175 protein-coding genes and 1 tRNA gene (1 of these 176 only partly in view) are annotated in these 230686 nt (G+C 39.8%); 78 read left to right on the forward strand and 98 right to left on the reverse strand.

Annotated features, from left to right (window positions below; genetic code table 11):
- The 10 genes from OK025_RS02070 to OK025_RS02115 form a co-directional block, all read right to left on the reverse strand.
- Positions 1-1223, reverse strand: the 5' portion of a protein-coding gene (locus OK025_RS02070) for an IPT/TIG domain-containing protein (protein ID WP_317668146.1). Its footprint begins 934 nt before the window's first position; 1223 of the gene's 2157 nt are visible here — the first part of the coding sequence; it begins with the start codon at positions 1221-1223; the stop codon falls past the left edge of the window.
- 61 nt (positions 1224-1284) lie between these two features.
- The gene (locus OK025_RS02075) at positions 1285-4536 is read right to left on the reverse strand and encodes a carboxypeptidase regulatory-like domain-containing protein (RefSeq protein WP_317668147.1); all 3252 of its coding nucleotides are present in this window, start codon (positions 4534-4536) and stop codon (positions 1285-1287) included.
- A 100-nt stretch (positions 4537-4636) separates the two neighbouring features.
- Entirely contained in the window at positions 4637-5635 is a 999-nt protein-coding gene (locus OK025_RS02080) for a fasciclin domain-containing protein (protein ID WP_317668148.1), read from the reverse strand.
- A gap of 3 nt (positions 5636-5638) precedes the next feature.
- The gene (locus tag OK025_RS02085; protein WP_317668149.1) at positions 5639-6982 is read right to left on the reverse strand and encodes a fasciclin domain-containing protein; all 1344 of its coding nucleotides are present in this window, start codon (positions 6980-6982) and stop codon (positions 5639-5641) included.
- On the reverse strand, positions 6972-8093 hold the full coding sequence (locus OK025_RS02090; RefSeq protein WP_317668150.1) for a fasciclin domain-containing protein: 1122 nt from the start codon (positions 8091-8093) through the stop codon (positions 6972-6974). Before OK025_RS02090 ends, OK025_RS02085 begins: the two co-directional genes overlap by 11 nt.
- An 11-nt stretch (positions 8094-8104) precedes the next feature.
- On the reverse strand, positions 8105-9310 hold the full coding sequence (locus OK025_RS02095; RefSeq protein WP_317668151.1) for a hypothetical protein: 1206 nt from the start codon (positions 9308-9310) through the stop codon (positions 8105-8107).
- Entirely contained in the window at positions 9310-11043 is a 1734-nt protein-coding gene (locus OK025_RS02100; protein WP_317668152.1) for a DUF4397 domain-containing protein, read from the reverse strand. Before OK025_RS02100 ends, OK025_RS02095 begins: the two co-directional genes overlap by 1 nt.
- 4 nt (positions 11044-11047) lie before the next feature.
- The gene (locus OK025_RS02105; protein WP_317668153.1) at positions 11048-14512 is read right to left on the reverse strand and encodes a TonB-dependent receptor; all 3465 of its coding nucleotides are present in this window, start codon (positions 14510-14512) and stop codon (positions 11048-11050) included.
- 131 nt (positions 14513-14643) lie between these two features.
- Entirely contained in the window at positions 14644-15837 is a 1194-nt protein-coding gene (locus tag OK025_RS02110) for a FecR domain-containing protein (protein WP_317668154.1), read from the reverse strand.
- A 60-nt stretch (positions 15838-15897) separates the two neighbouring features.
- A complete protein-coding gene (locus tag OK025_RS02115; protein ID WP_317668155.1) occupies positions 15898-16518 on the reverse strand; it encodes a sigma-70 family RNA polymerase sigma factor in 621 nt (206 codons plus the stop codon).
- Positions 16519-16756: 238 nt separating this feature from the next.
- Between OK025_RS02115 and OK025_RS02120 the strand changes: the two genes are divergently transcribed.
- On the forward strand, positions 16757-17185 hold the full coding sequence (locus OK025_RS02120) for a DinB family protein (RefSeq protein ID WP_317668156.1): 429 nt from the start codon (positions 16757-16759) through the stop codon (positions 17183-17185).
- A 4-nt stretch (positions 17186-17189) separates the two neighbouring features.
- Here the strand turns inward: OK025_RS02120 and OK025_RS02125 are convergent, their stop codons facing one another.
- Positions 17190-17576 (reverse strand): helix-turn-helix domain-containing protein, encoded by a 387-nt coding sequence (locus OK025_RS02125; protein WP_317668157.1) that lies wholly within the window; start codon positions 17574-17576, stop codon positions 17190-17192.
- Positions 17577-17734: 158 nt separating this feature from the next.
- Here OK025_RS02125 and OK025_RS02130 point away from each other — a divergent pair, with 158 nt between their 5' ends.
- From OK025_RS02130 to OK025_RS02155, 6 genes are all read left to right on the forward strand, one after another.
- Positions 17735-18727 (forward strand): NADP-dependent oxidoreductase, encoded by a 993-nt coding sequence (locus OK025_RS02130; RefSeq protein WP_317668158.1) that lies wholly within the window; start codon positions 17735-17737, stop codon positions 18725-18727.
- Positions 18724-19191 carry a cupin domain-containing protein gene (locus OK025_RS02135; protein ID WP_201665862.1) on the forward strand — a complete coding sequence of 156 codons (468 nt, stop codon included), beginning with the start codon at positions 18724-18726 and terminating at the stop codon, positions 19189-19191. Before OK025_RS02130 ends, OK025_RS02135 begins: the two co-directional genes overlap by 4 nt.
- A gap of 115 nt (positions 19192-19306) precedes the next feature.
- The gene (locus tag OK025_RS02140) at positions 19307-19873 is read left to right on the forward strand and encodes a Crp/Fnr family transcriptional regulator (RefSeq protein WP_201665863.1); all 567 of its coding nucleotides are present in this window, start codon (positions 19307-19309) and stop codon (positions 19871-19873) included.
- Between the two features lie 58 nt (positions 19874-19931).
- A complete protein-coding gene (locus OK025_RS02145; protein WP_182982788.1) occupies positions 19932-20513 on the forward strand; it encodes an NAD(P)H-dependent oxidoreductase in 582 nt (193 codons plus the stop codon).
- A gap of 122 nt (positions 20514-20635) precedes the next feature.
- Positions 20636-21910, forward strand: a complete 1275-nt coding sequence (locus OK025_RS02150) for an adenylosuccinate synthase (protein ID WP_317668159.1) — start codon at positions 20636-20638, stop codon at positions 21908-21910.
- 12 nt (positions 21911-21922) lie between these two features.
- Positions 21923-22489 carry a Crp/Fnr family transcriptional regulator gene (locus OK025_RS02155; RefSeq protein ID WP_317668160.1) on the forward strand — a complete coding sequence of 189 codons (567 nt, stop codon included), beginning with the start codon at positions 21923-21925 and terminating at the stop codon, positions 22487-22489.
- 116 nt (positions 22490-22605) lie between these two features.
- On the opposite strand, the gene OK025_RS02160 is transcribed toward OK025_RS02155, so the two are convergent.
- Entirely contained in the window at positions 22606-23841 is a 1236-nt protein-coding gene (locus OK025_RS02160; protein WP_317668161.1) for a porin, read from the reverse strand.
- A 419-nt stretch (positions 23842-24260) separates the two neighbouring features.
- On the opposite strand from OK025_RS02160, the gene OK025_RS02165 reads away from it, so the two are divergent.
- A complete protein-coding gene (locus tag OK025_RS02165) occupies positions 24261-24959 on the forward strand; it encodes a hypothetical protein (protein ID WP_317668162.1) in 699 nt (232 codons plus the stop codon).
- Between the two features lie 229 nt (positions 24960-25188).
- Here OK025_RS02165 and OK025_RS02170 read toward each other — a convergent pair whose 3' ends face one another.
- From OK025_RS02170 to OK025_RS02185, 4 genes are all read right to left on the reverse strand, one after another.
- The gene (locus tag OK025_RS02170) at positions 25189-26691 is read right to left on the reverse strand and encodes a SusD/RagB family nutrient-binding outer membrane lipoprotein (RefSeq protein ID WP_317668163.1); all 1503 of its coding nucleotides are present in this window, start codon (positions 26689-26691) and stop codon (positions 25189-25191) included.
- Between the two features lie 18 nt (positions 26692-26709).
- Positions 26710-29847, reverse strand: a complete 3138-nt coding sequence (locus tag OK025_RS02175; protein ID WP_317668164.1) for a SusC/RagA family TonB-linked outer membrane protein — start codon at positions 29845-29847, stop codon at positions 26710-26712.
- 1401 nt (positions 29848-31248) lie between these two features.
- Positions 31249-32823, reverse strand: a complete 1575-nt coding sequence (locus OK025_RS02180; RefSeq protein WP_317668165.1) for a SusD/RagB family nutrient-binding outer membrane lipoprotein — start codon at positions 32821-32823, stop codon at positions 31249-31251.
- Positions 32824-32832: 9 nt separating this feature from the next.
- On the reverse strand, positions 32833-36012 hold the full coding sequence (locus OK025_RS02185) for a SusC/RagA family TonB-linked outer membrane protein (protein ID WP_317668166.1): 3180 nt from the start codon (positions 36010-36012) through the stop codon (positions 32833-32835).
- Positions 36013-36820: 808 nt separating this feature from the next.
- Between OK025_RS02185 and OK025_RS02190 the strand changes: the two genes are divergently transcribed.
- Positions 36821-38404 carry a hypothetical protein gene (locus OK025_RS02190; protein WP_317668167.1) on the forward strand — a complete coding sequence of 528 codons (1584 nt, stop codon included), beginning with the start codon at positions 36821-36823 and terminating at the stop codon, positions 38402-38404.
- A gap of 88 nt (positions 38405-38492) precedes the next feature.
- Here the strand turns inward: OK025_RS02190 and serS are convergent, their stop codons facing one another.
- Both serS and OK025_RS02200 read right to left on the reverse strand, forming a co-directional pair.
- Positions 38493-39764 (reverse strand): serine--tRNA ligase, encoded by a 1272-nt coding sequence (gene serS, locus OK025_RS02195; protein WP_317668168.1) that lies wholly within the window; start codon positions 39762-39764, stop codon positions 38493-38495.
- 312 nt (positions 39765-40076) lie between these two features.
- Entirely contained in the window at positions 40077-41150 is a 1074-nt protein-coding gene (locus OK025_RS02200; protein WP_317668169.1) for a class I fructose-bisphosphate aldolase, read from the reverse strand.
- 90 nt (positions 41151-41240) lie between these two features.
- Between OK025_RS02200 and rsmI the strand changes: the two genes are divergently transcribed.
- From rsmI to OK025_RS02220, 4 genes are all read left to right on the forward strand, one after another.
- Positions 41241-41906 carry a 16S rRNA (cytidine(1402)-2'-O)-methyltransferase gene (rsmI, locus tag OK025_RS02205; RefSeq protein ID WP_083663502.1) on the forward strand — a complete coding sequence of 222 codons (666 nt, stop codon included), beginning with the start codon at positions 41241-41243 and terminating at the stop codon, positions 41904-41906.
- A 36-nt stretch (positions 41907-41942) separates the two neighbouring features.
- Complete coding sequence (locus OK025_RS02210; RefSeq protein ID WP_317668170.1) at positions 41943-42698, forward strand: PH domain-containing protein; 756 nt, start codon at positions 41943-41945, stop codon at positions 42696-42698.
- A gap of 23 nt (positions 42699-42721) precedes the next feature.
- Entirely contained in the window at positions 42722-44344 is a 1623-nt protein-coding gene (lnt, locus tag OK025_RS02215) for an apolipoprotein N-acyltransferase (RefSeq protein WP_317668171.1), read from the forward strand.
- Positions 44345-44558: 214 nt separating this feature from the next.
- Positions 44559-45695: a cysteine desulfurase family protein gene (locus tag OK025_RS02220; RefSeq protein WP_317668172.1), complete on the forward strand. Its 1137-nt coding sequence runs from the start codon at positions 44559-44561 to the stop codon at positions 45693-45695.
- A 575-nt stretch (positions 45696-46270) separates the two neighbouring features.
- On the opposite strand, the gene OK025_RS02225 is transcribed toward OK025_RS02220, so the two are convergent.
- Together OK025_RS02225 and OK025_RS02230 are read right to left on the reverse strand one after the other, a co-directional pair.
- Positions 46271-46690 carry a copper resistance protein NlpE gene (locus OK025_RS02225; protein ID WP_075991319.1) on the reverse strand — a complete coding sequence of 140 codons (420 nt, stop codon included), beginning with the start codon at positions 46688-46690 and terminating at the stop codon, positions 46271-46273.
- 84 nt (positions 46691-46774) lie between these two features.
- Entirely contained in the window at positions 46775-47107 is a 333-nt protein-coding gene (locus tag OK025_RS02230) for a tetratricopeptide repeat protein (protein ID WP_317668173.1), read from the reverse strand.
- Between the two features lie 400 nt (positions 47108-47507).
- On the opposite strand from OK025_RS02230, the gene OK025_RS02235 reads away from it, so the two are divergent.
- The 5 genes from OK025_RS02235 (at position 47508) to OK025_RS02255 (ending at position 52763) form a co-directional block, all read left to right on the forward strand.
- Positions 47508-48245: an electron transfer flavoprotein subunit beta/FixA family protein gene (locus OK025_RS02235; protein ID WP_153846577.1), complete on the forward strand. Its 738-nt coding sequence runs from the start codon at positions 47508-47510 to the stop codon at positions 48243-48245.
- Positions 48246-48265: 20 nt separating this feature from the next.
- The gene (locus OK025_RS02240) at positions 48266-49240 is read left to right on the forward strand and encodes an electron transfer flavoprotein subunit alpha/FixB family protein (RefSeq protein ID WP_317668174.1); all 975 of its coding nucleotides are present in this window, start codon (positions 48266-48268) and stop codon (positions 49238-49240) included.
- A gap of 115 nt (positions 49241-49355) precedes the next feature.
- A complete protein-coding gene (locus OK025_RS02245) occupies positions 49356-49982 on the forward strand; it encodes a bifunctional nuclease domain-containing protein (protein ID WP_046674002.1) in 627 nt (208 codons plus the stop codon).
- 45 nt (positions 49983-50027) lie between these two features.
- On the forward strand, positions 50028-51398 hold the full coding sequence (locus tag OK025_RS02250) for a nucleoside permease (protein ID WP_317668175.1): 1371 nt from the start codon (positions 50028-50030) through the stop codon (positions 51396-51398).
- A gap of 39 nt (positions 51399-51437) precedes the next feature.
- On the forward strand, positions 51438-52763 hold the full coding sequence (locus tag OK025_RS02255; protein ID WP_317668176.1) for a mechanosensitive ion channel family protein: 1326 nt from the start codon (positions 51438-51440) through the stop codon (positions 52761-52763).
- A gap of 382 nt (positions 52764-53145) precedes the next feature.
- On the opposite strand, the gene OK025_RS02260 is transcribed toward OK025_RS02255, so the two are convergent.
- From OK025_RS02260 to OK025_RS02270, 3 genes are all read right to left on the reverse strand, one after another.
- Positions 53146-54705 (reverse strand): calcineurin-like phosphoesterase C-terminal domain-containing protein, encoded by a 1560-nt coding sequence (locus tag OK025_RS02260; protein WP_317668177.1) that lies wholly within the window; start codon positions 54703-54705, stop codon positions 53146-53148.
- Between the two features lie 342 nt (positions 54706-55047).
- A complete protein-coding gene (locus tag OK025_RS02265) occupies positions 55048-55467 on the reverse strand; it encodes a hypothetical protein (RefSeq protein ID WP_317668178.1) in 420 nt (139 codons plus the stop codon).
- A 175-nt stretch (positions 55468-55642) separates the two neighbouring features.
- Positions 55643-56215: a C40 family peptidase gene (locus OK025_RS02270; protein WP_317668179.1), complete on the reverse strand. Its 573-nt coding sequence runs from the start codon at positions 56213-56215 to the stop codon at positions 55643-55645.
- A gap of 306 nt (positions 56216-56521) precedes the next feature.
- On the opposite strand from OK025_RS02270, the gene OK025_RS02275 reads away from it, so the two are divergent.
- A complete protein-coding gene (locus tag OK025_RS02275; RefSeq protein ID WP_317668180.1) occupies positions 56522-57418 on the forward strand; it encodes an EamA family transporter in 897 nt (298 codons plus the stop codon).
- A 112-nt stretch (positions 57419-57530) separates the two neighbouring features.
- Here OK025_RS02275 and mtaB read toward each other — a convergent pair whose 3' ends face one another.
- A complete protein-coding gene (mtaB, locus tag OK025_RS02280) occupies positions 57531-58853 on the reverse strand; it encodes a tRNA (N(6)-L-threonylcarbamoyladenosine(37)-C(2))-methylthiotransferase MtaB (RefSeq protein WP_075991309.1) in 1323 nt (440 codons plus the stop codon).
- A gap of 267 nt (positions 58854-59120) precedes the next feature.
- On the opposite strand from mtaB, the gene OK025_RS02285 reads away from it, so the two are divergent.
- The 4 genes from OK025_RS02285 (at position 59121) to OK025_RS02300 (ending at position 62430) form a co-directional block, all read left to right on the forward strand.
- Positions 59121-59942: a thymidylate synthase gene (locus tag OK025_RS02285; protein WP_317668181.1), complete on the forward strand. Its 822-nt coding sequence runs from the start codon at positions 59121-59123 to the stop codon at positions 59940-59942.
- A 65-nt stretch (positions 59943-60007) separates the two neighbouring features.
- Positions 60008-60502, forward strand: coding sequence for a dihydrofolate reductase (locus OK025_RS02290; RefSeq protein ID WP_317668182.1), 495 nt, complete (start codon positions 60008-60010; stop codon positions 60500-60502).
- Between the two features lie 4 nt (positions 60503-60506).
- Entirely contained in the window at positions 60507-61157 is a 651-nt protein-coding gene (locus OK025_RS02295; protein WP_317668183.1) for a hypothetical protein, read from the forward strand.
- 64 nt (positions 61158-61221) lie between these two features.
- Complete coding sequence (locus OK025_RS02300; RefSeq protein WP_317668184.1) at positions 61222-62430, forward strand: serine hydrolase; 1209 nt, start codon at positions 61222-61224, stop codon at positions 62428-62430.
- A gap of 114 nt (positions 62431-62544) precedes the next feature.
- Here the strand turns inward: OK025_RS02300 and OK025_RS02305 are convergent, their stop codons facing one another.
- Complete coding sequence (locus OK025_RS02305) at positions 62545-63552, reverse strand: D-alanine--D-alanine ligase family protein (RefSeq protein WP_075991306.1); 1008 nt, start codon at positions 63550-63552, stop codon at positions 62545-62547.
- 146 nt (positions 63553-63698) lie between these two features.
- Between OK025_RS02305 and OK025_RS02310 the strand changes: the two genes are divergently transcribed.
- The 6 genes from OK025_RS02310 to OK025_RS02335 all read left to right on the forward strand — a co-directional run bounded on the left by OK025_RS02310 (position 63699) and on the right by OK025_RS02335 (position 70391).
- Complete coding sequence (locus tag OK025_RS02310) at positions 63699-64685, forward strand: PASTA domain-containing protein (protein WP_317668185.1); 987 nt, start codon at positions 63699-63701, stop codon at positions 64683-64685.
- A 191-nt stretch (positions 64686-64876) separates the two neighbouring features.
- The gene (gene mltG / locus OK025_RS02315) at positions 64877-65917 is read left to right on the forward strand and encodes an endolytic transglycosylase MltG (RefSeq protein WP_317668186.1); all 1041 of its coding nucleotides are present in this window, start codon (positions 64877-64879) and stop codon (positions 65915-65917) included.
- Positions 65917-66324, forward strand: a complete 408-nt coding sequence (locus OK025_RS02320; RefSeq protein ID WP_317668187.1) for a thioesterase family protein — start codon at positions 65917-65919, stop codon at positions 66322-66324. Before mltG ends, OK025_RS02320 begins: the two co-directional genes overlap by 1 nt.
- Before the next feature lies 1 nt (position 66325).
- Complete coding sequence (locus tag OK025_RS02325) at positions 66326-67291, forward strand: YihY/virulence factor BrkB family protein (RefSeq protein WP_317668188.1); 966 nt, start codon at positions 66326-66328, stop codon at positions 67289-67291.
- Between the two features lie 228 nt (positions 67292-67519).
- Positions 67520-69451 carry a 30S ribosomal protein S1 gene (rpsA, locus tag OK025_RS02330; RefSeq protein ID WP_075991301.1) on the forward strand — a complete coding sequence of 644 codons (1932 nt, stop codon included), beginning with the start codon at positions 67520-67522 and terminating at the stop codon, positions 69449-69451.
- Positions 69452-69551: 100 nt separating this feature from the next.
- Positions 69552-70391, forward strand: a complete 840-nt coding sequence (locus tag OK025_RS02335) for a sulfurtransferase (RefSeq protein ID WP_317668189.1) — start codon at positions 69552-69554, stop codon at positions 70389-70391.
- A 1-nt stretch (position 70392) separates the two neighbouring features.
- Here OK025_RS02335 and OK025_RS02340 read toward each other — a convergent pair whose 3' ends face one another.
- From OK025_RS02340 to gyrB, 4 genes are all read right to left on the reverse strand, one after another.
- Positions 70393-72294, reverse strand: coding sequence for an ATP-dependent DNA helicase RecQ (locus OK025_RS02340; protein ID WP_317668190.1), 1902 nt, complete (start codon positions 72292-72294; stop codon positions 70393-70395).
- Positions 72291-74375: a ComEC/Rec2 family competence protein gene (locus OK025_RS02345; protein ID WP_317669751.1), complete on the reverse strand. Its 2085-nt coding sequence runs from the start codon at positions 74373-74375 to the stop codon at positions 72291-72293. The genes OK025_RS02340 and OK025_RS02345 overlap by 4 nt, the downstream gene beginning before the upstream one ends.
- A complete protein-coding gene (locus tag OK025_RS02350) occupies positions 74372-76408 on the reverse strand; it encodes a hypothetical protein (RefSeq protein WP_317668191.1) in 2037 nt (678 codons plus the stop codon). The genes OK025_RS02345 and OK025_RS02350 overlap by 4 nt, the downstream gene beginning before the upstream one ends.
- A 158-nt stretch (positions 76409-76566) precedes the next feature.
- Positions 76567-78525, reverse strand: a complete 1959-nt coding sequence (gene gyrB / locus OK025_RS02355; RefSeq protein ID WP_317668192.1) for a DNA topoisomerase (ATP-hydrolyzing) subunit B — start codon at positions 78523-78525, stop codon at positions 76567-76569.
- A gap of 191 nt (positions 78526-78716) precedes the next feature.
- On the opposite strand from gyrB, the gene OK025_RS02360 reads away from it, so the two are divergent.
- Together OK025_RS02360 and OK025_RS02365 are read left to right on the forward strand one after the other, a co-directional pair.
- On the forward strand, positions 78717-79334 hold the full coding sequence (locus tag OK025_RS02360; RefSeq protein ID WP_046673981.1) for an OmpH family outer membrane protein: 618 nt from the start codon (positions 78717-78719) through the stop codon (positions 79332-79334).
- Positions 79335-79422: 88 nt separating this feature from the next.
- Positions 79423-80328 (forward strand): CorA family divalent cation transporter, encoded by a 906-nt coding sequence (locus OK025_RS02365; RefSeq protein ID WP_312482150.1) that lies wholly within the window; start codon positions 79423-79425, stop codon positions 80326-80328.
- Here the strand turns inward: OK025_RS02365 and tsaB are convergent.
- The 5 genes from tsaB to mscL all read right to left on the reverse strand — a co-directional run bounded on the left by tsaB (position 80323) and on the right by mscL (position 82542).
- Positions 80323-81030, reverse strand: a complete 708-nt coding sequence (gene tsaB, locus OK025_RS02370; RefSeq protein ID WP_317668193.1) for a tRNA (adenosine(37)-N6)-threonylcarbamoyltransferase complex dimerization subunit type 1 TsaB — start codon at positions 81028-81030, stop codon at positions 80323-80325. The two genes, OK025_RS02365 and tsaB, sit on opposite strands and share 6 nt — an antisense overlap.
- Before the next feature lie 14 nt (positions 81031-81044).
- Entirely contained in the window at positions 81045-81299 is a 255-nt protein-coding gene (yidD, locus tag OK025_RS02375; protein ID WP_411567687.1) for a membrane protein insertion efficiency factor YidD, read from the reverse strand.
- Complete coding sequence (locus OK025_RS02380; RefSeq protein ID WP_317668195.1) at positions 81262-81678, reverse strand: ribonuclease P protein component; 417 nt, start codon at positions 81676-81678, stop codon at positions 81262-81264. Before OK025_RS02380 ends, yidD begins: the two co-directional genes overlap by 38 nt.
- A 60-nt stretch (positions 81679-81738) precedes the next feature.
- The gene (rpmH, locus tag OK025_RS02385) at positions 81739-81897 is read right to left on the reverse strand and encodes a 50S ribosomal protein L34 (RefSeq protein ID WP_075991291.1); all 159 of its coding nucleotides are present in this window, start codon (positions 81895-81897) and stop codon (positions 81739-81741) included.
- 237 nt (positions 81898-82134) lie between these two features.
- Entirely contained in the window at positions 82135-82542 is a 408-nt protein-coding gene (gene mscL / locus OK025_RS02390; protein ID WP_046673978.1) for a large-conductance mechanosensitive channel protein MscL, read from the reverse strand.
- A gap of 277 nt (positions 82543-82819) precedes the next feature.
- Between mscL and OK025_RS02395 the strand changes: the two genes are divergently transcribed.
- A complete protein-coding gene (locus OK025_RS02395) occupies positions 82820-83461 on the forward strand; it encodes a response regulator transcription factor (RefSeq protein WP_309366537.1) in 642 nt (213 codons plus the stop codon).
- Between the two features lie 27 nt (positions 83462-83488).
- On the opposite strand, the gene OK025_RS02400 is transcribed toward OK025_RS02395, so the two are convergent.
- From OK025_RS02400 to mraZ, 14 genes are all read right to left on the reverse strand, one after another.
- Positions 83489-84631, reverse strand: a complete 1143-nt coding sequence (locus OK025_RS02400) for a sugar phosphate isomerase/epimerase (RefSeq protein ID WP_317668197.1) — start codon at positions 84629-84631, stop codon at positions 83489-83491.
- A gap of 88 nt (positions 84632-84719) precedes the next feature.
- On the reverse strand, positions 84720-86420 hold the full coding sequence (gene ftsZ, locus OK025_RS02405; protein ID WP_317668198.1) for a cell division protein FtsZ: 1701 nt from the start codon (positions 86418-86420) through the stop codon (positions 84720-84722).
- Positions 86421-86560: 140 nt separating this feature from the next.
- On the reverse strand, positions 86561-87937 hold the full coding sequence (gene ftsA / locus OK025_RS02410) for a cell division protein FtsA (protein ID WP_046673975.1): 1377 nt from the start codon (positions 87935-87937) through the stop codon (positions 86561-86563).
- A 25-nt stretch (positions 87938-87962) separates the two neighbouring features.
- On the reverse strand, positions 87963-88799 hold the full coding sequence (locus OK025_RS02415; RefSeq protein ID WP_120335351.1) for a cell division protein FtsQ/DivIB: 837 nt from the start codon (positions 88797-88799) through the stop codon (positions 87963-87965).
- On the reverse strand, positions 88792-90147 hold the full coding sequence (gene murC / locus OK025_RS02420) for a UDP-N-acetylmuramate--L-alanine ligase (RefSeq protein ID WP_317668199.1): 1356 nt from the start codon (positions 90145-90147) through the stop codon (positions 88792-88794). Before murC ends, OK025_RS02415 begins: the two co-directional genes overlap by 8 nt.
- Before the next feature lie 7 nt (positions 90148-90154).
- Positions 90155-91258 (reverse strand): undecaprenyldiphospho-muramoylpentapeptide beta-N-acetylglucosaminyltransferase, encoded by a 1104-nt coding sequence (gene murG / locus OK025_RS02425; RefSeq protein ID WP_317668200.1) that lies wholly within the window; start codon positions 91256-91258, stop codon positions 90155-90157.
- Between the two features lie 13 nt (positions 91259-91271).
- Positions 91272-92471, reverse strand: coding sequence for an FtsW/RodA/SpoVE family cell cycle protein (locus OK025_RS02430; RefSeq protein WP_075991285.1), 1200 nt, complete (start codon positions 92469-92471; stop codon positions 91272-91274).
- A gap of 30 nt (positions 92472-92501) precedes the next feature.
- Positions 92502-93875: a UDP-N-acetylmuramoyl-L-alanine--D-glutamate ligase gene (gene murD / locus OK025_RS02435; RefSeq protein WP_317669752.1), complete on the reverse strand. Its 1374-nt coding sequence runs from the start codon at positions 93873-93875 to the stop codon at positions 92502-92504.
- Between the two features lie 2 nt (positions 93876-93877).
- Positions 93878-95122: a phospho-N-acetylmuramoyl-pentapeptide-transferase gene (gene mraY / locus OK025_RS02440; protein WP_317668201.1), complete on the reverse strand. Its 1245-nt coding sequence runs from the start codon at positions 95120-95122 to the stop codon at positions 93878-93880.
- A gap of 4 nt (positions 95123-95126) precedes the next feature.
- Positions 95127-96587 carry a UDP-N-acetylmuramoyl-L-alanyl-D-glutamate--2,6-diaminopimelate ligase gene (locus tag OK025_RS02445; protein WP_317668202.1) on the reverse strand — a complete coding sequence of 487 codons (1461 nt, stop codon included), beginning with the start codon at positions 96585-96587 and terminating at the stop codon, positions 95127-95129.
- A complete protein-coding gene (locus OK025_RS02450) occupies positions 96587-98704 on the reverse strand; it encodes a penicillin-binding protein (RefSeq protein WP_317668203.1) in 2118 nt (705 codons plus the stop codon). The genes OK025_RS02445 and OK025_RS02450 overlap by 1 nt, the downstream gene beginning before the upstream one ends.
- Before the next feature lie 8 nt (positions 98705-98712).
- Positions 98713-99126 (reverse strand): FtsL-like putative cell division protein, encoded by a 414-nt coding sequence (locus tag OK025_RS02455; RefSeq protein WP_075991280.1) that lies wholly within the window; start codon positions 99124-99126, stop codon positions 98713-98715.
- Positions 99127-99141: 15 nt separating this feature from the next.
- Entirely contained in the window at positions 99142-100056 is a 915-nt protein-coding gene (gene rsmH / locus OK025_RS02460; RefSeq protein ID WP_317668204.1) for a 16S rRNA (cytosine(1402)-N(4))-methyltransferase RsmH, read from the reverse strand.
- A gap of 4 nt (positions 100057-100060) precedes the next feature.
- Positions 100061-100522 (reverse strand): division/cell wall cluster transcriptional repressor MraZ, encoded by a 462-nt coding sequence (gene mraZ, locus OK025_RS02465; RefSeq protein WP_070564930.1) that lies wholly within the window; start codon positions 100520-100522, stop codon positions 100061-100063.
- Between the two features lie 435 nt (positions 100523-100957).
- Between mraZ and aspS the strand changes: the two genes are divergently transcribed.
- The 3 genes from aspS to OK025_RS02480 all read left to right on the forward strand — a co-directional run bounded on the left by aspS (position 100958) and on the right by OK025_RS02480 (position 104584).
- Complete coding sequence (gene aspS, locus OK025_RS02470; RefSeq protein WP_317668205.1) at positions 100958-102709, forward strand: aspartate--tRNA ligase; 1752 nt, start codon at positions 100958-100960, stop codon at positions 102707-102709.
- Positions 102710-102805: 96 nt separating this feature from the next.
- Complete coding sequence (locus OK025_RS02475; protein WP_317668206.1) at positions 102806-104194, forward strand: LutB/LldF family L-lactate oxidation iron-sulfur protein; 1389 nt, start codon at positions 102806-102808, stop codon at positions 104192-104194.
- Between the two features lie 48 nt (positions 104195-104242).
- The gene (locus tag OK025_RS02480; RefSeq protein WP_317668207.1) at positions 104243-104584 is read left to right on the forward strand and encodes an acyltransferase family protein; all 342 of its coding nucleotides are present in this window, start codon (positions 104243-104245) and stop codon (positions 104582-104584) included.
- Between the two features lie 188 nt (positions 104585-104772).
- Here the strand turns inward: OK025_RS02480 and OK025_RS02485 are convergent, their stop codons facing one another.
- Positions 104773-105279, reverse strand: coding sequence for a hypothetical protein (locus OK025_RS02485; RefSeq protein WP_317668208.1), 507 nt, complete (start codon positions 105277-105279; stop codon positions 104773-104775).
- Between the two features lie 130 nt (positions 105280-105409).
- Positions 105410-106318 carry an energy transducer TonB gene (locus OK025_RS02490; protein WP_317668209.1) on the reverse strand — a complete coding sequence of 303 codons (909 nt, stop codon included), beginning with the start codon at positions 106316-106318 and terminating at the stop codon, positions 105410-105412.
- A 72-nt stretch (positions 106319-106390) separates the two neighbouring features.
- On the opposite strand from OK025_RS02490, the gene OK025_RS02495 reads away from it, so the two are divergent.
- Positions 106391-107212, forward strand: a complete 822-nt coding sequence (locus OK025_RS02495; RefSeq protein ID WP_317668210.1) for a hypothetical protein — start codon at positions 106391-106393, stop codon at positions 107210-107212.
- 69 nt (positions 107213-107281) lie between these two features.
- Here OK025_RS02495 and tsaD read toward each other — a convergent pair whose 3' ends face one another.
- Entirely contained in the window at positions 107282-108283 is a 1002-nt protein-coding gene (tsaD, locus tag OK025_RS02500) for a tRNA (adenosine(37)-N6)-threonylcarbamoyltransferase complex transferase subunit TsaD (protein ID WP_317668211.1), read from the reverse strand.
- A 52-nt stretch (positions 108284-108335) separates the two neighbouring features.
- Between tsaD and OK025_RS02505 the strand changes: the two genes are divergently transcribed.
- Positions 108336-112715, forward strand: a complete 4380-nt coding sequence (locus OK025_RS02505; RefSeq protein ID WP_317668212.1) for a translocation/assembly module TamB domain-containing protein — start codon at positions 108336-108338, stop codon at positions 112713-112715.
- Positions 112716-113142: 427 nt separating this feature from the next.
- Here the strand turns inward: OK025_RS02505 and OK025_RS02510 are convergent, their stop codons facing one another.
- A complete protein-coding gene (locus OK025_RS02510) occupies positions 113143-114468 on the reverse strand; it encodes a trigger factor (RefSeq protein WP_317668213.1) in 1326 nt (441 codons plus the stop codon).
- Between the two features lie 68 nt (positions 114469-114536).
- Positions 114537-114618: transfer RNA gene (locus tag OK025_RS02515), tRNA-Leu, on the reverse strand.
- A gap of 149 nt (positions 114619-114767) precedes the next feature.
- Here OK025_RS02515 and OK025_RS02520 point away from each other — a divergent pair.
- The 5 genes from OK025_RS02520 (at position 114768) to OK025_RS02540 (ending at position 119954) form a co-directional block, all read left to right on the forward strand.
- A complete protein-coding gene (locus OK025_RS02520; RefSeq protein ID WP_317668214.1) occupies positions 114768-115379 on the forward strand; it encodes a hypothetical protein in 612 nt (203 codons plus the stop codon).
- A complete protein-coding gene (locus OK025_RS02525; protein WP_075991269.1) occupies positions 115376-115678 on the forward strand; it encodes a winged helix-turn-helix domain-containing protein in 303 nt (100 codons plus the stop codon). Before OK025_RS02520 ends, OK025_RS02525 begins: the two co-directional genes overlap by 4 nt.
- A 51-nt stretch (positions 115679-115729) precedes the next feature.
- Positions 115730-116221: a hypothetical protein gene (locus OK025_RS02530; protein ID WP_075991268.1), complete on the forward strand. Its 492-nt coding sequence runs from the start codon at positions 115730-115732 to the stop codon at positions 116219-116221.
- Between the two features lie 4 nt (positions 116222-116225).
- Positions 116226-117692, forward strand: coding sequence for a cell envelope integrity protein CreD (gene creD, locus OK025_RS02535; RefSeq protein WP_317668215.1), 1467 nt, complete (start codon positions 116226-116228; stop codon positions 117690-117692).
- Positions 117693-117872: 180 nt separating this feature from the next.
- Positions 117873-119954: a S9 family peptidase gene (locus tag OK025_RS02540; RefSeq protein ID WP_317668216.1), complete on the forward strand. Its 2082-nt coding sequence runs from the start codon at positions 117873-117875 to the stop codon at positions 119952-119954.
- On the opposite strand, the gene OK025_RS02545 is transcribed toward OK025_RS02540, so the two are convergent.
- The 3 genes from OK025_RS02545 to OK025_RS02555 all read right to left on the reverse strand — a co-directional run bounded on the left by OK025_RS02545 (position 119949) and on the right by OK025_RS02555 (position 122308).
- Positions 119949-120158 (reverse strand): hypothetical protein, encoded by a 210-nt coding sequence (locus OK025_RS02545; RefSeq protein WP_317668217.1) that lies wholly within the window; start codon positions 120156-120158, stop codon positions 119949-119951. The two genes, OK025_RS02540 and OK025_RS02545, sit on opposite strands and share 6 nt — an antisense overlap.
- Before the next feature lie 340 nt (positions 120159-120498).
- Positions 120499-121446: an MlaD family protein gene (locus OK025_RS02550; protein ID WP_088160402.1), complete on the reverse strand. Its 948-nt coding sequence runs from the start codon at positions 121444-121446 to the stop codon at positions 120499-120501.
- 61 nt (positions 121447-121507) lie between these two features.
- Complete coding sequence (locus OK025_RS02555; RefSeq protein WP_317668218.1) at positions 121508-122308, reverse strand: N-acetylmuramoyl-L-alanine amidase; 801 nt, start codon at positions 122306-122308, stop codon at positions 121508-121510.
- Between the two features lie 201 nt (positions 122309-122509).
- On the opposite strand from OK025_RS02555, the gene OK025_RS02560 reads away from it, so the two are divergent.
- The 3 genes from OK025_RS02560 to OK025_RS02570 all read left to right on the forward strand — a co-directional run bounded on the left by OK025_RS02560 (position 122510) and on the right by OK025_RS02570 (position 128124).
- Complete coding sequence (locus OK025_RS02560; RefSeq protein WP_317668219.1) at positions 122510-125140, forward strand: putative LPS assembly protein LptD; 2631 nt, start codon at positions 122510-122512, stop codon at positions 125138-125140.
- 268 nt (positions 125141-125408) lie between these two features.
- Positions 125409-126662, forward strand: coding sequence for a competence/damage-inducible protein A (locus OK025_RS02565; protein ID WP_317668220.1), 1254 nt, complete (start codon positions 125409-125411; stop codon positions 126660-126662).
- Positions 126663-126774: 112 nt separating this feature from the next.
- Positions 126775-128124: a dihydrolipoamide acetyltransferase family protein gene (locus tag OK025_RS02570; RefSeq protein ID WP_317668221.1), complete on the forward strand. Its 1350-nt coding sequence runs from the start codon at positions 126775-126777 to the stop codon at positions 128122-128124.
- Between the two features lie 71 nt (positions 128125-128195).
- Here OK025_RS02570 and OK025_RS02575 read toward each other — a convergent pair whose 3' ends face one another.
- Entirely contained in the window at positions 128196-129572 is a 1377-nt protein-coding gene (locus OK025_RS02575; RefSeq protein WP_317668222.1) for an MATE family efflux transporter, read from the reverse strand.
- A 242-nt stretch (positions 129573-129814) separates the two neighbouring features.
- Here OK025_RS02575 and OK025_RS02580 point away from each other — a divergent pair, with 242 nt between their 5' ends.
- The 7 genes from OK025_RS02580 (at position 129815) to OK025_RS02610 (ending at position 136598) form a co-directional block, all read left to right on the forward strand.
- A complete protein-coding gene (locus OK025_RS02580) occupies positions 129815-130336 on the forward strand; it encodes a twin-arginine translocase TatA/TatE family subunit (protein WP_317668223.1) in 522 nt (173 codons plus the stop codon).
- A gap of 85 nt (positions 130337-130421) precedes the next feature.
- On the forward strand, positions 130422-132659 hold the full coding sequence (locus OK025_RS02585; RefSeq protein WP_317668224.1) for a Tex family protein: 2238 nt from the start codon (positions 130422-130424) through the stop codon (positions 132657-132659).
- A gap of 180 nt (positions 132660-132839) precedes the next feature.
- A complete protein-coding gene (locus OK025_RS02590; RefSeq protein WP_317668225.1) occupies positions 132840-133553 on the forward strand; it encodes a hypothetical protein in 714 nt (237 codons plus the stop codon).
- Positions 133554-133556: 3 nt separating this feature from the next.
- Positions 133557-133838, forward strand: a complete 282-nt coding sequence (locus OK025_RS02595) for a hypothetical protein (RefSeq protein ID WP_317668226.1) — start codon at positions 133557-133559, stop codon at positions 133836-133838.
- 492 nt (positions 133839-134330) lie between these two features.
- Positions 134331-134675, forward strand: a complete 345-nt coding sequence (locus OK025_RS02600; protein WP_317668227.1) for a PadR family transcriptional regulator — start codon at positions 134331-134333, stop codon at positions 134673-134675.
- A complete protein-coding gene (locus tag OK025_RS02605) occupies positions 134665-135282 on the forward strand; it encodes a hypothetical protein (RefSeq protein ID WP_317668228.1) in 618 nt (205 codons plus the stop codon). The genes OK025_RS02600 and OK025_RS02605 overlap by 11 nt, the downstream gene beginning before the upstream one ends.
- The gene (locus OK025_RS02610; RefSeq protein WP_317668229.1) at positions 135279-136598 is read left to right on the forward strand and encodes a serine hydrolase domain-containing protein; all 1320 of its coding nucleotides are present in this window, start codon (positions 135279-135281) and stop codon (positions 136596-136598) included. The genes OK025_RS02605 and OK025_RS02610 overlap by 4 nt, the downstream gene beginning before the upstream one ends.
- 175 nt (positions 136599-136773) lie before the next feature.
- On the opposite strand, the gene OK025_RS02615 is transcribed toward OK025_RS02610, so the two are convergent.
- The 10 genes from OK025_RS02615 to OK025_RS02660 all read right to left on the reverse strand — a co-directional run bounded on the left by OK025_RS02615 (position 136774) and on the right by OK025_RS02660 (position 153184).
- A complete protein-coding gene (locus tag OK025_RS02615; RefSeq protein WP_317668230.1) occupies positions 136774-138042 on the reverse strand; it encodes a family 16 glycosylhydrolase in 1269 nt (422 codons plus the stop codon).
- Positions 138043-138209: 167 nt separating this feature from the next.
- Positions 138210-139367 carry a sialidase family protein gene (locus tag OK025_RS02620; RefSeq protein WP_317668231.1) on the reverse strand — a complete coding sequence of 386 codons (1158 nt, stop codon included), beginning with the start codon at positions 139365-139367 and terminating at the stop codon, positions 138210-138212.
- A gap of 72 nt (positions 139368-139439) precedes the next feature.
- Positions 139440-141422 (reverse strand): family 20 glycosylhydrolase, encoded by a 1983-nt coding sequence (locus OK025_RS02625; RefSeq protein ID WP_317668232.1) that lies wholly within the window; start codon positions 141420-141422, stop codon positions 139440-139442.
- Between the two features lies 1 nt (position 141423).
- The gene (locus OK025_RS02630; protein WP_317668233.1) at positions 141424-142644 is read right to left on the reverse strand and encodes an AGE family epimerase/isomerase; all 1221 of its coding nucleotides are present in this window, start codon (positions 142642-142644) and stop codon (positions 141424-141426) included.
- A gap of 32 nt (positions 142645-142676) precedes the next feature.
- On the reverse strand, positions 142677-144782 hold the full coding sequence (locus tag OK025_RS02635) for a GDSL-type esterase/lipase family protein (RefSeq protein ID WP_317668234.1): 2106 nt from the start codon (positions 144780-144782) through the stop codon (positions 142677-142679).
- A gap of 70 nt (positions 144783-144852) precedes the next feature.
- Positions 144853-146088, reverse strand: a complete 1236-nt coding sequence (locus OK025_RS02640; protein ID WP_317668235.1) for an MFS transporter — start codon at positions 146086-146088, stop codon at positions 144853-144855.
- Between the two features lie 46 nt (positions 146089-146134).
- Entirely contained in the window at positions 146135-147280 is a 1146-nt protein-coding gene (locus tag OK025_RS02645; protein ID WP_317668236.1) for a hypothetical protein, read from the reverse strand.
- An 89-nt stretch (positions 147281-147369) separates the two neighbouring features.
- A complete protein-coding gene (locus OK025_RS02650) occupies positions 147370-148290 on the reverse strand; it encodes a dihydrodipicolinate synthase family protein (protein ID WP_317668237.1) in 921 nt (306 codons plus the stop codon).
- A 40-nt stretch (positions 148291-148330) separates the two neighbouring features.
- Positions 148331-149866, reverse strand: coding sequence for a SusD family outer membrane lipoprotein NanU (gene nanU / locus OK025_RS02655; protein WP_317668238.1), 1536 nt, complete (start codon positions 149864-149866; stop codon positions 148331-148333).
- Between the two features lie 18 nt (positions 149867-149884).
- Positions 149885-153184, reverse strand: a complete 3300-nt coding sequence (locus tag OK025_RS02660; protein WP_317668239.1) for a TonB-dependent receptor — start codon at positions 153182-153184, stop codon at positions 149885-149887.
- Between the two features lie 147 nt (positions 153185-153331).
- Here OK025_RS02660 and OK025_RS02665 point away from each other — a divergent pair, with 147 nt between their 5' ends.
- The gene (locus tag OK025_RS02665; protein WP_317668240.1) at positions 153332-154060 is read left to right on the forward strand and encodes a FadR/GntR family transcriptional regulator; all 729 of its coding nucleotides are present in this window, start codon (positions 153332-153334) and stop codon (positions 154058-154060) included.
- Positions 154061-154179: 119 nt separating this feature from the next.
- Here the strand turns inward: OK025_RS02665 and OK025_RS02670 are convergent, their stop codons facing one another.
- The gene (locus OK025_RS02670; RefSeq protein ID WP_317668241.1) at positions 154180-155064 is read right to left on the reverse strand and encodes a glycoside hydrolase family 27 protein; all 885 of its coding nucleotides are present in this window, start codon (positions 155062-155064) and stop codon (positions 154180-154182) included.
- Positions 155025-155351, reverse strand: coding sequence for a hypothetical protein (locus tag OK025_RS02675; RefSeq protein ID WP_317668242.1), 327 nt, complete (start codon positions 155349-155351; stop codon positions 155025-155027). Before OK025_RS02675 ends, OK025_RS02670 begins: the two co-directional genes overlap by 40 nt.
- A gap of 360 nt (positions 155352-155711) precedes the next feature.
- Here OK025_RS02675 and OK025_RS02680 point away from each other — a divergent pair, with 360 nt between their 5' ends.
- From OK025_RS02680 to OK025_RS02710, 7 genes are all read left to right on the forward strand, one after another.
- Positions 155712-156278 carry an RNA polymerase sigma factor gene (locus OK025_RS02680; protein WP_317668243.1) on the forward strand — a complete coding sequence of 189 codons (567 nt, stop codon included), beginning with the start codon at positions 155712-155714 and terminating at the stop codon, positions 156276-156278.
- Positions 156279-156339: 61 nt separating this feature from the next.
- Complete coding sequence (locus OK025_RS02685) at positions 156340-157440, forward strand: FecR family protein (RefSeq protein ID WP_317668244.1); 1101 nt, start codon at positions 156340-156342, stop codon at positions 157438-157440.
- 15 nt (positions 157441-157455) lie between these two features.
- Positions 157456-160932, forward strand: a complete 3477-nt coding sequence (locus tag OK025_RS02690; protein WP_317668245.1) for a SusC/RagA family TonB-linked outer membrane protein — start codon at positions 157456-157458, stop codon at positions 160930-160932.
- Positions 160933-160944: 12 nt separating this feature from the next.
- A complete protein-coding gene (locus OK025_RS02695; protein ID WP_317668246.1) occupies positions 160945-162363 on the forward strand; it encodes a RagB/SusD family nutrient uptake outer membrane protein in 1419 nt (472 codons plus the stop codon).
- Between the two features lie 92 nt (positions 162364-162455).
- Entirely contained in the window at positions 162456-163643 is a 1188-nt protein-coding gene (locus tag OK025_RS02700; RefSeq protein ID WP_317668247.1) for a thioredoxin-like domain-containing protein, read from the forward strand.
- Positions 163644-163854: 211 nt separating this feature from the next.
- Positions 163855-165384, forward strand: coding sequence for a sulfatase (locus OK025_RS02705; RefSeq protein ID WP_317668248.1), 1530 nt, complete (start codon positions 163855-163857; stop codon positions 165382-165384).
- A gap of 293 nt (positions 165385-165677) precedes the next feature.
- Positions 165678-168365, forward strand: a complete 2688-nt coding sequence (locus OK025_RS02710; protein ID WP_317668249.1) for a carboxypeptidase-like regulatory domain-containing protein — start codon at positions 165678-165680, stop codon at positions 168363-168365.
- A 48-nt stretch (positions 168366-168413) separates the two neighbouring features.
- Here OK025_RS02710 and OK025_RS02715 read toward each other — a convergent pair whose 3' ends face one another.
- Positions 168414-169025: a zinc-ribbon domain-containing protein gene (locus OK025_RS02715; RefSeq protein WP_317668250.1), complete on the reverse strand. Its 612-nt coding sequence runs from the start codon at positions 169023-169025 to the stop codon at positions 168414-168416.
- A 431-nt stretch (positions 169026-169456) separates the two neighbouring features.
- On the opposite strand from OK025_RS02715, the gene OK025_RS02720 reads away from it, so the two are divergent.
- From OK025_RS02720 to OK025_RS02730, 3 genes are all read left to right on the forward strand, one after another.
- Positions 169457-172639, forward strand: a complete 3183-nt coding sequence (locus OK025_RS02720) for a SusC/RagA family TonB-linked outer membrane protein (RefSeq protein ID WP_317668251.1) — start codon at positions 169457-169459, stop codon at positions 172637-172639.
- 135 nt (positions 172640-172774) lie between these two features.
- Positions 172775-174322: a SusD/RagB family nutrient-binding outer membrane lipoprotein gene (locus OK025_RS02725; RefSeq protein ID WP_317668252.1), complete on the forward strand. Its 1548-nt coding sequence runs from the start codon at positions 172775-172777 to the stop codon at positions 174320-174322.
- A gap of 101 nt (positions 174323-174423) precedes the next feature.
- The gene (locus OK025_RS02730; protein WP_317668253.1) at positions 174424-174849 is read left to right on the forward strand and encodes a tetratricopeptide repeat protein; all 426 of its coding nucleotides are present in this window, start codon (positions 174424-174426) and stop codon (positions 174847-174849) included.
- A gap of 10 nt (positions 174850-174859) precedes the next feature.
- Here OK025_RS02730 and OK025_RS02735 read toward each other — a convergent pair whose 3' ends face one another.
- A complete protein-coding gene (locus OK025_RS02735) occupies positions 174860-175735 on the reverse strand; it encodes a glycerophosphodiester phosphodiesterase family protein (RefSeq protein WP_317668254.1) in 876 nt (291 codons plus the stop codon).
- 317 nt (positions 175736-176052) lie between these two features.
- Here OK025_RS02735 and OK025_RS02740 point away from each other — a divergent pair, with 317 nt between their 5' ends.
- Complete coding sequence (locus OK025_RS02740) at positions 176053-178383, forward strand: TonB-dependent receptor (protein WP_317668255.1); 2331 nt, start codon at positions 176053-176055, stop codon at positions 178381-178383.
- Between the two features lies 1 nt (position 178384).
- Positions 178385-179566, forward strand: coding sequence for a PepSY-associated TM helix domain-containing protein (locus OK025_RS02745; protein ID WP_317668256.1), 1182 nt, complete (start codon positions 178385-178387; stop codon positions 179564-179566).
- A 337-nt stretch (positions 179567-179903) separates the two neighbouring features.
- On the opposite strand, the gene OK025_RS02750 is transcribed toward OK025_RS02745, so the two are convergent.
- From OK025_RS02750 to OK025_RS02780, 7 genes are all read right to left on the reverse strand, one after another.
- Positions 179904-181388: a RagB/SusD family nutrient uptake outer membrane protein gene (locus tag OK025_RS02750; protein ID WP_317668257.1), complete on the reverse strand. Its 1485-nt coding sequence runs from the start codon at positions 181386-181388 to the stop codon at positions 179904-179906.
- A gap of 36 nt (positions 181389-181424) precedes the next feature.
- On the reverse strand, positions 181425-184535 hold the full coding sequence (locus OK025_RS02755) for a TonB-dependent receptor (protein WP_317668258.1): 3111 nt from the start codon (positions 184533-184535) through the stop codon (positions 181425-181427).
- 230 nt (positions 184536-184765) lie between these two features.
- Positions 184766-185491 (reverse strand): LytTR family DNA-binding domain-containing protein, encoded by a 726-nt coding sequence (locus OK025_RS02760; protein WP_317668259.1) that lies wholly within the window; start codon positions 185489-185491, stop codon positions 184766-184768.
- A 74-nt stretch (positions 185492-185565) separates the two neighbouring features.
- Positions 185566-186885: a RagB/SusD family nutrient uptake outer membrane protein gene (locus OK025_RS02765; protein WP_317668260.1), complete on the reverse strand. Its 1320-nt coding sequence runs from the start codon at positions 186883-186885 to the stop codon at positions 185566-185568.
- Between the two features lie 20 nt (positions 186886-186905).
- Positions 186906-190244 (reverse strand): SusC/RagA family TonB-linked outer membrane protein, encoded by a 3339-nt coding sequence (locus tag OK025_RS02770; RefSeq protein ID WP_317668261.1) that lies wholly within the window; start codon positions 190242-190244, stop codon positions 186906-186908.
- Positions 190245-190263: 19 nt separating this feature from the next.
- Positions 190264-192867, reverse strand: coding sequence for a zinc-dependent metalloprotease (locus tag OK025_RS02775; protein WP_317668262.1), 2604 nt, complete (start codon positions 192865-192867; stop codon positions 190264-190266).
- Between the two features lie 382 nt (positions 192868-193249).
- The gene (locus tag OK025_RS02780) at positions 193250-194611 is read right to left on the reverse strand and encodes a sensor histidine kinase (RefSeq protein WP_317669753.1); all 1362 of its coding nucleotides are present in this window, start codon (positions 194609-194611) and stop codon (positions 193250-193252) included.
- A gap of 161 nt (positions 194612-194772) precedes the next feature.
- Between OK025_RS02780 and OK025_RS02785 the strand changes: the two genes are divergently transcribed.
- Both OK025_RS02785 and OK025_RS02790 read left to right on the forward strand, forming a co-directional pair.
- Positions 194773-197946, forward strand: a complete 3174-nt coding sequence (locus OK025_RS02785; protein ID WP_317668263.1) for an AsmA-like C-terminal region-containing protein — start codon at positions 194773-194775, stop codon at positions 197944-197946.
- Between the two features lie 114 nt (positions 197947-198060).
- Positions 198061-198588 (forward strand): hypothetical protein, encoded by a 528-nt coding sequence (locus OK025_RS02790; protein ID WP_201666079.1) that lies wholly within the window; start codon positions 198061-198063, stop codon positions 198586-198588.
- Positions 198589-198603: 15 nt separating this feature from the next.
- Here the strand turns inward: OK025_RS02790 and OK025_RS02795 are convergent, their stop codons facing one another.
- Complete coding sequence (locus OK025_RS02795) at positions 198604-199017, reverse strand: NUDIX domain-containing protein (RefSeq protein WP_317668264.1); 414 nt, start codon at positions 199015-199017, stop codon at positions 198604-198606.
- A gap of 135 nt (positions 199018-199152) precedes the next feature.
- Positions 199153-200310 carry an aspartate aminotransferase family protein gene (locus OK025_RS02800; protein WP_317668265.1) on the reverse strand — a complete coding sequence of 386 codons (1158 nt, stop codon included), beginning with the start codon at positions 200308-200310 and terminating at the stop codon, positions 199153-199155.
- A 219-nt stretch (positions 200311-200529) separates the two neighbouring features.
- Between OK025_RS02800 and OK025_RS02805 the strand changes: the two genes are divergently transcribed.
- Positions 200530-201963 carry a PLP-dependent aminotransferase family protein gene (locus OK025_RS02805; RefSeq protein ID WP_317668266.1) on the forward strand — a complete coding sequence of 478 codons (1434 nt, stop codon included), beginning with the start codon at positions 200530-200532 and terminating at the stop codon, positions 201961-201963.
- Between the two features lie 303 nt (positions 201964-202266).
- Positions 202267-203265 (forward strand): beta-ketoacyl-ACP synthase III, encoded by a 999-nt coding sequence (locus OK025_RS02810; RefSeq protein ID WP_317668267.1) that lies wholly within the window; start codon positions 202267-202269, stop codon positions 203263-203265.
- 378 nt (positions 203266-203643) lie between these two features.
- Here the strand turns inward: OK025_RS02810 and OK025_RS02815 are convergent, their stop codons facing one another.
- From OK025_RS02815 to OK025_RS02845, 7 genes are all read right to left on the reverse strand, one after another.
- Complete coding sequence (locus tag OK025_RS02815; protein ID WP_317668268.1) at positions 203644-205920, reverse strand: multicopper oxidase family protein; 2277 nt, start codon at positions 205918-205920, stop codon at positions 203644-203646.
- 10 nt (positions 205921-205930) lie between these two features.
- Positions 205931-206395 (reverse strand): DUF2231 domain-containing protein, encoded by a 465-nt coding sequence (locus tag OK025_RS02820; protein ID WP_317668269.1) that lies wholly within the window; start codon positions 206393-206395, stop codon positions 205931-205933.
- Positions 206396-206399: 4 nt separating this feature from the next.
- A complete protein-coding gene (locus tag OK025_RS02825; RefSeq protein WP_317668270.1) occupies positions 206400-207065 on the reverse strand; it encodes a DUF3347 domain-containing protein in 666 nt (221 codons plus the stop codon).
- 13 nt (positions 207066-207078) lie between these two features.
- Positions 207079-207510 (reverse strand): hypothetical protein, encoded by a 432-nt coding sequence (locus tag OK025_RS02830; RefSeq protein WP_120335294.1) that lies wholly within the window; start codon positions 207508-207510, stop codon positions 207079-207081.
- 11 nt (positions 207511-207521) lie between these two features.
- Entirely contained in the window at positions 207522-208403 is an 882-nt protein-coding gene (locus OK025_RS02835) for a DUF3347 domain-containing protein (protein ID WP_317668271.1), read from the reverse strand.
- Between the two features lie 173 nt (positions 208404-208576).
- Positions 208577-208981, reverse strand: coding sequence for a hypothetical protein (locus OK025_RS02840; protein WP_317668272.1), 405 nt, complete (start codon positions 208979-208981; stop codon positions 208577-208579).
- Between the two features lie 146 nt (positions 208982-209127).
- Positions 209128-209934: an alpha/beta hydrolase gene (locus tag OK025_RS02845; RefSeq protein ID WP_317668273.1), complete on the reverse strand. Its 807-nt coding sequence runs from the start codon at positions 209932-209934 to the stop codon at positions 209128-209130.
- 178 nt (positions 209935-210112) lie between these two features.
- On the opposite strand from OK025_RS02845, the gene OK025_RS02850 reads away from it, so the two are divergent.
- The 3 genes from OK025_RS02850 (at position 210113) to OK025_RS02860 (ending at position 211677) form a co-directional block, all read left to right on the forward strand.
- Positions 210113-210544 (forward strand): SRPBCC domain-containing protein, encoded by a 432-nt coding sequence (locus tag OK025_RS02850; protein WP_075991220.1) that lies wholly within the window; start codon positions 210113-210115, stop codon positions 210542-210544.
- Positions 210545-210713: 169 nt separating this feature from the next.
- Positions 210714-211172 carry a MaoC family dehydratase gene (locus tag OK025_RS02855; RefSeq protein ID WP_046673910.1) on the forward strand — a complete coding sequence of 153 codons (459 nt, stop codon included), beginning with the start codon at positions 210714-210716 and terminating at the stop codon, positions 211170-211172.
- 40 nt (positions 211173-211212) lie between these two features.
- Positions 211213-211677, forward strand: coding sequence for a GNAT family N-acetyltransferase (locus OK025_RS02860; RefSeq protein WP_317668274.1), 465 nt, complete (start codon positions 211213-211215; stop codon positions 211675-211677).
- Here OK025_RS02860 and OK025_RS02865 read toward each other — a convergent pair.
- Positions 211674-212648, reverse strand: coding sequence for a YeiH family protein (locus OK025_RS02865; RefSeq protein WP_317668275.1), 975 nt, complete (start codon positions 212646-212648; stop codon positions 211674-211676). The genes OK025_RS02860 and OK025_RS02865 overlap by 4 nt on opposite strands.
- A 245-nt stretch (positions 212649-212893) precedes the next feature.
- On the opposite strand from OK025_RS02865, the gene OK025_RS02870 reads away from it, so the two are divergent.
- Entirely contained in the window at positions 212894-213253 is a 360-nt protein-coding gene (locus OK025_RS02870) for a VOC family protein (RefSeq protein ID WP_317668276.1), read from the forward strand.
- Between the two features lie 76 nt (positions 213254-213329).
- Here OK025_RS02870 and cysM read toward each other — a convergent pair whose 3' ends face one another.
- The 4 genes from cysM to OK025_RS02890 form a co-directional block, all read right to left on the reverse strand.
- Positions 213330-214202 carry a cysteine synthase CysM gene (gene cysM / locus OK025_RS02875; protein ID WP_317668277.1) on the reverse strand — a complete coding sequence of 291 codons (873 nt, stop codon included), beginning with the start codon at positions 214200-214202 and terminating at the stop codon, positions 213330-213332.
- Positions 214203-214207: 5 nt separating this feature from the next.
- Positions 214208-215017, reverse strand: a complete 810-nt coding sequence (locus OK025_RS02880; RefSeq protein WP_075991214.1) for a serine O-acetyltransferase — start codon at positions 215015-215017, stop codon at positions 214208-214210.
- 121 nt (positions 215018-215138) lie between these two features.
- Complete coding sequence (locus OK025_RS02885) at positions 215139-215522, reverse strand: DUF3037 domain-containing protein (RefSeq protein WP_317668278.1); 384 nt, start codon at positions 215520-215522, stop codon at positions 215139-215141.
- The gene (locus OK025_RS02890; protein ID WP_182982878.1) at positions 215500-216297 is read right to left on the reverse strand and encodes a HipA family kinase; all 798 of its coding nucleotides are present in this window, start codon (positions 216295-216297) and stop codon (positions 215500-215502) included. Before OK025_RS02890 ends, OK025_RS02885 begins: the two co-directional genes overlap by 23 nt.
- A gap of 306 nt (positions 216298-216603) precedes the next feature.
- On the opposite strand from OK025_RS02890, the gene OK025_RS02895 reads away from it, so the two are divergent.
- Genes OK025_RS02895 through OK025_RS02910 form a run of 4 tightly spaced genes read left to right on the forward strand, consistent with a single transcriptional unit; the run spans position 216604 to position 219804 of the window.
- A complete protein-coding gene (locus OK025_RS02895; RefSeq protein WP_088163452.1) occupies positions 216604-217146 on the forward strand; it encodes a DUF1599 domain-containing protein in 543 nt (180 codons plus the stop codon).
- Positions 217147-217153: 7 nt separating this feature from the next.
- Positions 217154-218341 (forward strand): BT_3928 family protein, encoded by a 1188-nt coding sequence (locus OK025_RS02900; RefSeq protein WP_201666103.1) that lies wholly within the window; start codon positions 217154-217156, stop codon positions 218339-218341.
- 5 nt (positions 218342-218346) lie between these two features.
- Positions 218347-218862 (forward strand): shikimate kinase, encoded by a 516-nt coding sequence (locus tag OK025_RS02905; protein ID WP_088160356.1) that lies wholly within the window; start codon positions 218347-218349, stop codon positions 218860-218862.
- Positions 218863-218865: 3 nt separating this feature from the next.
- Positions 218866-219804, forward strand: coding sequence for a glycerophosphodiester phosphodiesterase family protein (locus OK025_RS02910; protein ID WP_317668279.1), 939 nt, complete (start codon positions 218866-218868; stop codon positions 219802-219804).
- Between the two features lie 62 nt (positions 219805-219866).
- On the opposite strand, the gene OK025_RS02915 is transcribed toward OK025_RS02910, so the two are convergent.
- A complete protein-coding gene (locus OK025_RS02915; RefSeq protein ID WP_317668280.1) occupies positions 219867-222380 on the reverse strand; it encodes a cation-translocating P-type ATPase in 2514 nt (837 codons plus the stop codon).
- A gap of 480 nt (positions 222381-222860) precedes the next feature.
- Between OK025_RS02915 and OK025_RS02920 the strand changes: the two genes are divergently transcribed.
- The gene (locus tag OK025_RS02920) at positions 222861-223226 is read left to right on the forward strand and encodes a response regulator (protein ID WP_317668281.1); all 366 of its coding nucleotides are present in this window, start codon (positions 222861-222863) and stop codon (positions 223224-223226) included.
- Positions 223227-223292: 66 nt separating this feature from the next.
- On the opposite strand, the gene OK025_RS02925 is transcribed toward OK025_RS02920, so the two are convergent.
- The 5 genes from OK025_RS02925 to OK025_RS02945 form a co-directional block, all read right to left on the reverse strand.
- Entirely contained in the window at positions 223293-224705 is a 1413-nt protein-coding gene (locus OK025_RS02925) for an aldehyde dehydrogenase family protein (protein WP_317668282.1), read from the reverse strand.
- A 21-nt stretch (positions 224706-224726) separates the two neighbouring features.
- Complete coding sequence (locus OK025_RS02930) at positions 224727-225806, reverse strand: SO2930 family diheme c-type cytochrome (protein ID WP_317668283.1); 1080 nt, start codon at positions 225804-225806, stop codon at positions 224727-224729.
- Between the two features lie 2 nt (positions 225807-225808).
- Complete coding sequence (locus tag OK025_RS02935) at positions 225809-227083, reverse strand: parallel beta-helix domain-containing protein (protein ID WP_317668284.1); 1275 nt, start codon at positions 227081-227083, stop codon at positions 225809-225811.
- A gap of 23 nt (positions 227084-227106) precedes the next feature.
- A complete protein-coding gene (locus OK025_RS02940) occupies positions 227107-229860 on the reverse strand; it encodes a TonB-dependent receptor (protein WP_317668285.1) in 2754 nt (917 codons plus the stop codon).
- 80 nt (positions 229861-229940) lie between these two features.
- Positions 229941-230543 carry a TetR/AcrR family transcriptional regulator gene (locus OK025_RS02945; RefSeq protein WP_120335275.1) on the reverse strand — a complete coding sequence of 201 codons (603 nt, stop codon included), beginning with the start codon at positions 230541-230543 and terminating at the stop codon, positions 229941-229943.
- Positions 230544-230686: the final 143 nt, after the last annotated feature.

Consider the following 230686-nt stretch of genomic DNA (forward strand, 5'->3'; position numbering starts at 1 on the left):
TCCATAACCAACTTATTCTCACTAGCACTTGTCACAGGGGTCAAAACACCATTAAAATAAACCCTATTTTCGGCAGCATTTGTACTAAATCCAGTTCCCAATAAAGTTACACTTGTTCCCGCCAAACCATTGTCTGGACTTATAGAACGAATACCAAGCGTCTGATCCTTAAACTGTGGTCCTTCCACGGATTGATCGTTGACTACAACCCTTACCTTTCCAGATCCAGTTCCACCAGGAATGATCAACTTAAGCTGATTTTCACTACTTGAAGAAATAGCAACTTGCTTTCCATTTATAAAAACCTGATTTTCATCAAGTTCTTTACTAAATAATAGCCCATTTATTATCATTTCAGCCCCTTTTGGGCCACTCAAAGGAGAGACTGCGCCGATTTCAGGCTTGCCTACAACCGTAAATTTCGGACCCGAAATCTTCTGTTCATTGATATTCACGGATAGAGGTCCGGTACTGACACCAGCTGGAGCCACTACGACAATTTTTTCAGGACTAGACTCCAATACGACCGCGATCTTTCCATTGAAATCAACGATATTCCCCGAATTGACTTTTTCGAAGCCTTCACCCATTAGGGTAACTTTGGTTCCCGCCCCACCTGTTAATGGTTTAATACTGCGGACGACCTGATAAGTAAAATTCTGTCCTTGCGACTTTTTACCATCCACACGAACTTCTACAGCACCATACCCCGCATCTTCGGGAATTTCTGCAACGATTAATTTATCTGTAACACTCACAACCAAAGCTTTTTTGCCATTAACATAGACTTCTGCAGGTTTATCTGTACTACCAAAGCCCTCCCCATCAATCCGTAGTTGGGTGCCGCCTGTACCATTTGTCGGAAAAATTTTTGAGACTGAAAGATCTTGATAGGTATACGTACCAACATCAAAACTATTACTTCCATACTTCAAGACAATTCCGCCACTTTTGTCACCTTTTGGCACACGTAAAACAACCGATGTTGGAGTAGCGCTTATCACCTCTGCCGAACTCCCTGCAACTGTTGCAGAAAATTCTGTAATTGCCCCGCTGAAGCCTTGTCCTTCAATCGTAACTAGTGTGCCAGCTTTACCAGAATTAGGGTAATAACTATCCACTTTAGCCGGAATTTTATCGACCAATTCTTCCTTTTTACTGCAACCGATCGTCGCAATAGCCATCCATATAGATATGATGACTAGATTAATTGTATTTTTCATTGGAATAAATTCTTATAACTATATATCCGCTATCCTTTTAGGTTTTTCCCAAATGACCAAACTAGAATGTATATCGAACCCCACCTTGTATTTGTGCTCTTGAGTTAAAATAATCGATGCTATAAGGCTGCCCAGGATCACTAAAGGTAAATACGGGCCAGCTATCAGCATTTTGCCTCGGCGGAAATAATGATGGGGTAAGGCCCACACTACTCGTCGAATTAAATGTATTGGGCGAAAAATATTGAATACCCCATTTCTTGGAGATTAGATTAGTCAAGTTCATAACATCCACCGAAAATGTTATAAATTGTTTCTTTGACTTCTGAAGAAAGAGATCATGTGCAATTCGAAGATCTGCCTGTACATTCCATGGTGTACGTCCCATATTACGCGCTGTAAAATCACCCCTACGGGAGCTCAGATAATCATTACCATCAATGAACCGATTAAAAGCATCTGCTTGCTGCTGAGCAGAAAGACCATTTGCAAGATCTTTAAAGTAATGAATTGTTTCCGTCTGTCTTGGAATATAAACCAAACTTACTTGTTGTGGCAAGCCTTGTATGCTGTTATTGACGATACCATAGGTAAATGGACTTCCAGATTGCGCACTGACATACAAGGTAAAATTCGTACGTCCTGCATTACGCCAAGTTTGTTCGTAATTTACACTCGAAACGATACGGTGACGGATATCGAAATTGCTGTAAGCTAACTTTGGATTATTAGGGACAAGTGACTGATTCAGTTGCCAGTTACTTTCCATAGAATTACGTACGCCATTACTTAAATCCTTTGATTCTCCATAGGTATAGCTCAGTGTGGCATTCAATTTTTCTTTGATCGTTTTCCCAATGGTCCCTGTTATACTGTAGCGGTAGCCTTGATTGGTATTACTCAGAAGATATACATTCGAGAAACGATTATCCACAGTACCGCTATAAACAGGTTGTTGTTTATTGAGGTCATACCCATACCATAATGGGTTATCCTTGTTGTTCAGCTGCTGAAATAGAACATCTTTAATATTCTTTGTATAAATACCTTCAACCGTAAATTTCCAGCTTTCCACCTTGTAATCTATACCCAAGCTGGACCGCAACACCTGTGGCAGCACAAAATTGTTATCGACCAGATCAACCTGCGTTTTTCCGGTACTTGGATCATTTATGACAGCGCCATTCTGCGCTATAAACTCACCTATTCCATTCGGACTTGGCTTTATAGGGTCAGACCCAGGTGCAAATGGTTTCTGGTCTGCTTTTTGATCGAAAGCACCATAACTGTTACCCGTATTATAGTATGCATAAGCCAACCAGGCAAACGGTATACGTCCTGTAAACAAACCGGCGCCACCCCGGACAGTCAATTGCTTATTGTCCATTGCCTCCCATCGAAAGCCAATTCTCGGAGACAACTGTATTCTATTTAGAAACTCATTTCTTAACCGATTTGGTGGCGTATAGGTGTAGGTTGTGCCAAAAGTGGGGTCAGACCACATGTCATTGACTTTATCACTTCGTGTCGGCATTGTTGGCAATGCTGCCAAATCCGCACGGAGTCCAGGTATGATTTGGAAACGATCATTTATACGGATTTCATCCTGAATGTAGAGACTATACATACCAACAGAGAAGTTAGCCGCGGGATGATCCAAAATGTAAGAACGTGAATTATCCTTATAGTTGTAACTTCCTCTTACGCGATACGGAACATTCGCGACGAAATCCGCAATACTATTGTAATCAACCCGACCATTCCAACTGTTAACAAACCCATACCGAATGCGATAAAGCTCATTATGTGTTCCAAATAACAATTTATGCCTACCTTTTGTCCAATTTAGATTGGCCGTAATCTCCCAGGTACCTTGGCGCATATTAAATATACTAGCTTCACGATCAGTTCCAAGATAAATTGTTGTGCCCGGTGTACGCCCCTGTATCTGTACCTGAGGTAAGGAAGGATCACTCAAAGGGTCACGCCGATCATTTACCTGTGTATATCCCAACACAATATTGGAAGAAAGATTATTACTGAATCTACTTTTCAATTCTGCAACGGTACTTGTTTGGTTGTTCTCTTGTTCAAAGGCCATACTACTGAACCGAAAATCCTGTTGATCCCGATCCATATGAGTTGCTTTACTAAAGATTGTATTGTTACGGATTGCCAACTGATGTTTGGCATTTATATTCCAGTCTAAACGATTGAAAAACTTGGTTGACCGGGACCAATTTGTATAATTACCTGCGGTTCCAATATTAAAAATATCACCATAGCGAGAACGAGCGGCTTCGGCTATTGCTTCTACATCTCGTTGCTCCAGAATATGAGCTGTTTCGATAGTTCCAACACGCAACTGCGTAGGATCTTGGCGCCTGGTAAACTCCTCATTACTGAAAAAGAATAATTTATCTTTTATTAAAGGAAATCCTATTCGGAAACCTGTTTGATAATCATAAAAATCTCTATTCATTTTCCCCAAAGTTCCCACACGGTCCTTACCCGTTAACGCGGCATTCCGTCCATAGGCGTAAACCGAACCTTCAACTTGGTTTGTACCACTTCGAGTGACAGCATTGACCGAGCCGCCTGTAAAATTTCCGATCTTGACATCGTAGGGAGCCAAATATACTTGCATATCCTGAATGGCATCTATTGATATGGTGTTTGTTCTTGTACTGCTCCCCGCCATTCCTGAGGTCCCCGTTTGTCCGCCAAGAGAGGGGCTAAAACCTATTGCATCATTATTGATGGCACCGTCTATCGTGACATTATTATACCTAAAGTTTGTACCACCGAAACTATTATCGCGACTTCCTTGAGGTGTAAGCCGGGTTACATCGGTAATCGAACGGTTGACTGTAGGCATATTCCTGACTTGCTCACCACTGAAATGATTTCCGGTCCCTACTGTCCCTGCCCTTGTATCAGCTCTTCGGCCAGTCACAACAACCTCACTAAGTGTTTCATTACGCTGTTGCATAATAAAATCAGTCTGCAAGGTTTCTCCCAAACGCACAAATATATTTTCTTTACGTTCTGTTTGTAATCCAATGCTACTTACATCAACTGTATATGGACCGCCAATACGAATATTATTTAAAGTAAAACGTCCATCTTTATCGGTCGATTGCACATAACGGGTTCCCGTTGGTGTGTGTATCACAGTAACGGTCGCCTTCTCCACAAGAGTTCCACTGCTACTTTGCACCTTTCCGTTAATTGTACCCGAAGTTTCCTGCGCAAAAGAATTGATTGCTTGCAAAAGAAATAAAAAGAGTAAAATTAGCTTTAGTATTGACATTATAGGATAGAAAGTCATGGTTGATCTTCCTATGCATATACTGTCATATTGATATCTATTCATTGCTATGTTTCATTAATTCGTTAGATAAATCTTCTTATTACTGTGTTAGCCGTAGACCCTGATCAACAATATGTAGTACCCCATCTCCGGTAAGGATATCCTGTTTCTGTAATAAGACATCAGTTGTATTTCCCAAACCCCGAAGTGTTATACCGCTAAAAGAGCCCGGAGAACTGGTATTTGGAACCAACTTAATGTCTACACTGTTACCATCTAGCATGGTTTGCTTAGACATATTTGTATTACCCGTACTCAAGATATAGTCATACACAAAACGACGGTCATGGAGAATATGATAGCGGACTAATTTTTTCAGATCGTCTAAATTGGCTAGCTCCACATCCTGCACGGATTGAAATCCCAGCAGAGTCATTGCAGCATTATTTGGTGCAAAAACTGTATAGGCTCCCTGATTTGTCTTATCGGATAAAATGCCGGTCCTTTTTATAGCACGAGCAAATATGCTGATACTCGCATCTGCGTTGATAGCATCGACAATCTTATCATGTACATAAGGAGTCATAACGCGGTCGAGCACTTGAATCAGTCCATTAGATGCAGGCAAATTTTGTGTCAATATACGTGCTCCATTCAATGTCAGTACTGTATCAGCTCCTTTTACCCAATGTGTGGCATAGACCTTACCGCGACGTGTTTTCAATTCCTGATTGAACAGAAAAGGAAGCTTATCTAGCTCATATTTCCCATCCAGTATATGATAATTAGCGATATTAGAAACTATTGCTGCGCGTTCAGACAGCATGCTCACTACAGTTGGATAACCCGCCTTTCCAAAGGCATTGTCGGATGGAGCAAGCAAAGTATAGGGACCTTCGCCCTTTTGCAGCTCTTTATCCATGTTACTGACACGTAATGCAGCATTAAATACCGATAAATTAAAATTATCGGCAACGACCAAGTTGACCTTATTATTGTCAAAATTCGTCGTGTTTTCTTCCTTTTTACAAGCAAATAATAGATTGATCGTCAGCAAAAATAGGCTACACTTGCTATAACTAAAATTATGTCGTCTCATCTTTTATTTAAGTTTAAATCCTTTTGGAAGCAGTAGGTTATCAACAACGTGGATCGGCCCATTGACCGTATTGATATCTGTCTCAATAATATTGATCGGTGCTTGCTCAGCTTCTTTGATTTTCATTTGGATCTGGTTTCCATTTTTAGAAAAAGCTAACGGCATTTTATAAGCGTATTGAACCTGACTATTTCCCCCTATATTCACATAGTAATCGTTTAACAAGGCAGGATCCAGATCATTACTATAAAAGACGGTATTATTAGATAGCGCTATGCCATAAGCAGGATCCTCAGTTGCAAACACTCTGCCCCAATTGCGATGAAAACTGAATAAAGTATCTGTCGGATATGCTCCACGTGGTTCAAAATACATGTCGTCGTATCTTACATCTCCCCTTTTAGCATTAAAAGCCAAAATATCGGCCACGCTTTTAAAGCCTGCTTTTCGAAAGGCATCATCTGTTGGTGCAAAGGTGGCTGTCAGGTTAATATTAGGTATCTCATTGTAAAATGGATCCCTATCTATATCCCAGCCTCGTTGATAGGGAACTCTGGCCTCTGGATAATAGCTCAAAAATTCCTCTTTACTCATACGATATCCCCATAGAGGTTCAATATCATCCAACATTTTTTCATAAAACATTTCCTCGGACAAACGTTGGGATTCCACAAAAAAAGTAAACCTTCCGTCGGCTATTAGCGCCTCCAATATGGTCATAGTAGGCTTTTCGATCACTTTTTCCAACATATAGATACCGCCATTTGTCGCGGGCTCATAAGCTAATTTTCCTTTAGACTTACCATTGACTAGCAAATCGCCATCTTTCACAGCCAGATAATGACGATAAGCATAGATGTCGTAACGTCTGCCAACTGGCTCGGTATTATCATAAAAAGGTACTCGATAATTTTGATTTTTTAACATCGAGCGAACCATGAGACTATATTTACCAAGTTTAATTTGGTTAAGATCTCCTAAAAAACTGTAAAATTGGACGAAATCGGCAGCTTCCTCAGTAGTCATTTTTTGAACAGTCTCTAGTGTTATTCCAACTTGCTTCAACGCATTATCGGCTGGCACCAGTACGGTCACTTTTGTATTGACTCCAGCAGCCTTGATCAGTGCTACAATGTTACTTTTCTGCCATGCTGCTAAAAAAACTTTTGCTTCGTTATGCGTTGTCAATAGTTGCGTAACATCCTGTGAAGCTTCGTTTTTATAGGGAACTTCCTCCCCCACAAGCTCCGGCATGAACTCAGTTTTTTGGCAAGATAGCAGTACAGACACAGCAGTAGTACATAACAACAGCATATACCAAACGGCATTTATTGATTTATTTTTCATCTTTTCCTTTTTTTATCGCTTGATCTGGGTTCACCAGCCCTTGATCTAAATCATGTACCAGACCATTACTACACAAATAGTCCATTTTAGCGCCGACAGCATAAGTTACATCAGCGAGTATAATCGAATAGAAAGTATCATTGTCCCGAAGTCTCATATTATAACTCAATTTCCAGGTCGGATAGACTTCATTGGCAAAATATTCCATATAATGTACTTTATCTTTCAAGTGGTATTTGTAATTACCGTTCGAATTAATGATCGTAAAAACCTGTGAATCCGATATAAAAAAATGTTTATCGTACATAATATAGGCACCAAACAATACCTCGGGGACGTAATTCTGTGGAACAGCACTATCCAAAAATTCCATCGTAATCCCTCTCTTTTCTAGGGCCTCATTTGTTGGTGCAAATACCGTAAAAGGGCCTTTTCCAGCAAACTGATCCCACAGACCAAATTTCTTCAGTCCTGCCACAAAAACGGTATAGTCTTTCTTGTCACTGAGCCAATCCTGAATATTTTTTTCAAATTGTGGTTTCATGACCTTATCCAGCACATGCAAAACCCCATTGGATAAAACCACGTCTTTGCGGATCGCTTTCGCTCCGCTAAAAAACAGCATATTCACGGGATTAGTAGCCCCAGGTGATATAGAACCGATTGAGGCGTACAATTCGGAACCTTCGAGTGTTGCATATCTAAAATCCACCGAGTTGCTCGGAATATCGCTCACATATAGGCGCCTCGGGAGAATATGATAAGAAATCAGTCTCCGCAAGCTATCCTTATTCATTCGATCAAAATCGGTTGGACGAAACACACCGATCTCATTAAAAGCGAGATCGTTTGGCACGAGAACTGTAAATGGACCTTTGCCATTTAGTTCGACATTCAGACCCGTTTTCTCCAGCGCCGCATCAAAGAGGCGCATTTCATAATTATTATGAATAAAATCGGCCGCTGGCCGTATATTTTCATTAGGTTGGGGCACCGTGAGATTATCATGTTTGCAGCCTTGTAGCAGCAACATAAATAAGCACGCAGAAAACCAGCCCATGGCATGAAGCAGTGAAACTTTCTGTTCTATTTTGCTATTATATTGAATCATTTCTGCTAATTTTAGTAAATAGGTGGAGCATATTTTCGTTGTATGGTAGTTAGGTAGACGCGACCATTGACAATTTCGATCGTATTGACCGTTGCGAAAGTGCGTGGGTTATCCTTTCCCGAATGTACATTGACCAACAAATTTGGAAGCAGTGTTCCGTTTTCATTACTGGTCAACCCTACTTTTCCGTTCAGGATACAATTAAGTACAGCCCAGTTGCTACCTGTATTTCTCTCACTATCATAAAATGGATTCGTGACGGGATCCATTCCAGGTGTAAAAAAGTCAAATCGTTGCCAAATAGCTGTGCGGATACCGTTGGATTTACTACTCGCCCATAACGGAAAACTTGCATAGGCGTTCACTTCGTTTGAACTTGTATTACGTTTAACGGTCGTCAAAAAACGTCCTTGGTAACCATTTACTTTCGCAGCATAATGGCTGAGCTCTTCCTGACTTTCATAAAGTGACAAAAACACATTCATTTCATCTTTGACGCCATTTTTGAAGCTTTTCAATCGATAATCATCATCTTTTAAGCTTGCATCAGCTTCCCAGAAGCCTTTTGCACTCATATTGTAAAAGTTTACGTACACCAATGAATCTGATAATGGAAGCTTATAGAAATTTTCATGTCTCAATAAGATTCCATGATCCTTCTTTATAAAATCCCTTTGCAAAAGATGGAGTGTATAAACTTCTTTGCTTTGAAGATTGATCACCGTGTCAATCAGAATGTCATTTTTCAAACGATCTTCCAATTCAAAGAAGGGTACCGTATTTTTTGGACGATACGCAAATACGACCCTTATCTCGCCTGAGGGTACCTGAGCCCAGCTACTTAAGTCAAATCCGTTTAAAATAGGACCGACTAGAACATTTTCCTTTCCTGGATATTCGGGATTGCTTGGGTCTGTACTGTTCCCGATGTGCGAAGGATATGGGGGAGCATAAGGATCTCTTTTATCCAAGAAATCACCTACAATTTCCGCTCCTGTAAATTTTCCATCAGATCCTATTTTTGGATTGATAAGCATGCAGAAATAGGGTACTTTATCATCCTTGCTCCCCATAGTCTGTACGTAATTGACATTATTAAAAACACGTAGATAAGCCGGCTCGGCAATCTGTGTATATTCAATTTTCGTACAGGAACCAAGCAATAGTATAAAAATGGCCAATAGCCAAATACGATTTGATATATTTTGCTTTTTCATTATTTATTATGTTTGATAATGATCATTCGCGCTTTTTCTTTATCGGACAATCCCGAACCACTTTTTCCAATCAACGCTACAGTATAAATTCCTGGCTCAAATGCTGGCAGAGGCCTTCCAATGGTTGTATACAGCGATTTATTTGCTATAAACTCCGTCGATTGCAATACCTCAATATCGTCGGCCCAGACACCTGGTATTACGTCCGGTTTAGAACGATAAGCCATTATTGCATAGGGATTCGTCATAATATTTACATTGGTATAAGGCATATTAACCGAAGGAATCCCAGGTTGCAGATTTACATTGCCACTGTTCCCCAAGGGCTGTCCGTTAGGCAATGTAAAAGTGATATAAGGATTGCTTGCCGACAGATTTAAAAAGCGATTAAAGAAGAAGAATTTAAAAGCTAGCCGGCTGTATGTCCCATCGTCTTCAGCAGGTAAAGGCATAGTACCACTCAAATCATTGGAAATGAGAAGCAACTGAGCCTTTCCATTTCGGTCAGGATAGAGCCATAACGTATAATTTTGATTGCTCCGCAATTCCTGCTTTATTGTAGCGAGTACGTTTCCAGCTGCATCTATAGCCTCTATATCATATTGCTTCTGGGTAAACACACTGTAATTGCTTCCCTTTCCAAATCCGATACCGCTGGCAATAACCTTTCCATCGACCCGAAACCCTATCGATTGATCCTTATATGCATTTACACCTTGTATCCTCAAATAACTTTGATTCGTTGGCGCAGCAATATCTGTCATGATCTGAAACGAATTTTGATAGACTGAAACTGTCTCATTCAGCTCATTGGAAAAATAATTAAATCGCTGTGGGCTGACTACGATCGTATAAACACCACCAGGTTGAAAATCCTGAATCGGAGCATAAGTAAAATTAGTAGAATTCGCATAATCTTTTGGAATGGTGGAAGTCGGTAAATCAATGAGCCCGTATTCAAACCGACCTGAGCCCAAAGAAGGGAGGGGTCTGCCATCTGCTAGCAATATCTTGAATTGATAGGTTCCATAAGGCAACTCGATGTATTCAGAACTAATCTGAGAAGCTGCTATTGCACTGGTTTTTTGATCCACCAATGTACCATCGGCATAGGCTAAAGAAATTGGACCAACGAGATTTTCTTGCGGACCATTCATTCCAATAGCTGGATTTTTAATTGTCCCACTGAGATTAACAATGCGGATTTTAAAATGGTCTGGCTTAGTGGGACTAGTCATAGCACGCGTTAGTGCAACAACTTCCGGTTGACCATTCATGAATAAGGAAGGAAGCAAAAAATAATCACTAGGTTGTTCATAACTATTTTTCACCTTGACTTTTAAATCATGGTTCAAACCAAACCCCTGATAAAAGCGAGCTGCAAACGTAAGATCGGCCTCTTCTTTCTGGTCAAAAAGATCTTGTGGCACTGTCCATATCTTTGTCAAACGCCCGTCTGTCGGGAAATATGAGGTTCCAGGATATTTATGATTCCCCGGATTTAACGGATGCAACACAACAAAACTTGTCAAGCTGTCGCCATTAGCAATAACCTGATTAAAGTCAGATAGATTTACAATTCTAGTATTTGAATTTGGCCGGTTTTCAGTTACAGGACGATTGTCATTAATCACATCCAGTTTTTCCTTTTTACAAGAAACAAAGGATAAAAAACATAAAGCTGTAACACCAAAAAACCGACAACTCACACGTTTAAACATACTGATTTTCATTAGATTAAAATAAGTTATAGGTAAAACCGATCATAATTTCCGCACCGCGCTTATAACTTCTGTTGATATACTCATTTCCATACCACTTTCCTCCGGTTTGCGGATTAGCATAAACAGTTTTAATAGCAGGATTCATTATATTTTTGGCATAGCCTTTAAACAAGATCCGTTTATTGAGCTTTTGGGAAAAAACAAAATCAAGGTAAGGCACGGGCTGTGTATACAGATCCGGTTCCCCTGTCAGATTAATTTGGACTAAGCGTTCCCCAACCATATTAAAGGTCACAGTGAGATCGGTTCCTGATTTGTCGTTATCATAGTTTAACCAAGCATTAATCGAATAAGGAGCCTGTTCAAACAACGGACTATTTTTTGGGGTATATCTATCCAGTGAACGATTTGCTTCATAACGCTCCTCAGATTTTTTAATTTCACTTTGTGCCAATAAAAGATTGGTACCCAAAAACAAGTTTTTTAAAGGATCATATAAGGTTCCCAAATTCTTGACAACTTCAAATTCCAATCCCCATACCTTACCAATATTACCGTCATTCTGAAATTGGATGGTTGGAAATTCCGGATAAGTAGCAGCTAACCCCTGAGTTTTTAGATTAAAGACCTTAACCAATTGATTTTCTATACGCTTTCCAAAAGCTGACACGGCAATGACCTCTCCTTTAGCAGGAAACCATTCCCAACGAAAATCCGCATTTTGGGTATATTGGTTTTTCAAATTGGGATTACCAACAACTAAGCCCATTTGAAAGGCATCAAATTCAAATACATTGGTAATCTCACGCAATTCGGGTCTCGCCAGAGTCGTGTTGAAGGCCCCACGAAAATTCATATTGTCATTCAACGTATAGGTTGCATTGACAGAATAGAATGGTTTATATTTTGTTTTATAGACAGAATTGGGATTAATCGGATCCAGTGGAATACGTGTACCATCTGGAGATGTTGCGGTCAGTGCAGGGTCTAAAAATACATTCGCAGTATCCACTGCCGAACCAATATTTGTCATCTCAAACCGAACTCCTCCGGCCATGCGGAATCGTTCAGCGATCTTGAGATCCAGCATACCATATAATGCATTGGTTTCAAAATAACCCTTGTAGTTATTTGGTGATTTTTGGCTATTGTATAGAAATCCACCTACTGGCATCATACCTTCACCCTGCCCCGCTTTTGGTAATACAACACCCACAATTTCATTGCTTACCAAACGGTCTAAATTGCCTTGGACGTCATATAAAGGAATGGCCTTATTACCCGTAAAATTTGAACCTGGCAGAAACAGCTGGTTTTCTGTAAATTTACGATCCCTAAATAAATAATTGAACCCCGTTTTAAACAACTGTTTTTCGCCCAATAGCCTGAAAGGAAAACTCAGATCAGCTTTTGCATTAAAATTATCTTCGTTCAAATTTCGCCATCTCCGACCATTAGGTTCAGCTTGAATAATGCCATAATTTCCAAATCCATTTACATAGCCCGATGTAAGTGCATAGAGATGTTCAGAATATACATAGTCATCAAAATGAGCCTGCTCACCTATAATGGGACGTCGATACCATCCCCCACCCCGAGGTTTGTAGTCTACAAGACTTGCAAATCTAAAATCCGGATCATTCTGCGTGGACTTTGACGTTGCAACATTATAACTCAAACGAGGCGAGAGCTCATTTTTCAAAAACTTATGTTCGCCCTGTAGGTTAAAGGTATTCAGATTACGGAAAGTCTGTTTAAGCGAATGAATAGTACTTCTGACTTCGCCAGGCAAACCCGAATACTCATAGCGTCCATTTAAATTTGTTGCGATAGACTCTCCTCCCCAGCTTCCCAAATATTGCATACTGACCTCATGCTGTGGATTAAAGCGGTAGGTGACCCCTACAAGTGTACCATAGTTTAGTGTTTCGGTTCCTGTATTTTCACGATAAGTTTGATACTTCCCCATAAAAAGACTATTCGGTGTAATATAATTGGGAATATTCCTAAAACTATAAATATCAGGGTTACCGGTTACCACTCCTTGATAGATGCTATACTGGGTCAGTTCGCCCTGATAAATATCAGCGGTTCTTCTATAATAATTTCCTCCGACGACAAGTCCCAGTTTGTGTTTTCCAAAAACATCATAACTGTTACCGAATGTTGCCGAGTAAAGTTGATTCATGGGCGCGCGACGGTATCGAGTCGTCATAACGGGATCAAACCCTTTCATAATCGTATTAACCCGGTTTACTTCTTGGTATCCTGAAGGACTATAGTTGCTATTGGCGATCATATCCTGGATGGAACTTAATCCATTGGGATATTGTGTTGCAAGATTTAGAAAATCCGAGGAAAGGTCTTTTTTATTGATTCGTGTCCCCAATAACCCCATCTCACTGTTCCAAAAGCTGTTATAATTCCCCCCCAAACCAATGTTCGAATTGAGCCCGGTTTGAGCGATAAGCTCAAATGTCATTTTCTCAGGCACAGATTTCGTTTTGAGCTCAACGATGCCCGAAGCAGCATCGGCAGGTTTGTCTGGTGTTACTGTTTTATAAACGGTAATATTATCCAATAAGGAAGCCGGAACGAGATCCAACGGGATGGCACTACGGTCAGGATCAGAAGAAGCCAATCGTACGCCGTTCAACTGACCGATCACAGATCGATCACCTAGCCCTCTTATCGCAACATATTTATCATCAGTCACCGTAACACCAGTAACGCGTTGTAATGCCTGTGTAGTCGTGATACTGGCCGTACGCTCAATCAATTCGGCCGAAATAGCATCCTGTACAATAGAAGCGCGTTTACGTTCTTCCAGCACAGCCGTTTCAGTGTTCATTTTACGCCTTGCCTGAACGGTGACCTCTTCCAATGCTGTAGCAAGAGGGCTCAAACCAATGACAAGGTTGTCCTTCACATCATTAATTTCAATTTCCTTGGTCTGATAGCCCAGATAGGAAAGAACGAGAACAGTGGGGATTTTAGAAATCGATAACGAAAAATTTCCATTTGCATCAGAATTCGTTCCTCCAGATGTCCCTTTAACACGGATTGAAACACCGGCCAATGTCCTTTTTGTCTGTTGATCAATAACTCGACCAACCAAGCGCTGCTGCAATACATCGGCGGGCTTTTCCAGCACAGTCCGAAGCGCCGTAACAACAACCAGTTTATTTTTCACAACATAACCGAACGGTTGTCCTGCAAAACATATATTCAATGCTTCTTCAACAGTTGCATTGTTTAGATTGACATTAACGGGTTTTGCTCGATTAAAGAGCCCATTATCGTAAAAAAAATCATAACCGCTCTGCTGCCTTATCTCTTTTAATATAGCTGGGATATGACTATTTTGTTTGTTAAGTGTAATACGTTGACCGTAAGTAAACGCACTGACTTTCACCAACAAACAAGTTAAAAATACCATGGTGATTTTCATAACACGCATGCATTGATAAAAACTCATATATTTGTTGTTGTTAATATTATTTGATGATCATTGAATCGCAACATGATCGATAAGCTTAACACATTGACCAAAGGTGTTACCAGCACCTTTGGTTGTTTTTATCCGGCTTATCGTAAAAATTAGATAGGTCAATCTATCACAATAAGCCTCCTTCCATTTAGCGTTAATTTTACTTTTCCTGTTGTTTGCAACATATCAATAATGGTAGATAGCGGTTGAGAACGCGACACCATACCATCAAATTTCAGCTTCTCAAGCCGTTCCGGACATACTACATCCACGTTGTACCATCTTGAAACTTTACGCAGCAGACTTACCAATTCCTCTCCTTTAAAAACAAAGTCACCATTTATCCAAGCTACTTCCTGAGAAATATCGACATTTTCTACACGCAGGGCTTCACTTAACAAAGCCCGCTGTCCTGGTTTTAAGAGCACCGATTCATTTCTTTTTTTCGAACTAACGCGCACACTTCCCTCCAATAACGTTGTTGTTGTATAAGGTTCGTCATCATATGCGTTGACATTGAAATGCGTACCAAGTACCTCTATTTTTTGATTTGCTGTCTCCACGTAAAAAGGAATTCGTTTTCCCATTCCAGTCTCAATTTTTGCAATTTCAAAGTAAACCTCTCCGGTCATATGGACATGCCGTTCGTTTTCATTAAATTTCAAAGGATATGTCAGGGTTGAATTTGCATTGAGAAAAGCTTTCGATCCATCTGGCAATATAATTTGATATTGATTTCCCTTATTCGTCGCAATTTTATTCATTGCTGTACTGGCGATCCGCTCCTTTTCAACAGCCTTATACACCAATTCACCAGCGTTGTTCTTTTGAATTTTTACCCCGCCCTGAAGTGCAACAACACTTCCATTCTTTATATCAGCTAAGGAAACAACGGAGCCATCTTTTAGTGTTAATAAGGCATCATCCTTTCCCGGAGCACCAATATGCTGTACATTTTTTGGCTGTTCTTCAGCAAGCTGTTGTTTAAATAGAAACAGTGAGATAGCGCCAACAACGACTAGGAGCGCCGCAATTTTTAACCAGACAGCCATACCAATTTCTGTAAAGCTGCGCTGGTTAGCGCGCTTTTTTATTTGAGACTGCAAACGCTCATAGTTTGTTTGAACGGATAGTTCACCCGCATAATGTCCCATTGCCACAATGGTTTCCTGCAACTCCGCTATGGATGCTTTATGTTCAGGATATTTTTGTAACCATTTTTCCCATTTTTCGATATCCTCTTTATTTGTTCCCTTACAATAGTTCACAAAAGATTCGTCCAATAATAACGCTTGCAAATTAAGTTCGTTCATACTACTCTAATCGTAATTTATACAATAGAGTGAGCTGGGTCATTTTTTCACTACTCGTTTTTAAGAAAAAATCAACAAAAATGAAGAAAGTAGCCCTACGGCAACTTTAAGAAAGATTTCTTGTTCACTAGAAAGGTTATTTTTTATTTTTTCTAGGGATTTATAAATGGTATTATAGATCGTATGGATCGAAACCTGATTGGCATCAGCGATTTCCTGATAAGAAAGATCCAAAAAAAATCGTTGGTAAATCACCAGTCGTTGTTTTGTCCCTAATTGCTCCATATGCTCCTCAACCAACTGTGTTACGGTATTTGTTGTTACCGCACGGATATGTTGGTCTTCAACAGAGTGATGGATTGACGGATCATGGATTTCTTCCACAAAATCCAAATCTGTCAGCTGCAATGATTCCTTGCGGAAAAGTTTTTGAAAGAAAACCGTAATAATGTAATTATGATGATTACGTATCTGACAATTACTGGACTTTTTCTCCCATAGATGTAGAAACACATCATTCACGCTATCCTGAACACGCTGTACCGACATTTTCTTTTTTAGCCCCAAATAAGAAAGATAGTGGTAATAATGTTTATATAACGTATAAAATGATTCTTCACACTCCTCCTCCACAAATTTGTCCCAAATATTTCTTAGATCTTTTCCGGTTAGTGCAAACATGATATCTTGGTAACAATGACTTTATACAAAAAAAGGAAAGTCTTATTAACAAGAGATTAACCAAAGATGAAGAATAGGAAAATTGTATGTAAATTGGAATTAGAAAATCAATACCAATTCTTCCTATAGCTGTAACGTGTAAATAAAGGCAAAGGGTAGGAAAAAACTAATCATTGGAAAATTTTAATACAAAATTGACAGACGTATATTTCTTGCAGATAGACTTCGCGAAGTTTTTTTGAATGGACGTTGGATTGCCAATACCAACTATCAGGAACAACTATTGGATACGACCTGGGAACAGGCCATATTCAAAATAAATGATCTGAATTCTATCGCTGCCCTAACCTATCATATCAATTATTACCTCGAGGGATTACTTATGGCATTTGAGCATGGAAAATTGGAAATCAGCGATAAATACAGCTTTGATATCCCGCCTATCCGATCCAAAGCCGATTGGAATGCGCTAGTAGATCGATTCCTAAAAAACGCAGCAACATTTGCCGACAACATTGCCCAATTTGAAGAAAACCTCTTCGATCAGCCATTTATTGATAAAAAGTATGGATCTTACCTTAGAAATATCGAAGGTGTAATCGAACATAGCTATTATCACCTTGGTCAGATTTCACTGATCAAAAAGTTAATTCTTCAATCGGAGTAAATTGTTATTTCGCTAATGCAGTGAGTTCCTGTTTCACTTTCTCTCGGTATTCCAAACCCCAACTGACCAGGGATTCGGTGACGGGGAACACACTTTTACCATAGGCCGTAATTTTATAAAACACTTTAACGGGGTCTTCACTTGGCTGGCGGGCGACTAACAAGTTTAGTTCAAGGTCTCGAAGTTCTTTCGTCAACACTTTTGCAGAAATTCCCTGAACCTCCCGTTCCATTTTTTTGAAATGGATTTCCTGCGACTCCCGATTAGCCAAATAACGCAATATCATCAATTTCCATTTTCCGCCCAAAATATCCAGTGCGTCACGCATAGCACGCAATTCTTCTGTACAACTCGCCTCCCGCATTTGATTTCCGTCCAAAACTTGTCCCATATTGATTTCTAACGACTAGTTACCACTTGTTAACTACCAACAAATATATAGCAAACGAAAGGTAGATTTGTCATAACAACTATATAAGATGTAAAATCTATGGATGCCGTGTAAATTATTTCCAATTTGATTTTTCATCCCTTAAAATAGATAGAGTTATGAACGCCGTTATATTAGATAAAGACAATCAATTGATAAATGCCAACGTTGACCTTCCTCCATTGAAGTCCAACGAGGTGAAAATTAAAATAATAGCTTCCGCAATCAATCCCATAGACTACCAAATGCGTGAAAATGAATTTGAACGACGTTATTTATATTCCCCTATACTTGGTAGAGAAGGGGCAGGAATTATTACAGATAAAGGTTCAGAAGTAAGTGAATATGCAATTGGAGATGAAGTGTTTTTTGCCTGTGGTAGCATGGGCAGCAACGGGACCTATGCAGCATCCATTCAGTTACCAGCCGGACTCATTGGCCCTAAGCCAAAAAATATTTCGTTTGAGCAAGCCGCAGCACTTCCTACCGCTGGCAACACCGCATTACAGGTTTTCGACAGAGCAACAATTAATCCGCAAGACCATATCTTCCTAACCGGCGCGTCAGGGGGCGTGGGTCTTTTTGTATTAAAGTTACTCCTGGCTAACGGCATTAAAAATATCATGGCAACTGCAGGAAGTATGAATAGTATTGAAAAACTTCACCAACTGGGACTACAAAAAGACAGTATCATCAATTATCGAAAAGAGAATTTAACGGAAATAATCATGCGTAGAAGTAATCAGCAGCGTATAGATGTCGCTATCGATGCGGTGGGTCAGCGGCTCTCGGAAGTTGCCGCCGCAGTATTAAAGCCCTATGGAACTTATATCGACATCACACATTTTACGACCGCGGCAGCAAGAGACCAACTATTTAGTTCAGCCGCACAGATCATCAATATATCCAACTTTATCCACGCGCAAAAACTAAATTATCCCTATTTCAAAAATGGGCTGGATCGGATCAGACACAATATTGAGCAAGAAATTATTCAACCCGCCCCTATTTATCTTATTGGTAAACTGAGCCCAGAAACAATAGAAAAAGGGCATCTAATGTTGAAAAACAACCAGACTCAAGGCAATAAATTAATTATACAAAATCAATGAGAACTATACCTAGACGAATCGTGACAGGCATACGTGCCGGCAAATCCTTTATCGAAGCGGATGCATTGGTCGATAATGTATCGGAGCACTATCCCAATCTCGTTATTTCCGATATCTGGCAAACCAGTCAAATGCCGGCCAAGTTTGAGAAAGAGCATCCCATAGAAAACAATGCTATACCCCAAGTCATCAAAAATGGCACCTACTTCCGCTATGTACAGATCCCACCCGATCGGGAACTTGGTATAGAAACAGCGATTGGCACCCCTCATCCCCTCATGCATCAAACGGCAAGCTTGGATTACATCGTTATTCTTTCAGGAGAGATTTACTTGATTACAGACACAGAAGAAACGCTTTTACAGGCCGGCGATATTGTGATCCAACGTGGCACCAATCATGCTTGGAGCAATCGCTCCGATCAAATGTGTCTACAGTTGGCAATTCTAATCGATGCGAATTAAAAATCTACCTATTACTCAATCGGCAAACTAAACTCGGAAAAATACACATAGCGTCGATTGAAGCACATCGAATTTATGTTGCAGGAACACCACAATTTTTCTAAGTTTGGACTTCATGATAGCAGCATATTTTCGGTCTTTGCGTCTGTTTGAGGAAGAAGAGATCAATCAGATTGTTCAGCTTTTTGAATACAGAAAGCTGAACAAAAACGACTTTTTTGTTAAAGAGAATCAACCTTGTCATGAGGTTGCTTTTATACAATCAGGGATATTCCGTTCTTATTATAGCAGCGCAAACAAGGAAGATATTACCTATTGTTTTCGCTTTCCCAATACCTGGATAGCGGCCTACTCCTCCTTTATTACAGGCGGGCCGAGTACGGAGACCATGCAGGCCATCACCCCTGCCGAACTATGGACGATCAAAAAAAACACCATTGATACACTCGCCACGAATAGCTTAAAATGGACAAAGTACCTTAAAATGATTGCCGAGGAACAATATCTTGAGCTTGAAAAGCGCGTCTTTCAACTGCAAAAAGAAACCGCATCACAACGTTATGCCAATTTACTCAAAGATCATCCTGAGTTTATCCAACAACTTCCTTTACAATATCTTGCTTCTTATTTAGGCATCACACAACGTCATTTAAGTCGTATTCGCAGCGAAATTTCTTTTTAGACATTTGTCCTATAAAGACGGTGGCTCTATCGGTATTTTTGTAATGTAATACGACATCATGCAGAAAAAAATACTTATTATCAATGGTCACCCGAATCGGGAATCCTTCAATTTTGGCATTGCAAATGCTTATCAAGAAGCTGCGGTAGCGTCCGGAGCTACAGTACGAACAATCCATATTATTGACCTGGACTTCAATCCAAACCTTGAATTTGGTTATCGTAAACGGACAGAACTGGAACAGGACCTACTTCTTGCCTGGGAAGACATATTATGGGCGGATCATTTGGTCTGGATACATCCCGTTTGGTGGGGCGGTCTTCCTGCCTTGATGAAAGGCTTTATCGATAGATTATTTTTACCTGGACGGGCCTTTCAATACCGCGAAAATTCTCTTTTTTGGGACAAATTGCTAAAAGGAAAATCTGCCCGGATCATTACAACACTCGATCAACCAAGTTGGTATTATGCATTAGTTTACGGCAGACCAAGTGTTAATCAACTCAAAAGATCCACCCTTCAATTTTGTGGAATATCGCCGGTTAAAGTCACCTATATCGGAATTATCAAAACTTCCGATCCTATTAAACGAAATAAATGGCTACAAAAAGTACAACGGTTGGGACACAAACAAGCTTAAGCGCAATCCAAACGCATTAAGACTGCTGGCCAAATGATAATGAGGAGCACTTTTTGCCAAATGGCAATTGTCCTCCGCTTTGCAAGCCCTAGCTTTGACCATAAATTCAAGACAAACGCAATATGGACATTCTAATTGGGCTCCAGTGGGGAGACGAGGGTAAAGGAAAATTCATTGATCTGATCGGAAGCGACTATGATATTATCGCCCGATTTAATGGCGGCGCGAATGCCGGACATAGTATCTATTATCAAGGTAACAAGGTTACACTAAAACTACTTCCATCAGGCATCTTTTCGTCGCATGTCAAAAACATTATTGGCACCGGTGTGGTGGTTGACCCATTAGCATTCAAAGCGGAAATCGAAGAACTAGCGCACATTATGCCAGATCAAGATCTCGTTGATAGAATTTTGATATCCCAAAAAGCGCATCTCGTTTTACCGACCCATCGCTATTGGGATATCTATATGGAACAGTCCCCATTGTATCGGACGATAGGAACGACCAAAAATGGAATTGCACCAAGCTATTCCAATAAAATACTAAGACAGAACCTTCGTGTTGGTGATATTCACTCGGATAGTTTTAATACGGACGTATATCAAATTTTAAACCGTCAATACAATGAACTACAGCTTTTGGGACAAGAAATGCCTGCATTCGAAGAGCTTTACCACGATTTTATTCAGGGATGCGCTTCCTTAAAACAAGTGCCAATTATAGATACTGAAATCTTTCTGAACAAGGCAATCCGAGATGGCAAGAAGGTATTGGCGGAAGGTGCGCAGGCAACCCTGCTTGACATCGACCATGGAAGTTATCCTTATGTGACCTCATCAAATACGATTGCCTCCGCAGCCTGTGTAAGCTTGGGTGTGTCGCCTAAACTGGTGGACAAAATTTATGGTGTTACAAAAGCCTATTGCACCCGTGTGGGTAATGGCATTTTTCCAACGGAGATCACAGGACAAGCTGCCAATGATTTACGGGAAAAAGGCGCTGAATTCGGTTCCAATACCAAGCGTCCCCGTCGTGTCGGCTGGCTGGATCTTCCAGCATTAAAATATGCCGTCATGTTAAATGGAGTCACTCAGCTTGTTCTTACGAAAGCTGACATCTTGAACGAAATGGCTGCCATCCCCGTCTGTACACATTATAAAATAGATGAACAAAAAATTTCCTTAGCATTTCCCCAATCCGCTGAACAAGAAATTAAACCAATCTGGAAATATTTAAAAGGTTGGAATACCGATTTCTCTAACATCAAGCAGGCAAACTTACTTCCAGAAACCTTGGGTGCATTTATCTCCTTTTTAGAAGACGAGTTACAAGTTCCCATAACGTATCTTTCAACAGGACCTCAACGTGAAGAATTGATTAACTTAGCGAAGTAATATAAAGGTAACATGGAGCAATTACTGGAATACATCCGAAAATTTGGACAGCTCGATTTGCGAGAAGAGAACTTAATTCGACAGGCATTCGAAAAAAAAAGTATTCCAAAGTCAAGCTATTTTGTCGCTTGCGGTAAAATAAACAATAGCATTGCTTTTGTGGAATCGGGAGTATTCCGTTCGCTCTATTACAACAGTAAAGGCGATGATTTTACCCGTTATTTCATCTATGAAGGTCGTTTTATTGGGGATCTTCAGAGCTTCTTGGATCGAACACCATCCAATGACTATATAGAATCCCTTACAGATACCGAAATCTGGAGCCTTGATTTTGACAACTTTACACTCCTTGAAAAGGAAATTAAAGTTTGGCCATTGTTAATGGCCAAACTTTATGGTTTTGTGGTGGAAAGTAAGCTAAAAACGGCAAATACCATGATGAATCTCGATGCCAAAGAACGCTATCTACTATTCTTGAAGCTTTACCCTGGTTTGGCCAATCGTGTTCCATTAGCCATGTTAGCATCCTATTTAGGGATTACCGCATCATCCCTGAGCCGGATTCGGAAAAATATCTAACATTTTCTTTGCCGCTGAATCAAAGCCAGAAAAGGCCTTTTGGCAAATTTCACAAGTTTAATTCAGATCCTTTCGGCTCCCTTGTCTATCTCATAAGAACAGTGATCGTTGCCGACTTACCAGCGATAAAGCAGCCTTGTAGTGAAGACATTATCTTTCAGATCAGCCGAAAAGTTTGGTAAACTTGTCGTTTCGTTCGTCACATGCTCATTATATACGGTCAATTTTATCCTATTGTTAATCTGATATGCAAGACCATAGCCCAGCGTACTAAACTTAACATCACCATCGGCCGTAAAATTATCAGGCATGCCGATTGTCATGCCACTTGCTTTAGTATTTGGATCATAGACGTCATATGCTAACAGCGCAGTTATACCGGTCTTAGCAATCTCTTGCGTAAACCAAAGATAATATCCGTTAAATTTTCGTTGATAAAGGTCTGTTGTCGGTTGGGTCGTGAAACTCCTACTGGCATAAGGACCTTTGATATCGGTACCACCTGCCACCCCTGGCTGATCACCGGCAACATATTCTGTTTTAAAACTGGACTTTCCCAAGCTGCTATCAAACTCGACCTGTAAGTTAGCTCCATAGTAATTTCTGCCGATGGCTTTACCTTCATTATCATCGCTGGTATGCGCTGTATACCCATTGCTATTGGGTGTATAGTAGGTTTTGGTATCGTTACGAACCGAACCCTTATAGAACGAGCCACCAAACCCCAAATGGAGTTTTTTATCTGCTAGGCTATCAAATTTAAAAGCAAGATTACCGATCAGATCTTTTTTGGAATCATAATCTTTAGCCGAATGGCCGCTACCATTCACCAAGGCTAAATCTAAGTTTAAGAATTTAGCTTTACCGCCAGGGTGATAGCTTACCATCCCTCCAAGATCACGTTCGCGTGGCATCAACGTCTGGAATACACGTGCCCGTTCCGGAAAATCACGATAGCCTGATGAGTACACAATGGAATATCCAAAAGGTCTATTGAAAAGACCCGCCGTTAAACTTAGACCTTTTTGGCTTGGGTGGCGCAATTGAATAAAAGCATCCATCAGTTGTACACCGTCCTGGGTTGCATCCAACTGAAAGACAATACTGGAGTACGTATCCACGCGGTCAATTTTAAGACGTCCCCTGCGGATCATAAACCTGTTATCCGAATTCTTTGAAAAATCACCACCCGAAAATGAAGTAATTCCGGGAGATTGCGCTTTCTGAAACTGTGTCTGAAGGTACCCCGTAATCTTGATATCATGTGGATCATAGCTGGAGGGCGCATTATTATTTTGCGCAAGCGCTACGACAGGACCTATCAGGGCTAAGAGTAAAAGTGCTTTTTTCATGAGAATTTTAAATAAATTATCTTTTTCGCTTGTGATGATATGATACGAGTAGAATCATTTTTCCATCTTCTATTCCATCATCTTTCAACGGCGTAAAAATAGATTCTCAATATTAAGTTAATATTAATAAATTGTTAGTCTATTAATTTATATACATAAAATTAACGATTTAGTAATAAACGAAAGATCGCTTCGATAGAATTAGTACACAAGAAAAGTTAAAAACCATTGATTTCATTCATATTTTCTAATACATTAGAATATTTTCGACAGAATGGTAAGGAGTACACTGTAATAACTTCGGAATTGTTACTTTATAACAAATATAAAAATAGTAGTAAAAACTCAATCTAAATGTAGCATTTATATGCCCATTATCGTATAGCTAGTAACTAATTAAAATATTAAACGTTAGAATTATGAAGATAAGTAAACTATTTGCATTCGTTCTTCTTTGTGCATCCTGCAAAAAAGATCATGAATCCTATCAAGACCTATATAGTAAAGCGGACAAAAAACTCGCAGAAATAGAAAACTTAATTAAAAAGTCTTCCTGCAACGACCTTAGCAATTGGCAAGTAGATACTATCATGGATGGAATTGGCAGCGGACACAGGTATTTTCCGGTAAACAACACGATTAAAAGTGACTATGAGAAATTAAAAGCCACTTATCTTGAATTATTAAATTCTGCAAGAAAAACAGATCCTCGTCCCATATTGAATGATATTTTTACACCTGAAACTCATTTTGAAATCGGCTGTATTGAAGGACATCCCAAAGTACTTTTAGCTTCAGATTTTTCGGCCGAGCAAGTTCGAGATCGCTTGAGTACCAATATAGAAGAGCTAGAAAGGTTCTATTCTAATAAGACGTGTAATGGATCCAATAATTGGTATGTAAGACCAATAGTAAAAGACTGCCAAATAAAATACGTACTACACTATATTGGGACCGAGTCAGGAGATAATTTTGCTTTTTCTGTTAAATACAATCAATATAAGGCATTGTCTTCCAGATTAGCCCAATTGGACTCTAATTATGCAACATGTGAAAATTCGTTAGCTCCTCAGAAACATGTTATATGCGAAAACCATATCCCTGTGATTATAGATTAGTCCATTTCTGTGCATCGACTATGAAGGACTATCCTCGTAATGTAATTGGCACCAAAACAGCAACTATACTGAGACAAGTAAAAAGAGGATGTCTAAAAAGTAAAAATAGACTCTCTGAGATTTGAATGTTAGAAAAGCTCCTGTATAGGTATACGTTAAAATATCAATAAAAAAAGGGGCTATCCAACCTTTTTGGACAGCCCCCTTTATTAAGTAATAGGAGATGGAACTAGTTTACATCCCAAAAGATCGTACTCTTTTGCGGATCAATATCTCCTTGAGCCTTTACATTTGCGTTATTAAAACTATACTCATTTTGCGGGTACATTAAACGCAAAGGTATTTTCCGAGTGCCAACACTTGTATTTTTAGAAAGAGGCACATCCTTAGGAAATCCTAACCTCCTGTAATCTACATAAGCTTCAAAGTTATTTATACCTGGAAGAGAAAGATATTTTTGATTTATAATCAATTCTAACTTATTCGTAGCTGTCGCCCAGTTCGCAGACGGTGATAACAAAAATGCAGTTGATACTGTACTAGCATCAGTAACCTTCAACCATTTGAATGATTCTTTGACAGCATTTTCATAAGCTGTCTTTGCATCGCCTGTTATCCAGCCCCGCTGAATAGCTTCAGCTTGTAAGAACAAACTTTCTACCGAGGTCATTAGCCATAGAGGCTGTGTTCCATCTTTCAAAATACCTGTACCAATTACAATTGATTCCTGAGATGAAGATGCCCCTTTTACGTTTGTTGCTCCAAGGTCTTTACCTACCCATCGATTGTTAGGATCAACTGGATTTCTGGCTGGCAAGAACAGATATTGATAACGAATATCATTAGTATTCTTATATCTATTCAATAGATAGTTACTTACGCGATTAAATCCATCTGCTAAGGTACCGTTTTGATTGGCAACGTAGGTTGAATAGACCGGATTTACCTGATTTGCTGCCATCGCAAAGGCAATAGTAAGATTTGCCGATTTATCAGATTCAATAAAACCACTTCCATCTCCCGTAATTTTTGCGATCTCAGCGCCTGGATTTTTATTAAATTCGGATTGGTGAATTAATAATTTCAATGCTTGCGTATTGGCCAGCTTACGCCATTTCGTCAGATCACCACCAAATAATACGTCAGCACTTCTAATCTCATCGCTAATTGCTAGTCCCTTTTTAAAAATAAGACGAGCAGAATCAAGCTGAACTAACAAATCCTTATATATATCTTCCCCTTTATCATATTTGGGAGCAACAGCTGCATCTCCTCTTAAAGCGTCCGAATAAGGTACGTTATTATACATATCGACCAAATACATAAAGCCAATTGATTTCATAACTTTCGCAACTCCAACATAGAATTCCTCGTTTGTCGCTTTGCCTTTTTTCTCCATAAAATCAGCATCAGTCAATACATCATACCAAGATGTGGTGCTATTTGCCCATTGTGCTTGTTGATATGATGGGGTAATATCGTAGTTTTCTAATGGTAAACTCGGTCCAAAATCACTTCCTCTGCCCCAATATCCGGACCACGAAGCAGCCCAACTATATTGAGTTCCCATACGTGTAGCAGTTTGCTTTAATACCATAGGTAACAAGTAACTAGCTTTGACCGTAGGCTCGGTAGGATTATTAGGATTTTCATTAATATCGAAGAAACTATCTTTGCATCCCGTCATTGCTATGGCTGCTGAAAATAGTGCTATTATAACTTTATTTTTCATTTTTCAATTCTTTTGTCGTTAAAACTTAGCATTAATTGTAAATCCATAATTTCTAACTGGTGGATTTGCATTTGCGTTGACGTTTCCATAAGCATTCGGATAATCTGAGGTCATACTATTAAAATCAGGATCCATAAATTTATTTTCTTTTGGTAACCACAAAGCTAAATTACGCCCTACAAGAGCTACAGATAGCCCCTTAATTACTTTTTGACGTGCTGACAGCCATTCCGAAGGAACATCATATGTTAAAGAAAGTTCACGTAACCTCCATTGACTTGCACTTACAATAAAATTGGAAGCTGTATTTCTAAATTCTCCAGTATAATAATTATAAATCGGTTCTTTTTCGCCGATCTTAACCGATGTATTTTCTATATATTGACCTGGATTATTTGGATCAGCAATAACAGAATTCGGCAAAATGAATGGTTCCCTATTATTATAAGCAGTAGCTTCAGAAACACCAGTCCAAGCCATATCAGATCCTAGACCAAAAAACGATACAACATGTCCACCTTTATGCTCAAACATCGCTGAAAGATTAAAACTCTTCCAATGTACCGAAGGCGTCAAATTGACAATCCACTTTGGTAAAGTACGACCAAAATTCACATTATCAGACGAGGTAGAAGGTCTACCCGTTGTTGAACTTACAATTATACGCCCTTGATCATCCCGCCTATAATCAGTTCCACGCATTTGATAGGCAGGCAATCCTTTGATTGCGTAATTTCCTGCGGCCACATATCCACCGATTGAAAGTTCATTCAACCCAAGGCTTTCATCAATACTGGTTACTTTAGAATCATTCCACAGGAAGCTTCCCTTGAAATTTACTCCACCATTATTGAATTTGATAATTGGTGTAATATTAAAACCAAAATCCACACCGTAGCTATTAAAAGAAGCTGCGTTACGATAACTCCTCGAATAACCAGAAGCTTCGGAAATATTTACACTAATAATTTGATCTGTATTTTTATTATAAAAATACGTTGCTTCTAAAGTCAGACGATTATTCCATAAACCAGCTTCAAACCCTGCTTCAGTAGAATTAATACGCTCAGGTTTAAGATTAGGATCGTAAGTAGTGTTATTAGCAGTTAAGCCGGGAACTGAACCGAATGGAAAACCACTTGTAGCAGGTTGAGAAAAAGTTGCTGCTAAAAAATAGGGATCAATATCTGAGTTTGCTGTTTTAGTCCATCCCCCTCTTATTTTCAAATAATTAAATGCATCAGATTTCCATTCAGGAATGGCATCTGTTAAGATCACTGCTGCATTAACTCCTGGATAGAAATAAGAATTATTTCCCATTGCTAAAGTTGAAGACTTATCCCACCTTCCTGTCACCTCAATGTTCGCCCAATTCTTATAATTTAATCCAGCACTACCATAATAGGAGAAAAGACGAGTACGATAACCATTTGAAGATCCCGATAAGATACCGATTCGGTTGCTTAAATTGTATAATTCGGATACCACTAAATTATCTGCACCCACACGTGTTATTCTCCAATCATTTTGACGGACATAGGTACCCAAGATCCCTTTGAACGTAAAATCATCATCGATTTTAGTGTTCACATCAGCAAAAAAGTCTGATGTCAAGATTGTTTGATTATAATTATACTCTTCTATTGCTCCAGCAATTGGATCTTTACCTCTATTAATCGCCCACTCTGACGGATTGACCCCAACGGTTTTATTCCTTTCAGCAATATTACGAGAAGTCAAAGACGCTCTATATGTGAAATTTAACCAATCTGTCGCTTTTAAGCTTAAATCCAAATTGGTTATCAAATCTTGCTTTTTACCTTCTTTTCGCCAGTTACCAATTGAAAAATACGGATTTAAACCATAATTCGTAAACCAATTTTCATAGGTTGAAAATTTATCATTTTTGTAATCCTTATACTTCGATAGAATAATGTCAGCTGGTGTATTGATTAACTGACTAAACAAGCCTGAATTACCTCCAGTGTTTTGAGCTGCAAAATAATCAGCTTGTGCTGTCTGATTATATAAATCGTAATTCTGTTGGGTATAATTAAAATTAACACCTGCTTTAAAAATACCAAACTCTTTCTGCGAATTTAGTCTAATTCCGGTTCTTCTATTTTTATCATCAGGTACGATACCCTTTACCAAAGCATCTTCTAAACTTAAGAAGAAATCTTTTGAAGTTAATGATACTCCAGTCTGATTTGTAACCCCTGTATTATAGAACTTTTGGCGTTCATCCGTTCCACTATAAGTTGTAGTTTGTTGACTACCGTCGGGAAGCTTAGGTCCAATATCTATCGTAGAACCATCAAAGGCTGGCCCCCAGTTCCAGTTCTCAACAGGATCTATTATACCATCATATCCTTGGCCAAATTGTTTTTGTAATTTGGGAAAGAATGAAACATTTTGCCATTGTGTTGAGTGACTTAGATTTATTATTGGGTTATCTGAGCCTTTCTTTGTAGTAACCATGATTACACCATTTCTAGCATCAGGACCGTAAATAGCCGCCGCCGCTCCGCCTTTTAGTACAGAAACATTTTCTACATCATTAGGGTTAAGAGATGATAGATACTTGATATCCATCTGAATTCCATCTAACACTAATAATGGATCATTTTTACCTGTCAAAGAACGAATACCACGTAAATTAATTTTTACATCTTCATTAACACTAGAGCTTGTTGTTGTGACGTTCAACCCAGATACTTTCCCCTGAAGTCCATTAGCTAAATTCACCGCACTAGCTTGATTAATAGTTTTTGAAGGAACCTGTTCAGCAGAATATCCTAATTCTCTTTTTTCTCTCTTTACGCCCAATGCAGTTACAACAACCTCATCTAGCGAATTATCCGAGTTATTAAGTGTAACATTAAAAGCTGATTGTCCCTCTTTAACGATTAAAGTTTTGTCAGAATATCCGATAGACCGGAATACAATAACTTTTCCTGTTGGTACAGATAACGAATAATTACCATTCGCATCTGTTTGTGTGGCGACGTTAGATCCCTGTACAGCAATCGTTACTCCTGCCAATGGTTTGCCATCAGCTCCAGTTACACGACCACTAACTTTTTTCTCTTGCGCAAATGCAACAGAAGTCAGAATCATACTACCCACGAAAAAACTGAGTAATTTGTGTTTCATATGTTTATGTTTATTAAAAAAATGTTTATTCTCGATAAAATACTGCTGGTTAGCGATATACTCTCCAATAATTTATATATGTGTTATAGTTAGTAACATCTTTTAGCTAGGATTGTTTCTACTTGTTAAAAAATGTTAAAAGCAAAATTATAACTTTTTTTAATATTTGCAATGCAAGCATAACTTTGTGATAACAATTAATTTATAAACAGAAATAAACAATTGATTTTCAGTTATTTATTTTTTCAATCAAATTCATTTTAAAGTAACATTGTTACACTTAGATATAGGAACCATTCTTATGAAAAGCCCAATTATACTCCTTAAAATAGATTGACCCAAGAACAGCGAATAGCATTCTCATCTCATAACCATACGATTTTCCCAATTATCTTCAGGGCAAAAATTATCATCCCTTTTTTCCAATACATCAATACACCGTCGCTCGCGTAAACTGAGCATAAGAAGCTAATTCAAACATTCCGTAATCACTCGAAATTTTCCCATTATTAGTTTGTATTACCATCACGCCTCCAAAACAGTTGGCTAGGGACATGCGATACACACGCATGTGAATTGCAAAGAATGAAAAGCGTTTTAAAGCCCGTTGAGCGATTAAGCTTATCGAACTGAAGAAAGGTGTCATCACAAAGCATTCAAACCTCACAAACTAACTTAAAATACTTTAAAATCAATCCTTTCGATTCCACTCCATGAGCCAACTTAATGTTATGCGCCTTCTGAAAGGCATCATTTTTCTGAGTGTGCCTTGTGCAATCCTTTAGTTGTCTCGTGTATAGCAAGGTCTTAACAAGGGGGAACCTAGAGTCATCCTACAGTCGATCATCTTTTGACGAATACCTAACCAACTTCTACCTTTCTCCCACCATTGCTCGGTATTTCTTCGGGTGGGCTTCGGGTCACCCTCGGAAAAAATCAAAGGAACAGCCGATGAAAACTCAAGGCCGACTGTATAAAAGGTAGAAGTTGGGGAGAAGTTGGTCAGGCAAAAGTCCGAAGAAAGTGGCCTTAACATTTGCCTGATTTACATAGTTCCTAATGCTTAGTATTGTTTAACACGCTATAAAGTCTTAGAAGGACCAAAAATTTCAGGGTATTCATAATTTGTTTGTTAATGACTATTCCAAAAGCAGTCCATGCTGTCAAATCACAGCTAACAACACATCCTGAGTCGTCACTGCATTTGTATTGGGTGTTTTCAACAATACCAATCCTTTATCCACAAAATTGAACACGGAGTCGTAAAAACTTATTGCGAATCGTATTTTGGACATTCAGTCTTTTTAATGTACTCATTGAAAAGTTCAGAAACCACAAAAAATAACATAAAAAAAGCGATCTCTTTCGAGATCGCTTTTCATTTTAAATTTTCAGCTGAGACTAGCGTGTACCGCCTGCCCACCAAACATTTTCTGTATACACATATTGTCCATCACCATATGCTGCTTGAACATTCGGATTCGTTGTGGTATCATCATTACCATATGGTAAACGCAATGGAAATTTACCTGGATTTTTCAATTCGATCAGATTTTCACCATTTGCTTTCCAACGACGGATATCATTATACATCTCTGTAGATTCACCTGATGCACCAAAGAAAGCTAAATATTTCTGATTCGCGATTTCTTTTAACGGATTCGCCACAAATAATGGTTTTACATTTTTATCAAAATAACTAGCCGCATCGGTAGCTGTTAACGCCGCGGTAGTTTCTGTAATTGTACCATTAGCAATAACGGTAGGCGCATTGAATGCCGCTTTAACCGAAACTTCAGAATTTGCTATCGCAGCTGTCACTGCGGATTTCAAAACAGATTCAATTGTTGATGCTCCCTGCCCCAAACGCTGCATTGCCTCAGCTTTCAAAAACAATAATTCGTGATAGCTCATCAATTGCGTTGGTGCTGTTTGTGAAAAAACAAATGTAGATGTCAAATAACGATATTGTACTTGATCATTTTCCCCATTTACGGCCAATAATTTGTAAGATGCATTTCCTGTAGCGATATCATTGACCTGCACCCATTTTGGAGTCATAAACTCTCTGTTCAAACGAGGATCTTTTCGTTCGATCATTTTATCAGCAATACTTTTACTAGCCGCCAATCCATCTCTCGACCATTGAAAGTCAAATAATGGGTTTAAGTTATTTGTATTATATTGTGCAAACTTTGCCTCATCACTTGCTGCTGTGAATGATTTTTCAATGTCTGAAAGAATCGCATTCAACGCTTTAGTTTTATCAGTAGTCACCTTTAAAAGTCGCATACCATAGCGAGCTTTCAAACCATAAGCAAATTTCAGCCATTTAGCCCCATTCCCCTGATAAAGCAAATCATTGGTACCAGCTCCACCTGACCCGTGTGTATCCCCTTTAGGTAAATTCTCGATTGCAGCATCCAAATAAGCAATTACTTGCTTGTAGATTTCCTCTTGCTTATCCAATTTTGGATTGCGAATTTCTAAAGGTTTAAAACCTTCAGAATACGGCGCATCGCCAAACATATCAGTCAACAAAGCAAGATTATAAGCAGCCATTACCTGCCCCATACCTAAAGTTGCGTAATTACCAGCTTGATTTCCTCCCTCAGAACATTTTTCGATAACCATGCGCGCATCCTTCAAAGCGGTATATACATTTCCCCAAGTATTATTGAACGTGGAAGCCCTTTGAGGTTCATTAATACGATGTTCGGCATTCCAAAGCTGATTATAAGTACCTACCTCATGTTCAACATAAGTCGATAAATAGGTATTGAAGTCTCCACCAACATTAGAAAATGCTGTTCTTGTAATCACATCAGTTAGGATAAATTTAGCTTGTACATCCCCTGGTTTGTTCACATTTTCATTTATCTTGTCCATCGCATCCTCAGAACAAGCTGTAAAGAATGCTGACGAAGACAAAAGCCCCATAGCCAACAATCCTACGATATTTAATTTTAATTTCATGATCTAATTCTAAAATTTAACATTAACACCTAAACCATAGCTCGATGTTCCCGGAAGTGAGAATCGCTCAAATGCACCAGACATATTTGTATTTCCCTGAGAAACTTCAGGATCAAAACCTTTTAATTCAGACCAAAGAATAATGTTACGTGCGAAAGCATTCACATCTACTTTAATCTTTGAGTTCTGATAAACAGGATATCCAACTGCGATCTCACGTAATTTTACGAAGGAAGTCCCACGAATCGAAGATTCGGAAATACCATTCATAGCGGTGAAATAATCTAAAGCATTGGAAGGGTCGATCAAAATATCATTCTTTTCGTAAACACCCGGAGAAACTTCTTTTACCGCCGGAAGCTCAAACAAGAAAGGTTGTCCACTGCGGAAATCAGCAGATTTTTGAGTAACACCATAGTAATCCATTACACCCGAAGTACCGTGAAACATCTGGCCTCCTTGCTTCCAATCCAAGACAGCTGATAAACGAATTTTTTTGTATTCAAAGTTTGTATTGAAACCTAAATTGAAATCAGGAGAAACTTTACCGATTACTTTCTCTTCACCCGCTTGCGGTAGGCCATCTGCATCAACAACAATCTGTCCTGCATCATTTCTCAAATAGGATACGCCGTAAATTACAGGGAATTTGTAACCGATACCTGCACGAACCTGCGGTTCAACGAAACCACCCATGAAGATACTGTTTACACCCTCTTTCAACTCATCAACATAGTTGTCAATTTTAGTAAAGTTAAATGCGAAATCCCATTTGAAATCACCTGAACGATACGGCGCAACAGCTAACGTTAGCTCATGCGAATTGGTATGTATTTTACCACCATTAGTTACTAAGCTCGAATATCCTGTAGAAGCAGCCAAAGGCACTTCAAAAATTTGATCTTTCACATTCTGACGAGAGAAGGTATAGTTAAGATTGATTAAACCATTCCAGAATGTCAGGTCAGTTCCCAATTCAAACGCCTGTGTATTTTGTGGCTTCAAATTTGGATCATAAACAATTGGATAGGAAGTGTAAGAAGTGACACCATCACTGTTAATTGGGTAAAGGATAGGTGTACCACTCGAGAAACCGCCACCGTAAGTAGGTTTGTCAAAGTAATTTTCATAATAATCACCAGCTTGTCCAACTTCTGCATACGAGGCTCTTAATTTACCCATCGTGAGTACAGAGTTTTTAACTCCCTCTAGTTCGGTGAAGACAAAACCTGCTGAAACAGATGGATAGAAGAATGAACGATTGTTTCTAGGCATTGACGAAACAATATCGTTACGGCCAGTTGCATTTAAAAACAACATGTTTTTATAGGCAAGTGCCAAACTACCAAAGGTACCAAAGGTGCGTGTATGACGTAATGTTTGTTCTGCAGTTACTGTAGAAGCATTATTGATATTGTCCCAGCCTGGAAAATTAAAATTCATTCCATAGCCATAATCTCTTCTACGAACACGATTCACAATTTCATTACCGATCATCGCATCAAATACCAAATCGTCATTGATCTTCCAATTGTATGCTGCCGTACCCAAGGAGTTCCATTCTGTAACAGAGAAATGATAGTTTTCTACTTCCCCTTTACCGTTCGCATGGCCGTACCCCCAAAGGTCAGTATAATTAGAAGTATAAGAGTCAACCCCAGCCTGATATTTCAATGTTAATTTTTGATTTTCGCCCAAATTAGTAGCGTACTGACCAAATCCATTACCAAAGAAGCGTTGCGTATCTTCCGTAAATTTATTATGTTCTGTAGCCCAATAAACTCCATCAAAACCAGTTGTACCACGATAAGTATTCTGTTTCGTTGGATTATCTAGATAATACGAAGGTATACCCTTTAAATCATATGATGCTGGCGCCCCATATAAGGTCGCAATGATACCATTATTTGCCCCAGTTTGTTTTGAAATATGTGAATTCACATAATTACCCGTAAAACCCGTTGTCCATTTATCAGATAGTTTTGCTTCACCGGATAATTTTGCTGTATAACGATCCATACCTGTTGAAGGAACAATACCATTGGCATTGGTAGCGCCCAAAGACATCGCGTAACTTCCCTTGTCAAAACCTTGCATGATGTTAAAGGAATTATTGAAAGTGTTACCTATATTGAAGAAATCTTTTGCATTATTATAAACTTGTGGCGTAACCCAAGGATCCATTCCTGCATTTGCTCTTTGAGGAACATAATACATTCCTTCGTGCTTACCATATTTATTGGTGTAATCATTTACTGTATTACCTCCATATTTGGCATCATTTTTCAATTCTGGAATTGCAGGTCCCCATGATGTTGACGCCAAAGGCGAATATTCACCATTAATCCCTTGAGCGTATGTCGTTTGAAAATCTGGTAATACAGCTACTTTATCAAATGATACGTTTGAGTTGTAGGAGATCTGTGGTTTACCTTGTTTTCCTTTTCCGCTCTTCGTTGTAATGATGATCACTCCATTTGAAGCCCGCATACCATACAACGCAGATGCTGCTTGACCTTTCAAGATGTTGATACTTTCAATGTCATTTGGATCAATATCCAAACCTCTAGAAGAATAATCCGCACCTGAAACTGAATTACCTGTAGACACATCGGAAGTAGATGAAATTGGCAATCCATCAACAACGTATAAAGGAGAGTTATTACCAGTAAATGAGCGCGCACCCCGAATTGTAATATTGGCGGACGCCCCAGGCATACCCGACGAAGGCGTCACTTGTACCCCCGACACCTTACCCTGTAACGCAGTTGCCAAATTACTGTTGGCAGCTTCAGTCAGTTTATCTCCTTTTACTTCTTGCGTTGCGTAACTTAATGCTCGTTTTTGACGAGATTGCCCCATACCTGTTACAACAACTTCTTCCAATGCATTATTATGGTTATCCAAAGAAACATTGAATACCGCACTGTTGTTATTAACGATAATGGTTTTATCATCAAAACCAACGGAACGGAATACAACAACTTTACCCGCCGGGACATTTAAAGAATAATTACCATTAGCATCCGTTTGTGTTGCTTGATTAGTCCCTTGCACAACTACCGTTACCCCGGGTATTGCTTTACCGTCAGCAGATGTAACACGACCACTAATCTTTTTTTCTTGAGCGAATGCAACCGAAGTCAGAATCATACCGCCAACAAGAAAACTTAGTAATGTTTGTTTCATGTTTTAGTTAGTTAATTTTATTATTTTTCTAATCCTTTATTTTGATATAAATTATATCCGTTATTATAATCGTCTAAACATAAATTGTCTAGACAATAAACAACAAAAAGCATAACATGCTCTTGAAGTTCATTCAGTAACAGTTGAAAATATTATTGGAAAAGCAAGCCCAGGTAGATGCAGGGTCAATCCTTAGATAAATATCCAGCTGTAAAATTTGCTCTTTTCAGCATTTACAGTAAATAATAGTTAGTGCGATTTTTATTAGCGGTGTCAAATATATAAAGCCTAAGTTGCTTTTACAAGTTTTTTAACATAATCTCCAGAAAACAGAAAATACCGCAATAATAAGTTTACAATTTTACAAATTAATAGAAGAGAATCATTTTAGAATAAAAACTCTTTAAACAGATTACATGCAGAATTTTATACTGAATGAACTATAATTAACAAAATATTAATAATATTACAAAAAAAATTAACATGCTATATTATTATTCTTTTATATAAAAAAGATGATTAATTTATAATAATTCTAAACAGCAACATTAATAAAAGACTAATATTTATACACTATTTCTTATAATTATGTGCAAGGTTAATAATCCATTAAAAAAAATTTTCATAATAAACCAAAGTTACAACGAATCAAGCTTTAATTAGGAATAATACAAACCAAATGTAAATCAAAATATTATAAAAGATATTTATTTCCCTAAATGTAACATTTAAATAGAATTTACATTAAAAACCCTATTATAAACTACAAAAAAGTATATTGCACAATAGAATTAATTTTTATAAAAAAATGAAAAAAATTATCTATTTTGCCGTAAGCACACTCACTTTGAGTATTAGTTCATGCAGTAAAAATCTTGAACAAACATTACCTACAGATGGTATTGTAGTAAAAGCCAACACTCCTTCCCCTTCTCTGGATTGGAGTAATCTTTCTTCCTTTAAAAATGGTCCAAACCAAATTATTCCAGCCCCTTGGTCAGGCGGAGCCTCTAGAGCATTTCCGACAGATTACTTGAGTGATTACAAACCAGAAGATGGTTGGGTAATGTATTTTAACACAATTAATGAAAGTAAAGAAGTAGACGCACCTTACTTTGTCCTCTATAACAGATATAGAGGAATTATGAGAATTTATTATTATTTCATGCCTAAATCAGGAGTCGAAACAAGCCAAGTGACTTTTCAACTTGATTTAAAAGGTACAGAGAACAACTCGAATATTCTAAGTTTTGACAACCAGGAAACTATTGATTTCGGTACTAGACCTACAACAATATCAAAGGTACAACATGAGAAAATTTACCAAAGTGGGGCTTGGTACGCTGAAGAGTTTCAACTAGCATATGATCCTAGCTTAGAAAATAAGAGCTATACTACTAATCAATTGAGATGGAACATGTTTTCAACAAGCATCGATCAAGTTAATTTAGACGGAATACAAAAAGGGGAAATAAATGGTACTGTACAAACTCCCAAACCAACTACTAGTTTTCTTGGTCAACTGGTTTCAGGAGCCATTAATTTAGGAACTGGAGGAATAGGAACCTATGCTGCCGGAGCTAAAATTCTTGGAAATTTCTTTTCAAAAAGTTTTGGTCCAGTCAAGCTCGAAAACGTAAAAAAAGGTATAGAAGATGCTGCTAGTAAGAATTTAAAAACTGGTGGTTCAAGTATATTTAACGCTATGACTTCACTTGTTACTGGCGGTAATGGAGGAGGATTTTCGGAACAAAAAGTGAACCTAATAATGGACACTGAGATGCAATTAACTGGATCAATAAAACACGATCCCAATGGACTTTTCTCCACATCTCTTTTTATATCAGGGACTCAAGGACTCTCACAAGCCCCTGGCGATATACCTAACTATTCTGGCAAACTAGGGATTTTCAACATTTCTGCCAAACCGAAAATTATTGCCAAAGATTTTACACCTTCCTTGGAGCCACCTCGAGATGATGTAATGCAGAAGAAATATGCAGTTTCTTACACTGTGGACAAAGAATCGTTTCAGTTTATAACAAATCCTGATATAATTAACAACACGCTTTCAGGAGCAACAATACAAAATTATCAGGTCGAAGTTGTAACAGATGATTTGTCTGATATTGCTCCTTATGATTTTGAACAATCTCCTAGTACAATAGAATACATTGGGAGCACAAAAAAAGTAGTAACTGGATCATCGTTAATTTTTGCATTCTGGACGAGAACAAATCCCGGACCAGTTAAATTTCAAATCGGTGAGATTAACACATATATTAGAATTTCTTTCGATGTAGTGCCTAACAATGGAAAGCCTAAAACAACAATTGTTAAGACGTTTGAAGCAGATTTAGTTAACAATTTTTCCGGTATTTACTATCAATAATAACAAAAAAAAGACGCTCTACCTTCTCAGGCTGAGCGTCTTTCATATGCATATTAAATAAGTCTAAAGACGACTTATTTATTGTTATTTAATCGATGTATTCAAATTTGGTATAAGGCACCAAAACTGCAGGTATTTTAATTCCTTTTTCTGTTTGATTATTCTCCAATATCGCTGCCACAATACGTGGCAAAGCCAATGCCGAACCGTTCAATGTATGAGCCAACTGCATCTTTCCATCAGCATTTTTAAAACGGACTTTCAATCGATTCGCCTGATAAGTTTCAAAATTGGAAACGGAAGATACCTCTAACCAGCGCTTCTGAGCAGAACTATACACTTCCATGTCATAGGTCAATGCAGAAGTAAAACTCATATCTCCACCACAAAGGCGCAATACACGGTAAGGAAGCTCTAATTTCTGCAAAAGACGCTGTACGTATAAACTCATTTCTTCCAGCACTTCATAAGACTTTTCAGGATGTACAATCTGTACCGTCTCCACTTTGTCAAATTGGTGTAACCGGTTTAATCCACGTACATGTGCGCCATAAGAACCTGCTTCACGACGGAAACATGGTGTATAAGCACAATGTTTGATTGGAAACTGCCCTTCTTTTACAATCTCGTCTCTATAAATGTTGGTGACGGGAACTTCGGCTGTAGGGATCAAATACAGATTGTCGTTACCCACATAGTACATCTGTCCTTCTTTATCCGGTAATTGTCCCGTAGCAAATGCAGAATCTTCATTGACCAAAATGGGCACCTGTACTTCTTCGTATCCTTCTTCTGCTGCCTGATCCAAAAAGAAATTGATCAGTGCGCGTTGCAATTTAGCGCCTTTACCTTTATAAATAGGAAAACCCGCACCGGCAACTTTTACACCAAGCTCTAAATCAACAATATCATATTTGTTCAACAATTCCCAATGCGGCAATGCATCCTCCGACAAAGCCGGGATTTCGCCATGGTTCAAAACTACTTCGTTGTCCTCAGCACTTACACCTGCTGGAACGGATTGATGCGGTAAATTAGGTAATTGTACGATCTTCTCATTCAATTCGGCTTCAATGGTACCCAATTGTTCCAAAAGTTGCTTCACTTGCTCCTTATATCCCGAGGATTTGGATTTAACGGTTTCAGCTTCTTCTTTTTTTCCTTGGCGCATCAGATCTCCAATCTGTTTTGCCGCCGCATTAGCCTCTGCCGAAAGTGCGTCAGATTCCGATTGGATCTTACGGCGATCTTCATCTAAACTGATGATTTCGTCGACCAATCCAATTTCCTTGAAATGCTTGACAGCCAATCTTTCGATTACCGTATCCCTGTTCTCACGGATATAATTTAATTGCAACATAATATAAATGTGTTATTTAAAATAGTGAACAAACTTAGATAAATTTGCCTTTATTTACAAGCAATTTTATTCCTAAAGCACCATCCAAAAGGCTTTTTGACTGCTTTACGGCGCTCTATTTCCATCACACCGCACCGGCTAACATCCAGCAGGCTATGGAAGACTAGTCCTCCATGGTATCGATTTTTACAACCCATGATCCATAAAAAGAGCGTATCCATTAGGCACCTAATCGATACGCTCTACAATTCGATCTATACGACAAGCTTGTGATAAGATTCAACCTGACGAACTCATTGTGATGTACATTTGCTAAGCAATGCTTACTTCATCGCATAAATAAACATCCTGAATAGCATGTAATAATGCGACGGCTTCATTCATTGGCTTTTGGAAAGCCTTACGGCCAGATATCAACCCTGTACCGCCTGCACGCTTGTTGATAACCGCAGTTTTTACAGCTTCCTGGATATCATTCTGTCCCGAGGCCCCACCAGAATTGATTAAGCCAGCCCGACCGGCAAAGCAATTAAGTACCTGGTAGCGGCACAAATCAATAGGATGATCGGAAGAAAGCTGCGTATACATGCGTTCATCCAGCTTTCCATAACTACTTTTACCCATATTCAATGCTTTAAAGCCACCGTTCAATTCGGGTAGTTTTTGCTTAATAATATCCGCTTTGATCGTTACGCCCAAATGATTGGCCTGTCCAGTCAGGTCTGCAGCTAAATGATAATCTTTATCACCTACTTTAAACGCCGAGTTGCGCAGATAACACCACAACACAGTGGCCATCCCCAAAGAATGTGCTTCCTCAAATGCTTTTGCAACTTCGATAATCTGACGGTCTGATTCCTCAGATCCAAAATATATGGTCGCCCCTACCGCAACTGCCCCCATATTCCAGGCTTCGCGAATTGTTCCGTACAGGATCTGGTCGGCTCGATTGGGATAAGTCAATAGTTCATTATGATTGATTTTAACCAGAAACGGAATCTTGTGCGCATACTTTCGGGCAACGGCTCCTAAAACACCAAAGGTAGATGCCACGGCATTGCAATTTCCTTCCAAAGCTAGCTTGACAATATTTTCCGGATCAAAATACTGCGGGTTTGGTGCAAAGGAAGCTCCCGCACTGTGTTCGATTCCCTGATCCACAGGCAATATCGAAAGATAGCCAGTATTGGCTAACCGTCCCGTTCCAAAAAGTTGCCCCAAACTCCGCAAGACCTGCGGGCTACGATCACTCGAAGTATAGACCTGATCGATAAAACTTGCCGCCGGTAGGTGAAGCATTGATTTGGAAACTGCGGGTCGATCGAATTCTAACAAATAACTCGCTTCAGCACCTAAGTGTGCTTGAATTTTTTCAATGTATTGCATAATGTATTCTTAGCATTTATTATAAATAGAACTTCAAAAAGCACAGAATGTTTTAACATTGAATATAGCAAAAAAAACTTAACTTTGACCATGTTATATTTAGTTCCAACACCTATTGGCAATCTGGAGGACATGACGTTCCGTGCGATCAATGTCCTGAAAGAAGTGGACCTCATCTTAGCAGAGGATACAAGGACCAGCGCTCCGCTTTTGAAGCATTTTGGAATCGACAAAAAAGTATTTGCGCATCATCAGCACAATGAACATAAAGCGGTATCTGAAATCATTAAATTCCTGAAAGAAGGGCAAAACATTGCTTTGATTTCGGATGCAGGGACACCGGCAATCTCAGATCCGGGATTTTTGCTGGTACGTGAGGCCATCAAAGAAGGGCTCGAAGTGCAGTGCTTACCAGGAGCAACAGCTTTTGTACCTGCCCTTGTCAATTCGGGGCTTCCCAATGACCGTTTTTGCTTTGAAGGTTTTCTACCCGTAAAAAAAGGAAGGCAAACGCGCTTAAAAGCTTTGGCAGAGGAAAAAAGAACGATGATCTTCTACGAGTCGCCACATCGTATTCTCAAAACCATCGAAGAATTTATCACAGTTTTTGGCGCAGAAAGACAAGCTTCGATATCGCGCGAACTAAGCAAACTCTATGAAGAAAATGTTCGCGGAACATTAACTGATTTAAAATTACACTTTGAAAACAATCCGATTAAAGGAGAATTTGTATTTTGTGTAGCAGGATTGGAATAAATTTTGACAATCTTTAGGTATTAAAAAGTATTTGACATGAACATGGAACAATTTGCACAGGACGGGCAGGACATAAAAATCATTGAAAAATTGGTTACTAAAGTCCAAGATATGCTTACTCCAGGGGAAAAAATAGATTATATTGCAGTTCAAAAGAAACCTGCAGTTACTATTTTACCAGATAGTATCACCATCAGTAATAAGCGCATATTTATGTGCGAATTTACTAAACTGGGTCTGGCTACTGATTTTGAAATATTCGGTTGGCAAGATATCAAGGATATTGCCTTTAAGGAAGAAATATTCGGTTCAAAAGTTACGGTTATTCCATTTACGGGCGAAAATTTAAGCATAGACTATATCCCTAAAGTTCAGGCTAGGAAATTGTATCAATATATTAAAGCCGCCCTTGAAAACTATAAAAAAGCGGAATTGGCGGCCGAAAAAGAAAAAATAGTTATTGCTCCAACGGTTGCGAAGGAAGTGATTGTCGAACGACCAGAAAATAATACGCCTGTTCAGCCAGCATTTACAGCTCCGGCTGCTCCACAATCTTATGGGTCGGCTCAGCCAACTCCGCCGGCGTCAATTCAACCTCAACAACCGATCGGATCTACCCCTGCTGTTCCTCCAGTTTCGGCAGCTCCTATCGCCCCACCAGCTGCCGCAAAAGAAGAGGAAGATGATGAAATTACCTTAAAGCTCAAAAAATTAAAAACACTCTTCGACAAACAATTAATTACCCAAGAGGAATACGAGAGCAAAAAGAGAGAAGTTTTATCCAGTTTATAATCATAAATGGAAGAAAATATATAGTGAAAAACAACTATCTACTGGCACTTTTAAGTGCCTTTTTATTGTGGTTCGGCTGGCCTCCAATCCCTTATTCCAGTCCATTGCTATTTGTTGGGTTTGTTCCACTACTAATTGCTGTGGAAAACATTATCCGCAATGAAACATTCAAAAGAAAAGGTCGTAAAGTATTTCTTACAGCGGGACTCACGGCTGTTATTTGGAACACGGCTTCCATTTACTGGGTATACAACTCTATTTCAGCAGTGATGCCACCTTTTGCAGCTGTTGTCATCAGTCTGATCCCTTTTTGTCTTGGCGCCGCTTTAATGGCGCTGGCTTTCAGGCTATATGGGCAATTACGACGCAAAACGAACATCCTGTTATCCCTTTTCGGATTAATGGGATTCTGGATAAGCTATGAATTTCTACACGAATCCTGGGATTTAGCCTTCCCGTGGATGACTTTAGGCAATGGTTTCGCAAGTTTCCACCAATTGATCCAATGGTACGACATCACAGGGGTCTATGGCGGAACAATATGGATCTGGCTCGTCAATATCTTGGTATTTACACTTTACCTCAATGGAAAAGGACTTTATCCCATCAAACGTAAGATTGTCCCGATTGCCTCTTTGGCGACTATATTGTTGGTTCCCAGCGCCTACTCACTGATACGTTACTTCAACTACGAAGAACATCAGAATCCCGCGCAGATTGTTGTTGTTCAACCGAATATTGACCCTTATATTAAATTCCATTTAAGTCCCGAGGAACAATTAAACACCTTATTCTCCTTATCAAATTCAGTCGCCAAACCCAATACGGAGTTTTTTATCTGGCCTGAAACTGCACTTTCACAGAACGGCGATTTTGACGAGGAAAACTTTAGAGAAACCTATTCTTACCAGCGCATTTTAAAATTTTTAGATCAATATAAAAATGGCAATGTACTTTCAGGTATTGAAAGTTATCAGTTGTACAACTATTCCAAAACACCTACTGCACGTGAAATAGCACCCAATGTTTACCAGGATAATTTCAATGCTGCAACATTGATCGATTATTCCTCCAAACTTCAGTTTTACCATAAGTCCAAACTCGTGCCTGGCGTAGAACAAATGCCTTTTGGCGCAGCGATGAACTTCCTGAAACCTTTATTTAAAGCGTTCGGCGGTACGACAGGTGGCTATGGAAAACAGGCTGAGCCTTCGGTATTTTATGCCCAAAGCGGTATTGGTGCCGCACCCGTAATCTGTTATGAATCCATCTGGGGCAATTATGTTTCCCAATATGTCAAAAAAGGCGCTCAGTTTATTGCGATCATCACCAACGATGGCTGGTGGGGCAATACTTCGGGTAAAGACCAGCATTTACAGTATGCAAAACTGCGTGCGATTGAAAACAGGCGCTGGGTTGCCCGATCGGCAAATACAGGGATTTCAGGCTTTATCAATCAACGTGGCGATATTGTACAACAGACTAAATGGTGGCAGCCTGCAGCCCTAAATCAGGAAATTAATTTAAATGAAGAAATTACTGTCTACACGCAAGCAGGTGATATTGCTGCCTATTTGGGCCTGGCGCTCGCAATGGGCGGACTTGTGATACTCATCGTGGTCCGACGAAAAAAAGAACTTATCTAAATTGAAAAGTAGCGCCAAACTGAAATAGTGACTTGGCGCTATTTTTCTGTATTAGAGCGGAAAAGCATTAGTCCTATACCTTCTCCGGCAAAAAGCCTAATTCTAATGAGACCCCGGCACGCCAACGCCTATCAGCTATAATTAGGAAAATAAAATGATAAAAATAAGTCATTTAATACCTTTAATTTACTTTGGAGATTTGTAATTTTGCAGCATGCAAGTATATTTTGATAATGCAGCGACTACAGCCTTAGATCCTGAAGTAATAAAAGTAATGGTGGATGTGATGAACAATAACTTTGGAAATCCATCTTCTATCCATAGTCACGGACGACAAGTAAAAACAATTGTAGAAAAAGCACGTAAAACGATTGCCAATCTACTTCATGTATCTCCAGCAGAGATCTTCTTTACATCGGGTGGAACCGAGGCCGACAATATGGCCATTGTTAGGTCAATCGCCGACTTTGGGATAACCCATGCCATCACCTCACCTATTGAGCACCATGCCGTATTACATACCTTAGAAGAACTTGAAAAAGCCGGTAAGGTGCACCTCGACTTATTGGAAGTTGACGAGAAAGGTAATTTAAATCTCAACCAACTGGAAGAACTTTTAAGTACCAATCCGCGTACGTTTGTTTCCATTATGCATGCCAATAATGAGATCGGAAATCTCAACGATATTCAACATATCTCCGAGTTATGTCAAAAGTATAATGCGATATTCCATTCGGACACGGTACAGACCATGGGGCATTATCCACATGATCTTGGTAGCCTCAAAATAGATTTTATAACAGGGGCTGCACATAAATTCCATGGCCCAAAAGGGGTTGGTTTTCTTTACATCAATGCGAATAACAAGATTAAACCGTTAATCTATGGTGGAGCGCAAGAACGCAACATGCGTGGTGGAACAGAAAATGTCTATGGAATAGCGGGTCTTGCCAAAGCTTTAGAACTTGCCTATGAGCACATGGAAGAACACCACGCTTATATTCAAGGACTCAAATCTTACATGATCGACGAGTTGCAGAAAGCAATCCCCGAGATTGATTTTAATGGTGTTATTGAACCGGAAAAATCACTGTATACCGTACTGAATGTTTCTTTCCCTTGCAGTGACCTTGCCGACATGCTTTTATTCAACCTGGATATTGCGGGTATATCCTGCTCTGGTGGCAGCGCTTGCAGTTCAGGAACAGATATAGGCTCGCATGTATTGGGCGCTATAAAATCCAGCTCGGAACGACCTTCAGTTCGTTTTTCATTCTGCAAGCATAACACCAAAGAAGAAGTTGACTTCGTCATAGCAACGTTAAAAGAACTTTGCTCTAAAAACAACTAATATTTTAATAGTTGACAACAGACAACGAATAAAATCGCTCAATGTAGCGCTAATTAAAAATTCAAGCAAGAATTCTTAATTAGCTCTACATTGAGTTAGATAAGTTTAATCTTGATCCAACGCGTTATCAGAGCCGCAAGCTGGAGTGAGAGGACTTCCTCATCCAACAGTAAGTTACACGGCATATTTGTATTCGCTGAACCGTTCTGGATACATCCCCCCCCATTTTCGACAACTACCATAATTACCTGAACTTATACTTCCTCAACTTATACGGCATCCTAACAACTTAAACCTAAGAACAATTTTCAATCAGTTTTTAGACAGTAATTAGTCACTCCTTATTCAGTTTATACTGAGCAAGCACTGAACAAGCACTGAACAAACACTGTTAAAAGAGCCTATTTGATCCTAACTTGCTACGATTAAAAATTAAAAAGAAGAAGGGAAGAAAACTTTCAGTATAATCTCAATTTAAAGATTGTAATACTGGGAAAAGTGAATAATTTCAAAAAAATAAAAAAGCCGAAAATAGATTCGGCTTTTTCATTCTTCATACATCTTTTATGCTAGATTCAATTTTTTGTCAAAACATAATATTTGGAAATATCTCCCGTAATGTCATTTCCGGAAAGATCCAACTGACTGAGTATCCGATTTCCTAATTTGAACTTATAGTCAACGCCGTCCAGTGTAATGATGTTGCCATCCAATTTCCATTTTCCTTCACGCATAAACACATCATCACTTTTATTAAGGTATTTAGATGAATATTGGTAGGTGTTGTCAGCATGCAATGAAATAAGTGTTTCTATACCATCACAATCCGCACAAGGCATGACACCTTTGTATTCACCAATCACTACTTCCGCCTTATCCCTACCTTTTAGGTCCTGTAAATTATCTTTATAGACCGCAACACTTTGTTTGGGATTATCACATCCCACCATTCCAATTGTCAACAACAAACCCACAATCCAAATAAACCTTTTCATCTCATTCCAAATTCAAAAAAATCAGCATCTAACAGTTACACCAATAAATTCATAACAAATTAAATACCAAAAATTTAGAAAAGATTAAAAATCATCTTCATCCTCATCTGTCAAGAAGGACAATGCACCTTGTAACTCGCCCAAAGCATGGAAATTACGCGTCTTGCGAGCGATCTCAATTCCGGATCTATAGGTAGCAATCGCGGACTCCTGTTTATTTAATTTTTCGTACAATTTACCCAAATGATAATACGTTCCTACATAATCCGGATTCGTATGTACTAAATTCTCGAATCTCAACATAGCCTCTTGTTCATCTTCCTGCTTGAGATATTCAGCTGCAATTGCATATTTTAAAAAAGGATCTTCGGGGCTCTCCTTCAAAAATTCATTCAGTTGATCCAATCGTGTCGACATATCTTTTTTCTTTCAAACTTAGACAAATTGCATTTTATATGCAATTTAATTGTATATCCCCTTAAATAATCCCCCTTCTCTCCATGCCGTACAAAAGCCTTTTATAAACAGGTCCCCCGAGTGCGCTGCGATGCTTTCTAAAATTACTATGCTAGCATATAAAATGACAATTTACTGACGCAATAAATCCAATGTCAAAAACCGGCTATTTAAAATAAAAAATTACAAAAAAGACAACAAAACACCTAAATATCATATCACATCAAAAAAATACATATAAATAACTAATAAAATTAAAAATTCATCAAAATCAAAAGTCCACTCTTTAACAGAATTTAAAACGCCTTAGCGCTTTTTAATTGAAAGAAAATATGGTAAGTTTGAGTAAAACCAATCGTATATGAAAATATTAGTTTGTATAAGTAATGTCCCTGACACTACATCCAAAATCACTTTTACAAATGACAACACTGCATTTAATACAGCTGGTGTACAATTCATTATAAACCCTTATGATGAAATTGCTTTATCCAAAGCAGTTGAGTTGGCTGAAGGTGGAAAAGGAACCGTAACTGTCATCAATGTGGGCGATGCATCGACAGATGCAACCATTCGAAAAGCATTGGCAATTGGCGCAGACAACGCTGTACGGATTAACGCCGCTCCACGCGATGCTTGGTTTGTTGCTAATCAGATAGCAAAGTATGCCAAAGACAATGCATTTGACTTAATTTTAACTGGCCGCGAATCCATTGACTATAACGGTGCTCAAGTGGGGGCAATCGTAGGAGAACTGCTGCATATTCCTTCTGTTTCCATTGCCAAAAAAGTTGACATTGCGGGCGACGCAGTCACAGTTGAGCGCGAGATTGAAGGTGGAAAAGAAGTATTGACAGCAAAGCTACCAATCGTCATTGGTACAGCAGAAGGTGTTGCCGAGCCAAAAATACCTAATATGCGTGGTATTATGAGTGCGCGGACCAAACCATTGGATGTGCTGGAACCTTCCGCTATAGACGTTCTTGAACACATTGTCAGCTATGAGACACCAGCTCCGCGCGGTACGGTCAAACTTGTTGACGCTGCCGAGGTAGAAAAATTAGTTTCTCTTCTTCACGACGAAGCCAAAGTTATTTAATCTTTAAACGCTAAAACACCATGTCTATACTCGTATATGTAGAAAATACCGATGGAAAATTCAAAAAATCTGCTTTTGAAGTTGTTTCTTATGCAAAATCCATCGCCGATAACATACAGACTGATCTTGTTGCGATTTCAATTGGAAATGTCGCCGGAGACGAACTTGCCAGCTTGGGCAAGTACGGGGCTTCCAAAGTATTAAATGTCGACAATGAGCGACTCGCTTCTTTTGTAAACCAAGCGTATGCAAGCATCATTGCTGAGGCCGTAAAAAGTACCGGTTCAAAAATACTTGTGCTGTCCAACTCATTCTCGGGCAAAGGACTCGCTCCACGTATTGCAGCCAAATTAGAGGCTGGTCTGGCCGATGGCGCACTCGAATTGCCGAAAATCAATGGCGACAAACTGACTGTCAAAAAAACAGCGTTCTCCAATAAAGCGTTCGCTACACTCGAACTATCCTCGGATATAAAGGTCATCGCACTAAGTCCAAATGCATATGAAACAAAAGAGACCGGTGGTAGCGCAACTGTCGAAACTTTTGCTCCGAATATTGACCAAACAGATTTCACAACGATGGTCAAAGAGATTGTTCGAGCAACAGACAAAGTTTCCCTGCCGGAAGCTGAAATCGTCGTCTCTGCAGGCCGTGGTTTAAAAGGACCTGAAAACTGGGGTATGGTGGAAGAACTTGCAGACGTCCTCGGTGCCGCTACAGCATGTTCAAAACCCGTATCCGATGCAGGCTGGCGCCCGCACTCGGAGCACGTGGGCCAGACAGGTATTGTTGTTAGCCCCAATCTATACATTGCTATCGGTATATCCGGAGCAATACAGCATTTGGCGGGAGTAAGCTCTTCTAAAACAATCGTTGTCATCAATAAAGATCCAGAAGCACCCTTTTTCAAAGTGGCCGATTATGGAATTGTAGGCGATGCTTTCGACGTTGTTCCGAAATTAACGCAGGCATTGAAGGCTTACAAAGGTATTTAAAGCTTTCATCCGATATATTCTCCCCATTTATCCAAAATGAATGGGGAGTTTTTATTTGTTATAATTGCATATAAAAGCAAATTTATCTAAGTTTGTAGACCGCTTTGGAATTAAAATGAAGAAAATCAGATTAGATATCGTTGGTTTATCCTATAGTCAAACGCAATCTGGGGCTTATGCTCTTGTATTGGGAGAAGTGGAGGGCAACAGAAGATTGCCCATCATTATCGGCAGCCACGAGGCTCAAGCTATTGCTATTCGGATAGAGAAAATGATTCCTAGTCGTCCGCTGACACACGACCTATTTCAATCTTTTGCAGATTCTTTTGGTATTAAACTCATTGAAGTACTGATCTATAATCTGATTGAAGGGATATTTTATGCTAAAATTATCTGTTCCGACGGCAACAAGATTGTCGAGATTGATGCCCGCACATCCGATGCCGTTGCACTGGCTGTACGGTTTGAAGCTCCGATCTATGCCTACGAATTTATTATGTCCTCTGCTGGAATTATCATTGAGGGGCATGAGTTTGCATTTTTGGAAAACCTAGACAAATCCAATAAAGTTCAGGATCCAAGTGTTGTTGAGGTCGAAGAAAAAACACCTTCAAAATCCCCACAAAATCCTTTCTCCTCGTTGACAGATGAGCAACTGGAGCAAGCACTTAATCAGGCATTGACCGAAGAAAACTACGAGCAGGCTGCATTGATTAGGGATGAGATTTCCAAAAGAAAATAACTCCTTTCATTAAAGCGAAACAAAAATTTTAAATAACATCGATTTATGTCTATTAAATTAAGATTGACCATTATGAGCTTCTTTCAGTTTTTTGTCTGGGGAGCATGGTTGATTACAATAGCAAACTATTGGTTTGGCACAAAACAATGGGATGGTACACAATTTGGAGCTATTTTTGCAACCATGGGGATCGCTTCTTTATTTATGCCTACCCTGATGGGAATTATCGCCGATCGTTGGATAAATGCCGAAAGATTATATTTTATTCTTCACTTATGTTATGCGGGTGTTTTATTCTATTTACCTCAGGTAAATGATCCAAACACCTTTTTTTATGCGATGCTTGCGGCAATGTGTTTTTATATGCCGACTTTGGCCCTATCCAACTCCATTGCGTATACGGCATTGAATGAAAATAACTACGATTTGGTCAAGGCATTCCCGCCTATCCGGGTTTTCGGAACGATAGGTTTTATCGTTGCCATGTGGATCACCAATTTAACTGGCAACAAGGCCACAGCTTATCAATTTTATATCGCCGGAACCGCAGCTTTGGCCTTAAGTCTCTATGCTTTTACATTACCTAAATGTCCACCGAAGAAGTTACAACAGGAAGATGCTTCCTGGACACAGCTATTAGGCTTGGAAGCATTTAAACTTTTTGGAAATTATAAAATGGCATTATTTTTTATTTTTTCCATGTTCCTAGGTGCCGCACTCCAATTGACCAATGCCTACGGTGATGTGTTTTTGGATGAATTTAAATTCTACCCTAAATTTTCAGAATCTTTCGTTGTGAAATATTCGACCATCATTATGTCGATTTCGCAGATATCCGAAACACTTTTTATTCTTGCTATTCCATTTTTCCTCAAAAGATTCGGTATAAAAAAGGTCATGCTGATTTCGATGTTTGCCTGGGTATTACGTTTTGGATTATTCTCATTTGGTGACCCAGCAGGCGGCCTTTGGATGATTGTATTATCCTGCATCGTCTATGGTATGGCATTTGACTTCTTTAATATCTCAGGTTCTTTATTTGTTGAAACCTCAACAACATCAAGCATACGCAGCTCGGCACAAGGCTTATTTATGATGATGACAAATGGTTTCGGTGCCGTTGTAGGCAGTTTTGCATCGGGTTGGATCATTGACCATTACTTTACCAAAAGTTTTCAAAACAGCAAGGATCTCGCACACTATCTGGATACAACAATCGATAATACCCATTTTCTACATTTCCTGCAGGAAAAGAGTATTTCCATATTACCTGACGGCATGTTAAGTGGTAATCTCATGCTAAAAGACTGGCATGATATCTGGCTTGCATTTGCCATCTATACCTTGGTTATAGCAATCTTCTTTGCTGTATTCTTTAGACATAAACACGAACGTGAACCGCTAAACTCAAAATAACCGAAAGCCGCTAATTGCGGCTTTTTGTATATTTGTAACATGCAAAGCACAGCAACGGAATTATTCAAAGATTCCCAATCCTACATCTATAACTGGACATTTCAATGGATTAAACAACTTGGTCTTGATAATCAGGGAAGCCACTTTGTTAACTCGATCCTTTTACTCTTACTGGTTATCCTGTTTTTGATCGTCATTGACTATTTCACCAAAAGAACGTTACTCCTGTTAACAATCAAAGCCATCAGGCGAAGCACAAATCGCTTTGATGATCTATTGATCCGCAATAAAACGCTGAAACTTATTGCTCATTTTGTTCCGATATTAGTGGCACAATATATCATGCCCATTATCTTCATGGGTTTTCCAACCTGGAAAGAAAATAGCAATAAAGTACTTGACATAGCAACGACCGTAGTCAGTTTACTGATTATTCATTCGCTTCTGAAAAGTTTACGGGACATGCTGCGCATGAAAAAATCTTTTGCCGACAAGCCCCTGGAAAGTTATTTACAGGTCTGCCAGATTATCCTATTATTTATCGGTGGGACGATCTGCTTTTCGATATTGACAGGAAAATCCCCTTGGTCCTTCTTACTATCCTTGGGTGCCGCGTCAGCAATCTTGATGTTGGTATTCAAAGACACGATACTGGGATTTGTTGCCAGTATACAAGTTTCGGCCAATGACTCCATCCGTGTAGGCGATTGGATAGAAATGCCTAAATATGGCGCCGATGGAACTGTCAAAGAGATTAACCTCAATAATGTGAAAGTACAGAACTTTGATAAGACCATTACGACGATACCAACGCATACGCTCTTATCGGATTCTTTCAAAAATTACAGGGGCATGCAGCAATCGGGCGGGCGGCGCTTAAAGCGGGCCATAAATATCAAAATTTCCACGATCCGTTTTTTGGAAAATGAAGAAATTGAAAGGCTCAAAAATATACAGATTCTGCGGCCTTATATCGAGGAGCGTGCCAAGACAATTGACCAATTCAACACGGAACAGCAGATAGATCAATCAAGTCCCATAAACGGTCGCAAAATGACCAATTTAGGGATGTTCAGAGCTTATACACTCACCTATCTACGACAGAATCCCAATATTCACAAGACCATGCCCTTGATGGTGCGTCAACTTGCTTCAACCGAACACGGTGTTCCGGTCGAACTTTATTTCTTTGTAAATGATATCCGCTGGGAATATTACGAAGGAATTGTTTCGGATATATTCGACCACTTATTTGCTGCAACAAAATACTTCGACCTGGAGATCTTTGAAAATCCGGCATCAGATGATTTCCGGCAGGTTATCCGACAACAAAACCTTCATGACTTCGCAGACCAACAGCAATAAAAGCGAACTGAAAGTTCTGTCTGACCAATATCATCAGACACTCTAAAAAAAACGCTACGCAACTAACATTCATATATCAGGTTAACTACCCAACAAAGCTTGTGGCTGTAAACCGTATAAAGGGTACAAACAGATCATAGTAGTAGGATTTAAATTTTGGCAACATCATTTAAAGTGAAAGGTCTAAAAACAGTGAAAGGTAATCTGGGGAGATTACCTTCACTTTAAAAACAAACTAAATTTTCAGACGTGTTTCACAACAGATCTACACATTAACCCTAACTCTTTATGAATCAAAAATTACTCTACACAAATATAGGATGGTTATGTTAAGTGCATCTTAAGCTATCTTTAAACTTAAAACAACTCTACAACCGGTTATTTATCTCACCTCAATAGTCTTCGTTGCTAGGTGTACTCGGTTGAAAAGATCAACAGCCTGAACCTCAATCTGATATTTACCAGCTTTTAATTTGGGCAAATTAGCCGTCCACAAATGACTGGATTTTTCAGGGTTTGAAGGTCTACGCGTATTCTTTAATTCAGTTGCTGTATCGTACTTAGCCAAAGAATTTAGAAACGCTGGATCGTTTTCATTGACAAAATCCATTTCCTTCCATTCGCCCTGATTGATTCTATACCTTACCTTGTCACCTTCCCTTCCAATAAAAAAATTAGCGTATATCGGATATCTCTTTGTGTATTTTTCTGGAACGACCGAAGCTCCATATAAATCGATCTGATACGTTGCCGGCTTACCGACAACCTTATAATCAAAACTGTATTGGTTGCCCTCGATTTTTAAAATGGCATAGCCTTTTGGTGTACCGTCCCGCATCGTAGAAACAGGAATTCCTTTTTCATTCAACTCGCCCGAATACCAGTCGCCCGATGTTGTACCTACATTATATTCGTGATGTGGCTTTTCTTGCTTCCACCCGTCCTTTTGTCCATAAAAATATTGGCGCTGAAAGTGTGTATGCGCTGACAAAGACAAGGTATGCTTAAATGGAGCCAAAATATCGAACAGACGTTGTCTATCTTCATTACGAAAGACATCCGAGTTTTGATGATATAAAGGAATATGAAATGCCAATACAATCAATTTATCTTTAGCTACGTTTTTTAAGTCATTTTCCACAAAATCAAGCTGATCTTTACGGAATCCACCCAAATAACCTTTTCCTGTCCGTGGATTCGGATAAATGATATTATCAAGAATGATAAAATGTGTATTCCCATAGTTGAACGCAAAGTTATTGGGACCAAAAGTCTGCTCGAACGATTCATCGGAGAGGCTATCCTCTTTGGCATCATAGTTCATATCGTGGTTTCCCATCACATTATACCACGGCAGCCCCATCGTTGAAATTACCGATTTATACTTTGGCTGTAGTAAAAGATCGTCTCCCACTAAGTCACCTAAGCTGATACCGAATTTCGCAATTGTCTTATCCGAAATCTCATTGATCACACCATTTTTGAAATAGGCTAGTTCTTCCTCCGTATAGGCTTGTGGATCACCAAAGACAAAAGCTGAAAAGTTAGGATCTTCATCTTGTTGGTACAATGCAAAATTTACAGCAGCCGGTATTTTTCCTGTAGCAGCAACAGCCGGGTATTTTGAAGCTGGACTACCGTTTAACTTATGGATATAATAAAATTTTGGATGGTTATATTCATCCAAAGGCAAAGCGTAGCCTGAAGGTTTAACCACGAAAATGATGTTGTCATTTCCAACAGGCAACTGATAATTACCATCTTTATCGGTTGTCGTCACCTCACGCCCGTTACTAACAGCAACGGAGGCAACGCCTCTTTCGTTTTTATCCAATTTTCCGTTTTTGTTTACGTCAAGATAAACTTTTCCTTTCGCAAAATCTTGGGCCTGCACCGCGTTTACGAATGCCCAGGAAATTGCTAATGCCAAAAATGCTTTCATATGAAATTTTGTTTTGGCGCTAAAGTATTCGATTCACGTTAAGGGAATATAAAGAGAACATCAAGAATTTATCAAAAAACAGAAAGAACGATTTACCATCAATGTAGTAATTAACCCATATTTAAAGTATACCGACAGGGATATCGCACATCCTTCCTATGGTTTCATCCAAATGAGCCCCCTTCAGGTCCCTATTAACTCCCTATTCCCTCCTATTAGTATGTATATGTTGTTCGCTGATAAATCCATCTTCTTACCCTTGCTCCCAGACGAATATTGGGCACAAAAAAAGAGAAACCAATTGCTTGATTTCTCTCTTTACCCTTAGGGTTTATTTCTTAACTATCGGGCTTGCGCGGTAGCCAACATACGGTTGACTTCATCGATCATTGATTTTGCTGCGTCGTGCATACGCGGGTTGCCTGCAAAATCTGCATCTAAAGTAATATGCTTGGACTTATCTTTATAGTTGAACTCTAAATAAAAACGGGGAACTTTAGAATGTGTTGAATCCTGCTGCCATTCAGGACCAGTCATATCGGTATCCAAGTTCCAAAAGCCGAGCTCCATTGCTTTGCGGTGCAGGTACAACAAATCGTCTTTTGTAAATTTTACAGTATCGGTAATTAAAGAATCTTTTTTGTCTAAATACTTATAGATGCGTGTTTTTGAATTGTATTCGTTGACCATGTGATTCGGTTCGCCGTATTTGAATTCAATGGATTCAAAATCAGCAAAACGAAAAGGGGCATTTTTGATCATGTTACTATAGTAATAAACACAATACATCAAAAACGGCACAATAATACAAAGGCCCAAAAAAATCTTCTTACTCTTTATTGTCATTTCTATAAAATTTTGACAAAAATAAGGATTTATATAGGGTATAAAAGTTTATATCAAGATATGACATAAAACCTACATGAAATTCACGCATTTAGATATTCGGAGAGCCCGCGTCAACAAAGGTCTTAGCATACCAGCTGTCGGAAAGATCAGAGATGATAACACCTTTCCGTGTCGAAACATGAACAAACTTATTATTATGCAGGTATACACCTACATGATCTATCCCATTTCGTCCGAAAGAAAAAAACACCAGATCTCCTTCTTCAAGTTTATCTACCTTTTTTCTTTTTACTATTCCTTCCATGTCACGCGAAGTCCGGGGCAAATTCCCTTTATATACTTCAATATAGAGCAGATTAACAAATCCCGAGCAATCTACCCCCGATTTGGTCTGTCCACCCATACGATGCGGTATGCCCATCCAATCGTCAATAAATGAATAAAGGTGTGGATTTAGTTTTTTTGTACTCACATTGAGTAAGTCTGCATAATTGTCAAGTCGGGATCCGGAAAAGGTTTTTCCGCGCGCTGAGCTCGCATCTGTCAAAACAACGCCATTGGAAGAATGTGTGTTGGAGCTAAGTACCTTTTTCTTCGTTGAACAACTGCTCAAAAATAGAACTGCACCTAAAAAGAAGATAAAATAAGATCTGACACTCATGCTGTTCGATTTACGTTCTTGCTTAACAAACTCACTTGCCTAACAAACTTAATTAAATTGCTGTTTATATCCAATAAATCTGCCCACTTCTAAAAAACAATTTACTCCTATGACCTCGGCTATAAAGCCATCCCCGCAACATGTTACGACGAACAGCAATGTTTCCAGTCAATGAATTTCACCTGTTGGATGCATTTACTCCTTACTGTAAAGCTTGTCCCCGAAGATTGCTTTTCTTGATAAGAACGTCAGATAAGAAAAAGAATTGTTCAGAAATCGTAACTTTGACGCCTAATTTATTTGAGAATGGAAAAATTAAAAGGTGCATTAGCTGTCTTTTTAGGTGCGAGTAGTTTTGGGATACTATCAACGTTTGTTAAAAAAGCCTATGGTAAAGGGTTGACTTTAGGAGAGGTAACGGGAATTCAGGTATTGTTTGGCATGCTTATCCTGTGGCTTATCTATATTGTCATCAAACTCTTTTCTGCAAAGTCATTTCACTCTTCAAGCAAGAAATCTTCATGGATCAAGATATTAATCAGTGGTACCTCTACCGGTTTGGTGAGTATCCTCTATTACAAATGTGTGCAGCTTGTTCCGGCTTCGTTGGCCATTGTGCTGTTGATGCAGTATATCTGGATCGGTGTCCTGATTGAATTTATCTTTTTCAAGGCAAAACCTTCAAAAAACAACTTGATTGGCATCGGCATTGTACTCATTGCAACATTATTAGCGACTGGACTTATTGAAAAAGGCGTACAACACCTCAACTTAACAGGTGTCTTATTTGGTCTTTTAGCGGCGACAGCCTATTCGGTCTTCATGATCGTGAATGGCCGTGTCGGCAATGACTATCACCCCATTCAAAAAAGTGCTATTATGGTAACGGGGGCCTGTATCATGGTCTTTACCTTATTTCCGCCTGCTTATTTATTGAATGGTCAATTTGATGGTAACTTTCTCTATTTCGGTTTGATCCTTTCTCTATTTGGCACAGTCATCCCGCCTTTACTATTTGCCTACGGCTTACCTAAAACGGGCTTTTCCTTAGGGGGAATATTGAGTTCGGCGGAGTTACCAGTAGCCACCTGTATGTCATTTTTTATACTTCATGAAAGTGTATCCACGATACAATGGCTCGGGGTACTTATGATCTTGGGTACCGTCATCTGGTTGAACGCAGCAAAGAGCAGTGCTCATTAGGGGGCAATCAATAGGAAAATTAGGAAATCCCTTTAACGAAAAAAGGCAATCTTACTAGAGAAGATTGCCTTTTTTGTATGTTATAAATCTTAATATGATATCCTTAAAAAAATTAATGTGTCAGTGTCTCCGGAATTTCTTCTACCTCCACTTCACAGGAATCCGTTACGTCCATAAATTTAACCGGCACAACCTCATTCACCAATAATGGATCGTATAAGGTCCGTACTTTAACATAGTTTTTAGAAAAACCATGCATATATCCATCTTTTTCATCGGCCTCAAACAAGACATCACCAGTCTCGCCAAGCTGTGACTCATAAAAAGCACGGCGCTTCTTCTCCGAAAGGATATGCAACATTTTGCTACGGTCACTACGTTGAGCTCCCGGCACAGCACCGTCCATTTGAGCTGCAATCGTATTCTCTCTTTCTGAATAGGTAAAGACATGCAGATAAGAAATATCCAAATCATTCAAGAAATTGTACGTGTCGATAAAGTCTTCACGTGTTTCTCCCGGAAATCCGACAATAACGTCAACACCAATACAGCAATTAGGCATCAATGACTTGATAAATGCGACGCGCTCTGTGTAAAGTTCTCTTTTGTACCTTCTGCGCATTAAACTCAGAATTTTATTGCTTCCAGACTGCAGTGGCATATGGAAATGTGGAACAAAACGTTTTGATTGTGCCACAAACTCAATAATATCGTTGGAAAGAAGATTAGGTTCTATCGAAGAAATCCGAATCCTGTCGATACCTTCGACTTCATCCAAAGCCTTTACCAAATCCAAGAATCGATCTTCACGCTTACCATCCCGAATACCAAAATCACCAATATTAACTCCCGTTAACACAATTTCTTTTACGCCTGAAGCTGCAATTTCTTCCGCTTGACGCACAATATCTTCGATCTTACCCGAGCGGCTTCCGCCACGTGCCAGAGGAATCGTACAAAATGTACATGAATAATCGCACCCGTCCTGTACTTTTAGGAAGGTACGCGTACGATCGCCAATCGAATAAGCCGAGACAAATTGATTGGTCTCATCGATTGGACCATTATAAACGATCGTTTTTTCCTGTTTCGTCAAATCATTGATATGCTCAATAATATTAAACTTTTCAGCTGCACCTAAGACCATATCCACTCCGGGAATCTCTGCTATCTCTTTTGGTTTTAGCTGCGCATAACAGCCAACAATCGTAATATAGGCGTTGGGAGAGTGCTTTAATGCTTCCTTCACTACTTTTCTACACTTCTTGTCAGCATTATCCGTTACCGAACATGTATTGATTACATAAACGTCTGCACGGCTATTGAACGCTGTGGTATCATAGCCCGCATCTTTAAATAAACGACCAATGGATGATGTCTCCGAATAATTCAGTTTACATCCAAGTGTATAAAAAGCTACTTTTTTATTCTCCATAATATTTTGCAAAATTACATTTTTTTTCAGTAACCGCTCTTATCATTTTAAGTTTTGACTTTCTCGTTATAAGGATTTTCCTTAGTTTTGACTATCTTGAAAGGCTGAATGCACCGGCGGCTTATTACAGGCAAACGAAATTAGTCCGGACATGATGTATTCAAATATTCCCCGATTGAGAATCAGACACATAAAATAGCGCTATTCGTCCCTATCCAGTTCGATTATAGCATTGATATTTAGTATTTAATAATTACTTTTTTACAGATGAAACAATATTTAGATTTACTCAGACATGTATATACGAATGGTGTTGTAAAGACAGATCGTACTGGCACAGGTACCAAAAGTGTCTTTGGATATCAGATGCGTTTCAACCTTCAGGAAGGTTTCCCTTTGGTAACGACAAAGAAATTACACCTGCGATCCATTATTCATGAGCTGATCTGGTTCCTTAAAGGTGAAACCAATATTCAGTATCTCAAAGAAAATGGCGTAAGCATTTGGGACGAGTGGGCTGACGAACAAGGAAATTTAGGGCCTGTATACGGATCACAATGGCGCTCCTGGCCAACACCTGATGGCCGCCATATCGACCAGATCACACAGGTGATCAACCAGCTGAAAAATTCACCGGATTCACGCCGCATTATAGTATCGGCATGGAATGTTGCCGAAATAGAGCATATGGCACTCCCTCCTTGCCATGCTTTTTTCCAATTTTATGTGGCGCCAGCACAGCCCGAAAAAGGCATCATGAAACCACAATTGTCCTGTCAACTGTATCAACGTAGTGCGGATATATTCCTTGGCGTACCTTTCAACATTGCCTCTTATGCTTTGTTAACGATGATGGTCGCACAGGTTTGCGACATGGAAGCCGCAGAGTTTATCCATACCCTGGGCGATGCACATATCTACAGTAACCACTTCGAGCAAACGGAGCTCCAATTGAGCCGCGAGCCAAAAGCGCTACCGCAGATGAAAATAAACCCTGAAGTAAACGATATCTTTGAGTTCAAGTTTGAAGATTTTGAATTGTTAAACTACGAATCACATCCACATATCAAAGCTCCGGTTGCCGTTTAACAATGAAGGCACCTAATTTTGTAACAACATTATTTTAGCGGACGAATAATCACATTATATCAAAAATGAGCAACCCAACGATCACATTAATCGTAGCTGCGTCGGAAAACAATGCCATCGGAATCGACAACCAGATGCCTTGGCATTTACCCAACGACTTTAAATATTTTAAGAAAAATACCATTGCGCATTCTGTCCTAATGGGCAGAAAGACTTTTGAGGCCATAGGCAAAGCTTTACCGGACAGAAGGAATATTGTCATCACGCGTAATGCGAATTTCCAGGGAGAAGATATTGATGTAGCCAATAGTATTCAGGAGGCACTTTTATATTGCCGGGATGAACGCGAAGTGTTTATCATTGGTGGCGCAAACATTTATCAGCAAGCGCTACCCTTGGCAAACAAAGTGCTTTTGACACGGGTACATACAACCCTAAAAGGAGATGCTTTCTTCCCTGAATTACCTTCCGAAGAATGGGAATTAATTTCCTCAGATTCGCATCAGACAGATGAGAAACATGCATTTGCTTATACCTTTGAAGTTTATACGAAAAAATAAATCCATGGGTATTAAAACCAACAGGCAAACATACACTGGAACGCCCAAGTATGTGCTGCCTATTTTATGCTTCGGACTTGCTATGCTGGGTAATTTGTCGCAAGTTTTTGCGCAATTCCGTGCACCTTATACGATTCGTACGCCAGGTGGGAATATTACAATACCAGGATCGTATGCGCCGATCCTCTATTCTTTCGACCGCGAACCGATCAGCAGTAGGTATAAATTTTATATTGTTTTAAAAAATGACAGTACTATCGTTTCAAAAACCAAAATAAAATTGAGAACCGCAACAGCACCAAGTGAAATATCCTGGCGGGAAAAAGGCAAGAAATATACAGTAACACCCGATCAGACGAAAGAAATCTATCGGATAGATTATTGGAACAAGAAAATAAAAGGCATTCCACAGGACAGCTGCTGGTTATTTTTGGTCGACACTGTCAGTTATGAAAAGCGAATCCGCCGCTATAGCATGACCGCTGATATCAATCAGCCTGCCATATCGCATTTCAAGATGGAAAAGGCGAAGGAAATTTTACCACTGAAAAAAGAAACCTTGGAGCCTTATGTAGAGGGAAATGAAAATGCAAAAAAACTCCTGTCAAAAAACAAATTGTTAAAAGCTATAGAAGAGCTTAATCTACAGAACTAAACAAGCGCAACACTTTGATCTAAAGCACATGCATAAATACCTCATCTTAATTTTCACTCTATTCATGTCAGACGCATACGCTCAGCAGACAGATACTGTTTACCTGGAAAAATTACTTCAAAGTCATCCTGATCTATTTCAAAACATATTAAGTCATCCGACGAAAAATGAAGTGCAGATTCTGTATACGCAAATTGATCGTGACAAATCGAATAGGCCACATTTCAGGTCCTATAGCTATCGACTGAATCCGAACTGGTATTTTTATCCCGCAAGTACCGTGAAGTTGCCGACAGCAATTCTGGCCTTAGAAAAAATCAACGATCTCCATCTAGCCGGTTTAACCAAAGATACTCCCCTCCGTATTGATTCTGCATTTGAAAAGCAGACTAAGGTTCTTGTGGACGAGTCGGCAGCCAATGGTCTTCCCTCTGTTGCACAATACGTAAAAAAAATACTGTTGACCAGCGACAATGATGCACAAAATAGACTGTTTGAATTTATTGGCCGTGCTGAACTGAATGCAAAACTAAAAAAATACGGCACCAAATACAGCCGTATCGTCAACCGTCTTGCCATTGGCGACAAAGGAATATGGGCCAAACATACCAATCCCATTACCTTTTACAATGGAAAAGATGTCATCTACCAACAAGCGGCCCAATTCGACCCAAAAGACTATCCCCTAGAGCTGGCCAATACGCTTCAGGGGAAAGGTTACATGAACGATAAAGATGAACTTATTCATGAGCCATGGAGTTTTGAGGGGCTTAATGTCTACGCACTCGAAGATCAACAGTTCATATTGAAGAAATTACTATTTCCGGAAGCATTTCAGCCTAAAGAACGATTTAATCTAAAAAAGGAGGATTATGCCCTACTCTATGACTACATGTCGCGCTATCCCTTTGAATCAGATTTCCCGAAATATGATCCGACTGAATTCTGGCCAACGTATAGCAAGCTCCTTTTTTATGGACGTGAAAAAAATGCGACCTTAAATCCCAACATCCGGATCTTCAACAAGTATGGAGATTCTTATGGCTATAATATTGATAATGCTTATATCGTCGACTTTGAGCATGGGGTAGAATTTATGCTCGCCGTTGTTGTGCAGTCCAATGAAAATGGCATCTACAACGATGGACGCTATGAATACGACACAATAACCTACCCCTTTTTAAAGAATATCGGGCAGGTAATTTATCAGGAGGAATTGAAAAGGGTTAAAAAGTTTAAACCCGATCTATCCAAATTTGATTTCAGAAAATAAAACACACAAAAACGGCTTTCAATGTATGAAAGCCGTTTTTTTATCGCTATTGCGGCATATTTTTATCCGCTTTGGCCAGAAGGCTGCTTGCTTCACGGCATTTCTGAAATAGAACTATTTCGATTGTAAGGCTGTTTCGATCAACTCACCGTAAAAATCCCCCTCCTTCATTCCAAAAGCCCGTACCTGCTGCGGAATAAAGCTTTGTGGAGTTTGCCCGGGAATGGTATTGATTTCGATAAAATAAAATTTATCGGTATCGTTTTCCAAAAAGAAGTCTACCCGAACCATACCTTTACAGTTCAATCTCACATAGATTTCTCTTAAAATACGCGCAGCACGCTCCTGCTGTTCGATCGTCAGGTCCGCCGGCGTAATCTCCTCGGTCAATCCAGGGACATACTTGGCTTCATAATCAAAAAATTCGCGTGTAGTCCGAACTTCTGTGGCAGGCAAAACAACAAGCTCGCCTTTTGAATTCCGAAAAATTCCCTCAGAAAATTCGCGTCCAGTCACAAATTCTTCAACAATAACCTGTTTTCCTGTATTTTCCGCATCAAAAGCTTTGTCAATCGCTTCCTGCAGTTGTGCCGATTCCTTTACTTTGGTCATTCCGATACTACTTCCTCCGGCATTAGGTTTCACAAAATAAGGGAGTGAAAGATTACTTTCGACGATTTTGAGTGCCTCCGGGCGTTGCGATTCAAACAGTAGGACCGATTTTGCCAAATGCAACTCGGGAATATCCGATAAGATCGCTTTTGTATACCCTTTATTCATGGTTAATGCAGATGTCAAAGCATCACATGACGTATAAGGAATATCCAATAAATCAAAATAGCTCTGAAGTCTTCCATCTTCTCCAGGCACACCATGCACCATAATAAAAGCTAAGTCAAAAGTCAAGATATCCCCATGCAATGGAAGGGTAAAATCAGCTTTTGAAATCGGATGACGCTTACCGTCTAAATCTTCATAGTACCATGCTTCTTTGGTCACTGTAATCAAATATATATCGTATTTGTCGTGATCAAGTTGAGAATTGACGAAGGCAGAACTTTTAAAAGAAACTTCAGCTTCTCCTGTATAACCTCCAGTTATTAATGCTATTTTTGCTTTCATAAATTTTAGCGATTCGAATAGCAAATATAATTTGCTATACACGGAAAAACGAATAATTTTGTGAGGAATAATTTTATTTAATCATTCTGCAAACTTGGCTTTAATATTGCGGTTCTATGCAGAATTAATTTTTATCAAACAGAGAAATGTCCAAAGTCGTACAATATCTTCAGACCCCCACTTTTAGGAAAAATCTTGTTGCCGCTGTTATCGCGATAGTATGTCTATTCCTTTTCGTTTATATTGGACTGAAAATATATACCAAACATGATGAATCTATCGCCGTTCCTAAAGTGAAAGGCCTTCATATCAGTGCTGCCATCCAAGCGTTGGAGGAAGCCGGGCTGGAGTATCAAATTGACTCCGTCTATCAGATGGATGCCAAACCGGGCATGGTCATAGAGCAGGACCCCGAACAAGGATTTCATGTAAAGTCGGGTCGGACTATTTATTTGACCATTATCACACAGGTTGCACCTGAAGTTGCTTTTCCGAATATAAAAGATAAAACATTGATCGAAGCAACAGCCATCTTGAAAAACCATAACCTTCGAATCGGTGACACTTCTTATGTCGCGGACATCGCCCGGGATATCGTATTGGATGCTCAATTTGCAGGACAATCTATCCGCAACGGACGCATGATTCCTAAAGGTTCACGTATAGATCTAGTTTTGGGAAATGGACTTGGAGCAAATGAGGTGGAGATACCTAATTTAGTTGGGCTTCCATTAAACGAAGCAAAGTTCGCCTTGTCTGGAGCTGGCTTAGGTCTAGGTACTGTAACCTACGATCCAAGCGTAACAGATACAGCCACTGCAGTAATCAGTGTACAATCACCAGGAATAGAAAAGGGTCTGACCAGTTTAGGGGCTAAAATTGACGTTACACTTTCACTCACAGCACCAACAACAACTACAGGGGCTCCAGCTGGAGGTACGACAACACCTAAACCACAGGCAAACCAAACACAGGTGACTCCGCCAGCGGCAAAACCTCCGGTTCAGTCAAAGCCTGTTGCTCAAGCAAAAAGTAACACAACAAATAGCCCTACAGCTAAACCGACAACGACAAATCCTGCAGCAGGGCAAAAAAAGGAAAAGGAAAATAAAGGGAATAGTCTAGGTTTTTAAGTTTATTGACTCAAAAATGAAGCTGCGTCGAATGATCGCCATCATAATGGATTTAAGTTCTTGGCAGGCACAGGATATAAAATATCAAAGATGGGAAACGCTATAATACGCGAGATTTCATCAACCATTGACCGCTAAAGGCTATATAACGGCTATAAATAGCGAACAACAGATGAATAAAAAATTTTATAATGGAAAATAAAAAAAGAATACCAAGTTGGTTAAAAATCATTGCGTTAATCGTTATCGTTGTTGGAGGTTATTTTGCTTGGACATTTTATAGAGCATTTTATGCTTCGAATGTATCGGGAGAGAAAAAGTACCTGTATATACACGAGGGTGAAAAATATGAGGATGTATTGAAATCAATCAAAGATTCAAATCTAGTGGATGATATCGCTTCCTTTGAGCGTGCTGCACAATATAAAAAATATGAGCAAAGTATAAAACCCGGACGTTATCTGTTAACCCCAGGGATGAACAATAGACGCTTAGTTGGCAATTTGATTGGCGGTTACCAAGAACCAGTAAAATTCAGGTTTTCCAATGTAAGACTGAAAGAAAATATGGCCGCACTCCTTGGAAAAAGTTTTGAGGCAGATTCTGCTCAATTTATTGCTGTATTGAATGATGAGGCTAGCGCACAGAAGTATGGATTTACGAAAGAAAATCTGATTTCTATGTTCATCCCTAATACATACGAAATTTATTGGAACACCAATCCGGAAAAAGTAATTGCTCGTTTTGATGATGAATGGAAAAAGTTTTGGAATGCGGATCGTACGGCAAAAGCAAAAGCGCTTAATCTGACACCACAACAGGTGAGCACATTGGCATCGATTGTGAAAGGTGAAGCTTTGCACCAGGATGAAATGCCCATGATAGCCGGCTTATATTTAAATCGTCTCAAAAAAGGTATGTTATTGCAAGCAGATCCTACGGTGATCTTTGCTAATAATGACTTTACCATTAGAAGGGTATTGAATAAGCACCTCAGAACAGACAATCCTTACAATACTTACATCTATAGAGGATTGCCTCCAGGCCCTATATCAATTCCAAGTATCGCTGCAATTGATGCGGTCTTAAACTTTAAGCAACATGATTATATTTACATGTGTGCCAAAGATGATTTTTCGGGTTACCATAATTTTGCAAAAACAGAGGCTGAGCATTTGATCAATGCTCGTAAATTCCAACAGGCTCTGGACGCTAGAAATATTAAAAAATAATGTTTGTATTTGACCATCAGATTCGCGTCCGCTACGCAGAAACAGACCAAATGGGCTATGTCTATTATGGAAACTATGCTGCGTTTTATGAAATAGCGAGAACTGAAATGCTGCGGAGCACGGGGATATCGTATAAGGAGCTGGAAGAAATGGGTGTCATGCTCCCCGTTACGGAGATGAAGACCAAATATCTGAAACCAGGCAAATACGATGACTTGATCACGATACGGGTAACAATCCGCAAGAAACCTGCCGTGCGCATCATTTTCGAATATGAGCTTTTCAATGAAAGTGGGGAACTACTCAACCAGGGAGAAACAACCTTGGTCTTTGTCAATATGGAGAAAAATAGACCTTGTATGCCGCCACAGGTTTTCCTGGATAAGATGAGTAAATATTTTAATTGATATGGGGAAAATCCACCAATGGCTATTAAATTTTGAACCTTATTTTAGATTAATCGAATGGAGTAAACGTGTCGTACTACCTGGCTTTGGCTCACTACCACTTTATACTGTGGCGGTATTTTTCTTTCAGGAGCTTTCCAGAGATTCCATCGTCAGCAAGGCTTCTTCCCTTTCCTATAGCTTTCTATTGGCCATTTTTCCAGGAATCATTTTTCTATTTACATTAATCCCTTATATTCCGATTAATAATTTTCAGGAACAGTTGTTGGATTTCCTTGCGGTAGTAATTCCTAAAAATGCATTTCTCGTTGTTGAAACGACATTGGAGGATATTATCAAAAACCAAAATGGTGGATTGCTGTCTTTTGGTTTTGTGTTTGCGGCCTATTTTGCGACCAATGGCATGGCCTCCCTCATGAATGCCTTCAATAAAGCTTCCCTGATGACGGAGAGAAGGCCCTGGATCAGAAAACGACTGCTTGCCCTAGCCTTGGCTTTTCTGATTATTTTTGCTTTAACAGCGGGGATGACGATATTTACCATAGCTGGCATTACGATAGACTACCTCAAGGAAACGACAGGGATTAAGTCCAGCTTCTGGGCTATTCTACTTAAAGTAGCCCGATGGTTGATCATATTTGCTATTTACTTTTTCACCGTAAGTTGTATTTACAAATTTGGTCCCTCCAACTCCAATAAATGGAAACTCTTCAGTCCAGGAGCTTCTATGGCTACCATTTTAGCGATATTGACGTTTTCAATATTTACCTTTTATATCAATCATTTCGGCGCATATAACAAACTGTATGGATCCATTGGGACATTGATCGTCATTATGCTCTGGATTTACCTGAATACGCTTATTTTATTATTGGGATATGAGCTTAATGCGGCCATAGCGCTGTCCAAACAAACCATTGTTATTGCCAAGCCACGCATTTTCAACTCTTTTAAGCGAGATGACTAAGTCGTCTTCAGCCACTTAAAATCTATTTTATCGGAAAAGGATTTTCGCAAATAAAGTCGAGAATTAGCAATAGTACAATTCAAATACCATCCCCTACGGGGCTGGCATGTAAAAAGTCCCTTATAACTGAAAGTCTTTCAATAAAATAAGAAAAATAAAATTTTGCATTTAAAGTTTTTTTGTACCTTTGCAACTCCTACAAAGTAGGAAAAAGGAGAAAATTAATTAATGGCAAAAAAACAAGAAGCAGAAAAAGAATTAGCAGCGAAAAACGCAGAGCTACAAGGTGCTGACACTAAAGTAGTGAAAGACACTGAAAAAATTGAATCAGAAGCTGATTCAAACTTAATCGACGAAATCAAATCAAACACTTGGATCACACCAGAAGGTGAATTTGACTGGGATGCAAATGATAAAGGTTTCGGAAATTATAGCGATGCTGAACGCGCTAAACTTGAAGCACAATACGCAGATACTTTCAACCAAGTTAACCAAGGTGAAATTATTGAAGGTACTGTAGTTTCTATCAACAACAAAGACGTAGTCTTAAATGTTGGTTTCAAATCTGACGGTTTAGTTTCTTTATCAGAATTCCGCGACTTACCAGAATTAAAAGTTGGTGACAAAGTTGACGTATTCGTTGAATCTCAAGAAGATGCTAACGGTCAATTAGTACTTTCTCGCAAACGTGCTAAAACTCAAAAATCTTGGGAAGCTATCAATGAGGCATTGGAAAATGATGCAATCATTACTGGTTTCGTTAAGAGCCGTACTAAAGGTGGTCTTATCGTTGATATCAAAGGTGTTGAAGCATTCTTACCTGGATCTCAAATCGATATCAAACCTATCCGTGACTACGATGTATACGTAGGTAAAACAATGGAATTCAAAGTTGTGAAAATCAACCACGAATTCAAAAACGTTGTCGTATCACACAAAGTATTAATTGAAAACGACTTAGAAAACCAAAAATCTGAAATCGTTGCTAAATTAGAAAAAGGTCAAGTATTAGAAGGAACAGTTAAAAATATCACTGACTTCGGTGTGTTCATCGACTTAGGTGGTGTTGACGGTTTATTGCATATCACAGATATCTCTTGGGGTCGTATCGAGCATCCAAAAGAAGTTTTATCGCTAGATCAAACAATCAACGTTGTTGTATTAGACTTTGATGATGAGAAAAAACGTATCGCTTTAGGCTTGAAACAATTATCTGAGCACCCTTGGGAATCTTTAGATACTGCATTAGAAGTTGGTTCTAAAGTTAAAGGTAAAATCGTAACAGTTGCTGATTACGGTGCTTTCTTAGAAATCATCCCTGGTGTTGAAGGTTTGATCCACGTTTCTGAAATGTCTTGGTCACAAAACTTACGTTCTCCACAAGAGTTCTTGAAAGTTGGTGATGAGATCGAAGCGCAAATCTTAACCTTAGATCGCGATGAGCGTAAAATGAGCTTAGGTATCAAACAATTGACTCCAGATCCTTGGAAAAACATCACTGAGCGTTACCCTGTAGGTTCTAAACAAACAGCTGTTGTTAAAAACATGACTAACTTCGGTGTATTTGTTGAGTTAGAAGAAGGTATCGACGGTTTGATCCACATCTCTGATTTATCTTGGTCTAAAAAAATCAACCACCCTAACGAATTCACTAAAGTTGGTGAAACATTAGACGTAGTTGTTTTAGAATTAGATGAAGAAAACCGTAAATTATCTTTAGGTCACAAACAATTGGAAGAAAACCCTTGGGATACTTTCGAAACGATCTTTACTGAAGGTTCTATCCACGAAGGTACTGTGATCAAAGTTGGTGACAAAGGTGATATCGTAGCTTTACAATACGGTGTTGAAGGTTTCTGTCCTTCTAAACACTCTGTTAAAGAAGACGGTTCTTCATTGAAAGTTGATGAAGTTACTTCATTCAAAATCATCGAGTTCAACAAAGAGAACAAACGTTTGGTAATTTCTCACTCTCGTATCTGGGAAGAAGAGAAAGAAGAAGCTCGCAAAGAAGAGTCTAACAACCGTAAAAAAGACGCTAAAGCTGAGTCTTCAGCTGTGAAAAAAGTAAAAGATTCTGTTGAAAAATCTACTTTAGGCGACTTAGACGTATTAGCTCAATTGAAAGAGCAAATGGAAAATGATAAAAACGCTAAGTAATTAGCAATTTCAATCCATAAAAAGCGGCTGTTCCAAAAGGACAGCCGCTTTGTTTTTATAGGGATGCTTTTGTAATTTTGTATCAATAAACGTTATTGTTATGTCATTCAAATCAGCCTTAATTAACCCCACAGAACTTCAGGAATCACTGGGACAGCATACAGACATTGTCCTCCTCGATTGCACCATCGACAAAGTTGGTCAATCCATCAAGGATACCAAGTTCGAAGTACTTCCCCATTCTCAATTTTTTGACATCGAAGGGAAACTTTCGGATGCTACTTCCAAATTACCGCATACCCTCGTTTCTGCAGCGGTATTCGAAAGGGAAATGCAAAGTCTGGGAATAAATCAGGATAGTACGGTCGTATTATATGACAGATGGGGCGTTTATTCAAGCCCAAGGGCCTGGTGGATGTTTAAGGTGATGGGATTTGAACAGGTCTATATTTTAAATGGTGGTGTTCCCGCTTGGAAAAACAGCAAACTGCCAGTCGTAGACCAGTATACAACCGCTGCAAAAGCCGGCAACTTTAAAGCGCAATTTCAAGCAAATCTGTATGCCGATAAAGAGTACGTCTTAACCCATTATCGGGATGCTCAAGTGAATATTTTTGACGCCAGAAGTAAAGGTCGATTCAGCGGCTTAGTAGCTGAACCCCGGAAAGGCCTTCATGGTGGGCATATCCCCCATTCCAAAAACCTACCCTTCGAAGAATTATTTGATGGAATCGTTTATAAACCCGTTGATGAATTGAAACAGCAATTTGATCATTTTAATGCGACGGGAAATGAATATGTATTCTCCTGTGGATCGGGAATCACGGCCTCAATCTTAGCATTTGCCGCTCACCTTGCCGGGCACGAGCAAATCCGTGTATACGATGGCTCCTGGTCAGAATGGGGACGTGAAGAGCTCAATCTTCCCGTCGAAAAATAGCTTAAAACAAGGTATTCCAAGAATAGAGATTATCCTCCAAGCGGATTTTTTCCGCGTCCAGGAGATCACGGATGATCTCTATTCTTTTCTTTTCTGTACCTATCGTCAGACTCGCCACCAAATCGTGAATATTTTTAGCTCCAGCAAGTAAACTGCTTTTGATTTCTGCTTTTATTTTTGCCCGCTGCTTTTCCTGATGATTGCGGATCAAACATAAATCGCATACTTCACAGAATCCCGCATTTTTCTCTCCAAAATATAACAACAGCGACTGACTGCGGCAATTGCTCTGTTCAATATAAGCGATCATGCCATTGACTTCCTCTTCCTTCACCTGATGGCGATCGCGAATAAAAATATGATCGATATGCAGGTGTTTGTAATCGACTCGGTTCTGCAAAAAGGTCAATTGTGGTGCATCTGTAGAAGGCAGATAGCTCGCTATTTCCAGTGTCTCCAACGACTTCAACAGCTCGACAACACGAGCATAAGGCAGACCTAACTTACGTGCAAATTCATATTCATTGATGAGGATATAGTTTTCAAATACACCACCATAGCTGCGCAAAATAGCCTTAATAAGCTTATCATATTTGACATACTGCACCTGAACTTTATACAATTCGGCGCTATCAATTTCAAACTTAAAGCGTGAAGGTATTGTGACAGCTTCTGACAAAACCAACCAAGTGTCCCGCTCCAGAAACTTCAGCGCATTCATAACAGGAACCAAGGGCAGCTGATATTTTTTTGCAAATGCAACAACATCAAAATCTACAGTCACTCCTTCTCCAGAACCATAGGGAATCTGAAAATGATTACAAAGGTAATGATAGGTCTGTTGAATAAATGGAATATCAGGAAAGCTCGCTTGCAAATTATCGACAAGTTTCCGCTCATCTGCCTTTTGATAAAGAATAACGGGATAGGCCTTCTTGCCATCTCTTCCTGCCCTACCGGCTTCTTGATAATAGGCCTCCAGCGAATCAGGCAAATCGAGATGAATGACAAACCGTACATCGGGTTTATCAATTCCCATCCCAAATGCATTTGTGGCTACAATAACGCGAACAACATTTGTCATCCACCCTTGCTGTTTCTGATCGCGTTCCTGCCCCGTGAGCCCGGCATGGTAATAATCTGCCGAAATGCCATTATTGACCAAAATACGGGCTATCTCCTGCGTTTCCCGCCGGTTTCTGACATAGACAATACCGGATCCACCCAACTTGTGTATGATGCGGACCATACGTCCCATCTTATCCTCTTCCTCAATGGCCATATAAGCCAAATTGTCGCGGAGAAAGCTTTTGACAAATACGTTTTCTTTCGGAAAATTCAGTTTTTGTTGTATATCGCTAATGACACGCTCAGTTGCAGTCGCTGTAAGGGCCAGAAAAGGAACCTTGGGGTGCAGTTCCCGTAACTTAGCGAGTTCTAAATAGGGTGGTCTGAAATCATACCCCCACTGAGAAATACAATGTGCTTCGTCTATCGCAAAAAGATTTACATTCATAAATCGTATGCGCTCCCTCACGATATCATTGTACAATCTTTCAGGAGAAAGATAGAGAAATTTTATTTGACCATAGACGCAATTGTCCAATGTTATATCCACCTCCCTCTTCCGCATTCCAGCATAAATCGCGACCGCTTGAATTCCATTTTTTCTCAAATGCTCAACCTGATCTTTCATCAATGCTATGAGCGGTGTAACGACAATACAAATCCCTTCCCGCATCAAGGCAGGTACTTGAAAACAAATCGACTTTCCGCCACCAGTCGGCAATAAAGCCAGTGTATCTTTACCTGAAATGACCGATTGAATAATTTCTTCCTGCAGGGGTCTAAATGAATCGAATCCCCAGTATTGCCTTAAGATTGATATATTATCTTGCGTCATAAGTTCTCCTTATCCCAAACATACGCAAAATTATCTTTCATGAGATAATTCTGTATCCCCAAACTATCCAACATACGTTTTGTATGCTTGGATTGCTCCATTGAATTTGATCCATCCAGTATAACAAGTTTTGGTCCAATTTGCTTCAATAAACGAGGTAAACCATTTAGTAAATTTTTTCTGATAATGACAAGATCGGCATGTGTCATTGTTCCCCCTGCATGCGATAAAATGGCAATTCTACCTAAAGGTAGCGTAACAAGGTAGTTTTTCCGCTCCCGACCATTCAAAGCTACAAACTGAACTTTTTCCCGCGTCAATAATTGGATTTCTCTTCCACATGCATATTGCAAGCCTGGGGATTGCACAGAATCAAATGTGCTGTAAACGATACCGCGCCCATCGTTGAAATACCCGATCGTCAACTCATGTTTCGTATTATAGACCCGAAACCGTTCTACATCTTTATTTTCTAGGTATTCTTGCGCAGTGATCAATAGTATTCCAATTGCACAGCATCCCCCTAGCCAAACGTATTTTTTATCTTTCCATTGAAAAGCATATAAAAAAGAAAATAGTGCAAAATAGGTCAAGAATAGCAGCTCCAGTCCCATAGGTGCAACTTTTATTGTTGAGAAAGCCAAATGTTCGATAAATTTCAAACAGGATAAGATGAAAGCAATGAGATGTTCCAATAGGAAACCCAATAAATCGTTAAGCACCTGTATTGGGTTGATTGTCATGATAAAACCAAGATACATCACTAAGGTTGAAGGCAAATCGACTAATACATTGGCTATCAGAAAATACGTCGGAAATTGCCCAAAATAATACAAGCTCAGCGGTGTGGTCAATAGCTGCGCAGCAATAGAAACAGCCAAAACATCTCTCAAAAGCCGTGATATCGGTCTTTTGACCGGAAGGAATTCTTCGACAAGCGGCGAACATATCGTCATACCCAAAACGGCTAGAAAGGACAGCTGAAACCCCACATCGACGACAGCTCGTGGAACCACAAGCAGAATCAATAATGCGGCAATAATAAGCGAATTCAGTGTTGAAAAGCTTCGTTTAAAATGCTGTGCACATAGCACAAAGCTAATCATAATAGCCGCCCGTGTAATAGGTGGATCAAGACCGGCAATAAAAGCATATATCCAGATCATACTCCATAACAAAATTAGTGGCAGCCATCTAAGATAGGAAGGCCAGGCAATGCGCTTGAAAATAAGGGATAAAAAACCGAATAAAACAGCAACATGCATTCCCGATACACTTAACACATGTATTGTTCCCGTATTGGTAAAAGCCTGGATGCTTTCGGCACTGATATCGCTCCGGGACCCATATAATAAGGCTGACGCTATAGCAAAGTGTTCCTCCCTTTTAATATGAGGACGAAGCTTGACCAAAAAAAACCGCCTTATTTGTAAGGCAAGCCCAGTCAAGGAAAAAGCCATTGTTTCTCTCCTACTGATCAGCTTATACCGACCAAAGACTGCGAAAGCTTCATGATAGATATGCCGCCTTTTCAAATATTCCTTATAATCAAATTCCATTGGATTGAATGGCGGAGCTATTTCCTTTACTTGACCTTTTAACCACAATAGATCACCAAACTGCAATGGGTTCTTCTGGCTGGATTTTAAAGATAACATTAGTCTACCTGTAGTTTCAACAAATTCACCTTTTTGGTAAGCCCCTATTACTTCTGCCGAACAACGAATAAAATCCCCCTTCACCTTGGGCTCTTCAATAATTTTGACAACATAGCTATCCGTCATGATATGGGAGAAATGACTGGTTGTGACCAAAGGGTCCTCACGCCAAAATTGAAAAATCCCAAATAATACAACAGACACATAATACCCGCAGGTGTAACCATATTGACGAATTCTTCCCTTTAATAAATAACAACAACACGTTATCAAAACCAGCACAACTAATAGCTGTTGAACCCATTGGAAAATATGGAGCGACATAGGCAATCGAGGTGCCAGAAGAAGCGTCACAAGATATGGGACAGCAAGCTTAAGCGTAGGAAGTCGCTCCAACCTTTGCTGAAAACTCAACTCTTTCATAACTGCCACCGCAACTGTACCTTAATCTCTGACTTTCTATTCCCCTCAATTTGGTCCAATCCAGTCCCGATATTCTCCCGCCCCGGATAATAATAGACCGCATATTTGGCCCATACCTGAAGATGGCGATTTAACCGATACTGCAGGTTGAAATACATTCTCCATCCCTTTGTATTGTACATTCCAAAACCCGAGGCGTATAACACATCCTGCTCATAGGCATAAATCCGATTATCATAACTTGCCGCATCGAAATAGGCAACGCGCATATTCGACTGGAATTTTCCAGCGCTAGACTTCCAGAACACATCTTGATAAAGCATATAACCAAAACTATTCTCCTGATACTCTTTTTGGAATAGATTGGCTTCAACACGGGAGCGAATCGTCCATATTGAACTTAGACGGTAATGAAATTCTACCCTGAACTGCTGTTTGCTGGTATTCACAAGCCCATGCTCGGTTTGTCCCGCTCCCTGGTAATTAACTTGTTTCAATCGGTTGCGATAGCGCAATGAAAGTTGGCCTCTTTTGTACCACATATAACTCAGCTGGCTAAAAAAATCAGCGCCTGTAGATAGCGTATCAGCCTGATACTTGGCTCCCGGAAAACGAAATATATCCGCATAATTGGACCAGAGCAATTTTCTACCCAATTGATACGTTAATCCCAAATAAGCCCCCTGCTCGTTGGAGCTGTTATCCGATTCACCAAATCCCTGTCCATAAAAAGTATGAAAATTTTGCTTATAGTCCCGAAGCAATATAACTGATGATAAACGTGGATGTAAACTTATGATAGATCCTACTAACAGTGCTGAACCGCCATCCATGCTGTTTGCGTACTCACCAAATAAATAAGCATTCCGAATCGTATAGTTTGCATATAGACTTATATTGCGCAAAAAATCACCCTCAAAGTCCGCCTTTTGCCGTATACCATTGCCTTTTGTTTTAAAGACATTCAATTGTGTCTGATTGAAATGAACACCCATTTTGAACCGTTTATAGCGCCACAATAGATTCAATCCATAGGCTAGTTGCGATGCTGCGTGACGGTATTGCTGTTCGGTTGCAGTCCGATGCAGGCCTGAGCTTGCGATAGTTGAAATCGTAGGCGGAGAAGTAGTACGGTTAACTTTTCCATCAATGGATTGGTAGGAGAAATAAGGTGTAATTTCAATGTGCCTAATCTGTAATGTCCCGGCAATGCCACGCATAAAATTAGCCTCATTTAATGACGTATATGACTTTACGCCGATCCCTTGTCTTGCAGTATGCTGTACCAATCCCCCTTTTCCAAAATTCAAACCATTCCACATACTGAGTCCCTGGCCAAATTGCAAAACATAGTCACCGATCACGATATTTCTGAAACGGCCTAAAGACTTTATCGATATACTTAGGCTATAGAAATCAAATCCCATTTTTTGCCTGTCTCTAAAAAATGGCTCCCCCGCATCTTTCTCCATATTAACCGCGAAATGAAATCCATCGTTTAACTGGGCTCTATATCGAAAAGCATAGCGATTGGCATCGCCAAGATAATGGGATTTCGTCGTATCGACTATACGGTAGCCCTTTGCTTTTTCGAGTATCCGGGCGTACCGTATTAAAAATTCCTGTTTAAAATTTCTCGATTTCAGGGTTTCAACGGCAGATTCCGGACCTACCCTTACAAAAGGTAACAGCAAACTGATTATTCGTTCATTAAACCCTTCAATGGCCTGTAATTCGAGTAGGTCTATAAAATCTCCTGAAATGGCCCTATGGTCCAGTAGGTGTTCGATTAATAAAGGATCCAAAAACTGTAATTCAGTGAGTTCTCTGCCATCAGTTTTGTTTAGATCGATCGGGTGTTTGAGATAATGATACCACTTTTCAGTGAATTCACTCAGATCAGCATCCTCAGGAAGCTCTTCCGATAAGCTTTCAAATAAATCTTGGAGATCGATTTTTTCATTTGTTTGCGCCGTACAGGTTAGTCCAATAAAACAACCTATAAAGAGCAAAATCTTGCTACAATATTTCATAATAGGTTTTAATTAATATTGGCTAAATGCTAGGCGATGAACCTTTTATCCCGGCAGAAAAACGATTCACTCCTATGAAATTAGGAAATATAAAAGAATAAAAAAAGCCTGATGAAAAATTTCATCAGGCTTTTTTTATTCTTTTATGATCAAATCAATTATATATCAATTTTAGCATAGCGTGCATTTTTCTCAATAAATTCACGACGTGGAGCAACTTCGTCCCCCATCAACATCGAGAAGATACGGTCACACTCAGCCGCATTTTCAATTGTCACCTGTCTTAAAGTACGCGTTTCAGGATTCATGGTTGTATCCCATAACTGTTCAGCATTCATCTCTCCAAGACCTTTATACCGTTGTACGTGTACACTATCCTCTTTACCACTTCCTTTCAAACGTTGAATCGCATTGATACGTTGGTCTTCATTCCAAGCGTACTCATGCTCTTTCCCTTTTTTCACCAAGTATAGCGGCGGTGTAGCGATATATACGTATCCCCTTTCGATCAATTCCTTCATGTATCTGAAATAGAACGTGAGGATCAATGTTGTAATGTGGGACCCATCCACATCGGCATCGGTCATGATGATGATGCGGTGATAACGTAATTTTTCAAGATTCAGTGCCTTAGCATCTTCGGCAGTACCTACACTCACCCCCAAAGCTGTAAACATATTTTTGATCTCCTCATTTTCGTAGATCTTATGTTCCATTGCTTTTTCGACGTTCAGGATCTTACCACGTAAAGGCATGATCGCCTGATGCTTTCTATCACGACCAGACTTGGCAGTACCACCCGCAGAATCCCCCTCGACAAAATAGATCTCACATTTCGTAGGATCGTTGTCTTGACAGTCGGCCAATTTACCCGGAAGTCCGGAGCCCCCCATAACGGTTTTACGTTGAACCAAATCACGGGCTTTACGTGCGGCAGCACGTGCTTGAGCTGCAATGACAACCTTTTGAACAATAGATTTTGCCTCACGTGGATTCTCTTCCAGATAAACACCTAAGATCTCACCAACAGCAACATCTACAGCGCCCATCACCTCAGAGTTACCTAATTTCGTCTTCGTTTGTCCCTCAAATTGAGGTTCTGCAACCTTCACCGAAATTACAGCTGTCAATCCCTCGCGGAAGTCATCACCGGTAATTTCCACTTTTAAGTTTTTAAGCAAACCTGACTTGTCCGCATACGCTTTCAAGGTACGTGTCAAACCACGACGGAAACCTGCAACGTGAGAACCACCTTCAATCGTATTGATGTTATTCACATAAGAATGGACATTCTCTGAATACGTATCGTTATATTGTAAAGCCAGTTCAACAGGGATACCTTGTTTCACGCCTTCAACATAAATTGGTTCAGGAATCAACGACTGACGGTTACCATCTAAAAATTTCACAAACTCTTTCAGACCACCCTCTGAATAGAATGTTTCTTTCTTTTCAGAACCGTCTTCATTTGCTTCACGCTCATCATTCAACGTCAAACTCACACCTTTATTTAAAAATGCAAGTTCACGAAGACGATTTGCCAATGTATCGTAATTATAAACGGTAGTCTGCGTGAAAATTGTCGCATCCGGGTGGAACGTTACAATAGTACCCGTCTTATCAGAAACACCAACTTCTTTCACATCATACAAAGGTTTACCAATTTGGTACTCCTGCTGGTAGATCTTTCCATCACGATGAACCTCGGCCTTCAAAAGGGTAGACAGGGCATTCACACAGGAAACCCCAACACCATGCAGACCACCAGAAACCTTGTATGTATCTTTATCAAATTTACCTCCGGCGTGCAATACTGTCATTACAAGCTCTAGGGCTGATTTATTCTCTTTTTTGTTGATCCCTGTAGGAATACCCCGACCGTTATCCCGGACAGAAATCGAGTTATCTTTATGGATAGTAACAAAGATATCTGTACAATATCCTGCTACAGCTTCATCGATTGAATTATCAACAACCTCGTATACCAAATGGTGCAATCCTTTTACACCGGTGTCACCGATATACATGGATGGACGCTTACGAACCGCTTCTAAACCCTCTAATACCTGAATATTATCGGCCGAATAGGTGGATGCATTCTTATTTTCTTCGCTCATTGAAAACCTCTTAAATGTAATATTCAAAAATACGAAATTTTGGCCGATTTATCAAGTCCGTGAACAAGTATTGAACCTATATTCCGAATTATAATACACAGGATAATTTTACTTTTTTATTACTAAAAACTAGAATTTCGATTTTTTTATGTTAGGTTTGTTTTCAGTAATAATTTGCAAATAACAAAAAAATGAACACTATATTTTCAATTGTATCGAAAGTTTCCTTTGGCCTTTTATTGGTTGGAACTATTGCATCATGTAACCAAGGTGCAAAAACAGCAAACGAACCTGCAAAAAATGATTCCAATACGGTAAGCAAGGAGAGCCAGGGAAGTAACAAAGATAAAATCGTCTATTTAAACTCGGATTCACTTTCTGAAAAATATCAATATTTTAAGGATATTAAATCAAAGCTTGAAAACAAGGTAAAGAAAGCACAAACAGATCTACAATCTAAAAGTACTGCATTCCAACGCGAAGTTGCCGAATATCAAAAAAATGCAGCTACAATGTCTGCACCTGATAGACAAGCTACTGAACAAAAACTGGCACGTAAACAAGATGAGCTTGCCCGCCTAGATCAAACAGCTTCTTCCTCTATTGCGAAAGACGAGTCTGAAGAGTTCAACAATGTTTATAATAAAATTACCGAATTCCTGAAAAAACATGCTGCAGAAAATGGCTACAAACTGGTATTGACCTATTCGAAAACCAATCCGACAGTATTGTATGCTGATCCATCGTTGGAAATCACGAATGAAGTAATCAAACAGTTAAACGAAGAATATAAATCTTCAAACAAATAGAAGATCATAATAATTTAGGAAAGCCATCAACTGAGTTGATGGCTTTTTTTATTTTCTTTCTTATCTTGTCCTTACTAAAATTAGATTTATGGTCAGAACGATTGTTGAAAAGGAAATCGCAAACTACGAATGGATAGATATAGCTGAGCCAACCTCAGAAGACTTCACCTTCATCAAAGAGCGCTTCAATTTGAATGAAGCCTCGATCAAGGATTCCAAAGAACCAGAACATCTACCGAAAATTGAAGAATTTGAGAATTATACCTTTGTTATTCTCCGTGTCATGTCGGACAATTTCAAAGAAAATTCAGACAGTATCGGAGAAGTCACCGACCGCCTGACCATCTTCTACGGAAGCGATTTTGTGATTACTGTGCACAAACGTCGCATCGAATTTTTAGAAAAACTCAAGAACATTGAATTTACGTCCATCAAGACAAAAAATAGCCGTAAACTGGCTGTATTTATCACGACTGCGGCTGTATTCACCTTTAGTCAAACTTTAGAGCAACTTTCAACACGCATCGATGCATACGAAGAATTAATATTCCTCAAACGCATGAAACAACAGCCCATACTGAAAAATCTCTATTTTATCAAAAGGCAGATTGATGTTGCACGAAAGGTCATCTTTCTCTACAGAGAGGTCGTTGAGCATTTTCATTCCTCGTCCAAAAAAGATGTGTACACCCGCGATTTAAAAGATCTCCAGGTCCGGACATCAACCTTGTACGAAAACTTATCGGAAAATGTAGCGCAACTACTGAATGTGTATTTCAATATCTCGTCTAATCACACCAATGAGATTATGCGCATCCTAACGATTTTTTCCGTATTTTTTATGCCAATCACTTTTGTGGCAGGAATTTATGGAATGAATTTCAAAAATATGCCCGAATTAGAATGGTACTATGGATATCCAGTGGCCATGGGAATCATGGTCGCCATATCCCTTGCGATTTATCTGTGGTTCAAAAGAAAAGGTTGGCTATAATAAGCCAACCTTTTTCTTTGCAGGGGTAACCACAAAATCTTTAAGATAGAATGGCTCGAAATAAGCAACATCCTCAAACTCTTTCCGCTGAAATTTATCAAAGGCCAATGGCGATAGAAAAGCCGCCGAAACTTTAAATCCACTCAGCACATCCACGCGATCGTTTGCACTGAACAAATCTTCGAATTTATCCGCTCCCGAACCAAATAAATGGACGCGATGGTAGTTCAGCAATAATTCATTGAAATAATCAGCATCGATAATTTCTGCAGATGTTGCTCTCACCAACGTAGCATCATGACTATAAACTGCTGAATAGACTTCCATCCGACGGGCATCGAGCATAGGAAGATAAGCTTCATCTTTTTTTAAACCAAATTGCCCCTTATACCCTAAAAACAACGCTTCTAACGTATTAATAGCAATCAAAGGTATATCTAAGGCATAACAGAGACCTTTGGCCGTAGACACCCCGATCCGCAAGCCTGTATACGAACCTGGTCCCATACTCACCGCGACAGCATTTAAATCCTGCATCTTTCGGCCTGTCTGTTTGAGAATCTCCTCAATCAAAATAGTCAATTTTGCCGCATGCGCATTCGGTTCATCGAGATCGATAACTTGTAGCGTTTGACCATTTTCACTCAAGGCAACCGAACATACAGTGGTTGACGTATCAATTTGTAAAATTAAATTATTCATCGTCGTTATAGAAATCAAGGTACAGGATCATGCCCATGGCCACCCCAAGGGTTGCAACGCGCAATTCGTTTCAAAGCCATCCAGCCACCTTTAAAAGGACCATATTTCAGAATAGCTTCCTTACCGTACTGAGAACAGGTAGGTGTATATCTACAATTGGCGCCTAAAAATGGTGAGATAAAAACTTGGTAGAAACGAATAATAGCCAAGAAAATAAAACTAAACAAGGGTCTAATCCCCTTTTTCCAAATAAGCTTCAGCATATTCATCCTGCAATTTTTTCAGCATTTTATTCATTGCGGTACTAAACACATCATACGCTAAGATCTGCTTGCCTACATATTGAATAGCTAAATACAAAGTTACATTATGTTTCAACAAAAATGGAATTAAATCATTCGATTTTTGTAAACGGTAACTCTCACGCATCATTCGCTTAATCGAATTGCGATCAACTGCTCTTTTGAACCTACGTTTGGATACGGAAATGATAGACTGACTGGAGGGAATATGGTCAGTCAAGTTGTTTTTCTCGAAGATAAAAACAACCCTAAATGGATACAAAACAAAAGAAGAACCGCTTTTAAAAAGCGCATCAATACGCCTTTTCGCACATAACCGTTCTTCTTTTGTAAATGTATTTTTCATACGATGACTTGATCTTATTAGAAAAAGCTCTTATAAGCGGCCACCGATCCTTGTCAAAGATTAACCTTTGTGACGGTATTCGTCAGACACTGTAAGACGTTTTCTACCTTTAGCTCTACGTGAAGCTAATACTCTTCTACCGTTTGCAGAGCTCATACGCTCTCTAAAACCGTGTTTGTTTCTTCTTTTTCTTTGCGATGGCTGAAATGTTCTTTTCATGACGCTATTATGCTAATTTGTTCTTACTTCAATTAATACAAAACTCCCCAAGAGGAATGCAAAAGTAAAGTTTATTTTAGACAAAAACAAACAATATTACGAACATTTAAAGTTAATGTGAAGCAGACAAGCTAATTTATTCAGCTACAGCTTCAAAAAACAATTTTTCAACTACCATAAATAAAATCAGCACAGTTTGACTGTGCTGATTTTTATAAATGAAGTATATACCTTACACTATTTATTTTTCAGAATATCCCTGATCTCAGTCAAAAGTGTCTCTTCTTTCGTCGGTGCTGCAGGTGCTGCCGGAGCTGCTTCCTCTTTACGTTTCAATGAATTTAAAGCTTTGATAACACAAAAAATACAGAATGCTACAATTAAAAATTGAATAACCACATTAATAAAGTTTCCATAATTAATGGATACTTCAGCTTGTTTAGTAGCTTCATCAGCGGCCTTCAAAATCAATTTTTTGGATGAAAAATCAACACCGCCTGTTAAATAACCAATGGGCGGCATGATAATATCGTCAACCAATGAGGTGACAATTTTACCAAAGGCTCCACCGATAACAACACCGACAGCTAGATCGACCACGCTGCCGCGCATTGCAAACTCTTTAAACTCTTTTAAAAATCCCATATTTAAATTTTTTAGTCCATAAATTATGACAAAACTAGTAATTGTCACATAAATCTAATTAAAATATGCCAATTTTTTATCGTTAAACTCATATTGTGCTATATTTTCTAGCCTATGTCCTATTTATATAAAAAGACACGCAACTCGCCCCGCCCCAATTTTTATTAACTTAATTTCTTATATTTGCGCGTTAACTAGTAAAATATCAAGATATATTGTATATTGTTAGTACTTTATTTCATACGGTAATTAAAGCCCAGCATCAGATAGCATATCTATGAAAAAGATTCTTATAGCAGACGACCACGGTATTGTACGGTTAGGAGCCTCCGTTATTATTAAAGAAACTCTTCAAAAGGCAGAAATATTCCAAGCTGAAACCTTTGATGAGGTTCTTGAAAAAATAAAGGTAGAGGATTTCGACCTATTATTGTTGGACATTAATATGCCGGGAGGAAATAATATACGCGTCGTTGAGGAAATCCTTCAAATTCGACCGAGCATCAAAATTTTGATTTTCTCGTCTTATGACGAATCCCTATATGCTTTACGTTATATCGAAGCAGGAGCGGTAGGTTATCTCAACAAAACAACGGCTATGGCTGAACTTTCCAATGCAATTTTGGCTATTCAGGATAGAGGAAAGTATATGTCGAGCACCGTCCAGGATCTATACATCCAGAAATTGACACAAAGTAAGTCTGAATTGACAAAACTGAATCCGTTGGCACGTTTGTCAAATAGAGAAGTGGACGTTGCTAAGCAATTGATAAAGGGACTTGGTATTATCGAAGTATCTAGCTTATTGGAGTTAAGCCCTTCAACCGTGAGCACATATAAAAGTAGGATCTTCGAAAAACTCAATGTTTCTAATATCCCCGAACTTATCGAACTTTTCAGAATACACTCCAACAATTAGTCATTTTGTTGGAGTGTATTTCGTATTCTAGCTTAACTCATCCATCGTAACAACTGGAACATCTTTTACGTTCAGGTCTTTTAAAGGTTGAGATTTCTTATAAGAATACCCCACCTCTGCTTCTAAATCCCATAACATCGGTGCTAAAAAGTTGAGGCAGGTCGTAAATCCTTGAACCGTTGCAGAAAAATCACCTGTATCTTTCGAATTCTTCGCTTCATTTTCGATCTCAAAAGGCCCACTAAAGCCGCGTTCTTGTAATAAGTCAACGAAACCGCGCCAATCCATACTGTCGGATCCGCCAAAGCCAGGCAGCATTGCTTCGTAGTGATGTCTATCCCAGTCATGCCCCGGAATACTCACATTGGCCTTTTTAGCCAATTCAGCGTCAACATGTTGCATTGGATACATTCCCCCCCAATCAATACGTGCAGCAGTCTGTAAATTACGTGTAGTCTTCACATGTATACGCTGTAAACGGCTGATATCTGTATTACGAATGACCTCAATTGGATTTGTATTTTGCCAAACATCATGTGAAGGATCATAGATCTCGCCATGCGCTTTACTCGGAATCATCGCATACATTAATTTACGAGCGGCCAGCACGGCGGGAAGATTGTTATAGGTAGAGCTATAACGTGAGGAGCGCCATCCTTCCATTGGGCAGTTTTCATAAAGTATGGTTACGCCTAAACTTTCTGCATAATTAACAATTGGGGCAAATACGCGTTTGTATTCTTCGAGATTTTTTTGAAATCCATCAATTTGATTGCCCAATTCGTGGTTATAGCCTACAAATGTCCCTACCTTGACGTTATTTTCATCGCCACCAAGCAAATGTGCAATACGGATCAATTTCAGTAAATGATTTTGGTTCTTCACGCGTTGTTCAGGGTCGCCTCCAATCATATTTTCAAAAGCACCAAGCGAAAGTTTTAAATCAACCTGATTGAATAACTCAATAATTTCCCTTGCTTTTGCAGGCGTAAAATCGTCATAGTCTAAATGCGTTGCAGTATGATCTTCACGGGTACCGTCTTTTCTAAACACACAAAGGTCTATCCCCCCAGCGCCGATCCTTTTGGTCGTCTGGATCAACTCCGGTAAGGATAATTTATCAAATGCAGAACTCATTACCCATACAGGGTTATTTAATTTTGTCGTCATAGCTTGTATAATTGTCTTATTTCGGTATTTAAAGATACTAAAAAAGCCATCCGATTGGATGGCTTTTTATTATTTTATGGTGAATCAACTAGTCTACATTGTCATGTAGAAAAGAGTTGTTCGGTCTGATTTCAGTATTTCCATCTTCAAACGAAAGTGTAAAACGAGACACCTGAGATTGTGAAGAATGTGGTGTATCTTCCAATGACATTTGTTTTCTTTTGTAAGCAGGCTCATTCTCAAGCTCGTGTAAACCATTTGAAGATTTTAGTTTCATGCTTAATTCCTTCAACCGTAGAATACGTTCTTTCGTACGAACCAATTGATCTTCAAATGAAACTTGCTCTTCCTCAACCTGTGGAACCTCCACTTGTTCATTTGTTGTACTGGATGAAAAGGTTGGTTTTTCTTCATACGCCGACGCGGAAGGGGCAGTATACGAATCAAAAACTGTTGGCATCTGAAACTGAAACACAGACGGTGAAGTTTTCAATTGAAAATCACTATCTCCTGAAAATGAAGTTTCTTCTTCATAACCACCATCAAAACCTAAATCATGACGTATAACCTGAGGTTCCTCAACAGCCACCTGTTGTTGTACAACATTTCTCGGTGAGGTGAACAAATCAGATTGCAGATTATTTGGCGTTGAGGTATTGGAAGAAGGGGCCGGTGTATCCACACGTTGAACCGGAGTTACGAAACTATTCGTAGCTGGAACTTCTCTTGGTGCTACCTGTGAAACAGGTTTGATAAAAGAATTAGCCGGTTCAGCAGTTAAGGGCATAGACACTTTTGTATTTTCGCGTTCTTTATCGCGTTCTTCAGATGTTTGAAAACCAGTAGCAATAATTGTTACTGACAACTCATCTTCAAAGTTCTCGTCAATACAGTTACCCCAGATCAAATCAGCTGACAAACCGGCTTTTTCCTGAATGTAATCCGTAATGATTGCCACCTCATCCATTGTTACTTCTTTTGTTCCAGAAGTAATGTTCAATAAAATATAGCGAGCGCCTTCAATCTCATTGTCTTTTAATAAAGGCGAAGCCAAGGCTCCCTCTACAGCACGTAATGCACGATCTTCACCTTCGGCAACAGCATTCCCCATGATGGCAACACCACTGTCGTTCATTACTGTACGCACATCTTTAAAATCGACGTTAACATAACCAGGGATCGTTATAATTTCCGCAATACCTTTTGCTGCTGTCGTCAAGATATCATCCGCTTTTGCGAACGCCGCGGTCATCGTTAGATTTCCGAAAATCTCCCGAAGACGATCATTTGAGATGACCAAATAAGAATCTACATATTTGCGTAACTCAGACAACCCCTCCTCCGCTTGAGAGCGACGGCGTTTGCCCTCAAACGTAAATGGTGTAGTGACAATAGCAACAGTTAAAATACCCAATTCTTTGGCAGCTTTCGCCAATACAGGACTAGCACCAGTACCGGTACCACCACCCATACCAGCGGTAATAAACAACATCTTGGTATTGGTACCCAACATACGCTTGATATCTTCAATACTCTCGATCGCTGAATTTTCACCCACATCAGGATCTGCTCCTGCTCCCATACCTTCGGTTAGACTTATTCCCAATTGAACTTTATTCGGGATCGGGCTTAACTCCAATGCTTGCGCATCAGTATTACACACGATAAAATCTACCCCACTAATTCCTTGTTTATACATGTGGTTTACGGCATTGCCGCCACCACCACCAACCCCAATAACCTTGATTATTGAAGATTGTTCTTTTAACATTTCAAACTGTATTGACATAACTTATCCCTATTTAACTTACAATGAAGATGATATCAAAACGAATCAAACCCACTATATGTAATGTAATAATAATATAATTTCAACAAAAGTTTTCCACATTTGTTAAATTGTGGAAAACTTCAACTATTGTGGAAAACTTACTTCTTATCTAAAAAACTAGCGTCATCGATTTCGTTACCGTCTTTGATAAAACGTTTGAACCATGACAATAATCCTTGCTCTTTTTGTTGTTGTTCAGAAACCTCTTTCGTTGTCACCGTAGCTGCCTGCACTTTTTTCGATGGGGTGTGCATTTCTCTACGGCTATCTTCTTCTTCCTCATGCGATTGAATCCCTTTAATCAACAAGCCAATACTTGTTGCATACAAAGGACTTTTCAATTCTTCAAACAACGGTTTTGGTAAAACCTCATTCTTAGAAAGATATTCATTCGGAAATCCGATACGACAATCTATTCCAGTAATATACTCAACAAGTTGTACCAAATGTTTTAATTGAGCACCACCACCGGTAATAACAATACCACCGATCAGCTTATTTTCATATCCAGAAGATTTGATTTCATAGTACACGTGCTCAATGATTTCCTCCATTCTAGCTTGAATAATATAAGCCAAATTTTTAACGGAAATTTCTTTCGGTTCACGGCCTTTCAAGCCTGGCACACAAATCACTTCGTTTTCTTTATTTTCATCAGCTAATGCTGATCCAAAACGAGTTTTCAACAATTCAGCCTGAGAACGCAAAACAGAACATCCCTGACGGATATCTTCCGTTACAATATTACCGCCTAAAGGAATCACAGCAGTGTGACGAATAATTCCTTCATGGAAGATGGCAACATCTGTGGTTCCACCACCGATATCTACTAATACAACACCAGCATTTTTTTCGTCTTCATCCAATACAGCTTCAGAAGACGCTAAAGGCTCGAGAATCAACTCAGCAACTTCCAGATTGGAATTATCAATACATTTCTTGATATTTTTAATATCCGTTACACGTCCCGATATAATATGGAAATTTGCTTCAATACGACGACCAGCCATACCGATTGGTTCGCGAATACCCGGTTCGTTATCTACCGTAAACTCCTGTGGTAACACATGTATAATTTCTTCTCCTGGAGGCAGTACCAGTTTATACATATCCGAAATCAGTCGTTCGATATCGCGTCGAATGATTTCATCATCACCATCAGTTTTGGTAAATATTCCACGGTGTTGAATACTTTTGATGTGTTGGCCAGCAATTCCCACATTCACCACTTTAATATCCACATTAGACTGTGCTTCGGCTATCTCGACAGCCTCTAAAATACTTCCCACAGTTTTCTGGATATTAGCAACCACACCCCTGCTTACACCTGCAGAGTCAGCTTTGCCCACACCTAATAATTCAATTTTGTTTCCTGAGCTACGTCTCCCAACCGTAACACAAATTTTGGTAGTACCAATATCGAGTCCCACGATAATTGGGTTTTCTCTTTCAATTTCTGCTGCCTTTGAGTTCATAATTTCCTGTATTGTTGCTGTATTACTATAATGTATTATTTGCTACTTTTTTTGTTTGATCATCTGAAAAACTCCAGTTTCCCCGCTTTTCACAGATAATCTGACCTCCATATTTTACGTTGACAACACCATAAGCATTTATACCCACTTTTGGCATGATCTGCGTATAAAAGGTCTTTAATAATTCAAATTTTTGTTCCAATGAATCTGCCGATCCAACAATCAACTGCTGTGTCCCAATACGAGGCACAAGTTCAATATCCTTATCCCCGTTGACGTAGATCTGCACAACCTGATTACTCCATAATTCATCGTTTTTGATAAACTCTATAACCTTTACCAAATCTTTCACCAAGGGCGTTGATATGGTATCCAGTGCTTCATTATATCCTTCGGCGATGTTACCCGTTGCAACCATGATATGCGGTATATACTTCAACGTTGTCGGTATCTTCAACCCATTAGGGTCCACATAAAATTCCTTTCCATTTTTGTTGATGACCCGCATGACAGCCTCGCGCTGACTAATATTAATTCTGATCGTACCATCCATATCAGCATGTATACTGGCATCGGAAACATAAGGTAATTTGCGCAAGGTTTTTTCAACCTTTTGAAAGGGAATTCCATTGACTTTCTTTCCCGCAAAACTACCATAGTTTTGTTCGATCAGTTTGGAGATATCAGCCTGATCAATAAAAGCTTCTGTGCCTTCAATGACAATTTTAATATCTTTACAAACCTGCTGCTCATCACGTTTCCCCACAATAGTCATAATCACGACGACAACTATTACGCCGATAAAAAACAGCGTAAAGTAGAGTACACGATTCCATTGGATGTTACGTAATTTTTTAAGCATGCCCTAAAATTTCCTGTAACGGTTTAACCAATTTATCAATATCACCTGCCCCAACTGTGACAATCAGTTCCGGCTTTTCATCGCGTGCGAATTCCAAGACTTCTTCTGCAGTTACAAGCTGTTTTTTCTCTGCCGTAATTTTATCCAATAACCAACTCGAATTGATCCCTTCAATAGGAAGCTCCCGTGCTGGATAAATTTCCATTAACAACAGATTGTCTGCCATGGACAACACCTCTGCGAAACCATCCACAAAATCCCGAGTACGGGTAAATAAATGCGGCTGAAAGACCACATTTAATTTTTTTGTGGGATACAATTTACGCATCGAAGTTAAAAATGCACGCAGTTCCTCTGGATGGTGCGCATAGTCATCGATATACACCGTTCCAGGTTTACGGACAATATATTCAAACCTTCTTTTTACTCCTTTGAATGTTGTCAATGCCTTCTTGATCGCTTCATTTTCAATCCCAAGTAACCGGGCTACTGCAATCGCGGCTACCGCATTTTCAACATTGTGGGTACCAGGAATACCTAAATGGATATCATGTATCCGCCCGTTGGTATCTTGGTAGTCAAAAAAGAACTCTCCGTCGCGTACATGCACATTGGAAGCATATGCATCAGCGATTTCATGGCCTGAATAATTTATCTGCCCAGCAAACTCGAGGCCTTTTTTTATAATACGTGTACCTCCTTCAACTACTTTATCCAAGAACAATTGGAATGATTCGAGCAGATGGCTGCGATCTCCATAAATGTCCAAATGATCCGCATCCGAAGAAGTTACTATTGCGATATTAGGGTGAAGCGTCAGAAATGACCGATCAAACTCATCAGCCTCCACCACAACTGTATTATTATTTCCATAAAGCACATTGGTACCGTAATTAGAACTGATTCCACCCAAAAAGGCAGAACAGTCGTAACCCGAATCTTTCAATACATGTGCCACCATTGTAGAAGTTGTCGTTTTACCATGTGTACCGGCAACAGCGACCGTAAATCTACTCTCACTAATGATCCCCAAAACCTGCGATCTCTTATATAGTATATGTCCTTGAGATTCCAAAAAAGCTTTAATCTTCGAATCTTTAGGAATGGCTGGTGTAAAAATGACTAATGTCCCCGCTGTAGGTACGTGAAAAATAGCATCAATCGTATTGATATCATCCTGATATGAGATCGCGATTCCTTCCTTGACTAAGGTTTTAGTCAGCTCAGTTTCTGTACGGTCATATCCATTCACCTCACAGCCCAAATGCTTAAAATAGCGCGCAAGACCACTCATGCCTATACCTCCTATTCCGATCAAGTAAACTTGTTTTATTGCATCTAGATTCATACTTCGTCTATTTTTTATTAACCAATTTATACACCTCCTCGGCAATCTGCACGTCAGCATCCAACTTACCGAGTTTTTTAATATTTTCACTTAATTGTGCGATATGAGCTGCATCTTTTAATAAATTTAAAGCAGCAGGTATCAAGTCTTTTTTTGCATCACTATCCTTAACCAATAACGCAGCATCTTTATTAACCAATGCCATTGCATTTTTGGTCTGATGGTCTTCGGCCACATTGGGCGAAGGCACAAGGATTACAGGTTTACCGACTACACAGAGCTCGGAAATTGTACCAGCTCCAGCACGGCTAATAATTAAATCTGCCACAGCATAAGCATAATCCATACGCTGTAGAAAAGCCAACATCTTAATATTCTGCGGCAATTTCCCCGCTAACTCTTCCTGCAACTTGTCAACGTAGAAACTACCGCATTGCCAAATCAACTGTACGTCCTCTCCCTTTAGATCATTCTGATAAGCAAGCACACTCTCGTTTAATGTTTTAGCTCCCAAACTTCCACCGAGCACCAAAATTGTCTTTTTGTGTGGATCTAAACCAAAGAACGTTAAAGCTTCTTCTCTTTTCCCTGCTATCGCAATGGACTCGCGTCTTATTGGGTTCCCAGTGAGTAATACTTTCTCCGCAGGAAAAAATTGCTCCATCCCCTCATAGGCGACACATATCTTTGCTGCCTTTGCCCCAACTTTTTTATTGGTCACACCTGCATAAGAATTTTGTTCCTGCACAACAGTTGGCACACCCAATTTATTAGCCATCATTAACAAAGGTCCGGAGGCAAAACCACCTACACCTACAGCCACATCCGGTCTAAAATCCTTAATTACACTTTTCGCCATATTCAAGCTTTTCATAAGCTTAAATGGCAAGAAGATATTTTTCCACAGCTGTTTTCTATTTATCCCCTGTATATCAAGTCCAATAATTTGATAACCGGCAGCTGGCACTTTATCCATTTCCATCCGGCCATTGGCACCCACAAATAGAATTTCATTTGCAGGATCCATTGCCTTCAGTGCATTTGCAATTGAAATCGCCGGAAAGATATGTCCTCCGGTTCCACCACCACTAATAATTACACGAATTGCCATGCTCAATTTTTTATTATGCTGGAATTGATCCTATCACCACTTTTTTCGGTTTAGGCTTTTCATCCAGCTCCTCTTTACCTTTTAATTCTTCAATATTTCTGCTCACACTCAGGATAATTCCCAAGGCGACACTCGTAAATAAAATCGATGTTCCTCCCATACTCACCAGTGGAAGCGGAACCCCCGTAACTGGTCCCAAGCCTACTGCAACAGCCATATTTGCTAGGGCCTGGATCGTCAAACTGAACCCCAAACCCGCTGCCAGAAAAGTACCGAAAGCTTTGGGACTCATCGTGACAATACGTATACAACGATACATAAAGGCCAGATATAGAAATAGTAGGATTACCCCACCGACTGTCCCGTACTCCTCAATAATAATAGCATATATAAAATCTGAGTAAGGATGCGGCAACACATTACGCTGCACGCTATTTCCGGGTCCTTTTCCAAAAAGCCCACCAGTTGCTATCGCAATTTTCGCATTGTTCGCCTGATAGTTTTTATCATCCTGGAAGGATACCGTTTTATCAACTTTTTCAGTATGAAAAAAAGATTTTACCCGACTGATATAGGTTGCCCTACGTGGACCAAAAAAGATAACCATCATCAGAAGAATACCACCACCACAGCAGACAATAGCAATTTGTTTAAAACTAATCCGACCGATTAACAGCAATAAAACACTCACTCCAAATAGCATTAATGCTGTAGATAAGTTGGCCAAGGCAATCAAAATAAATACACCGCACACCGATCCCATAATAGGTAAGAACGATTTTTTAACATCCTTGATCTCTTCCTGTTTCCGGGATAACATCCGCGCAAGAAAGACAATGAGTGACAACTTTGCCAAATCCGATGTTTGAAACGTTAAACCGATACCGGGTATGGTCAACCAACGACTTGCCTCATTAACTTTACTACCAAACAATAAGGTAAACAGCAATAAGGGGATTGTAATGCCCATCATAATTTTGGATATACCAGCGTAATACCGATAATCCAACTTATGGGAAAGATACATGAGGATAAACCCAACGGCAATAATAGAAAAGTGTTTTAACAAATACATTTCTGTTCCCTTCCCTTCTTTGTACGCCAATGTACCCACCGAACTGTATACAGCCAAAAGTGACCATCCCGATAAGATAATCACAATGATCCATATCCATCGATCACCCTTCAATTTAGACATTATGTTCTGTAGCATATCCTTCCTCCTCTTACTGGGTTATACCATTTATAATTCCATTACAGCTGCTTTAAATTTATCGCCACGGTCTTCATAGTTCTTAAACCAATCAAAACTGGCACATGCAGGGGACAACAATACGGTATCACCTTTTTGCGCCAGGTGCGAAGCCAATACCACTGCATCTTGCATCGAAGTGCTATTGACGATAATCTCCACATCTTGTTCAAATGCCGTATGAATCGCAGCGGTGTCTTTTCCCAAACAAACAATAGCACGCACTTTGTCTTTGACCAAATCAGCAAGCATACTGTAATCATTTCCCTTATCTACACCACCTAATAACAATACGATTGGTGTAGAAAAACTCTCCAAAGCATACCATACCGAATTTACATTCGTCGCCTTTGAATCGTTAATGTAGTTTACACCGCCAATACAGGCTACATGTTCCAGGCGATGTGGAATATTCACATACGACCCCATGCTCTCTTTCATCACTTGATTTCTCAATTCCTGCACTTTCGCAATTAACCCAGAAGCCATGCTATTATAAATATTATGCTTCCCCTGCAATGACAATTCCTCAGCTCTCATAGTGAATGTATCGTTATTTGGTGTATTAATAATTATTGTCTTATTGGCATTCAAATAAGCGCCCAATTCAACAAGTTGTTCCTGTGTAAAAGGCAAATAAGTCCCTTTACTATGATGTCTTTCCAATCCTTTAATTGTTTCTGGATCGTCCAGGCAGTATATAAAATAATCGTTCTCCGTTTGATTCTGAATCATCCTAAATTTTGAATCCACATAATTTTCCATTTTATGGTCGTAGCGATCCAAATGATCAGGCGTGATATTCAATATAACAGCAACATCCGCTCTAAAATGGTACATATCGTCCAGCATAAAGCTTGATATTTCCAAGACATAGCAATCAAACTGTTCTCTAGCTACCTGAAGCGCAAAGCTCTTTCCAATATTACCGGCCAACCCGACATTGAGACCGCCATGCTTAAGCATCTCATAGGTCAACATGGTTGTTGTAGACTTCCCATTTGATCCTGTAATACAGATCAACTTTGCATCAGTATACTGTGCCGCAAATTCAATTTCTGCAATCACGGGTATATTCTTTGCTTTCAGAGCGACCACCAAAGGCGCTGTCTCTGGAATACCGGGGCTCTTCACAACCAAAGCAGCATTCAAAATCCGTTCTTCATTGTGATTACCTTCTTCAAAAGCTATTCCCTCGACTTTCAATTGTTCCTTATAGTGGTCCGCAATCAGTCCTTTATCGGATATAAATACATCAAATCCCTTTTCTTTTCCAAGAATAGCCGTTCCGACACCGCTTTCGCCAGCGCCTAAAATGACCAAACTTCCAGATTGAGGATAATATGTTGTTGCAATGTTTGACATCATTATCTAATTTTCAATGTTACAATAGTAAGAATGGCCAATATGATTCCTACAATAACAAAACGTGTTACAATTTTCGCTTCGTGATACCCCTTCTTCTGAAAATGGTGATGTAATGGCGACATCAAAAAGATCCGTCTACCCTCACCATATTTCTTCTTCGTGTATTTGAAATACGACACTTGAAGAATAACAGAAAGGTTTTCCAACAGAAATACACCACATAAAATCGGAATCAACAATTCTTTCCGGATCAGGATAGCAAAAGCAGCAATTATACCGCCTATTGCCAAACTTCCCGTATCACCCATAAAAACTTGGGCAGGATACGTGTTATACCATAAGAAACCTACGCAGGCTCCCACAAATGCTCCGGCGAAAATCACAAGCTCTCCCGAATTAGGGATATACATGATATTGAGGTAATCCGAAAAAATTACGTTACCCGACACATACGCTAAAATTGCTAAAGTGACACCGATGATAGCAGAAGTACTCGTGGCCAAACCATCGATACCGTCCGTAATATTTGCGCCGTTTGAAACTGCCGTAACGATAAAAATAACGACAACTAAAAAGACGACGAAAGTCAGATAGTCGCTCTGTAATCCGAATATTTTAAACACCTTAGCATAATCAAACTCGTTATTTTTATAAAACGGAATATTTGTCTTAGATGATTTTACGTTTTCAGCATAGGTTTTCTCCCCTGTACCTTCATTGATAACCACTTCAACGGGCTTGGTAGAGGTAGGCTTATCCACCCCTTTTCGAACAACGATATCTGGATGAAAGTACATTGTACAAGCAATTAGGGCACCCAAACCAACTTGTCCAACAACTTTAAATTTACCAGCTAAGCCCTCTTTATTATGTTTAAAAACCTTTATATAATCATCCAAAAATCCAATTGCGCCCATCCAAAGTGTTGTCACAATCATGATAATCACATAGATATTCGTCAATTTTGCAAATAACAAGGTCGGGATAAGGATACCTGCAATGATGATGATCCCACCCATCGTAGGCGTACCAGCTTTCTTTTTTTCTCCTTCTAGTCCCAAATCACGAATTGTCTCGCCAACTTGCTTATTATGCAAGAATTGAATCAATTTTCCCCCAAAAACCGTGGTAATAATCAAAGACGCGATTACAGCCATAGATGTCCGAAAGGAGATGTATTGAAACAACCCCCCTCCAGGTATATGAATATATTCGCTAAGCCACGTAAAAAGATGGTACAACATATTTCTATTGTTCGTTAAATGTATTCTCTAAAACTTCTTTATCATCAAAATGATGCTTCACACCATTTATATCCTGATATTTCTCATGCCCTTTTCCTGCCACTAGGATAATATCCCCCGGATTAGCCAGCTGAAATGCCGTGCGTATAGCCTCCTTACGATCCGCTATAGAAAGCGTCTTCGCTTTTTGGTCTGCTGCCACACCAGCTTCAATATCTTTAATAATCTGATAAGGATCTTCCGTCCGCGGATTATCAGATGTAATTAAAAAACGGTCACTATAACGCAGCGCCGCCTCTGCCATTTCAGGTCTTTTGGTCTTATCCCGATCGCCGCCGCATCCTAACACCGTAATGATTTTTTGCTCTGGACGTCGCAATGAACTTATAGTCTTCAACACATTTTCAACCGCATCAGGTGTATGTGCGTAGTCTACGATTCCAAAAACACCTGAAGCCGATTTCATCGTTTCAAACCGTCCTTCTGCACCTTTCAAGGTACTGAGTGCGGTCAACACTTTCACCGTTTCCTGCTCCAGCAAGATAGCGGCAGCATAAACTGCCAAAAGGTTATATGCATTGAAATCGCCGATCAATTTCACCCATACTTCCTGTCCGTCAACACTCATCAACATCCCGTCGAAATGGCTTTCGATCACCTTTGCTTTAAAATCTGCACCAGAACGCAAGCCATAACTTTTCCGGTGTGCCACTGTATTTTGAAGCATGATCTGACCATTTCTATCATCAGCATTCGTCAACGCAAAAGCATTTGCATCCAAATCGTCAAAAAACTTCTTTTTCGCTTTAATATAGTTATCAAAGGTTTTATGGAAATCCAGGTGATCGTGCGTAATATTCGTGAATATTGCGCCCGCAAACACCAAGCCTGCTATACGTTCCTGAACGACAGCATGTGAACTAACCTCCATAAATGCATAGTCACAGCCATCATCAACCATATCCCTTAACAATTTATTCAATTGAATAGGGTCTGGTGTTGTATGTGTTGCCGGTATAATCTTCGTTCCAATCTGGTTTTGCACTGTAGATAATAAGCCCACATGGTAGCCCAACTCGGTAAACAGCTGAAACAACAACGTAGCTACGGTCGTTTTACCATTTGTGCCGGTCACACCGACCAATTTCAACTGTTCCGAAGGATTTCCGTAAAAATTAGCGGCAGCCACTCCCAAAGCATAAGCCGAATCGGCTACTAAAATGTAGGCAACAGAGTCTAATGTCTCTTTTGGCAACTCCTCTACAATAACCGCTCTTGCACCAGAAGTAATTGCCTTGTCTACAAACAAATGACCATCTGTTTGAACACCTCGCACAGCGATAAACAAACTTCCCAACTCCACTTTTCTGGAATCAAAGCACAAAGAGTGCACATCGACCTCTTCAAGGTTCCCTACAACCTGCTGTACAGGAATAGCATGCAATACTTTTTTTAAATCCATCATTACTTAAGTTCTAAATTTATCGCCGTTCCAAAAGGCAGTTTTTGCCCTGCAGCTAAAGACTGCATTCCCACTCTTCCTTTCCCTGTCACGTGCGCTTTAAATCCGGCATTCTCCACAACATATAAAGCGTCCATCAATCCCATTCCGATCACATTCGGAACGATTCCTTCTTTATATTTTAAATCCATGAATGGTACACCTCGTGTCGAGGTATCCACTTCTCCCCGCGCAATCGTATCCCAATTCACGGTATGAATCCCCAACCTATCGTACACTTTTTTACTAGCTTCCTTCGACCCCTGCAAAGTCAATGGCATTCTTCCGCCCACGTTGACTGCTTTAAATGTCTTTTTCCCCTCCATCTCCATATCGTTTGCATATACCATATCTGCAAGCTCTTTAAATACGGGCCCCGCAATCGATGCACCGTAATAGCCATTTCTTGGGTTACGAATCACCACAATAATGGAATATTTTGGATCTTCAGCTGGAAAATACCCAGCGAATGAAGATTGATATCGTCTAGCACCGTACCCTCTCGAGCCATCAGCCATCTGTGCTGTTCCTGTTTTACCGCCAGAGCTATACAATGGACTAGCAACACTTCTACCTGTACCTTCAGTCATAACACCTTCCATCATTCCCCGCACCTCTGCTAAAGCATGATCCGAGGCAATCTTCTCGTTAATGACTTTCGCTTGAAACGTTTGAATTGTATTTCCTAAATGCCGAATTTCTTTAACAAATAGCGGCGCTATCAACTTACCGTTATTTGCGACAGCATTATAAAATGTCAACGTTTGCAATGGCGTAATTTTCATTTCATAGCCGTAAGCCATCTGCACCAGCGACAACCCACTCCAGCTTTTACTTTTTGATGTTTTCACCAAGGGGACCCCTTCGCCCGGAATCTGCAGATCTAGCGTTTTTCCAAAACCAAAAGAATGCAGTTTTGATGTAAACTGATCTGGGTTATCTTTATAAGCCTGATAAACAAATTTAGTAACACCCACATTCGATGATTCCTCAAAGGCCCTTTTCGCAGAGATTATAGACTTCTTAGGTGCATGTGAATCACGAATGGTATGCTTGTAAATTGGCCAATTACCATTACCAATGTTCACTGTTGTACTCGAGTCTATTTTCTTATCATCAATCAAAGCCAAATAAGAAGCCAACTTAAATGTTGAACCCGGATCTGCACTTTGCGCGATGGCAAGGTTGAACTTTTCACGATAGACCCCATCTTTATCTCGCATAAAGTTGGCCACCGCACGTACCTCACCTGTTTTTACTTCCATCATCACCACACAGCCCTCATCCGCATTACTCGTAATCATCTGCTTTTCGAGCGCCCTTTGTGCCATATCCTGCATATTCACATCAATGGTCGAAATAATATCAGAGCCATCAACCGGAGCAACCTCAATATCTTTGTTCACAGGGATCCATACCCCCCCGGCAATACGCTGCATCAACCTTTTCCCACTCTTTCCGTCGATATATTCTCCATACGCACCTTCCAGTCCAACATGAATATTTTCTTTCACATTTTTATAACCGATAGTTCTCGCCGCGAGATTGACAAAAGGCAAAATACGTTTGTTCTGTCTATCCGTAATCAAACAACTTGGGTAACGCTCCTTATTGACACGTGCAGATTTAAGTAAGGGAAATTGTTTTACCCGTTTTAAATCCTGATGTGACACATTTCGCTTGAGCAACAAGTAGCGCTGTTTTTTATTGCGTGCCTGTTTTAATAATGTCAAATACTGCCGCGATGATTTATCTTTAAAAAAATCAGCAAGTTTAATAGCCAAGGAGTCAACTTTCAAATTAAAATACTCTTCACCCTCTTCCGGAATAGCCATTGCATCAAAACGGAGCTCATATTCAGGCACTGAAGTAGCCAACAAGCTTCCGTCATTTGAATAGATATTACCACGAGCAGCTTCCACCTCTCGTTCCTGAATAGAAAGGCTATCCGCTAAAGCTTTCCAATGCTCCCCATCGACATACTGCAACTTTGTCATTTTTCCAAATACCAAAAACGCAAGTAGTACGATAAGCCCAAAAGCAAAGTAGACACGAACAAGAATCGTATTTCTGATACTCATAACTCTTCCTATTTATCTTCCTTATTCTCTATAACTTCAACTTTGATCGGAGGTTCCACACGCTCTTTCAATCCCAAAGAATCTACACGTTTGGCAATTTCTGTCTGTGTAGACATTTTCATTAGTTCAGCAGAGAGCGATTTATGATCCCAGCCCAGTTCTTTCACCTCTTTACTCACTTTATCGATACTCCGAATAGTTCGCTCTGCAAAATGACGATTGGAAATATACAATAACATCAGAAAAGCGATAAAGGCTCCAAACGGCAGATACTGCAAAATTTTGTTTAACGAAAGGTCTCCAACGGTAAAAAGCGTTTTAATAAACGCTTCTGTTTGTTCCGCCTTTTCTTCGACAGTTTCTTGTAGTTCCTCCTGAACTTCTTCACTCAATTCTTTCTGTCTTATCGTATTTCTGCTCATCCTCTCGCTCCATTTTTAAGACAAATCCAACTTTTCAGCAATACGCAGTTTCGCACTGCGCGATCTATTATTTACCGCCAACTCATGCGCAGATGCCGTAATTGCTTTACGGCTCAACACATGAAATGGTTTAATTTCATTTCCAAAAAAATCCTTTTCAACCTCTCCTTTAAACTTTCCTTTGGCCATAAAATTTTTGACCAAACGATCCTCCAGAGAGTGATAGGACATCACCGCCAATCGACCTTCAACATGTAGCACATCAACTGTTTGCAATAAAAACTCCTGTAAGGCTTCCAGCTCGCGATTCACTTCTATACGAAGCGCCTGAAACACCTGCGCATGATACTTATGTTCTTTACCTTTCGGAACCATCCGTTGAATCACCTCTTTCAATTCGGCAACAGTCTGGATTGGCTGTGCCAAACGCGCAGTAACAATTGTTTTCGCAAGCGACTTGGCATTCATGATTTCACCATACATCCCAAAAATGCGGTGAAGATCCTCCTCCGAATAAGTCGCCAAAAGCGACTTCGCATCCAAATCACCAACTTGATCCATACGCATATCCAGATCCGCGTCAAAGCGAATAGAAAACCCGCGATCAGCCGCATCAAATTGATGCGAGGAAACCCCTAAATCTGCCAAAATACCATCTACAGAACGTACTCCTTCCAACCGAAGGCTATTCTTTAAAAACCTAAAGTTTTGATGTATCAATGTAAAACGAGGATCGTCAATTGCATTCTCCAATGCATCCGGATCCTGATCAAAAGCAAACAGCTTCCCTTTTGGCCCCAATCTCTTCAAAATCTCCCGAGAATGACCACCACCACCAAAAGTTACATCCACATAGATACCATCTGGCTTAATAGCCAAAGCATCCATGCATTCTTGCAACATTACCGGAACATGATATACATTCTCCATACACTTATAGTCCAAAATTAATATCTCCCATTACCTCTGCCGCCAAAGATGATATATCCTCTACTCCGCCGTCGCCCATCAACTCCTCATACCCTTCTTTTGACCATACCTCAATCTTATTAAACTGACAAGCCAAAACCAATTCCGTGCTTATACCCGCAAATTCCAACAAACTTTTGGGTAACAAAACACGACCCGCAGCATCCAAGGTCAATTCCGTAGCGCCACGCGTAAAAGCACGAACAAACGCCCGCACTTTAGGATCGAATTGATTCAATTTAGCCAGCTTAGCCGTCATCAAATCCCACTCTTCTCTTGGATAAAATACCAGATGTTTCTCAAAACCGCGATTCACCACAAGGCCATCCCGCTCTACATGAGGCATTTGCCTCTTGAGCGCAGCTGGCAACACCATCCTTCCTTTGGCGTCTAGCTTGCATTCGAATTCTCCGATCAACTGAGTCATGTCGTCAATTATCCTATTCTAATTTAAATGTAAAAGTATACACTTTCTCCCACTTTCCCCCACTTTATCACATAAAAAAGTTTTCCACATCGAAAAATAGCTACAACAAACGGAAGACGTCTTTAAATGAAACATACATAAAACCTTATTTACAAGCAGTTAAACCCCAATTTCCCAACAAAACGAGTTATTATACAAGACACGATTTTTCGCTCTTTTTTTTATCAAAATCAGAAATGAATTGTAAAAATTTCCTGTTTAGAAATTTAATTTTACCCCATTTTTATCCAAAAAGGGGACAAAGTGGGAGAACTAAAAAACCGAAACAAAACATGTGGAAGAAAGTGGGAGAACGCTACTCAAATAACCTGAACAGAATTCGTTATTGTCGAGTAAAACCAATAATTTTGCGTCAAATATAATTTTCATAACGATATGCACAGAACACACACTTGTGGAGAATTAACACTAGCTGACTTAGGGAAAACGGTTACCCTAAGTGGATGGGTTCAAAAATCGCGCGATTTGGGCGGTATGACTTTCATCGATGTTAGAGACCGATATGGTATCACACAATTAACGTTCAATGCAGATGATGATGCTTCCTTGCGCGCAAGTGCCCGTGAACTCGGAAGAGAATATGTCATCAAGGTAACCGGAGAAGTTATCGAACGCTCTAATAAAAATGCTAAAATCTCCACTGGAGACATTGAAATCAAGGTTTCAAATCTTGAAATATTAAATGCCGCTAAATTACCACCTTTTACAATAGAAGATGAAACAGATGGTGGTGATGACATCAGAATGAAGTTCAGATACCTGGATTTGCGTCGTAACCCCGTACGTGAAAACCTTATTTTACGCCATAAGACCTCACAAGAGGTACGCCGTTATCTTGACTCTCAAAACTTCCTGGAAGTAGAAACCCCCTATCTGATTAAATCAACTCCAGAAGGAGCACGCGACTTTGTCGTACCTTCCCGTATGAATCCTGGAGAATTTTATGCGTTACCACAATCCCCACAAACCTTCAAACAATTATTGATGGTTTCAGGATTTGATCGCTATTTTCAAATTGTAAAATGTTTTCGTGATGAAGATCTGCGTGCAGACCGTCAACCAGAGTTCACGCAAATAGACTGTGAAATGTCTTTTGTAGAACAGGAAGATGTGTTAAATATCTTTGAAGGACTTGCAAAACATATCTTCAAAACAATCAAAGGTATCGACTTAGGTACTGTTCCGCGTATGACTTACGCAGATGCAATGCGCCTTTACGGATCAGACAAACCAGATATCCGTTTCGGAATGCAGTTTGTTGAACTAAACGAGGTTGCCAAAGGAAAAGGTTTCCCTGTATTTGATGCAGCAGAGTTAGTGGTTGGTATCAATGCGGAAAATTGTGCACATTATACCAGAAAACAACTGGATGCATTGACCGATTTTATCAAACGTCCACAGATTGGTGCAACGGGCTTGGTATATGCGCGCGTGAATGAAGACGGTTCAGTGAAGTCGTCCGTTGATAAATTTTTCACGCCAGAACAACTGTTGGCCATAGCAGAAGCGTTCCACGCGAAACCTGGCGACTTATTGTTAATTATGGCTGGTGGAACAGACAAAGTTCGCAAACAACTCAATGAATTACGCCTTGAAGTTGCGTCTCAACTTGGTTTCCGCAACAAAGAAACCTTTGCTCCACTATGGGTCGTTGATTTCCCACTATTGGAATGGGACGAAGAAAGTGGCCGTTTCCATGCAATGCACCACCCATTCACTTCACCAAAACCGGAAGATATTCCACTTTTAGATACCAATCCCGGAGAAGTAAGGGCAAATGCCTATGACTTTGTTTTAAACGGTGTAGAAGTAGGTGGTGGATCAATCCGTATCCATGACAGAGAGCTTCAATCACTCATGTTCAAACATTTAGGATTCAGTCCCGAAGAAGCAAAAAAACAATTTGGATTCCTGATGGAGGCCTTTACCTTCGGAGCTCCCCCACATGGCGGATTGGCTTTTGGTTTTGACCGACTCGTATCCTTACTGGCAGGTTTAGATTCTATCCGCGACGTCATTGCCTTCCCAAAAAACAACTCGGGAAGAGATGTTATGATTGATGCACCGTCAACCATTCACCAGGAGCAACTGGACGAGCTAAGCTTAAATATTGCGATAAAAGCATAAATTATTTAACTCGATTTTCGAGAAACAATTTATTAACAGTATATTTAAAAGTTGGTAATTTTTACCAACTTTTTTTGTGAAAAATTAGCAGATTAGATGGCAGAGAGTACCGCTAATACGTTTATTAAGGAAAGTGCGCAAAAAGCATTTGACACCAAACACCGCGATATTATCAATTACAATATCGACAAATACAGCACGGCTTTCGAAAAAGGCAAGAGCAAATTTGCGGACCTTGAAAATAGCAAGATAAAAGCGAACCTGATCAAATGGAAAGTCATGGAAAATCTCGATCGCTATTTGTTGCAATTTGAAGCAAACTTCACGGCTCGAGGCGGAAAAGTAATCTGGGCGAATGATGCTACGGAAGCCTTGGACGAAATCTATTCGATCATTGCGCGTAAAAAAGCAAAATCTGTCGTAAAGTCAAAATCAATGGCGACAGAAGAAATCGAGCTTAATCATTTTCTGGCCTCCAAAAATATTGAAGCCATAGAAACTGATCTTGGCGAGTATATCATTCAGCTGCTGGATCAAAAACCTTATCATTTTGTTACGCCGGCCATGCATTTGAGCCTGGACGATATTGCCAAGCTTTTTCACGAGAAATTTGACACACCGCTAGATGCATCTGCGGAGCAACTGACAATGAAGGCCCGTGAATTACTTCGAGATCGCTACCTATCGGCAGAAATTGGGATTACCGGAGCCAATTTCTTAATTGCCGAAACCGGAAGTATAGCAATTACTGAAAATGAAGGAAACGCCCGATTGACATCGACCTTCCCCAAAACACATATTGCCGTCGTTGGAATAGAAAAAATCATTCCCAATGTACAAGATTTAGAAGTCTTTTGGCCACTCCTATCCACACATGGCACGGGCCAAAATCTAACGGTATACAATACACTACTCACTGGGCCGAAACAGCCTTATGAATCAGATGGTCCAGAAGAAATGTATGTCGTACTGCTTGACAATGGCCGCAGCAAGCTCTTAGCGCAAAAAGAACAACGTCAGGGTTTGTACTGCATCCGTTGTGGCGCCTGTCTGAATGTATGTCCAATCTATCAGAACATCGGTGGACATACCTATGAAACGACTTATCAGGGCCCAATTGGATCACTCATATCGCCACATTTGAATGGCATGAAGGAATTTAAACACCTAAGCTACGCTTCCACACTCTGTGGAAAATGTACTGAGGTCTGCCCCGTTGGTATTGACATACAGCGCATGCTTCTCGTCAACAGAAAAGATTCAGTCGATCAGGGTCTGGCAACAAAAACGGAACAGAAAGTATGGCAGTGGTTCACCTATGGGATAATGCGAAGAAAACTAATCGATTTTTTTGGTGGGAAATTCAAAAATTTCTTTCTCAAAAAACTCTTTCACAAAACCTGGGGAGATCAACGGGAGCTACCCAAATTGGCAGACAAATCTTTCTCTAAACAATGGAAAGAACATCAAAAAAATAAAGAATAACAAAAAAGTGGCATTAGACGATCAAACGAATGCCACTTTTTTGGCTTCTTGACGACCCAAAACTACTATCCAGGAAATTACGCCAATCTCGAGGTTATCTGGTATTTCTGTAATATCAACGTAGCGTTCATGACCATCGCTATTTTTCTTGTCGTTCAAAAGCTGAAGATACCCGAATCTAAATGGATAAAACGCCTTTCATCAGCCACGTTTGGTATTTACTTAGCGCATTTTATCCTTGTTCAAGCACTGACAGACATCTTCTTGCCTATTCCTCATCTTCCAGCCACATTGAAAATTTTCTCCATAGCGATTTTAGGTTTTAGCTTAAGTTTTCTGATCACCAAACTGATGGATAGTAATTCAATAACAAGAAGGTTTATCAAATAAGCGCATTCTGATGGAAATATCGAATCATTTTGCAGTCGTGTAACTTTTGAGCCAGACAAAACACGTCGAACAAATCATGAGCTTAGGTATTAAGCATGAGCTTACATAATAAGAAAGAGGGAACCAATGGTTCCCTCCTCTACTAACACTCACCAATATTTAATATGAAAACTATCCTTGTTTAATGTTTATGATGCTTTTACGTCTGCATCATTTGTTTTAGTTACTTCACCTTTTTTAAAGTCTTTTCTTTTTAGCTGTCTGTCTTTCTTCCAATGTTCTTTGTGCATTTTGCGATTTTCAGCGTAGGAATCCTTTAACGTTTTTTGTTGCTCTGGCGTTAACATTCCCATCATTTTTTCATGTTCTGCCACGCGTTGCTTTTTCATTTTTGCGCGATGTTCCTGACGTTCAGCAGCCATTTTTTGATGGTCTTTTGCTTGCTTCAAATTAAAGGCATAGATATCTTTACGCTGTTTATCTGTAAATTTTAATTTTTGATCCATGCGATCAGTTTTCATCTTAGCGACTTCCTCTGGCGTTTTATTTTTAAAACCATCGTGCATTCTTCCCATTTTATGTTTATGCACGGAAGTTTGCATTTCTTTCATTTCTGGTTTAACATCTTTTTTTTCTTGAGCGAAACCGGCTAACATCAATCCAGATAAGGCCAAACTTAACATCAACTTTTTCATGTCTTTATTTTTTATAAAACCAACAATCATTCTTTTTAATAAGTACTCTTTTTCAACTTATTTATCAGTAAGAGTCCTCTTGACTGCCGAAAGTTTAATTGATGATCTGTTAAATAAAGTTAAGAAGCACTTATTGAGACACAGCACTTAAACGGATCGGTAAAGTATACGCTACACGCACTTTAAGTCCATTTTGTACCCCTGGTTTCCATTTTTTCGCTTTCTTCAATAAGTTTATAGCAGCATCTCCTGTACCAAATTTCATATCACGTTTGACAGCAATATCTGTTAGTGATCCATCTTTTTCAACGACAAAAGAAACCTCTATAACACCAGACACCCCTTGATCCAAAGCCTGCTGTGGAAAGTTATAATTCTCTGCAATCCATTTCATAAAGGCTGGCAGTCCCCCTACCGGCGTTGGCATAATTTCTACCGATGTAAATGTATCGTTTGAAGTCTCATCAGTTCCACCTCCAGATATCGAACCAACCCTGGCGCCGGTAATATCACCATCTCTTTTCGAAGAACCAAATTCACCGCGCGCAATATACGTTCCTGATGGACTTGCTTTCAATGTGATCCTTGAAGTCATTGTATTGGGATTTTTCAACTCATCCTGACTCACAAGTTCTTCCGTAACTTGATTTGCTTTGGCCACTTTAATATCAGGCATTCTAACCAGATCAAATTTGGATACATCTTGGGCAACCTGCTGCGGAGCTTTCTCCTGCATCATGACCGGTTCTTCAGGAACCTCTTCTTTCTCCTCTACCTTCTTTTGAATTTCTTCCAGCATGTCGGGCCCAATATCTTGTACTGTATAAATCACGGCCGGAACAGTTTGCTTAAAATATTTATTATATGCATAGGATCCTGAGATCAACAAAACGGCAAAAGAAACAACAATTCCTAAACCGACATTTGTTGCTTTATCAGAGAGATTTCGTAACTCGTAAGCACCATACATTTTGTTACGACCAGCAAAAATAACGTCCAGCCATTCTTTGCGGTAGATATTCAATTTAGAGTTCATCATAACATTAAAGTTTAAATCTTTTCATTATGATGAGCGAAAGCCTTATATTTCACAAAAAAATTCAAAATACTTATGAAGTCACTTTTTTCAGCTATTTTTCTACTTACATTGTATGCTTGTGGTAACAATCAAAATCAATCCAAAACAGCAATCAAGCACGAAAGCAAGGAAAAGACTATTTCGCCATATTTTGGTTTTTTAAACCAACAAAAGGACTCCCTAATCGCTTTACCTATGGACCAAGCGATGGAAGGTCCCGAAAAATACAACTATGTCATTGTGGAAAATCAGGTCAGCCCGCTTGAATTTGTGCAAAATAAAACGGACAATAAAGAGAGTAATGGAAGACAGACCGCGCAGAACTTTGCAAATAGTGAGGGCTCATTATTTAAGATTAGCGATCCAATTAAATCTGGCGAATTTGGTATGCTTGTCAATAAAGCTTTTATAGATCAATACAAAATTGAGAAGTTTACAAAAGTTCAAAAAGAAACATCAGCAGAAATTAAAGAGCAACTTGAAAAAAAATACAACAGAAAGATTAACAAAAGTACGACTGTTGCCATCCTCGGTGATGAGTCCGAGTTTAATCTTACAGTCTTTGAAAATCAACAAGACTCTGCTTTAGCTGTATTTTCCTATGCAAAAGATGAACAGCTGATCAATTTGGATTTTCCGGCTTTATACGATGATATCAGCACTTGGCGTGTTGATGATGGCGGTCAGTTTGACAACGAGGCTTTTCAGATACTGACCGTATTGCGTTCTGCGCAAGGAATTAGTTTTATCAGTATCTTTTGGGGTGCTGAGGGTTATGAACTGAACTTCTACCAGCCGAAGAAAAACTTATTTACCTCTACGGCACAGGCCTATGGGTATAGTTCCCCTTTATAAAATAAAGAATTTTAAGTTTCCCCAGTACAAAAGGAAAGTGCCCGGGGAAACTCAAAATTCCAATAGTTGCTACAGGTGCATTCTAGCCATAGGAGCAACGTCCTGACCGACAAAATCTTTCTTTAGAAATTTATGATAGCCCGCAATGGCAATCATCGCTGCATTATCCGTACAGTATTCAAATTTTGGGATGAAGACCCGCCATTTGTATTTCTCCCCCATTTCAATTAAGCTCTTTCTCAGGCCAGAATTAGCCGAAACGCCGCCTGCAATGGCAATATCCTTTACCCCTGTTTCCTTTGCCGCTTTCTTTAATTTATTCAGCAGGATCGATACAATACGCGATTGCACGCTAGCACATAAGTCGGCCATATTGTGGGTCAGAAAATCCGGGTTCTGCTTCAATTGATCTTGGACCAAATATAATATCGCGGTTTTCAATCCTGAAAAACTGAAATTTAAGCCAGGGATCTGCGGCTCAGGAAGCCGATAGGCAGCCGGGTTACCTTCTTTTGCAAATTTATCGATGAGCGGTCCACCGGGATAAGGAAGATTCAGGATTTTAGCTGTTTTATCAAAAGCCTCTCCTGCCGCGTCATCCAATGTTTCTCCCAAAAGTTCCATTTCAAAATAATCTTTCACCAACACAATTTGCGTATGACCACCCGAAACAGTAAGACATAAAAACGGAAAACTAGGCTTCGGATCCTCAATAAAATGAGCCAGGATATGCGCCTGCATATGGTTTATATCAATTAAAGGGATATTCTGTGCAAGTGCAAATGATTTAGCAAAAGAGGTTCCCACCAAAAGTGCACCTAATAATCCAGGTCCACGCGTAAAACTCACTGCATCTATTTGATTTTTGCTTACTTTTGCTTGGCGAATGGCTTCTTCCACTGTTGGGATAATATTTTGTTGATGAGCACGTGAAGCGAGCTCGGGAATCACGCCACCATATTTTGCGTGGATTGCCTGAGTTGCAATAACATTTGAATGAATTTCACCGTTAATACAGATAGAAGCGGAGGTTTCATCACAAGAGGATTCAATCCCTAAAATAATAGCCATAGCTTGAGGTAGTAAATTTTAATACAAAAGTATCAAAAAAATAATTAAAATAGTGTCAATAGTCCTAGGTAGTATATTCATTATACTGCTTGCATTGACGTTATCCCTACAGTTGAAACCGGTACAAAATTATGTTGCCCAAAAAGCTGTCGACTATTTATCCAACGAACTAAACACCAAAATAAGCCTCAAAAGTATCTATTTCAAACCTTTTAAATCGATTGTAGTAGAAGATTTTCAACTCTATAGTCCAGAGGGAAAAGAAATATTAAAATCAGGAAGGTTAGAAGCCAACGTCAACCTTTCTCAGTTCATTGAACTGAACAAGATTGTGATCAACAAACTGACCATTGAGGATACCCAAGCGACTTTTGAGCAATTTCAGGACAGCTCAAACATCTCATTTTTCATTCGTTATTTTAACCCACCTAAGAAAGAAAAAAAGAAAAGTTCAAAAAAAATAATCTTCGATATAAAGGAACTTGTTATTACGAACAATGCGTTTAACTATGTTAACCATAAACGTAAACATTACAACAAAGTGGTCGATTTTGGAGATTTAGGGATTTCCAAACTTAACGCCCATTTTGATAAGATAAAAATCGATTCTAATCAGATTTCAGCAGATATTAAGACGTTTAATCTTCATGAAAAAAAAGGATTGGTTATTAAAGGCCTTCTTGCACGCACGACAATAAGCAATAAAGCTATTGAACTCAGTGACCTTATGTTGGCAACCAACCGATCTACATTCAAAAACTACATCAAACTTAGCTACAACAGCTTTGACGATTTTTCGGACTTCATCAATAAAGTCCATGTAAAACTTCGGGCGCGGGACTCCCGTATTCACTCCGAGGATATCGCTTTCTTTTCTTCGCCTATGCACCAAGTCAAATTTGACGTCAATATCAAGCGGGCAAATCTAGAAGGAACTGTATCTTCCATCAACGCATCACAGGTCGATTTAACAATCGGAAAAAAAACGAGTTTAGCAGGCAACCTTCAGATCGTCGGTCTACCAGATATCGACAAAACTAAATTTATTGTTCCCAGTATAGCAATTTCTTCTGAGCACAAAGACTTAAATGCAGTTATTACCGATCTCGGCAATCTAAAAAATTTTAAACTCCCTGAAATTGTTCAGATCTTCGACAAATTTTCGTTCAAAGGCAGCCTAAATGGATTATACAATAAATTTAAGACAAAGGGAATTTTCACGACTGCAATCGGTAATATCGAGGCTGATGCCTTATTGGATATCCAGAAGGAAATAAAATACGCGGGAAATTTTCAATCTAAAAAGTTCGATGTAGGTACAATAGCAAAATTAAAAGATCTGGGAGCAACAGGCTTCAATCTACAGGTTGACGGAACAGGTACCGATCCTAAGAAAATGAGCTTAAAGATAAAGGGAGATCTTAGTAATTTCAATTTCAAGAATTACAGCTATCAACATATACAAATTGAAGGAAATACAGAGAAACAGTTGATTCTTGCTTCAGGGCAAATATATGATCCTAATTTAAAACTACAGTTTACCACAGATATCGATTGGTCTGTGAAACCCAACTATCATCTGGACGCTGATATCCAACAAGCGAATCTAAAAAAACTCAACTTCTTTCAGGGCGATTCCATCAACATTATTAACACGAAATTCCACACCAGTTTAATTGGGGACAACATCAATAATATTACCGGTGAATTTAAATCAGATAGTGTCAATTTCACTTCCTCTAAGGGTCAATTCGTCATCCGCAACATCAATTTCCTTGCCGAGGGCGATGAAAATGCACGCTCCCTAACCTTGCAGTCGGCTATCGGACACATCGATCTCAAAGGAAGAATAGACCTCAATACAATTGTTCCTTATTTCAAAGCTTTAGCCATGCGCTACGCTCCCGCAATCGGGTTTGAAAACAACATTTTTAATCGCCAGGACTTTGACCTGAATATTAATATAACTTCTTTTAAGCCGATCGCAACATTCTTTCGAAAGGACATTGCATTAGACAGTGGAGCAACGCTCAATGCAAAATTTGAAAGTGAAAAACAAACGGCTAGTTTTAATTTTTACGCACCCGAATTCAAATACAATGGCATTCGACTAACGCACCTGATTGTCGACCAAAATGCCAATTTGAAGAATATGGAATTGCAGACCTCCATCGATCGCATAAATTTTACCGACAGTACCTATATTAAAAACGTCAATATTTCAAACACCTTGGCAAACGACAGTTTACAATTTAACATCAAAATGTCGGAACTTGAAGCAAGCAATAGTCTGGATCTTAATGGCGTCATACGCTTTGCCCATGCCAAACCTGCCTATATCAATTTCTATCCATCGAATATCTTAATCAACAGAGAGCGATGGCTTGTCAATAATGATGCACAATTGAAAATATCGAAAGGAAAATGGTACTTTGAAAAACTGACACTGAGCCATGACGAACAAAAAGTCCACATCGATGGCATCCTGTCAAACGAAGTCAGTGATCAGATCAATCTCAAATTTCAGGACTTTAATCTAACATCTTTAAATGGTATTACCAAGCCGCATGGCATCAATCTCTCCGGCAACTTAAACGGAAATATTGAAGTTAATTCTGTATTCAAAGCACCCTTTATTGTCGCTAATATAAAAACATCACCTATCCTGTATAACAATATTCCGATCGGCTCATTAGCACTAAGTGCCAACTACGACCCCGAGAATCAACTGGTAAAACTAGACAGCAAGATAGAGGAAGGAAATAAATTAATTCAGTTACAAGGTTCCTATAACCATTTAAGTGAAAACAATAAGCTTAATCTCAAAGCTAAACTCGTAAACACAGATGTGTTTGTTTTCCAGCCATTCTTACGAAGCCTGGTATCCAATATTCAGGGCAAGGTCAATGCAGACCTCGATATCGAAGGCGATATCCTGAACCCCAAAATTACAGGTTCCGGAAAATTGGATAATGCTTCGATGGTCATCAATTACCTCAAAACACCCTACCGACTTTCTGACGAAATTGCGGTTACCAATAACCGAATTTTTCTGACAGGGCTAAAAGTATACGATCCCAAAAACAATGTAGCAACCATTGATGGCGTTGTAGATCTCAACAAATTGAGTGATCCCGATATCGATGTAACTGCAGAAACGAAGAATTTCATGGTATTAAATACCACGGTAAAGGACAATAACGTCTACTACGGAACCGCTTACGCTTCGGGAACCTTCCAGTTTAAAGGACTGACGTCGGCCATGAACATCAATATACGTGCTAAATCCGAAGAAAATACTGTTATCAATATCCCTTTCAATAGCGCCAGTACGATCTCAGATACCGACTTTATCTACTTTATTGAGAAGGATTCGACCAAAATGAAGAAAAACACAAAAAAACGAGATTTCAACGGTCTGACGATGAATATGGACCTCTTGATAAACCCGAATGCCGAAATAAATCTATTCTCCAGTATGGGCGAATTATCAGGAAGAGGAAACAGCAATCTCAATATGCGGATATCTTCATTGGGAGATTTTGAAATGTTTGGGGATTTTATCATCAACAGTGGAAAATTCAATTTCACTGCCCAAGATTACATCAACAAGATTTTTGATCTCAAAGAGGGCGGTACCGTACGATGGGCAGGAAACCCAACCGAAGCGAATATTAATATCAATGCCATCTACCAACAAAGAACAAGCTTAGCGCCTTTGTACAATGCCGCAGGTCGGGAAGAAAACCCCGAGCGTGTATTGGCACAGGCCGACATGATCCTAAAAGGGCAGTTAAGTCAGCCGGAAATCACGTTTGATATCAACTTTCCACAAAACCCCGGGGTTAAAGATGAACTACAAGGATACTTTTCAGATGCCAACAATGTCAATCAACAAGCGCTTAGCCTAATCGTGAGACGTAGTTTTACACCTGGTACACAAACAGACTTCGGTAAAGAAGTAAACAATACCTTGTTATCTGCGGGAACTGAAATAGCGTTCAACCAGATCAACAACATCATAGCCCAATCGCTTAACATCAATTTCTTTGATATTAATATCAAATCCTTAAATGATGCCTCCGCCTCACTTCGCCTGTTCAACGACAGGCTTGTTTTGACAGGCGGTATCTCCGACCGTAGAAGTCAGGCTCTAACGGATTTGAATGTATTTTCAGATCGGGTCTCAACCGATGCTGAGGCTATGTTTTATTTAAGAAAAGACGGCCGTTTGGTACTACGTGCTTCCAATCGCCTAAATACACGCAACTTTCTTCTTAGCCCCAACGACGGCGAGTATATAAGTGCTTTCGGATTACTTTATCGGCAGGAATTTAACAGCTTCTCAGAATTCTTGAAAAGGCTATTCCCTTTTGGCAAGAAGACGATTACGACAGCTCCTACTGAAACAAAGAAAAGCAAGGTTAATTAACCTTTCCGAATAACCCCTTTGCTATTTCAACAGGTCTCTTCCAATTCCAGCAGACCTCTTTCAGCTCACTCAAGCTGAGCTCGTTCAACGCAAGCGGACCATTTTAATTCCAGAAGACCCCATCCAACTCAAGCAGACCTCTTTCAAGTCAAGCTGAGCTCGTTCAACTCCAGCAGACCTCTTTCAACTCCAGCAGCCCAACTCCTATCCCAAACGCTTTATCCCTATTTTGATAGTCCGTCTCTATTCCATCAGCAGAACTTTTGTATTTCAGCGCCATATAACAGCCTACACAAACAATCTTTGGATGATCTGAACAACAATAAACGAATAGTGTCTAAGCTGCCACCAGGCGACGCGCTGCATTGAAAATAAAAAAGTCCCTCCAAATAGATCGGAGGGACTTTCTTTTTATTTTAAAAATCGCTTATGCCAATTTCTCGAATTCTTTGTATTCAATTTCACTAGCATTCAATTTCACTAAACCTTTCAAGTGATCAAATACTTTTAAAGCTTTAGCTTCTTCGAACAAACGATTACCTTGTTCTCTATCTTGCAACAATTGAATTGCAAATTGGTTCAACTGCTCATCAGAAGGCTCTTCGTTGATGTTGTACATCTTAATTTGCGCGTAGATACGTTCTTTTGCTAAATTGATAACTTCATCATATTTAACTTCAAGACCATTTTCAGTAACAACGCGATTTTCGATGATTGTCCATTTCAAGTTATTCAAGAAATCAGCAAAACCTTCGTTCAATTCTTCTTCAGAAATGCTTGGGTTAGTTGCTTTCAACCATCTTTTCAAGAACTCTTCAGGGAAAGATACATCAACCTTCTCCATACCAAAAGTATACATATCATTACGTAATCTTTGATCTGAATTTTGTTTGAATAAATTCTCAACTTCTTCTTTCACTTTTTCTGTGAATTGAGCTTCTTCTGTTACTTCACCTTCCGCGAATAATTTATCGAAAAATTCTTGGTTAAGATCAGCTTCTTCTAAGCGGTTGATATTCTTAACAGTCAATTCAAATTTAGTGACGTCTAAAGCAGTTGCTTCTTCCTCAGTTATACCTAAGATACGTGCTACATCTTCAATTTTGAATGCTTTTTTAACATCAATCTTAACAACATCGTCTTTTTTAAGACCAACTAATGATTTTTTGATCTTAGCATCTTCTACGATATCTGTACGGATAGAAGTTGTTTTTTCTAGACCTTCTTCTTTATCTTGTTTCAATGTTGCATACAATACATCACCTTCTTCAGATACTTCTGGATTAGTCATTTTTCCATAGCTACGACGCAAGTTCTTGATACGATCTGCCAATGTCTCTTCATCAGCTTTGATTTCGTACGAAGTAAATTCAGTCTCAGCAGTAAAAGGTAATTCAAAAGCAGGAGCAAGACCAATTTCATATTTGAAGTTGAAATTGTCTTTATAATCCCAGCTGTACTGTGCATCATCTTCCAAAGGAAGTGGTTGACCTAAAACTTCTAATTTATTTTCAGCAATATAATTAGTGATTTTCTCATTCACTAATTTATTGATCTCATCAAATAAAATAGATTTACCATAAGTACGTCTGATATGTCCCACTGGAACTTGACCTGGACGGAACCCTGGTAATTTTGCTTTTTTAGCTTGCGCTTTAATCTCTTTGTCGACTTGAGGATTATAATCTTCAGGTGCTAATGCGACGTTGACTACCGCATTGATTGCATCTACATTCTCGTGTGAAATATTCATACTCTTTTTAGCTATATCGCATTCATAAAAAAATCCTCCCGAGGTTTTAAGTTCGGGAGGACATCAAGTGCGGAAGAAGGGACTCGAACCCCCACGCCTTGCGGCGCCAGATCCTAAGTCTGGTGCGGCTACCAATTACGCCACTTCCGCATTAGGATTTCTTTTGATGCCACAAAGATAGAAACCAAACCTATATCCTGCAAGTATTTTCTACTCTTTTTTTTATTTTTTTTCAATATTCTCCCAACCCCTTGCATAATTCATTATTATTCATTTACTTTGAATATCAAAGTACTTTTATGGAACAGAAAGATTTATTTAGAGAACTTGGGCAGATCAGATCATTAATGGAAAAATCGTCCAAATTTGTTTCAATAAGCGGATTATCAGGTGTACTCATGGGCTGTTATGCGTTGGTGGGAACGCTATTGGGATACTATATTATACACCAACCCGAAAGTACCGCTCTACTCTTGGGCCAAAATCTGAATAGGCCCCTACTGTTTTTATTGATTGCGCTCATCGTCCTCTTATCATCCCTGGTGACCGGCTGGCTAATGGCACGTAAAAAGGCGAGAAAAAATAAGCAGTCGATTTGGAACATTACAAGCAAATCTCTTTTATTTGCAGTTTCAATCCCCTTACTAACGGGTGGCGTGATATCCTTGTTGTTTTTTGTCCAAGGCTACTACCAGCTGATTGCGACCATGCTGCTGATCTTTTATGGACTGGCACTGACCGCTGGAAGTATCTATACCTTTGCCGAAGCAAAAGGCCTGGGTATACTGGAAATCTGTCTGGGTTTGATTGGTATATGTTTTCCAGAAATCGGATTACTATTATGGGGATTGGGATTTGGTGTACTACACATCATCTATGGTTTTATCGTTTACAAAAAGTACGAATCGTGAAATTAGATCTTTCCTTATATGACAAAATATTTGAAAACAGAGTTCGCCTCCAAATTATGAGTGTTCTCGCTGCCAATGAAGAATATGATTTTAATTCATTGAAAGAACTGTTGGATGTAACCGATGGTAACCTTGCCTCCAACCTAAAAACTTTGGAAAAAGAAGAATACATTATTGTCGAAAAGAGCTTTGTCGACCGGAAGCCGAACACCAGATACAAAAGAACAACAAAAGGACTTAAAGCCTTTGAAAATCACCTTATTGCACTTGAAAATTTAATAAAACAACAATACAAATAATTTTTTTATCCATTTACTTTGAAAACCAAAGTACTTTTAAAACGTAATTAAATGAAAGGAATTAGATTGAAACTGATGCTGCATCTCTACAATTGGTCCTCCAAAGTATATGCAAACATCTTTAAATGGAACAAAAAAGCCTGGGGAATCTCTAAAGCAGATTTCATGACCTACCCCATTGGAAGCATCGGCTATAATTTGGGGCTCTTTTATGAAAGTAAAGGTTTCGATGTCATGCCCAAACTGGAAAATCACGATGTCTTTCATATCCTGACTGAAACCGGAACAGAGATACAAGATGAAATTGCCATGCAATTCCTTTTGCTTGGTAATGGAAAGATGAGTCTGTATCTCATGGCAATGATTTTTATTGGCGGCACCTTATTTCCTGAATACTTCGGTTATTACAAAAAACATTTTCAAAAGGGGCGATCGCTCCAGAGCTTTCATCATTTAGAATTTAAAGAAATCCTTCATTGGCAATTAACGGAGCTTCAAATTGCCTTATACAGCAAAAACATTCAACTTAACTTAAACCGCTAAAATCATGGATTACAACAATTCATCTCCGACAGAGCAAACCTCAATTTTTGAGAAAATCAGTAATTCTACTGTACTAAAGCTATTTGTCATTTTCTTTCTTTCCCTCATACTACTTATTCCGCTAGCCTTAATCAGCGATTTGATTGAAGAGCGGAAAAACCGCGAACAGGAAGTATCGGATGGAATTACATTAAATTGGGGAAAGGACCAGGTTATCTCAAGCCCTGTACTCGCCATCCCCTATCGCGAGACTATCCCACTTTCTGCCGAAAAAGCCGAGAAATCTAACCTTAGAGAAGAGCTGAAATGGATATTTGTCTTACCCAAAACTTCCAATATCGCAACAGATATAACGCCACAACATCTCGCTAGAGGTATTTATAATACCGTAGTTTACAACAGCAACATCACATTAGAAGGTATCTTTGACAAAATATCCCTAGAAAAACTCGAGGTCCCTCATGAGCAAATTGACTGGAAAGGCAGCAAGCTTATTTTCGGTATCCAGGATTTTAAAGGCTTAGGCAAGCGCCCATCCTTGAATTGGGATGGTAACGAGTTAACTTTCGATCCAGACTTTAATAATCTCAAATTATTCACTCAAAATTTAGTCTGTCCGGTATCTTTGGATCCGCAGAAAACGGACAATCGTTTCAAGATTAAGCTAAACTTAAAAGGATCCAAATCATTGAATTTCCTCCCTCTTAGTGATCAGACAAACATCCAGGCTAAGGGTAACTGGGCTAATCCAAGTTTCACTGGTGCATTTTTACCGAGCAAACGTATAACCGAAACATCCAATTTTTCGGCTTCATGGGAAATCCCATCTTTCAGTCGGAAGCTGCCCCAACAATGGACTGGCGATGCCCGTCCAATCTATCAGTTCGATAACAAGCTCGAAAATGGAAATGAGGGCAATGAACAAAAAGCAGCACAAACTGCCACCACTACACTTACCTCTGCAAATAACCTATATTATAACACGGACATGATTACAATTAACTTCTTACCAGATATCAACAACTATCAAAAAACAACGCGGGTTGCCAAATATGGTATTTTAGTCATCATTCTGACTTTTACTTCCCTCCTATTCACCGAGGTGATCAAGAAAAAACGGATCCATATCATCCAATATATTCTAATTGGAGCAGCAATGGTTCTTTTTTACACCTTACTACTCGCACTTTCCGAGCATATTGGATTTAATCTAGCTTATTTAACCGCTTCCGTGGCGACAGTTATGCTGATTGGCAGTTTCATTAAATCAATTACCAAAGACCAGAAATCGGCCCTGTTGCTGAGTTCAATTCTGGCTTTATTTTATCTCTTCATCTATATCCTTATGCAACTTCGGGATTATTCCCTAATCGCTGGAACAATTGGCATCTTTATCATTTTGGCGATTTTGATGCGCGTTTCAACAAAAATAAACTGGTATCAATTTGACAATAGCCATGTGGATCAATAGACAACATCTTCGACTTTACTGGGTCCTGATTCAGATATTGCTTAAAAAATAGGGATTTACAATTCTCATAAGCCATTTCTACATGAAAGAGATGGCTATTTTTTTACTTGCCTTAGCATTTATGACCAAATTCTGTAACTTGCGAAGAAATTTTTCAGCGGCATAGATATGTTTAAACAGATGAAAAAACTTACAATACTTACATTAGCGATTATGGCGTGTAACCTAAGCAATGCGCAAGAAAGCAAAGGTGGAAAAAGCAATTTTAAATTAGTGTCGGAATCGCCACAACCCATCAACCCAAGTACACTTTGGGATCTTGGTCGTGTTTCGGCCGAAGGACTTTCTGCAGATGGCAAAACATTGGTATATGGTGTTTCCAATTATAATTTGGAAAGCAATTCAAGTGAAAAAAATCTATATACGGTTTCTCTGATCAATGGTACCAACCAGCAGTTCACCGATCAAAAAGGCGGTGAAACAGTCGTACAGATCGAACCAAATGGCGACGTAATTTATTTGTTAAAAGGGCAGTTATGGAAGAAGAACCTATCTAAGGGTGAAGCACTTCAATTGACAAATGGCGATATCGCCTTAGAAAATGTCAAATTTTCTCCTGATGGTAAGCAAATACTCTTCAGCCAGAGCGTTCTTGTAAAAAAATACCACAGCACGGATAAATATCCCGAACTACCAAAGTCAGACGCTTATATCTATGACAACTTAGATTATAGACACTGGGATACCTTCAATGATGGTAAGTTCAGTCATCCTTTTGTGGCGAGTTTTATTGATGGTAAAGTTGGTGAGTCGGTAGACCTATTGAAGGACCAAGCCTTCTATAGCCCTCAGGCACCATTTGGTGGCGCCGAAGATTTTGCCTGGTCTCCAGATAGCAAAGCCGTGCTTTATGTCTGTAAAAAGAAATTCGGAACAGACTATGCCGTCAGTACCAATACCGATATTTATCGCTATGATATCGCTACCGGAACAACTTCCAATCTGACAGAAGGAATGAATGGGTATGATACAGCCCCAACCTATTCTCCCGATGGAAAAAGCCTAACCTGGCTCAGCATGAAGACCGATGGTTATGAATCGGACAAAAATGATATCATGCTATTTGACAAAAACAGCTCAATTCGTTTAAATCTAACAGCACATTGGGATGGTACGGTCAATAGTTTTATCTGGAGCAGTGACAATCGAAAAATCTATTTTACAGCTGCTACGAAAGGTACCGTTCAACTATTTGAACTTGAAGTACCGACCAATATCAAAGCTAAAAGTTTACCAAAAATACAGCAAATTTCAGAAGGAGACTTTGACATCACCGGGATTGTAGGCCAAGTAGCTGACAAATTAATCGTTAGCTCGACAAAGTTTACTCGCGCAACAGAAATCTTCAGCTTTGATCTAAAAACCAAATCTTTAACTCCGGTCACCAAAGTTAATGATGCAAAATATGCAAGCATCAGCGAAAACAAAATTGAGAAGCGTATTACAAAGGCCTCCGATGGTGCAGATCTTTTTTCATGGGTAATCTATCCGCCAAACTTTGACCCTGCAAAAAAATATCCAACCATACTTTACTGTGAAGGCGGCCCTCAATCCGCACTGACGCAATTTTATTCGTTCCGTTGGAATTTACAATTAATTGCGTCACAAGGTTATATTGTTATCGCTCCAAACCGTAGGGGTATGCCTGGCTGGGGGGTAAAGTGGAATGAAGCCATTTCTCAGGACTGGGGCGGTCAGCCAATCCGTGATTATTTAACAGCTATAGACGATATCTCCAAAGAATCCTATGTCGATACAACTCGGCGCGCAGCAATTGGAGCGAGTTATGGTGGATACTCTGTTTATCAGCTAGCTGGTGTACATCAAAACCGCTTCAAAACGTTCATTGCACACAACGGTTTATTCGACATGAGAAGCTGGTATGGTACCACAGAAGAACTCTTTTTCGCCAACCACGAACTGGGCGGAGCGTACTGGGATAGCAAAAATGAGCAATCCTATACCGCGTTCAACCCGATTGAAAAAGCAAATAATTGGCATACACCGATCTTAATCTTTCAGGGTGGAAAAGATTATCGTGTTCCAATCGGACAAGGACTGGCAGCATTCCAATTGGCTCAACTCAAAAAGATTAAGAGCCGTCTGGTCTACCTACCGGATGAAAATCACTGGGTCCTGTCCGGACAAAACGCACAAGTTTGGCAAAGAGAATTCTTTACCTGGCTTAAAGAAACCTTATAGACAGTTCCATGCTATCGGATTGTAAGACCAGCTACTTTCACGATCAATAAAATCGCGAGTCAGGTTGTCAGTTTTAGCGGAATAGAAACGCCACTCAATGAGTGGCGTTTCTATTTCAATTCGATACCGACCATACCATACCATACCATACCATACCATACCATACCATACCATACCATACCATACCATACCATACCATACCATACCATACCATACTCTTGTTAACCATTGATTAATACCAACTTTCCATTTAACTGGGGTTTTACAGGGGGTTAACAGGGGTATAACAGGGGGTTAACAGGGGTCTACCCCTATTAACTCCCTGTTAACCCGCTGTAACAAGGTAATAAAAACCCTGTTAATATAAAACAAGAGATAAGCTTAGCAATAGGAAAGTGCCGATCGGTAAAGCATAAATCGGGGAGGCCAATTTATGGGATTGGAGCGAGTACAGATTTAAACATCAAAAGGGCAGCCCCTGAAAACAAAAAAGCCTGCTGTAGGCAGGCTTTTCAAGTATATCATTGAATCTGATCGCTTAAATCTACTTTTCACCTTTTTTTCCAAAGATGGAAAGTTTGATATATTTCCCAGGCTTCTCTTTAACGTCCTTCATCAAATTATCCATTTCCTTTGAAGCATTATTGAGGTTATTGTATAAAGCTTCATCATTGAGCAATAAGCCGATAGATCCCTTCCCACTATTAATTTTTCCGGTGATCTCCTGAAAATCATTCACTGCAGCATTTACTTTGTTCATGGTGTGTTCAAAATCCAATCGGGCGGCCTTATCGGTAATATTATTCAGATTAGACATAATCGCATTGATTTTCTCACCATTTTGTGAAAAATTGGAAGTGATTGATTCCAGATTGGCCATGATTCTATTCAGTCTTCCCTTTTCATCCCCGACCAGACCTTCGACATCTTTAGTAATGCCTTCCACATTTTTTAAAGAAGTGGAAATACTGTGAATGCTTCTTTTAAAGTCGTCCTGAAACTGCTTGTCTAAGACAGTATTGACAACCGATAACGTTGAATCCAGCTTAATGGTAATTGTTTCGATCCTTTTTTGAATGGGTTCAACCTTATCCATAATATTCGGTTGAACACCTGAAGTTAAAAAATCGCCATCCTTTGCCAATTCCTTACTGTTGCCCATTTCGAAGACAATTGCTTTACTTCCCAACAAATCTGTGCTTGAAATTCTCGCTACTGTATTTTTTGGTATATCGTAATGAGAATGGATCTTGAACTCGGTTTTGATCTTCCCATCTGCTTGTAAAATCATTTTTGAAACACGCCCAATCTGATAGCCGTTAACCAGGACAGGTTTGGAGGGAGTTAAACCATCTACAGTCGTATAGGTCGTGTAAAAAGTATTATCGCTACTAAAAACGTCATTTCCTTTTAGAAAGCTATATCCAATAAATAATAAAACTATTGCAACTGTTGCTAATATGCCGACTTTTGTCTCGTTTGATATTTTCACAAATAATCTATTTAGTAATGATCATTAATTTAAGTTTAAAACAGCATAAAAGCAAATCTGTTTAGCGTTCTACAGAATTTTTATAAATTTTCAGAGCCGAAACCAAATTATCAACAATCTCCTGCTGCCCTTCATCAGACAAGAGATAGCTCTCTTCTTCTCTATTACTAATAAAGCCAATTTCTGTCAGCACAGCAGGCATACCAGCTTCCGCCAGTACAGCTAATCCTTTCTCCCAGAACCCTCTACTGTAGCGACCTGCTTTCACATACTCCCCTTCGATCATCTGCGCCAGACGTATACTTTTTTCGCGGAATCGGTTTTTCATTAACGAGAAGATGATCGCACTTTCAGGGTCTTTCGGGTCAAATCCCTGGTAATTTTCTTTATAGTTTGACTCCAATAACAGAGAAGCATTCTCACGAACAGCAGCATCCTGCTGTCCCAACCGATGCGAGCCTGAAACCAGCGTTTCGGTACCATGTGCACTCGCACCACTGGAATTACAGTGGATCGAAATAAATAAATCTGCTTTATTGGCATTGGCCAAACGGATACGTTTATAAAGTTCAACAAATTCATCCGTCGTTCTTGTGTAGATGATCTTGATACCTGGAATATCTTTCTGAATCTGTTTTCCTAATTTTAACGCAACTTCAAGGGCTACATTTTTCTCCAAAGATCGCCGTCCAGCCGCTCCTGTATCTTTTCCACCATGGCCTGCATCAATCACAATTGTCCTTATTTGATAATCAGGAAGCCCGGACTGTCCATTGTTTAATTTGAAAGAATTCAATAAAAAAAATCCCAAAGTAGCCAACACGACGCTACACCATTTTCTAATTCTTAATTCTGATTTCATTGAATAATTATTTGCTCTACTATAAACGAATCAAAATGAGTCTATATTATTTCTTTAATAGATAACGATATTTAACATATTTTCTATTGCTTTTTTGACTAATTTTGTCTCTCGAAGTTTAACATTATTTCACAAAAATAACATTTGTCTTTAATTTTGAAGTCGTTAATCAACATTTTAACACTATTTATCATTCTTGCAATGAGCAGTTCTAGCGTTGCTCAAAGTAATATTCCATTAAAACAGAACGGACTTCAAGGTAAAGATCCTATTTCGGCGACCAATAAACTGCAGGATACCAGTAAAACTAAAACTGCGGATACAACCAAATCTGTTACTGATACAACCAAGAAAAAAGGAAGTGGCTTGCAGGCGGAAGTGAGTATCATTGCTGTTGACTCTCAGAAATCTGAAGTCGCAAAAAATATCAGCCACCTCTATCGCGGGGCAAAGGTAAAATACCAAGATTTTGAGCTTTCTGCCGACTATATCCGTCTTGACCGAAACAAGAAAAAGATTTTTGCCTCGGGGATCTACGATAAAACGGGTAAGTATGTCGGCCGCCCAATCGTCATTATGGGAAATGGTGAATCTCCAAAAACAGTAGATTCGCTCTATTACGATTATGAAAAACAGGAAGGGAATACCTACGGCATTATGACGGAAGTCGATGGAGGGTATATCCAGGCCAATATTGTAAGAAAGAATATCTACGACGAAATGTCGATATATAAAGGATTATACAGTACCTGTAATCTACCCTATCCACATACCCATTTTGGTATCCATATTTCCAAAGGTATTGTCACTAAAAACCAGATTATTTCGGGTCCGGCTTACCTTGTGGTAATGGGAGTACCTATGCCGGTCGCATTTCCCTTCGCTTTCTTTCCAAAACCGGATAAAAGGGCTTCGGGCTTTCTCTTCCCTTCTTTTGGGGAAGATTACACCAGAGGATTTTCGATGCGCGATATCGGTTGGTATCTGGCCTTCAACGATTATTGGGACAGTGAGGTGAGAGCTTCCTTGTATTCAAAAGGTTCGTGGGAAGCATCCATAAACACGCGCTATACCGTCAACTATAAATTTAACGGCGGTTTTAATATCCGCTATGCCAATAACAAAACAGGTATTGAAGGAACCAGAAATTATGGCTCCAATAAGGATTTTAACGTTACTTGGAACCATACCCAGCGTCAGGAAGCCAATCCAGGAACTTCTTTCTCTGCAAGTGTAAACTTCGGTACGTCATCATTCTATAAAAATACCGGTACAAGTAGTAACCAAACAACCTACCAGAACTTGGCGCAAAACAGAATGGGTTCCTCCATTAGCTATGGAAAAGTATTCGCCGATGGTAAGGTAAATCTAACGGCCAGTTTAACACACAATCAAAATATTGCGGATAGGACCATCCAATTGAGTTTGCCAAATATCAGCTTAAACGTATCCTCTTTCAATCCATTTGATAGCAAAGACCGTGTCGGTGAACAAAAATGGTATCAACGCATCAATGTCGGTTACAGCTTCCAGGCACAAAACTCGGTAAACACCATTGATACTATGTTATTTAAACCAGGAGGCTTCAAAAAATTCCAAAATGGTTTTCAACACAATATTCCAGTCAGTTTATCACTGAATGCCTTTAAATATTTTCAGTTCAATACCAGTGTCAATTATACCGAGCGCTGGTATTTACAAAGTACCAGACAACGCCTAGACAATACAGCAGCAGGTTATGTACAACGTCTTGATACTGTTCAGGGCTTCAGGCGGGCATACGATTATTCGATTTCAACAGGACTTTCGACCAAAATTTATGGTATGTATCCTAAAATCGGTAAAATTCAGGCGATCAGACACGTTGTTACCCCCTCAATCAATCTGAGTTATAGACCTGATTTTTCGGACCCCAAATATGGCTTCTATCAACATTATAACGATCAATATGGAAACAGAAATGTATACTCGATCTTTAATCAAGGCCTCTATGGATCACCTTCATCGGGTAGATCGGCAAGGATAGGATACTCCATCGACAATAATATTGAGGCAAAGATTAAAAGTAAATCCGATACCACAGATGGTGGTTTTAAGAAAATCCCTATTCTCCAAGGTCTGACATTTAGTGGAGATTACAACTTTGTTGCCGATTCCCTAAAATTGTCCCCAATTACCTTCTCCGGCCGTACGGCTTTTTTCGACCAAAAGATGAATGTAAACTTCAACGGTGCATTTGATCCCTATTCGGTCAATGAAAACGGCGTCCGCGTCAATCGCTATGCCATTAAAGACGGTAGTCTCGCTCGACTGACAAACTTTGGTCTTTCCTTTGACTATAGTCTGAATCCTAAGGCTGCGAAATCACGTAATAACAATATTGATTCTTTAAGAAAAGAAATGGCAGGTGCAGGTATGACGCCCGAACAGGCACAGGCCTTAGCGCGCATCAGCTCGGATCCTAACGCCTTTGTGGACTTTAACATTCCATGGAACCTTGCTGCATCTTTCAGTTTCAATATGTCCAAATCGTTCAACTCCAGCACGCGAAAAATGGAGAGTCAAATCACGAGCACCTTAAACTTGCATGGCGATTTCAGTGTTACGCCAAAATGGAAGGTAACCTTTCAATCGGGATATGACTTCAAACAGAAGCAAGTAGTCATGACTTCTTTCAATATTTATCGGGATCTGCATTGTTGGGATATGTCATTTGGCTGGTTGCCCTTTGGGCAGTACCGGAGTTATAATGTGACTATCCGGGCCAAGGCCTCAATCTTACAAGACCTTAAGCTCACAAAAAGAGCTAGTTCAGGAAGCGGTTATTTTTAAAATAACCGCTTTTTTTAAAAGCTATACCCTGATCGGTCAGAAAGAACCTGCAGTTCATTTTCAGAAAATACCTTCCATCAAATACATATTAATCATTTCGTTGAGCCGCAATTTTATGTAAGTTTATATCCTGAATCGTCCACTATTAAATTTTCATTTTTAGGATGTAGTACATGAATAGTTTAATTCTGGAAGATTAAGAAAATAGAACGATTTACCCCTATGTCCATTTTCAGAATAGACATGTGATCGCTTAATTATTTTAAAGATGAAAGCAGAGATTATTACCATAGGCGATGAAATCCTCATCGGCCAGATTATTGATACCAATTCGGGTTGGATCGCCAAGCAACTCCTCCGGTTCGAAGTCGATATCGTTAAGATGACATCGATCCCCGATACCGAAGAAGCAATTTCAACAACGCTGAAAGATGCTGCGTCCCGGGCAGATCTTATTCTGATCACCGGAGGTCTGGGGCCAACAAAAGATGATGTCACAAAAAAAACAGCTGCAAAATATTTTGGGACTACCTTAATCCGCGATGCGAATGTACTTCAACATGTGACCAACATATTTGAATCGCGCAATCTAAAAATGCTCGATATCAACCTTCAACAGGCCGATGTCCTCGCTAATTGTGAGGTTTTATTTAACGACTATGGCACCGCCCCCGGTATGCTGGTCCGTCAGGACCAAAAGCAGTTTATTTTTATGCCCGGAGTACCCTTTGAGATGAAATTTCTGATGGAGAAACATGTACTCCCCCTATTAGCCAAACAGGATCCGGATCTATTTATCTGCCATGAAACAATCTTGGTAGGTGGCATTGGTGAATCTTATTTAGCAGAAGAAATAAAAGATATCGAAGCAGAGCTCCCGCCGAGCATAAAATTAGCCTATCTGCCCACATTGGCTTTTATCCGTTTAAGGCTCTCTGGCAAAAGTAGGAACAAGTCAGACATTATGCTCCAAGTTGCCCTTTTTAAAACAAAACTTCTTCACCGCTTACGGCACTACGTGATAGCAGACTATGATACCAGCATAGAGCCGCATCTGATAAAAGAGCTTGCCCGCCGAGGTTCAACATTGACAACAGCAGAAAGCTGTACCGGTGGTAGCCTTGCCGCTTCCATAACCGCAGTAGCGGGAAGCAGCACGATATTCCTTGGTGGTACTATCCCCTACTCCAACGCATTAAAACAACAATTGTTGAACGTCAAAGAAGAAACACTGATCCAATATGGCGCAGTAAGTGAGCAGACGGCGATCGAGATGGCTTCCGGTTCAAAAAAGGCTTTTTCTTCGGAGTATGCTATTGCAACAACTGGAATAGCCGGGCCGGGTGGTGGAACAGCTGAAAAGCCCGTCGGAACGATTTGGGTGGCTGTTGCCGGAAAAAAAGAAATTTTAACCAAGCAGTTCCAATTTAATAACGACAGACTTGTCAACATCGAACGTACGCGTATGAATGCTTTATTACTTCTATGGAAGTTGCTTGTAAAAGAACAAGACACCGAATAAGGTAAAATAATATTTCAAAAAACATGTTATTTCAGGAATAATATTTTAAATTGTTGAAAGTAAACCACAATTTATTTAACTTCGTTTTTCTATAACGAGATTGCTAAAAAATATGGCTTTATATAAACTCTTGCTCCCAAAAATGGGAGAAAGTGTATCCGAGGCGACAATCACCAAATGGTTAAAACAACCGGGTGACCTGATTGAGGAAGATGACACTTTATTGGAAATCGCAACGGACAAAGTTGATTCAGAGGTACCTTCCCCTGTAAAAGGTGTTTTAAAAGAGCAGTGCTATACCGTAGACCAGACTGTCCAAGTTGGTGAGGTCGTTGCAATTATAGAAATTGAAGGCGAAAGTGAAGAATCTGCGATTCAAACGCAAGAAAATACAGTCCCTTCAGCGATAATTCCCGAAGAGATCAAAACAATGAATATCCCTGGTGTAGACCAGCTACCCAATGTAGCAGCTGAAACTTCATCTGCTCCATATGAGAATACGCTACGTTTCTATTCGCCTCTCGTAAAAAATATCGCACGTCACGAAGGCTTGTCTCAAGATGAACTTGACCGTATTCAGGGTACAGGGGCAGAAGGGCGAGTGACCAAGGAAGATATTTTAACTTATGTCGCGCATAGGGATTCCTCGTCAAAACCAGAAAAACCAATTCAGGTGGATCTGGCAAGTACAAACTTGGAGTCTCCCAAAGTAGTCTCCACAGCACCGTCTCATGTTCACACCGTTACCAATGGCATTGATGAAATCATTGAGATGGATCGCATGCGAAAATTGATCGCGGATCATATGGTCAAAAGTGTACAGATCTCTCCACATGTATGTTCCTTTGTTGAGGCAGATGTTACCAACTTGGTTTTGTGGCGCAATAAAGTCAAAGATGCCTATAAAAAACGCGAAGGAGAAAATATCACTTTTACTCCTTTGTTTATCGAGGCTATTAGCAAAGCACTCAAAGATTTTCCATTGGTCAATATCTCGATCGACGGTTACAATATCATCAAGAAGAAAAATATCAATATCGGTATGGCAGCAGCATTGCCGAATGGTAATCTCATCGTGCCGGTTATCAAAAATGCAGATCAATTGAGCTTGGTCGGATTAAGTAAAAGTGTCAATGACCTTGCACAACGATCACGAGCAAATAAATTAAAACCGGACGACACGCAAGACGGCACATTTACATTCACCAATATTGGCGCTTTTGGTAATATTATGGGAACTCCCATCATTAACCAACCGCAAGCTGCAATCTTAGCTGTTGGTACCATCACGAAAAAACCGGCGGTAATAGAAACGGAATATGGTGATATGATCGGTATTAGACATATGATGTATCTTTCACTTTCTTACGACCACCGTGCAATCGATGGTGCGCTCGGAGGTACCTTCTTAAAACGCGTTGCGGACTACCTGGAAAACTGGGATAGCAATAGAGTGATCTAACGATTTCAATCAATCAACATAAAAAAAGGCTCTTAACAGAGCCTTTTTTATTATCTAAAATATATTTTTTGCTACTTAAACATACTTTGCTCGAACTGTATTTTCTTCTTCTTGATCACCAATTGAAACCGCAGATAAAGTAAAAGCGAAGAGGTTAACAAGCCTAAAGTAAGTCCGTACCAGATCCCCTTGATACCCCAGTTAAATACCACTCCCATGAGGTAGCCGCTTGGTAGTCCAATAATCCAGTAAGCAATAAATGTGATAATGGTTGGAATATTGACATCCCCCATACCACGTAATACCCCCAGACCGACAACTTGCGTACCATCAAACAATTGGAAAAGGCCCGCAATAATCAACAGCTGAGAAGCAATAATCACCACGGCATGATCTGAAGTAAAAATATAGGGCAAATAATTGTTCAGTAAGGCGAACAAAGATGCTGTAATCACCATAAAGATCAACACCAATTGATACGAAGTAAGTGCAAATCTTTCGAGACGAAAAAGGTTTCTATTACCATAACTATTCCCCACCTTGATTGTTGCAGCGGCAGCAATACCACTCGCCATCATATAGGTCATGGCAGCCAACTGAATGGCCACTTGATGGGAGGCTTGCGCTGTAGCACTTATTGTCCCCGCCAATAGCGATGCTCCGGCAAAGGCGCCAATTTCAAAGACATATTGCATAGCAACAGGCGCCCCGATACGTACTATTTTAAGCAATCGTTGCCGATCTACCAATGTCACCTTAAAGTATTGAATATAACCCCTAAATTTCTTTGATCGCAATACATAAGTCATCATCACGGACATCATTAGCACGCGGTCGATCAGTGTACTATACCCAACCCCTTTAACCCCCATGGGACTGATGCCAAACATTCCTTTAACAAAGATTATAGCTAATATAATGTTCAGCACGTTTCCCCAAATAGTCACGTTCATGGCTTGCTTGGTAAAGCCCAAGCCTTCTGCAAATTGTTTGAAAGTACTAAATACCATCAACGGAAGCATGGATAAGCTTAGAATAAACAAATAAGGCTTCGCTTCTTTCACCACAGCCGGATCTTGGTTGAGGTGATCAATAGCCAACATCGAACCAAAGTAAACTAAAGCAAACAACAAGAGCCCTGCGATAATATTTAACCAGAAGCTATTGGACAGCAATATGGCACATTCTTTCTTATTATCACGTCCATTCTCCTGCGCAATCAACGGCGTGATGCCATAAGCAACTCCCAACCCGATGACCATGACAACCATAAAAACTGCATGTACCAACGAAACTGCTGCCAATGGAATGGTTCCTGCAAAATGTCCAACAATTACACTATCTGCGGTATGCACCAGTGTATGTCCCAATTGTGAGATCACCACCGGCCCCGCCAATACCATCGTACTTTTGTAATACGGTTTAAATGTTTTAAAATTTCCCAACATAATCGATTTCCCTAAAAAAATAGGCACAAAAATACGAAGATATTGCTACCCTATCGTCATATTAAAAAATATTTAGCAAAAATATAACAATTTACACCCATCAAATAACCGCACTTTGTTAAGTAATTTTTATGTTTCAAATACCTTAAAATTATCTTAAATTTACTTTTGGGTCTAAGAACTATAGAAATATAAATGTACCTTAGCATCTAGTTAGTAATCAAAAGAAGAGGAAAAAGAGTATGTACAATCCAGTAATAGCATTTCTAAACATCGGAACACAAGAGATGATCTTAATTGTGTTTGCAATCTTGTTACTTTTTGGAGGCAAAAAACTTCCTGAATTGGCGAGAGGTTTAGGAAGAGGAATACGTGAATTTAAAGATGCATCAGAAGGTATCAAGCGTGAAATTTCAGATCAAATCAATAATTTCGAGAAAGACATAGACGTTAAAACAGAAGTCAAAGAAGAAACTGTCCCTAATGATGTACGTGTAGCTGAAGAGAAAGCTCAAGCAGCACACGAAGAAGAGGTGAAACCACAGGAAACCACAGAAGGATCAGAAACAGAACAACCAAAGAAAAAATATGAGTTTACAACACCAGCCGGTGTTGTCGAACATAATCCACATAAACAACCGGATTACGGCGAAGAGCCATCCCACATCACGTACGGGTATAACGATCATTTTGCTGAAACTAAAAACAACGAGGTAGAAGATAAAAAAGTTCCTGAGCAGGACAATACCAATAAACCTGCTTAATTTTACTACTTTAGTTTATAATTAGATATACTTAGAGCTGTTGAATGGTGATTCAACAGCTCTACTTTTTAAGATTAAACCGACAATGAGCTTATCAACACACGAAATTACTATTGCTAACGAGCTTTCTATTAGCGAAAAACAGGTTCGCACGACTATAGCACTATTAGACGAAGGTGCTACGGTTCCCTTTATCTCGCGCTACCGTAAGGAAATGACCGGTAGTTTGGACGAAGTTCAAATCACCGCTATCAGAGATCGTTTCCAGCAGCTCCGCGACTTAGATAAACGTAAAGAAGCTGTTCTGAAATCCATAACCGATCAAGGAAAACTAACGCCAGAACTTGAGCAACAGGTATTGGCTGCCGAAACCATGGCCAGTCTTGAAGATATCTACCTGCCTTTCAAACCTAAGCGTAAAACTCGCGCCAGTGTGGCACGTGAAAAAGGCCTGCAACCTTTAGCGGATCTTATTTTAGCGCAAGAAACGGACGATTTCCTCGCCCTTGCGGATAGTTTGGTCGATGAAGAAAAAGGCGTAAAAAATACGGAGGAAGCATTGGCAGGTGCCCGCGATATTATTGCAGAAATCATTGCGGAAGATGCCACAGTAAGGGCCAAGTCGAGAGCGATATTTCTGGAAAAAGGCTTATTTGTATCGAGGGTAGTTCCTGGAAAGGAAGAAGCTGCCCTAAAATATAAAGACTATTACGAGTGGTCTGAATCATTGAAAGATGCACCCTCACACCGCGTCTTGGCAATGCGCCGCGGTGAAAAAGAAGAGTTGCTCTATTTAGATATCGATATCAATGAAGAAGAAATTGTACCCCGTATCGAAGCAATCTATGTGAAAGGAGCCAATGCTGCTGCTGCTCAGGTGAAACTTGCCTTGATAGACAGTTATAAACGCTTGCTAAAGCCTTCGATGGAGACGGAAATCCGTGTATTGACAAGGCAAAAGGCCGATGAAGAGGCCATCAAAGTTTTTGCCGACAATGTTCGTCAATTACTTCTAGCCGCTCCACTAGGGCAGAAAAGACTGCTTGCCATCGACCCGGGATTCCGGACAGGCTGTAAAACAGTGGTGCTGGATGAACAAGGACAACTCAAAGAAAATACAGCCATCTTTCCGCATACAGGTGCCAATGGACTGGCAGAAGCAAAAAAAACAATTCAATATTTAGTCTCGAAATACGATATCCAAGCCATCGCAATCGGTAATGGAACCGCCGGCCGCGAAACAGAAGAATTTGTACGGAAACTCGGATTAAATAACGTTATCATCGTTATGGTCAATGAAAGCGGCGCCTCCATTTATTCGGCTTCAGAAACGGCACGTGAAGAATTTCCAGATCAAGATGTTACGGTACGCGGTGCCGTATCTATTGGCAGACGGTTGATGGATCCACTTGCTGAACTTGTTAAGATCGATCCAAAATCGATCGGTGTCGGACAATATCAACATGATGTAGATCAGAATAAACTTCAAACATCACTGGACGATACGGTTATCAGCTGTGTAAATGCAGTGGGTGTTGAACTGAATACAGCATCCAAACAAATTTTATCCTATGTTTCAGGTCTGGGTCCATCGTTGGCCCAACAGATCATCAAATACAGAAATGAGAATGGCCCTTTTGCTTCAAGACGTGAGCTGAAGAAAGTCCCCCGCCTTGGCGATAAAGCTTTTGAACAAGCAGCTGGATTTCTTCGTATTCGCCATGCGGTAAATCCTTTGGATTCCTCGGCGGTACACCCCGAGCGTTATGCATTAGTAGAACAAATGGCCAAAGACTTGGGAAAAAAAGTGGAGGACCTATTGACAGATGCTGACCTGAGAAAATCCATTCCTTTGAAAAACTACATTTCGGATGAAGTAGGACTACCGACACTAAACGATATTCTAAATGAATTAGCGAAACCCGGATTAGATCCCAGGGAAAAATTCGAAGCATTCTCATTCACGGATGGGGTCAACAGCATCGGGGATTTACGTGTCGGTATGAAGTTACCAGGTATCGTCACCAACATCACGAATTTTGGTGCTTTTGTTGATATCGGTGTTCACCAAGACGGTCTGGTACATTTAAGTCAATTATCCAATCGCTATGTCTCAGATCCACAAGAGGTCGTGAAAGTACAGCAGCATGTTATGGTGACAGTGACAGAAGTGGATGAAAAACGTAATCGCATTGCATTATCCATGAAGACAGATGAAAAGCCTGCGTTACCAAAAAACAGGAAAAATGACAACAAAAAACAGGTCGAACCACAAACGGATATGGCCAGTAAGCTAGCTGCACTGGCTAGTAAGTTCAAATAGATACATTTTTCTTCAAACCAAAAAAGCTGACCGTGCGCCAGACCACCTCCAATAAGTTTGTAACTTCTTGAGGCAGCGCGCTAGCCGGTCAGCTTTTTTTGATGCAATGAAATCCTACGCTCATCATTCGTGGCGACATTTTTATTTTGTATCTTTAACGGAAACAAGTTTAAACCCGTTATGAAAAATTGTACCCTACTATTCTTCCTGTTTTTTGGAATCTATTTTTCTAAAACCCAGGCACAGCAGCAACTTCACGACGGGGCCTACCTGTATCAGGATGGCATCAATAAACATTTAATGCTCGTTAAAGACCATTATATTTCATTTATAAGTTACGATGACGTCAGAAAACGTTTTCAGCATACCTGGGGCGGCGCACTTGATAAGCAGCATAATCTGATCACTATCGCTATCGAGTATAACTCACAGGATTCGGCAGCCATTGGCAAAGAAACCCAATTGTCTTACCGGATTGAAGCAGACTCCCTTCGCCTAAAAACAGCCAATAGCTACCATCTCTATATCAAACAGAAAAAAATTCCGCAAGACCTTGATGCGCTTTGGCGAATCACCAGCAGACAACAAGAGGGTAAAATGCATGCTATTCCCAAAGCAGATCGTAAAACAATCAAAATATTGGTTGATGGCTATTTTCAATGGGTAGCGATTAATCCCGCTCAAAAGGGTTTCTATGGTACAGGCGGAGGCGACTATCAGTACAATAATAATCGGTACTCCGAAAAAATACAGTTCTTTTCGAGAGATAATAACAGAGTCGGGCAAGAGCTCGCCTTTGATGGTGAAATCATAAATGGCGCATGGCATCATAAAGGAAAGAGTTCGAAAGGAGACGATATATATGAAATCTGGAGTAAAGAAATAACAGAATAAAATATGACAATAGAAGAATTTCAATCTTTTGAAAGCCCAGTTCAGCACTGGACAGCGGTACAAAAGTCACTTTGGTATGATCGAAAAGGAAATTGGAAAACTGCCCATGACCTCATCGATCAATTGGGTGGAGCCGATGCAGCACATGTTCATGCTTATTTACACCGCAAAGAGGGCGATCAATGGAATGCTGAATACTGGTATCAGCGTGCCAAACAGGATGTATATAAAGGAAACTTGGAAGATGAGTGGAAAGACCTATTCAAACGTTACGTTCAGTACTAAAAATATTTCCATTTTCGGACGGCAACTGTTTTCTTTTATATACACAAAAGGACAATTTGAGTAATAAAGTAGTCACAAATAGTATAGAAAATTAACTCAGGTTCTTTTTAACCTGGTCAATATCTTTAAAAACATAAAAATATTACCAAATAAGATATAATACTAACTATATTAAGGCATATTACGTAACAAAAATAACACAAACAAAAATATTATAAGACTAACAATTAAAAATGGCATAGATATTGAACGTAGTATACTATACTTGAGAAAATATACTTTTCATAAATTTAGGTTAATAATTGGTTAGGTTAAACACTTGAAGTTCCCCGCTTCAAGTGTTTTTTTTTAAACAGAAAGTTAATCCCTGTTGTCTTAAATCTGCTTATCCTGCTCTATTTTTAATAGGATATAATGCTCCGTAAAGAGCAGCATAAAAAATTCAGAACAGACACCTTGTATTACTATGTATTTTGTTCTATATTTACTTACATGAAGAAAGAATTTATTGACAAGTGGGTTTCACAGCTAAAAAAAGGAAGTCTTTCTTTCGTTGTATTAGGCATTCTTGCCTACGATCAAGAATACTATGGCTACGATCTTATCCAGGAGGTCAAGAAGAAAACAGCGATTGATATTGCCGAAGGAACTTTATATCCTTTATTGATCCGTTTAAAAAACGAAGGATTGGTAGAATCGAACTGGGTTCCACAAGCGACAGGAATTCCAAGAAAATATTACAAAATAACAAAGGAAGGTCAAAGTACCTTCGCAGCGATGAGAACGTACTGGACAAGCTTAAACCAACATATAACCACTTTGACCCATGCATTATAACCAGATAGACTTTACAAATAAATCTTCAGCTCAGCTTTATCAAGACTACATGTCAAAAGCGACGGCTCTTGTCAAAAAATTAGCCTTGGAGCAAAGACAGGATATCTTATGTGAAATCAATAGCCACATATTTGAGGCATTGCAACAGCAGCTTCCCCCACAGTTAATCCCTGACGCCATGCCTAGTCAGCTCAAAGAAATCTTAGACAAACTCGGGTTACCGGAGACTTTTATCGAAGAAATGATTTCCTTAACTTCAGTTGCCCCGTCCATCGAACCTTCTCATACATCCGTAGCCTTGTTGCGGGTACCTATGATACTCACACAAGGGATCGTAAATGTGATTTATTATATCATCTATACCCTGATGCTCATCGCCGTATTTCTAGTCGTTGCTAAATTTATTGATCCTCGGGGAGTCGGATTCTTCTATGCGCCCAACAAGTTTTTCATATTCGGCAAACTTATTTTACAGCACGAAGAAGCCCTGCGTTACGAACAATTGGGCAACTATTTCATTCCCGCCTTTCTTTTTATCATCAGTGGACTTTACTATTCCTCCACCTTAATTTTGAAACTCAAAAAATCTATTCACCATAAATTATGAAAAGAACTTCAGTATTACTGTTTCTCTTAGGAACACTATCGAACCCTATTCTTAAAGCTCAGGAATTCAATCCTGTTCGCATGGACAGCCTGATGGCCGTTATGGATAAAAATAATGTCTGGATGGGCAGTATTGCGATCAGCAAAGGCGATCAATTACTCTATCAAAAGGCAATTGGATATGCAGACCTGGCGCAGAAAAAGAAAGCCAACATACATACGCGTTATGGAATAGGTTCAATCTCCAAAACTTTCACCGCAACACTTGTTTTAAAAACGATTGAACTCGGAAAACTCCAGTTAAATCAGACATTAGCAACCTACTTTAAAAGCATTCCCAACGCGGAAAAGATAACCGTCAGTCAATTGTTAAATCATAGCAGCGGGGTTCATAGCGTCACGGACGACAAAGATTATTTAACATGGAACACTAAACCTCAAACAGAGCAGGAACTTGTTGAACGCATTATCAAAGGCGGAGCTGAATTTGCCCCCGGAAGCAAACATGAATACAGTAATTCAAACTACATTCTACTTACTTACATCCTTGAAAAAGTATGGAAAAAAGACTATGCCTCTTTGTTGAATGCGTATATCTGCCGACCATTAAAGTTGGAACATACCACATTCGGCCGGCCGCAAAGCAATAACAGTGATCTGAGCGAATCCTATCGGTACACGAAAGAATGGTCTCTTGAACCACACACAGACAATTCTGTTCCGCTTGGAGCCGGAGCAGTTTGGTCAACTCCGGCAGATCTGGGCAAATTTTTCAATGGTTTATTTAGCCATAAAATAATCAATGCTGCAAGCCTGGAAGAGATGAAAAAAATAGATCAGGGCTATGGACTGGGCTTATTCCAATTGCCATTCTATGAACATATGGGCTTTGGCCACACAGGTGGTATAGACGGATACTCCTCGGTAGCGGGCCATTTTGATGATGGTAATTATAATATCGCTATCATTAGTAATGCCAACAATTATAATAATAATGAAATTCTAAAGTTCAGCCTTGGCGAGCTTTATAAAAAACCTTTTCCACTTCCTGATCTTGCGGAAATACAATTGACAGAGGAAGAAATTTTAAGTCTCGTTGGCGAATATAAAAGCGAGCAACCTCCTATCCAGATAAATATTACCAAAGAAGGCAACAAGGTGCTGGGTCAAGTTGTCGGTCAGCCGGCATTTCAACTGAAACCCAAGGATAGAAACACGCTAATCCAACCGCAATTTGGCGTAAAAATAGTTTTCGAACGTAGCGAAAACAAAATGACACTCTACCAAAATGGACATACGCTTGTTTTAAAGAAATAAGGGAATACTGCGGTTAACTAATGTAAGGATTCACGGCCTTTATTCGGCACCATTTTGCATTTGTCCTGCGGTAGTGATATCGACATCCTCAATGCGGACCGGTGCCTTCGTCATCACGCGCACCTCGAAAAGAGCAGCGGTTGAACTAAACCGCTGCTCTTTCAACTATGGCATTTTACAGTTTTTCCAAATAGAAATCATCACCGTACACGGTACCGCTCAAGGGTTTATAGAAATAGACGGTAGCTGTGGTATTATTGGCTCCAGTTGTAAAAGTAACCGAATTACTGGAATAGCTGGTCGTACCTATAGTCGCATTGACTGCAGTTCCACCGTAATTTTTGACACCGATACTGACCGACTGGCCAGCTGCAGACACTTTGGCGTAGCCACCAAAACGATAGGTCGTATTCGGCGTTAAACCAGTCAGGTATTGTTCAATGGATGTCTCTCCGCCTGTTTCGCGGATGCATTTGGTTCCTGTCCGGGCATCGGTAGAAACAACCGATGCTCCACCGCCCCATGTTGTCCATGGATAGATGACACCGCTTTCGAAATCGCCATTGCTAAATAAAGGCAGTTTATACACACGTACATAATCCACCTGCATACTAAAGGGTAAGTCAGCATTTGTGATCGCCCCTGGCCATCCCGCTCCACCGGCCTGATTTAGAATCAGATAAAAAGGAACATCAAATGGCCATTGCTGCGTCCCTCCACCGGAAACTCTTGCGTAGGTATACTGCAATACATTGTTGACGTAGAATCGAATGTCGTTTGGACTCCAGATCATCGTATATATATTGTAATCTGTGGTATTATAGGTAGCAGATTTCGATGCTGTGCTCCCACCATTTGCATTGGTAACTGAGCTATTATGGATCGTATGGTACATTACGCTTTCGTTGTTAACATGCTCCATAATATCAATTTCACCACAGGCTGGCCAGCCACCATACGCTGTAGCCGGTTCGGGCATCATCCAAATAGCGGGCCATGAACCTCTTCCTTGCGTAAATTTAGCCCTCACTTCAACTTTTCCATAAGTCATACTAAATTTCCCCATCGACTTAACTCCTCCCGCATGATAGGCAACAGGATCTCCGGCTACAACAGCATTATCCATACGCAATACGAGATTGCTCCCATCTTGGGATGCATAAGCCGGCAAAGAGGTCATATACTTATTCCATGCGACAGTGCCCCTGTCAGCATAAGACCATTTTGTGGAATCAAAGCTCCCGTTGCTATTAAACTCATCCGACCAGACCAATTCGTAATCAGTTGTCGCTACGGTAGTCGCATTTAATAGCTTAGTCGAGGCCTTCGCCTTACTTACTTCCGGAATCGGAGTTTTTGTTGCTGTCGAGTCTTTTTTGCAGGCAAAAATAGACAGGCTGGTTGCGATTAGGCTCAGCACCAGCCAAAATTTGGTTTTTCTCATTTAGTTTTTGATTATTGGTTTTATTAAGTTTATATCGTTATTTAACAGCCTGTGGAGCAAGCTGCCATATAATCGAAGATTCATTTTTATCTTTCATTCCTTCCTGTTTAACTAAAAGGAAGAAATGAAAGAAATTAGGTATTATATCGATAATACGCTGTGCCCGATTATTGAGTATCTATGGGCAAAAAGACAATTTTGCTGTAATTCTCTTTTTCAAATAGAACGCCCAATTTGTTTTTGCTTAAAAGGACCAGGTCGGAGTAAGCAGCATAATCACCCTTTATACCTTCGGGTGCTTTAGCAACTACCTGATTAAAATACCATGTTTTGCCCTGATCTTTGCTCAATCTAACGGTTAGATTGTCTCTTCTATTGGTTGATGCAGCATTACACACAGCCAATACATATTTTCCTTTCTTTTGCCAGGAAAGCACTGAACCCTGGTTGACCGGATCGGATAAGTTTTTATCATAATAGGTTGTATCCCAAGTAACTCCACCATCATTTGAATAAGACACAATTCTCGATTTGACATTACCTTGCTGATTACGGGAATTCATATACAGCCCTGTATGCGATATCTGCGCGGCCATTGTTTCATTTGATCCTTCAAATTTCACACTTTCCCCTATCTTGAATGTCTTTCCATGATCGTCCGAGTAGTATGAATGTGCAAAATAATCTTTGCCATTTTCTTTCGGATTTCCTTCAGAATGGTTAGCAGGAATATAAATACGTCCTTTAAACTTACCAGAATCAAATTGTAAAGCATGTCCGGGCGTATTTGCGTAAGTCCGCCAGTCTTCCTTAAAAATATATTGTGCATTTACGGATGGTTGATTGGGACGATGCGTCTGTAGCGTGATGTTTTCTGGATTAGACCAGGTCTTACCACCGTCGGTCGAACTAATTGACCAACATTCTCGCAAACCATTTCCTTTGCGGACTTCTCCCTCATGATTATTACCCGTATTATAAAAAAGAAACAGGCGTCCTTTCGGATATGCCGGATCCAATAGATCCACTACCGGAGCTGGATTTCCGACCTGCAGATTATCATTGTCAACAGCAACTTGCAATGGCCCCCATGTTTTTCCATTATCCTGACTGGTTTTATAAACAATATCCACATTACCAAAATCGCCAGCATGATCCACCCTACCTTCTGCAAAAGCAATTAACTGTCCGCTTTTATCCTTTACAATAGCAGGTATGCGGTAGCTTTTATAGCCATCTTCTCCTGAAACAAATACATTCACTTCCTGAGCGTGACAAATTCCTGCCAACAGTGCAAATACCAACATTGTCCCTAATTTCTTCATATCTATATAAGTTTTATTGTTACTTCTATTTAAAAAATTCATCTGTGTTAACGCAATGAGATCTGTTATTTATTACTCCCTTTCAATCGGTAGGCAGGTAAACATCCATTTTAGTGGATTTTGCCAATCTTTCCCATTTAATTTTCCCACAGGAAGTTTCACCACAACTGTATTCCAGCCTTTCTCCAACAGAACAATGCTTGGACTTCGGTAGCTGTAACCTTCATCAACCAATGGGAGCTCCAAATTTCCTTTTTGGCCAGCATGTTGCCATTTCGGTGGAAGCACTTCACGCCCGTTCACCCAAATTTTGCTCATTCTATCGTCCCAGGTCCCCAAATTTGGTGAATCACTAGCATATGAACGGGAGAGGTCGTTAAAACCAATCCAAAAACTTTGGTCTCCCCCTTTTTCACTCCATACTTTGCTCACAGCATATACGGTGCTATTTTCGAGTGGATTATCAAGAGCTCCTTTTACCACATCAGCCCACCAATGGCGTAATACGATAGTTCCACCATAAAACTCACCGATCTTCTTTAAAGCGGTAAATTTTCCTGTCGCTTCATTTTTTAAGACCATGCTCAGATCACCTTTATTTTCCACAGGGCCATACAATATCCATTTTTGCCCACTTTGCGCATAATATGGAAAAATAAGATCCTTAAAATACAATCTTTTATGTTGGAGCAAACGCTTTTCAAATTCAGCAAATTGCGTTAATCCCTTTATATCCGTTTTGATATTACTCCGCCATTCAAAATCTCCTCCTCCTCGCCAGCTTCGTTCCGCAAAAGTTAGCAAAGCCGGGTAAACTGCGTTCTGATGGAATACATCGCGCTCATGATGGACTGCACGATCGGGCCAGGAACACAAGGTCGCACCCATTAACTTTTCATTTTCTGAGGACTGTCCTCCCAACTGTCTATAAAACAAGGTAGTCACGGTCTCCAAAGGATCCATATGATTGATATACAAATGCTTTGAGTCAATCACTTCAAAAGGAGAGTCATTGGTAATAGCCTGTGCCCCACCCATCCAAAGCTGACGGATTGTGTGTGGCAGCAAATTCCCTCCAGGCTCCCAACCGATGGTTTTTAGCCCCAAGTCCTCCGTCCATTTTGTCATCATCGGCAAAAATGCTTGATTGTAAATTTTCACCTCATCCCCCCCAATATGCAGGTAAGGTAGTCCGGGATAGGTGATCGCAAATTCCTTCACCAGTTCCTTGATGATCGCTACACCGCTATCGCTCTGCATATCCGTTTTAAAATAACGGCGAAATGCGGCAGAATGCCCCGGCATATCAATTTCGGGTACGAGCTCAATATGGCGATCACGACAATACCGGATCAGCTGCTGCATATCGTCGACTGTATAATACTTTCCCTTCCAACGCTCCATATTTGCCGAGTCGGTCAAACCGGGATATTTTTTACTGATCAGTCGCCACGCAATATCTTCGGTGAAATGAAAGTGAAAAATATTGAGTTTATACCGCGCCATCATATCGATCTGCTCCTTCAGCACCTGTATCGACTGAAAATTTCTTCCCACGTCTACCAAGTAGCCACGCCAGCGAAAAGATGGATAATCTGTAATGTTGCAATACGGCAACTTACCATCGCTCCCCCCCAGTTGACGCAGCGTTTGCAGCGCATAGAAAACCCCTTTCCCCGCCCGGGCTTCAATGTTTACGCCCCTTTTGTCTATGACGATGCGATAGCCTTCTAAAGAAGGCGAGGGAAGTTTTATTTTTTTATTGCAACTAATCGTTATAGCTATATTTTCTTTGCTATCGAAGTCTGTCCGCCTTCCATTCCAATCACTTAGCAATGCTGTCAACGTCTGTCTATCTGTAGTTGACACGTCTCCTTTGGTGCGTACACACACAATATGTTTGACCTGGTAATACCCGGTTTTCCAGGTAACAGACTGCGGCATGGGAAGCAAAGGTCTGATAGTTTCACACATACTATATAGCGGAGAGATCATCATGATAATCATCATCAGCCTTTGGAGGAACTTAGTTGTTGCTACAGTTTGTCGCATCATGTTACCCTTTAATCGTGTTAAATTCCTTTAGTATTTGCATGCAGTACCACTCTTGACGAGGGAGGTGGAAAGGTCCTTTAAATAAATTACCTTTTGCCGTTTGCGCAATCTTTCCATCACGATGCAGATAACCATACCACTCACCATTGATTTTATCATGAAAATGATCATAGGCATACTGATTGATCTGCTGATGCCAACTTTTATATTTCTCATTTCCCGTCATTAGGTAAGCGAGTAATGTTGCTATAATCGTTTCATTCTGTGGCCACCAAAACTTCATATCCTGCCAGTATTCTTGTACCGGCTTTCCATAGACATCTCGAAAATATAGTATACCACCATATTCTGTATCCCAGCCGCGCTCCCACATATAATCGAGCATACGACAACCAAGATCAATCAGATGCGGATCGTTCGCCCGATATTTCGCTTCATGCAAGATAAACCAAGCTCCTTCTATGGCATGTCCGGGATTGAGTGTGCGCCCGTCAATATGATCAACAATTTCACCTTCGGGACCAACTTGTTCCATCACACAACGTATGTCATCTTTTACAAAATCACGTTCAATCTGCGCGATAAAATCACTGATAACGGAATCACACCTTGGATCTCCAATGGTTTCGCGAATTTGCTGTGCTGTATTGATCATAATCATCGGCACACCGATCCCTTTCATTGGTCTGGTCTGTTCGTATTTTGGTTCCACCAATCTTTCTCCCTGTGCATAAGCCAGACAAATTCCAAACAGCTCACGTGCTTCCGCAGCAATACCGTCATCTCCCGTCGCTTTTGCATAGGCAGCAAAAGCGATTGCCGCGAAAGTCTCCGAAAAGAAATAACGACGCATACGAATAGGGTTACCTGTGCGATCTACATGAAAATACATTTTGCCGTTTGCGTCAAAACAATGTTTCTTCAAAAACTCATAGCCTATCCGGGCCCCTTCCAGCCATTCCTCTTTTTGCTCAACTGTATTGTAAAGTGTGGCCAGCAACCAGCATGCCCTTCCCTGTATCCATACGGCCTTATCTGTATCAATCAACGTCCCATCATGATCACGCATAAATAAGTAGCCGCCACATTCATGGTCAATCGATCGTGGAAACCAAAATGGTACCGTGTCTTTTAAAAGCTGATCACGATAAAAAGCTTCCAACTCCTTCAAGTAATCAGTGTCAATTATATTTGCGGTATCTTTTATACTTATCTGTTTCATCTTTTCTAGTTTTTGAATCAATTCATTTCTGTTTAGTTGATCGTTAAATCAAAAGTGGACACTGGCGTTCCAATTTCATTTTGAAGATTTGCCCTGCTAAAAGGTTCATATCCATACAGGATTCTGCTGATTCCGAAACTTGGCTTAACGATTTCAACGACATTGCCCGATAGGATATTTGCGTTTACATCATAAATTTTCCCCTTATTGTCCATTACCTGAAAACCTTTCACAGCCAAATTCCCTTGGGTTACTAATTTTATACAATGGTCAAATGTCAATAACAGCTTATCATCGCGAAGCGCATAGCTGACCGGTTCAGGATGATCTGCATTCAATTCAACGCCATACACATGTTGACGCACTAAATCTGCCAAACGCCGACCTACCACTATCTTCTCACGGGGATGTACATCCAAAGAATCACCCACATCGATCGTTACGGCCATGTGTGTACCAGCAATGGCTTTCTCCAGTAAGCGTTGTGAGTTTCTAAAATCGCCCCATGAAGGTCTATCTATACTGGTAAGCTGAACAAAGAAAAAAGGAAGCTCTTGGTGAAAACTCTTCCGCCAGGAAGAAACCAATGTTTTAAAAAGACGTTCGTGAAGTTCTATATTATGGGCATTGCTTTCGCCTTGATACCATAATATACCTTTCAATCCTGTCCCCAACCATTTACTGACCCCTGCTTCAAAATTGTAAGCAGGTTGATACGGATGGCGTTGATTTTTCACCTTCGAAACAGCCAGATTCTGACCGGCACGTTCACGGCAGAAATCCTGCAGAAAATCTGACTTTTGCCAATTGTGGATATAAGAGGCCAGCAGATCATCGTTTTCCAGTGATTTTCGATCAATCCAAGATTCAGTATTAGAGCCACCTACCGAAAGATCAATAATACCAATGGGAATATGTTGCTCGTTGGCGATCTGCTGGGCAAATGAATAAGCAACAGCTGAGAACTGAGCGGCCTCTTCTCCGGTAGCTTGCCGCCAGGCGCCGCTGAAAAAGGCCAAATCGTTTACTTTCCTTAAGGTAGCGGTATCCCATGCAACAGCATTGGTTTCCACGAGGTTGCGGCATTTAAAAAGGCGCATGTTCTTTATGTGCAGTGCATTGTTAATCAGCTCTTCGCCCTTTGCAGCTCCACGAAGTTGAAACGCCATATTTGATTGCCCCGAAGCAAGGTATACATCGCCAAAAAGAATATTTTTCAATACTATTTTCTCCCTGCCCGAACGCACGGCTATTTCATAGGGCCCTCCGGCTTCCATTTTAGGCAATTTAATTTCCCAGAAACCATCGGAATTGACTCGGGTCCTATAATTTTTCTTGTTAAAGACAACAGTGATCTCATCGGCGGCTGTCCCTTTACCATAGATGCTATTTTCCCAATTACGCTGGAGCACCATATCTGAACCGATTGTTTCGGCCACTTGTAGTTTTTGGCTAAGGGGTACCAGTGCATTAGCCACCTGTCTCGCGATGAATTTTGCTCCTTGTTTATTCGGGTGCAAGTAATCGTCGAAAAGATCAATTCGAGCATGAAGTGGACTATTGAGATCAATCAAACCAACCTGATTACTTTCAGCAATACGCGGAATCAGTTGCTGGATCTGATCGTACCAGTCACGGGTGCCGGACAGGAAGCGGGCATGACCACTAAAAATAGGAGTCAATCGACAGATGTAAATTTTTACTTTGGGATTAACGGATCGTATGGAGTCAATCAAGGTTGCGTAATCTGCTGCGAAAGAATTCTTATAATTCGGCCAATTTCGTGGATCAGTATCATTGAGTCCCAGGTGTATAATGGCAATATCCGGCTTGAAGGCCAATGCATTTCTGTATTCTTCTGTTTTATCATAAGGTCTATGCCCCTTACGTAAAAGCGTGGCCCCTGAATGGCCAAAATTCCTTACTTCAAACCGCTGACCCAGCAACGCTTGAAGCTGGCTCGGATAGGAATCCTGACTTGGGCTGGCAAGGCCATAGCCAAAAGTTACGGAGTTACCGATGCAAGCTACTTTTGTTCGGGGTTGTCCCACGGAAATGGAGATGGAGACAATCAAACCTAAAAGTAGACCTCCTTTTTTTGACATATAGGTATGCAGCGTGCTGATCAAGTATTTCATTTTCATCATCTATTCATTCAGGATATAAAAGCGATATAGGCGGCGGTTTTTCATTAATTTACTAATATGCTTACTTCTCCGTTGTTTTGGGTTTGAGAAACAGGAGTTGCAAGAGTAACGCCAACAGTACCGCGCCTCCCAATAATGCAAAGCCTAGCCCAAAATGCCCTTCGTCCTTAAATTTCCCTAACCATTGCGTGATAACGGCTCCAGCGAACACCCCAACCATATTCATAAAACCATAAGCGGTTGCCCGTAAATTTTTAGGAACAACCTGACATAGGATAGGCATATTGTTGGCATCAAATATGCCAAAGCCAATTCCAAAACAGACCGCCGCTCCGACCACCGCAGGTAAGGTCTGGCCTAATCCCAAAAACAATAAAGCTGGTATGGTCAGTCCAAGCCCAATTGCACTGGTATAAATGCGGCCACGGATATTTTTTTGTACCCATCGATCACTGAGTATGCCGCCGACGATAACTCCAATAAAGGATGAGATCGCGATTGTGATAGTCGACAATGGACCAGCTTTGGCCATTGGAATATTCAGGCTATCGGCAAACAAGGTTGGCAACCAATTTTTTATGGCCCAGCCGGGTAAGCTTGGAGCCGCAAAATAAAATAATAGGATCCAGAATGCCACATTGGAAAATAGCAACAGTAAACTTTTGGGAAGAGACAATCGCCCTTCCGAAGCAGGCTCCTCAAGGGATGGCTCATGTTTTTTCTCCACAAGCAAGATCGCTAATAGGACCGCATAACATATTCCGATAATTCCAAACCAATGAAAAGCGGTATGCCATCCTTTTGAAGCGGCCAATGTGGCACCAAAACCGCCCAAGGCCTGACCTGTATAAAGTCCTGTCATATGTAACCCAATGGCTAACGATCGATTTTTTCCGGTATGGTAATCGGCGATCAGCGAAAGGGCTGTCGGGATATACAATGCTTCACTAAATCCCATAATTGCCCGTAAAACCAATAGCGTTGCATAATCGTGCGCCATCCCCATGCCATAGGTTACGGCCGACCACACAAAAAGACTGCCTACGATCAGCCATTTTCTATTGCTGCGATCGGCAACGATACCGGCTATCGGACTCATGACACCATAGATGTAAAGAAAAACGGCCATCAATACACCAAAAGTCTCGGCTCGCTGCAATTGCGGAATATCAACCTGCATGGCTTCACGCATAGTAGATAGCATCTGTCGATCCATATAATTCAGCAGGGCTACTCCCCAAAGGAGGGCTACAACGAGCCATGGGTAAAAAGATTTATGTCGTAAAGAAGAGATCATTTCAATTTTTATCAGGTTTATATTGAGTTTTTTATATCTTATTTTTTCAATCCCATTTCTTAGAAAATGTGGCCACTAAAATCTCAGGCGTACGAACGCCGGCCTTAATTTCTCCACTAGGCAAGATAATCATGTCGCCCCAAACAACAGCTGTCGTGGTTACAGGTCCATCCGACGGCAGATCCCCCATCCGCTTCCATATTTTCAATTTCAAATCATAACGCCATACTGCTCTACCAAAGCCAGGATGATTGATTTGCAATTTATTCTTGGCATCAATAAGTTTCTGTCTCTTCGAGAGGTTCGCTTCCTTTTTAGCGTCAAAGATTAGCGCTTCCACCTGATGGAAGGTATTGCCCCGATCTGCACTCAACAACCATATTCCTTGGTCGGGCAATACACAAGCAGTTCCCGCCGCGGCAGGGAAAGGAATGTCCGTCCGTTTGGACCAAGTACTACCACCATCGGTTGAGCACCATAGTTCATGATATAACTTTGAAGGGCTCTCTGGATGAGCCTTTCTTCCACCAAGTAGATACAGCCCATGTTGACTATCAGACAACAATTGCAAATGGGAGACAGCATAGGGCAATCTTCCCACACAAACCCATCCTTTTTCAAGATGTGCTAGATCCAATTGCAACACTTGATCTGATACAGCATCAGACATTTCTCCACCGGCAATGAAAAGTTTATTTCCATGAATTACCGCTCCCATATTAGCTAATGGAAACGGTAGGTTCGGGAAGTCAGACACCGTAATTTTCTTGGTAGAGCCATCGTATTTAATCAGTCTACAAATGGCTGTTTTTCCTTCCGGAGTCTCTCCACCGATAACCAACAATCCATCGGGTAGACTCAGGCTAGCTGCGTAAGAAACTGCCGCAGGAAGACTATCATGGGCTATTAAGCGCAGTCCTTCCCTTTCTTTTCCGTAAATAAAAACATCTTTTTGGATCTCTTTCACCCCACCTTCCCAAGGTGGTAAATGTGGAAAATTCGCTCCGCCGGCAACCAGAAAACAATCGCCTGTGACACCGGCTATTGGTCCTGCCATACCAATATGCACCTTTCCATCTTGCATAGCTGGCAACGTAATGCCTTTATGCCATTCCAATTGACCCACCTGTGCTTGAACAGCACCTGTAACCAGTATTCCCACGATAACTCCCATCCAATGTTGTTTTGTCATATCTATTTATTCTCGAACCTACAGTCTACCTTGTAATCTCCCTCTCGATGTAAGCACACATGATACTCATCTCGAGAGGGAGATCTTTTTTACTGTGCACAAAACGTCTGAAAATTAAGTTTGTTTACATCATTCTTAAAGAGCTCAAATTGCGCTGTCGACATATTTTTCACAGGTAGTCTAAATGCTCCGCAGTCAAGGTCAATTAATTTCATATAAGCTTTCCCGACCGAAATACCGCCATACTTTCCTAGTAATGTGATCATATCGATAGACTTTTGCTGTAAAGCATTCGCTTTTTCTATATCTCCGCTGTCATAAGCATCTATGAGCGCAAGATACAAAGGTGCTGCGTAGTTATAGGTACTTCCAACAGCTCCTTTATTACCCAATACTAAAGCGGACAGCATATTCTCATCTCTTCCCCATAACATATCATACTTGCGATCTGCATAATTCATGCAACTTAAAAAATCCATAAAGTCTTCGTGCGTATATTTGATTCCCTTAAAATTGGGTATTACGCCATCAATCTGCTTCAACAGGTCGATCATCGGGAAGTTTCCACCGGTCAATACCGGGATATGGTAATAATAGAAAGCCGTATTCGGAGCTGCGCTTGCAATTTCGATACAACATTTTGCCAGCTGATCGACGTTGGCAGGTTTAAAATAAGATGGTGAAGTAAAGGAAACAACATCTACCCCTGCCCGCTCGGCCAGTCGAGCCAATTGTTGACATTCCTTAATATTTGTTCCTCCCAAGAGCATCATAAGTATAAAGGCATCATCCTCTTTTGTTAATCTGGCCCAAGCTGTCATCACCGCAACTTTTTCCTCAAAAGTCAGCGATACCCCTTCCCCCGTTGAGCCACAAATGAAAGCACCTGTTACCCGGTTACGCTTTAACATCGCATAGTATTGCGGAATCAGCTCAAGATTCAATTCTCCGTTTTCATCGAAAGGAGTAAATGGCGCTGCAATTAATCCTGAGATTTTTTGATTTAGCATGATATGTGTATTTAATATTGTGTTATTTTTTAAAATGTAACTAAAACGATGTATAACCTTTCGTTTGAACCAAGAGCCGGTTATTTGTCAGCGCATCCCTATTAATTGGCCATAAAAGGCGAAATGATTCTGCTACGGGCAATGATGTATACTTATAAACAAAGCTATCGCCCATTCTTCTCAAATCATACCAATATTTCCCCTCGCCAATAAATTCCAATTTGCGTTCTTTCAAAATTGCTTCCATGGGATCACTGTCTATCTTCTGATTTGGAAAACCAAAAGTACCTTCGTTATAATTACTTCCAAAAGCTCTTGCTCGAACCAAATTGATTTCCTCTTTGGGGCTTTCACCCAGTAGCACTTTGGCTTCAGCTAACAGCAAGAGTAAATCTGCATAACGATAGATTGGAAAATCATTCGTAAATGCGCGAGATCCAGCATTTTGTTCACCTTGATATTTTTTTAGGAAGCAACCGGCCAAATTGAACTTTCCTGTCGCATCTTTTGAATAGGCCGCTTGGATGGATGTGTTTTTACGTTGATCCAAATCGTTATAGTCCCGGTACGAACGGATACGGGTTGGTGCACGTAGTATTCCACCATAGTTTTCAGCTGTTACGGTGAATTTTCTGTTGGAAAGCGAATCATAATAATTTGCGATAAGACCCGATTGTGGAACGAAATCGGATATAAAGCCTAAAGTCGCTTCATTTAATTGATGACGCACCACAAAAATCATTTCACCATTACCGCGATTGCCTGAAGAAAATAGACCCGAAAAATCTGGTTGCAGAGACAAAGTTAGATTTGATTTTATTTCCGATAAAGCATTTTTGGCTGTTAAGGCAGCATCTTTGCCGCCGCCTCGATGTGCATTCCAAAGATTCACTTCTGCTTTAAGCATTAATGTTGCAGCTTTTGACCAATACGATTTTGTATTCTTCACGGAATAGTCTGTTCCAAAAGAAGTCAAAGAGCTTTCTAAATCCGACGTAACAAGCCCTAAAACATCCGAAGCTGGAGAAGCAGCTTTAGCAAGGTTGGTGATATCGATATTGCCGACAGGCTCTGTTTGCAGGACAACATCTCCCCAGGAACGATACAACTGAAAATAGTAAAATGCACGCATTCCATAAGCAATTCCTAAATAGTAACCTTTATTCTGCGCGGTCACAATATCAGTCGTGTTAAGTTTACTGATCAACAAATTTATCTGATTGATATTTTCGTAAAAAGCCCCGAAATTGCTCACCCCTGGATTATCAAGATCTAAATTATGATTCCACATTCTTTCCAACCCTTGCGGAGCTTCCCCTGTAAAAGACGATGTCGTTCCGGGATCATTGCCAAAGACCTCCCCCTGGTATTCACCCAGAAGTACAAATGCGCGCTCATGATTCCGAAATCTTGCGTGTAGACCACTCACAAACGAATCAAATTGATCGGCTGTCTTCCAGTAATTCCCATCGCTAATTGTACTTACAGGATTTAATTCTAGATTTTTATTGCAAGAACTTAATAGGCCTAGTCCCAATACCGTTGCCAAGCTTAAGGTTTTTATATTGATTTTCATCGTTTTCAATTTTTAAGATTAAAAGGATAGTTGAACACCGAGGACATACGATCTTGGTGTAGGATAAGTACCTAGGTATATACCTGTAACCAAATTATTCGCATCTACTGGAGGCTCAGGTGATGGACCCGAGAATTTTGTGATGTAAAAAAGATTAGATCCGGTAAAATAAATTCGTGCATGCGAAAATACCCGCGATTTTTCGAGCAATGATTTGGGCATGTCGTAGGAAAGAGTGAGCTCACGAAGTGCCAAATAATCTCCTTTTTCATAAAACCTCGAATTGTTGCTATTCAACACCGCATTCGCATTGTTTCCACGTGTATAATTCTGTTTGGAACCACCAACCTGATCCGCAAAATAAACCTTTGGAATGTCTGTTATAGTGTTGGTTGGTGACCAAGCTTGCTTTTGCAGCTCAATATAATTGAATGTGCCCTGATAATTCCCCAATGTTCTTGCGACAAGATCATTGTAAATCTTATGTCCCAGCGCAAACTCCCAGTTTGAAAAAAGGCTCAGATTCTTATAACTTAAATTCGTTGTAAATCCACCCGTCCATTTTGGATTAATATTGCCGATATACACTTGATCACGTGAATCGATAATATCATTTCCATCGACATCCAGCCAATTGACATCTCCAGGAGTAATTCTTCCATTTTTTCCAACAGGGAGATTAGGCCCAGTAATTCCTGCAATATTATCCGTGCGGTTTCCGGCAATTGAACTTACCTCAGCATCATCTTTAAATATTGATACTTGTTTATATGCGTAGATATCGCCCAGCGATTGCCCCTCCTGATATCCACCTACCCATTTAACTTGACCCGATGTTGGATCATAGATCTGTAAACCACCTTGACGATTATTTTCGTTTCCATTATTCGGCAGCTCCAGTATTTTATTTTTAACAAATGCGGCATTGGCGCCAATATTCAAATTAATACCATCGGGATTTCTAAGCACGCGAGCCTGTAACCCAAACTCCAGGCCTTTATTTTGTAAAGTCCCTAAGTTGGTATTTATAGACGAGAAGCCGATATAACTAGGCAGAGTCAGATCTGTTAAAAGGTTTTTAGTTTTTCTATTGTAATAATCGAATAGTAAAGTTACGCGGTCTTTCCATAAACCTAAATCTAAACCTACACCTGTCGTTTTACTCGTTTCCCAAACTAAATTTCCATTTACCGGCTGTGTATTGAGGTATCCAGCGGTTCCATTATAATTGGTTTGCAAGGAATAGGTTCCCTGAACTTCATATCTGCCTAATCCGTTTATATTTCCATTTTCTCCGTAACTCAGTCTAGGCTTCAAAGTTGAAATATAGTCCGCTAATTTGGTATTCTTAAAAAATGTTTCTTGATGAACATTCCAGCCTGCAGAAAGACCTGGGAAAAAGCCCCAACGATGGCCATCTGCTAAACTCGAAACCCCATCCAAACGATATACGGCATTCAACAAATATTTTCCATCATAATCATAAGCCAAACGTCCCATGGACGAAATAATTCGATATTCAGATTTTGAGGATGTGTTATTTCCAGCCACAAAAACAGTCGAAGCATTGACGGTCGGTATATCATCAGTAGGCGCATTCTTCCCATACACCTGCATAAAATCAGTTTTCGTATTAAAATATTCTGCACCAAGCATAGCGTTCAGATTATGCTTCTCACCAAATGTTTTGGTATAATTTAAAATACCGTTAAACTGTGTTTGGAAATCACGATTTATATTGCGATAAGCATCTCTTGACGTACTGCCTATTGTTTCGGGGTTAGAAAACACATTAGCATAGGTCTGGGTCGATTTTTGAAAGAACTCATTCAATAACTCTTTCATATAGGCATTTCCGGAGACCTTGAGGTATAGACCAGGAATAATATCCCATTTTAGAGAACCGTTTACGACAATGCGATTCGTTTCATTATTTCTCTCCATACGGCTCAACCAATACAATGGATTCCCATCATTGATGCCGTTGCCTGGATTGGGTCTCGTCTTCGCCTCATCAACCCAAGGATTAAATGTTGGCCAAATAGCCAAATTCCGATATAATGCACTTACTTCCGATCCGCCAACGCCATATTGAGAAGCAGTTGACAAATTGACCGAGGTTGCTACCTCCAGATTCGGTTTCAGCTTATATGAACCATTTAGATCTGCAGTATATCTTTTATAGTTGGAACCCACAATGATTCCATTCTCATCATATGCATCAAATGCAGCGAAATATTTTCCTCGATCGTTACCGCCCGATACATTTACATAATGATCCTTTGTATAGGTATTTCGAAATAAGATATCCTCAACTTCACCCGAATGATCTTTATAAATTATCTGACCACCATACGGATCATCTACAAGTTGCCACCCTTTAGCTAGTAATGGATCCAAGTCAGCTGTGTAACGACGAATATCGAACGAAGATAAATTTGCGTTATCAGTCAATAATCCCAAACCCCTGGAGCCATTAGCTGTCTCAATCGTTTTACCGGCATTTAAATACCCCAAGCGCGTATAATAAATGTAATCCCCAGCATTCATGTAACGATACCCCTCACGACGTTGGTTAAAGCCTCCTGTGAATTTATAAGATATAGTTGACTGTCCCGATTTACCAGTTTTCGTTGTGATCAAAACTACGCCATTATTTGCACGAGCACCATATATTGCCGTTGCAGAAGCATCTTTTAGAAGTTCGATGGATTCAATATTATCCGAACTCACATCATTCATTTCACGAATGACACCATCTATTACAACTAAAGGGGGACTAGAACTTTTAATTGATGCTCCACCGCGCAATTTTAACATAGGCGCCGCCCCGGGTGTACCCGATTTGTTTACCACCTGTAATCCAGGTACAGTTCCCTGCAATGCTGTAGCAACATTAGAACGGGGCGTATTTTGCAAAACAGTTTTATCTACTTTGGCGATGGAACCAGTTACACTTCTCCTGTTTTGTGTTCCATATCCCACCACCACCACTTCATCCATTTGCTCAACCTTGGATTCAAGTTTGATATCCAATTGATTTAATTGCCCAACTTTTACTTCAAATGGTCTATACCCCGTAGACGTGATGACTAAAATAGTATTGGGATTGGTACTGATTGAGAAAGTCCCATCAGCATTTGTCTGCAAAGATTGGTTGGATCCCTTGACTTTTACAGTCACATTGCTTAGCAGCTCCCCTGTCTTTGCATCGGTAATTTTTCCCCGCACCGCATGGTCTTGTGCCTGCGCTAAAAGCAAATTGCCCATCAAAACAGACAGCGTGAGAAGGGTTCGTAATTTTAGGTTTGAATACATATTGGTTTGTATTAAGTATTACATATATGCAAATATATAAATAACAAAATATAAAAAACAAATTTTAATTAAATTATGTATAACATATTAATCACTTTTATTAATTATCTTTGTCTTAATGCGCCTAATGCGCTATATGTAATATATATGGAACCGAATTCTTCGTTGATCGAACATCTGAATACAATTGATACCTCTTCACTAGTAGACCGTGCTGAAAAAGAAATCATCAATCTTTTTGTCAATCAAGGCTTAAAGGTTGGAGATGCTTTACCTAAAGAAATTGAATTGGCCGAAACCCTTGGTGTAAGTCGTACAGTAGTTCGCGAAGCTATGTTGCGGTTACGTATGGTCGGATTGATCGAATCGAAAAAACATCGTGGTGCCGTTCTAACAAGTCCAGATCTTATAAAACCGCTGCGCAAATCACTTTATCCAACCATCATGGAAAATAAGACCTTACAGGATCTTTTTGAAATGCGCATGGTGCTGGAGGTGGGTATGGCGGATATTCTTTTTGAGCATATACAGGAAAAAGACATTGAGGAGCTGGAAGCGATCGTTGCCAAGGAACCTATAAATGCAGATAATACAATTTTCGACATTGAAACAGAAATAGCCTTTCACGGTAAGCTTTATGAAATCACTGGAAATACGATTCTAAAAGACTTCCAGAACATGCTGTTACCTGTTTTTCAATATGTCCATAGCAGCGGTTTACTGACCAGTCCCAGTCCATCGAAAAGCTTCATCTCACACCGAGGCTTAGTTGATATATTGAAGGTCGGCAATGCTGAAGTTTTTCGAAATGCCATGCGCAAGCATCTTGACAATCATTATCAAAGACTTTTTTTATATAAAAAATCTGTTGGATAATCTCTTTTACGAGATCGATTCACAACACGACAAAAAAGCCCAATCATATGATTGGGCTTTTTCTTTAAACTATTTCTACTTGATACTTCCGTCTGGCTATTACATAAGTTGGCACTTTGTTATTCAGACAGCAACAGTACAATGATTCCATGCGGAGGAAGAATGAACTTTCTATTCTGACCAAGGTTTCCTTCATCGCGATGAAGCCATAAATCTCTGACGCGATTTTTTGGAGATAAATTCAGCACTTTAGTATCTAATTTAAACATCGTCTCGTTGTCTGATCTATTAAGTATTGCAAGTGCTTTACGCTTTGGATCTGCCAGGTCTTTTTTCCATACTTCTACCTCACCCGCTTTAAACACAGCTTGTGCTTGCTTAAAAGCCTTATCCTGATTAAGCGCGATCATTTCTTTGTTCGTCAATATAGCGAGTGTCTCTTTTGAAATTTTACGTAGATCATTTCCGGCCATCAAAGGTGAATTTAACATACACCACATTGAAAAATGTGTTTTATCTTCTTCATGAGTCATTCCATTTCCCACTTGAAGCATATCCATATCGTTATAGTGACCTGGAGAGCTATATGGATAAAGATTACGATTGAGATCAATAATATGCAACACAGAAGCAAAATTTGGTTGTATATCTTGCGAGATGCGCCAGGAATCTACCTGTTTAATGGCCCATTCCCCTGGAAATTGCCAACGGCAAAGATTAAAACCTACATCTGGGCGAACTGCCTGCACTGCGGTTATTATCTTTGTATATTGCTCGCGATCATCCAGTTTCATTTCCAATCCACCACACCAATCCACTTTGATGAAATCAAAATTCCACTCTTTAAAAAATAACTGTGCATCTTGGTCTTCATGACCATACATTCCTACCCCAATACCTTTTGGATCTTTGTCCCAGATAGAACCACAGGTATTTTTTCCTCCCTCCGAATACAATCCCGCTTTTAATCCCATGGAATGAATATAATCGGATAGAGCCCGCATTCCACCGGGAAATTTTGACCGATCTTCGTAAAGATTTCCCAGTTCGTCCCTCCCCCGAAATACCCGTCATCGACATTAATATATCTGTATCCTGCATCATGTAAACCAGTCGCAACCATGGCATCGGCCTGTTCTCGGATCAACTTTTCATCAATATGAATCCGAAAACTATTCCAACTGCTCCACCCCATAATGGGCGCCTTGACTTCCTGACCAATTGCACTAAAGCTATTCTTAACTAGTAAACTTGCTAAAATGAAGCTTTTAAATAATATGTTAGAATTCATAAAGTTATTTCGGATGTGAAAATCATCATACAAATATCGTAGGATCCCCCCATAAAAAACGAGTTGTATTTCTCTGCTCCTTCGAGCTCGTAGTGCTTTGCTAATAAAAATACCATAATGCCAACAATATGAAAAAGTAAATTCAATAAAACAAATAATTTTATGTAATACATAATATTTATTACCTTAGCCCCAATTGATAACCTTCAAACATCTATTATGGACTGAATTGAAAGTATTCATACAGAAATTTGATACTCACAACAGCTAACTAAAACCCGAAATTTAGCAGGTATACAGCTTGAGGAGTTTAACGAAGATTGTCATGATGACTATTCAATTTTTAATATCGTTTCCGACTTGGAAAAATATAAGGAATGTAGTGACGAACAACTTTTCGAGCTGATAAAGCTGAATAATGCTGAGGCGTATAAAGTTTTATACGACCGCTTGTTCTATATACTATTTTCTCATGCTTTGCATAAATTGAGATCAAAAGAGGATGCTCAGGACCTTACTCAAGATCTTTTTATGAATATCTGGAACAAACGCGAACAAATCAATATCAATGGACAAGTAATCAACTTTCTTTTCGCTTCGCTTCGCAATAGTATTATTAATTACTATATCAAGACAAAAAAACAAAATGAACGTGAGGAGCTGTATCATTATTTCAAAACCCATTTTGAAGCAACAACTGAACGCACGATTCATAAAAACGAACTCGAGAAAATTATTCAAAATGAAATAGATGCACTACCGCTTAAGATGAAACAGATTTACCTGCTCAGTAGGAATCAGGAACTCTCACATAAGGAAATTGCAGACCTCATGGCTATTTCGGAGTTAACTGTAAAAAAACAGGTGGCCAATGCACTCAAAATACTTAAGAAGAAGGTTAATTACGTACTTTTTACTTTTTTTTAAATCTCTCTACTCCCATCAATCAACAGTCTTGTCCTGTTTATAAAAGCCCATTTAAACGGTGATGACGGAAAAAGAAATTATAGCCCTTTTAAAGCGATACACGAATCAACAATGCACAGAAGATGAAATCATCTTTGTCGAATCCTGGTATAGTAGCCTAGACTTTAAGCATCCTGTACAGGTTGAAGAATTTGAATCAATAAAATTACAGACTTGGAAGACCATCGCTCCACAACAAAAAACAAAGAAAACACTTCATCGCTATGCGGCCGCCATATGGGGTATTTTACTCTTGTCTACTGCGACGTATTTTTTAGTTCAAAAAACTAAAAAGGATATCGAAAACACGTCCACCAAAATTCAGCCTGTAGGATATCGAGCAATGTTATTTATGGGGTCAAAAGACTCAGTAAACCTCAATACCCTACGAATAGGGGAAACGATAAATGCCAATGGCATCAAACTTAAAAAACTTGATAACGCAACGATTTCCTATGAAGTACAAGCTGACAACAAAACCAGAAGTGAATTAAATAAATTGATTGTACCTCGCGGAGGTCAGTTCAAAATTAGGCTAGCAGATAGTTCACTAGTGGTCGTCAATTCAGAATCTGAACTCGAATTCCCATCTCAATTTGAAGGCAATGAACGTCGAATAAAAATGATTGGCGAGGGTTATTTTGAAGTTGCCAAAAATAAGCATAAACCATTTATTGTAGGGACCAAAGATCAGCAGCTCACCGTATTAGGCACCAAATTTAATATACATGCCTATCGCGATGAAAAAAACATAACCACCACACTGTTGGAAGGGAAAGTTCAGATCTCAACGCCTAAAGGACAGGCAATCCTTCTCCCGGGGGATCAGGCACTATATAACGGTCAGCGGGTACTGGTTTCAAAGACGAAAACAACATCTGTCACAACATGGAAGGAAGATATCTTTCTATTTGACAGTGAACCTTTGGGCGATATCATGCAGCAATTGTCCAGATGGTACAATGTCCAAGTTAGGTTCGAGACGAAAGACATCGCTCAAATACGCTTTACTGGAAGTATATCAAAATATCAACATGTCGACCAGGCCCTCCGTCTACTTTCAATAACCGGAAAAGTAAAATTTATTGTTGACAACCAGACAATTTATGTAAAAGCAAACTAACAAACACTAAAGTTTATGAATATTAAGTATTTTAATCATGTAAGATTTTATCTTACATTGTTACTTCTTACTGCTTTTTTTACGGACTTTTCTGTAGCCGCCTATGCGCAGAAAATCACCCTACAGACACATGAAAGCAATTTAAAAACAATTATAAAAAGGCTTGAGAACCAAAGCTCTTACCGTTTCCTGTATGCCGATGATATGTTAGAAAACACCTATCCGGTAACCTTGTCTGTCAAGGATAAAAATCTCAAGGATGTACTGATAGATATTTTCCAAGGACAGCCCCTGACCTTTCAGATTGAAAATAAAACTATTATTATAAAAAACAAGCAGCAACAACTCGGCACCATATCCGGTACAATCAAGCGCATTGATGACAATACAGCCCTACCAGGCGTAACGATCAAAATCGTCGGAGAAGGACTCGACCTTCTTACTGTCTCTGACCCAAAAGGAAATTACACCTTTGCCGATGTCCCTTACGGTACCTATCAGCTCTCCTACAGTTATATCGGTTATCTGACAACCGCATCCATGATTCATTTAAATACAGCAAAACTTAATCAAAATATGACGATGCGACTCGCTGACGCCAGATTGGATCAGGTTGTTGTTATCGGTTATGGAGCCAAAAAACAAAAGGATCTGACAAGTTCCATTTCTTCCATTAATCAGGAAAAATTAGCAGACTTCAGTAATAATGCCGCTACTTTTGAATCTATTCTAGGTGGCGCAGCAAAAGGTGTTCTGGTAACACAGAATTCCGGTGCGCCCGGATCAACTGCAAAGCTCAATATTCGGGGGATTACATCTCCCTTATCGGGCAGCACCAATGAACCTTTATATGTGATCGACGGAGTACCATTTTTTATCGAGGGTTATTCTGATTTTCCAACGATAAATCCGCTTTCAAATATACCCATTTCAGAAATCGAAAGTATTGACATCCTTAAAGATGCCGCTGCAACAGCTATTTACGGATCGCGTGGGGCAAATGGTGTCGTCATTGTCAAGACAAATCGCGGAAAAAAAAATAAACCCTTTACAATTTCGGCAGACTATACACATTCCGTCAATAACCCGACACACATGTATAAGCCTTTATCTGCAGAACAATTTAAGGACGCACAGCATAGCATTATCCAAAACACGATAGATGGAATCAATGACGGTAAAATTGATCCTTACGAGGCCTACTATAACCAAATCCCCGCTATACAACAAATTGCCTTCGTAAGCCCATTAGCAGATGACGGATATGGCACTCCCTTGAAATACCGTTATGATGGATTGAACAACGAGGCCTTTGGCAAAGCAAATACCGATTGGACACAAATAATTCGCAAAAAAAATGCCCGTACTTCGCAATTTAACCTCTCTCTAAATGGCGGCTCGGATAACAGTAACCTAGCGTTCAACTTTAATGCATTTGATCAAGAAGGATTATATATCAACAACGGTCTTAAACGTTACAGTAGTCGTCTATCGTTCGATAGTAACGTTACAGATCATCTTACTGCTGGAGCATCTTTGTCTTACGCTTACAATACATTAAAATATGGACAGCAATTGTTCGCTGAAGGTAATACGAAGCCTTGGCTCGTAAGACCTGATTTAGAGGCATACGATGCCGATGGAAAATTCAATCGTATTGACGGCACGTTGATGTATGGCGCTCCGGTGATGTTATCCAGTCCGTTGGCTCAGCTCAGCAATCGTGGCATAAACAATATGCAGCAATTTTTGGGAGCTGCTTATGCTGAATACGAAGTATTTCAGCATTTTAAATTGCGCGGCGACATTAGCATTGCATCTTACAATGGCACAGCTCATATTTTTGCACCGACCTATACACAGGATGACTATACTGCCTTCGGTACCAATTTATATGCGACGTTGAATACCAACACCTCCAACAACAGCAATACAAGTCTCAATTTCAGGGCTGACTACGATTGGAAAAAGAACGGGCATCAATTATATGCCATGGCTGGTTTTGGATTTGATCGTTCCAAAAATTCGGGTGATTCAAACAGCTACGAGGAATTCCCTGACGATGAAATTCTAACAGACCCCGGATCAGCGGCGCGAAATACATTTTTCACTTACTTCCGAACTGACCAAGGGTTAAATTCGATTTACAGTCGCTTAAGCTACAAATACAAAGATCGATATCTAGCTGAAGCCAACTTCCGCTCAGATGAATCCTCCAAATTTGGTCCAGGCAATAAACGTGCATATTTTCCATCCTTGTCCATGGGTTGGCGCATCAATAACGAACAGTTTCTGCAAACTGTGGATTGGATCAGCGACCTAAAACTACGTCTGAGCTGGGGCAATACGGGGTCAACCAATATCAGTAACTTTTTATACCGTCAGTTTTTTGTACGCAGTTCCAATGACCTCTGGGCAGGTAAACCGGCAATTGTATTAGATCTGAATGTTCCTAACCGTGATGTGAAATGGGAAAAAACGCGTGAGTATAACACGGGTTTGGATTTCGCATTCTTCAATAATCGGTTCACAGGTAGTGTTGATCTTTACGATCGCTATACGACTGGTGCATTGGCACCGGCTCCAATTTCCTTGGAAGCAGGATCCAGTACCTATTCCGCAAATATCATCGATATGAGCAATAAAGGGTTTGAGATCGAATTAGCCTATGACCTGATCAAAAAACGGGATTTCACCTGGAACCTATCCTTCAATATCGCCCGCAACCGAAATAAAATCGAACACTTAAACGGAGCAAATATTAACACCTATTCCTTAGATAGTTACATAGAGGGTTATCCTGCTGGTACCAGAAAAGGCTATTTGGTCGAAAAAATCTTTGACTCACAGGCAGAAATTGATGAACTGAACAGTAGTTCACCGACAGGGTATTATCAAAATATGGCCACAGGGATTGGCGACTACAAATATAGGGATCTCAATGGCGACGGTGTCATCAATACAAACGACCGTCAGGTTATCGCTACTGCGCAACCAAAATATTTCGGCGGTTTTTATAACCGTATGCATTATAAAAATTTTAATTTTTCTTTCATATTTCAATATTCCAAAGGAGCAGCAGCAGTAATGGATGACTTTCAGACAAGCCTCTTTGGCATGTTAGGTCAGAGCCTTCAACAGGAAATCTATGATGATATGTGGTCACCTACGAAACCTGATGCCCATTTCGCCAAAATAACCTATTATGACCCGGCATCAAATTCAAGAACTTCTGACCGTTTGGTATATGAGACATCCTTTCTACGCCTTAAAAACATCAATGTAAGTTATGCACTCCCGACAGCGTTGACAGAAAAATGGTCTATCAAACAAATATCGGTATTTGCTTCAGCGTCCAATTTATGGACCATCACCAAATGGCCGGGTTTAGATCCTGAGTTTACCGGGACATACATTACAACAAGTACATCCAGCAACGACGCTTATCCGATGTCAAAAACATTTTCTCTAGGTATTAAAGCAGCATTTTAATTTACGATCAATATGAAGATAAAATATTTGGGAATAGTACTGGCAGGAACATTGACCATGAATTCCTGCTCCATGGTAGGTGATATCGATGATATCAAACCTTATTATAAAATGGAAGAAGACAATGTCGTCTATAATCTAGCATCGGCAGAATCGGTTTTACGTGGGGTATACAAAAGCTGGCGGACATTTAACGTATTCTCATTTAGGCTTTATATGTCCATTCTTTCAGGAAACGCAGTAAGTAAAGGTGGCGGCCTGACCGGAGGTCAGGAATTTGTCACCAACAGCGTACAAGCCAGCAATGTTGCTCTCGTCAATATCTATCAAGGTTCCTACCTAACAATCAACACAGCAAATAATTTGATTAAGCTGATGGAAAGAGGGGACGCAAAAGGTGCGCCCGAACAACGTGTCCAAGAAATTATTGCCGAATGTAAGCTCCAACGGGCCCTCGCCCATTTTCAGGTACTCCGTCATTTTGGTTATTTCTTTGATCTATTGTCTCCTTATGGTATTGTGTTGAGAAATTCACCTTTTACAGGGACGGAAACCGCAGCACGAGCAACCGTACAGGAAAGCTATGATTTTATACTGGCAGATCTGAACGAAGCGATTGCCCACGCCCCGCAAAGCAATGAATTCCATTATTACGCCACAAAAGCGACTGCAAAAGCCCTGAAAGCAAAAGTGCTTTTACATATGGGTAAATACAATGAAGCTGAAAATATTGCTAAAGAAGCTATTGACTTCGCTAAGGGTAATGGCTACCAACTAGAGAAGTCCTTTAGAAGCATCTTCATCAATGGATACGATTCGCCTGAAGCACTTTTTGCGACCTATACCGGAGGTCCGATGGAATCCGCATCCGATCAAATTGCCCGCACAACCTATAGCGAAAATACGAAACGTGTGGCTGATATGCTGATTGGCGGAGGCAATGATGGCAATCTCAATACAGGTGAGGGTTATGACCAACGGTTTTACCTCATGTTTAATCCGACACTAGCAGGCGCTCAGGGTAATGGTAAGCATCCTTATTCGCTGAATGGCACCGGTAAACACAACACACAAATGATACTACGTCTAGGTGAAATCTATTTCATCCATGCCGAAGCATCTGCTAGAAACGGTCATTATGATACAGCCCGTCAAAGTTTTCAAACGATGGCGTCTCGTGTTGGCTATCCCACAGATTATGCCATGAGCATCAGTAACAAAATACTACTCAACACTATCTTTCAACATAAAATGCTGGAATTACTTACCGAAAATGGCGAAGATTGGTTTGATTTTGTCCGTTACTATCACGCAGGAAATGTGGATTTAAATGCAATCAAGTCGACGATCAAATCGAACGCTCAACTGGTTTTACCATTACCCCAAGCTGCATTAGCAGGAAACAAGCAATTGCAACAAAATCCACTTTAAAACATTGCGCCTCTGCCCATACAAATCGGCACAGACATTTAAGCAGACAAACTATATAAGAACCGCTGAGCATTCAGCAAAATTGATAACGAATGAAAAAACTACTTTTAACGCTTACTTTCGGTGCGTTTACGCTACTCACACATGCACAAATCACGTACACGCTTGCCGGAAAAATCGATGGAAAAAAAGCAAACGGACAGATCGTTGGTCTTTGGGCCAACAATGGGCAAAATAAAATTGGAAGTGCCGTCATTAAAAATAATAAGTTTCAAATCAAAGGATCTATTTCTGCTCCCGAACTGGTTAGAATCATTATTGCTCCCACAGAAGGTTCAGAGCAGAAACTTTGGAAAGCAAGCGTATTCTACTTAGACAAGGGAAGTGTCCAGCTGACCGGCCACATCGATAGCCTTCCATCTTATTATTATAATCCGAATTTGCCAAACCAAAAACCTATCATTGAAGGCTCTCAAGCGCAAAGCTTGGCGGATCAATTAAATCGAAGCATCGTTCAGCAAAAAACTGCGTTAAGTAAACTAGACAAGGACTATATGCAGGAGTATCACCTGCCGGCAATCGATGGAAAATTCAATACAGATCGGGGAATTTCCATTCTTAAAGAAATGGCGCCGTATAAGAAAACGGTTTTCGAAAAAAAATGGGCGTTTATTAAAAGCAACCCAACAGCTCGGGTTGCTTTGGATGAAGCCTCTTATATGGTCATGGGCTATGGCGAAGAAAGCCTCTCCAAAGCACAAATGGATGAACTGCTCAAAATTTTTGAATCATCATGGACAGGTAAAACAGCCTATATTGAATTACAGGCTGCAATAACAAAGGCCAAAGCAACCGCTATTGGTTCAAAAATATTAGATGGCCCTATCTTGGATAAAGAAGGGAACAGGGTACAGTTAACATCAATATTCCCAAAAGACAAAAAATATATTTTACTTGAATTTTGGGCTTCATGGTGTGGCCCTTGTAGAGGTGAAATTCCCCATCTAAGACATACTTATGCCACATGGAAAGACAAAGGTTTTGACATCGTAAGCATTTCACTTGATGAAAAAGAAGCTGACTGGAAAAAAGCCATGAGCGAAGAACTTATGGTTTGGAACCAATACAATGCCCGTGAAGGTTTCAACAGTAAGATTGCGCAAAGTTACGACATCCAGGGTATTCCCTACGCCCTCCTGATCGACTCAGATGGCACCATCATTAAACATGGTATGCGGGGAGCAAGCCTAGACCAGGCGCTGGAGGAACTCTCAAAATAACAGGCCTTATTGTGCGGACTTTTCGCTTCGGTCCGCACCATAAAACCGTCATATAAAAAATACATTTTTTCGTTCAATAAATCTGCAATCCTATTTTATGTAATACATAATAATTACTATCTTAGTGGAGCATGAGAAACCTGTTTATAGCTACGCGCTATCCGGCATAGTTATAAACGAGGTATACTATTCAATTTAAACCGACAGAACAATGAAAATCAGGATCTCTTTATTTGCCCTACTGACATCCATCTTTTACAAAACCTCATCTGCACAGAAAAGACCAAATATCGTCATTATTATTTCGGATGATCACGCTTACCAAACCATTGGTGCCTATGGATCAAAATATGGAAAGACCCCCCAGATAGACCGCATCGCTGATCAAGGAGCTCTATTTAAAAATGCATTTGTTAATAACTCCATTTGCGGCCCATCTCGCGCAACATTGTTAACCGGGAAATACAGCCATAAAAATGGATTCAAGGATAATGAAACCTCTGAATTCGACTTTAGTCAGGATCTTTTTGTCAAGCAGTTGCAAAATGTGGGGTACAACACCGCCTGGGTGGGCAAGATTCATTTGGGTGACAAATTGCAAGGCTTCAATTATTATGATATTCTAGTTGGTCAGGGCACCTATTTTAATCCAGATTTTATCAGTAAACAAGGCCTTAAACGTGCAGAAGGCTATGTATCTGATATCGTGACCGAAAAAGCGATCGACTGGCTCGATACCGTAGATGCTGATAAGCCATTTTGTCTGGTCATTGGTCACAAAGCCACACACCGTACCTGGATGCCAGATCCAAAGGACTTTGGCAGCTATGATACTGCAACCTTTAACTTACCAACCACTTTTTACGATAATTACCAAAGTAGACCTGCGGCCGCATTGCAGGAAATGTCCATTGACAAGGACATGAAAATGGGCTACGATCTCAAAATGTTTAATTCGTTGGAAGACATGATGGCCGACGGTAACTTCAAGCGGATGAACCAAGTTCAAAAGGATAGCTATATCGCCTATTACCGGCCCATTTATGAACAACTAAAGCAAGGTAATTTGACAGGCAAGCAACTTGCAGAATGGAAGTTCAGACGTTATATGATTGATTATCTCAATACGGCTCAATCTATGGACCGCAATATTGGGAAAGTACTAGATTATTTGGATCAAAAATCACTCCGTGAAAATACAATTGTGATCTATCTTTCAGACCAAGGTTTTTATATGGGTGAGCATGGTTGGTTCGACAAACGTTGGATGTATGAGGAATCTTTTCGTACACCAATGGTCATGCGGTACCCAGCGCTATTACACGCAAATTCAATTATAAATGCTAAAATTGTCAACGCTGATATCGCTCCCACGTTATTGGAGCTAGCTGCTATCAAAAAACCGAAAGACATGCAAGGTGAATCTTTTGTGCATGTCCTGAAAAATAACAAAGAGGAACATCGCAAAGATCTGTTCTATCATTATTTTGAAAATGGAGAACATGCCGTGAGCCCCCATTTTGGCGTTCGTGATGACCGTTATAAATTGATCCGCTATTATAAACGAATCGAAAATTGGGAACTCTTTGATCTTCAAAAGGATCCCAATGAACTCCATAATGTCTACAAGGATCCTGCCTATCAAAGCGTCGTCAAACTGATGAAAAAGAAACTGATCACACAAATGCGCCAATTTGATGACAAAGAAGCAGAAGCTATATACAAAATCAACATCGACTAATTACGCCATCAGGGTATCCGATCTATTGGATACCCTTTTTTTATTGCTATACGTTTCTTCAAAGCATGTCAATGTATGGTCTATATACTTAAACCAATGCGCTCATGGCAAAATGAGTATTCTCCTTAGAACTGATAATCTAAAAAATTGAAACAGATCGAATCCGCAATCGATTGTATTAAAAATAAATTTTCTTTTATAGTATAATTTTCATTTATTTAATGTATTATTAAAATGATTTACATAAAATCATCTTAACCACCAATATAGCCAAGATACACGTACTTAATTTTATGAGAATTTACTTGTTTTTAATTTTATTACTCACTACAAATATAGTTATAGGTCAATCGAAGGGCAAAGTACTCGGAACTGTTTTTGCTCAAAATGCTGAACCATTAGAAAAAGCGACTGTAACGATTTTCAATTCAAAAGACTCTTCCGTGGTTTCCTACCTACTAACAGATACAAAAGGTAAGTTTGAATTTGTCAAAATTCCCACAGGGACCGCATTAACACTTTTTATTTCACATGTCAATGCAAATCCATTCCGTAAGGAATTTAGTATTCCTAACGGAGAAAATTATGATTTCGCTCAATTAAAGCTCGATTCCAAAAGTCTCGATGAAGTAGTCGTCAATATTGTTCCCCCCGTACGGATGAATAAAGATACGTTAGAATATAACACCAACTTTTTCAAAACCCGCCCCAACGCCAATGTAGAAGAATTGCTCAAAGAACTGCCCGGTCTTCAGGTTAATATGGATGGATCTATTTATTATCAAGGAAAAGAGGTTTCAAAAGTAAGAGTAAACGACAAGGATTTCTTTTCGAGTGATGTACGTATTGCTACACGAAATTTGGATGCTTCTCTTATAAAAACAGTACAGGTGTACCGTGATAAGGGCGAAACAAAAAAAGATAATGAAGACGAAGATAAACTGCCGATTACGATTAACCTAAAATTTAAGAAAGATTTCCTCAAGGCCAGTTTTGGTAAACTTTATGGTAGTGCAGGTACACGCAGCAGGTATGAGGCCGGTGGTTTATTCAATTCATTTAAGGACACACTACAGCTGAGTTTTCTCGGTTTCGGAAATAATATTAACCGCCAGAGTTTTGATTACAATGAATTGAACCAAGAAGCTGGACTTGGACGTGCCGAAAACTATGGATTTGAAAATTTTGGAGGTAGGAACTATTCGGGTAAAGCCAACGATATTGGCTTGGGCTTTAATCTCAACAATGACTGGGGAAAGAAGACCAAGCTGAACATTATGTACATGCTGAAATATAATAAAGCCGAAAATCAAAATACCGGCAATCAAATCTCTTTATACGATCAGGAAAAACAATATTCAGCATCCGATTACCAGCGACAGGAGAAATCTGTAGGGCATAATCTCAAAACCCTGCTTCGACATCGTATGGATACAACAGCCTACTTTGAATTTACGCCTAATTTGGGTATCAATTCAAAAAACAATTCAACCTTCGGAATGAACCGTTCCTATACGGATCTCAAAAAACTTAATGACGCAACAGGTACGGGCGGGAATAAGGAAAATACCCTGAACTATTCACATGGATTCTATATCGAAAAACAACTTAATAAAAATCATATCGTATCGTTTAGAAATACAATTTCCATCAATACAAATGAAAAGACCGATACGTCTTTTCAGAATACCAATATATATGATACAGCTAAGCCGCGGACTAGTTTATGGTATAAAAACCGAACACAAAATAATTCCAACAACCTATACTTCAGTGCAGCCTATTATAATAAAATAATTAAAAAACTAAACTTTGACTACTACTTCACCTATGTTACTAACCGCCAAGGGCCACAGGAAAGTGTATATATCAACCGCGACAGCACTGGAGAAATGCATGCAGCTCCTTATGAAAATAGCTATCGTTATAAATACCAGGATTATATTACCGGTATTATATTTTACTGGAGACCCACCAAAGATTTTAACGTAAAGTTTGGAACAGCCTATCAAGTAAAGGTAAATCATTTTGATTTACTTAAAATCAACTCTGTTGAGAAATCATCTTTAGGCTACTGGCTGCCCAATATTAATATCCGTTATAAAGATCTAAACCTCGGCTGGTATAAAGATCTCGAGTCTCCCGAACTCTACGGAATTCAGCAACTCGTCATGGATCTAAATCCATTGTATACACGAAAGACATCCTTTATATTCAACAATATCGAAAAACAGAATGTCAGTATATCATACTATAAGTATACCTCGAAATTGCAGTTTAATGTAAATGGAAATATCAATTATGTCAATAACAGCATCGGGTCCCGTAGCTGGCGAAACAACAATACAGGACAAATGACCACCCAGATGTTTCTCGCTGGCTCAAAATATAACTATAGTACCTATACTTACCTGAGATACAACCTAAAAGCCAGCAAAAATTGGTCATTCTATCTATCGCAAAACAACAGTATCTATACCTATGAAAATTATAGTTCCGTCAATGATGTTGATAATAAAGGGACCAATATAGGGATCAATGCCAGCCAACAATTTTCCGCGACGTGGAAAAACCTAGTGACGATATCACCACAGTATACCTATTCTTGGAACAAGAACATAAATTCGGTAAAAGATAACCCCGACTTTATTGAATCAACTTATTCAATCCGTAAAATTGGTGCAGGATTGAATATTAATCCAATCCACGGATTTTCGCTGGAATCAACATACTCCTTAGATAACCGGGCCAGCGGATTGAGTGGCAGAAAAAACTACCATATCTTAAATGCGTCAGTCTATTATACCTTTAAAAATAATTCGCAGCTAAAATTGACCGGCTTTGATATATTGAATCAGAATACCCAAAATTATTGGGGCAGTCAAGGCAACGTAACATATTTTGGGAATTCACTTACATTGAAACAATATTTTATGTTGGGCTATATCCATAAATTTAATATTATAAAAACAAAGAAGTAGATCAGGTAAAGTGCTGAACCTTGCTTATAGCAACAATAAAAATAATCATTATAATCTTTCAATATTCGATATCTTACTTTTCATTTCTTCAAGTTCGGCACGCGATAAGCCTTGCTTTTCAGAATAGCTATCTGCATGTTGCTCGCGCAATTTGCGCAGGCCCTTTCGGCTATCCGCTTCATAATCGTTTAGGTCAAAGGTAACAGAGTCTGGCGTTAAATTGGCGATACGATAAAGCGTACGCATTGTTTTTCCATCTTTTGTATAGGAAACCTCATACACATCACCAACCTTTGGATCTTTCAGATACTTTTCCTTCTTTTTGGCACCGTAAATTCCGGCTATAACAATAGCAGATACAAAAAGCCCAATCAGAACTAAGCCCGAAAAATATCGAAAAGGTGTTTTACGGATAGCTCCCGAAGATATGGCCTGAAGTGTTTGTGGGTTGATTTCACGTTGGTGACTCAACTTTTTGCAATGCGTACAAATGGTAATGACCTCCGAACTATAGGGAAATATGGGTATCCAAAAAACATGGAAATATTTAATTTGCCTGTAGGCAAAAAGGGATTGAACTGTGCCACAATAATCGCATTTTCCGATTGCCGATTGCGATTTATTAGCTAAAACTTTTGTTCTTGTGCCAAAAATAATCATCGTGTTAACGTTTTAATTCACGATCATGGAGACACAAGAACATTGCCCTTTCTTATTCGAAAATAGGAGGATTTACAATACGTGCGTTGCCGCTTACGATTCGCAGCTACCAATCAATATTCTGACAGGCAACATATTGCAAAGAAAACAAGAAGGTGTTCCGAAAAAAAAAAAAAAAACTTGATGCCCCAGCACTCCTCACTTATAAAGACCTCCTCTTATCATTCTGACTCAAAAATTACAAAAAACAAAAAAACAAAGTATAGTTATCAGGTAGATTTTATATATTTGCATTAACATTTTTTAACACATGAAACAGCATACAGATAATATCCTTAAAAAACGAATGCCCTAAGGGGATGTTTTTACAGGTAAATTTCAAATATCTCCTATAACCCAACTCAAACAATAAACTCACTATTATAATTAGTATGGCAAAAAACAACATAAATTTTGTCGTAATGGCCGCGCTTTGTCTTAGTACTGGCGCACTATACGCACAAACCACTATAAAAGGAAAGGTAGTCGACAACAATAACAATCCTATTCAGGGGGCTACAGTTACCGAAACAAACAGTAAAAAACAGGTTCAAACAGATGCAAATGGACTATTTGAATTCCCTTCGACCGGAAGCTCACTTAACATCAGCATTCAATATATTGGCTTTGAAACTAAGACTGTTCAAACCAATACTACAGGTTTCACTACCGTTCAACTCCTGCCTGCGACTTCTCAACTGGACGAAGTTGTTGTAACGGCATTAGGTATTTCACGTGAGAAAAAGTCACTGGGTTATGCCGTACAGGAAGTTAAATCTGTAGAACTTCAAACGCGGCCTACCAATGCCCTCAGTGCCTTGTCCGGAAAAGTTGCAGGACTTCAAGTAACGACCTCAGGCGGAAACATGGGTGGGTCTTCCCATGTTTTGCTGAGAGGTATTAACTCAATCGCGGGAAATAATCAACCTTTATATGTCATTGATGGTACCCCTATTGATAATACCGATTTGAACTCTTCTTCTACTATCAACGGAAGTGCCGGAAAAGATGTTGGTAATATGATACAAGATATCAACCCCGATGATATTGACAACATTTCGGTATTAAAAGGGCCATCTGCTGCTGCTCTTTATGGTTCTAGAGCAGCCAACGGGGTTATACTGATTACGACCAAACGTGCATCAAAGGGTGAAAAAGTAGATATTTCCTTAAATACCGGGGTTGATTTTGAAAATATTGTTCGATTACCCAAAAGACAACATCTCTATGGTCAAGGGTATTCTACAAGCTTCCAAACCCAAAATATCAATGGAACAGACTACAAAATAGTCGATTATGCCGCAGATGAAAGCTGGGGACCAAAACTCGACGGCACGCCAGTGCTTCAATGGTATAATCTGAACCCTGAAGATGAGGCCAACTATTTAAATCCGTCGCCGTGGATTTATCCCAAAAATGATGTTAGTTATTTCTTTCGGACAGGTGTATCCAACACCAACAATTTTGCCATAGCTGGCAATAGCGGAAATACAAATTATCGCTTTTCCTACACTAATAAAAATGTAACGGGAACAACACCTAACTCCAGTTTGGGACGTAATACATTTAACTTCTCAGGAGGTACACAATTAGGTAAATTGAAGATTAATTCGAATTTTAACTATATCCGTAATGCATCAGTAGGCCGTCCATGGACTGGTGCTTCCAATAGAAATATTATTCTTGAAGCGTTCCAATGGGGAGCTGTACAAGTCGATTACAAAATATTGGAAAACTACAAACGTGAAGACGGAACTCCGTTAGCCTGGAACAGAACGGGATGGCAAAATACGCCTGCCGCCGAGGCGACCCGTTTTATTGATAATCCTTATTGGTCCGCCTATGAGTCGTACATGGAGGACAATAGAGATCGTTTCTACGGTAATATCGGTTTACAATATGACTTAAACAATTGGCTGACTTTAGGGGCTAAAGTCCATGGAGATATTTATTCATTCCAATCCCAAGATCGAATTGCGGTATACTCGCGAAGCACTTCTCAATACGAGGAAGCCAACAATAAACTAAATGAATACAACTACGAGTTTTTAGCTACCTCCAAGAAAAACTGGGATAAATTCTCCCTTATCGGAAACATAGGCGCCAATCTTCGTGACCAACAGCGGAAGCAAGACTATGCGATTACACAGGGCGGTTTGATTATTCCTAATTACTATAATCTGAAAAATGCCAATGCAGTTAAAATTGACAACTTCCGATACCATAGACGCATTGCATCAATCTATGGTAGCTTCTCTTTGGGATACAACGATTTTCTGTATTTAGATGGAACGGTACGTAATGACTGGTCATCTACATTGCCGACCAACAACAATTCATTTATATATCCGTCCCTCACAGGTAGTTTTGTTTTTAGCCAACTGGAAGCATTTAAAAAATTGGATTGGCTTAGTTTTGGTAAAATCCGCTTGGGATGGGCTCAAGTCGGAAATGATACAGATCCTTATCAATTGTATAAAGTCTACGAACCCGAGCAATCCTTTGACGGACAAGCGTCCTATGGGCTTCCAAGCACTAAACCAAATGCTAATCTAAAACCTGAAATTACCAGCTCTTGGGAAACAGGCCTAAATATACAATTATTCAAAAATCGACTAGGATTTGATGTAACCTATTACAACAACAATTCGAAGAATCAAATCCTGCCAGTCCCTGTTTCTTCATCATTCGGGTATGCGGGAAAAGTATTCAATGCTGGAAAAATCAATAACCAAGGAATTGAAGTCGTCTTAAATGGCACCCCTATCAAACACGAAAATTTCACTTGGGACGCGACAATCAACTGGGCTAAGAATAAAAACAAAGTCATTAAATTGGATGATCAGGTCAACACATTGAGCTTAAGCAATTCCTTGGTCGAGCTCGTTGCGCGTGAAGGAGAATCCTATGGTCAATTTTTGGGTTACGACTTTGTCTATGCTCCGGACGGACAACGCGTTGTCCAGGCAGATGGCACCTACATGAAAACATCGCAGTTGGTTCCTTTAGGGTCAGTACTGCCCGATTTTACCTTCGGTATCCAAAATACCTTCCGTTACAAAAACTTTAGTCTAGGCTTCTTAGTCTCGGGTCGTGTGGGTGGAAAATTCTTCTCACAAACCTATAAAGTTGGTATGTATTCTGGTATTTTGGATAAGACAGCTGCAAATAATATTCGTGAAACGGGTGTCGTCCTGAATGGAGTTAAGGGAGATGTTGCATTCCATAGTGATGGTTCGTATGATGTGAGTAACATCCAACAGAATACCACTAATATTACTGCACAACAATGGGCGCGCAATGAATATAATGGTCCAACAACATTTTCAATCTTTGATGCAACGTATGTTAAATTAAGGGAAGTTACTCTGGGTTACAATTTCAGATTGACTAATCCCAAAATTATCAAAAACATTGGCGTGAATGTATACGGACGTAATCTTTGGAACATTTATACCAAGAGTAAGTATATTGATCCAGAGTTCACATCTAGCGGTGGAAATGTTCAGGGTATTGAAGGTGGAAATATACCTCTTCCGGTTACTTATGGTTTTAATGTTAATCTTAAATTCTAGAAGATGAAACTCATCATGATTTACTCCATAATGTTAGACCGGATAAATCTGATCGTTCATCAGCTTTAAAAGATAAACCAAGTGCAACAGATTCATCGATAATCAGAACAAGCACTTATAAATAAATATACACAGATGAAAATATCAAACATACTACATACTTCATTCATCGGCCTATCGCTTATTGCTACTTCGTGCTCGAAATCCACATTTAGCGATATCAATACAGATCCGAATCGACCTGCTTCTGTTACAACGCCAACAATTCTAGTGACCGCCGAAAAACAGCTAGTCAATGCATTACGAAGTGAAGAGGTAAGCCTACGAGGTGCTCAATTATTTGCACAGTATTTCAGTCAGAACATTTATACGGACCAATCTCGTTATCAAATACCAACAAGCTATTCAGACAACTATTGGACTGCGACCTATAAATCGCTTAATAATTTAAATGAAATTATTAAGCTTAATACCAATGAAACCACGAAAGCGATTGCCGCAGCGGGAACAGCTGGTACAAATACCAATCAGATTGCGATAGCAAGAATACTTAAAGCCTACGCTTTCCAATCGCTAACAGATGTTTTTGGTGATATCCCCTATGAATCCTATGGCAATAAAGATGCAGATTTTGAAGCGCTACAGCAGGATCCGGATAACCTGACGCCAAAATATGCAAGTCAAGAGAAAATCTACAAAGACATTCTCAATGAATTACAGCAGGCAGCTGATACGCTAGCAAAGTATCCAACAGCCACGACTTTCGGAACAGCTGATATTATTTATAAAGGATCAAATAGTAGCTGGGCAAAATTCGCCAATTCGTTACGTCTCCGTGTTGCGAATCGGATCAAAGGCAAAGACGCCGCTTTGGCAACGACACATATCGCCGATGCTATCAAAAAAGGTGTATTCACATCTAACAATGATAATGCGGTATTTAAATACTCCAAAACATCACCAAATGAAGCACCATTGTTTAGAGCAACGGTAACTGCCAATCGAAAAGACTTTGCAATTTCTAATGTGATTATTGAAACTTTACAAGGCAATCGTGGCCCTTTTAAAATTGCAGATCCACGTCTATCAAAATTTGCTAAACCGACAAGCTCAGGAAATGTTTACTACGGCCAACCCTATGGTCTCCCCCTAGCAGCGGGCAATCTATTTCCTGTAGACAAAATATCATTGCCGAGTGACATTATCAACGCTGCAGATTACGGGGAGGTACTTATAGAATATTCGGAAGTTGCCTTCATTTTAGCTGAAAACAACAACTGGGATCAATCTAATTACGAAAAGGGTGTTCGGGCTTCTCTTGAAAAATGGTCAGTGCCTTCTGATGAGGTAGCAACCTATCTGAGTAAACTTCCCGCTGCGAATAAGGAAAATGTACTTTCGCAAAAGTACTTAGCACTTTTCAACCAAAGTATCGAATCTTGGTCCGAAATCAGAAGAACAGGGTATCCGTTATTCCTAATCAAGAAAGGTGATATTACATGGACCGGAACAGTAGAAGGCAAACCTGTTACATATACTTTCACGCCTGAGGTAGGCAACACAATCCCAAGCCGTTTGGTTTACCCATTAAAAGAACAAAGTACCAATAAGACGAATTATCAAAGTGCACTTTCACGACAAGGAGATGATGTGATAAGCACCAAATTATGGTGGAATAAATAAACTTAGGTATTTCAATCAGCTTACACCTGAGGCTTAAGCCTCAGGTGTTTTTTATTAATATATTTCTTATCTTCGTATAGCACTCTAAAGAATAAAATGTTATGGACGATCAAACATTAGACAGAATAGACGAACTTAGCGAGGAAGGAAACATCCAATGTGATGAAGGCAACTATCAGGCGGCGATCCGGGTGTGGACTGAAGCACTTGATCTAGTCCCTAGTCCACAACATGTGCATGCGGAAAGTCTCTGGCTCGAAGCTTCCATAGGAGATGCCTTTTTCTTACTGGACGATTTTGGCAATGCCCTCTCCCATTTTGAAAAGGCAAAACAGAACATTATCGAAAATGCTTACGAAAACCCTTTTATCATGCTGCGCTTAGGACAGTGCTATCTGGAAGACAATAATAGCGAGTCTGCCCAAGAATATCTTCTTCGCGCCTATATGATGGAAGGAAGAGATATTTTCGAAGATGAATCACCTAAGTATCTTAAGTTTTTAGATGACAATATCGATTTGGATTGATAATAATCCGTCAAAACGAATCGATTACTTCACCAACTTCCATAGGGAGATCGGACTCCAGAATGGAAGCTCCTTCCGTAAATATTGCTTTATACTTTTCAGCGCGTTCTGCCTTTGTATTCAACTTATCGTAAGTGGGCGCAGCTGAAATCATGCACATCACACCTTTGTTGTTGAAGAATTGATACATCTTCAAATTGGAATCCTTTAGTTCCGGCCCAATATAGACAATCATACGGTCGTAGGGTAATTCAGAAGATTTGAATTTTTCCAATGCAGCCTGATCTTTGATATGCATGGACATATATTGTTCGGGATTCTGCGCCAAATAAAACGCTGCCTGTTCAGTATTATGTACCGTAACCCATACCCAACTGTAGGCATTGTATTTTTTTAGTATTGCTGCTGTAGCCGTCAATGGTAAGTCTTTTTTATCTAAGTTGAGGATGGTTTTACCCTTTGCCCATTGAATGACTTCCTCAAGTGTATTAATGCCGTAGCGGGTAATGTTTCCGGCTTGATCTTTCAATTTCAGCTTACGCAATTCATCCCAAGTATAGTCATATACTTTTCCTTTTCCATTTGTGGTTCTATCCAATGTCGCATCGTGCATCAAAATAGCAACACTATCCTTCGTGTAACGCGGATCGATTTCAAAAATAGCCGGTGTTTTTCGCAATACAGCTTCAAATGCCGCAATCGAATTTTCAGGAAGTCCAGCCTCAATCGTTCCCCGATGACCGCTTACAATTCTTTTCCCTTTAGCATAAGTAAAATAATCACGCATCGCCTGAGGAGATTCAAACTGTAGGGAATGGATTTTTTGCCCAAAAACTACTGAGTAGAAGGACAAACAAAGAAATAAAAATAAAAATGTTCTTCTCATTAATTTATCATTATAGCTGAATTGATCAACCGAAACTATCAAAAAATATAGGACTAAATTAACTATCCAAAATCAATAAATCTTTAACAAGCTGTTCAATTAATGTAAACAGCCAATCCATCGGATAATGGCCTCATATCGATAAAAAACACCTAATCTAGTTTCATATTAGCCAGCAGTTAAATAATATACCAAATCAGCTTGAAAATCATACGATAACAACTAAAAAAAATGTAAAAATAACCTATAGCTGTTGGCACAACTATAAAATAAACTATATTTGCGCATTAATTTATATTTGATCTAAATAAATTACCATGAAAAACAGAACACGATATATGATGTTCAGCAGTGGAATTCTTTTGCTATTAAGTGCTCAGCTACATGCACAAGAATTATCCCTTATCGTAAAAGACAGAGACAATAAACCATTAAGCCAAGCGAATATCAAAGTTGACGGAAAAAGCGTCGGCTATTCTAATCAACTCGGACAATTCATTTTTGCCAAAAGACCTGCGGCTAATCCTATTCAATTGCGGGTATCATACACAGGCTTTTCAACGGTTGAAAAAATGGTCAATTTAGATACCGTTCAACGCCCATTGTCAATTCAGCTTAATTCTACTCAAGTATTAGATGAGATTATCGTAACAGCAGGACGTAAGCCGGAAAGCATCTCCACTGTCCCTTCTTCAGTAACGATCTTGACCACAAAAGAAATTGAGGCCCAAAGCCAAATCAGCACCAATCTTTCAACAATTTTAGGGAATACTGTTCCCGGTCTTGGAACATCGACCAATAAAGCGACAAACTCCGGACAAACACTTCGTGGGAGATCTGTGCTTGTTTTGATCGACGGTATTCCGCAATCTACGCCTTTGATGAATGGACAACGTGATCTTCGGACCATTGACCCGAGTGTCATCGAACGGGTTGAGGTTATCAAAGGTGCTACATCCATCTATGGAAATGGCTCCGCAGGCGGTATTATCAACTACATTACACGCAATCCATCGAAAGACGCAGCTCCGATACAAGGGATCACAAGTGTTAGAACTACATTCAATCCAGTTCATAGCGCCGGCACAATGGGCTATCGCATAGGACAAACCTTATACGGACAAAAAAATAAATGGAATTATACCGTCAGTGGATCCGCCGATTACGTTGGCCTGCAACGCGATGGTGACGGGGTTCCCCTTGGTCAGACAGACGGCCTTTCGAACACCTATCAATACAATGCGTTTCTAAAAGCCGGGTACCGTATCGATAGCAGTTCCAATATTACGGCAGTATACAACTTCTACAGAAGTAACCAACACAACAGATACATCAGCCAAACAGGTGTATATGGTCAAACGCCAACGATAGGCGTGAAAGGCGAAGATCCAGGTAAGCCTGCTGGAACTCCGTATAACCATAATGCCATGTTGACCTATACTAAAAGTAATCTATTCGCCTCGACATCTTTAACCGCTTCTGCATACTACAATACATTTCGATCCATGAACCGTTATGTTGAGAAAGCTTCTGCATGGTATGGTCCGGGACAAACACAGATCAATTCGGAGAAAAAAGGCTTACGCGTCAACCTAAACACACCTTTTCAGGTATTGGGTTCAAATGCAGATATCACCTACGGTGTAGATTTACTAAATGATGTAACAGATCAAAATCTGACCGACGGCAGGGTCTATATTCCCTATATGAACATGTTAAACGTTGCTCCATACGCCCAGGTAAAAATTGATTTCCTAGAAAATTTAATCTTTAAAGGCGGTGTACGTTATGAAAATGCAACAGTCAAAATAAAGGATTTCAATACCATCGCTACAGGTCCCAACAACGAAGGAAGTATTGCCGTGAAAGGAGGCAATATCCCCTACAAAGGAGCGACCTTCAATGCAGGTTTGCGTTACAACAAATTCGCGATCTTTAATCCCTTCGTGAGTTTCTCACAAGGTTTCGCAATCAATGAGCTCGGCCGTATTGTACGTCGGGCAACAGATAATGATTTAGATAGCCTAAAAACCGACCCTATTATCACCAATAATTACGAAATCGGATTCTCAAGTAATTACAGCATTTTCCAGTTATCGGCATCTTATTACTACAGTACTTCAAAAATGGGCGTTGAACTGGTGGACATTGGCGGTTACCTGATGCCACAACGCCTTCCGGAAGATGTGTATGGGTACGAAATTGCATTAAGCGCTAATATTTCACCTCAATTGACCATCGGTGGAACCTATGCCTATGTGGAAGGAAAATCAAAAAAAGACGATGGATCAAAATCCTACCTCAATGGCTCACGTATCTCGCCAGACAAAGCAACGGGATACATCTACTATACTCCGATCAAACCCTTAACCTTTCAGCTTTTTTGGGTGCATACCGGATCCCGGGATCGCTTTGTTCCAAACGATAAAGGCGTATACAAAAACAGCGAAGGCCCCGTTAAGGCCGTTGACCTATTTAACTTAAACGGAAACTACCAAGTAAACAAACAATGGTCTATCGGTATGGGGGTAGAGAACTTATTCAATAAAAACTATTACCCTGTTGTCAGTCAATATCGCGCCTTAAATGAAGAATACGTCAAAGGACAAGGTATGCTGGCCTCATTTAACATCAACTACAAATTCTAATATGTTTAAAACTGTCGTTCTTTGGTTGCATAAATGGCTCGGAATCATCACCGGAGTTGTGGTATTCATCCTAAGCCTGACGGGTAGCATATACACCTTTCAGGATGAGCTCAAGCTCTGGGCTTATCCTGAAAAATATTTTATCTCCGACACAACCAACCACTCCAAAACTCCGCTACCTTTAAGCACACTTCTTTACAACGCACAGAAAAGCCTCGAAAAAAATCAAAAAATCACGCGGGTTGATCTCTATCCTTCGAAAAATCGTACTTGGGTATTTCGTGCCATAAAAACGGACGAAAAAGCATTTGGCCATTGGAATTATTACCGCTATTACAAACGCGTTTTCGTCAATCCATATACTGGTCAAGTACAGCAAGTAGAAAATTCAAAAACAGAATTCTTTCAACTGGTGCTTCAGCTTCACCTAAACCTCCTCTTGGGCAAGCAATATGGCCATCCTATCGTCGCCTGGTCAACGACCATTTTTGTCCTTATCTTACTTAGCGGCATCGTTCTTTGGTGGCCAAAAAAATGGAAGGGCAAGAATCTCAAGCGCAGTTTTTGGTTAGATACCAAAGTAAAATGGAAACGACTGAACCACGACCTCCACAATGTCATCGGATTTTACAGTTTATTTATCGGATTGATTTTTGCCATTACGGGGCTCGCTTTTGCTTTTCCGGATTTCAAAAAGACCTATATCGCAACATTCAGTTTATTGCAGTCGCCAACAGCTTCTTCCACACACAGTTCCCCTATACCCTTGCCCGCTGTGGAAAAGAAATTTCAGGACAATGCGCTGCGGTATGCCTTAACAAATTATCCGGATGCTGAAATGATGTCGATCCGACTAAAAAAAGAAACCGAAACAGCAATGGATATACAGGTGAGACATCATGAAAAACGAAGTGGTGTATTTGACTGGCTTTATTATAATAAAAAAGACAGCAGTCTCACAGCAGTCAAATCCAGCAACGAATTGCAGTATGGGGATAAGCTCGGTGCACTTAACTATGATATTCATACCGGTGGCATCGGTGGGCTCACAACAAAAATTATCGCTTGCCTCGCCAGTCTCTTTTGTGCTTCCTTGCCCATCACAGGATATATCATCTGGATGAATAAAAGCAAAAAGAAGAAAAAGAAAGGTTATCAACATAATGTTAATAAGTACTGTTAATAACTGTATTTTTCTTTTAAACAGGTTTTCAACAGCGTTATTAACATAATGTGGAAAACTAACCCTTACCCTATTTACCGACACCATCTCTTGTGTAATTTATAGAAATGCGATAAACCATCTGAAAAAAACAACATACAAGACAAAAAGACGACAACCTTTAAAACGAGAAGATCCCAACACGAAGCTGTGCGAACAGCGCAAATACTAAAAAAGGAAGCATTCTTCGACAGAAGGAGGCAAAGCACACAACCAAAAAAGAAAGTCGCGCGAGAAAAAAAAATCCGATACACAGAAGTGTACCGGATTTCTTCAATAACAAACCAACAAAAACATACTAAAGATTCGGATTTCGAACCGTCTCTTCGTATGGTATAGCAAATAAATAATAAGGACTGTTTTCAACAAAATTAGAACCATTAGGAAATTTAGTAACCCGGTGCCCTTGACCATTAACCAGCTTAGGCTTACCGTCTGCACCTACAATTTCTACTTGAATTGGTTTTCCCTCCGCATCAAGATAGGACTTACGCACAACCTTTCCCTGAGTCCGGAGAATATCCGACAAAGCAAATCCTTCACCCCAAAGTTCCTTGCGTCTTTCAATAAGAATGGAAGCAATTAATTGTCCATTATCATTTCCTGAAAACAGTTTAGCGTTTCTAGCCGCCCGTAATTTATTCAGCGCTGCTACTGCTTTATCGTTTTCACCAGCTCTTGCATAACCTTCAGCCGCTATCAAAACCATTTCAGAAGCACGCATGTATACAATATCTCCAATTAAATTGGACTTAAACTTAAACTTCTTATACCGTAGGAAACCTTCCCGACCGGGTAAATTATCCCATTCAAATAAAGCGTAACGCACATCACTGGTATCGAATAAATCTTTAAAATAAGGATCGGCCATAAAACTATAGTAATAAGATCCAGCTGACGACACATCCAAATAATGAAATGTATAACTTGCCACATTTTGCTCGTTAGTCTGCTGATGTCCCCAAATCCACTCACTATTTCCAAGATCATTAAAACCGGCCTGATAATCTGACGGAGTCATTAAATTATACTTCTGCGCTGCTTTTTCGGCATATTCAGCGGCTAACTTCCATTCGCCTACTTGCAAATAGGTCCTCGCAAGCAGACCATACACAACATTAATATTTATTTCATATTTTTCACGTATACCAGCCGAGGCTAATAATCCTTCACTGTCTTTGAGATCTTTCAATATAAGCTCATACACTTCTGCCTGTGTGGACCTTGGTTTTCCTTCAGTCGACAATGTACTTGGTTCCGTATAAATTGGAACCGATTTCGCATTTTTATCCTTTAAATAGCTAAATTGATAAAAGGTTGCCAAATTCAAATAGGAAAAAGCGCGCAAAGCTTTTGCTTTTCCTTTCAATACATTCTTAGATTCAACAGCCCCTTCAGCACCATCCACTTTCGCGATCACGTTATTCATATTATCGATCACTTTATAAAACATAATCCAAAAAGAATTGACACGATTAGACCGATTGTTTGTTAATTCGGTAAATGCATACGCATCGCGATAACCGTATTTGGTCGTCACCGCAACATCACTTCCCATCGCATCACTTGTACGCATTACTGCCGTATAGCCTGGATTGGCATAAGTAAAATAGGTATCATTTAAGTACTTCCAGGTACCGTTGATCACCGTAGCAACATTGTCGGTATTTTTAAATACTTCACCTTCGGGCACAGAAGTGGTCGGATCCAATTCAAGCGCATCCTTACACGATGCATTCATTAAGGAGAGCGCCAATATGATATATACAATTTTTAGTTTCATGATTTTCATTTAAATTCTCAGATTAACAATAAGGCATTAAAAAACAAGCTGAATACCACCGGATATTGTTCGCATTGCCGGATAGCGAAAATAGGTCGCCCCATTCACCGTCTGTTCTGGATCCATTCCTTGATGAGCATAAAATGTCAATAGATTTTCGGCAGTTGCAAAGACACGAAGTTTTTCTACACCTATCCGCTTCAATAAATCCGAAGGTAATCTATAGCCCAAACTCACATTTTTAAGGCGTGCATAAGTGCCACTGTAAAGAAAACGTGTGGACGAAGAGGTCCAATTCAAATTATCAGTTGTCAATTTGGGCACATCGGTTTGCGTATGCTCAGGCGTCCAGCGCTCGAGGATCTCCTTGGACCAAGCACGTCCCGGATTATTACCACTATGCATAAGCTGAATATAATCGTTATCTAATATCTGTCCACCCAAACTAAAACTCAACAAAGCAGACAAATCAAAATTTTTGTAGGCGAAACTGTTTTGAATCCCACCGACAAGATCTGGCAATGAAGTCCCGGCAATAAAATTACCGGCCTTGCTGTATTCCGAAGTTTTTTCACCAGTTTTATTACCATCCTTATCAGCAGTATACCATTGCGGCAGACCGTTCTCTGGATTTACTCCAGCCCATTCCGGCAGATAAAAATCATAGATACTTCCGCCTACACGCAAAAGTTTATTCCCTGTAATGATCGGCTTGTTATCCTTCGGCAACGCTGTAATCTTGTTTTTGTAATGCGAAAGATTGACGTCTAAATTCCATTTAAAATTTTCATTTCGAACCGGGACAGTACGAATATCCACGTCGACACCCGTATTTTTCAGCGCACCAATATTTGCATCATAGCCCGTATACCCTGTTGAATAAGCCATTGGCATAGTAAACAGCAAATCCTTACTCCGACGGTTAAAGTACTCCACACTCAATGAAACGCGGTTATCAAATGCAGAGACATCGACACCTACGTTCAAATTGAGGTTCGACTCCCATTTTAGATCTGGTGTAGCCAACCGACCGGTATACGTTCCGCCTTTACCCAAACTATTTGCAATGGTATAAAGTCCTTTATAAGCATAATAGGTACCTAAATTATCGTTTCCTTGTCCGCCATAACTTGCTCTTACCGTCAACTGATTAATCGTTGTGTTATCCTTCAAAAATTCTTCCTGTTTCAGCTTCCATGATCCTCCCACAGACCAGAATGTTCCCCAACGTTTTGCTGGCGAAAAGCGCGACGAACCATCGGTACGCAACGAAGTTGATAAATAATACTTATTGTCATAGTTATATTCCGCTCTTCCCAAAAAACTCAACAACCTATAATCAACACTAGATCCTGTAAAATTATTGAGTTGTGAAGCAGCAGCAGGTTCATCGAAGTAAGGGAGCACAAATTGCTGTCTGCTACCATTGATGTTACTACTGTTAAAATCATAGTATTCCTGACCGGCCAAAACATTGAGGTAATGCAAACCAAATTGCTTCTCGTAAGTCAATAAATTATTCCAGGTCTGCGCTACTGTACGAACATTTGAACGATAGACATATCCACCGGTATTCACACCATCTCCCAACAAAGGATTGGTATAGTCGTGTGTATTCCCATTGATATAATCAACATTATATGTCGACTTAAATTTTAAATTTTTGGAAAACAACACTTCGAGATAAGTTCGTGCAGATAGATTTTCCCGACGGATATCATTCCTATCCAAAGGAAGAGAGGCTGCTAGGTTACTGCGTGGTGTGGCACCACTTGGCCGATATTCTCCAAAATCATAAATCTTATTTCCAGCTCCATCAAGCACATATGAACCATCCGCATTACGCTCGTAGTATGGATAAAAAGATGGCACCAGTCTCGTAAAATTTATGATGTTAGCCGTATTGCTGTCTTCAGACTGCGGATATTTTTGTTGTGTACTGCTACCACCTATATTGAGACCGACATTTAACCAGGATTTCACCTTACTGTCGATATTTGCGCGTAGATTGTACCGCTTAAATCCAGATTCGATCGCTATACCCTGATCGTTCAGATAACCACCTGAAATATAATAGGTGCTTTTGGCACTACCTCCGCTAAATCCTAGGTCTGCCTGTGTACGCACTCCAGTACGTTGCAATACGTCGGTCCATGGATCATCCCATAGTGTCTTCGCACCAGCAACCAACTTACCATCTACTCCGACCGGCTGCGGGTATTGACTGCCATACGGATTGATATTTAAATCTGTCAATACGGTCTTGCTTGCGTTGGAGGCCGCTTGCTCTGCTGTAAGGCCATCTGACAGGTTTTTGTTTCTCAAAGCTTCCCAATAGAGCTGAAAATATTCATCGGTCGATACCTGATCATAGTCACGGACTGCACGGGTTGAATAGCCCTGTGTAAAATTGAGATTAATCTTGGTGTTGTCGGAAGACACACCGGACTTAGTTGTAATAATAATCACACCATTCGCCCCTCTGGAGCCGTAAAGTGCACTTGATGCTGCATCTTTTAAAACGGAGATAGACTGAATGTCATTCGGATTGATGGAGTTGATATCCCCGGCATAAGGACTACCATCCAACACGATCAGAGGTGAACTGGAGGCATTAATGGAGCCGATGCCCCTAATACGGATGGCTGCTTCAGTACCTGGTTGTCCCGAGGACGCTACGGACTGTAAGCCCGGTACCTGTCCCTCCAAGGCCTTCGTAATATTTGATACCTGTCTATTTTCAATAGCTTTGCTGCTCACCGTACTGACCGATCCAGTTATGTTTGTACGTTTGGCAGTACCGTAAGCCACCACCACCACCTCTTCCAAATCTGTACTGGAGGGTTTCAAGGACAATGTTAAGTTTGTACTTGTTGCTTTCAGCTGTTGAGATTCATAACCTACAAAAGAAAATTCCAATACAGGTAATGCGTCACCTGTGACATTGATTGTAAACTCTCCTTTTGAATTCGTTAAGGTTCCTTGATTTTGCCCCGAAATGCGAACATTTACTCCAGGAAGTAGGTGACCGGTATTGGCATCAACAACTTTTCCTTGTATAGCCCGCTGCTGAGCATACAACCTGTTCATAGTAATACCTGATAATGCTATCGCAGCAATAGGAATGTATTTAAGTTTTGCGTACATCGTAAGAATGCTTTACTAAATAAGTTAAGTGTGATTAAATACAAAAAACACAGTGGCTCCTTGCATTCCAACAAAATCTACCGAATAAGTAGTTTTTATTGGAATGCAAATATATAACAAAATCTATTGAATTAATAGATTTTGTTATATAAAAACACAAAACACTGTAAATGAAATATTTAAAATTAAAAACTAAGCTTTCAAAAGTTATTTAGTAAGCTAACTCACTATTATTGATCAAGCCATTTTTGAAACTTCGGAGATCGTTCCTCACTAACAATGACTACAATTCCCGGTGGAGTTGAGGGTATTAACTCTAATTTAATTCTATTCCGGCTAATTTTTAACATGGATTGAATCGCATCTATTCGGACAAGAAATTTACGATTGATCTGAAAAAAAACTGTTGGATCTACCTGTGTAACGAGATGAGTGATGGTATCTTCAATAATATATGCAATTCCAGATCCTTTTTCTACAGCATACAGCTCTTTGTCTTCCGCCATAAAATAAGCAATATCAGCAATGGCCAGCGACTTTAAAAAATTACCATATTTCACTAGAAAACGCTGTTTGAGCCGAGGTTCTACTTTGGGCAGTAGCGGTTCGATACGTTTCATAACCTCAGTCAACTCATCGCTGTCGAAAGGTTTTAACAGATAGGCATAACCCTTATTTTGAAAGGCCTCCAACGCATATTGTTCGTAAGCAGTCGTAAAAATCAACGGCACATCGATAGATACCTGCTTAAAAATTTCAAAGCTCAGCCCATCCATCAGGTGGATATCCATAAAAATCAGATCGAATTGATTTCTATTGATTGTCACCACCGCTTCCTGCACCTCTTTTGCATTGGTAAAGATCAGTTCACTTTCTCCATAGAGTGCAGTCAACATCTCCTTTAAGCCTACAAAAGCCCAGTCTTCGTCTTCGACAATCAGTATTTTCCATCCCATGGGTTGAATGTAATAAAAAATCCATTTCCTAAAAAGAAAATGGATTAATATATATAGGATTTAAAAAAAATCGATTATTTCAACAGATCGGGATTATTATTGATTGCTTCCTGTGGATAGCGTATCACATAACGAGGATCGTTCTGTTGCAGGGTTACCGTTCTGCCGAAACTACTGTGCGTGATCGCAGGACGTGTCGTCCGTTTTAGATCATACCAACGTAATCCCTCTAGCGCCAGTTCACGCTTACGCTCCAGTAAAACCGCATCTAGCAACTGTGCTGTTGACAAACTTGCGTCAGCCTTAGTTTCTTTGGCATAGGCATCTGCTGTGAATCTATTTTTCTTTAAAGCAGATAGGTATTTCAACGCTTCTGCAGTATTCCCCAACCGTACATAACATTCTGCTAAAGTCAAATAAAGATCAGCATTTCTAAAACTCACGTTAAAACGGTTTTCTCCACCTTTGAGGGATACAAAATCGCCACCACTTTTTTGGAAGTAACGACCTTTCCTCAAGTCACCATCCGAATATGCAGACAATAAGGAAGACGAAATAAATGAGCTCGAGCGAACTTCAGGAACAGACACTTTTTCCAGGGCCATAATCATCTCGGCAGATTCAAAATCATTCGGAAGTTGACTTCCCCCAACATTCAAGTCAACCAATTTATCGTTTATAGTGAGTGCCTTTTTTGCCGCATCAACCGCTGCTTGCCATTCTCCACGATATAAACGAACACGTGCGGCCATTGCATAAGCGGCACGTTTGCTAAAGCGATAATTAGCACCTTTAACCTGATCATCCACTGTTAATAAACTAGTCCCCTTCTCCATATCAGTTAGGATCTGCGCATAAGACTCTCCAATGGTCGCAGGCACAAAACGCTGCTCCAAATCAATTTTCGTTGACAAAGAGACACCGCGAAGCCCTGCATTATTAGCCGAATAGACCTCACTGTAAAGATTTAATAACTCAAAATGTGCATAGGCGCGCATCAGATAGGCTTCCCCTTTAATCTGATCCACCGTCGGATTGCTAGCCAACTTTTCATCAATAGTACTGATGACCTGATTGGTATAAAAAATACTGCTATAAAATGTCAAGTAAGGATAAGGAATCGTTGTCGGATCAGGGTTTTGATCATTCCAAAGATAGATATCTTTGGTTCTAGCAGCATCGGTCGAACTTTCATCTAACACTAACTCATCCGTACGTAGGGATAGATAAGACTTGTGTGCAGGAAAGTTTGCATAGCTACTTGTCATTAACCCCCTAAAATCACTTTCTGAAGCAGGAATGACAGTGCCTACCGGTTTTATATCTAAATATTTATCACAGGATGTCAATGCACTAGCGGCCATGATCATTCCAAAATAAATTATTTTTTTCATGTTATTATCAATTAAAAAAATTAAAAACTTGCTGACAGACCAAAGGCAAAAGATTTACTGATCGGTTGCGCATAATAGTTACCATAGGTCTCTGGATCAAAATACCCGTCGTAATTAGCACCGATAACAAAAAGGTTACGTCCTTCTACATTCACACGCAAATTGCCTGCGCCAATTTTTTTGCTTAGTGCGGCCGGTAAGGTGTAACCTAAACGTATACTATTGATGCGGACATAACTCATTTTCTTGGCCCAGATATCATATAGGTTGAATGATTTGATCGGATCGTTGCTTTCCATCCAACCAAAGGCCATCCAGCGATTATTTAATTCAGAACTTATACTTCCCAATGCGGGCATATTTCCGTCCTTTTGAACCGCCTTCAACAGATCTACAGTGTAATTCTGCCCCCGATCTACCAAAGCCGGGTTATAGGTGGGTGTACGGGTCACCCAACGTTCCAAATTAAATACCGCAGAGATCGCAAGATCAAAGTTAGCATAACGGAAACGGTTGGTCATACCGCCAACAAACTTAGGATCTTTACTGCCTTTATATTTAAATTTAGCGCGGTATTCTGCAGCTGTCATATCGGTTTGTGAAATATACCCTGGCAGGAACTCTGCCCAAGGATCATATAATCCATAGAACTCCTCAAAGCTTGAAACCGTTCCATCTTGATTTCTAAATTGCATCACCCCATCTTTATCCAATCCGGCTGTTTCCAACACATATAAACCATTAATTGGGCGTCCTACCTGTGTTTCAAGGGAATAAGCTTTTGGATTAGCCAGCACCTTTAATAGTTTGTTGTTATTATGTGCAATATTAAAATCTGTTGACCAAGAAAATTTATCAGTTTGGATTTGACGGCTTGAGATAGTCAATTCAACACCTTGATTTCTTGCGGAAGCCCAATTAACTTTTACATTTTGGAAACCATTTTCTAATGGAATTGCGCTATAGTCGATCAAGTCTGTGCTTTTTCTGTTATAATAATCAACAGTGATATTTAATCTATTTTTCCATAAGCCCAAATCAATTCCGGCATTATATGACTGTGTCTTTTCCCAGCGAAGTTTATCATTGGCAGGCATATCGACAAATACTGTTCCTTCATTATTACCTGGTAACATGGTAATGTTATTATAGTATCCAACAATAAAAGGATAGGTATTGCGATCAATATTTCCTTGCGTACCATAAGAGGCCCGCACTCGGAGATCAGACAAGGCTGTTTTTCCTTTTATAAACTCTTCTTCCAATACATTCCATGATCCAGAAATAGACCAAATCGGAAGAAAGCGGTATTTAGGATCTACACCAAACATATTCGAACCGTCTTGTCGAATACTTGCATATAGGTTGTATTTCCGATCAAATGTATAGGTTGCATTCCCATAGAACGAGGCATAAGAACTTTCCACAAATCCTTTTCTATATTGCACGAACCTTGAATCATTTTGGTATGTACTGTTTGGAAAGATAAGCGTTTGAGTCGTCAATGTGGCCGGGTTGTATCCAAAGCCTTTAGTCGTTACAATCTCACTCTTGCTTCGTCTCAGTTCTGTTCCGCCCATTACTTCCAGTTCGTGGCGATCGTTCCAAGTTTTATTGTATTTTAAGTACGTTTTCCAATTGTATTGAAACACGCTATTATTGGAATTCTCGATCGTTCCACCTACAGGTAAGAAATACTTATTTGTCTTACTAGCGGCATCATAGTAACGTGTAGCAGCGCGCAATTTGCGGGTATTATAACTTTCCTGATCAGCAAATTTTTCTGTTTTATTTTCATCAAATTGTAAACCAAATTCTGTTCTCAAGGATAACTGTGGTAAAATAGCGTATTCTAAATAACTGATTGCTTTTAACGCCTTATTCGTCAATGTATATTTGGTATTCTCACGTTCCTCTATTGCATTAAAAGGAATATAGGTATCTTTTTCAAAACCCTCGATATCTGGGTCATAGTTAAATTTCCCAGATTGATCATAAATAGAAAGATATGGGTTGACTGAACGGACATAATAACTTGGGTTCGTAAAAGCATCCCGATCCTGAATTGGATTTTGTCTATTCGAGACCGAGCCCAATAAATTAATACCGGCTTTAAATCGATCGTTGATTGTAAAGTCATTATTTAGCGTGAGGGAATAACGACGGAGATCTACCGCTTTTGTCGCTCCTTTTTCATCATAAAAACCACTGGACAAATAGTAGCGATGTCCATCATTACCACCAGAGATGGATGCCGAATATTGTTGATTAATTGCCTGACGGTACAATTCTTTCCCCCAGTCTGTTTGTTGTGTGCGCAATTGATTGATTGACTGTTGTACTTCCGGCGACAGAGCTGCTAAACCACCAGAACGATAAGCATCCAATGCATTTGCTTTGTTTAATATCCGCATAACAGCCCCCTTATCTGTACGATAATTTAAATCGGTACGGTCGGCCATCAAAAGTTCGAAATCTATTTTTTCACTGGCATCCATCAGATTAAGTTTACCAAAGTCTGGACGCTGTGTTACAAAGGTGTTGGCCGAAACCTGTAATTTTGCAGGTCCAGGTTTACCCCTTTTTGTGGTAATTACAATCACCCCATTTGCTGCCCTCGCACCATAGATTGAAGTCGCTGCAGCATCTTTCAAAACGGTAATATCGGCAATATCATCGGGGTTGATGCCTGCAATAGGAAGATTTGTCAAACTATTAAGATCGTCTTTATCTATTCGGTTTGGCATTGCAGTGCCTTCGATAGGCAAGCCATCAATCACCCATAAGGGATCCTGTGTACCATTCAGCGATACCGTACCACGGATACGGATCTGTGGTGCACTATTTGGTCCACCGTTAAAATTGCTCAACTGCAAACCCGCCACCTGACCAGCAAGCATTTCATCGATCGATGCAACCCCCGTCTGTTTGATGTCTGCTACATTGATTTTATTGTAAGCCGTCGTATTCTTACGTTTTTTGATATCCGTATAACCTGTTACGATCACTTCATCTAACGACTCGCCACTAGGCTGTAGTAAAATTGTTTTATGATCCTGGAATACCGGCACCTGAATACGCTGGTACCCGACATAGCTAATCGTTACATATTTTAAATTACTAGGCACTTTTAAGCGAAATTCACCAGCCGCATCGGTCAATGAACCCAAGGCCGACTGCTGCACCTGATTAGGTACGCCGATATCTTCTGCTACTGCCGAACTTTCAACGACAACCGTCGCCCCCACGACCGGTTTTAACGTGACCGCATCCAAAACCTTTCCTTTCAGTTCCCTGGATTCCTGCGCATGCACAACATGCACACACATGAAGGTCAACGGTATTAAAAACTTATTCATTTTGGTAGATGTTAATATATTAGTTTAATTCTAAGGTATTTGCAATACGTAGTAAAAGATCCATGTAATGCGATTTTGTAGTCGCGTCACCTGTCCCCTGCTTTTGTTTCAGCAACTGGTAAATCTCATATAGTTCAGCACGTTTATAGGTCAACATATCGGAAGTGCGTATCATGCCAGTGACATGTACATTCCGAAGTCCCGTTTGTGAAGAGGATGCATGTTGCGGATGTAAACATAGATCAGGTTGTGTCGCTTCAACCAGTTGCTCAATGCCTGCCAGTTTCTTCGCATTTAATTTCTCCATGGATTTATTGGTAGATACCATCAGAACATCCACATAGTTTTGTTGTAGCATCCGTGTCTTAAGATCCAACGATTGTCCACTGATGGTTTTAGCAAAGATCGTCTGACGTACTGAAGTTAGAAACTCAGGTGCACTCCATGCTTTTCTACTTCCAAAAAGATTTTCCATCTCAACCATACGCAGCAAACGTTCATCATTGACCAGTTTATACAACATAGCGTATTGAAATTCACGCTGTAAGTTATAAGGAGCATACTCAAATGGTCCTATTGGAGAATCTTTCAATGGAAAAGTTTTTGCCATCAGCTCTGGGACGAACAACCACTCGGGCATGTAAAAGACATTCTTCTTGAGGTATTCCAAAGCACGCACTTGTTTGTCTTTTGGTACTGGACTATAGGCATCTTTTTGATCACCCAAAACTGCATTTTCCAGATATATACCCCCGATATTATTTAAGACATGGTCCGCATACGCGTACCATTGTCCGACTACACCCATATATAATTTACCGGCACGGTAGTAATCATCACCTACATTAGTGGTCCAGTTGATAATATTAGGCATCATACGACGCAGATTCAGCATGCCGTATTCACCAGCTTTCATCGCGTCGTCACCAAGATCTTCCGACTGAGCCCGCGGATCAACGATATTTTTAGAATCTTGCTGTTCACCGTAATGGTAAATAGGATCATGTACATGGCTGTCAATTTCCTTTCTCAACAAAGGAATTTCATCCCAAGGTTGCGTTTTGCCATACCAACGGTAAGCCCAGCCAATAGCATACTTGTCGTAAGCACCGATCACGGGAGTGATCTGTTCCACACCATCTTCGGGTTGTGCCACATAGTTAAAACGAGCGTAATCCATAATTGAAGGAGCAGTCCCACCCATTTTGGCGGTGAAGCTTTTGCTACGCAATGAATCAACAGGAAAACTTGCCGAGGAGCCCATGTTATGCATAAGACCCAAGGTATGCCCAATTTCATGGGAAGAAACAAAGCGAATAGCATGTGCCATTTTTTCATCCGAAAACACATTGGATCGTACCGATGTATCTACTATACCTGTTTGTATACGCATCCAGCTATTTAAAATCGTCATGACGTTGTGCCACCAGATCACATCGGCTTCAAGGATCTCCCCCGAGCGCGGATCGACCACAGAAGGTCCCATGGCATTAGCCTGAGCAGATGCTGCATAAACGATCGAGGAAACATTGGCATCATCGGGATCAAATTTGACACTATCCGGCTGTTGTTTGGCCAGAATTGCATTTTTGAAACCAGCAGCTTCAAAGGCAACCTGCCAATCATGAACTCCATCGATGATCGCTTGTCGCCACTGTTTTGGTGTCGCCGGATCTAAATAAAAGACAATCGGTTTCTTTGGTTCGACCAACTCCCCTTTCAGATACCGCGCTTTATCTTCGTCACGCGGTTCTAAACGCCAGCGATTGACCAGATTTTTCTTATCCAGTTCCTGTTGTTTATCATTAAAATACCACCGTGGTGAAGTAAAGAAACCTACTCTTGGATCTGCAAACCGCGCAACCATAGGATTTTCAGGCAATTCGTAAAGGTTACTTGTAATTTCTAAAGAAACCGGTACAGATTCATTACCTTCAGTCACCTTGGTAGAGAATACAGACTTCACAACGATATTATTCGCATAGGATTTAATGTCTTCAACGGTAGATATACTCGTTTTAGGTGAAGTTCCCAAACCCAAAGACGTAAACACATCCGTAAAGCTTTTTTCTGAACCATCAAATACTTTGTTGACTTTGATCACCACGGCACTTGAATCCTTTGAATAGCTTTCAATTTTAAAAGATTCAATATAAGAAGGGCGATAATTATCATATACCGAAGCGGCTATTGCGTCACCTTTAGGGACTTCAACCTGAGGCTTAATCTCCGAAACCCACACCTCTTTCTTCTCTTTGCGAAGTGTAAACCGGATGACCTTATTTTCATAATTCATCCCTTTGTTTACCCCAGCCTCATTCAAGGCCAACGGTACAGAAGATAGCTTTTGGATCAACAATATATCTTGCCCCATCTTTTTCAATGGAATTTCAAAGTAGTAGTTGTTTTCTTTACGGATCACAGTAAACATTCCACTATCCACACGCGCATCTTTCAACAATTTGTCGTATGCAGCTGTAGAATCTTTCTTTGCCGTAGAATCTTTGGCAGAAGTAACCGTCTCTTTTTTTCTTAAACCTACTGTTTGCAATATAGAACAAGATTGCATTAGACCCGCCGAAAATAAAAGACCAATGGCTAGCTTAGTATAAGTGTTTTTCATCAAATAATTATTTTTGAGCTCGCTTTCAAAGGCATAAATGAGCTCGTGGCATTCTATTTGTTTTTCACTGGTGACGACGTAACATCAACCGAAAATCCATTGTTGATCCTAAGCCTGTTTTAGCTTCGGATGTTGAATCAGAAAGTAATTGCATCTATTCCATGGAGGTCAATCATAAGTTGCACTTTATAAAGACCTTGGCATTTTATGGGATAAGATTAGGCTAATCACAAACTAAAACCGCTGGATTAAGAGCCAAATTTGTTAAAAATATTGTACAGAATAACACATAAAGGGATGAACACGTCGTTCAGAGTGATGAACACGCACTATAAAAACATGAATACGTAGACACCTCCAATTTCATTATTCATATACAGCATTATGCGAGTGGTAATCGCACAATAAATTGCCCCGACGCTATCCCGAAATGAAAACCTGCCATGGCATAGTAACTATAGATGGATGACAAATAATTGAGCCCGTACCCCTCACCTTCAAGCTCTGCACCCTGTCTGGGCTGCCAGTTGTTGCTAACCTCCAGCAGGTTGGTTTCGGGTATATAGATTAAACGAATAGTAAGCGGATTCTCTATCGAAATGCGTGTATGCTTTATCGCATTCTCAATCAGCATTTGCAAACCTAAACGTGGAATTTTCTGTTCTAATAATTCTCTTGGAATATTTATATCCATATCCTGCAATGCCGCGCCGAACCGCACCTGCTGCAAAAAGAAATAGGCTTTGGCCAATTCCAGTTCCTCCCTTAGCGTAGACCATTCTGCCTCATCTGTACGCAACATTTTACGATAAACCTTGGTCATCTTTCCAATAAAAGACTTGGCCAGTTCATCGTCTTTTCCGATCAGGTACTGAAGCGACCCAAATGTATTGAATAGAAAATGTGGATTGATCTGTTGTCGCAATTGTACGAGACGCATCTGCGTATATTCATTTTCCTGCTTCAGGGCCAGCAATTTCAATTGTTGAATCTTGCGTCGCTCCATAACATTGAAATAGATCAATACCATCGCCACCAACATTAACCCCACCCCGAGCAAGATACTATAGGTCAACAGTTCCTGGATTTCTTCTTCAATGCTCAACAAGAGAACATACACCTTGATTTCACCACCAACAAACAGAATGTTACAGGGATACGAATTAACCATCACGTCCAGCTGCAGAAAATCTGACTGAACAATTTGTCCCTGTTTTGACACAGCGGAAGTATTTCTCTTTCCCCATGTTCGATTATCAGGAGAATAAACACAGATGCCGCGGTCATCATAGATCTCAAAATAAGCCCGCCTTCCGAAATTGAGCTTTGCAAAATAAGCATTCAGCTTTTCGATATCCATATAGATATGATATAACCGATGATTTATTGTTCGTGTCCGTAACAATGTTAGCATCCTATGGCTCATATAATCAGGTTGGCCGACCGGGATAATGACCAATAAGGAATCACCACTTTCCTTTGGATCAAACGTGGGTTGTTCCAATATTTTTTTTTCAGAAAGGTACAGATCCTGCTGTAGCAATTCCAATTGCTTTTTGACAAGAAACATATTCTCATCCGCAAAATCGATCAATATTCTTTTCTTAAGACGATCAACTTTATGATGGATAACACCGAGCAATCCCCCTCCTACCAGCAGCAGCAACAACAAACAGACAATCAGGATAATACTATTTTTCTGTTCGGCATTTTTAAATCGAAATTTCACGGCGCAAAAATACATCAAAATTTTCAAAGCTTTAGCAAACAAGTTCATAAGAAAGCTCTAACCCAGCCTTTTGTCAATGAAAAACGACATATTCCAAGAGCTAACCAAAATAAATGGCGCATTTAATAAAGATTAATAATAATTTTCTGATTTTTGTAACCACAAAAAATTACAAAGTGTCAAAAGCAACATTTATAAAAGTTGTGAAACGTATCGCTATCGTTTTTACAAGCATCGTCGTACTACTCGTTATCAGCATATTATCTATTCCCTATATATTCGAAAATGAAGTAAATAGCAAGGTCAAATCACTCGTAAACGAGCATATTACTGGTGAGTTAAATTATTCAAAAGTAAGATTAACCTTCTTTGATCAATTCCCTTTGCTTACTGCATCGATGGATGATGTCTTACTAAAAGGGGCCGAGCCTTTTAAAAACGATACGCTGCTCGCCGCGAAAAAAGTCAGTTTTGGTGTGGACCTTATGAGTCTTCTCAAATCTAAAATTGTCATCGATAAATTTATCGTGAACAGCGGAAAGATCAACATCTTGGTTGATTCTATGGGAAATGCCAATTATTCTATTTATAAATCCACCCCGTCAGATTCAACAAAAACACAAGATAATGCAGAAAGTAGCGCTTTGGCTTTTCAATTAATTAAACTTGAAAAAACAAATCTCCATTATGAGGACCGCTCCATTCCGCTTCAGATAGAGGCAAAAGATCTCGAATATGAGGGTAAGGGAGATCTGATGTCAAATATTTTTGACTTGAACACACGTGCAAAAATTGAATCCTTTTCATTTTCCTTTGACAATGAATTATATGTGGACAAAAAGTCGATCGATGCCAATTTGCTAACACGGATCAATACCAATACGTTATCCTTCGTCTTCGAACGAAATGATATTAAAATAAATCAATTACCAGTTCGTTTCCGTGGATTGTTGTCTTTTATTTCCCATGGTTATCACCTAGATTTTAAATTAAAATCACAGGAAAGCACCTTGGCCGAATTACTTTCATTAGTCCCAAATAGCTATGCCTCTTGGATCAAGGACCTCTCCGTGAAAGGTACATCTGAGGTTTTTGTTAACCTAGAAGGTGATTATATTGTCGACAACAACAAAATGCCTAATCTTTCACTTGGGCTCATGGTCAACAATGGCTTTCTCGCGTATAAACAATCCACCAATCCGCTAACAGACTGGAATGCAAAATTACGGATAGACTTGCCGGCACTGAATCCAGACTCACTACAAATTGATCTTAAACAATTTGACTTTAAAGTTGCTTCAGGCTATTTCAATGCACAGGGCAACATTGCGGGTTTACACCCTGTAACCGTGCATGCCAACATAAAAAGTGATCTTAATCTCGATAAACTCCATGCCTCGCTACAGTTTCCCGATTTTTCTTTCGGTGGAAAGTGGAATCTTGACGCAAAAATCGACGGCACATACGCCAAAGCTGTTCGCAAGGTAGGGCTCCAAAAGCGCGAACAGGAATACGTCGCATCCATTCCTACTTTTGATATCAAAAATACACTCGTAGATGGTAAATTCAAATTGGCTAAGCTCCCACAGGGATTGGACAAAATTGCCTATCGTCTAGAAGCAAAGGATCCCGATGGCCAGTTAAAAAGTGCATCAATAGCAATCCATGACATTTCTGTTCAGGCACTTAACAACTATATAAAAGGATTTATTTCAATAACAGATTTTAATAAAATTGCAGTCAATTCGGATTTAAAGGCATCATTTAATTTAGCAGATATCAAAAATTTCTACCCAATTAAACAAGTCGAATTGGCCGGATTGGTGGATGTCAACCTGATAGCAAAAGGTTATGTGGATCTCAAGCGAAACATTTTTCCCGAAACCAATACGTCCATCGTGATGAAGAATGGGTTAATCAAGTCAAATGATTATCCTATCCCGATGGAAAATATTCAGGTCGAAGCTTTTGTCAATAGCGAAAAAGGTTCACTTCGAGATCTGAATGTCAAAATTCTACCAGTATCATTTACATTTGCTGGTGAACCTTTTTTCTTGAATGCAGACCTCAAGAACTTCAATAACATCAAATACAACATACAGTCCAAGGGTAAGCTCAATCTCGGCCCTATTTATAAACTCTTTGCATTGGATGGTACCAATGTCGATGGCTTTATCTATACGGATTTCAGTTTAAAAGGCTTACAGAGCGATGCCACCAATGGTCATTATAACCGACTCCAAAATAGCGGTCGGTTAAGTATTGGAAATATCCAAGTTCAGTCCGACATGCTTCCACAGCCTATTGCAATTAGAAGTGGGAACTTCAGTTTCAATCAGGAGAAAATGAATTTCGATAAATTCCTGGTTGCCTATGCTAAGAATGATATTTCCATCAAAGGATATCTCAACAATATTATTAATTATGCAACAAGTAGTCAAGCACCGTTAAAAGGTCAATTTACACTCAGCAGCAAGAAAATCAATGTGGATGATTTCATGGTTTTTGCCAGCCCTAGTTCGTCTACAACAGCAAGCTACTCCGAAAGCGGTGTGGTTCTTCTCCCCAAAAATTTGGACGTTCAGGTCTTAGGGCTTGTCAACGCCATATCATATAACAAAATGAATATCAAAGATTTCAAAGGAGACCTACAGGTAAAAGAAGGTAAGATGACACTGAATAAAACAAACTTTGAACTCGCGGGACTAAAAGTAGATATGAACGGAAGTTATCGTCCCATAAATCCACGTAGAGCAAGTTTTGATTATGCGGTGAAAGCCGACAGCTTTGATATTCAACGCGCTTACAAAGAAATACCGATGTTCAGAGAAATGGTTAGCTCTGCCAAAAATGCTTATGGTCTTGTTTCATTGGATTACAAATTGGGTGGTCTATTGAATGGCAATATGCAACCTATAATGCCTTCTATCGTCGGCGAGGGATCCTTAACACTAAATCAGATTAAGTTCAGAGGCTTCAAACTACTCAATGGAATTAGTCAATCTACTTCCAAAGAAAAATTGAAGGATGGCGAAGTAAAAAAAGTTGTTATTAAATCCCATATCAAAAATAATGTGATGACCATCGAACGCACGAAAATGAAAATGATGGGATTCAGGCCCCGCTTTGAAGGTCAAGTAACCTTAGACGGACGGATGAACCTGGGTTTTAGACTGGGCTTACCTCCTTTTGGAATCTTTGGGATACCTATGCGAATTACGGGCACTCCAGATAACTTTCACTTAAAAATGGGAAAATACAAAGAAGAGGATCTCGACATGGACATGGATGACGAGGACAGTAAAGTATATAAAGAATCTCAAAAAGTGCAAGAAACACAGACTAAGTAAACGCGTAATTAGTTTTTTAGTAAATCCAGTCGACACAATAGTGCTCAATTAAAAACGTTATTAAGTTAACAGAAAGATTTGTTAACTTAATAACGTTTTTAATTGATGAAAACTATGAGATACATACTAATTATACCCCTTGCGGTTCTATCCATCTGCAGTTGGTCCAGTTTCAATACCGTTAACGATCAGAAAAATCCCTTATATGGGAAAGTATTCCGTGAGATCAACGAAATTGCTGAATTAAAATCTTATACCTACACAACTGGCGCACTTATTGAAACCGACAAGAATGCACAGGGCGATTATCGCTTTGCTGCCGGCTATTTTACAAATGCCAAAAATGGTGTTTGTATTTTAGAGGAATTATTACCCGATGATAGCAAAGGTAAAGTCAAATACAAGATTTTGGATACCATCAATATCCAAAAACTGAAGTCCAACGAGCAGCTTAGCTTATGCAACTGCAAGCAAGGTGACAAACCAAACAGTGAAATTATAGCCATTAGCCGGGTCGATGAAAGCAAAGAATATTTCGACAAAATCGTCAAGGCATGGCGCATGGATACCAAAAGCCAGAAAATTATTCCTTTAAAAGACACAAAAGGTATAAGCTGTCTCAATGAAGGCTACGGCATCTAGAAGCGACAGGGTTTTTCAAATCAAGCCGTCAGCCTTCAACTTGTCAAACACATGCAAAACGCCAATGACCTGGATCGGTTCTTCCAGGTACTCTTGGTGTGAAAAATAACGAACGGCGCCAATCTCATTACTGGGTTCGATCTGTTCTGTTAATGGATACAAAAAACAATCTTGTTCCATGATAACCTCTGGCACAAGCCCATATGCCGGGGCTGTAACATGGCAATAATAGGATATTTTATCCGGATCCAGATTGATATTTAGCTCCTCCAAAATCTCACGACGAAGGGACTGCAGAGCTTCCTCCCCCGCATCAATCTTTCCCCCCGGCAGATACCATGCCTTTCTATTGTTGCTATACGCTAATAATAATTTATCCTCCTTAATACTCACTAAACCCGCTGTAGGCAAACATTTTGTTGTTGTCATGAAATGTATTATAAGCTATTACTGATTAAATACGCTAGATGTGAAATTACTTCTTTTACGACATTTATCAAAGCGCGACAGCTAATTTGGAGAATCCTTCATTAAAACTTTGCACAAAATCAATAGAGAGGCTAATCAATATCCCGAAACAGCATGGGCTAGTTTATCTTTGAGCACAAGCTTCCGTAGACTCTTCAAAAAAGTCTCCGCATGATGCATGGTAAAACACAGCGGCGGTAATAAACGGAGCGTATAGCGTCCTGCATATCCTGTAAAAATCTTTTCAGAAAACAGCAATTCTTTCCGCAGATGTCGAATATCGTTTTCAAACTCTACGCCAATCATCAAACCTTGCCCCCTAACTTCACTCACGCCATGAATTTTTCTTAATTCTGTCAACAAAAATTCACCTACAGCTGCGGCATTATCAATCAATTGCTCCTTTTGAATTACTTCAAGTACAGCCAGAGCCGCCGCGCAGACCGCATGACTGCCGCCAAAAGTAGTCCCCAATTGTCCTATGACCGGCTTTATTTTAGGCGAAATAATTGTCGCCGCCATCGGCAGCCCATTTGCAATCCCTTTGGCCACAGTAATTAGATCGGCTTCTATCCCAGCATGCTGATGTGCAAAGAAAAGTCCCGTGCGCCCATAACCGCATTGAATTTCATCCAAAATAAGCATAGTCCCAGTTTTCGTGCAGATTGCTCTTACTTCCTGTAAGAAACTAGGACTTGCCCGATGAATTCCCCCTACTCCTTGAATAGGTTCAATAATGACCGCACAATATTCTTCCGTTTCCAATTGTTTTTTCAAACTGGAGATCTCATTGAAAGGTGTAAAGATAAATTGTTCACTTTCATTTATTGGTGCACGAATTGACTGGATATCCGTTGCCGCAACCGCAGCTGAAGTTCTCCCATGAAACGCATTGGACATCGCCAATACTTTCCTCCTTCCCGTATGGAACGAAGCTAACTTCAGTGCATTTTCATTTGCTTCAGCTCCCGAATTACTGTAAAAAATAGCATAGGTCGGATAGCCACAGGCATTACCTAAGCGTTGGGCCAAACGATCCTGAAGATCGTTTGTAACTGCATTTGAATAAAATCCTATTTTGTTCATCTGTTGGATAGTTTGCTCAACAACATGCGGATGGCTATGCCCAACAGAAATAACGGCATGACCACCATAGAGATCTAGATAGGCCTGTTGCTGTTTATCATAGACAAAGCAACCAAGGGCTCGTTCGATCGCAATATCAACTTTCTCAAAAACGGGAAATGGTTTCATGAATGACTTAGAATTAGTAAAACTCAAAAATCCACTTAAATCCCCTTCCATTCCTAGTCCAAGATGGTTATTTATTCCTAGTCCAGCCGACACAGGCAATAAACAAAATAACTCATCTTAAATAGAATAGCGCAGCACTGCTCATGCACCATCTATCAAATGTATTTTAATCCTGCAGAACAATTGTATATTTGAACAATTACCGGATACAACAGGCTCATGCTTAGACCTTGGAATTTAACGATAGATATTGACAGATCCTCTTCAAAAGCGATTTACATCCAAATAGCGGATAACATTGCTGCTGATATTCAATCAGGTAGATTGCCGAAGGGAACGGCCTTACCGAGTAGCAGATCTCTTGCAGCCCAACTAAAATTAAACCGAAACACGGTAATTGACGCCATACAGTTGCTGTTGAGCGAAGGCTGGCTGGTTAGTCAAGCACGTAGAGGTATATTTGTAGCGGCCCAATTACCTTATGGCTCGAACCTATATGTTGCACAAAAGATCGAATTATCTGATCATCAGCCACCCACACGCATTATATTCGATGACGGTAATCCAGACAGTAAGATTGCCCCGGTAGAACAGCTCGGACGGGCCTATCGCCAAATTTTTAAACGCAGCGCACGTTGGAAAATGATGGGATACGCCGATCCCCGAGGTCATCTAGATTTTCGTGAAGAAATCGCCAATATGCTCAACATCGAACGCAACATGCACATCGATAAAAATAAGCTATGTATCAGTCGTGGAAGCCAAATGGCCATGTACCTGGTCGCTCAATGCCTATTGCAGCCCAATGATTATATTTTTGTGGAGTCTCCTGGATACCATTCAGCCTGGAAGATCTTTGAAAAAGCCCGTGCGAAATTGATTCCTATTCCCGTAGATACCAATGGTCTTATCGTTGAAGAATTGCTACCTCATTTATTGAAAAAGAGCAATATTAAGGCGCTATACCTTACCCCACATCGACAATATCCAACCACTGTCACATTAAACAAAGAACGGAGATCACAATTAATAGCATTATCCAACCAATATAACTTTACGATCATTGAGGATGATTACGACTACGAATTTCATTTTGAACAAGTTCCCTATTATCCGCTCGCTTCACAGCAGGAGCTGATCAATACAGTATACATTGGTACGCTGAGCAAAGTTGTCGCACCAGCACTCCGTATCGGTTATCTTGCAACGAGAAACGAGCAGTTGCTCCAGCAGATTACCGAACTTCGCTACATCATCGATATCCAAGGAGACAATATTATGGAGCAAGCTGTACTGGAACTCATTCAGGATGGAACAATTCGTAGACATATCCGAAAAGCAACACAGCTTTACAAAAGGAAACGTGATTTTATGATCGCCCAATTGGACAAACATCTGCAGGATCATGTGAACTACACTTCTCCACAAGGGGGATTGGCGGTTTGGCTATCTTTTAAACATCAAATCGACTGGGCATTTTTATTCCAAAAATTAAAGGAAAAATCAGTACATATACCGCATCCCGAAAACTACAGCAGAGAAAATGCTTTTGGCGGAATACGGCTAGGCTACGGATCCTTATCAGAGGAATTAATCGAAGAAGGAATAGTCATTTTGGCTGAACTTTTGGAACAGGCAAAACTCTCCACGTAATGGTTTGAAACACAAAAAGCAACTAGACTATTTTCCAATTTGGACGAACTTCTTTAGATTAAAATTTCGAAAAAACAAGCACATTCAATATTTAATTCCGCCCCATAAAGACCGATTAAAAGATTAGTATAGGCAATACGTAAAAAACAGTTAAAAATGCTGATAAACGTAATTATTTTGTCAAAAATCAATTTTTTCACTTATTAATCGCATAAATTAACCGTAGTTTTACGGCGCAAAAAACACACGAGTAATTCCTAATAGGATAGCTATATAAAGAGAGAGAATAGAGTACATTAATTTATGACTGAGAGAATACCCAGCAGGCCATATGCAGCAATAACTGGTATTGGCGGATATATTCCACCGAATAAAAGATCAAATACAGATTTAGAGCAGTTTTGCGATACATCCGATGAGTGGATTATCAAACGCACAGGTATTAAGGAGCGGAGAATTTTAGATGAAAATCTTGCCACATCAGACATGGCTGTAAAAGCTATACAAGATTTGGCAACACAATATCATAAAAATCTGAACGATGTGGATGCCTTAATTGTGGCGACTTCGACACCTGATATGCCGATGCCGGCAACAGCAAATATCATTTTAGAAAAATTAGGTCTTACCAATGTTTGGGCTTTTGATGTCAATGCTGCTTGCTCTGGATTTTTATATGCCTTAGATATGGCTTCTGCTCTCGTTGAGACTGGACGTTATAAAAATGTACTCGTAGTCGGAGCCGACAACATCAGTACTTATGTCGATTTAAAAGACCGTTCAACCAATATTCTTTTCGGTGATGGCGCTGGTGTGATATGGCTTGAGCCATCTTTAGAAGGTGGAATTATGGATGCCTATCTATGTAGCAATGGAGCGGGAAAAGAATTTTTAAAAATTGAAGCCGGCGGTTCTTTGTATCCAATCGACAGCAATCTTCCTGTTAACGACAACAGATTCCTGAAACAAGATGGTAAAACTGTATTTAAACATGCTGTGCAGTCTATGAGCGATGCCTGCAATACGGTTTTGCAACGCAACAACCTACAGATTGAAGATATCAATTGGTTAATCCCACATCAGGCTAATCAGCGCATCATTGATGCCGTTGGGCGTAGTCTTAATATACCAGAAGATAGAGCGTTAAGTAATATCGAATACCTAGGAAATACCATTGCTGCCACGATCCCACTATGTATCTGGCAAAATATTAAAAAATTAAATACCGGTGATTTAGTCATGTTAACCGCCTTTGGTGCAGGTTTCTCTTGGGGAGCCAGCATATTTAAATGGATGATTTAAGCGATCAAAAACTTTAGTCGTCATAAATTCACACTAAAATGAAACCCCAGGAATCAATGATTTCTGGGGTTTTTCTTTAATTCCCGCTACCAAAAACAGCTTCGCCATTGCGCAAGAAGAATCGAAGCTATCCTCTTTTTACAGGCAGCACTGTGAAGAAGAAAGTAACAAATAATGGGGAGTTTATAGGGAGCTTATAGGGACCTTATAGGGACCTCATTCGGATAAAAGCGTCTAAAGTCCGATTTAATTTCCAATAAAGTCCCCATAATGTTTGTATCATTTAAGAAGATTTCCTCCATCTATCCTATCTTTTAATGGCAAAAGAAAAGGGGGCTTTGCATTGCAAAGCCCCCTAACTCAAATAAGATCTACGCTTTAATAATTTAATGACAAGCCTACACCAAAGCCCATATCACTATCATAATGCGTTCTAAACGCCATATTTTTCGTGATGACATAATTTAGTCCCGCCATATATTCAAGGTCCGAGTTGACCATAAAATCACCACGGATTCTTCTAGCGATCGGAATATCTTCTCGCATCAGCTGCAATCTGACAATACCATCGTGATACACCTCCGCCTGAAAATTGACCAACATAGGTAAAGTATACATAAAACCTAGACTCAAAGCTTTGCGACTATCTTTTTTATTGGCCTGCCCAAAGATATTTTTCTCATGTTCATCCTGCCCCATACGGCGATAACGATAATCAAAACCTACAAATGGCATAAACCATTGCATCTTCCCAAAGTATCTTCCCAGGTGGGTTTCCACCTCATAGCCATGCATATCGTTATACCCTAATCGCCATTCGGAACCGAGCTGCCAACGCGCATTCTGAAACATGGCCTGACCGTCATTTCCATTGGTCGCAAAATCATTTTGTGCCATAAAATGGGTCATATTACTTTCCATTTGCAATTCCTTGTAGGCTTTGGCTTTGTCTGGAAGATTTGGATTTTTATAATCATCCACAGCAAATACGCGATTCATCCCAGCCATCATATGATACAGGATGTGGCAATGAAAAAACCAGTCACCTTCTTCATTTGCTAAGAATTCGATCGTATCCGTCTCCATTGGCATGATATCCACCACATTTTTCAATGGCGCTTTTGATCCTTTTCCATTCAACAGTCTAAAGTCAAAGCCATGCAGATGTATTGGATGACGCATCATCGAATTATTATAGATGGAAATGCGCAATACCTCGCCCTTTTTTACAGGTATCTTATCCGTTTCAGAGAGAATTTTATTGTCCATGCTCCATACATAACGGCTCATATTTCCCGTAAGCGTAAATTTAAGATCTCGTATCGGCGCTTCTTTAGGCAGTTCTGTCGCTTGAGGAGATTCCAACATCGCATAGTTTAGCGTTACAATATCGCCCAATGCATTGGCATTATAACGATTGGGATCTTCTTCCATCTTCATTTGTCCATGATCCATACCGCTATGTTTACTGTGATCTTCTTTTTTCTTTCCATCACCTGTAATTTCGGGATACATCACCACATTCATATCCATCTGATTCAGACTCATCTTCATACCCATATCATTGAGATCCCCATTCATCTTCATCATATCGTTCATCATCTTCATGCCTTCAAAATATTTAAGGCGGGGAAGTGGAGAAATCAACTGTTTGATGCCATTTCCGACAAAATAACTCGCAGATTGCGTTCGATCTTCTGTTGTTGCCATGAATTCGTAAGCTGTACCTTCATTTGGGATTGTTACAACGACATCATAAGTCTCCGATACGGCAATCATTAATCGATCGACCTCCACCGGTACCACATCATTCCCATCATTGGCAACAACGGTAATTTTGCCACCGGCATAGCGCAGCCAAAAATAAGACGAAGCACCTCCGTTGGAAATTCGTAAACGCACTTTATCTCCTGCTTTCAAAGCTTTACCATTCACCGATTTTAAATCCGTGGAATGAGCCCCGTTCATCAGGACCTTATCATAATACACATCACTGACATCCATTGCCAGCTGACGTTTCCATTCATTCGTGACTTTCGTCTTAAACTTCCCTTCTTTAATAGCTTCAACGTACGATTGTGTAGCGCCTTTTTTTATCGCGGCCCAATCGTTGGCCGTGTGTAACATCCGCTGAATGTTATTGGGATTATAATTTGTCCATTCACTCAATATGACCGGAATCGTGGGTAAATCATCAATTCCTTTGCGGAAAGTCTTATCATCTGCACGCTTGTTGAGAATAAGACTACCATACATACCGATCTGTTCCTGTAGGCCGGAATGCGAATGATACCAGTGTGTACCGTGCTGGATTATCGGAAAGCGATAGGTATAAGTCGAATTCGGCTTTATAGGTTCCTGCGTCAGGTGTGGCACTCCGTCTTCTTTGTTCGGCAGAAAAATACCATGCCAATGTAGCGACGTACTCTCCTTTAACTCATTGTGAACAACAATTTCCGCCGTATCTCCTTCAGTAAAAGTCAGGGTAGGCATCGGAATCTGTCCGTTTACAGCGATTGCCCGTTTTGATTTGCCGGCATAATTGACAATGGTATCCCGTACATAAAGGTCATGACGAACCACTTTCTGGGCCAGCACTGTCAGTTGTGTCATCAATAATAAAACAACCGTTAATATATTACTCTTTTTACGCATGTTCATTCATTTAATTGATTAGTATTCCATTTCCCATCGGCCCTACGCCATATTGATAGACCAGTCTAGCCCCGTGATGTCCTGTGATAAATAGTGTCACCGATAAACTTATCAACAAAATCAATATCAAATAGTTTATCCAGGCACCTGTATCTTTCCGCATACTAACAAAATGCAGGACTGTTGTACTACTTGCAAGCCAAAAGCTGATCCAGGCAAAACGTTGGTGGATCTCAAAAACCGCAAAGGCACCTTCATCGGCATCGCCTGAAATATGGATTGCGGTCTGAATTGCAGCAAGCGCTCCAAGTGTTCCCAATAACAACAATCCAAAAGTCAGCACAGTGAAAGGACGTCGATGTTTTTTTAACAATAAGGCACCAATATGACTAATCAACGCCATCAACAAGAGTACAATCGGAAAATGCACCAATAGCGGATGTAAACCGGGCAGTCCTTCGAATAAGCTTTTCATTGTTTTATTGTATTGTTTCTACGATAGATCCACAGGTGGGCATTGATTGACCTAGATAAGGATTTTCAATTTTCTTTTGTGTGCTCAACCAATTGGCTCCTTTTCCATCACGATACATAGGACAGTGTTGATAATAGACCGTAACTTCAGGTTTGACAGATTTCATCAACACATACATATTTTTGGAAAGGGTCACAAAGTGCTCCCGCTGATGTTCATTTTCCTTAATTCCAGCGATATGTTCTGTATCGAAAGCCAATTTTCGTTGATATTCCTTCCAAAGCTTTCCTTGAACAGCATCCAATTGTTCGCTATTAACTTTTTCAATGGCGGCCTGGATTCCTTTCGCAGTTGCCTGTGCAGCCGCTCCATTATCCTTAACCAATGCATCTTTCAGTTCGAAATAGGCACTGTATAAGCCTGCAAAAGGATTGCTAGCTGTTTTTAGATTAACTTTCTCAGTGGATGATTCTATTTTTGCAGCCGTATTACTTACGCCGGCCGCCTCTTCTTTAGTCAAAGCGGTATCGCCTTTACCATTGTCTACAGCAATCGTCGCGGTATCCTCGGCAACAGCGACCATATGATCTGCATGTGTATTTTTCGATCTTGAATTGTTGCATGCAACGAATATCAAAGCTGTCGCCACAATTGGCATAAACTTTTTCATAATATAAGTGTATTTAGAGGTTTAAATTTTTAATGTAATTTCGATAGTTTGCTTCGTTTTCAAAATAGGAAACTTCACCCTGATCACCGGTAATTGCGATGGAAGCCGTCGCCTTATCCACTTCTTTTTTTGAAAAAGGATCAATGGCTACACGTACCGCAGCTTCTTGGGGTATACGCTTTTTACACATTTCACAGCAGCCATAATAATCCTTCCCCTCGTGTCTGACCAGCAATTGTTTTTTCCCCATAAAAGCATCATTCACCATACAAACTTGTGCTGTAGGCACAAGATCGCCTACCTTGTATTGAACGGACTGTACGGGCAAATTGATAGCAGGATCAGTCGAAACTATTCGATCTTCAGCTTGGGCATTCGTTTGTGAACCACCACAGGCCGTTAAAGACAACACAACAACCGATAGGATAGCTAGGAAATAATTCATAACGCAGCCGATTAGTTTAACGTTTCTACTGTACTTCCACAACTGATCATTTGTGCACCAAAGAATGGGTTTTTCACGGCATTCTCCTTACTTAACCAATGCGCTCCCTTGCCTTCATTAAACATGGGGCAATGCTGATAATAAATAGGCCCATCCACTTTACTCACCTTCAGAAGCTCATACAACGTATTTGAAAGAGATGCAAAAGCCACACGTTGCCTAGCCACATCTTTATTTTTAGTTATACCTGCCGCATCAGTTGCCAGCTTACCCATAACCTTCATCCATACCGTGTGTTCATCATGGCTAAGTTTATTCATATCGACAGCTTTGATTGCTGCTTGAAATGCCTCTGCCTGAGCTGCAGCTGCCACCGCATCTGTCTTCACCAAAGCATCCTTTAGCGCAAAATAAGGATTTGTCAACAGCGCAAACGCGGTCTTTTCATCGGCTGATTTTGTATTCGCCGAAGGTTGAATTATTGTATGTACGCCCTGGCTATGATTCGTATGATCGACCTGATGTTCAGTACCATTTTTTAATGCGGGTTTTAAGATTCGTTCATATTGTTCAGCTTTTGCCAATTGAATATAAGCATCATCTGGAGCCAGAAATTTTTCATTGTCGAACCCCGCCAATGCAATACGCTTAAGGACTTCATCCGCGCTTGTTTTTGAAGAGTCGTAGGTAACAACCGCTAGCTTGGTTGTCTGATTCCAGTCAACTTTAGCAAATTGTCCGTCCTTACCTTCTTTTTCAATGATCGTTTTAACAGCCGGTGTATTTCCAAAAACCTTTACAGTCGCTGTCTTTGCATTTTTAATTTGTGCATGTGTATGTTGGGTGGATAGTAATACTGGGATTACCAAACCAAGTAATGAAATTAATCTCATGATTATGATATGTAGTATATAAAAGAATACTGACGAAAAACCCTTCTACAGCGATTTACTGTATCTGCGTATTGAATCCGATAGATTCAAAGGGATTTTCATAAGCTAAATAAACGGGGTTTTGGATAGAGAAACCGATCCAAAAAGACATAGCATGGGCTATCAGTCTAACTTTAAGCGATCTGAGGAGGTTGCCAAATGGAAAAATAGGCATCTGCGCAATAAGGTTGTTTATAACGCGCATAAGCGTTTAATGCATCAGCATGCAAGGGTAAAATAAGCTGAGCTTCGATTACTGAAACAATAGGATTACATTGCAGGGAGGTACGACATGATTTTTCGCTACAATGTTTACCACAGTCATCCCCATGGTGATCTGATTTTGACAATTCAGCTCTTTCATCTTTACAACAATCTTCTGTTCCGACGTCTTTTACATGTTGTCTTTCATCAAGACAACATGATTTTTCTTCCTGTTTTGGCTTTTCGGACGATTCGTGGCAGGCAAATAACCTATGGGGTGCTAAAAAAAGCCCCAGCATACAGATTATAAATACGATATTGCGTTTTGCCCACATAACGGATTAAATTTGATAAGTAGAGATGTGCTACTTTGGAGGTAAATTTCGGTAGAATTTACGATTGTACAATTGTAATATTTCCTATTTTGTTTATAATATTTTGATTTGCTGTATTTCCGATTCTCGGCCTGACCACATAAAAACTATTTTTCGAGTCCTTTGATCCAGTTAAGCATCAACAGACAGCCCGGTGCATACACTCCTCCATGATCAAAACCCTGCAGTTGGTACAACGAGGTTTTGGTATGTCCAACCTGTTTTAAGATCGCCGCCAAATGTGCGTTTTCCTCAAACCGTGCGGCCATTTCCAATTGTTGATCGCCAGTGATCAGGAGAATTGGCGGTGCATCCTTCCGTGCAAAAGAAAGTGGTGCAAACTGATCAATCTGGGGGATCACCATAGATTGACCACGTTCCTTTTTAATTGTATAATGCGTATTTGTTTGCCCACTAATCGGCGCCAGCCCTTTTATATTATTTGCATCAACACCAAATTTTTGAAGGTAATGCTTATCCAAACCAACCATTAAAGCCAGGTATCCGCCTGCAGAATGCCCCGACACATAAATTTTTGAGGGATCTCCACCATAGCTGGCAATATGTGAAAATGTCCATGCAACAGCCTCAGCAGCATCTTCAATATAGCTCGGCGATTTCGCTTTGGGGCTTAGCCGATAATTTACCGCTACAACCGCTACACCTTTCTCTTTAAGTTCAAGTGGAATAAATTTATTTCCCTCCTCTAGTCCACCGCCATGAAACCATACAATGGTAGCAAAATTTTTACGGTCAGTCGGGATATAGATATCCAATTTACAACGTTCTTTCTTATAAGAATCTGGTTCATCAGGTTTACAATAGGCAACGTCGGTTGTCGTTTTATATTGCTGCGCAAAAATTAAACCCGGTGAAAACAGAAAAAAGAAGATAAAAAGCAATTTGGAGGACATATAAATCGTATTAAAGTGTTAAATAGCTTAAAGTTAACAAAACTCAATCAAAACCATCAGGTTGCATTAAAATAAGTTTCAACTTTACACTTTTTATTATATATTGATAATTATCTGACAACAGATATAACAAAACCCAAATTTTCCTGTTATTAACTTAGAAAACATCATACATTATATGGAACAGATAAAGATTGAAACCCATATCAACGTACGCGTAGAAACGATCTGGAATGCATATAACTCAGCCGAGGATATCATGCAATGGAACCATGCTTCAGACGATTGGCACTGTACAAGTTCAATCAATGATTTACGCATTGGCGGAAAGTTCAAAAACCGCATGGAGGCAAAAGACGGATCTATGGGCTTTGATTTTGAAGGCAGCTATACCGCACTTGAACCCTTTAAAAAAATAGCCTACGTTATGCCAGATGGCCGTCATGTAGAAGTCAACTTCAATGCAAAAAAGTCTGCTACAGATATCACGATAATTTTTGATGCAGAAACGGAAAATCCAATTGATATGCAGCGTAATGGATGGCAGGCCATACTCGAAAATTTCAGGTCCTACGTTGAAAACACCTATGCAACAACACAACTCGGGTAATCGAATGAATGACGAACGAACTTAGCTTGTCTTTTCATGCGATCATCTTTTAAATAAAGGATATGCTTAGGATTCTTAAAAGTATAGTTATATTTAGCCACTAATTCATCTTCCCTTCTCCATTAAAAGCGGGGAACGATACCAACAAAACGCGATAAAAAGATTACATATGACAATAATTAACAATTATGAAGAGTACAAAGCCTTTGAAGGAAAATCATTAGGCGAATCCCAATGGCATGTTATTGATCAAAAACAAATTAATCAATTTGCGGATGCAACACTTGACCACCAATGGATTCATTTAGATAGCGAAAAGGCCAAAACGGATAGTCCTTTCAAATCAACTATTGCCCATGGCTATCTGACCTTGTCCCTCATTCCTTATTTATGGAAACAAATTGCTGAAGTAAGAAATGTCAAAATGGAAATCAATTATGGGATTGAAAACCTACGTTTTGCACAACCCGTTTTGGTTGACAATGCTGTACAGCTACATACACAAGTAAAATCGGTGGTCAATCTAAGAGGGGTTGTTAAAGTTACCATTGAAGCTACATTGAAAATTAAAGACAGTGCTAAACCGGCTTACGTGGGTGATGTTATCTTTTTATATCATTTCAATTAATTCCAACATTAGACTATAGGCCATTAGCGAATTCTTATACATGCGCAATAGCTTTCAAATAAAACTTATTACAAATCATAAGGATTATCCTTATGATTTGTTGCTTTTAGCAGACGAAACCATTCATGCAATCGACAAATACCTCTACGAATCGATGGTTTATGTTGTCTATGAAATGGTAAAACCTATCGCTGTTTTCTGTTTATATCCGGTCAATACGGAAACATTAGAAATTAAAAACATCGCCGTATCACCAGAGTTTCAAGGCATGGGCCTCGGAAGTCAACTACTTGATTTTATCAAGGAGAACTACCAGCAATATCCGAACCTCATTGTGGGTACCGCAGATTGTGGTCTGGCTCAAATTCGTTTTTATGAACGAAATGGCTTTGTTAAATACGCTATCCGTAAAGATTTTTTCATCGAAAATTATGAGCGGCCTATTTATGAAAATGGTCAACTGTTGAAAGATATGATTATGCTGAAGTATACGTTAAATGCCTAAAGACAAAAATAAATATAGACAAGTACCGGTATTGATAATCCCAACCACAGCACTACTCCTTGTAGTATTGCTTTAAAACCTACTGCCAACAAAACCTCCCTAGACAAACTTGCTCCAATTAAAAACAAAGTTAAGGTAAGCCCCATCTTTGAAATAGGAACGACATAGCCTCCTATATGCTGAAAAAAAGGGATATAACTTGTTAAGATAACCGCCAATACAAATAGACCAATAAAATATGGTATTTTAATGCTCGTCCCTTTGGTCTTGAATGCTACAGCACTTAAACAGGCGATCGGAATAATCCATAAAGCTCTAGTTAATTTTACGGTTGTCGCGACCTGTAGTGCTTCATTACCATACTTACTTGCTGCACCAACGACAGAACTGGTATCCTGTATAGCAACCGCACACCATAAGCCAAATTGCGTCTGGCTGAGATCAAGCAAATGACCGACAACAGGAAATACAAATAAAGCAATGGCATTCAGTACAAATATGGTCCCTAGCGCCACACTTACTTGCTTCTCATTGGCTTTTATAGTCGGTGAAACCGCCGCAATGGCACTTCCACCACAAATGGCCGTGCCGACAGAAATCAAATAAGCGGTTATCTTTTCCAACTTGAACAATCTACCCAATAGATAGCCCAATGATAATGTTCCGAGAATAGAAATAACGGTTAACACAAACCCTTGCTTACCCGTTTGGATAGCCGTATCGATATTCATTCCAAAGCCAAGTCCAACGACAGAAATCTGTAACAAAATCTGTGTTGCCCTGTGATTGACTGCCAAAAAGGGATGACCGATCCATTGTGCCACAATAATACCCAAAAGTAAGGCAAGCGGGGCTGAAACAAATGGGGTAAGACATAATACAAATAAGAGGATAAAAATGATTTCCCGAACGGAGATCTTTCGATTGAGCAGCTGCTTATAACGAATTGTCGTATTTATTTTTTTGTCCATGACAATGATACATTGATTTGGCACAAAATTGAATAACTCTCAATTATTTTAAAAGACACAATTATAAATAAGTCATAACAATTAGTTATAATAAACAACTACATTTTAGTCAAAATAGCTAAAGAATACGTTATAAAAATGAAATAATCCTCATTGGTAGAACGTTAAAATATTGCGATAAATGACTATATTTCAAATAGGTTACTAAACATTTGGATTAAACTCAACTTAATAATTATATACCGATGAAACTGACAGCCGTTCATCCCAAACTGCCTATGCGCAGCAAAACCATCACAAAGAATTTTTATCTACATAAACTTGGATTTTCATTATGTGGACCAGTCGATTACGACGGTTACCTGATGCTAAAAAAGGACCATATTGAAATTCATTTTTTTGAATTCCAAGAACTTCCACCCGAAGAAAATTATGGTATGGTTTATATACGCACAGACGATATTGATTGTCTGTATCAATCTTTTCAAGAAAATAACGTTGAGATTCATCCGAATGGTAAACTTGAGATGAAGCCTTGGGGTCAGCGTGAGTTTTCGATTTTAGATCCCGACAGTAATCTACTAACTTTTGGCGCCGATGCTTAGACATCGAAAAGCCCACTAAAGATTGCTAAAACTCAGCGAAGATCCGTAGTGGGCTTGGTATTTTTTGTATGGGTACTTAGCCGAAAAGGTCTGAACTCAAATAACGATCACCTCGGTCACAGGCAATAAAGACAATAAGGCCTGCTTCGATTTCATTTGCAATTTTAAGTGCTCCGGCAAAAGCTCCGCCGGTACTCATTCCGGCAAAAACACCTTCGCGCTTGACAAGCTCGCGCGCAAACTCGGTTGCTTCCTGTTGGGATATATCGATGACACGATCTACCCTGCTCGGATCAAAAATCTTGGGCAGATACGCTTCGGGCCAACGCCGTATACCTGGTATCGAGGATTCCGGAGTAGGCTGGCAACCTACAATCTGAATAGCTGCATTTTTCTCCTTCAGATAGATGGAGTTTCCCATAATTGTACCTGTAGTGCCCATAGCGCTTACAAAATGTGTAATCTTTCCGTCTGTATCACGCCAGATCTCAGGTCCCGTTGTCTTGATATGCGCTTCGTAATTATCCGGATTTGCAAATTGATTCAATATAAAATAACCTTCTTTTTCGGCCTTTTCTTCTGCATAATCGCGGCATATTTCCATGGATTCCAATAAGGTAACTTTAGCACCATAAGCCTCCATCGTAAGTGTTCGCTCCCGTGTTGATGAAGCCGGCATCACAAGCTCAAGGTTAAGTCCATATATACCTGCAATCATAGCCAGTGCGATTCCGGTATTTCCACTCGTTGCCTCAATCAATTTGCTATCTTTTGTAATGTCACCGCGTTCCATCGCCGAGCGGATCATATTTAGTGCCGCACGATCTTTCACTGAACCAGCAGGATTATTCCCCTCCATTTTCGCAAATATCCGCACCTTGGCATTTGTATGAAATTGTGTTATCTCGACTAAGGGCGTATTTCCTATGGTATCTATGATATTTCCCATGGTATCTATATTATTGGTTTCGAATCTATAAATTTTGATGTGGCCTGATGATATACGGTGGTGTAAGGCTCTACAGAACTTGTCAACCAAACATTCCCGCCAATGACCGAATGATGGCCGATGTGTGTTTCACCGCCGAGGATTGTGGCCCCCGAATAGATAATGACATGATCACCGATTGTCGGGTGGCGTTTTACATTGGAAAACACCTTATCAACACTCAGTGCGCCCAAGGTTACACCCTGATAAAGCTTCACGTAATTACCAATGGTGCAGGTTTCACCGATGACTAATCCGGTGCCATGATCAATATGCAGATGATGGCCTATCGTTGCTCCGGGATGGATATCAATACCTGTTTTGGAATGAGCATGTTCCGTCAATATGCGCGGTATCAAAGGAACACCCAAGCGATGCAGTTCATTGGCCATCCGGAAGATACAGATGGCAAAGAAACCGGGATAAGTACGTACGACTTCTCTTTTATTCTGTGCTGCCGGATCCCCATCCATCAAGGCATCCGCATCCCAGCACATCAATTCATAAAGCTGTGGAATCCGTTCAAAAAATTTGTGCGCTACTTCCGAATGATTACAACTTTGACAAGCTTTGGATTTGCTCAGGAGCTGCTCGAGCTCTAATTCAAATTGCTCAAAAGCGAGCTTCACATCATCGACCGATTTCATCTCGCTAGAATTTCGTTCGGGGAAGAGCACATCCACAATTCGGATAGCCCAGCCGCAGATCTTCTTGTTAGAAGGCATTTCTAGAACAGCAAGTTGCTGTTCATAGATATGTTGATAAAAATCATGCATCTTCACTAGTTTATTACAACAAATATACTATACAATATTGATAGATTAAGCCTTATTATCAAAACTTAGTCCCGTTGACCATCACGTATTGTCCCCTGATCAAGCAAGCACATCTTTTAATTTACAGAACCAGACGCTCAAACAGCTCCTTCAATGTTGCTTCGGGGTCTTCACATAATCCGGGATGTGATGCCGAACATTGAATCAGGGTACTCCGCTTCGCGGTCAACCATCGAAAGCGTTCCGTGATATCCAGTGCAGCAAGTTTGCCGGCATCTTTTTCGCCGTGGCAGATTCGTTGGAAAGATGAAAGATGATTTTCGATCAATTCCAATTCGATATCCGGACACAGCAACCGTACCTTCTGTTCATTGACAAGATAAACCATCTTCGCAAAACGATACTTACGACAATAAAGAGCTACGCCTACATTGATAAATTCCTCTCGCTCCACCCGTGGTATCAAACGTACCACAGCATACTCATATACGGTCTTTTCTGGCATCTTCTATTTGTTTTACAAAAATGGATGAATTGGCTACACGCCGTTTCAGGAAAGAAACATACACTTCGCGCGCATCGGCTGCAGAGAGCTCACGTTCGGCATCTTCCAGCCATTCATCGGGTACCACCGCCAATATTCCGCGAAATACCGCCTCCGTAAAAACGGAACGGTATTCCTGATCTATTTTCTCCACCATACTTGCATTTTTGAGCAGTACGTGATCTTTAATCTGAACAAATGGTTTTAGGGATTGTTCTTCCCAATTATCCCAACTGTGATGAAAATATAAAGAAGCACCGTGGTCTATCAACCAAAGTTCTTTATGCCATATCAGCATATTTGTATTCCGCACGGTACGGTCTACATTCATCAAGAGTGAATCCAACCAAACAATTTTCGATGCTTCTTCCGCGCCGATAGCATCGACATTCGCGTCAAATGTGATGGCTCCGCTCAGAAAATGAAGTCCCAGGTTTTTGCCCACACTAAATTTGAGCAGATCCTGAATTTCTTCATCAGGTTCTGTACGGCCAAAGGATTCGTCCAACTCCGCAAATACAATTTCGGGCACTCTTAATTTGAGCAATCTTGCCAGCTCTCCCCCGATCAATTCCGCGATCAATGCTTTTCGTCCCTGACCTGCCCCTCTAAATTTTATAACATAACTAAAGCCGTCATCGGCATCGACTAATGCGGGTAAAGACCCGCCTTCCCGAAATGGCTGAACATATCGGATGATCTCTACTTCTCTAATAACAGGTTGTTGAAAATCCATGAATTTATAGTTTTACTATCTTCAAAGTTGGCAAGACACCTTGCAAACTGATCAAACTTATCTAAAGTTACCCATATTTAAACGTTTGGGGATATAGGAAACGAGAAATTCACGCCATGCACTTGCACGACGCTGTTGCCCCCTAGCCCCTGCGAACTTTTAATTGTGGTAATATCCAAAATTATTGTTTAAATTTTAGCAATAAAGCACAAATTGTACATTCATTTGACCGTTGGAAGTATTATTTTCTAATTATATTTGTAGTGTAATCACAACTTGTCTCATCAAGTTTCTTCAATCAACGATATGGATACCATTCAGGAATATAACAGTGTTATCAAACATTGTCAGGATTTATTTATTAAAAAAACAAAAGATTATGGAACGGCATGGCGGATCATGCGCCTATCTTCCATTACGGATCAGATTTACATTAAAGCACAACGTATACGCACGCTAGAAATCAAAAAGGTTTCCAAAGTGGGTGAAGGAATTGTTGACGAATATATCGGTATTATCAATTACTGTGTCATGGCCATGATTCAGATTGATTTGGGTGAAGATGGTGAAGAAAATTTGGATCCAACCTTTGTGAATCAAAAATATACAGAAAAGGTTACCGAGACCAGAGATCTCATGCTTGCCAAAAACCACGATTACGGTGAGGCATGGCGCGATATGCGTGTTTCTTCCATGACAGATCTGATCTTAATGAAAATACATCGCGTCAAACAAATTGAGGATAACGATGGACAAACCCTGGTCTCTGAAGGCATCCATGCCAACTATCAGGATATGCTCAATTACGCAGTTTTTGCATTAATTAAATTAGGAATCGCACAACAATAATCGGATTATGACAGCTATACAGCAGCAGCGTACCAAAACAAATTATCTTTTAGGATTTTGCCGGATTTTTACGGGACTTCTTTTCATATTCTCAGGTTTTATTAAAGCAAATGACCCGACAGGGTTTGGCTATAAGCTTCAGGAATACTTTGAGGTCTTTCATCTCACAGCTTTTAATGAATACGCTACTGCCATCGCTGTGGTAATCTGTGGTTTTGAAATTTTGTTAGGAGCACTGTTATTACTGGGGGTCTATGCGAATACCGTTGCCTGGGGCCTGCTTCTACTGATTCTATTTTTCACTTTTCTAACCTTCTATTCGGCATTTTTTGAGGTTGTGACCTCTTGTGGCTGTTTTGGGGATGCCATCCCACTTACACCTTGGCAATCATTTTCTAAAGATCTGGTGCTCTTGGCGTTGATCCTTATTATATTTTTTAACCGAAAGCAATTACGATCAATTATCAAAGGATCAGGCAATCAATTCGTTGCTACTGTGATTACAGCGATTATCTCTTTAGGTATCGGTATCTATACCGTAAACTACCTCCCGTTTATTGATTTCTTACCCTACAAAGTTGGTAACAACTTACCTTCATTAATGGTGCTTCCTGAAGGCAAACAGGGCGATTTGTTTGAGCAAATCTATACCATGAAAAACAAAAAGACGGGTGAAACAAAAAAGGTCAATGACAAGGTCTATATGGCTGACAAGCTATGGGAAGATGAATCGTGGGAAATTATAGGTGAACCCGAGAGTAAATTGGTCAAAAAGGGATATGATATTCCTATTCCTGATCTATTGATTACGGATGCCGACGGAGCAGACCATACGCAAGAAATCATTGCTAATCCGTATTACAATCTTGTTATCGTTGCAAAGGATCTTTCTTCGGCCAATATTGATGCTATCCAAAAGATCAATCAGACAGCCATCCAATTAACAAAAGATTATAATGGGCTTCGGGTTGTGCTATTGACTGCTTCGGCATCCAAAGATGCCCAATATCTGAGCGATAAAATGCAATTAATTGCGGAGATATTCTATGCCGATCTCATTCCTCTAAAAAGCATGGTCAGGGCAAATCCTGGTGTATTGCTCCTAAAAGGAGGTAACGTCGTCGGAAAATGGCACTATAATAACTTTCCGGATGCCAAAACCATTGAAGATAAATTTCTAAGTAAAGACAAATAGTACCTATGCCTAAACCTATATTTTTGATTGGTTATATGGGAAGTGGAAAAACTACCCTGGGTAAGAAACTTGCCACTAAACTCGAACTCCCTTTTATCGACACAGATGAGGAGATCGTAAAACAAATTGGCATGAGCATTACCGAATATTTTAGTCAACATGGTGAAGACGCATTCCGGGCATTAGAACGCGAGCAATTGCGTAAATTTTCTGAGAATGCTGCCGTCATATCTACCGGTGGTGGTGCCCCCTGTTTCTTTGACAACATGGAATGGATCAGGGCGAATGGATATGCCGTCTATTTACAGATGTCACCCAAAGCACTTTTTGACCGTCTTTCTCAATCTAAACTACACAAAAGGCCCATTCTAATCGGAAAATCACCTGAGGAACTACGGCTATTTATCGAAGAGAAGTTGATCGAAAGAGAACCTTATTATACGCAGGCACATCTGACAATCGACCAATTAAATACCAGTGTCGAGGCACTGGCCGATCTGATTAATCAGCACAATAGATAGACAATGAATATACGTATACGCCACTACTTCCTTTTATTGATCTGCTTTATCGTAAGCAGTTGCTTTCGTAACGGAGCCAATACGGATGGCTTGCCAGTGGGTAAACGTATACAGCTCCAAAATGTGGAGGAATTATATCAGTTTTTGACCTATGACGATAATCGTTATCCATTGGTCAGTTTGCATCGTGGTGGCCCCGCATCTGGATACCCCGAAAATGCAATCGAAACTTTTTCCTATAACGCGAGCTTGCAGCCAGTCCTTGTTGAATGTGATGTTCGCATCAGTAAAGACTCAGCGCTGATATTAATGCATGACAATACGCTAAACCGAACAACCACCGGCAGAGGGCCTGTGAACGCCAGCAGTTTGACTGAACTCAAAAAGCTTCGTCTATTGGACAATAACAAAAAGATGACGCCCTATAGGATCCCCACGCTGGAAGAAGCACTTTCTTGGGGAAAAGGAAAGGTAATCTTCACCTTAGACATTAAAAATGATGTCCCTTATGAAGCCGTTATCAATGCTATTCGCAAACAAAGGGCAGAATCTAGCGTAGTCATCATCACGTATAGTGCCAACCAGGCGGCCAAAGTGCACAGTCTGGCTAGCGACATCATGATTTCGGCCTCAGTCAATAACCTGGATGACCTTGCTCGTCTAAATGAAAAAGATATCCCCGACAATCGCTTGTTAGCCTTCGTCGGAACCCGTGAAGCAGACCCAGCATTGACCAAAGTACTACATGACCATGGAATCATGTGCATATTGGGTACACTGGGAAACTTAGACAGACAGGCCGACAAAAAAGGCTTTCAAGTTTATGCCGGATTTATTGATCGCGGTGCAGATATATTAAGTACAGATCGACCTACAGAGGCAGGGCGAGCGCTGAATTTCTACATCAAGAAAAGAGGAATTACGTCGAAATTTATTCAGTAAGATTCCTGGACTTGTGCCTAATTCTATTCGTTTAATGCTTGGATTATCTCCATCTAGTCCCTTCAAACTTTTTTAGCACGTACAATTCTCCCGATCAATTTATAGACCTCAAACCATAACACGGATGCTGTAGCCACAGAGAGCGCTATCCCCAATTCATATCCGCTCAGGGCTGCTACAGCAAAAAATTGGGCGACCGGAGCAACATATAATATCACGACTAAAAATAGAAGTACAGCGATCGAAATACCCACGAGCAGCAAGTTTCGGTTTTTAAAACTTTCAAGGATACTATAGTGAAAAGATCGGTTGGCATAACTCAACAAAATATTGGCAAAGATTAAAGTAGTGAAAACCATAGCCCTCGTTTTTTCCTCAGTTCCCCCCTGCTGAACAGTAAACTGATAAACAAATAGAATCCCTATAGTGATTATCAGGCCTTGAACAATGCTTATTCCGAGCTCATTTATACTTAAAAAAGTGTCGCTCATAGCTCTAGGAGGGCGCTTCATTGTATCCTTTTCAATAGGTTCATTTTCATATACAATCGAGCAGGTGGGCCCCATGACCAATTCGAGGAAGATCACATGCACAGGGCTAAAAATCTGCGGAAATACCCAGCCTAAAAACAAAGGTAGTGATACGGTCAAAATAATGGGGATATGAATAGAAATGATGTATTGAACCGCCTTCTTGATGTTTGCGTAAATCCTTCTTCCGGCCGCTATACCAATGATTAACTTTTGTAGATCGTCATTTGTGATAATCAATGCCGCGGCTGATTTTGCTATTTCAGTACCTTTATTGCCCATAGCAACGCCAATGTGGGCTGCTTTTAAGGCTGGACCATCATTTACTCCATCACCAAGCATCGCCACAACCTCGCCTTTCTTTTTAAGGGCATTTACAACGGCTAATTTAGCATCCGGAAACATTCTGGTAAATAAAGTTGTTTGCTCCGCTATCGCCATAATTTCAGCCTCGGATCTATTTACGATTTCACTGCCATTGATCGGCGGAGTCAAAATACGAATTCCGCCCTGAGCCGCTATTGCTTTAGTCGTATCGGCATTGTCGCCAGTAATTACTTTGACTTTAATCCCGGCATCATAAATATCTTGGAACACTTCCTGGATACCCTTTTTGGGAGGATCATAAAATACGGTCAACCCTAAAAATTGGAACTCAAAATCCTGTTGCTTCGCGGGGAAATTATTGCCTTCGAATTTCGCTTTCCCCACACCCAATAGACGAAAGCCCTGCTCTCCATAGGATTTAACAATAGCCCTAATTTTATCTTTCTCACTATCGGGCAGCTTCGATACGCTAAGTATAGCCTCCGGTGCCCCTTTGGCAGCAATAATCCGATCTTTTCCTGTATTTTCGAAAAGATGGGTCATCATCGGCGGTTTACCATCTAAAGGATATTCATGAAATAATGCATATTCCTTTCTGAGGTCCTGATTTTGCGTTTTTTCATATATTTTATGCAACGTAATTTCCATAGGGTCAAAAGGCACAGGCTCACTGCTCCACATCGCATAATCGATAAGCTCTCTTAAATCGGATTTTTCAAACCTTTCTTGATCATAAGAGGAATCCGTAGCATAATTGTAGAGGTATTTCAATTGCATGGAATTCTCTGTAATGGTCCCGGTCTTATCTGTGCAAATCACCGTTGTACTGCCCAAAGTTTCAACAATACTGCTTCTTTTAATGATAATCCCCTCCCGCATGAGTTTCCATGCGCCAAGCGCCATAAAAGTCGTAAACGCAACAGGAATCTCTTCCGGCAATACAGACATGGCCAAAGTAAGTCCATTGAGCAAGCTCGCCACTAAATTACCACTGTCAATAAAACTGTATACACATACGATTAAAAAAATTAGGATACCGACAATGGCCATTGCTTTTACAAACTTTTGGATTTGCACCTGCAAGGGTGAAATTTCTTCCTTGATATTTTTGATCGATTCCCCTATTTTCCCAACACGGGTCTCTTTACCGATTTCAGTAACTTCAAACACAGCCAGGCCTGAGACCGTAACCGTCCCGCCGTAGACCAGATTATCTTCAGATTTACTGTCCTTAAAGACGGAAAAACTCTCCCCCGTCAACGAAGATTCATTAACAGAAAAATCGTTACTGTGTAGAATACGACCATCAGCGTTTATAATTCGACCTTCCTCAGTAATACAGAGATCCCCCACAACTATCTCATGTGTTGGAATTTCACTGACCTTCCCATCTCGAATCACGGTGCTTAATGGTTCATTCAGCTTTTCCAATTCCTCCAGCGCTTTTTTGCTACGATTATCCTGATAAAAAGAAATTGCCGTAACAGCAACAATAGCGACAAACATAAATACAGCCTCTCCGTAATTCCCCACAAAAACATAAATCATCGAGATGATAATCAACAGAATCAGCATAGGCTCCTTCAAAATATCCACAAGCAGTTCAAACCAGGTATTCTTGTGATTATCGCTCAATTGATTCCAACCATATTTAGCGCGAGAGGCATTAACCTCAGCAGCGGAAAGACCTTTCAGATTATCGGGAATATTATATGACATATCGAATGAACTAGGTTACCTAAATATAATGAATAATTCTTGTATTCAGGAGTTAAAATCATCTGTCAACGATCATCTCCTTCGCACGTAACATCATGTTACAATCTCTTATTTGCAGTTTTTATTTTTTGCAAAAAAGAAAGGCTACATAACTTATAAACAATATATTAGCATAAAATTTACCTGCTAATACCTTTCTTCTATTGAATATTTCTATTACAATCCTATATTTGCGCAGAAATTCATTTGGGACTTTGAATTTCATATTAGCCAAAAGCAATTTTACGATCATTTTTCCAATAATGCCAAGACAGCTTCTTGCGATTGAAGTCCTTCTTTGCTACCTATGTTTTCAGATCATGTAAAACAGAAGCTGAAAACTAAACATATTGTAAAATATTTCTGTACCTATCGTTAGATATGGAATAGCATCTAAACTTGTTATGGTCTTTATAGTAGTATATTAATAATAAAAATAAGATGGTCATCTTAATTGCAGAAGATAATGAGTTGATATTACGGACAGTTCAATACAAACTGATCAAGGCAGGTCACGAGGTTATCACTACCACCAATGGAAAAGATGCAATTGAAAAGCTCAATACAATGGATCTCGATCTGATCATTACCGATATTATGATGCCATTTGCTTCGGGGATAGAAGTCCTTACTTCCATAAAAAAACTCGAGAAAAAAATTCCCGTTATTGTACTTTCCAACATGGGACAAGAGGAAGTCGTCATTGAAGCTTTTGATCTTGGTGCGTCAGATTTTATGGTGAAGCCGTTTAGTCCGGAAGAGCTCCTGTTGCGGGTCAAACGACTGACGATCAATAATCGCAACTAAATCTTTCAGGGATTGCCTATACGAAAGGACGTGTAGCTGTCTTTATTGAAACACTGTCTTTATTGACTAAATCCATTTCTTCAATAATTTAAAAACTTTGCTCTTTTTAGCATAGGGTGGATAAATCAATGTAGAAAACGAAAGTTTAGATTGAAACATGACAGCCCTTTCATGTGAAAATGCCTTAAAGCCAAACTGCCCATGACAACTGCCCACGCCACTGCCATTGACACCACCAAAAGGCAAATGCGGGTTGGAAACGTGAATCAAAACATCATTCACACAAGCACCGCCTGAGGACACCTGCTTGAGGATGTATTGAATATTAGATTTGTTATTGCTAAATACATACAAAGCTAAAGGTTTTTCAGCACGATTAATGAGTGCTAGCGCCTCTTCTAGGTCTTGATAGGTTACTACGGGAAGTATAGGACCAAATATTTCTTCCTGCATAATTGGATTGTCAGCCTTTACATCGATCAACAATGCCGGACTTAATGTCAGATCATCGGCCAACAGTCCCCCTTCAAGTAATTTTGCTCCGCATGCTGTTGCCTTGGCGATTAATGAAACAAGACGATTAGCGTGCTTTTCGTTAATGATCTTTGCATAAACTGTTCGATCCAGCTGCCCATCTTCCGTAAAAAACATACTTTTAACCGCTTTTAGATAATAGTTTACAAATTCATCTTGCTTATCCTTAGGCAAAAGAACATAATCTGGCGCAATGCAGGTTTGCCCTGCATTGATTAATTTTCCCCAAGCAACTTTATGGGCAGTCATTTCCAAATCTGCTGTCTCATCTAATATAACGGGTGATTTTCCTCCAAGCTCCAAGGTTACAGAACTGAGATTGCGGGAGGCAGCCTGCATAACCAGTTTACCTACCGCCGGACTCCCGGTGAAGAATATATGATCAAAGGGAAGCGCCAATAGTGCCTCGGAAACACGCTGTTCACCTTCAATACAGGCCACTTCCCGTTGGTCAAATCCTTTGGTCAAAATCTCGCCAATAACTGCAGACGTGAATGGACTATGTTCTGAGGGCTTTAAAATCACACAATTGCCTGCCGCAATAGCTGAAATCAATGGGCTCATTGTGAGCTGAAAAGGGTAGTTCCAAGGCGATATAATGAGTGCCGTACCTTTAGGCTGGTAGGTAATTGTGCTCTTAGCAAGAAAATTGGTTATCGAACGGCCAACCTGTCTAGGCTTCATCCATTTTCGTAAATGTCGTATTGCAAATGCTATTTCACCGTAAATAAATAATACTTCGCTTATAGCGGCTTCACTTCGTGACTTCCGTAAATCTTTTTCGAGCGCCGCATAGATTAAATCTTCATGACTCTCAATAAGCGCTCTTAACTTGTAAAGTTTCTTTATACGTTCCTCTGCACTGCTAGACCGTAATTCATATTTAAAAAGCTGCTGCTGTTCAAATATTAAACCTATCTGATCCGTTAACTTCTCTTTGTTCATACCAATTGAAGATCAATATTACTATTTTTTTGATGGCATATTATCGATCCATTGGCGAATCAGATCCACACCTTCTTTATGTATTATACTTCTGGCCAACTCCGGCATCGCTGTACCGGGTTCCACACTGTTCATCCGATAAAGCAGGATAGAATGCTTGGCATCTCCTGGAATTACATCAAAATCCAAGCCACCTGCTCCACCTCCAGCTGAAACAGGAGCTTTATCAATACCAAGGTGGGAAGGAATTTTCACATCATAATCCAGGAAAAGCCCTGTATTGTAAGCGTCTCCCCCTTTGGTATGGCAATGCGCACAGTTCACATCTAAATAGGCTCTTGCCCGTTGTTCCAAACTGAATCTGTTTTCATCGGTCCATATAGGCAATTGCGGTACTTTCTTTAGCTCAGGCATATTGGACACCCGGCCAAGGGAAAGCCATTTGGCTAGTTGATTGATCGAATCACCTAATCGCACAAAATTGAGGTTTCGGGCCTTTGGACCTATGGGCATCAGCTTGGAGCTATTGTTATGACAGCGCTTGCAATCGTTGGTGTTGGGTACCATATAGTTTGTCCTATGCGTATTGCCCGCATTATCTAGCAATGTAATCGGTAGTTTAGCACCACGAATATGTTTAATCGCATCGGTCTGCCCATCATTCCACAGATAATTCATCACTTTCCAGGCATGATCAGCTGGATCCTTCACCAGCAAGCGCGTCTCTATCAACACTTTTTGCCTTTTTTCATTTATGTAGGAGAAATTCTTTATAATAATGGTTGAGTCGGGAAAATCTAACGGACCATGTTCTGTATAGCCTATTTTCCCTCCTTTTGGCAAGACAATAAAGCGGTCTTTAACGGCATAATCAGAAAATAGAGGCGTGCTTAGGTCGTAGCCCAAGATATCAGCTCTTGCTATTAATTGATTTATTTTTCCAGTAAAAAAGCCGTATTCGGACAATCGTTCTTTAAATTCAAAAGATACAACCCCATGGTCTGATGATTTATTTTGCCCCTGCCGACAGCTCTGTTGCAGCATAAGCAGGATCACACTCAATATTCCGGTACAGACGAAGGTAAATTTTGTTGGTTTCACAGCTATTTGCATTGAAAAGGTTGTACATTACTTGAGGGTTTCCACATCGTTGGTTGACCTGCGTGACTAAAATCTGCCGCTACAAACATATTCTCACCCGGCTGATTGATACAGATAGAATCCGGGTTTTGAGTATGACCGTTCGTGATCACATTACTGGTAATACCGTCATACAATATGGCAGGAATCCGCTTATTTTTCCGATCCGGCTCAACGCTATTTAACTGGGCTTCGGTAGCAATAATCAATTGACCGATACGATGCTCATAAGCTGCCTGCGGGAATTTATCCCCCATCTTAATGGTATTTTTATAAATTTTAACATGTGTGGGTATGGGGGAGTAATTTGCATTGATGCGTTCTCCAGCTTTTTCATCGACAGCAAAACCTGAAGCGATCGTAATCGCAGACGTGTTATTTTGTTCGATAACATTATCGTAAATTTCAATATTTGATGTAGAAAGAATAATGATACCACTTCCCGGTGATGCATTCCCTACTCCCCAAAAAGTTCCGAAACTCCCACCTTTGGCAAAATTTTTAAAATTATTAGCATAGATTTTATTGCGATATGCCTTTACCCTTCCACCGCGCTGTGAAAGTTCAGGCAGATCAAAAATCAGAAATCCGGCTGTATTTCCATAAAATTCATTATCGTAAACTTCAGCATCTGTTGTATTTTCAATTTCACAACCAGCCACATTTTTCGCCGCTTTGCATTTCCGTACAATGACACCCTTTGTCTGTCCTACATAGATACCTGCATCTGAAGCCCCTTCGGCATAACAATTCTCAACAAGCACATTTTTACAGAGCACAGGATAAATCCCATATCCGCCACTTGTAGAATCGGCCGAGCTCCATATACTATGAAGATTTGAGATGATAACGTCTTGGCTATTGTTTATCTTCAATAGATCTCCTTTTGAATCACGAATGGTCATATTCCCAATCGCTAAACCTTTCACATCAGTAACCCGGATTCCCTCTCCTCCCTGTGTCTGACTGGAAAAATCAATAATTGTCTTATCATAGCCCTCGCCTTCAATCTTAATATGATTTACTTGCGCAATACTCAGATTATCGAAGGAGTATTTTCCAGCTTTTAGCACGATATTGGTGCTATCTTTAATGGAAAGGAAAGCTTCTTCAATAGCCTCTTCTTGTCCAGGAGTAAACGTAAGGACTTTGTAACTGTCTTTCGATTGGTCGGCACAGCTGTACAGGAAGGAAGCTGTAACCGCAATACCAATCAATTGTTTTAAATATCTTTTCATGGTCTGATTTGTTTAATTTTTGATTAGAAAATATTATAAGCATAAGTGACATAATACACCGCCCCTATACGTGGATTAGCAATTCCTGTAGAATAATACTTGTTTGTGATATTGGTTCCCCCAATACGAATTCCGGATCGAGCCTTAACAAATTTATAGCTCACTTGCGCATCGATCACCGCTGAGCTTGGCACTTGACCTGCGGCAAGTCCTCCAGACACGACATAATAGTACCCCGGTTTATAACGTAAGGAAGTACTAAAAGACCAAACCTGTTTTTTTCCAAAGCCACTATTCGCGAATTCAAGATTAAAGTGATAATGTGGTGTATTGAAATTGTTAATTTGACTATTGTTCTTATTTTTTAGGTAGTCAGAATAATAATTGGCCTTGGTCACAAAATTCCGGCCTAGATCCAAACTAATACTCGCGGCGTATCCGTAGGTATTTACGGTCTCTCCGCCATTAAAAGCGATATTATACTGAACATAGGTCGAATGATCTTTTAAAGCATTGTAATCGTCGCTTCCAGGAGTATTGGCAACATTGGCATAGCCAATAAAATTCTTCCAGGTTGAAAAATACCCCAACACATCGATCATCACCCGCTTGCCCAACATAGCTGCATAGCCCAGTTCGAAAGCATTAACCGACTGCGGCTTAATATCATCAAATTTAAATTTCTGAAGTACGGTTGGATCGTTCGATTGCTGAAATTTCTGCACGCTTTCCAAGGTGTAAGGCGGATAGCGATCAAATTGATAATTATCGATCAACAACAGCGATGAACCGCCGGAGGAATAGCTATTGTAGCCATTTAAAGTATTTTGTAAGGCTTGTATATTAGAGGGGAAACTATACGCATTCTGATAAGAAAGGCGAAGGTAGTTCTGATGAAACAGATCAAACACCAGTGATGCACGCGAAGTTAACTTTGGTTGAGCAAACAACGTATTCTTATCGTAACGGAATGAAGTGGCAATATTAAGGCGATCGTCAAATACTTTTTTGGCGAGTTGCAGGTAAGCACTGTACTCTTTTACATGAATCGGCCTATCCTTATCCGGGAATAAGGTATTTTTTGAATTTAGATTGTACAAACGCCAATTGACACCTGCAATCACCTGCATAAATTTTACAAGATCTGAGAAATTATATTGCGCTTCGGCATTGTATAATTTGCTGCGGTCCAAAAACAGCGTTCCACCCTGCGATATGGGTGTATTGCTGATACTATCTTTTAGTCTATTGAACAGCGGTGTTCCAAGTTCGGCGCGCCCTTGATCGGCTAACGTGCGCGCCGCTAGATGAGCATCTGCGAGCGAAGTACCTGAAGCAAGTGCATTTAAGAGACCAGCAGTATATTCAGGATACCAACCACCTGTCTCGCCATCGTAGCTTGTTTTCCAAGATTCATTGATATATTGTGCTGTCGGCCCTGCAACCAGTGTCCTCCCCGAATTTTCTTGGGTCGTATAGGTTCTGAAAAACCATTTATCCCCACGAAGCTCCAGCCGATATTGCCCTACTTTAAATCCTTTCAGCTGATAACGCGTATCGTTGGTATACACAATATTACCCGTACCAAAAGTGGCTGAAGCTATGGCTTCAATAGTGTTGGAAACCTTGTAACGAAATTCACCATTGATTTTAAAGAGCTTGGCTCTATTATCGAGATAGCCATATTCGGGGTATCCAGTCCGGGCAACATAATTTGGATTTTTCAGTAGGGGCTCGATTAGGGGAGCCAATTCCGGATTTCCCTGAAGTGCACCTTCCAAAAAGGGATTAATATCTGTCGAAGTCGCTCCTCCATACAGGTTAACCCCATTATAGTTTGGATCTGTAAGCGCTGTCCCAGGACCGTTTTTGTTGGTTTCATCGTTCGCTACCCAATCTTTTGCCTGTGTATACTGACCATTGATCTTGAAAGCAATTTTATTCCCCATTTGTTTTGCATAGCGTATAGCCCAATCATAATAGGGTGACGTAGGCACAGGATCATTGTTCTTTTTATGATTGATATGGTTGACCCCTTGAGTCACCAACACGCTTAATCCTTGATATTTAAACGGATTTTTACCTGTGGCAACCATCGTACCATTCAATCCCCTCGACCCATACAAGGCTGAAGATGCTCCAGACAGCACCTCTATATTATCGACATCAAGTTGAGTCAGCCCGATGACCGATCCGAGCGGGAAATTCAGTCCAGGCGCCTGATTATCCATCCCGTCTACGATCTGAGTAAAGTTGGTGTTCCCACTGGTATTGAACCCACGCGTTGTAACACTGGTAAAACCAATACTGGATACGGTAACATCGACTCCTCTCAAGCCTTGAAGCATATCCATGTAATTTAATTGTGCTGCATTACGAATGTCTTTGCTGCTCATTTGCTCAATTGTTACTGGCGCGGATAGTTTACTCTGTACGGTTCTACTTGCAGAAACAACAACCTCCTGTCCCAAAATGGGGGATAAATTCAAAGAAATATGCAATGGAGATGACAGGTTATTCACCAAAACTTCTTTCGATTCATACCCGATAGCGGAAATATACAGCGTAATGGGTAGTGGTCTATTTGTTTTCAGCTGAAAACGCCCTCGATCATCCGTGAAAGTACCTTCCTTTCCGTTTTTTAACTGGATCGAAACTGCATAGGCGGGCTCGGATGTCGAGCTATTGCTGACCTGCCCATTGATGATCTGTTGTGCAGACAAGCTAAATGGCACACAGATACAGAGAATCTGGATTAATAAGGCAATTTTTTTCATGTTTATATTGGTTAGCGTATTATTATCGCTTCAATGCTTCACCTTACCCGCCCAGATTCTCCAAAATGGACAATCGAGAATTATATTCTGAGCCCTCTAAAAATTAGGCTGACTAGAAATTTGGTATCCCGAAGACTTTGTGCATAGTCAATTTCAACCTGCCGCTTCAGTATCGCCTGCTGCTCTGTACTATGTTTCAATGCATTAGCAAAATTTATAAGTACAGAAGCTATATTTTCAGGATCCGTTAGATCCAATTTTTCATGTGCAATGGCCTGTGTAAGGAGCTTAGTAAGAAAAGCTTTCTCTTGCACCATCATTGCATCATATAGTTCAAAAAAACGAGGTAAAATCTTATCAAGTGATTCGACAGACACCCTATTCATATTGAGCACATTGGTATAATAGTTCAATCTCGATTCTAAATAAAAAGAAATCTGATTCTCCACTCCCTTCTTTTTCAATGTACTTTTTTGTAATGTATCAATAAAAGATTGTCCTTCTCGTATTGCTACTTCAATAAAAATATCCTCTTTGTTCTTGTAATAATAATAAAGAGACGTTTTGTTCAATCCCACAGTTTTAGCAATGTCTTCCAAGGTTGTTTTTTCCAATCCATAACGCTCGAAACATTCCATGGCCGCCTGTCCAATTCTTTCTTTGACCTGTTCCTTTTTGTTCATCTAAAATAAAGTTAGTAATATATTTTTCAATTTTCAAACATTTAAATAAAATGTTTGAAAATTGAAAAATAGATCAAGATATAAACCTAACACTGTTAAAAGTCAAACACATACAGACTTAACATGTTACATCAAACATAGAT

This window comes from Sphingobacterium sp. UGAL515B_05, assembly GCF_033097525.1.
GTDB lineage: Bacteria > Bacteroidota > Bacteroidia > Sphingobacteriales > Sphingobacteriaceae > Sphingobacterium.

Excerpts from the sequence above, each read along its gene's own strand:
- OK025_RS02155 (WP_317668160.1), top strand. The coding sequence starts at position 21,923 with ATGGAGCAATTACTGGAATACATCCGAAAATTTGGACAGCTCGATTTG.
- OK025_RS02245 (WP_046674002.1), top strand. The coding sequence starts at position 49,356 with ATGAAGAAAATCAGATTAGATATCGTTGGTTTATCCTATAGTCAAACG.
- OK025_RS02270 (WP_317668179.1), bottom strand. The coding sequence starts at position 56,215 with ATGAGTGTCAGATCTTATTTTATCTTCTTTTTAGGTGCAGTTCTATTT.
- OK025_RS02345 (WP_317669751.1), bottom strand. The coding sequence starts at position 74,375 with ATGAAAGAGTTGAGTTTTCAGCAAAGGTTGGAGCGACTTCCTACGCTT.
- OK025_RS02185 (WP_317668166.1), bottom strand. The coding sequence starts at position 36,012 with ATGAAACAAACATTACTAAGTTTTCTTGTTGGCGGTATGATTCTGACT.
- tsaB (WP_317668193.1), bottom strand. The coding sequence starts at position 81,030 with ATGAATAATTTAATTTTACAAATTGATACGTCAACCACTGTATGTTCG.
- OK025_RS02765 (WP_317668260.1), bottom strand. The coding sequence starts at position 186,885 with ATGAAAAAAATAATTTATTTTGGAATGATCATGGCCGCTAGTGCATTG.
- OK025_RS02750 (WP_317668257.1), bottom strand. The coding sequence starts at position 181,388 with ATGAAACTAAAAATTGTATATATCATATTGGCGCTCTCCTTAATGAAT.
- OK025_RS02365 (WP_312482150.1), top strand. The coding sequence starts at position 79,423 with ATGGTCAGAACGATTGTTGAAAAGGAAATCGCAAACTACGAATGGATA.
- OK025_RS02545 (WP_317668217.1), bottom strand. The coding sequence starts at position 120,158 with ATGGTATGGTATGGTATGGTATGGTATGGTATGGTATGGTATGGTATG.
- OK025_RS02600 (WP_317668227.1), top strand. The coding sequence starts at position 134,331 with ATGAAGAAAGAATTTATTGACAAGTGGGTTTCACAGCTAAAAAAAGGA.
- OK025_RS02540 (WP_317668216.1), top strand. The coding sequence starts at position 117,873 with ATGAAAAAACTTACAATACTTACATTAGCGATTATGGCGTGTAACCTA.
- OK025_RS02305 (WP_075991306.1), bottom strand. The coding sequence starts at position 63,552 with ATGAAAGCAAAAATAGCATTAATAACTGGAGGTTATACAGGAGAAGCT.
- OK025_RS02560 (WP_317668219.1), top strand. The coding sequence starts at position 122,510 with ATGAGCAGTTCTAGCGTTGCTCAAAGTAATATTCCATTAAAACAGAAC.
- murC (WP_317668199.1), bottom strand. The coding sequence starts at position 90,147 with ATGAATCTAGATGCAATAAAACAAGTTTACTTGATCGGAATAGGAGGT.
- OK025_RS02080 (WP_317668148.1), bottom strand. The coding sequence starts at position 5,635 with ATGAGACGACATAATTTTAGTTATAGCAAGTGTAGCCTATTTTTGCTG.
- gyrB (WP_317668192.1), bottom strand. The coding sequence starts at position 78,525 with ATGAGCGAAGAAAATAAGAATGCATCCACCTATTCGGCCGATAATATT.
- OK025_RS02350 (WP_317668191.1), bottom strand. The coding sequence starts at position 76,408 with ATGAAATATTGTAGCAAGATTTTGCTCTTTATAGGTTGTTTTATTGGA.
- OK025_RS02845 (WP_317668273.1), bottom strand. The coding sequence starts at position 209,934 with ATGTCCTCCAAATTGCTTTTTATCTTCTTTTTTCTGTTTTCACCGGGT.
- OK025_RS02635 (WP_317668234.1), bottom strand. The coding sequence starts at position 144,782 with ATGAAATACTTGATCAGCACGCTGCATACCTATATGTCAAAAAAAGGA.
- OK025_RS02145 (WP_182982788.1), top strand. The coding sequence starts at position 19,932 with ATGCAGAAAAAAATACTTATTATCAATGGTCACCCGAATCGGGAATCC.
- OK025_RS02670 (WP_317668241.1), bottom strand. The coding sequence starts at position 155,064 with ATGCGGGCTCTATCCGATTATATTCATTCCATGGGATTAAAAGCGGGA.
- OK025_RS02200 (WP_317668169.1), bottom strand. The coding sequence starts at position 41,150 with ATGCAATACATTGAAAAAATTCAAGCACACTTAGGTGCTGAAGCGAGT.
- mltG (WP_317668186.1), top strand. The coding sequence starts at position 64,877 with ATGGAAAATAAAAAAAGAATACCAAGTTGGTTAAAAATCATTGCGTTA.
- OK025_RS02165 (WP_317668162.1), top strand. The coding sequence starts at position 24,261 with ATGAAGATAAGTAAACTATTTGCATTCGTTCTTCTTTGTGCATCCTGC.
- OK025_RS02115 (WP_317668155.1), bottom strand. The coding sequence starts at position 16,518 with ATGTTTGCACTAACCGGAAAAGATCTAAGAAATATTTGGGACAAATTT.
- OK025_RS02310 (WP_317668185.1), top strand. The coding sequence starts at position 63,699 with ATGTCCAAAGTCGTACAATATCTTCAGACCCCCACTTTTAGGAAAAAT.
- OK025_RS02685 (WP_317668244.1), top strand. The coding sequence starts at position 156,340 with ATGACGGAAAAAGAAATTATAGCCCTTTTAAAGCGATACACGAATCAA.
- OK025_RS02210 (WP_317668170.1), top strand. The coding sequence starts at position 41,943 with ATGAACATGGAACAATTTGCACAGGACGGGCAGGACATAAAAATCATT.
- nanU (WP_317668238.1), bottom strand. The coding sequence starts at position 149,866 with ATGAAAATCAATATAAAAACCTTAAGCTTGGCAACGGTATTGGGACTA.
- OK025_RS02745 (WP_317668256.1), top strand. The coding sequence starts at position 178,385 with ATGTTTAAAACTGTCGTTCTTTGGTTGCATAAATGGCTCGGAATCATC.
- OK025_RS02695 (WP_317668246.1), top strand. The coding sequence starts at position 160,945 with ATGAAGATAAAATATTTGGGAATAGTACTGGCAGGAACATTGACCATG.
- OK025_RS02565 (WP_317668220.1), top strand. The coding sequence starts at position 125,409 with ATGAAAGCAGAGATTATTACCATAGGCGATGAAATCCTCATCGGCCAG.
- OK025_RS02340 (WP_317668190.1), bottom strand. The coding sequence starts at position 72,294 with ATGACGCAAGATAATATATCAATCTTAAGGCAATACTGGGGATTCGAT.
- OK025_RS02175 (WP_317668164.1), bottom strand. The coding sequence starts at position 29,847 with ATGAAACACAAATTACTCAGTTTTTTCGTGGGTAGTATGATTCTGACT.
- OK025_RS02140 (WP_201665863.1), top strand. The coding sequence starts at position 19,307 with ATGATAGCAGCATATTTTCGGTCTTTGCGTCTGTTTGAGGAAGAAGAG.
- OK025_RS02160 (WP_317668161.1), bottom strand. The coding sequence starts at position 23,841 with ATGAAAAAAGCACTTTTACTCTTAGCCCTGATAGGTCCTGTCGTAGCG.
- OK025_RS02770 (WP_317668261.1), bottom strand. The coding sequence starts at position 190,244 with ATGAATAAGTTTTTAATACCGTTGACCTTCATGTGTGTGCATGTTGTG.
- OK025_RS02815 (WP_317668268.1), bottom strand. The coding sequence starts at position 205,920 with ATGCGTAAAAAGAGTAATATATTAACGGTTGTTTTATTATTGATGACA.
- OK025_RS02945 (WP_120335275.1), bottom strand. The coding sequence starts at position 230,543 with ATGAACAAAAAGGAACAGGTCAAAGAAAGAATTGGACAGGCGGCCATG.
- mraZ (WP_070564930.1), bottom strand. The coding sequence starts at position 100,522 with ATGACTCAGTTGATCGGAGAATTCGAATGCAAGCTAGACGCCAAAGGA.
- OK025_RS02860 (WP_317668274.1), top strand. The coding sequence starts at position 211,213 with ATGCGCAATAGCTTTCAAATAAAACTTATTACAAATCATAAGGATTAT.
- OK025_RS02925 (WP_317668282.1), bottom strand. The coding sequence starts at position 224,705 with ATGAACAAAGAGAAGTTAACGGATCAGATAGGTTTAATATTTGAACAG.
- OK025_RS02430 (WP_075991285.1), bottom strand. The coding sequence starts at position 92,471 with ATGCTACAGAACATAATGTCTAAATTGAAGGGTGATCGATGGATATGG.
- OK025_RS02225 (WP_075991319.1), bottom strand. The coding sequence starts at position 46,690 with ATGAAAAGGTTTATTTGGATTGTGGGTTTGTTGTTGACAATTGGAATG.
- OK025_RS02170 (WP_317668163.1), bottom strand. The coding sequence starts at position 26,691 with ATGAAAAATAAAGTTATAATAGCACTATTTTCAGCAGCCATAGCAATG.
- rpsA (WP_075991301.1), top strand. The coding sequence starts at position 67,520 with ATGGCAAAAAAACAAGAAGCAGAAAAAGAATTAGCAGCGAAAAACGCA.
- OK025_RS02700 (WP_317668247.1), top strand. The coding sequence starts at position 162,456 with ATGAAAAAACTACTTTTAACGCTTACTTTCGGTGCGTTTACGCTACTC.
- OK025_RS02885 (WP_317668278.1), bottom strand. The coding sequence starts at position 215,522 with ATGCCAGAAAAGACCGTATATGAGTATGCTGTGGTACGTTTGATACCA.
- OK025_RS02855 (WP_046673910.1), top strand. The coding sequence starts at position 210,714 with ATGACAATAATTAACAATTATGAAGAGTACAAAGCCTTTGAAGGAAAA.
- yidD (WP_411567687.1), bottom strand. The coding sequence starts at position 81,299 with ATGAATATGCTGAAGCTTATTTGGAAAAAGGGGATTAGACCCTTGTTT.
- OK025_RS02295 (WP_317668183.1), top strand. The coding sequence starts at position 60,507 with ATGGGTATTAAAACCAACAGGCAAACATACACTGGAACGCCCAAGTAT.
- cysM (WP_317668277.1), bottom strand. The coding sequence starts at position 214,202 with ATGGGAAATATCATAGATACCATAGGAAATACGCCCTTAGTCGAGATA.
- OK025_RS02610 (WP_317668229.1), top strand. The coding sequence starts at position 135,279 with ATGAAAAGAACTTCAGTATTACTGTTTCTCTTAGGAACACTATCGAAC.
- OK025_RS02275 (WP_317668180.1), top strand. The coding sequence starts at position 56,522 with ATGGAAAAATTAAAAGGTGCATTAGCTGTCTTTTTAGGTGCGAGTAGT.
- OK025_RS02090 (WP_317668150.1), bottom strand. The coding sequence starts at position 8,093 with ATGATTCAATATAATAGCAAAATAGAACAGAAAGTTTCACTGCTTCAT.
- OK025_RS02940 (WP_317668285.1), bottom strand. The coding sequence starts at position 229,860 with ATGAAAAAAATTGCCTTATTAATCCAGATTCTCTGTATCTGTGTGCCA.
- OK025_RS02570 (WP_317668221.1), top strand. The coding sequence starts at position 126,775 with ATGGCTTTATATAAACTCTTGCTCCCAAAAATGGGAGAAAGTGTATCC.
- rpmH (WP_075991291.1), bottom strand. The coding sequence starts at position 81,897 with ATGAAAAGAACATTTCAGCCATCGCAAAGAAAAAGAAGAAACAAACAC.
- OK025_RS02575 (WP_317668222.1), bottom strand. The coding sequence starts at position 129,572 with ATGTTGGGAAATTTTAAAACATTTAAACCGTATTACAAAAGTACGATG.
- creD (WP_317668215.1), top strand. The coding sequence starts at position 116,226 with ATGGATTACAACAATTCATCTCCGACAGAGCAAACCTCAATTTTTGAG.
- OK025_RS02240 (WP_317668174.1), top strand. The coding sequence starts at position 48,266 with ATGTCTATACTCGTATATGTAGAAAATACCGATGGAAAATTCAAAAAA.
- OK025_RS02735 (WP_317668254.1), bottom strand. The coding sequence starts at position 175,735 with ATGAGAAGAACATTTTTATTTTTATTTCTTTGTTTGTCCTTCTACTCA.
- OK025_RS02380 (WP_317668195.1), bottom strand. The coding sequence starts at position 81,678 with ATGAAAAATACATTTACAAAAGAAGAACGGTTATGTGCGAAAAGGCGT.
- OK025_RS02590 (WP_317668225.1), top strand. The coding sequence starts at position 132,840 with ATGAAAAATTGTACCCTACTATTCTTCCTGTTTTTTGGAATCTATTTT.
- mtaB (WP_075991309.1), bottom strand. The coding sequence starts at position 58,853 with ATGGAGAATAAAAAAGTAGCTTTTTATACACTTGGATGTAAACTGAAT.
- OK025_RS02660 (WP_317668239.1), bottom strand. The coding sequence starts at position 153,184 with ATGTATTCAAACCTAAAATTACGAACCCTTCTCACGCTGTCTGTTTTG.
- OK025_RS02265 (WP_317668178.1), bottom strand. The coding sequence starts at position 55,467 with ATGATCAAAAATGCCCCTTTTCGTTTTGCTGATTTTGAATCCATTGAA.
- OK025_RS02780 (WP_317669753.1), bottom strand. The coding sequence starts at position 194,611 with ATGTATTTTTGCGCCGTGAAATTTCGATTTAAAAATGCCGAACAGAAA.
- OK025_RS02810 (WP_317668267.1), top strand. The coding sequence starts at position 202,267 with ATGACTGAGAGAATACCCAGCAGGCCATATGCAGCAATAACTGGTATT.
- OK025_RS02835 (WP_317668271.1), bottom strand. The coding sequence starts at position 208,403 with ATGAGATTAATTTCATTACTTGGTTTGGTAATCCCAGTATTACTATCC.
- OK025_RS02935 (WP_317668284.1), bottom strand. The coding sequence starts at position 227,083 with ATGAAAAGATATTTAAAACAATTGATTGGTATTGCGGTTACAGCTTCC.
- OK025_RS02920 (WP_317668281.1), top strand. The coding sequence starts at position 222,861 with ATGGTCATCTTAATTGCAGAAGATAATGAGTTGATATTACGGACAGTT.
- OK025_RS02105 (WP_317668153.1), bottom strand. The coding sequence starts at position 14,512 with ATGAGTTTTTATCAATGCATGCGTGTTATGAAAATCACCATGGTATTT.
- OK025_RS02075 (WP_317668147.1), bottom strand. The coding sequence starts at position 4,536 with ATGTCAATACTAAAGCTAATTTTACTCTTTTTATTTCTTTTGCAAGCA.
- OK025_RS02495 (WP_317668210.1), top strand. The coding sequence starts at position 106,391 with ATGAAGTCACTTTTTTCAGCTATTTTTCTACTTACATTGTATGCTTGT.
- OK025_RS02110 (WP_317668154.1), bottom strand. The coding sequence starts at position 15,837 with ATGAACGAACTTAATTTGCAAGCGTTATTATTGGACGAATCTTTTGTG.
- OK025_RS02895 (WP_088163452.1), top strand. The coding sequence starts at position 216,604 with ATGGATACCATTCAGGAATATAACAGTGTTATCAAACATTGTCAGGAT.
- ftsZ (WP_317668198.1), bottom strand. The coding sequence starts at position 86,420 with ATGTCAATACAGTTTGAAATGTTAAAAGAACAATCTTCAATAATCAAG.
- OK025_RS02605 (WP_317668228.1), top strand. The coding sequence starts at position 134,665 with ATGCATTATAACCAGATAGACTTTACAAATAAATCTTCAGCTCAGCTT.
- OK025_RS02235 (WP_153846577.1), top strand. The coding sequence starts at position 47,508 with ATGAAAATATTAGTTTGTATAAGTAATGTCCCTGACACTACATCCAAA.
- OK025_RS02220 (WP_317668172.1), top strand. The coding sequence starts at position 44,559 with ATGCAAGTATATTTTGATAATGCAGCGACTACAGCCTTAGATCCTGAA.
- OK025_RS02485 (WP_317668208.1), bottom strand. The coding sequence starts at position 105,279 with ATGAAAAAGTTGATGTTAAGTTTGGCCTTATCTGGATTGATGTTAGCC.
- OK025_RS02825 (WP_317668270.1), bottom strand. The coding sequence starts at position 207,065 with ATGAAAAAGTTTATGCCAATTGTGGCGACAGCTTTGATATTCGTTGCA.
- OK025_RS02795 (WP_317668264.1), bottom strand. The coding sequence starts at position 199,017 with ATGACAACAACAAAATGTTTGCCTACAGCGGGTTTAGTGAGTATTAAG.
- OK025_RS02335 (WP_317668189.1), top strand. The coding sequence starts at position 69,552 with ATGTCATTCAAATCAGCCTTAATTAACCCCACAGAACTTCAGGAATCA.
- OK025_RS02625 (WP_317668232.1), bottom strand. The coding sequence starts at position 141,422 with ATGATGCGACAAACTGTAGCAACAACTAAGTTCCTCCAAAGGCTGATG.
- OK025_RS02615 (WP_317668230.1), bottom strand. The coding sequence starts at position 138,042 with ATGAGAAAAACCAAATTTTGGCTGGTGCTGAGCCTAATCGCAACCAGC.
- OK025_RS02135 (WP_201665862.1), top strand. The coding sequence starts at position 18,724 with ATGAGAACTATACCTAGACGAATCGTGACAGGCATACGTGCCGGCAAA.
- OK025_RS02880 (WP_075991214.1), bottom strand. The coding sequence starts at position 215,017 with ATGCATGATTTTTATCAACATATCTATGAACAGCAACTTGCTGTTCTA.
- OK025_RS02870 (WP_317668276.1), top strand. The coding sequence starts at position 212,894 with ATGAAACTGACAGCCGTTCATCCCAAACTGCCTATGCGCAGCAAAACC.
- OK025_RS02865 (WP_317668275.1), bottom strand. The coding sequence starts at position 212,648 with ATGGACAAAAAAATAAATACGACAATTCGTTATAAGCAGCTGCTCAAT.
- OK025_RS02595 (WP_317668226.1), top strand. The coding sequence starts at position 133,557 with ATGACAATAGAAGAATTTCAATCTTTTGAAAGCCCAGTTCAGCACTGG.
- OK025_RS02250 (WP_317668175.1), top strand. The coding sequence starts at position 50,028 with ATGTCTATTAAATTAAGATTGACCATTATGAGCTTCTTTCAGTTTTTT.
- OK025_RS02555 (WP_317668218.1), bottom strand. The coding sequence starts at position 122,308 with ATGAAATCAGAATTAAGAATTAGAAAATGGTGTAGCGTCGTGTTGGCT.
- OK025_RS02325 (WP_317668188.1), top strand. The coding sequence starts at position 66,326 with ATGGGGAAAATCCACCAATGGCTATTAAATTTTGAACCTTATTTTAGA.
- serS (WP_317668168.1), bottom strand. The coding sequence starts at position 39,764 with ATGTTGCAATTAAATTATATCCGTGAGAACAGGGATACGGTAATCGAA.
- OK025_RS02100 (WP_317668152.1), bottom strand. The coding sequence starts at position 11,043 with ATGAAAATCAGTATGTTTAAACGTGTGAGTTGTCGGTTTTTTGGTGTT.
- OK025_RS02725 (WP_317668252.1), top strand. The coding sequence starts at position 172,775 with ATGAAAATATCAAACATACTACATACTTCATTCATCGGCCTATCGCTT.
- OK025_RS02180 (WP_317668165.1), bottom strand. The coding sequence starts at position 32,823 with ATGAAATTAAAATTAAATATCGTAGGATTGTTGGCTATGGGGCTTTTG.
- murG (WP_317668200.1), bottom strand. The coding sequence starts at position 91,258 with ATGGCAATTCGTGTAATTATTAGTGGTGGTGGAACCGGAGGACATATC.
- OK025_RS02300 (WP_317668184.1), top strand. The coding sequence starts at position 61,222 with ATGTCAGACGCATACGCTCAGCAGACAGATACTGTTTACCTGGAAAAA.
- OK025_RS02730 (WP_317668253.1), top strand. The coding sequence starts at position 174,424 with ATGGACGATCAAACATTAGACAGAATAGACGAACTTAGCGAGGAAGGA.
- mscL (WP_046673978.1), bottom strand. The coding sequence starts at position 82,542 with ATGGGATTTTTAAAAGAGTTTAAAGAGTTTGCAATGCGCGGCAGCGTG.
- OK025_RS02790 (WP_201666079.1), top strand. The coding sequence starts at position 198,061 with ATGAGATACATACTAATTATACCCCTTGCGGTTCTATCCATCTGCAGT.
- OK025_RS02095 (WP_317668151.1), bottom strand. The coding sequence starts at position 9,310 with ATGAAAAAGCAAAATATATCAAATCGTATTTGGCTATTGGCCATTTTT.
- OK025_RS02230 (WP_317668173.1), bottom strand. The coding sequence starts at position 47,107 with ATGTCGACACGATTGGATCAACTGAATGAATTTTTGAAGGAGAGCCCC.
- OK025_RS02715 (WP_317668250.1), bottom strand. The coding sequence starts at position 169,025 with ATGATTATTTTTGGCACAAGAACAAAAGTTTTAGCTAATAAATCGCAA.
- OK025_RS02705 (WP_317668248.1), top strand. The coding sequence starts at position 163,855 with ATGAAAATCAGGATCTCTTTATTTGCCCTACTGACATCCATCTTTTAC.
- OK025_RS02285 (WP_317668181.1), top strand. The coding sequence starts at position 59,121 with ATGAAACAATATTTAGATTTACTCAGACATGTATATACGAATGGTGTT.
- OK025_RS02830 (WP_120335294.1), bottom strand. The coding sequence starts at position 207,510 with ATGAATTATTTCCTAGCTATCCTATCGGTTGTTGTGTTGTCTTTAACG.
- OK025_RS02755 (WP_317668258.1), bottom strand. The coding sequence starts at position 184,535 with ATGTACGCAAAACTTAAATACATTCCTATTGCTGCGATAGCATTATCA.
- OK025_RS02630 (WP_317668233.1), bottom strand. The coding sequence starts at position 142,644 with ATGAAACAGATAAGTATAAAAGATACCGCAAATATAATTGACACTGAT.
- OK025_RS02450 (WP_317668203.1), bottom strand. The coding sequence starts at position 98,704 with ATGAGTATCAGAAATACGATTCTTGTTCGTGTCTACTTTGCTTTTGGG.
- OK025_RS02320 (WP_317668187.1), top strand. The coding sequence starts at position 65,917 with ATGTTTGTATTTGACCATCAGATTCGCGTCCGCTACGCAGAAACAGAC.
- OK025_RS02510 (WP_317668213.1), bottom strand. The coding sequence starts at position 114,468 with ATGAATATTTCACACGAGAATGTAGATGCAATCAATGCGGTAGTCAAC.
- OK025_RS02665 (WP_317668240.1), top strand. The coding sequence starts at position 153,332 with ATGGAACCGAATTCTTCGTTGATCGAACATCTGAATACAATTGATACC.
- OK025_RS02415 (WP_120335351.1), bottom strand. The coding sequence starts at position 88,799 with ATGCTTAAAAAATTACGTAACATCCAATGGAATCGTGTACTCTACTTT.
- OK025_RS02520 (WP_317668214.1), top strand. The coding sequence starts at position 114,768 with ATGGAACAGAAAGATTTATTTAGAGAACTTGGGCAGATCAGATCATTA.
- OK025_RS02455 (WP_075991280.1), bottom strand. The coding sequence starts at position 99,126 with ATGAGCAGAAATACGATAAGACAGAAAGAATTGAGTGAAGAAGTTCAG.
- OK025_RS02690 (WP_317668245.1), top strand. The coding sequence starts at position 157,456 with ATGAATATTAAGTATTTTAATCATGTAAGATTTTATCTTACATTGTTA.
- OK025_RS02260 (WP_317668177.1), bottom strand. The coding sequence starts at position 54,705 with ATGAAAGCATTTTTGGCATTAGCAATTTCCTGGGCATTCGTAAACGCG.
- OK025_RS02620 (WP_317668231.1), bottom strand. The coding sequence starts at position 139,367 with ATGAAGAAATTAGGGACAATGTTGGTATTTGCACTGTTGGCAGGAATT.
- OK025_RS02530 (WP_075991268.1), top strand. The coding sequence starts at position 115,730 with ATGAAAGGAATTAGATTGAAACTGATGCTGCATCTCTACAATTGGTCC.
- OK025_RS02650 (WP_317668237.1), bottom strand. The coding sequence starts at position 148,290 with ATGCTAAATCAAAAAATCTCAGGATTAATTGCAGCGCCATTTACTCCT.
- OK025_RS02775 (WP_317668262.1), bottom strand. The coding sequence starts at position 192,867 with ATGAAAAACACTTATACTAAGCTAGCCATTGGTCTTTTATTTTCGGCG.
- OK025_RS02445 (WP_317668202.1), bottom strand. The coding sequence starts at position 96,587 with ATGATGGATTTAAAAAAAGTATTGCATGCTATTCCTGTACAGCAGGTT.
- OK025_RS02800 (WP_317668265.1), bottom strand. The coding sequence starts at position 200,310 with ATGAAACCATTTCCCGTTTTTGAGAAAGTTGATATTGCGATCGAACGA.
- mraY (WP_317668201.1), bottom strand. The coding sequence starts at position 95,122 with ATGTTGTACCATCTTTTTACGTGGCTTAGCGAATATATTCATATACCT.
- OK025_RS02720 (WP_317668251.1), top strand. The coding sequence starts at position 169,457 with ATGGCAAAAAACAACATAAATTTTGTCGTAATGGCCGCGCTTTGTCTT.
- OK025_RS02675 (WP_317668242.1), bottom strand. The coding sequence starts at position 155,351 with ATGAATTCTAACATATTATTTAAAAGCTTCATTTTAGCAAGTTTACTA.
- OK025_RS02910 (WP_317668279.1), top strand. The coding sequence starts at position 218,866 with ATGAATATACGTATACGCCACTACTTCCTTTTATTGATCTGCTTTATC.
- OK025_RS02640 (WP_317668235.1), bottom strand. The coding sequence starts at position 146,088 with ATGATCTCTTCTTTACGACATAAATCTTTTTACCCATGGCTCGTTGTA.
- OK025_RS02760 (WP_317668259.1), bottom strand. The coding sequence starts at position 185,491 with ATGGGATGGAAAATACTGATTGTCGAAGACGAAGACTGGGCTTTTGTA.
- rsmI (WP_083663502.1), top strand. The coding sequence starts at position 41,241 with ATGTTATATTTAGTTCCAACACCTATTGGCAATCTGGAGGACATGACG.
- OK025_RS02150 (WP_317668159.1), top strand. The coding sequence starts at position 20,636 with ATGGACATTCTAATTGGGCTCCAGTGGGGAGACGAGGGTAAAGGAAAA.
- ftsA (WP_046673975.1), bottom strand. The coding sequence starts at position 87,937 with ATGAACTCAAAGGCAGCAGAAATTGAAAGAGAAAACCCAATTATCGTG.
- tsaD (WP_317668211.1), bottom strand. The coding sequence starts at position 108,283 with ATGGCTATTATTTTAGGGATTGAATCCTCTTGTGATGAAACCTCCGCT.
- OK025_RS02820 (WP_317668269.1), bottom strand. The coding sequence starts at position 206,395 with ATGAAAAGCTTATTCGAAGGACTGCCCGGTTTACATCCGCTATTGGTG.
- OK025_RS02475 (WP_317668206.1), top strand. The coding sequence starts at position 102,806 with ATGGCAGAGAGTACCGCTAATACGTTTATTAAGGAAAGTGCGCAAAAA.
- OK025_RS02360 (WP_046673981.1), top strand. The coding sequence starts at position 78,717 with ATGAACACTATATTTTCAATTGTATCGAAAGTTTCCTTTGGCCTTTTA.
- OK025_RS02710 (WP_317668249.1), top strand. The coding sequence starts at position 165,678 with ATGAGAATTTACTTGTTTTTAATTTTATTACTCACTACAAATATAGTT.
- aspS (WP_317668205.1), top strand. The coding sequence starts at position 100,958 with ATGCACAGAACACACACTTGTGGAGAATTAACACTAGCTGACTTAGGG.
- OK025_RS02805 (WP_317668266.1), top strand. The coding sequence starts at position 200,530 with ATGCTTAGACCTTGGAATTTAACGATAGATATTGACAGATCCTCTTCA.
- OK025_RS02915 (WP_317668280.1), bottom strand. The coding sequence starts at position 222,380 with ATGTCATATAATATTCCCGATAATCTGAAAGGTCTTTCCGCTGCTGAG.
- OK025_RS02905 (WP_088160356.1), top strand. The coding sequence starts at position 218,347 with ATGCCTAAACCTATATTTTTGATTGGTTATATGGGAAGTGGAAAAACT.
- OK025_RS02840 (WP_317668272.1), bottom strand. The coding sequence starts at position 208,981 with ATGTGGGCAAAACGCAATATCGTATTTATAATCTGTATGCTGGGGCTT.
- OK025_RS02585 (WP_317668224.1), top strand. The coding sequence starts at position 130,422 with ATGAGCTTATCAACACACGAAATTACTATTGCTAACGAGCTTTCTATT.
- OK025_RS02580 (WP_317668223.1), top strand. The coding sequence starts at position 129,815 with ATGTACAATCCAGTAATAGCATTTCTAAACATCGGAACACAAGAGATG.
- murD (WP_317669752.1), bottom strand. The coding sequence starts at position 93,875 with ATGTCAAACATTGCAACAACATATTATCCTCAATCTGGAAGTTTGGTC.
- OK025_RS02290 (WP_317668182.1), top strand. The coding sequence starts at position 60,008 with ATGAGCAACCCAACGATCACATTAATCGTAGCTGCGTCGGAAAACAAT.
- OK025_RS02255 (WP_317668176.1), top strand. The coding sequence starts at position 51,438 with ATGCAAAGCACAGCAACGGAATTATTCAAAGATTCCCAATCCTACATC.
- OK025_RS02125 (WP_317668157.1), bottom strand. The coding sequence starts at position 17,576 with ATGGGACAAGTTTTGGACGGAAATCAAATGCGGGAGGCGAGTTGTACA.
- OK025_RS02740 (WP_317668255.1), top strand. The coding sequence starts at position 176,053 with ATGAAAAACAGAACACGATATATGATGTTCAGCAGTGGAATTCTTTTG.
- OK025_RS02130 (WP_317668158.1), top strand. The coding sequence starts at position 17,735 with ATGAACGCCGTTATATTAGATAAAGACAATCAATTGATAAATGCCAAC.
- OK025_RS02645 (WP_317668236.1), bottom strand. The coding sequence starts at position 147,280 with ATGACAAAACAACATTGGATGGGAGTTATCGTGGGAATACTGGTTACA.
- OK025_RS02190 (WP_317668167.1), top strand. The coding sequence starts at position 36,821 with ATGAAAAAAATTATCTATTTTGCCGTAAGCACACTCACTTTGAGTATT.
- OK025_RS02900 (WP_201666103.1), top strand. The coding sequence starts at position 217,154 with ATGACAGCTATACAGCAGCAGCGTACCAAAACAAATTATCTTTTAGGA.
- OK025_RS02400 (WP_317668197.1), bottom strand. The coding sequence starts at position 84,631 with ATGACGACAAAATTAAATAACCCTGTATGGGTAATGAGTTCTGCATTT.
- OK025_RS02085 (WP_317668149.1), bottom strand. The coding sequence starts at position 6,982 with ATGAAAAATAAATCAATAAATGCCGTTTGGTATATGCTGTTGTTATGT.
- OK025_RS02890 (WP_182982878.1), bottom strand. The coding sequence starts at position 216,297 with ATGGATTTTCAACAACCTGTTATTAGAGAAGTAGAGATCATCCGATAT.
- rsmH (WP_317668204.1), bottom strand. The coding sequence starts at position 100,056 with ATGGAGAATGTATATCATGTTCCGGTAATGTTGCAAGAATGCATGGAT.
- OK025_RS02850 (WP_075991220.1), top strand. The coding sequence starts at position 210,113 with ATGGAACAGATAAAGATTGAAACCCATATCAACGTACGCGTAGAAACG.
- OK025_RS02395 (WP_309366537.1), top strand. The coding sequence starts at position 82,820 with ATGAAAAAGATTCTTATAGCAGACGACCACGGTATTGTACGGTTAGGA.
- OK025_RS02490 (WP_317668209.1), bottom strand. The coding sequence starts at position 106,318 with ATGATGAACTCTAAATTGAATATCTACCGCAAAGAATGGCTGGACGTT.